The organism is Pigmentiphaga sp. H8, from assembly GCF_003854895.1.
In the GTDB taxonomy this organism is placed as follows: Bacteria; Pseudomonadota; Gammaproteobacteria; order Burkholderiales; family Burkholderiaceae_B; genus Pigmentiphaga.
This window is the reverse complement of the sequence record NZ_CP033966.1, coordinates 2649793-2873856: the sequence shown is the minus strand read 5'-3', so window position 1 is coordinate 2873856 and position 224064 is coordinate 2649793. Positions and strand designations below refer to the sequence as shown.

213 protein-coding genes, 6 tRNA genes and 1 pseudogene (2 of these 220 cut by a window edge) are annotated in these 224064 nt (G+C 67.7%); 91 read left to right on the top strand and 129 right to left on the bottom strand.

Annotated features, from left to right (window positions below; all coding sequences use genetic code 11):
* The 4 genes in view from EGT29_RS13685 to mltG are tightly spaced (at most 56 nt apart) and all read right to left on the bottom strand, a layout consistent with a single transcriptional unit that may run on beyond the window.
* Positions 1-49: the beginning of a TatD family hydrolase gene (locus tag EGT29_RS13685; protein WP_124692341.1), read on the bottom strand. Its footprint begins 722 nt before the window's first position; 49 of the gene's 771 nt are visible here — the first part of the coding sequence; its start codon is at positions 47-49; its stop codon lies beyond the left edge, outside the window.
* Between the two features lie 56 nt (positions 50-105).
* Positions 106-1197 carry a DNA polymerase III subunit delta' gene (holB, locus tag EGT29_RS13680; protein WP_124689514.1) on the bottom strand — a complete coding sequence of 364 codons (1092 nt, stop codon included), beginning with the start codon at positions 1195-1197 and terminating at the stop codon, positions 106-108.
* Complete coding sequence (gene tmk / locus EGT29_RS13675) at positions 1194-1847, bottom strand: dTMP kinase (protein ID WP_238160396.1); 654 nt, start codon at positions 1845-1847, stop codon at positions 1194-1196. The genes holB and tmk overlap by 4 nt, the downstream gene beginning before the upstream one ends.
* Positions 1844-2908, bottom strand: a complete 1065-nt coding sequence (mltG, locus tag EGT29_RS13670) for an endolytic transglycosylase MltG (RefSeq protein ID WP_124689513.1) — start codon at positions 2906-2908, stop codon at positions 1844-1846. Before mltG ends, tmk begins: the two co-directional genes overlap by 4 nt.
* Before the next feature lie 43 nt (positions 2909-2951).
* On the opposite strand from mltG, the gene EGT29_RS13665 reads away from it, so the two are divergent.
* The 3 genes from EGT29_RS13665 to EGT29_RS13655 are packed head-to-tail and all read left to right on the top strand — an operon-like array spanning position 2952 to position 5129.
* The gene (locus EGT29_RS13665; RefSeq protein WP_124692339.1) at positions 2952-3980 is read left to right on the top strand and encodes a folate-binding protein YgfZ; all 1029 of its coding nucleotides are present in this window, start codon (positions 2952-2954) and stop codon (positions 3978-3980) included.
* A gap of 20 nt (positions 3981-4000) precedes the next feature.
* A complete protein-coding gene (locus EGT29_RS13660; protein ID WP_124689512.1) occupies positions 4001-4309 on the top strand; it encodes a DUF4936 family protein in 309 nt (102 codons plus the stop codon).
* 4 nt (positions 4310-4313) lie between these two features.
* Positions 4314-5129 carry an NRDE family protein gene (locus EGT29_RS13655; protein WP_124689511.1) on the top strand — a complete coding sequence of 272 codons (816 nt, stop codon included), beginning with the start codon at positions 4314-4316 and terminating at the stop codon, positions 5127-5129.
* On the opposite strand, the gene EGT29_RS13650 is transcribed toward EGT29_RS13655, so the two are convergent.
* From EGT29_RS13650 to rpsF, 11 genes are all read right to left on the bottom strand, one after another.
* Positions 5090-6061 (bottom strand): alpha/beta hydrolase, encoded by a 972-nt coding sequence (locus tag EGT29_RS13650; RefSeq protein ID WP_124689510.1) that lies wholly within the window; start codon positions 6059-6061, stop codon positions 5090-5092. The genes EGT29_RS13655 and EGT29_RS13650 overlap by 40 nt on opposite strands.
* On the bottom strand, positions 6054-6482 hold the full coding sequence (locus tag EGT29_RS13645) for a PaaI family thioesterase (RefSeq protein WP_124689509.1): 429 nt from the start codon (positions 6480-6482) through the stop codon (positions 6054-6056). The genes EGT29_RS13650 and EGT29_RS13645 overlap by 8 nt, the downstream gene beginning before the upstream one ends.
* Positions 6483-6489: 7 nt before the next feature.
* The gene (locus tag EGT29_RS13640) at positions 6490-6804 is read right to left on the bottom strand and encodes a Dabb family protein (protein WP_124689508.1); all 315 of its coding nucleotides are present in this window, start codon (positions 6802-6804) and stop codon (positions 6490-6492) included.
* A gap of 36 nt (positions 6805-6840) precedes the next feature.
* On the bottom strand, positions 6841-7227 hold the full coding sequence (locus EGT29_RS13635; protein ID WP_238160393.1) for a DoxX family protein: 387 nt from the start codon (positions 7225-7227) through the stop codon (positions 6841-6843).
* 163 nt (positions 7228-7390) lie between these two features.
* A complete protein-coding gene (locus EGT29_RS13630; protein WP_124689506.1) occupies positions 7391-8398 on the bottom strand; it encodes an inorganic phosphate transporter in 1008 nt (335 codons plus the stop codon).
* A gap of 13 nt (positions 8399-8411) precedes the next feature.
* Complete coding sequence (locus EGT29_RS13625) at positions 8412-9038, bottom strand: DUF47 domain-containing protein (RefSeq protein ID WP_124689505.1); 627 nt, start codon at positions 9036-9038, stop codon at positions 8412-8414.
* A 316-nt stretch (positions 9039-9354) separates the two neighbouring features.
* Positions 9355-10746, bottom strand: a complete 1392-nt coding sequence (locus EGT29_RS13620) for a replicative DNA helicase (protein ID WP_124689504.1) — start codon at positions 10744-10746, stop codon at positions 9355-9357.
* 227 nt (positions 10747-10973) lie between these two features.
* Positions 10974-11429, bottom strand: a complete 456-nt coding sequence (gene rplI, locus EGT29_RS13615) for a 50S ribosomal protein L9 (protein ID WP_124689503.1) — start codon at positions 11427-11429, stop codon at positions 10974-10976.
* 18 nt (positions 11430-11447) lie between these two features.
* The gene (rpsR, locus tag EGT29_RS13610; RefSeq protein ID WP_087780204.1) at positions 11448-11720 is read right to left on the bottom strand and encodes a 30S ribosomal protein S18; all 273 of its coding nucleotides are present in this window, start codon (positions 11718-11720) and stop codon (positions 11448-11450) included.
* A gap of 28 nt (positions 11721-11748) precedes the next feature.
* Positions 11749-12081: a primosomal replication protein N gene (priB, locus tag EGT29_RS13605; protein WP_124689502.1), complete on the bottom strand. Its 333-nt coding sequence runs from the start codon at positions 12079-12081 to the stop codon at positions 11749-11751.
* A gap of 46 nt (positions 12082-12127) precedes the next feature.
* Positions 12128-12499, bottom strand: coding sequence for a 30S ribosomal protein S6 (gene rpsF / locus EGT29_RS13600; protein WP_124689501.1), 372 nt, complete (start codon positions 12497-12499; stop codon positions 12128-12130).
* A gap of 359 nt (positions 12500-12858) precedes the next feature.
* On the opposite strand from rpsF, the gene EGT29_RS13595 reads away from it, so the two are divergent.
* The 7 genes from EGT29_RS13595 to EGT29_RS13565 are packed head-to-tail and all read left to right on the top strand — an operon-like array spanning position 12859 to position 20670.
* Positions 12859-14217, top strand: a complete 1359-nt coding sequence (locus tag EGT29_RS13595) for an aromatic ring-hydroxylating dioxygenase subunit alpha (protein ID WP_124689500.1) — start codon at positions 12859-12861, stop codon at positions 14215-14217.
* Positions 14218-14252: 35 nt separating this feature from the next.
* Complete coding sequence (locus tag EGT29_RS13590; RefSeq protein ID WP_124689499.1) at positions 14253-14891, top strand: hypothetical protein; 639 nt, start codon at positions 14253-14255, stop codon at positions 14889-14891.
* Positions 14891-15760 (top strand): branched-chain amino acid ABC transporter permease, encoded by an 870-nt coding sequence (locus EGT29_RS13585; protein ID WP_124689498.1) that lies wholly within the window; start codon positions 14891-14893, stop codon positions 15758-15760. The genes EGT29_RS13590 and EGT29_RS13585 overlap by 1 nt, the downstream gene beginning before the upstream one ends.
* Positions 15757-16722 (top strand): branched-chain amino acid ABC transporter permease, encoded by a 966-nt coding sequence (locus EGT29_RS13580; RefSeq protein ID WP_124689497.1) that lies wholly within the window; start codon positions 15757-15759, stop codon positions 16720-16722. Before EGT29_RS13585 ends, EGT29_RS13580 begins: the two co-directional genes overlap by 4 nt.
* Entirely contained in the window at positions 16719-18314 is a 1596-nt protein-coding gene (locus EGT29_RS13575; protein WP_124689496.1) for an ATP-binding cassette domain-containing protein, read from the top strand. The genes EGT29_RS13580 and EGT29_RS13575 overlap by 4 nt, the downstream gene beginning before the upstream one ends.
* Positions 18311-19531, top strand: a complete 1221-nt coding sequence (locus EGT29_RS13570) for a DUF1116 domain-containing protein (RefSeq protein ID WP_124689495.1) — start codon at positions 18311-18313, stop codon at positions 19529-19531. Before EGT29_RS13575 ends, EGT29_RS13570 begins: the two co-directional genes overlap by 4 nt.
* On the top strand, positions 19528-20670 hold the full coding sequence (locus EGT29_RS13565; protein ID WP_124689494.1) for an ABC transporter substrate-binding protein: 1143 nt from the start codon (positions 19528-19530) through the stop codon (positions 20668-20670). The genes EGT29_RS13570 and EGT29_RS13565 overlap by 4 nt, the downstream gene beginning before the upstream one ends.
* A 3-nt stretch (positions 20671-20673) precedes the next feature.
* Here EGT29_RS13565 and EGT29_RS13560 read toward each other — a convergent pair whose 3' ends face one another.
* Complete coding sequence (locus tag EGT29_RS13560) at positions 20674-21642, bottom strand: LysR family transcriptional regulator (RefSeq protein ID WP_238160392.1); 969 nt, start codon at positions 21640-21642, stop codon at positions 20674-20676.
* Between the two features lie 84 nt (positions 21643-21726).
* Between EGT29_RS13560 and EGT29_RS13555 the strand changes: the two genes are divergently transcribed.
* The 3 genes from EGT29_RS13555 to EGT29_RS13545 are packed head-to-tail and all read left to right on the top strand — an operon-like array spanning position 21727 to position 24781.
* Entirely contained in the window at positions 21727-22530 is an 804-nt protein-coding gene (locus EGT29_RS13555; RefSeq protein ID WP_124689493.1) for a zinc-binding dehydrogenase, read from the top strand.
* Positions 22527-23837 carry an amidase gene (locus EGT29_RS13550; RefSeq protein WP_124689492.1) on the top strand — a complete coding sequence of 437 codons (1311 nt, stop codon included), beginning with the start codon at positions 22527-22529 and terminating at the stop codon, positions 23835-23837. The genes EGT29_RS13555 and EGT29_RS13550 overlap by 4 nt, the downstream gene beginning before the upstream one ends.
* Positions 23834-24781 (top strand): PDR/VanB family oxidoreductase, encoded by a 948-nt coding sequence (locus tag EGT29_RS13545; protein WP_124689491.1) that lies wholly within the window; start codon positions 23834-23836, stop codon positions 24779-24781. The genes EGT29_RS13550 and EGT29_RS13545 overlap by 4 nt, the downstream gene beginning before the upstream one ends.
* Before the next feature lie 16 nt (positions 24782-24797).
* Here EGT29_RS13545 and EGT29_RS13540 read toward each other — a convergent pair whose 3' ends face one another.
* A complete protein-coding gene (locus EGT29_RS13540) occupies positions 24798-25757 on the bottom strand; it encodes an asparaginase (protein ID WP_124689490.1) in 960 nt (319 codons plus the stop codon).
* Between the two features lie 188 nt (positions 25758-25945).
* Between EGT29_RS13540 and lexA the strand changes: the two genes are divergently transcribed.
* From lexA to EGT29_RS13515, 5 genes are all read left to right on the top strand, one after another.
* A complete protein-coding gene (lexA, locus tag EGT29_RS13535) occupies positions 25946-26596 on the top strand; it encodes a transcriptional repressor LexA (RefSeq protein ID WP_124689489.1) in 651 nt (216 codons plus the stop codon).
* Positions 26597-26617: 21 nt separating this feature from the next.
* Positions 26618-27487, top strand: coding sequence for a hypothetical protein (locus EGT29_RS13530; RefSeq protein ID WP_124689488.1), 870 nt, complete (start codon positions 26618-26620; stop codon positions 27485-27487).
* A gap of 238 nt (positions 27488-27725) precedes the next feature.
* Positions 27726-28133, top strand: coding sequence for a hypothetical protein (locus EGT29_RS13525; RefSeq protein WP_124689487.1), 408 nt, complete (start codon positions 27726-27728; stop codon positions 28131-28133).
* A 16-nt stretch (positions 28134-28149) separates the two neighbouring features.
* Positions 28150-28593, top strand: coding sequence for a hypothetical protein (locus EGT29_RS13520; RefSeq protein WP_124689486.1), 444 nt, complete (start codon positions 28150-28152; stop codon positions 28591-28593).
* Between the two features lie 16 nt (positions 28594-28609).
* A complete protein-coding gene (locus EGT29_RS13515; protein ID WP_124689485.1) occupies positions 28610-29032 on the top strand; it encodes a hypothetical protein in 423 nt (140 codons plus the stop codon).
* Between the two features lie 9 nt (positions 29033-29041).
* Here the strand turns inward: EGT29_RS13515 and rlmB are convergent, their stop codons facing one another.
* Positions 29042-29782: a 23S rRNA (guanosine(2251)-2'-O)-methyltransferase RlmB gene (gene rlmB, locus EGT29_RS13510; RefSeq protein ID WP_124689484.1), complete on the bottom strand. Its 741-nt coding sequence runs from the start codon at positions 29780-29782 to the stop codon at positions 29042-29044.
* Positions 29783-29878: 96 nt separating this feature from the next.
* Positions 29879-32329, bottom strand: coding sequence for a ribonuclease R (gene rnr / locus EGT29_RS13505; RefSeq protein WP_124689483.1), 2451 nt, complete (start codon positions 32327-32329; stop codon positions 29879-29881).
* A 114-nt stretch (positions 32330-32443) separates the two neighbouring features.
* Here rnr and EGT29_RS13500 point away from each other — a divergent pair.
* Positions 32444-32528, top strand: a tRNA-Leu gene (locus EGT29_RS13500).
* 73 nt (positions 32529-32601) lie between these two features.
* Positions 32602-32686 (top strand) — tRNA-Leu (locus tag EGT29_RS13495).
* 64 nt (positions 32687-32750) lie between these two features.
* Here the strand turns inward: EGT29_RS13495 and EGT29_RS13490 are convergent.
* Positions 32751-33728, bottom strand: coding sequence for a tripartite tricarboxylate transporter substrate binding protein (locus EGT29_RS13490; RefSeq protein WP_124689482.1), 978 nt, complete (start codon positions 33726-33728; stop codon positions 32751-32753).
* Positions 33729-33757: 29 nt separating this feature from the next.
* Positions 33758-34954, bottom strand: coding sequence for a CaiB/BaiF CoA-transferase family protein (locus EGT29_RS13485; RefSeq protein WP_124689481.1), 1197 nt, complete (start codon positions 34952-34954; stop codon positions 33758-33760).
* Positions 34955-35120: 166 nt separating this feature from the next.
* Between EGT29_RS13485 and prpR the strand changes: the two genes are divergently transcribed.
* Positions 35121-37088: a propionate catabolism operon regulatory protein PrpR gene (gene prpR / locus EGT29_RS13480; RefSeq protein WP_124689480.1), complete on the top strand. Its 1968-nt coding sequence runs from the start codon at positions 35121-35123 to the stop codon at positions 37086-37088.
* Here prpR and EGT29_RS13475 read toward each other — a convergent pair.
* The 4 genes from EGT29_RS13475 to EGT29_RS13460 all read right to left on the bottom strand — a co-directional run bounded on the left by EGT29_RS13475 (position 37054) and on the right by EGT29_RS13460 (position 40806).
* Positions 37054-37521, bottom strand: coding sequence for a universal stress protein (locus tag EGT29_RS13475; RefSeq protein ID WP_124689479.1), 468 nt, complete (start codon positions 37519-37521; stop codon positions 37054-37056). The two genes, prpR and EGT29_RS13475, sit on opposite strands and share 35 nt — an antisense overlap.
* A 160-nt stretch (positions 37522-37681) precedes the next feature.
* The gene (locus tag EGT29_RS13470) at positions 37682-38218 is read right to left on the bottom strand and encodes a phosphoribosyltransferase (RefSeq protein ID WP_124689478.1); all 537 of its coding nucleotides are present in this window, start codon (positions 38216-38218) and stop codon (positions 37682-37684) included.
* A gap of 63 nt (positions 38219-38281) precedes the next feature.
* A complete protein-coding gene (locus EGT29_RS13465) occupies positions 38282-39577 on the bottom strand; it encodes an adenylosuccinate synthase (RefSeq protein ID WP_124689477.1) in 1296 nt (431 codons plus the stop codon).
* 38 nt (positions 39578-39615) lie between these two features.
* Positions 39616-40806: an ATP phosphoribosyltransferase regulatory subunit gene (locus EGT29_RS13460; protein ID WP_124689476.1), complete on the bottom strand. Its 1191-nt coding sequence runs from the start codon at positions 40804-40806 to the stop codon at positions 39616-39618.
* 372 nt (positions 40807-41178) lie between these two features.
* Between EGT29_RS13460 and EGT29_RS13455 the strand changes: the two genes are divergently transcribed.
* The gene (locus EGT29_RS13455) at positions 41179-42717 is read left to right on the top strand and encodes a UbiD family decarboxylase (protein ID WP_238160391.1); all 1539 of its coding nucleotides are present in this window, start codon (positions 41179-41181) and stop codon (positions 42715-42717) included.
* Between the two features lie 61 nt (positions 42718-42778).
* On the top strand, positions 42779-43798 hold the full coding sequence (locus tag EGT29_RS13450) for a tripartite tricarboxylate transporter substrate binding protein (RefSeq protein WP_124689474.1): 1020 nt from the start codon (positions 42779-42781) through the stop codon (positions 43796-43798).
* 271 nt (positions 43799-44069) lie between these two features.
* Here EGT29_RS13450 and hflC read toward each other — a convergent pair whose 3' ends face one another.
* From hflC to ndk, 12 genes are all read right to left on the bottom strand, one after another.
* Positions 44070-44942 carry a protease modulator HflC gene (hflC, locus tag EGT29_RS13445; RefSeq protein WP_124689473.1) on the bottom strand — a complete coding sequence of 291 codons (873 nt, stop codon included), beginning with the start codon at positions 44940-44942 and terminating at the stop codon, positions 44070-44072.
* A gap of 15 nt (positions 44943-44957) precedes the next feature.
* A complete protein-coding gene (gene hflK, locus EGT29_RS13440; protein ID WP_124692337.1) occupies positions 44958-46259 on the bottom strand; it encodes an FtsH protease activity modulator HflK in 1302 nt (433 codons plus the stop codon).
* Positions 46260-46303: 44 nt separating this feature from the next.
* Positions 46304-47455: a GTPase HflX gene (gene hflX / locus EGT29_RS13435; RefSeq protein WP_124689472.1), complete on the bottom strand. Its 1152-nt coding sequence runs from the start codon at positions 47453-47455 to the stop codon at positions 46304-46306.
* 34 nt (positions 47456-47489) lie between these two features.
* A complete protein-coding gene (hfq, locus tag EGT29_RS13430) occupies positions 47490-47726 on the bottom strand; it encodes an RNA chaperone Hfq (protein WP_087780232.1) in 237 nt (78 codons plus the stop codon).
* A 173-nt stretch (positions 47727-47899) separates the two neighbouring features.
* Entirely contained in the window at positions 47900-49306 is a 1407-nt protein-coding gene (der, locus tag EGT29_RS13425; protein ID WP_124689471.1) for a ribosome biogenesis GTPase Der, read from the bottom strand.
* 16 nt (positions 49307-49322) lie between these two features.
* Positions 49323-50501 (bottom strand): outer membrane protein assembly factor BamB, encoded by a 1179-nt coding sequence (gene bamB / locus EGT29_RS13420; protein WP_124689470.1) that lies wholly within the window; start codon positions 50499-50501, stop codon positions 49323-49325.
* Positions 50501-51133 carry a tetratricopeptide repeat protein gene (locus tag EGT29_RS13415; RefSeq protein WP_124689469.1) on the bottom strand — a complete coding sequence of 211 codons (633 nt, stop codon included), beginning with the start codon at positions 51131-51133 and terminating at the stop codon, positions 50501-50503. Before EGT29_RS13415 ends, bamB begins: the two co-directional genes overlap by 1 nt.
* A gap of 124 nt (positions 51134-51257) precedes the next feature.
* Complete coding sequence (gene hisS / locus EGT29_RS13410; RefSeq protein ID WP_124689468.1) at positions 51258-52556, bottom strand: histidine--tRNA ligase; 1299 nt, start codon at positions 52554-52556, stop codon at positions 51258-51260.
* A gap of 118 nt (positions 52557-52674) precedes the next feature.
* Positions 52675-53961 (bottom strand): flavodoxin-dependent (E)-4-hydroxy-3-methylbut-2-enyl-diphosphate synthase, encoded by a 1287-nt coding sequence (gene ispG / locus EGT29_RS13405; protein ID WP_124689467.1) that lies wholly within the window; start codon positions 53959-53961, stop codon positions 52675-52677.
* Between the two features lie 7 nt (positions 53962-53968).
* Positions 53969-54886 (bottom strand): RodZ domain-containing protein, encoded by a 918-nt coding sequence (locus EGT29_RS13400; RefSeq protein WP_124689466.1) that lies wholly within the window; start codon positions 54884-54886, stop codon positions 53969-53971.
* Positions 54887-54940: 54 nt separating this feature from the next.
* Positions 54941-56155: a 23S rRNA (adenine(2503)-C(2))-methyltransferase RlmN gene (gene rlmN / locus EGT29_RS13395; protein WP_124689465.1), complete on the bottom strand. Its 1215-nt coding sequence runs from the start codon at positions 56153-56155 to the stop codon at positions 54941-54943.
* A gap of 32 nt (positions 56156-56187) precedes the next feature.
* Positions 56188-56613, bottom strand: coding sequence for a nucleoside-diphosphate kinase (gene ndk / locus EGT29_RS13390; RefSeq protein ID WP_124689464.1), 426 nt, complete (start codon positions 56611-56613; stop codon positions 56188-56190).
* 212 nt (positions 56614-56825) lie between these two features.
* On the opposite strand from ndk, the gene EGT29_RS13385 reads away from it, so the two are divergent.
* Positions 56826-57527: a Bax inhibitor-1/YccA family protein gene (locus EGT29_RS13385; RefSeq protein WP_124689463.1), complete on the top strand. Its 702-nt coding sequence runs from the start codon at positions 56826-56828 to the stop codon at positions 57525-57527.
* A 255-nt stretch (positions 57528-57782) separates the two neighbouring features.
* Here the strand turns inward: EGT29_RS13385 and rlmD are convergent, their stop codons facing one another.
* The 6 genes from rlmD to EGT29_RS13355 all read right to left on the bottom strand — a co-directional run bounded on the left by rlmD (position 57783) and on the right by EGT29_RS13355 (position 63741).
* Entirely contained in the window at positions 57783-59153 is a 1371-nt protein-coding gene (gene rlmD / locus EGT29_RS13380; protein WP_124689462.1) for a 23S rRNA (uracil(1939)-C(5))-methyltransferase RlmD, read from the bottom strand.
* A 32-nt stretch (positions 59154-59185) separates the two neighbouring features.
* Positions 59186-59968: a 3'-5' exonuclease gene (locus EGT29_RS13375; protein WP_124689461.1), complete on the bottom strand. Its 783-nt coding sequence runs from the start codon at positions 59966-59968 to the stop codon at positions 59186-59188.
* Positions 59969-59977: 9 nt separating this feature from the next.
* Positions 59978-60856 (bottom strand): peptidoglycan DD-metalloendopeptidase family protein, encoded by an 879-nt coding sequence (locus EGT29_RS13370; protein WP_124689460.1) that lies wholly within the window; start codon positions 60854-60856, stop codon positions 59978-59980.
* A 77-nt stretch (positions 60857-60933) separates the two neighbouring features.
* Positions 60934-61641, bottom strand: coding sequence for a protein-L-isoaspartate(D-aspartate) O-methyltransferase (locus EGT29_RS13365; RefSeq protein ID WP_370283035.1), 708 nt, complete (start codon positions 61639-61641; stop codon positions 60934-60936).
* A 197-nt stretch (positions 61642-61838) separates the two neighbouring features.
* On the bottom strand, positions 61839-62603 hold the full coding sequence (surE, locus tag EGT29_RS13360; protein ID WP_124689458.1) for a 5'/3'-nucleotidase SurE: 765 nt from the start codon (positions 62601-62603) through the stop codon (positions 61839-61841).
* A gap of 226 nt (positions 62604-62829) precedes the next feature.
* Positions 62830-63741 (bottom strand): LysR substrate-binding domain-containing protein, encoded by a 912-nt coding sequence (locus tag EGT29_RS13355; RefSeq protein ID WP_124689457.1) that lies wholly within the window; start codon positions 63739-63741, stop codon positions 62830-62832.
* Positions 63742-63890: 149 nt separating this feature from the next.
* Here EGT29_RS13355 and EGT29_RS13350 point away from each other — a divergent pair, with 149 nt between their 5' ends.
* Positions 63891-64529: an FMN-dependent NADH-azoreductase gene (locus EGT29_RS13350; RefSeq protein ID WP_124689456.1), complete on the top strand. Its 639-nt coding sequence runs from the start codon at positions 63891-63893 to the stop codon at positions 64527-64529.
* 32 nt (positions 64530-64561) lie between these two features.
* Here EGT29_RS13350 and EGT29_RS13345 read toward each other — a convergent pair whose 3' ends face one another.
* Together EGT29_RS13345 and EGT29_RS13340 are read right to left on the bottom strand one after the other, a co-directional pair.
* Positions 64562-65470 (bottom strand): DMT family transporter, encoded by a 909-nt coding sequence (locus tag EGT29_RS13345; protein ID WP_192901814.1) that lies wholly within the window; start codon positions 65468-65470, stop codon positions 64562-64564.
* A 45-nt stretch (positions 65471-65515) separates the two neighbouring features.
* Positions 65516-66313: a helix-turn-helix domain-containing protein gene (locus EGT29_RS13340; protein WP_124689455.1), complete on the bottom strand. Its 798-nt coding sequence runs from the start codon at positions 66311-66313 to the stop codon at positions 65516-65518.
* A 104-nt stretch (positions 66314-66417) separates the two neighbouring features.
* Here EGT29_RS13340 and EGT29_RS13335 point away from each other — a divergent pair, with 104 nt between their 5' ends.
* A complete protein-coding gene (locus EGT29_RS13335; RefSeq protein WP_124689454.1) occupies positions 66418-67611 on the top strand; it encodes an MFS transporter in 1194 nt (397 codons plus the stop codon).
* A gap of 106 nt (positions 67612-67717) precedes the next feature.
* Positions 67718-68701, top strand: a complete 984-nt coding sequence (locus tag EGT29_RS13330) for a tripartite tricarboxylate transporter substrate binding protein (protein ID WP_124689453.1) — start codon at positions 67718-67720, stop codon at positions 68699-68701.
* Positions 68702-68709: 8 nt separating this feature from the next.
* On the opposite strand, the gene EGT29_RS13325 is transcribed toward EGT29_RS13330, so the two are convergent.
* The 3 genes from EGT29_RS13325 to EGT29_RS13315 are packed head-to-tail and all read right to left on the bottom strand — an operon-like array spanning position 68710 to position 71022.
* Complete coding sequence (locus EGT29_RS13325) at positions 68710-69621, bottom strand: D-hexose-6-phosphate mutarotase (protein ID WP_124689452.1); 912 nt, start codon at positions 69619-69621, stop codon at positions 68710-68712.
* Positions 69622-69625: 4 nt separating this feature from the next.
* Complete coding sequence (locus EGT29_RS13320; protein ID WP_124689451.1) at positions 69626-70441, bottom strand: siderophore-interacting protein; 816 nt, start codon at positions 70439-70441, stop codon at positions 69626-69628.
* A 35-nt stretch (positions 70442-70476) separates the two neighbouring features.
* Entirely contained in the window at positions 70477-71022 is a 546-nt protein-coding gene (locus EGT29_RS13315) for a PadR family transcriptional regulator (protein WP_124689450.1), read from the bottom strand.
* A 239-nt stretch (positions 71023-71261) separates the two neighbouring features.
* On the opposite strand from EGT29_RS13315, the gene atpC reads away from it, so the two are divergent.
* Positions 71262-71645: an ATP synthase F1 subunit epsilon gene (atpC, locus tag EGT29_RS13310; RefSeq protein WP_161567818.1), complete on the top strand. Its 384-nt coding sequence runs from the start codon at positions 71262-71264 to the stop codon at positions 71643-71645.
* Positions 71646-71651: 6 nt separating this feature from the next.
* Here atpC and EGT29_RS13305 read toward each other — a convergent pair whose 3' ends face one another.
* From EGT29_RS13305 to EGT29_RS13295, 3 genes are all read right to left on the bottom strand, one after another.
* On the bottom strand, positions 71652-72368 hold the full coding sequence (locus EGT29_RS13305; RefSeq protein WP_124689448.1) for an MgtC/SapB family protein: 717 nt from the start codon (positions 72366-72368) through the stop codon (positions 71652-71654).
* Between the two features lie 81 nt (positions 72369-72449).
* Positions 72450-72773: a hypothetical protein gene (locus tag EGT29_RS13300; protein WP_124689447.1), complete on the bottom strand. Its 324-nt coding sequence runs from the start codon at positions 72771-72773 to the stop codon at positions 72450-72452.
* Between the two features lie 275 nt (positions 72774-73048).
* Positions 73049-73693, bottom strand: a complete 645-nt coding sequence (locus tag EGT29_RS13295) for a TetR/AcrR family transcriptional regulator (RefSeq protein ID WP_238160390.1) — start codon at positions 73691-73693, stop codon at positions 73049-73051.
* A gap of 180 nt (positions 73694-73873) precedes the next feature.
* Here EGT29_RS13295 and EGT29_RS13290 point away from each other — a divergent pair, with 180 nt between their 5' ends.
* From EGT29_RS13290 to EGT29_RS13260, 7 genes are all read left to right on the top strand, one after another.
* The gene (locus EGT29_RS13290) at positions 73874-74914 is read left to right on the top strand and encodes an aromatic ring-hydroxylating dioxygenase subunit alpha (protein ID WP_124689445.1); all 1041 of its coding nucleotides are present in this window, start codon (positions 73874-73876) and stop codon (positions 74912-74914) included.
* An 85-nt stretch (positions 74915-74999) separates the two neighbouring features.
* Positions 75000-76169 carry an ABC transporter substrate-binding protein gene (locus EGT29_RS13285; protein WP_124689444.1) on the top strand — a complete coding sequence of 390 codons (1170 nt, stop codon included), beginning with the start codon at positions 75000-75002 and terminating at the stop codon, positions 76167-76169.
* A gap of 175 nt (positions 76170-76344) precedes the next feature.
* A complete protein-coding gene (locus EGT29_RS13280) occupies positions 76345-77337 on the top strand; it encodes a YncE family protein (RefSeq protein WP_370282990.1) in 993 nt (330 codons plus the stop codon).
* A complete protein-coding gene (locus tag EGT29_RS13275) occupies positions 77321-78127 on the top strand; it encodes a polysaccharide deacetylase family protein (RefSeq protein WP_124689443.1) in 807 nt (268 codons plus the stop codon). Before EGT29_RS13280 ends, EGT29_RS13275 begins: the two co-directional genes overlap by 17 nt.
* Positions 78114-79082, top strand: coding sequence for a sterol desaturase family protein (locus EGT29_RS13270; protein ID WP_124689442.1), 969 nt, complete (start codon positions 78114-78116; stop codon positions 79080-79082). The genes EGT29_RS13275 and EGT29_RS13270 overlap by 14 nt, the downstream gene beginning before the upstream one ends.
* A gap of 45 nt (positions 79083-79127) precedes the next feature.
* Positions 79128-79643, top strand: a complete 516-nt coding sequence (gene fabA / locus EGT29_RS13265; RefSeq protein WP_087840236.1) for a 3-hydroxyacyl-[acyl-carrier-protein] dehydratase FabA — start codon at positions 79128-79130, stop codon at positions 79641-79643.
* Between the two features lie 13 nt (positions 79644-79656).
* Positions 79657-79974: an NIPSNAP family protein gene (locus EGT29_RS13260; protein WP_124689441.1), complete on the top strand. Its 318-nt coding sequence runs from the start codon at positions 79657-79659 to the stop codon at positions 79972-79974.
* Positions 79975-80250: 276 nt separating this feature from the next.
* On the opposite strand, the gene EGT29_RS13255 is transcribed toward EGT29_RS13260, so the two are convergent.
* Genes EGT29_RS13255 through EGT29_RS13245 form a run of 3 tightly spaced genes read right to left on the bottom strand, consistent with a single transcriptional unit; the run spans position 80251 to position 84976 of the window.
* Positions 80251-81786, bottom strand: a complete 1536-nt coding sequence (locus EGT29_RS13255) for a SpoVR family protein (RefSeq protein WP_124689440.1) — start codon at positions 81784-81786, stop codon at positions 80251-80253.
* Complete coding sequence (locus EGT29_RS13250) at positions 81783-83042, bottom strand: YeaH/YhbH family protein (RefSeq protein ID WP_124689439.1); 1260 nt, start codon at positions 83040-83042, stop codon at positions 81783-81785. The genes EGT29_RS13255 and EGT29_RS13250 overlap by 4 nt, the downstream gene beginning before the upstream one ends.
* A gap of 11 nt (positions 83043-83053) precedes the next feature.
* On the bottom strand, positions 83054-84976 hold the full coding sequence (locus EGT29_RS13245) for a PrkA family serine protein kinase (protein WP_192901828.1): 1923 nt from the start codon (positions 84974-84976) through the stop codon (positions 83054-83056).
* 428 nt (positions 84977-85404) lie between these two features.
* Here EGT29_RS13245 and EGT29_RS13240 point away from each other — a divergent pair.
* Positions 85405-85481: transfer RNA gene (locus EGT29_RS13240), tRNA-Pro, on the top strand.
* 186 nt (positions 85482-85667) lie between these two features.
* Here EGT29_RS13240 and EGT29_RS13235 read toward each other — a convergent pair.
* The gene (locus tag EGT29_RS13235) at positions 85668-86144 is read right to left on the bottom strand and encodes an Lrp/AsnC family transcriptional regulator (RefSeq protein ID WP_124692334.1); all 477 of its coding nucleotides are present in this window, start codon (positions 86142-86144) and stop codon (positions 85668-85670) included.
* A 126-nt stretch (positions 86145-86270) separates the two neighbouring features.
* Between EGT29_RS13235 and mdeB the strand changes: the two genes are divergently transcribed.
* Both mdeB and EGT29_RS13225 read left to right on the top strand, forming a co-directional pair.
* The gene (mdeB, locus tag EGT29_RS13230; RefSeq protein WP_124689437.1) at positions 86271-88967 is read left to right on the top strand and encodes an alpha-ketoglutarate dehydrogenase; all 2697 of its coding nucleotides are present in this window, start codon (positions 86271-86273) and stop codon (positions 88965-88967) included.
* A 104-nt stretch (positions 88968-89071) separates the two neighbouring features.
* Entirely contained in the window at positions 89072-90190 is a 1119-nt protein-coding gene (locus EGT29_RS13225) for a LuxR C-terminal-related transcriptional regulator (protein WP_161567817.1), read from the top strand.
* A 6-nt stretch (positions 90191-90196) separates the two neighbouring features.
* Here EGT29_RS13225 and EGT29_RS13220 read toward each other — a convergent pair whose 3' ends face one another.
* The 9 genes from EGT29_RS13220 to EGT29_RS13180 form a co-directional block, all read right to left on the bottom strand.
* Positions 90197-90598, bottom strand: coding sequence for a MerR family transcriptional regulator (locus EGT29_RS13220; protein ID WP_124689435.1), 402 nt, complete (start codon positions 90596-90598; stop codon positions 90197-90199).
* Between the two features lie 8 nt (positions 90599-90606).
* The gene (locus tag EGT29_RS13215) at positions 90607-91005 is read right to left on the bottom strand and encodes an integration host factor subunit alpha (protein WP_305037043.1); all 399 of its coding nucleotides are present in this window, start codon (positions 91003-91005) and stop codon (positions 90607-90609) included.
* A gap of 21 nt (positions 91006-91026) precedes the next feature.
* A complete protein-coding gene (pheT, locus tag EGT29_RS13210) occupies positions 91027-93438 on the bottom strand; it encodes a phenylalanine--tRNA ligase subunit beta (protein WP_124689434.1) in 2412 nt (803 codons plus the stop codon).
* Between the two features lie 47 nt (positions 93439-93485).
* Positions 93486-94505, bottom strand: coding sequence for a phenylalanine--tRNA ligase subunit alpha (gene pheS, locus EGT29_RS13205; RefSeq protein WP_124689433.1), 1020 nt, complete (start codon positions 94503-94505; stop codon positions 93486-93488).
* A gap of 154 nt (positions 94506-94659) precedes the next feature.
* Complete coding sequence (rplT, locus tag EGT29_RS13200; protein WP_087779861.1) at positions 94660-95019, bottom strand: 50S ribosomal protein L20; 360 nt, start codon at positions 95017-95019, stop codon at positions 94660-94662.
* Between the two features lie 29 nt (positions 95020-95048).
* A complete protein-coding gene (gene rpmI / locus EGT29_RS13195; RefSeq protein ID WP_087840245.1) occupies positions 95049-95246 on the bottom strand; it encodes a 50S ribosomal protein L35 in 198 nt (65 codons plus the stop codon).
* Positions 95247-95497: 251 nt separating this feature from the next.
* The gene (infC, locus tag EGT29_RS13190) at positions 95498-96049 is read right to left on the bottom strand and encodes a translation initiation factor IF-3 (RefSeq protein ID WP_124689432.1); all 552 of its coding nucleotides are present in this window, start codon (positions 96047-96049) and stop codon (positions 95498-95500) included.
* A gap of 99 nt (positions 96050-96148) precedes the next feature.
* Positions 96149-98098 (bottom strand): threonine--tRNA ligase, encoded by a 1950-nt coding sequence (gene thrS, locus EGT29_RS13185; RefSeq protein ID WP_124689431.1) that lies wholly within the window; start codon positions 98096-98098, stop codon positions 96149-96151.
* A 233-nt stretch (positions 98099-98331) separates the two neighbouring features.
* Complete coding sequence (locus EGT29_RS13180) at positions 98332-99648, bottom strand: citrate synthase (RefSeq protein WP_161567816.1); 1317 nt, start codon at positions 99646-99648, stop codon at positions 98332-98334.
* Between the two features lie 150 nt (positions 99649-99798).
* On the opposite strand from EGT29_RS13180, the gene EGT29_RS13175 reads away from it, so the two are divergent.
* Positions 99799-100791, top strand: coding sequence for a tripartite tricarboxylate transporter substrate binding protein (locus EGT29_RS13175; RefSeq protein WP_124689429.1), 993 nt, complete (start codon positions 99799-99801; stop codon positions 100789-100791).
* A 48-nt stretch (positions 100792-100839) separates the two neighbouring features.
* The gene (locus tag EGT29_RS13170; RefSeq protein WP_124689428.1) at positions 100840-101568 is read left to right on the top strand and encodes a class II aldolase/adducin family protein; all 729 of its coding nucleotides are present in this window, start codon (positions 100840-100842) and stop codon (positions 101566-101568) included.
* Positions 101569-101617: 49 nt separating this feature from the next.
* On the opposite strand, the gene EGT29_RS13165 is transcribed toward EGT29_RS13170, so the two are convergent.
* Positions 101618-103798 (bottom strand): xanthine dehydrogenase family protein molybdopterin-binding subunit, encoded by a 2181-nt coding sequence (locus EGT29_RS13165; RefSeq protein WP_124689427.1) that lies wholly within the window; start codon positions 103796-103798, stop codon positions 101618-101620.
* An 8-nt stretch (positions 103799-103806) separates the two neighbouring features.
* Positions 103807-104271: a (2Fe-2S)-binding protein gene (locus EGT29_RS13160; RefSeq protein ID WP_124689426.1), complete on the bottom strand. Its 465-nt coding sequence runs from the start codon at positions 104269-104271 to the stop codon at positions 103807-103809.
* Positions 104272-104529: 258 nt separating this feature from the next.
* On the opposite strand from EGT29_RS13160, the gene EGT29_RS13155 reads away from it, so the two are divergent.
* Positions 104530-105315: an SDR family NAD(P)-dependent oxidoreductase gene (locus EGT29_RS13155; protein ID WP_124689425.1), complete on the top strand. Its 786-nt coding sequence runs from the start codon at positions 104530-104532 to the stop codon at positions 105313-105315.
* Between the two features lie 22 nt (positions 105316-105337).
* Here the strand turns inward: EGT29_RS13155 and EGT29_RS13150 are convergent, their stop codons facing one another.
* On the bottom strand, positions 105338-106324 hold the full coding sequence (locus EGT29_RS13150; protein WP_124689424.1) for a tripartite tricarboxylate transporter substrate binding protein: 987 nt from the start codon (positions 106322-106324) through the stop codon (positions 105338-105340).
* A 140-nt stretch (positions 106325-106464) separates the two neighbouring features.
* Between EGT29_RS13150 and EGT29_RS13145 the strand changes: the two genes are divergently transcribed.
* Positions 106465-107409: an AraC family transcriptional regulator gene (locus EGT29_RS13145; RefSeq protein WP_124689423.1), complete on the top strand. Its 945-nt coding sequence runs from the start codon at positions 106465-106467 to the stop codon at positions 107407-107409.
* 90 nt (positions 107410-107499) lie between these two features.
* Here EGT29_RS13145 and EGT29_RS13140 read toward each other — a convergent pair.
* The 5 genes from EGT29_RS13140 to ispD all read right to left on the bottom strand — a co-directional run bounded on the left by EGT29_RS13140 (position 107500) and on the right by ispD (position 111027).
* Positions 107500-107576: transfer RNA gene (locus EGT29_RS13140), tRNA-Val, on the bottom strand.
* A gap of 68 nt (positions 107577-107644) precedes the next feature.
* Positions 107645-108625 carry a tripartite tricarboxylate transporter substrate binding protein gene (locus EGT29_RS13135; RefSeq protein WP_124689422.1) on the bottom strand — a complete coding sequence of 327 codons (981 nt, stop codon included), beginning with the start codon at positions 108623-108625 and terminating at the stop codon, positions 107645-107647.
* Positions 108626-108630: 5 nt separating this feature from the next.
* Positions 108631-109725: an adenosine deaminase gene (locus EGT29_RS13130; protein WP_124689421.1), complete on the bottom strand. Its 1095-nt coding sequence runs from the start codon at positions 109723-109725 to the stop codon at positions 108631-108633.
* Between the two features lie 25 nt (positions 109726-109750).
* Positions 109751-110302 carry a 2-C-methyl-D-erythritol 2,4-cyclodiphosphate synthase gene (gene ispF, locus EGT29_RS13125; protein WP_124689420.1) on the bottom strand — a complete coding sequence of 184 codons (552 nt, stop codon included), beginning with the start codon at positions 110300-110302 and terminating at the stop codon, positions 109751-109753.
* Entirely contained in the window at positions 110299-111027 is a 729-nt protein-coding gene (gene ispD, locus EGT29_RS13120; RefSeq protein ID WP_124689419.1) for a 2-C-methyl-D-erythritol 4-phosphate cytidylyltransferase, read from the bottom strand. The genes ispF and ispD overlap by 4 nt, the downstream gene beginning before the upstream one ends.
* A 69-nt stretch (positions 111028-111096) precedes the next feature.
* Here ispD and mfd point away from each other — a divergent pair, with 69 nt between their 5' ends.
* Genes mfd through EGT29_RS13105 form a run of 3 tightly spaced genes read left to right on the top strand, consistent with a single transcriptional unit; the run spans position 111097 to position 116184 of the window.
* Positions 111097-114582: a transcription-repair coupling factor gene (gene mfd / locus EGT29_RS13115; protein WP_124689418.1), complete on the top strand. Its 3486-nt coding sequence runs from the start codon at positions 111097-111099 to the stop codon at positions 114580-114582.
* Positions 114583-114610: 28 nt separating this feature from the next.
* Positions 114611-115471 (top strand): phosphoserine phosphatase SerB, encoded by an 861-nt coding sequence (serB, locus tag EGT29_RS13110; protein ID WP_124689417.1) that lies wholly within the window; start codon positions 114611-114613, stop codon positions 115469-115471.
* A gap of 59 nt (positions 115472-115530) precedes the next feature.
* Complete coding sequence (locus EGT29_RS13105; RefSeq protein WP_124689416.1) at positions 115531-116184, top strand: TetR/AcrR family transcriptional regulator; 654 nt, start codon at positions 115531-115533, stop codon at positions 116182-116184.
* Here EGT29_RS13105 and EGT29_RS13100 read toward each other — a convergent pair.
* Genes EGT29_RS13100 through EGT29_RS13090 form a run of 3 tightly spaced genes read right to left on the bottom strand, consistent with a single transcriptional unit; the run spans position 116159 to position 118727 of the window.
* Positions 116159-116821, bottom strand: coding sequence for a DUF4286 family protein (locus EGT29_RS13100; protein ID WP_124689415.1), 663 nt, complete (start codon positions 116819-116821; stop codon positions 116159-116161). The two genes, EGT29_RS13105 and EGT29_RS13100, sit on opposite strands and share 26 nt — an antisense overlap.
* Before the next feature lie 2 nt (positions 116822-116823).
* A complete protein-coding gene (locus EGT29_RS13095) occupies positions 116824-117789 on the bottom strand; it encodes a tripartite tricarboxylate transporter substrate binding protein (RefSeq protein WP_124689414.1) in 966 nt (321 codons plus the stop codon).
* On the bottom strand, positions 117786-118727 hold the full coding sequence (locus tag EGT29_RS13090; RefSeq protein ID WP_124689413.1) for an SMP-30/gluconolactonase/LRE family protein: 942 nt from the start codon (positions 118725-118727) through the stop codon (positions 117786-117788). The genes EGT29_RS13095 and EGT29_RS13090 overlap by 4 nt, the downstream gene beginning before the upstream one ends.
* Before the next feature lie 114 nt (positions 118728-118841).
* Between EGT29_RS13090 and EGT29_RS13085 the strand changes: the two genes are divergently transcribed.
* The 3 genes from EGT29_RS13085 to EGT29_RS13075 all read left to right on the top strand — a co-directional run bounded on the left by EGT29_RS13085 (position 118842) and on the right by EGT29_RS13075 (position 121870).
* On the top strand, positions 118842-119786 hold the full coding sequence (locus tag EGT29_RS13085) for a LysR family transcriptional regulator (protein WP_161567815.1): 945 nt from the start codon (positions 118842-118844) through the stop codon (positions 119784-119786).
* 219 nt (positions 119787-120005) lie between these two features.
* Positions 120006-120617 carry an isochorismatase family protein gene (locus tag EGT29_RS13080; RefSeq protein WP_161567814.1) on the top strand — a complete coding sequence of 204 codons (612 nt, stop codon included), beginning with the start codon at positions 120006-120008 and terminating at the stop codon, positions 120615-120617.
* 2 nt (positions 120618-120619) lie between these two features.
* Positions 120620-121870, top strand: coding sequence for an MFS transporter (locus tag EGT29_RS13075; protein WP_124689410.1), 1251 nt, complete (start codon positions 120620-120622; stop codon positions 121868-121870).
* On the opposite strand, the gene EGT29_RS13070 is transcribed toward EGT29_RS13075, so the two are convergent.
* From EGT29_RS13070 to EGT29_RS13035, 8 genes are all read right to left on the bottom strand, one after another.
* Positions 121858-122772: an AraC family transcriptional regulator gene (locus EGT29_RS13070; RefSeq protein WP_124689409.1), complete on the bottom strand. Its 915-nt coding sequence runs from the start codon at positions 122770-122772 to the stop codon at positions 121858-121860. The two genes, EGT29_RS13075 and EGT29_RS13070, sit on opposite strands and share 13 nt — an antisense overlap.
* Before the next feature lie 173 nt (positions 122773-122945).
* Complete coding sequence (locus tag EGT29_RS13065) at positions 122946-124427, bottom strand: class I adenylate-forming enzyme family protein (RefSeq protein ID WP_124689408.1); 1482 nt, start codon at positions 124425-124427, stop codon at positions 122946-122948.
* Positions 124424-125296: an amidohydrolase family protein gene (locus EGT29_RS13060; RefSeq protein ID WP_124689407.1), complete on the bottom strand. Its 873-nt coding sequence runs from the start codon at positions 125294-125296 to the stop codon at positions 124424-124426. The genes EGT29_RS13065 and EGT29_RS13060 overlap by 4 nt, the downstream gene beginning before the upstream one ends.
* 11 nt (positions 125297-125307) lie before the next feature.
* Positions 125308-126288: a tripartite tricarboxylate transporter substrate binding protein gene (locus tag EGT29_RS13055; RefSeq protein WP_161567813.1), complete on the bottom strand. Its 981-nt coding sequence runs from the start codon at positions 126286-126288 to the stop codon at positions 125308-125310.
* A gap of 61 nt (positions 126289-126349) precedes the next feature.
* Entirely contained in the window at positions 126350-128398 is a 2049-nt protein-coding gene (locus EGT29_RS13050; RefSeq protein WP_124689405.1) for a hydantoinase/oxoprolinase family protein, read from the bottom strand.
* A complete protein-coding gene (locus EGT29_RS13045) occupies positions 128395-130065 on the bottom strand; it encodes a hydantoinase B/oxoprolinase family protein (RefSeq protein WP_124689404.1) in 1671 nt (556 codons plus the stop codon). The genes EGT29_RS13050 and EGT29_RS13045 overlap by 4 nt, the downstream gene beginning before the upstream one ends.
* Positions 130066-130147: 82 nt before the next feature.
* Positions 130148-131551, bottom strand: a complete 1404-nt coding sequence (locus tag EGT29_RS13040) for an MmgE/PrpD family protein (protein WP_124689403.1) — start codon at positions 131549-131551, stop codon at positions 130148-130150.
* Entirely contained in the window at positions 131548-132690 is a 1143-nt protein-coding gene (locus EGT29_RS13035; RefSeq protein ID WP_161567812.1) for an acyl-CoA dehydrogenase family protein, read from the bottom strand. Before EGT29_RS13035 ends, EGT29_RS13040 begins: the two co-directional genes overlap by 4 nt.
* A 92-nt stretch (positions 132691-132782) precedes the next feature.
* Here EGT29_RS13035 and EGT29_RS13030 point away from each other — a divergent pair, with 92 nt between their 5' ends.
* Positions 132783-133547 (top strand): IclR family transcriptional regulator, encoded by a 765-nt coding sequence (locus EGT29_RS13030; RefSeq protein ID WP_124689401.1) that lies wholly within the window; start codon positions 132783-132785, stop codon positions 133545-133547.
* A 7-nt stretch (positions 133548-133554) separates the two neighbouring features.
* Here EGT29_RS13030 and rimO read toward each other — a convergent pair whose 3' ends face one another.
* The 4 genes from rimO to phaC all read right to left on the bottom strand — a co-directional run bounded on the left by rimO (position 133555) and on the right by phaC (position 138129).
* Positions 133555-134940 (bottom strand): 30S ribosomal protein S12 methylthiotransferase RimO, encoded by a 1386-nt coding sequence (gene rimO, locus EGT29_RS13025; protein WP_124689400.1) that lies wholly within the window; start codon positions 134938-134940, stop codon positions 133555-133557.
* 82 nt (positions 134941-135022) lie between these two features.
* Positions 135023-135589, bottom strand: coding sequence for a polyhydroxyalkanoate synthesis repressor PhaR (gene phaR, locus EGT29_RS13020; RefSeq protein WP_087841135.1), 567 nt, complete (start codon positions 135587-135589; stop codon positions 135023-135025).
* A gap of 106 nt (positions 135590-135695) precedes the next feature.
* The gene (gene phbB, locus EGT29_RS13015) at positions 135696-136433 is read right to left on the bottom strand and encodes an acetoacetyl-CoA reductase (RefSeq protein ID WP_124689399.1); all 738 of its coding nucleotides are present in this window, start codon (positions 136431-136433) and stop codon (positions 135696-135698) included.
* Positions 136434-136497: 64 nt separating this feature from the next.
* The gene (gene phaC, locus EGT29_RS13010) at positions 136498-138129 is read right to left on the bottom strand and encodes a class I poly(R)-hydroxyalkanoic acid synthase (protein WP_238160387.1); all 1632 of its coding nucleotides are present in this window, start codon (positions 138127-138129) and stop codon (positions 136498-136500) included.
* Positions 138130-138354: 225 nt separating this feature from the next.
* On the opposite strand from phaC, the gene EGT29_RS13005 reads away from it, so the two are divergent.
* On the top strand, positions 138355-138579 hold the full coding sequence (locus EGT29_RS13005) for a hypothetical protein (protein WP_124689397.1): 225 nt from the start codon (positions 138355-138357) through the stop codon (positions 138577-138579).
* Between the two features lie 39 nt (positions 138580-138618).
* Here the strand turns inward: EGT29_RS13005 and pgeF are convergent, their stop codons facing one another.
* The gene (gene pgeF, locus EGT29_RS13000) at positions 138619-139374 is read right to left on the bottom strand and encodes a peptidoglycan editing factor PgeF (protein WP_124689396.1); all 756 of its coding nucleotides are present in this window, start codon (positions 139372-139374) and stop codon (positions 138619-138621) included.
* Positions 139371-140381, bottom strand: a complete 1011-nt coding sequence (locus EGT29_RS12995) for an RluA family pseudouridine synthase (RefSeq protein WP_124689395.1) — start codon at positions 140379-140381, stop codon at positions 139371-139373. The genes pgeF and EGT29_RS12995 overlap by 4 nt, the downstream gene beginning before the upstream one ends.
* A gap of 89 nt (positions 140382-140470) precedes the next feature.
* Between EGT29_RS12995 and EGT29_RS12990 the strand changes: the two genes are divergently transcribed.
* Together EGT29_RS12990 and EGT29_RS12985 are read left to right on the top strand one after the other, a co-directional pair.
* On the top strand, positions 140471-141319 hold the full coding sequence (locus tag EGT29_RS12990; protein ID WP_124692332.1) for an outer membrane protein assembly factor BamD: 849 nt from the start codon (positions 140471-140473) through the stop codon (positions 141317-141319).
* A 13-nt stretch (positions 141320-141332) separates the two neighbouring features.
* The gene (locus EGT29_RS12985; RefSeq protein WP_124689394.1) at positions 141333-141968 is read left to right on the top strand and encodes a response regulator; all 636 of its coding nucleotides are present in this window, start codon (positions 141333-141335) and stop codon (positions 141966-141968) included.
* Positions 141969-141987: 19 nt separating this feature from the next.
* Here the strand turns inward: EGT29_RS12985 and EGT29_RS12980 are convergent, their stop codons facing one another.
* Entirely contained in the window at positions 141988-143733 is a 1746-nt protein-coding gene (locus EGT29_RS12980) for a hybrid sensor histidine kinase/response regulator (RefSeq protein ID WP_161567811.1), read from the bottom strand.
* Between the two features lie 134 nt (positions 143734-143867).
* Between EGT29_RS12980 and EGT29_RS12975 the strand changes: the two genes are divergently transcribed.
* The 4 genes from EGT29_RS12975 to EGT29_RS12960 are packed head-to-tail and all read left to right on the top strand — an operon-like array spanning position 143868 to position 150653.
* Complete coding sequence (locus EGT29_RS12975) at positions 143868-145547, top strand: hypothetical protein (protein ID WP_124689392.1); 1680 nt, start codon at positions 143868-143870, stop codon at positions 145545-145547.
* 12 nt (positions 145548-145559) lie between these two features.
* Entirely contained in the window at positions 145560-147269 is a 1710-nt protein-coding gene (locus EGT29_RS12970) for a hypothetical protein (RefSeq protein WP_124689391.1), read from the top strand.
* Positions 147270-147306: 37 nt separating this feature from the next.
* A complete protein-coding gene (locus tag EGT29_RS12965) occupies positions 147307-148974 on the top strand; it encodes a hypothetical protein (protein ID WP_124689390.1) in 1668 nt (555 codons plus the stop codon).
* An 8-nt stretch (positions 148975-148982) separates the two neighbouring features.
* On the top strand, positions 148983-150653 hold the full coding sequence (locus EGT29_RS12960; protein WP_124689389.1) for a hypothetical protein: 1671 nt from the start codon (positions 148983-148985) through the stop codon (positions 150651-150653).
* A gap of 5 nt (positions 150654-150658) precedes the next feature.
* Here the strand turns inward: EGT29_RS12960 and EGT29_RS12955 are convergent, their stop codons facing one another.
* The 3 genes from EGT29_RS12955 to EGT29_RS12945 are packed head-to-tail and all read right to left on the bottom strand — an operon-like array spanning position 150659 to position 153728.
* A complete protein-coding gene (locus EGT29_RS12955; protein WP_370282983.1) occupies positions 150659-152755 on the bottom strand; it encodes an ATP-dependent DNA helicase in 2097 nt (698 codons plus the stop codon).
* A complete protein-coding gene (locus tag EGT29_RS12950; protein WP_124689388.1) occupies positions 152752-152955 on the bottom strand; it encodes a YdcH family protein in 204 nt (67 codons plus the stop codon). Before EGT29_RS12950 ends, EGT29_RS12955 begins: the two co-directional genes overlap by 4 nt.
* On the bottom strand, positions 152955-153728 hold the full coding sequence (locus EGT29_RS12945; protein ID WP_124689387.1) for a hypothetical protein: 774 nt from the start codon (positions 153726-153728) through the stop codon (positions 152955-152957). Before EGT29_RS12945 ends, EGT29_RS12950 begins: the two co-directional genes overlap by 1 nt.
* A gap of 55 nt (positions 153729-153783) precedes the next feature.
* On the opposite strand from EGT29_RS12945, the gene EGT29_RS12940 reads away from it, so the two are divergent.
* A complete protein-coding gene (locus EGT29_RS12940; RefSeq protein ID WP_124689386.1) occupies positions 153784-156153 on the top strand; it encodes a Tex family protein in 2370 nt (789 codons plus the stop codon).
* Between the two features lie 304 nt (positions 156154-156457).
* Here EGT29_RS12940 and EGT29_RS12935 read toward each other — a convergent pair whose 3' ends face one another.
* Positions 156458-157309, bottom strand: a complete 852-nt coding sequence (locus tag EGT29_RS12935; protein ID WP_124689385.1) for an IclR family transcriptional regulator — start codon at positions 157307-157309, stop codon at positions 156458-156460.
* Between the two features lie 159 nt (positions 157310-157468).
* Here EGT29_RS12935 and EGT29_RS12930 point away from each other — a divergent pair, with 159 nt between their 5' ends.
* From EGT29_RS12930 to EGT29_RS12915, 4 genes are read left to right on the top strand one after another with little or no spacing between them, the layout of a single operon-like run.
* Positions 157469-159538, top strand: coding sequence for a hydantoinase/oxoprolinase family protein (locus EGT29_RS12930; protein WP_124689384.1), 2070 nt, complete (start codon positions 157469-157471; stop codon positions 159536-159538).
* 2 nt (positions 159539-159540) lie between these two features.
* Positions 159541-161301, top strand: coding sequence for a hydantoinase B/oxoprolinase family protein (locus tag EGT29_RS12925; protein WP_238160386.1), 1761 nt, complete (start codon positions 159541-159543; stop codon positions 161299-161301).
* Between the two features lie 24 nt (positions 161302-161325).
* Positions 161326-162324 (top strand): tripartite tricarboxylate transporter substrate binding protein, encoded by a 999-nt coding sequence (locus tag EGT29_RS12920; protein WP_124689383.1) that lies wholly within the window; start codon positions 161326-161328, stop codon positions 162322-162324.
* A complete protein-coding gene (locus EGT29_RS12915) occupies positions 162321-162680 on the top strand; it encodes a hypothetical protein (RefSeq protein ID WP_124689382.1) in 360 nt (119 codons plus the stop codon). Before EGT29_RS12920 ends, EGT29_RS12915 begins: the two co-directional genes overlap by 4 nt.
* Before the next feature lie 15 nt (positions 162681-162695).
* Here EGT29_RS12915 and zapE read toward each other — a convergent pair whose 3' ends face one another.
* The gene (gene zapE, locus EGT29_RS12910; protein WP_124689381.1) at positions 162696-163790 is read right to left on the bottom strand and encodes a cell division protein ZapE; all 1095 of its coding nucleotides are present in this window, start codon (positions 163788-163790) and stop codon (positions 162696-162698) included.
* A gap of 170 nt (positions 163791-163960) precedes the next feature.
* Here zapE and EGT29_RS12905 point away from each other — a divergent pair, with 170 nt between their 5' ends.
* The 3 genes from EGT29_RS12905 to EGT29_RS12895 all read left to right on the top strand — a co-directional run bounded on the left by EGT29_RS12905 (position 163961) and on the right by EGT29_RS12895 (position 168594).
* Entirely contained in the window at positions 163961-164827 is an 867-nt protein-coding gene (locus EGT29_RS12905) for a Ku protein (RefSeq protein WP_124689380.1), read from the top strand.
* Positions 164828-164848: 21 nt separating this feature from the next.
* Positions 164849-167269 carry a DNA ligase D gene (ligD, locus tag EGT29_RS12900; RefSeq protein WP_124689379.1) on the top strand — a complete coding sequence of 807 codons (2421 nt, stop codon included), beginning with the start codon at positions 164849-164851 and terminating at the stop codon, positions 167267-167269.
* A gap of 455 nt (positions 167270-167724) precedes the next feature.
* Positions 167725-168594, top strand: coding sequence for a hypothetical protein (locus EGT29_RS12895; protein WP_124689378.1), 870 nt, complete (start codon positions 167725-167727; stop codon positions 168592-168594).
* Positions 168595-168612: 18 nt separating this feature from the next.
* Here EGT29_RS12895 and EGT29_RS12890 read toward each other — a convergent pair whose 3' ends face one another.
* On the bottom strand, positions 168613-169395 hold the full coding sequence (locus EGT29_RS12890; protein ID WP_124689377.1) for an IclR family transcriptional regulator: 783 nt from the start codon (positions 169393-169395) through the stop codon (positions 168613-168615).
* Between the two features lie 99 nt (positions 169396-169494).
* Here EGT29_RS12890 and EGT29_RS12885 point away from each other — a divergent pair, with 99 nt between their 5' ends.
* The 6 genes from EGT29_RS12885 to purB are packed head-to-tail and all read left to right on the top strand — an operon-like array spanning position 169495 to position 174768.
* Positions 169495-170661, top strand: a complete 1167-nt coding sequence (locus EGT29_RS12885) for a CaiB/BaiF CoA-transferase family protein (protein ID WP_124689376.1) — start codon at positions 169495-169497, stop codon at positions 170659-170661.
* A 47-nt stretch (positions 170662-170708) separates the two neighbouring features.
* Positions 170709-171224, top strand: coding sequence for a cysteine dioxygenase (locus EGT29_RS12880; protein ID WP_238160449.1), 516 nt, complete (start codon positions 170709-170711; stop codon positions 171222-171224).
* Positions 171217-171957 carry an enoyl-CoA hydratase/isomerase family protein gene (locus tag EGT29_RS12875; protein ID WP_124689374.1) on the top strand — a complete coding sequence of 247 codons (741 nt, stop codon included), beginning with the start codon at positions 171217-171219 and terminating at the stop codon, positions 171955-171957. The genes EGT29_RS12880 and EGT29_RS12875 overlap by 8 nt, the downstream gene beginning before the upstream one ends.
* 48 nt (positions 171958-172005) lie before the next feature.
* Complete coding sequence (locus EGT29_RS12870; protein ID WP_124689373.1) at positions 172006-172977, top strand: tripartite tricarboxylate transporter substrate binding protein; 972 nt, start codon at positions 172006-172008, stop codon at positions 172975-172977.
* A gap of 32 nt (positions 172978-173009) precedes the next feature.
* Entirely contained in the window at positions 173010-173354 is a 345-nt protein-coding gene (locus tag EGT29_RS12865) for a carboxymuconolactone decarboxylase family protein (protein WP_124689372.1), read from the top strand.
* A gap of 55 nt (positions 173355-173409) precedes the next feature.
* Positions 173410-174768 carry an adenylosuccinate lyase gene (purB, locus tag EGT29_RS12860; protein ID WP_124689371.1) on the top strand — a complete coding sequence of 453 codons (1359 nt, stop codon included), beginning with the start codon at positions 173410-173412 and terminating at the stop codon, positions 174766-174768.
* Between the two features lie 63 nt (positions 174769-174831).
* Here purB and lpdA read toward each other — a convergent pair whose 3' ends face one another.
* The 4 genes from lpdA to aceA all read right to left on the bottom strand — a co-directional run bounded on the left by lpdA (position 174832) and on the right by aceA (position 182236).
* Positions 174832-176259 carry a dihydrolipoyl dehydrogenase gene (gene lpdA, locus EGT29_RS12855; protein WP_124689370.1) on the bottom strand — a complete coding sequence of 476 codons (1428 nt, stop codon included), beginning with the start codon at positions 176257-176259 and terminating at the stop codon, positions 174832-174834.
* 133 nt (positions 176260-176392) lie between these two features.
* Positions 176393-177619, bottom strand: coding sequence for a 2-oxoglutarate dehydrogenase complex dihydrolipoyllysine-residue succinyltransferase (odhB, locus tag EGT29_RS12850; protein ID WP_124689369.1), 1227 nt, complete (start codon positions 177617-177619; stop codon positions 176393-176395).
* A 97-nt stretch (positions 177620-177716) separates the two neighbouring features.
* On the bottom strand, positions 177717-180584 hold the full coding sequence (locus EGT29_RS12845) for a 2-oxoglutarate dehydrogenase E1 component (RefSeq protein WP_124689368.1): 2868 nt from the start codon (positions 180582-180584) through the stop codon (positions 177717-177719).
* Positions 180585-180916: 332 nt separating this feature from the next.
* Positions 180917-182236 carry an isocitrate lyase gene (gene aceA, locus EGT29_RS12840; protein WP_124689367.1) on the bottom strand — a complete coding sequence of 440 codons (1320 nt, stop codon included), beginning with the start codon at positions 182234-182236 and terminating at the stop codon, positions 180917-180919.
* A gap of 344 nt (positions 182237-182580) precedes the next feature.
* Here aceA and EGT29_RS12835 point away from each other — a divergent pair, with 344 nt between their 5' ends.
* Together EGT29_RS12835 and EGT29_RS12830 are read left to right on the top strand one after the other, a co-directional pair.
* Positions 182581-182913, top strand: coding sequence for a helix-turn-helix transcriptional regulator (locus EGT29_RS12835; RefSeq protein ID WP_124689366.1), 333 nt, complete (start codon positions 182581-182583; stop codon positions 182911-182913).
* On the top strand, positions 182910-183437 hold the full coding sequence (locus tag EGT29_RS12830; RefSeq protein ID WP_124689365.1) for a rhodanese-like domain-containing protein: 528 nt from the start codon (positions 182910-182912) through the stop codon (positions 183435-183437). Before EGT29_RS12835 ends, EGT29_RS12830 begins: the two co-directional genes overlap by 4 nt.
* Before the next feature lie 3 nt (positions 183438-183440).
* Here EGT29_RS12830 and EGT29_RS12825 read toward each other — a convergent pair whose 3' ends face one another.
* The 11 genes from EGT29_RS12825 to EGT29_RS12775 all read right to left on the bottom strand — a co-directional run bounded on the left by EGT29_RS12825 (position 183441) and on the right by EGT29_RS12775 (position 192513).
* The gene (locus tag EGT29_RS12825) at positions 183441-184415 is read right to left on the bottom strand and encodes a tripartite tricarboxylate transporter substrate binding protein (RefSeq protein ID WP_124689364.1); all 975 of its coding nucleotides are present in this window, start codon (positions 184413-184415) and stop codon (positions 183441-183443) included.
* Positions 184416-184457: 42 nt separating this feature from the next.
* Positions 184458-184880: a nuclear transport factor 2 family protein gene (locus tag EGT29_RS12820; protein ID WP_124689363.1), complete on the bottom strand. Its 423-nt coding sequence runs from the start codon at positions 184878-184880 to the stop codon at positions 184458-184460.
* On the bottom strand, positions 184877-185986 hold the full coding sequence (locus EGT29_RS12815; RefSeq protein WP_124689362.1) for a class I SAM-dependent methyltransferase: 1110 nt from the start codon (positions 185984-185986) through the stop codon (positions 184877-184879). Before EGT29_RS12815 ends, EGT29_RS12820 begins: the two co-directional genes overlap by 4 nt.
* Positions 185983-186240 carry a hypothetical protein gene (locus EGT29_RS12810; protein ID WP_124689361.1) on the bottom strand — a complete coding sequence of 86 codons (258 nt, stop codon included), beginning with the start codon at positions 186238-186240 and terminating at the stop codon, positions 185983-185985. Before EGT29_RS12810 ends, EGT29_RS12815 begins: the two co-directional genes overlap by 4 nt.
* Positions 186241-186446: 206 nt before the next feature.
* Positions 186447-187757, bottom strand: coding sequence for a citrate synthase (gltA, locus tag EGT29_RS12805; protein WP_124689360.1), 1311 nt, complete (start codon positions 187755-187757; stop codon positions 186447-186449).
* A 47-nt stretch (positions 187758-187804) separates the two neighbouring features.
* Positions 187805-188065 (bottom strand): succinate dehydrogenase assembly factor 2, encoded by a 261-nt coding sequence (locus EGT29_RS12800; protein ID WP_192901812.1) that lies wholly within the window; start codon positions 188063-188065, stop codon positions 187805-187807.
* 7 nt (positions 188066-188072) lie between these two features.
* Positions 188073-188789 (bottom strand): succinate dehydrogenase iron-sulfur subunit, encoded by a 717-nt coding sequence (locus EGT29_RS12795; protein ID WP_124689358.1) that lies wholly within the window; start codon positions 188787-188789, stop codon positions 188073-188075.
* 120 nt (positions 188790-188909) lie between these two features.
* The gene (gene sdhA, locus EGT29_RS12790) at positions 188910-190688 is read right to left on the bottom strand and encodes a succinate dehydrogenase flavoprotein subunit (protein WP_124689357.1); all 1779 of its coding nucleotides are present in this window, start codon (positions 190686-190688) and stop codon (positions 188910-188912) included.
* 3 nt (positions 190689-190691) lie between these two features.
* Positions 190692-191075 (bottom strand): succinate dehydrogenase, hydrophobic membrane anchor protein, encoded by a 384-nt coding sequence (sdhD, locus tag EGT29_RS12785; protein ID WP_124689356.1) that lies wholly within the window; start codon positions 191073-191075, stop codon positions 190692-190694.
* Positions 191075-191488 carry a succinate dehydrogenase, cytochrome b556 subunit gene (sdhC, locus tag EGT29_RS12780; RefSeq protein WP_124689355.1) on the bottom strand — a complete coding sequence of 138 codons (414 nt, stop codon included), beginning with the start codon at positions 191486-191488 and terminating at the stop codon, positions 191075-191077. Before sdhC ends, sdhD begins: the two co-directional genes overlap by 1 nt.
* Before the next feature lie 215 nt (positions 191489-191703).
* A complete protein-coding gene (locus EGT29_RS12775; protein ID WP_124689354.1) occupies positions 191704-192513 on the bottom strand; it encodes a GntR family transcriptional regulator in 810 nt (269 codons plus the stop codon).
* A gap of 309 nt (positions 192514-192822) precedes the next feature.
* Here EGT29_RS12775 and EGT29_RS12770 point away from each other — a divergent pair, with 309 nt between their 5' ends.
* Both EGT29_RS12770 and EGT29_RS12765 read left to right on the top strand, forming a co-directional pair.
* Positions 192823-193809 (top strand): malate dehydrogenase, encoded by a 987-nt coding sequence (locus EGT29_RS12770; protein ID WP_124689353.1) that lies wholly within the window; start codon positions 192823-192825, stop codon positions 193807-193809.
* A gap of 130 nt (positions 193810-193939) precedes the next feature.
* Positions 193940-194935: a CoA ester lyase gene (locus EGT29_RS12765; RefSeq protein ID WP_124689352.1), complete on the top strand. Its 996-nt coding sequence runs from the start codon at positions 193940-193942 to the stop codon at positions 194933-194935.
* A gap of 15 nt (positions 194936-194950) precedes the next feature.
* Here EGT29_RS12765 and EGT29_RS12760 read toward each other — a convergent pair whose 3' ends face one another.
* The 3 genes from EGT29_RS12760 to EGT29_RS12750 are packed head-to-tail and all read right to left on the bottom strand — an operon-like array spanning position 194951 to position 198067.
* Entirely contained in the window at positions 194951-195907 is a 957-nt protein-coding gene (locus EGT29_RS12760) for an NAD(P)-dependent oxidoreductase (RefSeq protein ID WP_124689351.1), read from the bottom strand.
* Between the two features lie 4 nt (positions 195908-195911).
* The gene (locus tag EGT29_RS12755; RefSeq protein WP_124689350.1) at positions 195912-196871 is read right to left on the bottom strand and encodes a tripartite tricarboxylate transporter substrate binding protein; all 960 of its coding nucleotides are present in this window, start codon (positions 196869-196871) and stop codon (positions 195912-195914) included.
* A gap of 35 nt (positions 196872-196906) precedes the next feature.
* Complete coding sequence (locus tag EGT29_RS12750) at positions 196907-198067, bottom strand: mandelate racemase/muconate lactonizing enzyme family protein (protein ID WP_124689349.1); 1161 nt, start codon at positions 198065-198067, stop codon at positions 196907-196909.
* Positions 198068-198187: 120 nt separating this feature from the next.
* On the opposite strand from EGT29_RS12750, the gene EGT29_RS12745 reads away from it, so the two are divergent.
* Entirely contained in the window at positions 198188-199093 is a 906-nt protein-coding gene (locus tag EGT29_RS12745; RefSeq protein WP_124689348.1) for a LysR family transcriptional regulator, read from the top strand.
* Between the two features lie 12 nt (positions 199094-199105).
* Here EGT29_RS12745 and EGT29_RS12740 read toward each other — a convergent pair whose 3' ends face one another.
* Entirely contained in the window at positions 199106-199309 is a 204-nt protein-coding gene (locus EGT29_RS12740) for a hypothetical protein (RefSeq protein ID WP_087841084.1), read from the bottom strand.
* Positions 199310-199461: 152 nt separating this feature from the next.
* On the opposite strand from EGT29_RS12740, the gene EGT29_RS12735 reads away from it, so the two are divergent.
* Positions 199462-200325 (top strand): amidohydrolase family protein, encoded by an 864-nt coding sequence (locus tag EGT29_RS12735; protein ID WP_124689347.1) that lies wholly within the window; start codon positions 199462-199464, stop codon positions 200323-200325.
* Complete coding sequence (locus tag EGT29_RS12730; protein WP_124689346.1) at positions 200325-200792, top strand: MarR family winged helix-turn-helix transcriptional regulator; 468 nt, start codon at positions 200325-200327, stop codon at positions 200790-200792. Before EGT29_RS12735 ends, EGT29_RS12730 begins: the two co-directional genes overlap by 1 nt.
* Here EGT29_RS12730 and EGT29_RS12725 read toward each other — a convergent pair.
* The 11 genes from EGT29_RS12725 to uvrB all read right to left on the bottom strand — a co-directional run bounded on the left by EGT29_RS12725 (position 200771) and on the right by uvrB (position 211045).
* The gene (locus EGT29_RS12725; RefSeq protein WP_124689345.1) at positions 200771-202324 is read right to left on the bottom strand and encodes a TonB-dependent siderophore receptor; all 1554 of its coding nucleotides are present in this window, start codon (positions 202322-202324) and stop codon (positions 200771-200773) included. The two genes, EGT29_RS12730 and EGT29_RS12725, sit on opposite strands and share 22 nt — an antisense overlap.
* A gap of 76 nt (positions 202325-202400) precedes the next feature.
* A complete protein-coding gene (iscX, locus tag EGT29_RS12720; protein ID WP_124689344.1) occupies positions 202401-202592 on the bottom strand; it encodes a Fe-S cluster assembly protein IscX in 192 nt (63 codons plus the stop codon).
* Positions 202593-202623: 31 nt separating this feature from the next.
* Positions 202624-202965, bottom strand: coding sequence for an ISC system 2Fe-2S type ferredoxin (gene fdx, locus EGT29_RS12715; protein WP_124689343.1), 342 nt, complete (start codon positions 202963-202965; stop codon positions 202624-202626).
* A gap of 45 nt (positions 202966-203010) precedes the next feature.
* Positions 203011-204873, bottom strand: coding sequence for a Fe-S protein assembly chaperone HscA (hscA, locus tag EGT29_RS12710; protein WP_124689342.1), 1863 nt, complete (start codon positions 204871-204873; stop codon positions 203011-203013).
* Between the two features lie 15 nt (positions 204874-204888).
* Entirely contained in the window at positions 204889-205422 is a 534-nt protein-coding gene (hscB, locus tag EGT29_RS12705) for a Fe-S protein assembly co-chaperone HscB (protein ID WP_124689341.1), read from the bottom strand.
* Positions 205422-205745 carry an iron-sulfur cluster assembly protein IscA gene (gene iscA / locus EGT29_RS12700; protein ID WP_124689340.1) on the bottom strand — a complete coding sequence of 108 codons (324 nt, stop codon included), beginning with the start codon at positions 205743-205745 and terminating at the stop codon, positions 205422-205424. The genes hscB and iscA overlap by 1 nt, the downstream gene beginning before the upstream one ends.
* 9 nt (positions 205746-205754) lie before the next feature.
* Positions 205755-206141, bottom strand: coding sequence for a Fe-S cluster assembly scaffold IscU (gene iscU, locus EGT29_RS12695; RefSeq protein ID WP_124689339.1), 387 nt, complete (start codon positions 206139-206141; stop codon positions 205755-205757).
* A gap of 15 nt (positions 206142-206156) precedes the next feature.
* Positions 206157-207368 carry an IscS subfamily cysteine desulfurase gene (locus tag EGT29_RS12690; RefSeq protein WP_124689338.1) on the bottom strand — a complete coding sequence of 404 codons (1212 nt, stop codon included), beginning with the start codon at positions 207366-207368 and terminating at the stop codon, positions 206157-206159.
* Positions 207369-207400: 32 nt separating this feature from the next.
* Positions 207401-207904 carry an Rrf2 family transcriptional regulator gene (locus EGT29_RS12685; RefSeq protein ID WP_087841073.1) on the bottom strand — a complete coding sequence of 168 codons (504 nt, stop codon included), beginning with the start codon at positions 207902-207904 and terminating at the stop codon, positions 207401-207403.
* 240 nt (positions 207905-208144) lie between these two features.
* Positions 208145-208636 (bottom strand): low molecular weight protein-tyrosine-phosphatase, encoded by a 492-nt coding sequence (locus EGT29_RS12680; RefSeq protein WP_087779776.1) that lies wholly within the window; start codon positions 208634-208636, stop codon positions 208145-208147.
* 249 nt (positions 208637-208885) lie between these two features.
* Positions 208886-211045 (bottom strand): excinuclease ABC subunit UvrB, encoded by a 2160-nt coding sequence (gene uvrB, locus EGT29_RS12675; protein ID WP_124689337.1) that lies wholly within the window; start codon positions 211043-211045, stop codon positions 208886-208888.
* 150 nt (positions 211046-211195) lie between these two features.
* On the opposite strand from uvrB, the gene EGT29_RS12670 reads away from it, so the two are divergent.
* The 8 genes from EGT29_RS12670 to EGT29_RS12635 all read left to right on the top strand — a co-directional run bounded on the left by EGT29_RS12670 (position 211196) and on the right by EGT29_RS12635 (position 216414).
* Entirely contained in the window at positions 211196-212398 is a 1203-nt protein-coding gene (locus tag EGT29_RS12670; RefSeq protein WP_124689336.1) for an amino acid aminotransferase, read from the top strand.
* 109 nt (positions 212399-212507) lie between these two features.
* Positions 212508-212583: transfer RNA gene (locus EGT29_RS12665), tRNA-Asn, on the top strand.
* Between the two features lie 159 nt (positions 212584-212742).
* Entirely contained in the window at positions 212743-213027 is a 285-nt protein-coding gene (locus tag EGT29_RS12660; RefSeq protein ID WP_124689335.1) for a type II toxin-antitoxin system ParD family antitoxin, read from the top strand.
* The gene (locus EGT29_RS28930; protein WP_124692329.1) at positions 213006-213320 is read left to right on the top strand and encodes a type II toxin-antitoxin system RelE/ParE family toxin; all 315 of its coding nucleotides are present in this window, start codon (positions 213006-213008) and stop codon (positions 213318-213320) included. Before EGT29_RS12660 ends, EGT29_RS28930 begins: the two co-directional genes overlap by 22 nt.
* 215 nt (positions 213321-213535) lie before the next feature.
* Positions 213536-214507, top strand: a complete 972-nt coding sequence (locus EGT29_RS12650) for a tripartite tricarboxylate transporter substrate binding protein (protein WP_161567810.1) — start codon at positions 213536-213538, stop codon at positions 214505-214507.
* A gap of 41 nt (positions 214508-214548) precedes the next feature.
* Complete coding sequence (locus tag EGT29_RS12645; RefSeq protein WP_124689333.1) at positions 214549-214908, top strand: DUF2946 domain-containing protein; 360 nt, start codon at positions 214549-214551, stop codon at positions 214906-214908.
* A 67-nt stretch (positions 214909-214975) separates the two neighbouring features.
* Positions 214976-215458 carry a copper chaperone PCu(A)C gene (locus EGT29_RS12640; protein WP_124689332.1) on the top strand — a complete coding sequence of 161 codons (483 nt, stop codon included), beginning with the start codon at positions 214976-214978 and terminating at the stop codon, positions 215456-215458.
* A 137-nt stretch (positions 215459-215595) separates the two neighbouring features.
* Entirely contained in the window at positions 215596-216414 is an 819-nt protein-coding gene (locus tag EGT29_RS12635; RefSeq protein ID WP_124689331.1) for an alpha/beta hydrolase, read from the top strand.
* Between the two features lie 6 nt (positions 216415-216420).
* On the opposite strand, the gene EGT29_RS12630 is transcribed toward EGT29_RS12635, so the two are convergent.
* Entirely contained in the window at positions 216421-217020 is a 600-nt protein-coding gene (locus tag EGT29_RS12630) for a YigZ family protein (RefSeq protein ID WP_124689330.1), read from the bottom strand.
* Between the two features lie 73 nt (positions 217021-217093).
* Between EGT29_RS12630 and EGT29_RS12625 the strand changes: the two genes are divergently transcribed.
* The 4 genes and pseudogenes from EGT29_RS12625 (at position 217094) to rnhA (ending at position 219527) form a co-directional block, all read left to right on the top strand.
* Positions 217094-217169: transfer RNA gene (locus EGT29_RS12625), tRNA-Asn, on the top strand.
* Positions 217170-217351: 182 nt separating this feature from the next.
* Positions 217352-218659: an MATE family efflux transporter gene (locus tag EGT29_RS12620; protein WP_124692328.1), complete on the top strand. Its 1308-nt coding sequence runs from the start codon at positions 217352-217354 to the stop codon at positions 218657-218659.
* A 187-nt stretch (positions 218660-218846) separates the two neighbouring features.
* Positions 218847-218966, top strand: a pseudogene (locus EGT29_RS28865) (DUF5710 domain-containing protein); the annotation flags it as partial.
* A gap of 93 nt (positions 218967-219059) precedes the next feature.
* On the top strand, positions 219060-219527 hold the full coding sequence (gene rnhA / locus EGT29_RS12615; protein ID WP_238160448.1) for a ribonuclease HI: 468 nt from the start codon (positions 219060-219062) through the stop codon (positions 219525-219527).
* A gap of 20 nt (positions 219528-219547) precedes the next feature.
* Here the strand turns inward: rnhA and EGT29_RS12610 are convergent, their stop codons facing one another.
* Complete coding sequence (locus EGT29_RS12610; protein ID WP_124689328.1) at positions 219548-220465, bottom strand: LysR family transcriptional regulator; 918 nt, start codon at positions 220463-220465, stop codon at positions 219548-219550.
* A gap of 123 nt (positions 220466-220588) precedes the next feature.
* Between EGT29_RS12610 and EGT29_RS12605 the strand changes: the two genes are divergently transcribed.
* Positions 220589-221563 carry a tripartite tricarboxylate transporter substrate binding protein gene (locus EGT29_RS12605; RefSeq protein ID WP_161567809.1) on the top strand — a complete coding sequence of 325 codons (975 nt, stop codon included), beginning with the start codon at positions 220589-220591 and terminating at the stop codon, positions 221561-221563.
* Between the two features lie 50 nt (positions 221564-221613).
* Positions 221614-222789, top strand: coding sequence for a S9 family peptidase (locus EGT29_RS12600; RefSeq protein WP_124689326.1), 1176 nt, complete (start codon positions 221614-221616; stop codon positions 222787-222789).
* A 9-nt stretch (positions 222790-222798) separates the two neighbouring features.
* On the opposite strand, the gene EGT29_RS12595 is transcribed toward EGT29_RS12600, so the two are convergent.
* Positions 222799-224064: the 3' portion of a pyridoxal phosphate-dependent aminotransferase gene (locus EGT29_RS12595; RefSeq protein WP_124689325.1), read on the bottom strand. The gene runs 39 nt beyond the window's last position; the window shows 1266 of its 1305 coding nt (coding positions 40-1305); the start codon falls outside the window, past its right edge; it ends in the stop codon at positions 222799-222801.

Sequence of the window (224064 nt, the reverse complement as noted above, 5' to 3'; positions counted from 1 at the left end):
GCGCGGCCAGTTCGGGGAAATCCAGATGGCAGTGCGAATCGACGAACATGGGCAAGGAAGACGGTATGGCTGCGGAATCCATAGTACAGCGGGTGGCCCCGGCCCCTAGGCCTGGGCCACCCGCGCGGGACGGCGGCCCAGGCAGGCCGCGCTGGCCTGGGCCAGTACGTCCTGGGCGAACAGCCGGGCATTGAGCGGATGGTCGGCGATCCTGCGCTGGCGGGTCAGCCAGCGCGACAGTTCGGCCACGCGGCCGCGCTCGGCGCGCTCCCCTATCTTCGCGCTATGGGGAGCCAGTTCGGGGAAATAGCGCGCGCCGATGCCGGCCTGAGCCAGTGCCACGTCGGTGGCCAGGCGCTGCAGCGCGTCTATCCATTCCACGGCCGGGATCTTGTCCAGCGCATCGACGATCTGCCCCAGGTCTGGCGGCTTGCCCTGCGCGAGCGCGGCCGCGAAGGTGTCCAGCCACGGCGCCCGGGGCGGCACGCCGGCTTCGGCGCGGCGCCAGGCCGCGACCGGCGCTCCTCCCGCGGCGGCCAGTTGCGCGGCCGCATCCTGGACGCCCTGCTCTTCCAGCCAGGCCAGCGCCGGCCCGGGCGCCGGCGTGCCCAGGGGCAGCCGGCGGCAGCGCGACACCAGGGTCGGCAGCAGCCGGTCGGGCGCGTCGGACACCAGCAGGAAAACGGTCTGGGGCGGCGGCTCCTCCAGGATCTTCAGGAGGCCGTTGGCCGAAATCGTGTTGAGCGCTTCGGCCGGATACAGCACCACCACCCGCAGTCCGCCACGATGCGTGCCGGTGTTGGCCCAGGATTCCAGGGCGCGTATCTGCTCGATGCGGATCTCGCGCGAGGGAGCGCGCTTGCCGGCCTTCTTGCCGTCGGCGTCGGTGGCTTCTTCCTCGGCATCGCCTTCCTCGGCCTGGCCCTCGGCCAGCGCCATCGCTTCGGGGCGGACGCGGCGAAAATCGGGATGGTTGCCCGAGGCATACCAGGTGCAGGCGGGGCAATGCCCGCAGGCCATGCCGTCCTGCGGTGACTCGCACAGCAGGCTGGCGGCCGCGGCGCGCGCGAACTCGACCTTGCCTATGCCCGCCAGCCCGTGGATCAGCCAGGCATGGGCGAAGCGCCGCCGCTGCTCCTGGCCCAGCCAGGCGCGGGCCGCTTCTTCATGCCAGGGATAGAACCGGGGCGCGCTCATGCGCCGCTCGCCTGGGCGATGCAGGCCCGCATCTGAGCGGCCAGCTCGGCCCGCACCGCCTCGATCGGGCGGGTCGAATCGATGATGCGAAAGCGCGCCGGATCCGCTTCGGCCCGGGCATGGTAGGCCGCCCGCGTGCGCTCGAAGAAGGCATCGTCCTCGCGTTCGAAGCGGTCCAGGGTGCGGCCCCGGCCCAGCCGCTCGCGCGATACCTCGAGCGGGACGTCGAACAGCCAGGTCACGTCGGGCTGCAGGTCGCCGTGCACCCATTGTTCGAGCACCGCGATGCGCTCGGCCGAGAGCCCCCGGCCGCCGCCCTGGTAGGCATAGGTGGCGTCGGTGAAGCGATCACAGACCACCCATTGGCCCCGCGCCAGCGCCGGCTCGATCACGGTGCGCACGTGCTCGCAGCGCCCCGCGAACATCAACAGGGTCTCGGTATCGAGCCGCATGGGCTCGTTCAGCAGCAGTTCGCGCAGCTTCTCGGCCAGCGGCGTGCCGCCGGGCTCGCGGGTCTGCACCACGTCCAGGCCCGCTTCGCGCAGCTGGGCCACGAGCCACTCCAGATGCGTGCTCTTGCCCGCGCCGTCCACGCCCTCGAGCGTGATGAAGCGGCCACGGCGGGCGGCGGCGTTCATGCCGGCGCTCATGGCTGCGTCGCCTCGGTCTGGAGGGACGGCGGCGGCTGCAACCCCTGCCCCCTGAGCTGGTAGCGCGCGACGTAGCGGTTGTGGCTGTCCAGGGTCTCGGAGAAGGCGCTGGTGCCGTCTCCGCGCGAGACGAAATACAGGTACTTGTGCTTCTCGGGCTGGACCGCGGCCAGCAGCGAGGCCCGGCCCGGGTTCGAGATGGGCGTGGGCGGCAGCCCCCGGCGCGTGTAGGTGTTCCACGGTGTGTCGGCACGCAGGTCGCGGCGGCGCAGGTTGCCGTCGAAGACCTCGCCCAGGCCGTAGATGACCGTCGGATCGGTCTGCAGCGGCATGCCGACCCTGAGCCGGTTCACGAACACGCCAGCGATGCGCCGGCGGTCGGCTTCCATGCCGGTTTCCTTCTCGACGATGGAGGCCAGGATCAGGACTTCGTAGGGCGAGCCCAGCGGCAGGTCCGGATCGCGCTGCGCCCAGATGTCGGCCAGTTCGCGCTGCTGCGCGCGGTAGGCGCGGCGCAGGATGTCGAGGTCGCTGGAACCCACGGCGAACAGGTAGGTGTCGGGGAAGAACAGGCCTTCGGGGTGGCTGGTCGAGGCGCCGATCCTGGCCGTGACGGTGGCGTCGTCGAGGCCGTCCAGGGTCTGGCGCACGTCCGGATGGCGGCGCAGGGCCGCGCGTATCTGGCGGAAGTTCCAACCCTCGATGAAGCGGATTTCCCGCTGCGTGACGTCGCCGCGCGCGAGCCGGTTCAGCAGCGTCCACAGCGAATCGCCACGGGCCACCTCGTAGCCGCCGGCCTTGATGCGGCGCTCGGTGCCGGTCAGGCGGGCATAGGCGATCAGGACCTCGGGCGGCACGGCGATGCCGGCGTCGCGCACCTGCCGGGCGATGCCCCGCATGGTCGTGCCTTCATCGATGACGAAGTCCACCTTGTCGGCGGGCAGGGAAAGCGGCATGCGCAGCCACGCGACGCCGGCGCCGACGATGGCCAGCGATGCCAGCAACAGCGCGGCGAGCGACACGAGCAGCGCGCGTTTCAGGGAAAAATGTCGTTTGGGCATGGGCGCCTATAATACTTCGATCGACCTCATCGACCGTTTCAAGATGTCCGTCCAAGAGATTTTATCCGCGAGCGCGCGGCCCGATGCCGCCATCGCGCACATCGCGCCGCTGGACCATTTGACCGTGCTCGAGGCCCGGGGTGCCGACACGATCGAATTCCTCCAGGGGCAACTGACCCAAGACGTCAAGAAACTCGGCGAGGCCGACGCTCGGCTGGCCGGCTATTGCACGGCCAAGGGCCGGCTGCTTGCCAGCGCCATCGTCTGGCGCGCCCAGCCCGACCCCGCCGATCCGGTCCCGCGCGTGCTGGCCCTGGTCGATGCCAGCATCGCCCAGGCGCTGCAAAAGCGCCTGTCCATGTTCGTGCTGCGCGCCAAGGTCAGGCTTGCCGCCGCGCCGCTGCGCGTGGCCGGCGTCTGGCGCGGCCTCGATGCGGCGGCCCTGCAAACGGCCGCGGGCGGGCTGCTGCCCGCCGCGCCCTGGTCGCGTGCCGACTTGACCGACGCGACCTGGATCGCGGCGCCCTCCGCCGCCGAATCGTCGCCGCGCTGGTGGTGGATAGGAACCGACGACGCATTGCAGCGCCTGGGAACGGCGCTGGCGTCACCCGCGCAGGCTGGCCTGGTCCAGGCCTGGCGCGCCGCCGACATCGCCGCGGGCCTGCCCTGGATCACGGCGCCGACGCAGGACCTGTTCGTGCCGCAGATGGTCAACCTGGAATTGATAGGCGGGGTCAGCTTCACCAAGGGCTGCTACCCTGGCCAGGAAGTGGTCGCGCGCAGCCATTACCTGGGCAAGCTCAAGCGCCGCATGTTCGCGGGCCATGTCGCCGGCGAACAGGCGGATCCCCAGGCGCTGGCCGGCACCGACGTCTTCCAGGAAGGCGACGACCAGCCTTGCGGCCGCATCGTCAATGCGGCGCAGGACGGCGACCGGGCCGCGATCCTGTACGAAAGCTCGCTGGCCGCCGCGCAAGGCGATGCCCCCCTGCACGCCGGCTCGCCCGCCGGTCCGATCATCCAGCCGCAGGCGCTGCCCTACGCCCTGTCCGACGATACCCGCTCGGCATGAGCCCAGCGCCGGGATCCGCCATGCACAATCTCTACGTCTACTACAAACTGCCGCATGCGCGGCGCGCCGAGGCGCTGGCGCCCGCCCGCCGGGTGCTCGAGGCCGGCCGGGCCTGGAGCACCCGTGTGGCGCTCCAGGCCCGCCCCGCCGCCGACAACGGCGTGGTCACCTGGATGGAGGTCTACGAGGACGTGGCCGACATGCCCGCGCTCGAGGCCGCGCTGGCCGAGGCGGTGCAGGCCGGCGGACTGGCGCCCTTGCTGCTCGCCCCCCGCCGCAGCGAGGTCTTCGTCGACCTGCCCGCCGACCCGGCGGGATGGGAAGGCTGACGCCATGTGCCTGATGGCCTTCGCCTGGGATCCGCGCGGCCCGACTTCCTTGCTCATGGTGGCCAACCGCGACGAGTTCTACGCCCGGCCCACGGCGCCCGCCGACTGGTGGCAGGATCATCCCGACATCTGGGCCGGACGCGACCTGGCCGCGGGCGGTACCTGGATGGGGATCACGCGGCAGGGACGCTTCGCCGCGATCACGAATTATCGCGAGGGGGGCCGAAACGATCCGGCCGCGCCGTCGCGCGGCGGGCTGGTGTCCGCCTTCCTGGCCGGCGCCTCGACGCCGGCGAGCTACCTGCGCGACCTGGCCCGGCGCGCCGAGCCGTTCAACGGATTCAACCTGATCGTGGGGGAACTGTTCGGGCGGACACCGTCGCTGTGGTATCTGTCCCACCGCCGCGGCCATTCCTCCACCTTGCCCGAGGCGCTGGCGGCGGGCGTGTACGGGCTGTCGAACGCGATGCTGGACACGCCCTGGCCCAAGGTCGTACGCACGACCGCCGCGCTGGCCACGCTCAAGGCCACCGAAGCCCGCACGCCGGCCTATCTCCAGATGCTGAGCGACACGACGATCGCCGAAGACGCGCAACTGCCCAGCACCGGCATCAGCCTGGAGCGCGAGCGCGCGCTGTCGGCGGCCTTCATCATCACGCCCGACTACGGCACGCGGGCTCAGACGGTGATTCAGGCCACGCGCGACGGCCACATCGAGGCGGCCGAACGCGGCTTCGACAATGCCGAGCAGGCGCGGCTGCTGATTCCCAGCTCGCTGCGTCAGGCCGCGTTCGAGGTCTCGAACACCGCGCGCAGATAGTCCACCGAGTCGCGGTGCGCCTGCCGCGCCACGCGCAAGGCCCCGCCCATGTTGTAGAAGCTGTGGATGGCGCCCTGGTAGACCTGGATCCGCACCGGCACGCGGGCCGCCTCCAGCTTGTGCCCGTACTCCAGCCCCTCATCCACCAGCGGGTCGCACTCCGCCAATTGCAGGAAGGCGGGCGCCAGTCCGGCGAACTCCGGCGCGTCCAGCACCGCGAAGCGCCAGTCCAGGCGGTCGGCGTCGTCCCGCAGGTACAGGTTGAAGAACCACTGTATGGTCCGCTCGTCCAGCAGATAGCCGGTGGCATACGCCCGGTGCGAGGCCGTGTCCTGCCAGGCGCTGGTACCCGGGTACAGCAGCACCTGCGCCGCCAGCGGCAGCCCATCGTCCCGCGCGCGCAGCGCGGCCTGGGCCGTGAGCGTGCCGCCCGCGCTGTCTCCCATCCCCGCCACCCGGGCCGGATCGATGCCCAGCATCGCATGCCGCTCGAACGCCCACCGCCATGCGGCGTAGACGTCGTCGGCGGCGGTGGGAAAGCGGTGTTCGGGCGCCAGCCGGTAGTCCAGCGACAGCACCTTGCAGCGGGCGCCGTTGGCCAGCATGCGGCAGACCGCGTCGTAGTCCCGCACGCTGCCTACGGTGAAACCGCCGCCGTGGGCGAAGATCACCAGCGGCGCCGGATCCGGGGCCTGCATGCCCGTATACAGGCGCGCGCCTATGGTGGCTCCGCCACCTACCGGTATGGGCAGGTCGCGCAGCTCGGCCACCTCGGCCGCGGCGATCTCCAGCACCTTGCTGGCTTTTTCGTGGATGGCGCGCGCCTGCTGCGGCGTGTAGTGCCAGTAAGGCGGACGATTGGCCCGATGCACCCGCGACACGAGGTCGGCCACCTGCGGATCCAGGGGCCGGGGGTGACGCAGTTCAGCCATCGACGCCCTGGTCGCCGCGTTTCTTGATGTACTTGAAGGTCCCACTGGAACGGGCCACCAGCCCGCCGCCTTCGTCCCGCACCTCGGCCTCGCAGAAGGCCATGGTGCTGGAGCGGTGATAGCACTTGCCGTAGGCGACGAGCCGGCCGGCTTCCCCCGGGCGCACGAAGCTGGTGGTCATGTCCACCGTGGCGCTGCCGCGCAATTCAGGGTGCAGCGACCGCGCCGCCGTGGCCATGGCCGCGTCCAGCATGGTCATCAGCACGCCGCCGTGGCAGACGTGCCAGCTGTTGCAGTGCTGCGGCAGGACGTCCAGCCGGACCTCGGACTGGCCGCCCTCCGCCTTGATCAGCTGGGCGCCCAGCCAGGCCAGGAAGGGAATGGGTACGTCGGTGACGGCGGTGGGATGCGTGGTCGACATCCCCGCCCTACCTTGCCGCCGGCAGATCGTAGTCCAGGCAGGCCCGTTCGGCCCGCACCGCGCCCATGAAAGGCTTGATCGCCACGTGGCGTGGATGCGCCTGGTAGGCGTCCAGCGCCTCGCGGCTGGCGAACAGCGAGTTCAGCACGACGTCGTGCGTGGCCTCGTGGCCATCGGTGGCCAACCCCACCTCGAATTCCAGGATGCCGGGCACGCAATCGCGGCAGCTTTCCAGCAACTGCCGGACCTTCTGCATGTTGGTCTGGCGGTCGGCGCCTTCGGCTTCGTCCTTGAGTGTCCACATGACGATATGGCGGATCATGGCGGGGTCGGTCCTTTTTTATGGCTGGAACGGAAATTACCTGCGGGCGCCGCGATGGCCCAGGATGGCGACGACGATCAGGCCGCCGATCACGGTGATGTGCTCGAGCACGACCATCATTTCGTGGAACGCGGTCTCGCCCTCGAACTTCCAGAACGGATGCGCGAGCGGGATGGTCAGCACCGTGAACACGGCCAGGGCGCCGGCGCCCAGCCATGCGGCCCGATTGAAGATGATCAACAGCGAACCGCCCAGCTGGACGAGGATGGTCAGCACGTTGAACAGCCAGGCCGGTTCAAGCCCGAAATGGCTCATCTCGGCCATGCCACCCTGGAAATCGAACAGCTTGACCAGGCCGCTGGTCCAGAACATGAACGTCAGGAGAATGCGGCCGAACAGCAGCAGCGCGCGCGATTCAAGCAAGGATTGTATCGGTGCAGGTGTCATGATGGCGATTCCGGGAAAGGGGGATCATGCCGACGCCCGGGCGCTCTCCTCTTCCCCGCGCGGCGGCTCCAGGCGGCCTTTGCCGGCCGCCATGGCGCGCCATCATACTGGAAACATGCCGTAACGCGGTGTCCCGGCCTCAGAACAGGGTTTTGCCCACCCACCATGCGCCCGCGGCCACCAGGGCCGAAGCCGGGATGGTCAGGATCCACGCCCAGACGATGTTGCCCGCCAGGCCCCAGCGCACGGCGTTAAACTTGCGGCTGGAGCCGACGCCGACGATGGCGCCGGTAATGGTGTGGGTGGTCGAGACGGGAATGCCCAGCATGGCCGCCAGGAACAGTGTCATCGCACCGCCGGTCTCGGCGCAGAAGCCGCCCACCGGCTTGAGCTTGGTGATGCGCTGCCCCATGGTCTTGACGATGCGCCAGCCGCCGAACATCGTGCCCAGCGCGATCGCCACGTAGCAGCTGACCACCACCCAGATCGGGACATGGTCCTTGGCCCCCGGGACATTGGCCGCGATCAGCAGCAGCCAGATGATGCCGATGGTCTTCTGCGCATCGTTGCCGCCGTGTCCCAGGCTGTACAGCCCCGCCGAAACCAGTTGCAGGCGCCGGAACCAGCCGTCCACCCGCAGCGGACGCGTGCGGCGGAACAGCCAGGACACCAGCAGCATCAGCAGGCCGCCCAGCACGAAGCCCAGCACGGGCGACACCACGATGAAGGCGACGATGTAGAGGATTTCCCGGACCATCAGCACGCTGGGGCCCGAACTGGCCAGGCCCGCGCCCACGATGCCGCCGATGAGGGCATGGGAGGACGAGGACGGGATGCCGAAGAACCAGGTGATGACGTTCCACGCGATGGCGCCCACCAGCGCGCCGAAGACGACGTAGTGGTCCACCACGCTCGGGTCGATGATGCCCTTGCCGACGGTGGCCGCCACCTTCAGGTGGAAGACGAAAAGCGCGGCGAAATTAAAAAACGCGGCGAAAGCGACCGCGTGATGAGGCTTGAGCACCCCCGTGGAAACCACGGTGGCGATAGAGTTGGCTGCGTCATGGAACCCATTCATGAAATCAAAAATGAGTGCCAGAACGACCAGGAAGGCAAGCGTGGCGAAACTGATCTGAAGCGTATCCATGAAATCCTTCCGACTAGGCGTTTTCCAGGACGATGCCTTCGATCAGGTTCGCGACGTCCTCGCACTTGTCGGTGATTTCTTCCAGCAATTCGTAGATTGCCTTCATCTTGATCAACTGGCGGGTGTCGGCCTCGTCGCGGAACAGGCGGCCCATGCCTCGGCGCATGACCCGGTCCGCGTCCGACTCCAGCCGGTCGATTTCTTCGCAGATCTTCATGATGCTGGCCGTGTCGTTCAGGTTGTGCAGCAGGCTCACCACCATGTGCAGCCGGTCGCAGCACTGCACCCCGATGTCGGCCAGCGCGCGGGCGTCCGGCGTGACCGAGCGGATGTCATAAAGGGTGATGCACTGGGCCGCGTCCTCCATCAGGTCCAGGATGTCGTCCATGGTCGTGATGAGGTTGTGGATCTGGTCCCGGTCCAGCGGCGTGATGAAGGTCTTGTGCAGCAGATCCACCGTGTCGTGGGTGACCTTGTCGGCCTTCTTCTCCAGCGTCTCGATGTTCTTGACCCGTTCCTCGGCCTGGCCCAGGTCGGCCATCAGTGCCGCCAGTTCCCGGCTGCCCTGGCGCGACAGATCGGCATGCGCCGTGAACAGATCGAAAAAGCGGCCCTCTTTGGGCATCAAGCGTCCAAACATCACGTCCTCGCAGTACGCCACGTGACAGTTACATGACGTGTTAAAAAACCGCGAGAGTGTAGCACCCCCCTACGCGCTTCGCGCGCCCCCCAGGGGGCGATGCGGGTGGACCGGCGAAGCCGGATCCACCGCATCCCGACTCTAGCGCCGTTATCTGGAGTCGTTGCACCGTTGCTGTCGCTGGCTGCCATCGGTAGCACCAGCGCAGTAAACCAAGATGTTTTCCCCAGACCCAGGAAACCGCGGATCTGGCTTTGCCAGTCCGCCGGTTTCGCCCCCTGGGGGGCGCGCGTCAGCGCGTACGGGGGGGCTCTAACTAATAGTCAGAATCGACGAACGCGTTGCCCGAGAAATTCTGGAACTTCGTGTACATGCCTTGCCAGGTCAAGCGAACGGTACCAATCGGGCCGTTACGCTGCTTACCGATGATGATCTCGGCCGTGCCCTTGTCGGGGGTGTCGGGGTTGTAAACCTCGTCGCGGTACAGGAAGATGATCACGTCCGCGTCCTGTTCGATGGCGCCGGATTCCCGCAGGTCGCTCATCACCGGGCGCTTGTTGGGGCGCTGTTCCAGGCCGCGGTTGAGCTGGGAAAGCGCGATCAGGGGGCAGTTCAGTTCCTTGGCCAGGCCCTTCATCGAGCGGCTGATTTCCGACAGCTCGGACGCCCGGTTCTCGCTGCCGCCGCCGCCATTGCCCGACATCAGCTGCAGGTAGTCGATGATGATCAGGCCCAGCTGGCCGCACTGGCGGGCCAGGCGGCGGGCGCGCGAACGCAGTTCCATGGGGCTGAGCGCGGGCGTCTCGTCGATGTAGAGCTGGGTGTCCTGCATCTTCTGGATGGCGTGCGTCAGCTTGGGCCAGTCCTCGTCCAGCAGCTTGCCCGTGCGCAGGCGCTGCTGGTCCAGGCGGCCGACCGAGCCCAGCACGCGCATGGCCAGCTGCGAGGCGCCCATTTCCATGGAAAATATCGCCACCGGCAGGCCCTCTTCCACCGCCACGTGCTCGCCGATGTTGACCGAGAAGGCGGTCTTGCCCATGGAGGGGCGGCCAGCCACCACGACCATGTCGCCCGGCTGCAGCCCCGAGGTCATCTTGTCGAGGTCGGAGAACCCCGTGGGCACGCCCGTGACGTCCGAGGTGCTGTCGCGGTGGTAGAGCTCGTCGATGCGCTCGACCACCTGGGTCAGCAGCGGCTGCAGCGACAGGAAGCCGGCGCTGCCGCGCGCGCCCTCTTCCGCGATCTTGAAGATCTTCGATTCCGCCTCGTCCAGCAGCTGCCGCGTGTCCTTGCCCTGGGGGCTGAAGGCGGCGGCCGAGATCTCGTCGGACACGGTGACCAGCCGGCGCAGCACCGCGCGGTCGCGCACGATTTCCGCATAGCGCCGGATGTTGGCGGCCGACGGCGTGTTCTGCGCCAGCGAGTTCAGGTAGGCCAGCCCGCCCGCCTCTTCCGCCTTGCCCGCGGTCTGGAGCGACTCGTGCGTCGTCACGACGTCGGCGGGACGCGCCAGCCCGATCAGCTTGGCCATCTGCTGCCAGATCAGCCTGTGGTCGTAGCGGTAGAAATCGTCTTCCTTGATGAGGTCCGCGACGCGGTCCCAGGCGGCGTTGTCCAGCAAGAGGCCGCCCAGCACCGATTGCTCCGCCTCCACCGAGTGAGGCGGGACGCGCAGGGACTCGAGTTGGGGATCGGCGGGCGAATTCATAGAAGCGGTAAACCTGGTGTTCGAGCATGGACGGCGGGAATGCCGGCCCACGACAGTTTAGCCCGGCTGGACGCAAGAGGAAGCGGTGCGTGCGAGCCAGGGTCGACCCTGAAAAAAGAACCCCCCATTCCGCGAAGAAATGGAGGGTTCCTGTGCCGGGCCCTTCGAGGAAGGGAGCCCCGGCGGTGGACGTCCGGCCGGCTCGGCGACGAGCGGCCGGAAAGGCGTCAGGCGGTTTCGCCGACCACGACCACCGTGATGTTGGCCACGACGTCGGTGTGCAGGCCGACTTCCAGCGGGAATTCGCCGATGGTCTTGAGCGGGCCGTTGGGCAGGCGAACCATGCCCTTCTCGACCGACTCGAAGCCCGCCTGCTTCAGCGCGGAGGCAACGTCGAAGTTCGTGACCGAACCGAACAGACGGCCGTCCACACCCGCCTTCTGGCTGACGGACACCGAGTAGCCTTCCAGGCGCTGGGCCACGGCTTGCGCGGCGGCCAGCTTGTCGGCCTGGATCTTCTCGAGTTCGGCGCGGCGCGCTTCGAACTCTTTCAGCGCGGCGTCGGTGGCGCGCTTGGCCATTTTCTGGGGAATCAGGAAGTTACGGGCATAGCCGTTCTTCACGCGGACGACGTCACCCAGGTTGCCGAGGTTGACGACTTTTTCGAGCAAGATGATTTGCATGATGGTCTCTCCCGGCAATCAATTGTGGTTGTCGGTGTAGGCCAAGAGCGCCAGGAAGCGGGCGCGCTTGATAGCCGTGTCGAGCTGGCGCTGGTAGTGCGCCTTGGTGCCGGTCAGGCGGGCAGGAATGATCTTGCCGTTTTCCTGGATGAAGTCACGGAGGACTTCGATGTCCTTGTAATCGATCTGGTCGACGCCGGCTGCCGTGAAGCGGCAGAACTTGCGGCGCTTGAACAGCGGATTCTGTTGACCAAACTTCTTCTTTTCCTTGCGTTTGCCGAATGCGGCCATGATGTACCTCTTGGGTATTCAATCCGTTTCACACCTGGGGCTGCCCTGCCGGCCCGCCTTCGTCGCCCTCTCGGGCGATGGCGGCCTGCTGGATGTGCAGCCTCAGTCTGCTTGAACCTTTCCGGGTCGGTGCCAGGAACCCTTCGATCCGTATCGACCGGCCCAGCGCTTCGCGCTCGAGCCTGCCGGCCAGATCGCCGACGACGACTGCGTTGACGAGCATTTCGACCCGGCGGGGCCTCCCGCCTTCGATCAACTCGGATTCATGGGCAAGCGCCAGTTCCAGCACCGGAATTCCGGCCGGGGTATACCTGAGCGGCTTGCACTCGACCACCTGGGCGGTCAGATGAACCTTGTTCAACGCCGTGTCGTCCTGGGCATCGACCTCATGCCAGTCCAGCCGGGGCTCAGGCCTCGGCGGGGGTGGCTTCGGTGGACACCTTGCGGGCCTCCTCGCGCTCGACGATCTTCATCATCGGCGACGGGGCGGTCTCGGCCTTCTTCATCTTGACGACGAGATGGCGCAGCACGGCATCGTTGTAGCGGAAAGCGTGTTCGAGTTCGTCCAGCGTGGGTTGGCCGCACTCGATGTTCATGCACACGTAGTGAGCCTTGACGAGCTTCTGGATCGGGTACGCCAGCTGGCGGCGGCCCCAGTCTTCCAGACGGTGTATCGTGCCGCCCTGGCTGGTGATCAGCGACTTGTAACGGTCGACCATGGCCGGAACCTGCTCGCTCTGGTCCGGGTGAACGATGAAAACTACTTCATAGTGACGCATCGAAGCTCCTTGTGGATGGTCCCGCGGGCGTCCGGATGGGCCCGCTGTAGGCGCAAGTCCGCTCAAGCGTCTAGAGTCGGACAAGGGATCAATCTGGCGAAAAAATAGCTTCCGCCAAAAATCAAGCCCTCTATTATCGCTGGCGCAGGGGCAAAAAGCAACCCAACGGGCCCCCAAGCGGCCATCCGGCGTGGTTTTCGGGCCCGTTTCCGGGCATGGACGCACCGCGCCGGCCCATCCGGGACCGTTTCTGGTGCTGCTTCGGAAAAACTGAACCGTCACGCCGTTTTAATTATTTTCGCGTACCAGGCGTCTTCCGTAGAGTGGCCTCCATATCCCCGCAACCACCTGCAAGCGATATGGAAAAGAAAGCCGTCCTGACCCACCCCTATTCCGCCTACGAAAGGGACCACGCCACGGCCGAGAACGCCGAACTCACGCACGTGGAAAAGGGTTCGCCCATGGGCGAATACCTGCGCCGCTTCTGGCAACCCGTGGCCTTGTCGCAGGAACTGGGCGAACTGCCCGTCGCCGTGCGCATGTTCGGCGAAGAGCTGGTGCTGTTCCGCACCCGCGGCGGCGAGCCCGGCCTATTGGAAAAGCATTGCAGCCATCGCGGCACGTCGCTGGAGTTCGGCGTATGCGAGGACGAGGGCCTGCGCTGCTGTTACCACGGCTGGCTGTTCGGCGTGGACGGCCGCATCCTGGAGACCCCGGGAGACCCGCCCGATTCGCGGCTGCGCTTCAACATCTGCCACGGCGCCTATCCGCTCAAGGAATACCGCGGCATCATCTTCGGCTATTTCGGCCCGCCGGACCGGCAGCCCGAGTTCCCGCTGTACGACACCTACGACATAGCCGGCGACCGGCTGGTGCCCTACTGCATCACCTATCCGTGCAACTGGCTGCAGGTGCACGAAAACGTGATGGACCCGGCCCACGCGGTGTTCCTGCACACGCGCATCAGCTTCACGCAGTTCTCGGACGCCTGGGGCGAGCTGCCCGAAATGGACTTCGTCCCCACGCCCGCCGGCATGGTCTACGTGACCTCGCGCCGCTGGAACGACAAGGTCTGGGTGCGCTCGAACGACATCATTCTTCCCAACCTGGCGCAGGTCGGCCACATCTGGGAAGACGGCCTGGAGCCCAAGGAATTCGCCCGCGTGGCCATTACGCGCTGGACCACGCCCATCGACAACCACACCTGCCGCATCATCGGCTGGCGGCACTTCCACCCGGACGCCGACCCGCGCGGCATCGCCGACGAAAGCCTGTGCGGCGTCGAAAGCGTGGACTTCTTCGGCCAGAACGGCGAGCGCGCCTATGAGGACCGCCAGCGCATGCCGGGCGACTACGACGCCCAGATCTCGCAGCGCTCCATCGCCGTCCACGGACTGGAGAACCTGACGCGCTGCGACCGCGGCGTCGCGATGCTGCGGCAACTGCTGCGGCGCGAGGCGCGCAAGGCCGCCGAGGGCCAGGCGCTCGCGGTCTCGCCCCTGCGGGCCAACGGCGCCATCCCGACCTACGCCCATGACACCGTGGTCACGGTGCCGCCGGTGCAGGACGGCGACGACCGCGCCTGCGTGCGCGACATCGGCAAGGCCGTGACCGACATCATCGTCAAGGGCGAGCACCACGAGGCGCTCGACCGTGCGGAGCAGATCCGCCACCGCATCCGGGAGTTCGCCGCGCGCCAGGCGGCGACCACCGAGTGATTCCGTCTTTCCCCCACTCCTACAGGATCGAAAGCATGCAATCCCCCATCCATCCCGGCAAGGTCGCATGGACCGGAGACAACCCCGGCATCTATCTGAAGGAAACCGACGACGGCCCCTGGACCGGCCTGGCCACCTACTTCCGCATCAACTACTCGCCCTTCGGGCTGGGCCGCGGCGTGCTGCTGCTCGAGCAGCCCGACGAGGCCGCCACCCTGCCCCGTGCCTGCAACGTCTGCATCACCGACAACGAACCGCTGGCCCGCTACCTGATGGCCGGCTTCTTCTCGAAGTTCGCCTCGTTCCGGGTGTCGGCGGGCACGCAGGCCGTGAGCTACCTGCCGCTGCTGGAAGCCCGCTCCGCCGGCGACACCCGGTCGCGCTACCAGGAGATCCTGCGCTCGGCGGAACTGGAAGTGGTCATGACCTGGGACGGTCTGACCGAGCCCTATGCCGTGGACATGCCGCCCGAGAAAGGGCCGACGCAGCGGCATGAGATGTACAGCCTGTTCATCGACGCGGCCAGCGCCGGCATCACCGTGAACGGACGGCCCCTGCGCGGCCGTGTCACCACCCGCAATTTCGATGGCGGCAAGAAGAGCTCGGCGTTCCTGGCCTTCTCGGAATCGTGGATGGAAATGCCGGCGGGCGATGCCGCCAGGGGGACGCCGTAATGACCGAATTCCTGCAATACCTCGTCTCGGGACTGGTGGTGGGCTGCATCTACGGCCTCATCGCCATCGGCTTCACCGCCGTCTACAACGTCACCAACATCGTCAACTTCGCCCAGGGCGAGTCGGCGATGCTGGCGGCGCTCGGCACCTCGACGCTGCTGGCCGCCGGCGTGCCGCTGCTGGCCGCCGCGGCATGCTGCGTGCTGCTGGTGGGCCTGCTGGGCATGGCCATCGAGCGCTACGCGCTGCGGCCGGTCGGCGGCGACGCGCTGCGCGGCATCATCCTCACGATAGGCGTCAGCGTGGTATTGCAGGGTTCGGCCGTCGTGGCCTGGGGCACGGACGCGCATGCGCTGCCGGCGTTCTCAGGCTCGGCCTCGGTCCACCTGGGCGGGGTGTCCGTGCCGCCCCAGGTGTTCTGGGTGCTGGGCACCAGCGTGGTCCTGATGGCCCTGCTCTATCTGTTCCTGACCCGCACCTACCTCGGGCGCACCTTCCGCGCCTGTGCGATGAATCCGCAGGCCGCCTCGCTGATGGGCATTCCCTCCGGAGCCATGCGGGCCCTGGGCTTTTTCCTGTCGGGCACCGTGGGCGCGATCGCCGGCATCATCATCGCCCCCATCGCGCTCATGCAGTACGACAGCGGCGCGGCCCTGGGCATCAAGGGCTTCGTCGCCTGCATCATCGGCGGTTTCGGCAATCCGGTGGGCGCTGCCGTGGGCGGCATCTTCCTCGGCCTGCTGGAGGCCTTCTCGGCCGGCTATCTCAGCTCCGGCTTCAAGAACGCCATCGCCTTCGTGCTCCTGCTGTTGTTCCTCGTGGCCCGCCCTGGCGGCCTGTTCGGCGAATTCGACATGGTGAAGCGATGAAAAGCCTGCCTCCGCTCGCGCTGACCGGCCTGCTGGCCCTGGTCTTCCTGTTCGGCAACAACTACGTGCTGAACCTGTTCGTGGTGTGCGCGCTGTTCGCCCTGCCCGCCGTCGGCCTGGCGCTGCTGGTCGGGCACTGCGGGCAGGTGTCGCTGGGCCACGCGGCCTTCGTCGGCATCGGCGCCTACGCCGCCGCCATCGCCTCCGAACGTCTGGGGCTCGACCCCTGGCTGGCGGTGGCGGCCGCGACCGCGTTGTCCGCCGTCTCGGCCTGGGCCGTGGGCCGATTGGTGTTTCGCCTTCGGGGACACCACCTGGCCATGGCGACCCTGGCGCTGGGCATGATCGTGCATACCGTGCTGGCCGAATGGAAGCCCGTCACCGGCGGCCCGGACGGCATCTCCGTCGGCACGACCCTGCATATCGGCGGCATCGAGCTTGCTTCCGACCAGGCTTTCTTCATCGTGGGCTGGATCGCCGCCGGCGCCGCGCTGATCCTGGCCGACAACCTGATCCGCTCGCCCTTCGGACTGGCGCTGCGCGTGGTCGGCGAGAACGAGCGCGTGGCCGGTTCGATCGGCATCGCCCCGGACCGCGTCAAGCGCGCGGTGATGGCCGCCAGCGGGGCGCTGGCCGGACTGTCCGGCGCGCTCTACACGTTCTGGATGGGCTACATCAGCCCGGATCCGTTCAACGTCGCGTATTCGATCAAGCTGCTGCTGATCGTCGCGCTGAGCGGCTTCACCGGCACCTGGCGCGTGCTGGGCGGCGTGTTCTTCGTCGTGCTGGTCAGCGAAGGCCTGAAGTCCTTCGGCAGCCTGGACGTCGTGATCTACGGCCTGCTCCTGATCGCCACCATGCTGTACCCGCGCTGCAAGGCGGGCGAGGCGGTGCGCGCCTTCCTGCGCCGCCGCGCCGCGGACAAGCGCAAGGTTTCCTCCATCATCGAGGCCAAGGCATGACCCAGACCCCTTCCCCCCTGCTGGAAGTCGAGGACGTCGCCATCCGTTTCGGCGGCCTGCAGGCCCTGGACGCCGTATCGTTCGATGTGCGTCGCGGCGAGATCCTGGCCCTGATCGGCCCCAACGGCGCCGGCAAGTCCACCCTGCTGAACGTCATCTCCGGAACCTTGCGGCCCGATCGCGGACGCGTGCGCTTCAAGGGCGAGGACGTAACCGGCCTGCCCGACCATGAGATCAACGCCCGTGGCCTGGCCCGCACCTTCCAGGCGGCCGAGATCCTGACCGGCCTGACCGTGCGCGAGAACGTCATGGCCGCCGGCGTGCGCGGCGCGCGCAGCGGCTTTGGCGCGGGCCTGGCCGGCCTGGGCTGGAAGACCGGCGGCGCGGCCGACCTGCCCCGCCTGGCCGCCCGCCACCTGGAAGCGGTGGGACTGGCCTCGATGGCCGACGCCTCGGCCTCGCAATTGACCGCCGGACAGCAGCGCCTGCTGGCGGTAGCGCGGGCCCTGGCCTCGGGTGCCGAGCTGCTGTACCTGGACGAACCCGGCGCCGGGCTCAACGGCACCGAAAAGGACATGCTGGCCAAGGCCATCCTGAACATACGCGGGCGCGGCATCACGGTGGTGTTCGTCGAACACGACCTGGCCTTCGTCGGCAAGCTGGCCGAGCGCATCGTCGTGCTGCACCACGGGCGCGTGCTGGCCCGCGGCGAAGCGGCCGAGGTCCGGGCCGACCCGCGCGTGGTGGCGGCCTACCTGGGCAATACCGAGATCCCCGCAGGGCTGCGCGGCGCCGCGCCGTCCGGACAGGCGCGCACCGCGCTCGCGCTGGAAAAGCTGTCGGTGCGCTACGGCGCGCTGGAGGCGCTGGTCGACGTCAGCCTGCACGTGCGCGAAGGCGAGATCGTGTCGCTGATCGGCGCCAACGGCGCCGGCAAGTCCACGCTGCTCAAGGCCATCGTGGGCCAGGTGCGGCCGCACGCGGGCCGGCTGATGTTCGAACAGCGCGACCTGTCGCGCGTCGCGCCCGAGCTGCGCGCGGGCCTGGGCATCGCGCTGGCGCCCGAGGGGCGGTCCTTGTTTCCCAGCCTGAGCGTGGAGGAGAACCTGATGATGGGCTTCTATCCGCGCGTGCGGCGCGCGGGCGTGCTGCAGTTGCTGGCGCCGCGCCGCGAGACGGCCGAGGCGATGCGCAGGACCATGGAGGAAGTCACCGCCCTGTTCCCGCGCCTGGCCGAGCGCCTGCGCCAGCCGGCCGGCACGCTATCCGGCGGCGAGGGGCAGATGCTGGCCATCGGCCGCGCATTGATGAGCGGCCCGCGCCTGCTGATGCTGGACGAACCTTCGTTCGGGCTCGCGCCGCAGGTTGCGCGCGAGATCCTGGAGTCGCTGCCCCGCCTGACCGAACGCGGCCTGTCCATCCTGCTGATCGAACAGAATGCCCGCGCGGCCCTGCAGGTCTCGGATCGCGGCTATGTGCTGGTCAACGGCCGCCTGGCCGCCGAGGACAGCAGCGCGAACCTGCTGCGCCGCGACGACATCGGCGACGCCTACCTGGGCTGGAACGGCGAGGAACGGAGGCTGAGCGCATGAACGCGAAGCCTGCCAACCAGGCCGACGCCGCGGCCTTCGCCGCGATGATGGCCGTGCGTCCCGTGCTGACGGGGCTGCTGCCCGCGGCCTCCGTCTTCGACTATCCGGAACGCACGCTGCTGCATGCGGGACCGCCTTTCGCCGATATGCGCGAGGTGCCCGAGCCGGTGCTCAATTCCGCCGTGAACGCCGCCCTGTTCGAGGGGTGGGCCCAGGACCGGGCCGGCGCGCTGTACGCGTTGCGCGGTGGCCAGATCGCGCTGCGGCCGGCGCAGGATTTCCACTGCGTCGTGCCCCTGGCCGGCATGCTGTCGCCCAGCCAGATGGTGCAGGTGGTCGACGACCAGGCCAGCGGCCGCCGCTGCTTCGCCCCCCTGAATGGCGGCAATGCGTGGCCCATGCGCCTGGGACTGCCGCGGCCCGAGGTCGTGCAGCACCTGCGCTGGCTCAACGGCGCGTTCGCGGACAAGGTGCGCGCCGGCTGCGAGTCCGGCCTGGACCTGCTGGCGATCGCCGATCTCGCGCTGTCGCGCGGGGACGACTGCCACGGCCGCACCGCCGCCGGCACGGCCATCCTGGCCGAGCGGCTGCGTGCGGCCTCGCTTGCCGGCGAGGCCGAGCAGGCCTGGCGCTACCTGGACGAGTCGCCCGGCTTTTTCCTGAACCTGTGGATGGCCGCCGCCAAGCTCATCCTGTCGGCGGCCGAGGGCGTTGCCGGGGCCAGCCTGGTCACCGCCATGGGCGGCAACGGCGTGCGGGTCGGCATCCAGGTCGCGGGACGGCCGGGCACGTGGATCACCCAGCCCGCCCTGCCGCCACGAGGAACGCTGGCGCCCGGCCACAGCGCCGGCGACGCCCTGCCCGCCATCGGCGACAGCGCCGTGGTCGAGGCGCTGGGCCTGGGAGGAATGGCCATCTCCTACTCACCCGAACAGCAGCGCGCGCTGGCGGCGTTCATGCCCGAGCCTTCCGACGTGCTGGCCGCCTCGCTGCTGATGGGCCCGCACCCCGCCATGAATCTGACCGCCCCGCGCATGGGGCTGTCCGCCCGCAAAGTGGCCGATACCGGCAAGACCCCGGTGGTCGCCCTGGGCATACTCGACGTCCGGGGCCTACACGGACGTCTCGGAGGAGGCATCTGGCAAGCCGCGCCGGATCCCTTCCTCCAGGCGCTGTCGCACATCCAACCCAGCAACCCCCAAGGGGAGTCCCTATGAAGCTCTGGAAATACGCAGTCGTCGCCCTTGCCGCCCTGTCCGCTCTTCCCGCCGCCGCCCAGGAACTCAAGATAGGCGCATTGCTGGAAACCTCGGGCGCCGTCGCCTCGCTGGGGCAGCCCACGCTGGAGGGCGCGCAACTGGCGGTCGAACAACTGAACGCGCGCGGCGGCATCGGCGGCCGCAAGGTGTCGCTGGTCAACCTGAACAGTGAAAGCGACAACACCAAGACCGTCTCCGGCGCGCGCCGGCTGCTGTCGCAGGAAAAAGTCTCGGCCGTGATCGGCCCCAGCAGCTCAGGGTCGAACTTCGCCGTGGCCGACGTGTTCGAACGGGCCCGCGTCCCGATGATCGCCAACGGCGCCAGCCGCGGCATCGTGCTGCCGCCCGAGAAGCGCCGCTACGTCTTCATCGCCCCGCTGACCGACCAGATCGTGCAGACGGTCATGCTGCAGGACATGCAGGGGCGCGGCATCAAGCGCGTGGCCATGCTGAACTCGGACGTGGCCTTCGGCACCAACGGCCGCGACACGCTGGCCGCGCTGGCGGGCCAGTACGGCATCGAGGTGGTCGCCAGCGAGACCTTCGGCAACGCCGATACCGACATGACACCGCAACTGGCCAAGCTGCGCGGCACCACGGCGCAGGCCATCGTGCTGTGGGCCACGGGGCCGGGCCTGGCCATCGCCACCCGCAACCATCGCGCGCTGGGCATCGACACGCCGCTGTACGTCACGCACGCGGCCAATGACTTCAATTACCTGCGGCTGGCCGGCGATGCCGCCAACGGCATCCTGCTGCCGTCCTCCAAGCTGTACGTGGCGGCCTCGCTGTCCGACGCCGATCCGCAGAAGAAGGTGTTGCAGGACTTCCTGGCCGCCTACCAGCAGAAATACGGCAAGCCGCCGTCGACCTTCGCCGCCAACGGCTTCGATTCGGCCAACCTGCTGCTGCACGCGATGCGGACGGCCGGCGGGAACGCCACGGCGATCCGCGACGAGCTGGAGAAGGACACGCGCTACGTCGGCGTCACCGCCGTCTATGCCTACGGGCCCACGGACCACTTCGGCGCGCAGCCCGACAGCGTACGCATGCTGACGGTAAAGAGCGGCGCATTCCAGTTGGCTTCGGCGCCCTGACGGTCATTGCGCCTGGATGAGCAGGTCGTCCACCAGGACGGAGATCTGCTCGACGATGGCCGCCGCGACGCGGGGATAGTGATAGCGGTAGGAATACGCCACCACGATATTGGGTTGACGTACATGCGACTCGAACGCGCGCGACACGATGCTGCCCACGCCGGGCAGCACGTAGGGCGGACAGAAGTTGAGCAGCGAGAAGCCATGCCCCGCGGCCACCATGCCCAGCAGCATGCCGATGGACGACACGGCCTGGGCGATGCGGGGCATGACGCCATTGGAGCTGAACGCGGTCAGCATGTACTCGCGGGTACGCGGCAGGTCCAGCAACACCAGCGGCTCGGTGTTCAGGTCCGCCGTGGTCAGCGACCCCTTGGCGGCCAAACGGTGATCGGACGGCAGCACCACCTGCAGCGGCGCGGGGCGCAGCGTGACCACCTGCACGCCCGAAGGGATCTCGAAGTCGTAGAGCACGGCCAGGTCCAGCGAACCCGTGCGCAGCCCTTCGAGCAGGTATTCGTGGTGGCCTTCGTTCCAGGTCAGGCGGGCGCCGGGCAGTTGTTCGCGCACGTGGCGCAGCAGCGGCGGCACCACGAAAGGCGCGAAGGTCGTCAGGCAGCCCACGCGCACCTGGCCGCGCAGGTCGCCGCGTTCGAGCACGCTGTCGCTGCCCAGGCCCCAGGCATCCTGCAGGATGCGGCGGCACTGGACCGCGAAGGCGCTGCCGTACTCGGTCAGGATCAGGCCGCGGGCATGGCGCCGCCGAAACAACTGCGTGCCCAGCGTGGCTTCGAGGTGCGCGATCGCGGCCGATACCGCGGGCGCCGAGACATGCAAGGCCTGCGCCGCCTGCTGCACGGACTGATGCTGCGCGGCGGCCAGGAAATAGGACAGCTGCCTGAGCGAGAAATCGGGCGCCCGCAGCGCGCCTTCGAGCTGGGGGTCAGGCGACCCGTGGACATTCTGGAGCACGGTTGATCCTGATGGTGGCCGCGGACTGGATGACGCGCGCCGGCGGACAGACGAGTCGATTCAAGGTACAGAGGAAAGCCATCGATGACAACCGGGATTCCCCCCTCTTCCCCCGGCGCGGGACGCCTCCTGATCGAGGTGCGGCGCGTAGCGCCGGACCTGGCTTCGGCGCTGGCACCCGGCGTCCCGGTCGTGGGTCGCGCCCTGCGCGACGCGCCGGGCGGCGGCCCGGCCGCCGGCACCCGCGTGGCCGCGATGGCACCCGGCACCAGCGTCCCGGGAATGACCGTCGCCGTCGAGGGCGCGCTGTCCGTTCCCGCCACGCTGGACGATGGTGCCGCCCTGCTGCTGCCCGCGCTGTGGCCGGTGGTCTGGTGGACGCTGGCCGACCGGCGCCTGGCCGGCCCCGGCGAGGCGGTGCTGGTACACGAGGCCGATACGCCCTGGGGCCTGCTGATGACGGCGCTGTCCCGCGAACTGGGCGCCCAGCCGCTCGCGGCAACGGCCACGCGCGACGGCATGCGGCGGGCGATGCGGGCCGGCGCGCACGATGGCGCGCTGTACACGACGGACTGGCCGGTGCTGCTGCGCGAACATGGCGGCGCCGACGTCGTGCTCGATCCCTCCCATGGACAGCACCTGCCGGCGTCGCTGGGCTGCGCCCGGCATGGCGCGCGGCTGGCGGCGCTGGGCATCGCCGCGCCAGGCCAGGACATCTCGATTCCGCTGTCGGCGCTGCGCCGGCGCGGCGCGAGCCTGCACGCCATCCGGTGGGACCCTGTCCGCCACCGGCCCCACGCCGCGCGCGCGGCACGCGAATTGCCCGCCCTGGTCGAGCGCGTGCGTGATGCGCTCGATGCTTCTCTCAACCTTCTCTCCATGCCATGAACGACGACACTCATTCCCTCCCACCGCTCGCCGTCGAACTGCGCGCCGCCCTCGACGGACACCGGCACGCCGCCCTGGACGCCGTCGAGCAATGCCTGGCGCGCATCGAGGCCGACGAACCCGCGATACGGGCCTGGCGCGCGATCGACCCCGGCCATGCGCGCACGCAGGCGCGCCGCATCGACGGCCGGGGCGCGGCCGGTCCGCTGGCGGGCATCCCGCTGGCGGTGAAGGACATTTTCCTGACGCAGGATTTCCCCACCCGCTGCGGCTCTCCCATCTACGAGGATGGACTGGCCGGCGCCGACGCCGCCTGCGTGGCGGCCGCGCGTGCCGCTGGCGCGGTGGTGATGGGCAAGACCGTCACCACCGAGTTCGCCTATTTCAACCCCGGTCCGACCGCCAATCCGTGCAACCCGCTGCATACGCCGGGCGGCTCCTCCAGCGGCTCCGCGGCCGCGGTGGCCAGCGGCATGGTGCCGCTGGCGTTCGGTTCGCAGACCGCCGGCTCGCTGATCCGGCCTGCCTCCTACTGCGGCGTGTTCGGACTGAAAGCCACGCATGGATGCCATGACCTGGCCGGCGCGAAGGGACTTTCGCCGTCGCTCGACACCTTGGGGTGGCTGGCGCGCGGCGCCGACGACCTGGAGCTGATGCGCAGCGCCCTGTCGGGCGAGGCCTATCGCGCGCTGCCCCCGCACCGCCAGCCGGGACAGCTTCGCCTGGGCGTGTGCCGCACCTGGGAATGGCCGGCCATCGATCCGGCGGGCGCCCGGGCCTTTGAAGACGCGGAGCGGCGCTGCCGGGAAGCCGGCGTCCAGGTGCGTCGCCTGGAACTGCCGCAGGCATGGCGGCCGCTCGCGCAGGCCCAGAAGACCGTCATGGCCTTCGAGACCGCGCGCAGCCTGTCCATGGAGTGGCAAGACCACCGGCACCAACTGAGCGCGGCCCTGCGCGGCTTGATCGAAGAAGGCCTGGCCTGTTCCCGGGCCGACTATGCCGCCGCCCAGGGACTGGCGCAGGCGGCCCGGCAGGAGCTGGCCAGCCTGATGGACGGCATCGACGCCCTGCTGGTCCCCAGCGCCCCCGGCGCCGCCCCGCTGGGCCTGCACGCGACCGGCGATCCGGTCTTCTGCCGGGTCTGGACGCTGCTCGGCCCGCCCTGCGTGAACGTACCGGGCCTGCGCGCCCCGGACGGCCTGCCCATCGGCATGCAGCTCGTCGGCCACGGCGGGCGGGACCGCGACCTGCTCGCGCTCGCCGCGTCCCTCCATTCGATCCTGTCACGGGAAGGATTGCAGTCATGAAGCTCTTGATACAAGAGGTGCGGACGCTTACGTCCGAGATCCGGCGGTTCGTCCTGGCCCTGCCCGATGCGGGGCCGCTGCCCCGGTACGCGCCGGGCGCGCACATCCGGGTGCAGGTCGCGCTGCCCGACGGCCGCATCGACCTGCGGGAATACTCCCTGCTGGGTGACGGCAGCGACGAGCGCCGCTACGAGATCGCCGTGCTGCGATGCGCCGACGGCCGCGGCGGCTCGGCCTGGATGCATGCGCGCCAGGCCGGCGACATTCTGGACGTGCTGCCGCCCGCGAATCACTTCGCGCTGGCCGGCGAGGCGCGGGAACACCTGCTCATCGCGGGCGGCATAGGCATCACGCCCATTCTTTCCATGGCACGCGGCCTGCGGCGGTCGGGGGCAGCCTTCGAGCTGCACTACGCGGCCCGCACCGCGGGCCACATGGCCTTGCGCGAGGAAGCGCGGGCGACGGGCGCATCCGTCCATCTGTACTACGACGACGCCGAACCGCTGCGCGACGCGCTGCCGGGGCTGCTGGCGCAGCACCGGCCCGGGCGGCACCTGTATGTCTGCGGTCCCCGGGCGCTGATCGCCGGCGTGGTCTCGGGCGCGGCCGCCTCCGGCTGGCCGGCCTCGCATGTGCACTACGAACTCTTCGCCGGCGCCCTGTCGCTGGGCGACGACCAGCCCTTCGACCTCGTGGCCCGCGCCTCCGGGACCACGGTGCGGGTCGAGGCCGGCCAGACCATGCTGGACGCGCTGCTGGCGGCGGGCATCGAGCCGCTGTACGACTGCCGGCGCGGGGAATGCGGCATGTGCGTGACGAGCGTGGCCGAAGGCGAGCCCGACCATCGCGACCACTATCTGTCGGCGCGCGAACGGGCCGCGGGCGATGTGGTGTGCGTATGCGTCTCGCGCGCGCGCACGCCCGTGCTGGTCCTGGACATCTGATCCGCTGCCCGGCGCGTCAGTAGGTATCGAACGCGGCCTGGGTGTCGTCCATGCCGGCGCCCAGCGCCAGCATCAGCAGCACGCGCGCTTTCCACGGCGACAGCGTACCGGCGCCCGGCAGGCCGCCCGAGGCCGCGACGCAGCCGCTGCCCGTGCGGGTCGCGCGAACCACGGCCACGCCGTCCCGCTCCAAGTCGTCCAGCGCCTCCTGGGCGTCGGCGCTGGCCGAGCCGTTGCCGGTGCCGGCCCAGACCAGGCCGCGCGCGCCGGTGGCTGCCACGGCCCGGATCAGCGCGGCCGAACCGCCGGCATAGCCGGCCAGCACTTCGACCGGCGGCAGCGGCGTGGCGGCCGTGAACGGCGTGGCGTGGGTGTGCGCACGCTCGGGCCGCCCCATCCACGCAACCCGGCCGTCCTGGACCCAGCCCAGGGCGCCCGCGTTGGGCGACGTGAAGGCATCGGGCCGGTTGGCATTGGTCTTGGCCGCGTCGCGCGCGCCCAGGACCTGGTGATTCAGCACCACCAGCACGCCGCGTCCGGCGGCTTGCGGATGCGCCGCCACCGTGACCGCGTCCAGCAGGTTCAGCGGACCGTCGGAAGACAGCGCGGTGGCAGGCCGCATCGCGCCCACCAGCACCACCGGCCTGTCGGTCTTGAGCACCAGGTGCAGGTAGTAGGCGGTTTCCTCGAGCGTGTCCGTGCCATGGGTGACGACCACCCCGTCCAGGCCCTCGTCCAGCAGGGATTGCACCCGCGCGGCCAGCGCCTGCCAGAAAGCGGGCGTGGCGTTCTTGCTGTCGATGGCCGCGAACTGCTCGGTCCGGATGCCGGCCGCCTCGTCCAGGCCCGGCACGCGGGCGCACAGCTCGGCCACGTCCAGCGCGCCGGCGGCATAGGCCATCGTGGACTGGGGACGGGCGCCGGCCCCGGCGATGGTGCCGCCGGTGGCGACGATGCAAAGGCGCGGCAGGGACATGGCGGGCGTGCACAGGAGGACGAGAGTCCGATGATACCCGCGGCCGGATTGGCGTTCCCGCGACAGTTGCGTTTTCCGCTTGCGCCGCGCATCGATACTGTATAAAAATACAGTTACTGGATAAAACCACAGAAGCCCGATACGCGCCGTCGCCACCCGGTGGCGGGCGCCCCGCCACGGAGCCCGAGATGTCCAAGCTGACCGCACGCCAACAAGAAATCCTGGATCTCATCCGCCAGGCCATCGTCAAGACCGGCTTTCCGCCCACCCGGGCCGAAATCGCCCAGGCATTGGGCTTTCGCTCGCCCAACGCGGCCGAGGAACACCTGAAGGCGCTGGCGCGCAAGGGCGTGCTGGAATTGTCCGCGGGCACGTCCCGCGGGATACGGCTGAAAGATCCGGTCGTGGCCGAACCGCCGCTCCAGCTCACGCATCCCGTGCTGGCGCAGCTCGTCCTGCCGCTGGTGGGCCGGGTCGCGGCCGGCAGCCCCATCCTGGCCACCGAGCATATCGACAAGGAAATCGGCGTCGACGAGGCCCTGTTCTCGCAACGGCCCGACTACCTGCTCAAGGTACGCGGCAACAGCATGCGCGACGCCGGCATCCTCGACGGCGACCTGCTGGCGGTCAAGAAAGCCGCCCAGGCCCGCGACGGGCAGATCATCGTGGCCCGCCTGGGCGACGACGTCACCGTCAAGGAACTGCGCTACACCGAAACCGGCCTGAGCCTGCTGCCGGCCAATCCCGACTTCCAACCCATCGAAGTCGATCGCGAGCGCGACGATTTCGCGCTCGAGGGCATCGCGGTCGGCCTGATCCGGGCCGGCCTGGTGCATTGAAGACCTAGACGGACGACCATCATGAAACACAGCACGCCCAGCTCCAGTCTTTCCAGCGGATTTCCCGCGCTCGACGCCACCCTGCCCCAGGCCGGATGGCCCGTCGGCGCACTGACCGAAATCCTGGTCCCGCGCGTCGGGCATGGTGAATTGAACCTGCTCGGCCCGCTGCTGAGCCGGCTCACCAAGGCCGGCCGCACCGTGGCACTGCTGGTGCCGCCCTATTTGTCCTACGCGCCCGCACTGATCCAGCACGGCGTCTCGCTGGAATGCGTCAAGCTCGTGCGCACCGACCATCCCCTGGATGGCCTGGACCAACTGGAGTCCGGCGTGCGGGCGGGCGAGTTCGCCGCACTGGTCGCCATCCTGCCCCCTGATCATGCGGCTGCGCAATCCGAAAGTACCGTCCGCCGGCTGTACATGGCCGCGCGGCTGTCCGGGTGCCCCGCCTTCCTGTTTCATACCTGCAGCACGCCCGCCACGACCTCGGCATCCCAATTGCGGCTGCTGGCGGACATGAGCCAGCCCGGCCAGATCCGGCTCCAGCGCATCGCCCCCATTGCCGAAGGCAGCGAAGGCGCGGTCACGCTGGACATCGGCCAGCAAACGGCGCGCGCGGGGTTCAAACCGGGGTTCAAGCGTGCGGCCGGACTTGCCGTGGCGGGAACGCACACGCGCTCCGCCGAGGAAACGGACACGCATGGCACCGACGCGGATACGCTGCCGGCACAACGACCCGCCACCCCGCGTACCGGACAACATGGACCGCACGCCAAGCCGGCCCCGGCGAATCGCAGCCCATGGCCTTTCAAGCAGCGTCGCGGCGCTGGCAGCAGCCGCGGCTATCCGTCCGCGCTGGCACTGCTTTTTTCTCGCGGCTGGAACGCCTGAGTCTCTCCACGGTACTCGCGGCAGAACCGACTGCCGCGGTGCCCTCGCCCCGATGCTCCATTGCCCACGAATTTCAAAATCTCGTGGGCTTTTTTACGTCTTGCAGGCACGACGGCACCCGTTCGGAAGGTGTTGTAACCCAGCCATAACCCCCCGTTTGGAGTATGTATTTTTTCGTACTCATTGCTAGGCTGGTTGCTCCATTCCACTCGCTGCGCCAACCCCGGAAGAGGCCATCATGCAAGCGAAATCCCACGTCATTCACGCCCTCGCGGTACTTGCCACGGCTGCGGCCGCATCGGTCTGGTGCGCCAGCGCGATCGCGCAAAGCGGATCGATCGGAGGCTCGGGTTCGGGCTCGGGTTCGGACGGCCCCCGCGCCGTCGAGGAACAGTCCGCCGCGATCAGCTACAGCTCTCGCGCGGCGGCCTGTGCGCGGGCCAAGTCCCGCGCCTCGGAGTTCGCCCAGCGCAAGAGCAACTTCAAGGACATCAGCCTGGGCGCCTGCGACTGCTCCTCCACCAAGACCAAGCCGTGGCAGCCGGCATTGCAGGCTCAATACGCGATGGAAACAGGCATGCCCCCTCCCACAGGTCCTGTCGACACCCACGAATGCACGGTCACCGCCCGCATTTCGTTCAAATAGCCGCCAGAGGCCAGCCATGAAGACACGCGGGCAAATCAGGGGCCGAGCAACGGCGGCAATGGCCGGTCTGATCGCATGGGCGGCATGCTGGCCGGCTTATGCCTTTAGCGATTCAGATCCACTTCAGCTGAAATGCGTGGGGGAAAGAAGCGATGGCTTCAAGACCCATATATTCATAAACATCGGCGGAAGGTTCGAGATCAGGAACCGATCCAATGAATTGGTTTATGACATACGGAAAGACAATGGCTATGGAACCCCCGGCGACTACTCTCAAGACTACGAAGTCCTGTCCGAAAGAATCGTTTTCCACAGCAGGCTGATCAGCAACAAAAGAATGTACACCGGAGGGGAAATCAATAGAAAAACCGGCCGAATAAGCATTGAAACCACGGAGATGGCTAACAACTTCAGCGGCGTATGCAGCGTGGGAAGCTATGTCCCGGACACCAAGTTTTGAGCTCCGCCCTGACAAAATGAAAAAACACCATCTCCTGAGCGTGGTCCTGACCGCATCCGCTTTTTCTCCCGGGCTGGCGGCGCAAAGCATGATCCTGCTGAAATGCGAACAAACCGCGGCCAACGATGCGGCGTTGAAATGGACGTCATCCCTGGAAGTCAACGTCCAGGAAAAGAAATTGACCTACGATGGCCAGGTCCTGCAACTAGGCAGGAAGACCGAGCGAACCGATGTCAAGAACGGAGAAAACCTGCGCTGGGAATACAGCATCACCGAATGGTCCGATAGCGGAATCGCCTGGGAATTCCGGTTCTATATCAATGGAGTATATAAACCAGAACCGACGCGCTACCGCCTGGACAGGATCAGCGGCAAGTTGAGCGGGCCCCATTCCAGCGGCCCGTGCCGGAGGATCGAGGCATCCGAGAAATTGTTCTAGAGCCGAAGCCTACTTCGCTCCCCGTTGCCTGAGCGTCTCGTACATGCAGACGGCCGACGCCACGCTGACGTTCAGGCTTTCCACGGACCCTTGCATGGGAATCCGGACCAGTTGATCGCAGGTCTCGCGGGTCAGGCGGCGCATGCCCTCGCCTTCGGCCCCCATGACCCAGGCAATGGGCTGGCGAGCGTCCACGTCGTACATGGTCTCGGTGGCTTCGTCGTCGGTACCGACCACCCAGACGCCGCGCTCTTTCAGGCTGCGCAGCGTCCGTGCCAGATTGGTCACGGTCAGGTAGGGAACGCTGTCGGCGGCGCCGCAGGCCACGCGCTGGACCGTCGTGTTCAGGCCCACGGCCCGGTCGCGGGGAGCGACCACGGCATGGACGCCGGCCCCGTCCGCGGTTCTCAGGCAAGCCCCCAGGTTGTGCGGATCGGTGACGCCATCCAGCACCAGCAGAAAGGCCGGGCCCTCGGCATCGTCCAGGACCTCGTCGACATCCATCGCCAATTCGAGCGACTCCGCCAGCGCGACCACGCCCTGGTGGCGCTGTCCCTTGGCCAGCCCGTCCAGGCGCGTCTGCGCCACGGGATGCACCTTGCATCCGGCGGCCTGGGCCTGTTCGACCAGCGTCAGCATGCGCCGGTCGCGGCGCGCTTCTTCGACGTAGATATCCTTGATCGACCCCGGTGCATGGCGCAGCCGTGCGGCCACCGCGTGGAATCCGACCAAAACCTGGCTAGCTGCCATCTTTCACCCCAACATGAATGCTTGCCGCTGCGCGGCGGCAAAAACGACGCGGCGCTGCCCCAGGCAGCGCCGCAATGCCGTTATTAGACCAGAGATTCAGTGCCGCTTGCCGCGACCGTGTTTGGCCGCCGCGCGTTTGCCGCTGCGCGCGCTGGTGGGCTTCTCCGGGGCCGTATGCTTCTTGGGCGCGGCCTTCTTGCCCTTGGGCATCTTGGACATGTCGGTCAGCAGCACGGCCTTGGGCTTGGCCAGCTTGCGTTCGGGCGCGGGGGCGCTGTCACGCTTGATGGCCTTGCGCAGCCCTTCGTAGGTCACGCCCTTGACCAGCTTGAATTCGATGCGGCGGGCCTCGAGGTCGACGCGTGCCACCTGTACCTGCACCTTGTCGGTCAGGCGATAGCGCATGCCCGTGCGTTCGCCGCGCAGCTCGTGCAGGCCGTCGTTGAACTGGAAGTACTCCGCGCCCAGCTCGGACACGTGCACCAGCCCTTCCACGTGGAGTTCGTCCAGCGTGACGAACACGCCGAAAGGCGCGACGCCGGTGACCGTGCCGCTGAAGACGTCGCCCACGTGCTCGCGCATGTACCAGCACTTGAGCCAGGCCTCGACGTCGCGCGAGGCATCGTCGGCACGGCGTTCATTGGCCGAGCAGAACAGGCCCAGTTTTTCCCACAGCGCGTGCTCCTGTTCCTTGGCCGTGCCCGGCATGACCGGCATGTCTTCCAGCGCGTTGGGCACGTAGCGCTTGCCATGCAGCAGCGCCTTGATCACGCGGTGGGTAAGCAGGTCGGGATAGCGCCGGATGGGCGAGGTGAAGTGGGCATAGGCCGGGTAGGCCAGGCCGAAGTGGCCGGCGTTGTCCGGGCTGTACATGGCCTGCTGCATGGACCGCAGCGCCATGGTCTGCAACAGCGGCGCATCCGGCCGGTTCTTGGCGCTGGCCAGCAGCGCCGAATAATCGGCCGCGGCCGGCTTGTCGCCGCCGCCCAGCGACAGGCCGAGCGTTTTCAGGAAATCGCGCAGAGCCTGGAGTTTTTCCGGGGTGGGCCCTTCGTGGATACGGAACAGGCCCGGATGCTTGCTGCGCTCCATGAAGTCCGCGGCGCAGGTATTGGCGGCCAGCATGCATTCTTCGATCAGCTTGTGGGCGTCGTTACGCACGTAGGGAACGATGCTCTGGATGCGGCCCAGTTCGTTGCAGACGATCTTGGTCTCGACCGTGTCGAAATCGATCGCGCCCCGCTTCTCGCGGGCCTGCGCCAGCAACTGGTACAGCGCATACAGGTCCTGGATCTGCGGCAGCACGTTCGCATGTTTGCGGGCGGCCGGGCCGTCGGGCTGCTGCAGCGCTGCCCACACCTCGGTATAGGTGGTGCGCGCGTGCGAGTGCATGACGGCGTTGTAGAACTGGTAGGCCTGGACCGTGCCGCCCTTGGCGCCCGTGGCGGGGATCACCATGTCGCACACCAGCACCAGCCGATCGACGTTGGGATTCAGCGAGCACAGGCCGTTGGAGAGCTTCTCCGGCAGCATGGGGATGACCTTGCGCGGGAAGTACACGCTGGTGCTGCGCTCCAGCGCGTCGGCGTCCAGCGCATCGCCAGGCGTCACGTAGTGCGCCACGTCGGCGATGGCGACGATCAGCCGCCACCCTGCCCGCTTGCGCGTTCCCGTGCCCAGCTCCACCCGCTCGCAATAGACCGCGTCGTCGAAATCGCGCGCGTCCTCGCCGTCGATGGTGATCAGCGGCACGTCGCGCAGGTCGTAGCGGCCGGCCAGGTCGCCCTTGACCACCTCGGAAGGCAGGCGCTCGGCGCGCGCCAGCGCCTTGGCCGAGAATTCGTGCGGGACGTCGAACTTGCGGACGGCGATCTCGATTTCCATTCCGGGATCGTCGATCTCGCCCAGGATCTCGACCACGCGGCCCAGCGGCTGCGTATGCCGGGTCGGTTGCTCGATGATCTCGACCGTGACGACCTGGCCGTGCTGCGCCTGGCCGGTTTCGCCGGGCGGCACGAGGATGTCGTGCTTGATCCGCTGGTCCTCGGGCACGACCAGCGCCAGGCCGCGTTCGTTCAGGAAGCGCCCCACCAGTTTGTTGGTGCGCCGCTCCAGGACCTCGACGATGGTGCCCTCGGGCTTGCCGCGGTAGTCGCTGCCGGCCGGCCGCACCAGCACGCGGTCGCCGTGGAGGACTTTCAGCATTTCCTTGGGCGGCAGGAACAGGTCGTTCTGGCCGTCGTCGCGGATCAGAAAGCCGAAGCCGTCGCGATGCCCCTGCACGCGGCCCGCGATGAAGTCGAGCTTGGTCGACAACAACAGCGCGCCCTTGCGGTTTTGCATCAACTGGCCATCGCGCTCCATGGCCGCGAGCCGGCGCTCGAACCCCACGCTGCCCGGGTCCACACCCAGTCGACGTGCCAGTTCCGCCGGAGCGATGGGGGCATTCGCCTCTCGCAGCAATCCCAGGATTTGCTCGCGAGTGGGCACGTCGGGATCGAAGTCCGCGGGCGTGGAGGGAAGGTTGTTATGGGATCGAGTTGTCAAAGTGTCAGGTTCTCTTTATAATGCGCAGCTTCTGTTGCTACTGCCCCGCATGCAACGGTACACGCAAGGAATAACTTGAGTTTACCGCAGCAAATGTTAGGTAGTTGCGACAATGCCCAGATGGCGGAATTGGTAGACGCACTAGTTTCAGGTACTAGCGCTTAGCGGCGTGGAGGTTCGAGTCCTCTTCTGGGCACCAGTTCTTTGGCAGGCGCAAGCCTTCCAGATAGTTGGAATACCCGCTCAAAGGGTTATTTTAGTTGTGCAGCAGTGCCCAGGTGGCGGAATTGGTAGACGCACTAGTTTCAGGTACTAGCGCTTAACGGCGTGGAGGTTCGAGTCCTCTCCTGGGCACCACTGATAAGCAAAACCCCGCAACTCCAGTTGGCGGGGTTTTTTGTTGCCTGCCGGCATCAGCGCCTCAATCGATGCGGATGTTGGCCGCTTTCACCACGTCGGCGTACTTGCGCAGATCGGCCTCGATCTGGCCGCGGAATTCCGCCGGCGTATTGCCCGACGCGACGATGCCCAGCCCCGCCAGGCGTTCCTTGACCTCGGGCTGGAACACCACGGCGCGGATCTCCCGCTGCAGGCGGTCGACGATCGCGGCCGGCGTGCCCGCCGGCGCCAGGATGCCTATCCACGACGTCACCTCGAAGCCCGGCACCGTCTCGGCCACCGTGGGCACGTCCGGCAGCGACGCCAGGCGCTGCGCGCTGGACACCGCCACGGCGCGCATCTGGCCGCGCTGGATGAAGGGATACGCCCCCGCCACCGCCGTGTAGAGCATGGGCAGCGTCCCGCCGACCACGTCGGCCATGGCCTGGCCGCCCCCCTTGTAGGGAATATGGACGAAATTGGCGCCGGTGCGCACCTTCAATAACTCGCCCGCCAGGTGCGGCGTGCTGCCGGTGCCCGCGCTGCCGTACGAGACGCCGGCCGGGTTGCGCTTGGAATAGGCGACCAGCGACGCGAAATCGGTTGCCGGCAGCGAAGGATGGGTCACGATGACCAGCGCGGCATCGCCGATCTTGCTGACGGGAGCCAGGTCGCGCAAGGTGTCGAACGGCACCTTGGCATAGACGTGCGGGTTGATGACCAGCGTGCCGTCGAAGCCGACCACCAGCGTGTAGCCATCGGGCGCGGCCGTGGCCGCGAGCTGGGTGCCGATGTTGCCCGAGGCGCCGGGCTTGTTCTCGACCATCACCTGCTGGCCCAGGCGGTGGCTCAGGTGCTCGGCCACGATGCGGGCGCCGGTGTCGGTCACGCCCCCGGGCGCGAAGGGCACGATCAGCCGGATCGGCTTGCTGGGGTAGTCCTGGGCGCGGACGCCGCCGGCCGCCAGGCACAGCGCGGCCAGCACGGGTGCGCAAAGCGCGGATGACCATCGTATCGCCATGTTGTCTCCTCCTTGGTTTGATCTTGTCGTCAGCCTATCGCGCCCTGCCCGCGCAGGCTGGCCAGCCGGTCCGGCGCATAGCCCAGCCAGTCGCCCAGCACGGCGTCGGTCTGGGCGCCCAGCCGCGGCGGCGCGCCGAAAGATGCCGGTGCCGCGCCCGAGAGCTTGACCGGATTGCCCGGCATGCGCAGCGACGTTCCGTCGGGCAGCGGCACCTCGGCCACCATGTTCCGCGCCACGACCTGGGGGTCGGCCAGCGCCTGCGCGAAGTCGTTGACCGGGCCGCAGGGAATGCGGGCGGCCTCCAGCCGCGCGAGCCAGTGGGCGGTGGGCTGCTTGCGCAGCTCCTCCGAGATGATCTCGTCGATGCGCGCCTTGTCGGCGAAGCGCACCGGCTGCTGGAGATACTCGGGCCGCCGCAGTTCGGGCACGTCGATGAAGTCCACGAAGCGCTCGAAGAAGGCGTCGCCGATGCAGGCGATGATGATGTGGCCATCCGCGGTCGGATAGCAGTTGTAGGGCACGTGCACGAAGTGGCCGTTGCCTATGCCTTCGGGAACCTGGCCGGACATGAAGTACATCGTGGCCATGTAGTTCAGCAGCGAGACCTGCACGTCCAGCATGGCGATGTCGACGTGCTGTCCCCTGCCCGTCTGCTCGCGCTCGACCAGGGCCGCCAGCACGCCTATCGCGCCGAAGGTGCCGCCGCCCAGGTCGCCAATGGGGATGCCGCTGCGTATCGGCCCCGTGGCCGGCGTGCCGGTGATCGACATGCCGCCCCCCATGGCCTGCACCACCTGGTCGAACGCGGGCCGCTGCGTGGCCGGCCCGGTCTGCCCGAATCCCGTCACCGAGCAGGTGACGATGCGCGGGTTGACCTTGGCCAGCGACGCATGGTCGATGCCCAGCCTTTCGGTCACTCCCACGCTGAAGTTGTCGAACACCACGTCGGCGCGCCGCACCAGGTCCAGGAAGACCTCGCGGCCCGCCGGCTGCTTCAGGTCGACGCAGACGCTTTCCTTGTTCCGGTTGAGGGTGACGTAGTAGGCGCCCATGCCGTCGCGCGAATGCTGCGGATCGTTCTCGAGCAGCCGGCGCGTGCCTTCGCCCTTCCCCGGAGGTTCGACCTTGATGGTGCGCGCGCCCAGGTCGGCCAGCAGCATGGTGCCGTAGGGCCCGGAAAGCATGTGGGTCAAGTCCAGCACGGTAATGTGTTCGAGGGCCAATCCGCTATCTCCTTGAAGACGATGCCGGGACGGTGCAATCCCCGTGCCACCTGCGAACTCCGCGGCAAGGCCTTGATTCATCGGCGTTTTCCCGGTCTGGCGACTTTGTCCGGACGTTTCATGGAACAATCATGGAACAGACAGGACGTCTTACCAAGACACGATCATGCTTCCCCTTTCCTCGCCTCCCCCGGGCCTGCCGCGCCTGTGTTTCGTCAGCTACCGGCACATTCGCGAACTGGCCATGCCGGTCGTTGCCGAATATGCGCAGCGGGCGCGGATCGAGGTCGTCGACGCCACCTTCGGCGACGCCCTGGCCCTGGCGCAGGACCGGGTCGAGCGCGGCATGGCCGACGCCTTCGTCAGCGCCGGCTCGAACGCAGCCATCCTGCGGGCCGGCCTGCAGGCGCCGGTGGCCACCATCCACCTGGGCGGCTTCGACCTGCTGCAGGCGCTGATCCAGGCACGCCGGATCGCCGACCGCGTCGGCGTGGTGATGTACGGCCAGACCATACCCGAGCTGGACGACGTCAAGGATCTGCTCAACATCGGCATCAGCCAGCACGCCTACCGTACGCCGGACGACGCCCGGCTTCGCTTCGAGACGCTGCGCCGGGAGGGATACCAGGTCATCGTCGGCTCCAGCCTGGTGGTGGAACTGGCCGAGCAGGCCGGGCTGCGGGGCCTGCTGGCCTATTCCCTGGCCAGCATCCGCAAGGGCTTCGACGATGCCCTGGAACTGGCCAGGGTCGCGCGCCTGGAGGCCGGCCGCTACGAACAGTTGCACAGCGTGCTGCACAACCTGCAGGAAGCGGTGGTCGCGGTCGACCGCGAAGACCGCATCATCGCCATCAACCCGCCCATGCGGCAATTGCTCGGCAAGCCCGACGCGCTGCTGCGGGGACGGCCGCTGGGCGAACTCGAGCCGGCGCTGTCCCTGCGTGCCACGCTGGCCAGCGGCCGCCAGGAACGGGCCATCGCGCTGCGCTTCGGGCAGCGCGACTGGGTGGTCGACCGCACCCTGATACGGGAACATGGGGACATCGTGGGGGCGGCGCTGACGCTGCACGACGCCAGCGCCATCCAGGCGGCCGACGCCAGCCTGCGCATCCTGCAGCGGCGCCAGCAGCACACGGCCCGCCACACTTTCTCCAGCCTGGCCGGCGGCAGCCAGGCCATGCGCACGGCCGTCGCCAGCGCCCACCGCTACGCCCGCACGGACCTGGGCGTGTTGATCACCGGCGAAAGCGGCGTCGGCAAGGAACTGTTCGCCCAGGCCATCCACAACGAAAGCCGGCGGGCCGGGCGCCCCTTCGTCGCCGTCAACTGCGCGTCCTTTCCGGAGTCGCTGCTGGAAAGCGAACTGTTCGGCTACGAGGAAGGCGCCTTCACCGGTTCGCGGCGCGGCGGCAAGTGCGGCCTGTTCGAGGCGGCCCATACCGGCACCCTGTTCCTGGACGAGATCGGCGACATGCCCATGCCGCTCCAGACAAGGCTGCTGCGCGTGCTGCAGGAACGGGAAGTCATGCGCCTGGGCGCGACCGCGCCGCTGCCCATCGACGTGCGCGTGGTCGCCGCCACGCATCAACCGCTGGAAGCGCTGATCGAACAGGGCCGGTTCCGGCGCGACCTGTACTACCGCCTCAACATCCTGCGGCTGGCCCTGCCCGCGCTGCGCGAACGCCGGGAAGACATTCCCGTCCTCATCCTGCCCATGGCCGACCGCTGCCTGAAGCGCCTGGGTTCATCCCTGGACGCCGCCGTCGCGCTGGCGCCGTGGATGGACGCGCTGCGCCGCTACCACTGGCCCGGCAACGTCCGCGAGCTGGAGAACCTGGCGGAGCGGATCGCGGTCACGCTGGCGCAGTATGCCGATGTGCGCGACATCCCGCTCGATGCACTGGCCCATGACTGTCCGGAATTGTTCGCCTCGGGAGCCGGCCCGACCGTGGAACGGCCGCTGGCACAGCGCGTACGCGCTGCGCTGGACCAGGCGGGAGGCCGGCGCGCCGAGGCGGCCCGCCTGCTGGGCGTCAGCCGTTCGACGCTGTGGCGGTGGCTGGCCGAGCTGGAGGCCTGCGCGGATACGGCCGCGGAGCCTAGCCCGCCGCGATCGATGGCCGGGCCTGCCTGACCAGCATCACCGGCACCGCCGAAAGTCGCACCACCTGCTCGGCATCGCTGCCTATCAGCACGCGGTCGACGCCCCGCCGGCCATGGGTTCCCATGACGATGGCGTCCACGCCGTCCTTGGCCGCCTGGGCGGCGATCAATTCCGAGGCCCGGGTGCCGCGGCTTTCCAGCAGTACGGTGTCCACTTCGATGCCCTGCGACTCGATCTCGGCCCGGGTCTCGTCCAGCAGGTCCTGGCCCGCCTTCAGGAACATGGGGCGCACCTCCCTGATGTAGACCGCAGGGCTGGGCCGGCCCCAGATATGTTCGAGTTCGTCCACGACGTGCAGGAGTTCTATCCTGGCGCCGCTCAGGCGCGCCAGCATCACGGCTTCCTCCAGGGCCAGGCGGGACGTGGCGCTGCCGTCGATGGGAACGAGTAGCTTCTGATACATGGTTGCTCCTGTCGACCGGACGTCGTAGGCGGCCTGCAGTCGTTCATGCTACGCCGGGTTTATTGCACACACCTTGAGTCAGATCAATCGCCGCGGCCTGAAACAAGAAAGCCCGGCCGGGATGGCTCCCGACCGGGCTTTCGTGGAACGCCGGCGGCGATCAGTCGCTCTTGCCCTTGCGCACCCAGGCCTCGAGCTGATACGGCCGGATGCTGTCGTAGTCCTCGAAGGGCTGGTGTATCCACGGATTCGTCGGCAGTTTCTGCACGTAGTAGTCCGGCACCACCTTGGAGTGCCCCTTGAACCACAGCACGGCCGTGCGCATTTCCGTGATCGCCGAGAACTGCTGCAGCAGGTGCTGGTGCACGCGGTCGAAGGTCACGCCGGTGTCGACCATGTCGTCCACCAGCAGCACCTTGCCTTCCAGCGTGCCGCGCGTGATCGTGATGAACTGCGCGATGTCCAGCCGCCCCTGCTCGGTGCCCGCCGCCTCGCGGTAGCTGCTGGTGGCCAGGATGCCCAGCGGCACGTCGTAGATGCGCGACAGCACGTCGCCCACGCGCATTCCGCCGCGGGCCAGGCAGACGATCTGGTCGAACTTCCAGCCCGACTGGTGGACCTGCAGGCCCAGTTGCTCGATGAGTTGGTTGTAGCGGTCCCAGCTGATCCAGAGATCTTTGTCGGTATCTTGCTGCATGGTGTCCGGATACTGCAAAAAAGCCCCGGATCAACCGGGGCGCCAGGATGAGTAAGGAGCCGATCAGGCCTTGAAGGGATGCCGCAGCACGACGGTTTCGGTGCGGTCCGGACCGGTCGACACCAGGTCGATCGGCACGCCGCAGACTTCGGCCATCCGCTCCAGGTAGCGACGGGCATTGACCGGAAGTTTATCGTATTCGGTCACGCCCACGGTGGACTCGCTCCAGCCCGGCATTTCCTCCAGGACGGGCTCGCTGCTGGCCACGGCCGCCGCCCCGTAGGGCAGGACGTCGCGGAATTCGCCGTTGACGCGATAGCCCACGCCCAGCTTGATGGTTTCCAGGCCGTCCAGCACGTCCAGCTTGGTGATGCACAGGCCGGAGATGCCGTTCAGGCGGATCGAGCGCTTGAGCGCGGCGCCGTCGAACCAGCCGCAGCGGCGCGGCCGGCCGGTGACCGAGCCGAATTCCTTGCCTACCGAGGCCAGGCGGGCGCCGATGTCGTCGTCCAGCTCGGTCGGGAACGGGCCCGACCCGACGCGGGTGGCATAGGCCTTGGTGATGCCCAGCACGTACTCGAGCTTCTGCGGTCCGACGCCCGAGCCCGCCGAGGCCGCGCCGGCCACGCAGTTGCTGCTGGTGACGTAGGGATAGGTGCCGTGGTCCACGTCCAGCAGCGCGCCCTGCGCGCCTTCGAACAGCAGCTTCTGGCCACCCGCCGAGGCTTCGTACAGCGCGTTGGCCACGTCGGCCACCATGGGCTTGAGCACCGGCGCCAGCGCCATGGCCTGGTCGCGCACCTGCGCGGCATCCACGGCCTGGGCGCCCAGGTACTGGGTCAGCACGAAGTTGTGATAGTCCAGGGCCTCTTCCAGCTTGGCGTCGAAGGAGGCCGGGTCGTACAGGTCCTGGACGCGGATGGCGCGACGCGCGACCTTGTCCTCGTAGGCGGGGCCGATGCCGCGGCCGGTCGTGCCGATCTTGCCGGCGCCCTTGCGGGCCTCGCGCGCCTGGTCGACGGCGACGTGGTACGGCAGGATCAGCGGGCAGGCCTCGGACACGCGAAGGCGGGCGCGCACCTCGACGCCGGCGGCCTCGAGTTCCTCGATCTCGCGCAGCAGCGCTTCGGGCGACAGCACCACGCCGTTGCCGATGTAGCAGGTCATGCCGGGGTGCATGATGCCCGAGGGGATCAGGCGCAGGATGGTCTTCTTGCCGGCGATCCACAGGGTATGGCCCGCATTGTGGCCGCCCTGGAAGCGCACCACCCCTTGGGCGGACTCCGCCAGCCAGTCGACGATCTTGCCTTTGCCTTCGTCACCCCACTGGGTGCCGATAACCACGACGTTGTTAGCCATGTTGCTTCTGCTTCTCTAAATTCCGCCCGCGACGGGCGTCAGATTGCGGTGGATGGGGATGGCCGGGCGGCCTCGGCGCTGGCCAGGGATTCGACCCGCCAGGCGCCATTGCGCAGCACCAGCTCGTGATCGCAGATGAATTCCTGCTGATCGTGTTCATGTCCGGGCAGTATCTGGACCACGATCTGGCCGGCGGCGCGCAGCGCGCGCACGGCCTCCGCCAGATCGGGCTCGAGACCCCACGGGGCGCGGACTGCGGAACTCGCGGTGGCGGGCGCGAGCAGCCCCGCCAGTTCGCGCAGGTCCAGGCTGAAACCGGTGGCCGGGCGTGCCCGTCCGAATACCCTGCCGACGTCGTCGTAGCGGCCGCCGCGCACCACCGCGTTGGGCCAGCCGCCGCAGTAGACGGCGAAGACCACGCCGGTGTGATAGTTGAAGCTGCGCACGTCGGCCAGGTCGATGCCGATGTCCACGCCCGGCAGCGCCTTGGCCAGCGCGGCCAGCATGTCCAGCGCCTGGCTGATCCGGGGCAGCGCCGGCAGCGCCGCGCGGGCCTTCTCCAGCACGTCCAGTTCGCCGTACAGCGTCGGCAGCACCTGCAGCGCCTGGGCGGTGGCCGGCGCCAGCGCGGGGCCGAGCGCCGCCAGCCCGGGAACGTCCTTCTCGCGCAGCAGGTTGAAGATCTCGTCGGCGCGGGCGGCGGCGGCCGGGTCGGTTTCCAGCAGCGCGCGCACTACGTCCAGGTGGCTGAGGTCGACCCGGTAATCGGCCACCCCCGCGCGCCGGACGCTTTCCAGCGCCAGTTGCAGGACTTCGATGTCGGCCTCGGGACCGGCGTGGCCATACAGCTCGGCGCCGATCTGCAGCGGCTCGCGCGTGGCCCAGAGGCCGCGCGGCAAGGTGTGCAGCACGCTTCCGCAATAGCACAGGCGGGTGGTGCCTGCCCGATTGAGCAGGTGCGCGTCGATGCGCGTCACCTGGGGCGTCATGTCGGCCCGGATGCCGAGCGAACGGCCCGACATCTGGTCCACCAGTTTGAAGGTGTGCAGGTCCATGTCGCCTCCGCTGGCCGACAGCAGCGAGTCGAGGTACTCCACCAACGGCGGCATGACGAGCTCATAGCCATAGGTGCGATACAGGTCCAGCAACAAGCGGCGCAATTCTTCTATGCGCCGGGCCTCGGCCGGCAGGATATCTGCCAGGCTTTCGGGCAACAGCCATTTGCCCATGCGGGGATCTCGCAAACGATTCAATGAAAACGATGGACGAAAAAAAAGCGGCTGCGGGTATGCACACGTGCAAGCCCATCAACCGCTTCTTCCAAGCTGGGGTTGTCCGATTCGCACCAATTTGGTGCAGTGACTAATTCGGACGTACCTCTTGGCTTACACGCTATTGTCCGCTCGAATCACGACAAAATCAAGCTTGCGTGGCGCGCGGCCGACGCATTGTTCGCGTTCTTCTATCACGTCATCCAAATGTTTTGCTTACTTCCCTGGGTAGGGTGCATTTAAATAACGCGGCAGCCTGGACCGATGGGCAGCGCCGCGACAGCGGCGGCCCACAGGTTCTTTTTCCCGGACCCGCAATCGGAGACCGCCGTGCCTTCGCCTTCCCCCGCCCTGCCCGACCTGGACGCCTTCCGTCTCAGGCGTTTCCTGGAATCCCTGGACGAGGGCGCCTTTCTGCGCCAGCCCGAAGCGGCGCTGCGCGACATTGCCGCCATCCTGGAACAAAGCCCCAAGGCGGTTCTGATCGAACGCCCGGGCGACTCGGACATCCCCCTGTGCGGCAACGCCGCCGGCAGCCGTGAACGGCTTGCCCTGGCCTTCTCCACTACGCCGGCCGACCTGCCCGCCGAAGTGACCCGCCGGCTGCGCAACCGGCCCGAATTCGTCGAAATCCCCGCGTCCCAGGCCCCCGTCCAGCAGGTCGTCCTGCAAGGCGACGAGTGCGACCTGACCCAGCTGCCCGTCCACCTGCAGCATGGCCTGGACGGTGCGCCCTATATTTCCGCCTCCATCGACTTCACCCGCGACCCGGACACCGGCTGGACCAACGTGGGCGTGCGCCGCCTCATGCTGCGCGGCCGCCGCACCGCCGGGATAGACCTGGTCGCGCCGTCGGACCTGCGCGCCCTGTACCTGAAACAGGCCGGCCGCGGCCAGCGCATGCCGATCGCCTTCGCGGTGGGCTCGAACCCCATCGACCACATCGCCGCCACCATGCGCATCCCCGGCGACGAACTGGGTCTGCTCTCGAGCCTGCGGGGCGCGCCGCTGCCCGTGGTCAAGTGCGTGACCAACGACCTGATGGTGCCGGCCGACGCGGAATTCATCATCGAAGGCTATCTGGACGAAGCCGGCCACGTCGAGCCCGAAGGCCCCTATGGCGAGTTCCTGGGCTATTACGGCGTGGTCAAGAAGAACCCGCTGTTCCACGTGACCGCCATCACGCGCCGGCGCGACGCCGTGTTCCAGACCGCCACCATCAGCGGCCCCAACATGGCGTGGACCGATACCGCGCAGTTGAACGCGCTGCGCACCGAAGTGATGATCTGGCGCGCGCTCGAGACCGCGGTGCGCGAAGTCCGCGGCGTCTTCGCCGCGCCGGCCAACGGCGGCATGTTCAACGTGCGCATCGCCTTGCAGCAGCGCGTGCCGGGCGAAGCCCGCAACGCCATCGCCGCGGTGTTCGGCTCGCTCTCGAACGTCAAGCACGTGTTCGTGGTCGACCCGGACATCGACATTTTCTCGGACGCGCAGATGGACTGGGCCCTGGGCACGCGATTCCAGGCGGATCGCGACCTGGTGATCCAGACCGGCATGCGCGCCATGCCGCTGGATCCGTCGCTCAACGGCGCCCGCACGGGCGCCAAGGCGGGCTTCGACCTGACCCTGCCCCTGCTCGCCCCGGGTGCGCAACGCCCCCTGGATTACCGGGTTCCCGCCGCGCCGCGCTACGAGGGCGCCCGCTTCGCCTCGATCGAAGCGGCGCTGGAGGACGGCCCCAAGTACTTCGAGGAACTGATGGCCGCGACCGGCAGCAACGACGGCCGGGAGATCGTGCGCTGGCTGGAGGATACGGCCGGCAAGCGCCCCTTGGCCCGGGACGAAGAAGGCCGCTACCACTTCCGCTGATTTCCCACGGCAAACGACGGGGTGGCGGCACGGCCGACCAGCCCCGCACAGGAGACATGCCATGACCCAACCGCTGAGCCGGCATCCCGCCGGCCTGGAATCCCATCGCCGTACCCTGCTCGCGGCGCTTGCCGCCACGGGGCTGATCGCCTGGCAGCCGGCATCCGCCCAGGATGCCGCGACCGACTTTCCGACCAAGCCGATCCGGATCGTTTCCCCCCACTCGGCCGGCGGGCTGGGCGATACCTTCGCCCGCTACATCGCCCAGCAATTGTCGGCGTCCGTCGGCCAGCCCGTGATCGTGGAGAACCGCCCCGGCGCCAGCCAGACCATCGCCGCCGAAGCCGTGGCCAAGGCGCCGCCGGACGGCTATACGCTGCTGATCGCCACGCAAAGCGCCATGGTGTTCAATCCGGTCCTGCGCAAGCAACTGCCCTACGACTCGCAGCGGGACTTCACCCCCATCTCGATGCTGTTCGACACGCCCACCTACCTGGTGGTGAACAAGGCCCTGCCCATGCGCACCGTGGCCGACCTGATCGCGGCCGCCAAGGCCTCGCCCGGCAAGCTCACCTACGCCTCGCTGGGCTCGGGCAGCTCGCACCACCTGCTGGCGGAAATGTTCAAGAAACAGGCCGGCGTGGACATCCTGCACGTGCCCTACAAGGGCAGTTCCAACGCCAGCACGGACCTGATCGCCGGCCAGGTCGACATGATGTTCGAAGGCGGCGCCTCGTCCCTGCCCCACGTGCGCGCCGGCAAGCTCACGGCGCTGGCCACCTCGGGTGAAAAGCGCACCGAGATCATGCCCGACCTGCCCACGATCAACGAAACGCTGCCGGGCTTCAGCGCCAACGTCTGGTTCGCCCTGTCCGGCCCTGCCGGCATGCCGGCCCCCGTCGTCGCAAAGCTCAACAGCGAAGTCGTCCGTATCCTGAAGCAACCCGCCACGCACGACAAATTCGTCGACCTGGGCGTGGAGCTCCTGCCCAGCACTCCCAAGGAAATGGCCGACCGCATCCGCACCGAAATCCCCCAATGGCGCGCCGTCGTCAAAGCCGCCGGCATCACCCCTGAGTAGGGGTCCCCCCCTACGCCCTTCGGGCGCCCCCCAGGGGGCGGCACTGGCGGACCGGCGGAGCCGGATCCGCTGTGCCCTGGGTCTGGGGGGACCGCAAATACAAGAACGGCCTTGCTTGCACGCAAGGCCGTTTTCTTTTTCAACCGAACCGGATGCCAGGCAATATCGCCAGTCTCCGCCAGCCCTTTGGTACCCCAGGATGCGGTGGATCCGGCTTTGCCGGTCCACCCGCATCGCCCCCTGGGGGGCGCCCGGAGGGCGTAGGGGGGGGTCAATTCGCCGCTGGCGATTTCATGAAGCGGAAGAACTCAGAGCTCGGGTCCACCACCAGCATGTCGGACTTGGAGCCGAACGAGCTGCGGTAGGCTTCCAGGCTCTTGTAGAAGCGATAGAAGTCGCGGTCCTGGCCGAAGGCCTGCGCATAGACGGCCGAGGCCTTGGCGTCGCCCTCGCCTTTGGCTTCCTGGGCCTTGCGATAGGCTTCGGCCAGGATGACCTCGCGCTGGCGGTCGGCGTCGGCGCGGATCTTCTCGCCTTCGGCGGCGCCGATGGAGCGCTGCTCGTTGGCCACGCGCTTGCGTTCGGCTTCCATCCGGCGGTAGACCGACTCGGAAATCTCGGGCACGAAGTCCACGCGCTTCAGGCGCACGTCGACGATCTCCACGCCCAGCAGCTTGGCCGCGGCCTCGGTGTTGGTGCGGATCTCCTGCATGATCTTGTCACGCTCCTTGGAGGTGACGTCGTTCACGGTGCGGCGGTTGATCGAGGCGTTCAGGGCATCGCGGATCAAGGCCAGCAGGCGTTCCTGCGCCGCGCGTTCGTTGCCGCCAAAGGTCACATAGTAGGTGCGCGGATTCGAAATGCGCCACTTCACGAACGCGTCGATCAGCAGGTTCTTCTTTTCCGAGGTCTGCACCCGCTCGCTGTCGGCGGAGTCGATGGTCAGGATGCGCTTGTCGAACTGCTGCACGTTCTGGAACGGCGGCGGCAGCTTGAAATACAGGCCGGGTTCGTCGATGACTTCCTTGATTTCACCCAGGGCGAAGACGACGGCATAGTTGCGTTCGTTGACCACGAACACGCATGACGACAATACGGCCACCCCCACGAGCAGACCGATTACCGCAGGAATCAAACGATCCATGCTATTCCTTCTCAATTATCTGTTGCGGTCCCGCGAGCGCAGGGCATCGCGTCCGGCTTCCGGCAGCACGCTGCCGGCCAGCGGCGGCGGCACGTTGACGGACGAGGAACCGCCCGCGGCGGACGGCGAGCGCGTCCCGGCCGCGGAGTCCTGCGACACTTGCTGCATCAGCTTGTCCAGCGGCAGGTACAGCAGGTTGCTGCCGTTGCGCGTATCGACCAGCACCTTCGAGGTGTTGGTGAAGACCTGCTGCATGGTTTCGAGATAAAGGCGGTCACGCGTGACCTGCGGCGCCTTCTTGTATTCGGCCAGCACCTGCGAGAAGCGCGCGGCATCACCCTCGGCGTTTTCGACGATGCGCTGGCGGTAGGCCTCGGCTTCCTGGACCAGGCGCGAGGCGGCGCCCGACGCACGGGGAACCACGTCGTTGGCGTAGGCCTGGCCTTCGTTGATCTGACGCTCGCGGTCCTGGCCGGCCTTGACGGCATCGTCGAACGCGGCCTGCACCTGCTCGGGTGGCTGGGCATTCTGGATCGCCACCGTGCTGATCAGCACGCCGGTGCGGTACAGATCCATGATCTGCTGCATCAGCGCGGCCACTTCCGTGGCGACTTCGGTACGCCCTTCGTACAGTACGAAGTCCATCTTCTTCTTGCCGACGATCTCGCGCATGGCGGTCTCGGCGGCCTGCTTGACGGCTTCGTCCGGGCCCCGGTTATTGAAGAGGTAGTCGCGCGCGCCCGTTTCCTTCAAGCGGTACTGGACCACGAACTGCATGTCGACGATGTTCTCGTCATCGGTCAGCATCAGGGACTCCTGCAACACCTTGCTGCGCGAGGTATTGCGAAAGCCCACCTCGATGGTGCGCAGTTGCGAGAGATTGACGGTCTCGTGGCTCTGGATGGGGTACGGCATGCGCCACTGGAAACCGGCCCGCGTGGTTTCCTTGTACTTGCCGAACTGCGTGATGACCGCGACCTGCCCTTCCTGGACGATGAAGAAGCCCGAGGCCAGCCACAGCAGCGCCACCACGACCACGACCACCAGCAGGCCGACGCCCGTGCCCCGCGAGGATGGCGAGAAACGGCCGCCGCCGTTATTGTTGCCGCCGGGAGGCCCGGAAGGCTTGCGGCCGAACAATCCGCTCAGCCGGCGGTTGAAATCGCGCCATAACTCGTCGAGATCGGGCGGTCCGCCGTTATTGTTGTCCCGTCCGTCGTTCTGCGGACGCCGGGGAGGCTCGTTGCCGGAGCCACCGCCGCTTCCGCGGCCCCAGTTCGAGTCGTTGAGATTGAATATTCGAGTTATCGCAGGCAGACGCATCTTTGTAGTAAGCAAAGCGGACGGGTCGAACCCGTCGCCTAGGATCGGGCGTCAGCCGTAGGGCCGACGGACGAAGACAGCGTACGAAAGCGTGGGTCGCTACTATTATTACCTGGGACCACGGGATCTGCCCGTCCGGCCTCGACAATGGCACCCCGCAGTGCATCCAGGCCAGTACGCTCGATCGCGCTAACGAACACTCGCGAGATCGTACCATGCTCGTCGCGCTCGACTCCCGCCTCGTGGCTGCTGCGGTCGATCTTGTTATAGACCAGGATGCGGGGGATGTCCGCCGCCCCGATCTCTTCCAGGACCTTGTCGACCTCGGCGATCTGTTCGTCGCGCTGGGGGCTGGACGCATCCACGACGTGCAGCAGCAGGTCGGCGTGGACGGTTTCCTCGAGCGTGGCCTTGAACGCGGCGATGAGCGTGTGCGGCAACTCGCGGATGAACCCCACCGTGTCGGACACGACGACCGAGCCAGCCCCTTCGATCCAGATGCGCCGGGTCGTGGTGTCCAGCGTGGCGAAGAGCTGGTCGGCCGCATAGACCTCGGCGCGGGTCAGCGCGTTGAACAACGTGGACTTCCCGGCGTTGGTATAGCCCACCAGCGAAACCGACAGCGCCCCGCCCCGCGCGCGCGAACGGCGCTGGGTCTGGCGCTGGCGTTCGAGCTTGTCCAGCCGCTCGCGCAGGTAGCGGACCTTGTCGCCGATCATGCGGCGGTCCATTTCCAGCTGCGATTCGCCCGGACCCCGCATGCCTATGCCGCCGCGCTGGCGCTCCAGGTGGGACCACATCCGGGTCAGGCGCGTGGCCAGGTGCTGCAACTGCGCCAGCTCGACCTGGAGCTTGCCCTCGTGGCTCTGGGCACGCAGCGCGAAGATGTCCAGGATGAGCGCGACCCGGTCCACCACCCGTATCTTCAGGGCGCGTTCGAGGTTGCGCTGCTGGGCAGGCGTCAGGTTGTGGTTGAACAGGATGATCTCGGCCTGGCCGGCCTCGGCCGCCAGTCCGATTTCTTCCACCTTGCCCGACCCCACGAAGAGCGCCGCATCCGGACGCGCCCGTCGGGCAATCATGGTATCGACGATCTGCGCGCCAGCCCCTTGGGCCAGCATGATGAATTCGTCGGTCTGGGCCTGGAACTCGGGCTCGCCAAAGTCCACGCTGACGATCAGCGCGCGCATCAGCGGCCCGTGGTTCTGCCCGGTAGGCGTAGGATTAGTCTGCAGCTGCTTCAACCTGGAAGTTGACCGGACGCGAGGGGACGACGGTCGAAATGGCGTGTTTGTAGACCATTTGCGTCACGGTGTTGCGCAGCAGGACCACGTATTGATCGAAGGATTCGATCTGGCCTTGCAGCTTGATGCCGTTGACGAGGTAAATGGAGACAGGTACGTGCTCTTTACGCAGCACGTTAAGGAAGGGGTCTTGTAGCAATTGCCCTTTATTGCTCATTAGTGGGCTCCTGGATGTGTTTTTCTTGGCGGATGCCAACTCTGTTACTGTACCGGGTTTTCCCCAGGGAAACTAGCGAATCTCAAAACTGAGAGAGACCGCCTTTTTTCCCCAATATCCTATGTGGGGACGCGGTTGCATTCCCACAAGAGCATGTCCCGGAAGATACTCGGTTACCCCGCCTTGTCGAGATAAGGATTCCTCGAGTTTCTGAACTCGATTCTCAATGGAGTGCCTTCGAGCCGGAAAGTTTCCCGGAACCGGGTTTCGAGGAACCTGCGATACGAATCGGGAATCTCGTCCAGCGCGCTGCCGTGGACCACGATCAGGGGTGGGTTCTGGCCGCCCTGGTGGGCATAGCGCAGCTTGGGCCGGAAAATGCCCTTGCGCGGAGGCTGCTGCTGCTCGACCGCGGCTTGCAGCGCGCGGGTCAGCTTGGGCGTGGCAAGCTTGGCGAAGGCCGCCGCATGGGCCCCCTCGATGGATTTGAGCAGCGGCCCGATGCCCGCGCCGCGCAGCGCCGAGACCGTATGCATCTTGGCGAACGACAGGAAGCGCAGCTTGCGTTCGAACTCGCGCTTGATCTCGTCGCGGCGCTCGCTGTCGGCGCGGTCCCATTTGTTGATCGCCACCACCAGCGCGCGCCCGGTCTCCAGCACGAAGCCGGCGATGTGGGCGTCCTGTTCGGAGATTTCCGCGCTGGCGTCCAGCATCAGCAGCACGACATTGCTGGCCTCGATCGCCTGCAGCGTCTTGATGACCGAGAATTTCTCGATCGCCTCGAACACCTTGCCGCGCTTGCGCAGTCCGGCGGTGTCGATCAGGGTGTAGCGGCGCCCGCCCCGTTCGAAGTCGATCTCGATGGCGTCGCGGGTGGTGCCCGGCTGGTCGAAGGCGATGACCCGTTCCTCGCCCAGCAGCGTGTTCACCAGCGTGGACTTGCCGACGTTCGGACGACCGACGATGGCGAGCTTGATGCGGTGGTCGACCGCGTCGACGGGCGAGAAGGCGCCCTGGTCCGTGCTTGCGGCGGCCTCGACGGCTTCGTCCTCGTCCACCTCGGGAGCAGTCTCGACCAGGCCTTGCAGCGCCTCTTCGATCATGTCCACCACGCCGTCGCCGTGGGCGGACGAGATCGCGTGCGGTTCGCCCAGCCCCAGTTCGTAGAACTCGGCCGCGGCGGCGGCGCGCGACATGCCTTCGACCTTGTTGACCGCCAAGAGCACCTTGCGCCCGGAACGGCGCAGCCGTTCGGCGATCTCGCGGTCATGGCCGGTCAGGCCCACGCGGCCGTCGGTCAGGAACACGATGGCGTCGGCTTCGTCCACCGCCTGCACGGTCTGCCTCGCCATCTCGGCCATGATGCCGTTCTTGGCCACCGGCTCGAAACCGCCGGTGTCCACGACGATGAAGGGATGATCCCCCACCCTGCCCTCGCCATAGTGGCGATCGCGCGTGAGCCCGGGAAAATCGGCCACGAGCGCGTCGCGCGAGCGGGTCAGCCGGTTGAACAACGTGGATTTGCCCACGTTGGGCCGTCCCACCAGGACGACCACCGGTTTGAAGACAGCGGGTTTCATCGTCGAAAAGCCTTGCTCATTGACCGACATTGATCAGGGTCAGATTGCCCTTGGAACTCTGTACCAGCACCCCGCGGTCGGTCGCCACGGGCTGGGAAAGGATGGCGCTGCCGTCGGTGGCGATACGCGCCAGCAGGGAGCCGTCCTCGCGCTGCAGGAAATGCACGTAACCTTGGTAGTCGCCCAGGGCGATGGCGCGGCCCACCGAGGCCGGTGCGGTCAGGCCGCGGTTTTGCAGGACGTCCTGCTTCCAGATGTTCGCACCGCTGTCCAGGTCAAAGCCGAAGACCACGCTGCGATCGTTCGCCGCATAGGCGAAGCGCACGTCGGCGCCCAGGCCCGTCACGCTGGAGAACTCGCGCGACCAGGTCGAGTTGCCCGACCCTACGTCGAAGCAGTTGATGCGGCCCTGGTAGGTGACGGCGCACAGATGGCGGCCCGAAATGACGGGCGCGCCGACCACGTCGGCCACGCGTTCGAGCTCGCTGGAGCCGCTGGGATTGGCGACCGTGCCTTCCCAGCGCACCGCGCCGGTGTTGGTGGCGATCGCGATCAGCTTGCCGCCCGGCAGGCCGGTGAAGATATAGCCGCCGGACAGCAGCATTTCGCCCGGCGCGCGCAAGGCCAGGGCCGGCCCCGGGCGCTGGACGCTCCAGCGGCGCTTGCCGCTCTCGGCGTCGTACGCCTGGATGCGATAGTCGCCGCTGCGCACCACCACCAGGCCCTCGCCCACCAGGGGCGGAACCGTGATCTCGCTGGAGGCCTGGGCGCGCCACTTGATGGCGCCGGTATCGTCGAAGGCGATCACTTCGCCGCGCGGCGTCGCGACCGCCGTCACGCGGCCATCGCTGCCCACGCCCGCCGACAGGTCGGCCTTGGCCGACGAGCGCCAGATCTCGGCGCCGGTGGCCAGCGCGTACTTGCCGACCGAGCCGTTGCCGGTGGCGGCGTAGACGGCATCGCCGACGACCACGGGTACGAAGCCCACGCCGCCCTTGCTGCCCACCGACACCGACCAGCCACTGCTGACCGGCAGCGTGGCGTTGAAATTCGTGAGCGGAGCCGGCGGATAGCGCGGTTTCTCGCTCGAGAACAGGGAACATCCGCCAAGCGCGAGCACGGCCGCCACCGCGGCGGCGCGACACAGGCGGCGCCAGCCCTGGCGCTCGCCGGTAAATCCGTTATGCAACGTCATCAAGCGCCTCCCAGGGCATCGAGTTTCAGTTGGATGGACGAGCGCAGGTCGGTCGACGCGTCAAGCTTGGCCAGCGCCTCTTCGTAGGCCTTGCGCGCCTCGTCCCGCTTGCCCTGCCCGGCCAGCACGTCGCCCCGGCGGTCGGCGTACAGGGCCACGAAGGGCGCGGGCGGCTGCGGCGCCAGGACACCCAGCGCCTCGTCGTAGCTCTTCTCGTCCAGCAGCAGGCCCGCCAGCCGCAGGCGGGCCACGGCGGCCAGGGCCTCGTCGCCGCTGCGATCGGCCACCCACTGCAGTTGGGCGCGGGCCGAGCGGGCATCGCCGGCCTTTTCATAGGCATGGGCGGCCAGCAGCGCGGCGCGCGGGGCGTAGCCCGTGCGGGAATATTGTTCCAGGATGGTGCCGGCGGTGTCCTTGACACGGCTCAGGTCACCGGCCTCGGCCGCCTTCTCCAGCGCTTCGAACTGGGCCAGCGCGTTCGCTGCCTGGTTGCGCTGGTACCACTGCCAGCCGTTCCAGGCCGCCGCGGCCAGCAGCACGATGGTCGCCACGGCAAGGATGAAGTTTCCGTACTTCGCCCACCATGCCTTGAGGGATTCCAGTTGTTCCTGTTCTTCGATGTCGTAGGCCATTTATGCCCCGGTTGATGTGGTGATCGCAAGAGTTGTGGCGGGCCGGCCGGCGGCCCGCGCGGACTCCGAGAGCCGCAAGATTAACGGATTCGGCGTCGATTCGTATTCAGGCCCGGGCGCACGGCTATTCAGGACCGCCCGTCCGGACCAGTTCTTCCACCAGGAAAGCCGGCAGCTCGGCCATGGCGACGCGCCGCTGGGCCGCGCCCTCGGCCCGCAGCGCCTTGACGCTGGCCGCGCCTTCGGCCAGCTCGTCCTCTCCCAGGATGACGGCGTATTCCGCCCCGCTGCCGTCAGCGCGCTTCATCTGCGACTTGAAGCTGCCGCCGCCGCAGTGCAGGACGACGTCCAGGCCCGCATCGCGCAGGTCCTCGGCCAGCTGCATCGCCGCGCGCGCCGCGGGCTCGCCCTGGTGCAACACATAGACGTCGCACTCGGGCTGCGGTTCCGCGGGCTGCGCCTGGGACCACAGGTCCAGCAGGCGCTCGACGCCGATGGCAAAGCCCACGGCCGGCGTCGGCTTGCCGCCCAGCAGCGAGACCAGCCCGTCGTAGCGGCCGCCGCCGCACACGGTACCCTGCGCGCCCAGGCGGTCCGTCACCCACTCGAACACGGTCAGGTTGTAGTAATCAAGGCCCCGCACCAAGCGGGGGTTCACCCGGTAGGCGATGCCGGCATCCTCGAGCCGCTGGCGCACGCCGTCGAAATGGGCCAGCGAGGCCTCGCCCAGGTAGTCCAGCAGGCGCGGCGCGTTGTCGGCCATCTCCTGCAGCGCGGGATTCTTGGTGTCCAGGACGCGCAGCGGATTCGTGTAGAGACGGCGCTGGCCGTCCTCGTCCAACTGGTCCTTGAACCCCTCCAGGTAGGTGATCAGGGCCTGGCGGTGCGCCAGCCGTTCCTCGGCCGAGCCCAGCGAATTGATCTCCAGCCGGATGTCCGCCAAGCCCAGGATCTTCCAGAGCCGCGCCAGCATGAGGATCAGCTCGACGTCGACGTCCGGCCCGGCAAAACCCAGGGCTTCCACGTCGATCTGGTGGAACTGGCGGTAGCGGCCGCGCTGCGGACGCTCATGGCGGAACACCGGTCCGATCGCGAACACGCGCTGGGGCCGGTCGTAGGTCAGGTTGTGCTCGATGGTGGCGCGCACCATGCCGGCGGTGAACTCAGGACGCATCGTCAGCGACTCGCCGTTCAGCGAATCGGTGAAGCTGTACATCTCTTTCTCGACGATGTCGGTGACTTCGCCGATCCCGCGCGTGAAAAGCCGCGTCTGTTCCAGCACCGGCGTGCGCAGGTTGCGGTAGCCGTAGCTGCGCAGCCATTCGCGCACCAGCGACTCCAGCCGCTCCCACTGGCCCGAATCGGCTGGCAGGATGTCGTTCATGCCGCGGATCGCGGTCACTTTCTTGAAACTATCACTCATATGGGGTCCCCCCCCTACGCGCTTCGCGCGCCCCCCAGGGGGCGGCACTGGCGGACCGGCGGAGCCGGATCCGCGGTGCCCTGGATTGGCGTCCAGGGGCTGCTAGGGGTGTATAAGGTTATCTCTTGCTGTAGCGGTTCTCGACGTAGCTTTCCACCAATGCCTGGAATTCACGGGCGATGTGCTCGCCCTTGAGCGTGACCGAGCGCTGGCCGTCGATGAAGACCGGTGCGACCGGCTGCTCGCCCGTGCCGGGCAGGCTGATGCCGATGTCCGCGAACTTGCTTTCGCCCGGGCCGTTGACCACGCAGCCCATGACCGCGACGTGCAGGCTCTCGGCACCGGGGTACTTCAGGCGCCAGACGGGCATCTGCGCGCGCAGGTAGCTCTGGATGTCGGCCGCCAGTTCCTGGAACACCGTGCTGCTGGTACGGCCGCAGCCCGGACAGGCAACGACCACCGGCGCGAACGCGCGCAGGCCCAGGCTTTGCAGGATCTCCTGGGCCACCACGACCTCGCGGGCGCGGTCGCCGTTGGGCTCGGGCGTGAGGGACACGCGGATCGTGTCGCCTATGCCTTCCTGCAGCAGGATGCCCATTGCCGCGGTCGAGGCCACGATGCCCTTGCTGCCCATGCCCGCCTCGGTCAACCCCAGGTGCAGCGGGTAGTCGCAGCGGCGGGAGATGTCGCGGTAGACCGCGATCAGGTCCTGGGCGTTGCTGACCTTGCACGACAGGATGATGCGGTCGCCCGGCAGACCCAATTCCTCGGCACGCCGGGCATTGTCGATCGCGGACACCACCAGCGCGTCGCGCATCACGGACTGGGCGTCCCAGGGCCGGGCCCGCCGGCCGTTCTCGTCCATCATGCGGGCCAGCAGGTCCTGGTCCAGGCTGCCCCAGTTCACGCCTATGCGCACCGGCTTCTCGTGGCGGCAGGCCACCTCGATCATCTGCGCGAAGTTGTCGTCGCGCTTCTTCCCCGCCCCCATGTTGCCGGGGTTGATGCGGTACTTGGACAGCGCCTGCGCGCACTCCGGATACTGGCTCAGCAGCTTGTGGCCGTTGTAGTGGAAATCACCCACCAGCGGGGCGTCCACGCCCATGCGGTCGAGCTGCTCGCGTACCGCGGGCACCTCGCGGGCGGCCTCGGCGGTATTCACGGTGATCCGCACGACCTCGGAGCCGGCCAGGGCCAGCTCCTTGACCTGGATCGCGGTGGCGATGGCGTCGGCCGTGTCCGTGTTGGTCATGGACTGCACCATGACCGGGGCCTCGCCGCCGACGGCGACCGACTTGCCGCCCCAGGCGATGCGCACCTGGCGCGTGGGCCGGCGGACCGCCGGGCCGGCGGGAAACGGCTCGGCCTCGGAAGCGTTGGCGATCGTGGACGGGCTAGGATTCATGATGCGGCTACTGGAGGGTGAGCCGGGCGACGTTGTCCCGGCGATACGGCGCGAGGTCGACGGGCGTGCCGCGCCAGGTCAAGTCTACCCCGTTGACGTTGCCGATCACGACACGGTACGGCGCTCCCGCCACATCCAGCTCGTAGGGCTCGCCAGCGGCGATGATCCGCGACACGGCCACGGTGCCGTCGGCGCGCCGCACTTCGACCCAGCTTGCCTGCCGCATCGTCATCGACAGGCCGGGCGCCGGAGCCGGGGCCGCCGCCGGCGGCTCCGGCGCCGGCGCTGGTTCGGGCGCGACGGGCGCAGCCGCCGCGGGCACGACTTCCTGCGGCACGGCGGGCGGCGGCTCGGCCGGGGCCAGCGGCGCCTCGGTCTGAACCGAGGTCGTGCCAGCCGCGGGCGTATCCAGGCTGGCCGTGGAAGCCTGCCCGAACGACAGCTTGCCTTGCTGGCTGAGCGCGTAGCCCAGCAGCACCAGCGCCAGCACCGCCATCACGCCGCCGACCAGCCAGGGGGCCAGCCGCCTGCGGCTGGCGGCCACCGGCCAGGTCCGGCCCGACGAATGCGCCAGCGGGCTGGACAGCGACGAGGCCTGTTCCAGCGATACCGGATCGGCCACCTGCAACTGGGGCGACAGCGCCTGCAGCATCGGCGCCGGATCCTGGTCCAGCAACCGCGCGTAGTTGCGCACGAAGCCGCGCAGCGGCATGCCCTGCGGCAGCTCGTTCCACTGTTCGTTCTCGAGCGCGCGGATCTGGCGCACGGCGAACTTCAGGCGGTCGGACACGTATTCCTGCGACCAGCCGCGTGCCTCGCGCAGGCGCGCCAGTTCCCGGCCGACCGACGACGAAGACGGCGAGCCGGCAGTGGGCGCCGGGCCCTCCTGCCTGCCGGCGGCACCGGTTTCGTGGGGTTCAGACATCGACGACTCCTTGTCCGGCCCTGCCGCAACGGCCGGCCCGGCACCGCGGTTGCATCATTCGCGCACCTCCACGATACGGCCAAACCGGGTCTCGCCCGCCAGGCGTTCCTTCAGGCGGGTACGATCCTTGACCTCGCCGGCCAACTGTCCGCAGGCCGCGTCGATGTCGTCGCCGCGCGTCTTGCGCACGGTGGTGACGATGCCGGCGTCCATCAGGCGCTGCGCGAACAGCCGGACCCGGGCCATGGGCGAACGCTTGAGCCCGGACTGCGGGAAGGGATTGAACGGAATGAGGTTGAACTTGCACGACACCTGCCGCGCAATGTCTATCAATTGCTTGGCATGCTCGTCGCCATCGTTGATGCCGTCGAGCATGACGTATTCGAACGTGATGAAGTCGCGCGGGGCGAACTCCAGGTAGCGCTGGCACGCCGCGATCAGTTCGCGCAGCGGATACTTGCGGTTCAGCGGCACCAGGTCGTCGCGCAGCGCGTCGTTGGGCGCGTGCAGCGACACCGCCAGCGCGACCGGACAGTCGCGCGCGAGGCGGTCCATCATGGGCACCACGCCCGAGGTCGACACCGTGACCCGGCGGCGCGACAGGCCATAGGCATTGTCGTCCAGCATCAGGCGCAGCGCCGAGACCGTGTTGTCGTAGTTGAGCAGGGGCTCGCCCATGCCCATCATGACGACGTTGCTGATGACCCGGTCGTCCTGGGTACCCAGCGGCGCGGGCATGCCGCCCGACAGCCGCGCGCCCTCGCGGTCGGCCTCGACCGTGCGGCGCGCCAGCCACAGCTGGCCGATGATCTCGTCCACCCCCAGGTTGCGGTTGAAGCCCTGGTGGCCGGTGGAGCAGAACCGGCAGGCCACGGTGCAGCCCGCCTGCGTCGAGATGCACAGCGTGCCGCGGTCGTCCTCGGGGATGAACACGGTTTCGATCGCGTTGCCGTTGCCGACGTCGAGCAGCCACTTGCGCGTGCCGTCGGCCGACTTGTGGGCGGTGACGACCTCGGGCAGCCGTATCTCGCACTGCCGCGCGAGCTTCTCGCGGAAGGACTTGGCCAGATCCGACATCTGCTCGAAATCGTCCACGCCGCGCTGGTGCAGCCAGCGCTGAAGCTGCTTGGCGCGAAACGGCTTGTCCCCCCAGTTTTCCACCAGCGAGGCGAGCTCGGCCCCGTCCAGCCCCAGCAGGTTGATGCGCGGGGATTCGGAACGTGTAGCCTCGGCCTGGGCGGCTTCGGCGAGCGGCGAGATAGTATTCATCCCGGCCTCCTGGGAAAAACGGACATCCAGGCTCAGCGGCTGTGGATGTTCAGTTCGGGGAAAAAGAAGGCGACTTCGACCTTGGCGGTCTCGACGGCGTCCGAGCCGTGCACGGCGTTGGCGTCGATGCTGTCGGCGAAATCGGCGCGGATCGTGCCCTTCTCGGCCTTCTTGGGATCGGTCGCGCCCATCAGGTCGCGGTTCTTCTGGATGGCGCTCTCGCCTTCCAGGACCTGCACGAACACGGGACCGGAGACCATGAAGTCGACCAGGTCCTTGAAGAACGGGCGCGCGGCGTGCACGGCGTAGAAGCGCTCGGCGTCGCTGCGCGAGAGCTGCATCATGCGCGCGGCGATGACCTTGAGGCCGGCAGCCTCGAAACGGGAAACGATCTGGCCGATGACGTTCTTGGAAACGGCGTCCGGCTTGATGATCGAAAGGGTGCGCTCGATAGCCATCAAAAACTCCAATAAAAACAAATACTTTGAGGGGAACTTAAACGTTAAATTGTATCACGGCTCCTTGACAGGACCGCTACCCCTGCCCACCCCGGACGCACCGTGCCGGCCCTACTGGAACCAGGCGGAACCCTGCGGCATACTTGGTGTCAGACACACCATGCCCTCGCGGGGCGAAACAGAGCAAAAAGACCACAAGGAGTCGCTCGACCATGAACGATCTACGCACTTCTCCCTTCAACCGGACCGGGGCTGCGCCCGGCGAGGTCGCGCGCAATCGCGTGTTGCGCAACACCTACTGGCTGCTGGCGCTGTCGCTGATCCCCACCGTGCTGGGCGCGGCGATCGGCGTCGGCACCGGCCTGGCCCAGGTCATGGGCGGCAGCCCCGGCCTGACCACCATGGTGTTCCTGATCGGCGCCTTCGGCCTGATGTTCGCCATTCAAAAGAACAAGGACAACGGACTGGGCGTCGCCCTGCTGCTGGTCTTCACCTTCTTCATGGGACTGATGCTGTCCCGCATGATCGGCTTCGTCATGGGCATGGCCAACGGCTCCACGCTCATCATGACGGCCTTCGGCGGCACCGCCGTGGTGTTCGGCACCATGGCCCTGCTGTCCACCACGATCAAGCGCGACCTGTCCGGCCTGGGCAAGTGGCTGTTCGTCGGCGCCATCCTGATCCTCGTGGCGGCCCTGGCCAACATCTTCCTGCAGCTGCCGGCGCTGATGCTGACCATCTCGGTCCTGGCCATCGGCATCTTCTCGGCCTTCATGCTGGTCGACCTGCAACGCGTCGTCAACGGCGGCGAGACCAACTATGTCTCGGCCACCCTGGCCATCTACCTGGACATCTACAACGTCTTCGTGAACCTGCTGATGCTCCTGGGCATCTTCGGCGGAGAGAGGGAATAACCCCCCCTACGCCCTTCGGGCGCCCCCTCAAGGGGGCGATGCGGGTGGACCGGCAAAGCCGGATCCACCGCATCCTGGGGTAATAACGGGCTGGCGGGGACTGGCGATACTACCTGGCATCTAAAGAACAACGGCCTTGCTCTCAAGCAAGGCCGTTTTCATATCCCAGGTACCCCAGACTCAGGGCACCGCGGATCCGGCTTTGCCGGTCCGCCAGTGCCGCCCCCTGGGGGGCGCCCGAAGGGCGTAGGGGGGCTATTCCAACACGGCTATGGACTCCACGTGGGCCGTATGGGGGAACATGTTGACCACACCTGCCGCTCTCAAGGTATAGCCGCCCTCGTGGACGAGGATGGCGGCGTCGCGGGCCAGGGTGGCGGGGTTACAGGAGACGTAGACGATGCGCCGGGGGCGGTCGGCCCCTAGTGTCGTCAGGGCCTTGGCCACGGCCAGGGCGCCTTCGCGCGGGGGGTCGATCAGCATGCGGTCGAAGCGGCCCAGGCTGCGCAGCCAGGTCTCGTCCACTTCGAACAGGTTCAGGGTCGAGAACGCCGTGTGCGCATCCACGCCATGCCTGCGGGCGGCTTCCAGCGCCCGGTCGGTCAGGGCCTGGCTGCCCTCCACGCCCACGACCTCGCGGCAGCGGGTCGCCAGCGCCAGGGTGAAATTGCCCAGCCCGCAGAACAGGTCGGCTACCCGGTCCTCGGGCTGCGGGTCGAGCAGCGCGAGGGCGCGCGACACCAGCACCCGGTTGATCGCGTGGTTGACCTGGGTGAAGTCGGTCGGCTTGAACGGCATGCGCAGCCCGAACTCCGGCAGCGTATAGGCCAGTCCGTCGATGTCCTCAGGCTCCAGCGGGTGCACCGTATCCGGTCCCTTGGGCTGCAGCCACCAATGAATGCCATGGCGCGCCGCGAACTCGCGCAGCACCGCCAGGTCCTCGTCCACCAGCGGAATCAGGTGGCGCAGCACCAGCACGATCTGGTTGTCGCCCACGGCGACTTCGATCTGCGGGACGCGGTCGCGCGCGGGCATGGCCGCGACCATCTCGCGCAGGGGCACCAGCAGCGAGGCCACGTGCGGATGCAGGACGTGGCATTCGCGCATGTCGGCCACGTAGCTGCTCTTGCGCTCGCGAAAGCCCACCAGCACCCCGCCCTTCTTGACCACCACCCGGACCGACAACCGGGCGCGGTAGCGGTATCCCCAGGCGGGGCCGTGGATGGGCGGCAGGACGCGCTGCGGCACCAGCTTGCCGATGTGCCAGAGCGTGTCTTCCAGCACGCGCTGCTTGATCGCCACCTGCGCGGCCGGATCCACGTGCTGCATGGCACAACCGCCGCAGACGCCGAAATGCGCGCAGCGCGGCGCCACGCGCTGCGACGACGCCTGCACCACGCTCTCGACTTCGGCCAGCTCGTAGGAGGGCTTGCGCTTGGTTATCTTCAGCATCACGCGTTCGCCGGGCAGCGCGCCGTCGACGAACACCACCTTGCCCTGGCGGCGCGCGATGCCGCGCCCTTCCAGGTCCACCGATTCGATGGCCACGGAACCGTCGTCGAATTCGACGGCAGCAGCCGTCCCTTCCAGGCTGTCCGCGGCCGCAATGTCTGCTTCTTGACTCATGTTCGGAATATCAGTTTTCCCGCGTGGCCGGCCTAGCGCGAGGCGGGCCAGTTCGCCAGGTATTCGCGCCAATGGGGCAGGTCCAGGGATTCCAGCGTGCTGCGCACCAGGTCCACTTCGGCGTCGTACTGGGCGCGGGACAGCATGCCGCGCATCAGCCGGAAGCGGCAATAGACCAGCCAGGTATTGACGACATCGGTTTCGCAATACGCGCGCACTTCCTCCTGGCGTCCGGAGCTCCAGGCGGGCCAGACCTGGCTGCCGTCCATGCCCATCTTGCCGGGAAAGCCGCACAGCTTGGCCAGTTCGTCCAGCGGCGCGTTGGCGCGTCCGTTGTATTTCGCCAGCAGGTCCATCAGGTCGCAGTGCCGGTTGTGGTAGCGGCTGATGTAGTTGCTGTAGCGGAAGTCGCGGTCGTCCTCGCCCATGTCCCAGTAGCGCGAGGCCTGGATGCCGTGGATCAGTCCGCGATAGTGCAGGACCGGCAGGTCGAAGCCCGAGCCGTTCCAGCTGATGAGCTGCGGCGTGTAGCGATCGATGGTCTTGAAGAAGCCGGAGATCAGCGTGGCCTCGGGGTCGTCGGCCTTGCCTATGCACTTGACGCGAAACCCGTCGTCATCGCGGAACACGCACCCCACCACGGCGATCTTCTGCAGGTGCAGCGGCAGGAAGTCGTGCCCCACGGCTTCGCGCCGGGCGGCGGTGGCGCGTTCGACCACCTCGGCATCGGGGACGTCCTCGCCCCACCCGTTCAGCGCGCGCAGGCCTTCCACATCGGGAATGGTTTCCAGGTCGAAGACCAGCATCGGTGTCATGGCGGGGCCTCAGCGTGGCGGCAGGTAGCCGGCGGGGTCGACCGGACGGCCCTGGCGCCGGATCTCGAAATGCACGCGCGGCGACTCGGCGTCGGTGCTGCCCAGTTCGGCGATCTTCTGCCCGCGCCGCACCGCCTGCCCTTCCTTGACCAGCATGGCGCGGTTGTGCGCGTAGGCGGACAGGAAGGTGTTGTTGTGCTTGATGATGATCAACTGCCCATAGCCGCGCAGGCCGCTGCCGCTGTAGACCACCTTGCCGTCGCCCGCGGCCAGCACCGGATCGCCCGGCGCGCCGGCGATGTCCAGGCCCTTGTTGCGGGTCTCGTGGAAGTTCTCGATGATCTTGCCGCTGGCGGGCCAGCCCCACTCCACCCGCTCGCTGGCCGGGTCGTTGCGCGCGGCGGGCGGTGTGACCGGAGTCGCCGGCGGCGCGACGGGCTCGGGCGTGGCCGGGGGTGTCGTGGGCGCGGGCGCCGGCGTACCCAGCGGCCGCGATGCCGATTGCGACGGCGCGGGTACCGGCGTGACCTGCGCCACGCCGTTGTCGGCCGGCTTGGCCGCGGTGGATCCCGGACGCGTCACGCGCAGGACCTGTCCCGGCCGGATCTGGTTGGGATCCTCCAGGCTGTTCCACTGCGCGATGTCCCGCCAGTCCTCGCCATGGTCCAGGGCGATGCGGATCAGCGTATCGCCGCGCTTGACGATGTAGGTATCGGCATCGATCAGGCGCGAGGATTCACGGCCCGCGGTGGCCGCGGGGCCGCCCGGTTGCTTGGCCGGCGTGGTCCGGTCGACGACCGGAACCGTCCTGGGGGCCGTGCCGCAGGCCGCGAGCACCAATGCGCAGCCCGTCCAGAGCAGCACCTGCCGTGCGGTCCGTCCGAGCATCCCCGCATCCGGGCGGGGTCGATTGGATTCCTCGCGGCTCGGCTTGCGCCAATTCTGCATCCCAGATCTCCTATTCATTACAACAACACACCGGACTGCAGGGGCACGAAGCGCACCGCCTCCAGTTCGGTTCGCACCCAGCTCTGGGCTCCGGTGCGCTCTATCATGACCAGTCGCTGCCTGGCGCCCCCTTCCGGGGCCACCAGGCGGCCGCCGACCGCCAACTGCGCCAGCAGCGCATCGGGTATCTTCAGCCCCGCTGCCGCGACGACGATGGCGTCGAACGGCGCGGCGCTCGGCACGCCCAGCATGCCGTCGCCGAAGACGAGGCGCACATGGGGCAGCCGCAACGGCCGCAGTTGGGTGCGGGCCAGTTCGTGCAAGGCCTTGATGCGTTCTATGGAATACACCTCGCGCGCCACGCCCGCCAGCACGGCGGCCTGGTAGCCGCACCCTGTTCCGACCTCCAGCACCTTGCCGAGTTCGCGCCCGTTGCGCGCCGCGGCGATCATGCGCGCGACGATCCAGGGCTGCGAGATGGTCTGCCCATGGCCGATGGGCAGCGCCGCGTCCTCGTAGGCGCGGCTGGCCAGCGCCTCGTCGATGAAGCGATGGCGCGGGATGGCATGCACGGCTTCGAGCACGCGTTCATCCGTGATTCCCTGCGCGCGCAAGCGCGCCACCAGCGCCGCGCGCATGCGCTCGGAATTGAGGCCGTGGTTGATTTCGCGCGCCGGGACCCTGGCCTGGATGGGGGCCGGGACCACCAGCCGTGCCGGCGCCACCCGGGTGTTGCTGTTCGTGGGCCTGGCCTCGTCGGGACGCACCGGCCGCGCGGGCGCTCCGGCGCGAACGGCTTGCGGACGTCCGGTGGTGACGCGCGTGTTGCTGTTCGCCGCCGTGACCGGAGGCAAGGGCGCGGCGGGCCGGCGGGCGGCGGTGGAGGCCTGGGACCCCTCTTGCCGCGACGCCTGCGCCGGGGTCAGCGGTTTGCGCCTATCCATTCCGTGGGAATCCATTCGCGCATGGGTTCGAGCTGTGCGTTGTGCGTCAGATCGAACCGCAGCGGCGTGACCGACACCGCGCCGTCGGCGCAGGCATGAAAGTCCGTGCCGGGCGTGGCGTCGGCCGCCTTGCCGGCGGGGCCGATCCAGTAGACCGGCTCGCCGTACGGGGTGGACGAACGCACCACCGGCTCGGAGGGATGACGCCGGCCGAGCCGGGTCACGCGAGGCGGCTTGAGTTCGGACAGCGGCAGGTTCGGAATATTCACGTTCAACAGGCTGGGCGCCGCCAGCGGGCTGGCGATGAAACGCTCGACGAAGCTGCGCGCGGCGGCGGCCGCCGCGTCCAGCTGCGTCCAGCCCTTGGACACCTGGGAAAAGGCGATCGACGGCAGGCCGAACAGATAGCCCTCGGTAGCCGCGGCGACCGTGCCGGAGTACAGCGTGTCCTCGCCCATGTTCTGCCCGTCGTTGATGCCGGACACCACCAGGTCGGGGCGCCGGTCCAGGAGTCCGGTCAGGGCGACGTGGACGCAATCGGACGGCGTGCCGTTGACATACAGGAAGCCGTTGGCGGCGGTGCGTACCGACAAGGGGCGATCGAGCGTGAGCGAATTCGACGATCCGCTGCGATTGGTCTCGGGCGCGACCACGATCAGTTCGGCCAGCGGCCGCAGCGCCTCGACCAGGGCAGCCAGTCCGGGCGCGAAATAACCGTCGTCGTTGGAAATCAGTATCAACATCTATCGCCCAGACCTCTTACGCAATGCGATCTCCTGTTGGCGTTACCGCGGGATGAAAAAAGCCCGCACGGCCTCCCTGCGGGCTAGTGTCGTCCGGAAAGCCGGGCAGCCACCCGGTTGCTTGACGGTTCCGGCTCCGGTCCCGCGCCCGTTTCCGGCCCGCCGAGTGCCCTCGGATTGTACATGAGCCCCCTGCCCGCCGTAGTGCTTTCCCCTGGGAAGCGCCCTAGCCCGGCGCGGGCGACTGCCGGTCGTACGCCGCCACCAGCGCATCCAGGAAACCTCGCACCGCCGGCACCAGGCCCCGCCGCGACGGGAACACCGCCTGCACGATTCCCTCCGGCGGAGAATACTGGGCCAACGTGACGCGCAGCAGGCCTGCCTCGACGTCGGCCGCCACCAGCGGCCACGGCAGGCACGCGATGCCCAATCCCTGAAGCGCCGTGCTGCGCAGGGTGTTCAGATCGTCGACCGACAGGCGCGGCACGTGCGCCACCGATATCTCGGCGCCATCCGGCCCGACGAAGCGCCAGACGTGCCGTTCCGCCGCCTGCATCATGCTGAGCGTGGGCAGCCGGCCCAGATCCTGGATTTCCTGCGGCTCGCCATGGCGCGCAAAGAAATCCGGCGTGGCCACCAGCACCAGGCGGCTGGTGGCCAGCGGACGCACGACCAGCTCGGAGTCCTCCAGCGGCGGCGTGCGCACCCGCAGCGCGAGGTCGAAACCCTCTTCCACCACGTCCACGCGCCGGGACGTGGCATCGATCTGCACGCGCACCTGCGGATATTGCGCCAGGTAGTCCGCCACGATGGCCCCGATGTCGCTATGCAACAACGTAACGGGGCAGCTGAAGCGAATCAGCCCCTGCGGCTGCGAAGTCGTCCGGTCCACGGCCTCGCGGGCGGCGGCGGCCTCCGCGGCCAGCGCGGCGCAGTGCTGGTAATAGGTCTGCCCGATTTCGGTCACCGAGATCTTGCGCGTGGTGCGGTGTAGCAGCCGCACGCCCAGCTCGTCCTCCAGCGCGGCGATGCGGCGGCTGATGCGCGAGACGGGAATGCCCAGGGCCTGGGCGGTGGCGGTATAGCCGCCGTGTTCGACCACCTTGGCGAACAGGTACATGTCGTTGAGGTCCTGCATGGTCCCCCCAGGACGTAGCATTATTCTAAATATGGAAAAGTTATTCCCAGTAGCGCCAGTTTAAAAAGAATTATTGACGCTATATCTTGTCGACGTGGCGGAAGTCATCCGCATTAACCCTAAGAATTCGACGCATACTAGGAATCCTCATGAAAATCCTGCACATCGACTCGAGCTCCACCGGCGCCGCCTCCGTTTCCCGCGAATTGACCGCCGCCGTCGTGAAGGCCCTGCGCCAGAACGAACCGCGATCGACGGTCAAGCACCGCGACCTGGTGGCCCAGCCGCCGGCCCACCTGGACGGCGCCCTGCTGCAGTCGCTGCGCCCCCAGCCCGGCGCCGTGTTTCCGGATGACGAGGGATTCCGCAAGGAGGTCGCCTACACCGACGAACTGCTGGCCGAATTCCTGGCCGCCGACGTCGTCGTGATCGGCGCCCCGATGTACAACTTTTCGATTCCTTCCCAGTTGAAGGCCTGGATCGACCGCGTCGCGCAAGCCGGCAAGACCTTCCGCTACACCGCCAACGGCCCCGAGGGACTGGCCGGCGACAAGAAGGTCGTGATCGTTTCTTCTCGCGGCGGCAAGTACGCCGGCACGCCGGTCGAGACTCTGCTGGATCACCAGGAGTCCTACCTGCGCGCGGTGCTCGGCTTCTTCGGCGTGACCGACGTGAGCGTGCTGCGCGCCGAAGGTATCGCGCTGGGCGGCGAGGCGCGCGAAACGGCCGTCAACCACGCGCTGGAACAGGCCGGCCTGCTGGCCGAGGAACTGGCCGCCGCGGCCTGAGGCTTCGATGCGGGCGGACCTGGCCGCTGGCGCTAGGATCCGCCTCGCGTGCCGTACAGCAGCAACACCAGTCCCAGCACGACCAGCACCATGCCGCCGCGTTCGCGGCCGCTGGCATGCTGGGCGAAGATCCGCCGCGAGGCGAATTGCGCGAACAGGACCTCCACCAGGCCCAGCGTGCGGACGTTGGCCGCCGAGGTCAGCGCGAAGCCGATGTACCAGCACTGGGACGCGAAGGCGCCCATGAAGCCCGCCGGCAGCGATGCGCGCCATTGCGCCAGCACGCCGCGCAGCACGTCGCGCCGGAACAGCGCCTGCCACAGCACCAGCGCCCCCGTCTGCATGATCAGGCCCACCACCAGCGTCACGCTGGCGCGCGTGGCGAACGATCCGCTGTCCAGCGACACGATGGCGCCGCGAAAGGCCACCGCGGACAAGGCGAAGAAGGCGCCCGAGGCGATGCCCAGCAGCGCCGGCCGCCAGTTGCTGCCTGCTCCCGCGCCGGGCTTCCAGGACATGGCCACCACGCCCGCCGTCGCCACCAGCACGGCGCAGGCGCCCATGAGCGACAGCGGATCGCCCAGCACCACCACGGCGAAGATGGCCACCAGCACCGGTTCGGTCTTCACGTAGACCGTGCTGAGCGCGAAATTGCGCAACTGCATGGTGGCCAGCATCAGCACGGTCGCCAGGATCTGCGCCGCGGCGGCCGCCGCCGAATACAGCAGGAAGCGGGCATCGACCCGCGGCAGCGGATCGCCCCCCACCGCCAGCACCAGCGCCAGGAAGATCAGTGCGAACGGCAGGCCGTACAGGAAGCGGACCTGGGCCGCGCCCAGCGTGCCCAGCGTTTCCGTCAGCCGGTGCTGCATGGTGTTGCGCGCCGTTTGCGCGGCGGCGGCGAGGAGCGTGGCGGGAATCCAGAGCAGCGAGATATCCAAGGGCGTGGCCTGCGATCGATCAGCCGGCGATGATACCGCGCCGCCCTACCCTTCGCCCCGGTTGCGCTCCGCCAGATAGCGGCCGGGCGGCTTGCCCATGGCCTTCCTGAACATGGTGATGAAGGCGCTGACCGATTCGTAGCCCAGGTCCATCGCCACGCGCTGCACCGTCATGCCGGCGGACAGGCGCTGCAGCGCGACGATGACGTGCAGCTGCTGGCGCCAGCGGCCGAAACTCATGCCCGTTTCGGCCTTGATCAGCCGGGCCAGGCTGCGCTCGCTCATCGCCACCAGCTGCGCCCATTCGGCCACGGTGCTGCGGTTGGCGGGATCGGAGGCCAGCGCGTCGGCGATGCGGCGCAGGCGGCTGTGAGCGGGCACGGGCAGGTGCAGATGCTCGGTGGGCATGCGTTCCAGCTGTTCCAGCAGCACGCCCACCAGGCGGTGGGTCGGCCCGTCCGGGGGATAGTCGGTGGATTCGGCCGCCAGGTACAGGATCAGTTCGCGCAGCAGCGGCGAGATCGACAGCGTGCAACACACCTCGGGCAACGGGGCCGTGTCCGGCTCGACGAACAGCAGACAGACCTGGCCGTGCTGCGACACCCGGTTGCTGTGCGCCATGCCCGGTGGGATCCACACCGCGCATTGTGGCGGCACCATCCACAGCCCGGTGGGCACATGGCAGGTGACCGAACCCCGCAGCGCCAGGATCAACTGGCCCTTGCGATGCCGGTGCACCGGTTGTTCGCTGCGGCGCTGCCGGGCCGTCAGGTGCACGGCCACTACCGGGGCGACCGTGGCATCCGGATCGAATTCGGCGAAGGCGGCTTCGAAGGCGGGCATGGCGAATGCTTGGCTGGTTTTGGCAATTTATTGTCATTTTATCCAAAGACAGACACCCGCGAAATGCCTACAGTCCATGGGTATCCTTTCCGATTGCTTCGCCCATGGCCCCGCTTTCCGCTTCAAGCTCCCTGCCCCGCCAGGCCTGGCTCATCGCCGGCATTCTGCTGATCGCTTCCAACCTGCGCGGCCCGGTCACCGGCGTGGCGCCCGTGCTGGACATGATCCGAACCAGCCTGGACCTGACGGCCGCCCAGGCCGGCCTGCTGACCACCCTGCCCCTGCTGGCCTTTGCCGCCGGCGCTCCCGTCGCCGCGCTGGCCGCCCGCCGCCATGGCCTGGAACGCACGCTGATGGCGGCGCTGCTGACCCTGGTGGCGGGCCTGTGCCTGCGGTCCTCGGGCTCGGTCTGGGCCCTGTTCGCCGGCACCGTGCTGATCGGCGGCGCGATCGCCTTCGGCAACGTGCTGCTGCCCAGCCTGCTCAAGCGCGATTTCCCGGGACGCATCGCCAGCCTGACTTCCGCGTATGCGTTGACGATGGGCGTGGCCTCGGGCCTCGCCTCGATGATCGCCGTACCGCTGGCGCTCTGGTCCGCCGGCCCCGGATGGCCACTGGCCCTGTTCGCCCCCATCGTGATCGCCGTCGCCAGCGTCCTCGTCTGGCTGCCGCAACTGCGCGCCCCCGCTCCGGCCACGGCGCCGGCCGGTCCGATCCACGCCCGCCCCCGGCCGGTCTGGAAATCGGCGCTGGCGTGGCAGATCACCCTTTTCCTCGGCCTGAACTCGCTGGTCTATTACATCGTTTCCAGCTGGCTGCCCTCCATGCTGCACGACGCCGGCTACCCGCCCGGTTCGACCGGCTCGGTCCATGGCATGCTGCAGATCGCCTCGGCCGTCGTCGGCCTGCCGCTGCTGGCGCTGGTGCGCCGCGCGCGCGACCAGCGCTGGCTGGCGGTCGGCTGCTCGAGCCTGTCCATCGTGGCCCTGCTGGGCCTGCTGGTCGCGCCGTCCTGGGCCGCGGCGTGGGCCATCCTGTATGGCTGCGGCGGCGGCGCCTCCATCATCCTGGGACTGGCTTTCGTCAGTCTGCGAGTGAGCAATGCGCAGCAGGCGGCCGCGCTGTCCGGCATGGCCCAGGCCGTGGGCTATCTGCTGGCCGCGGGCGGCCCCACCGCCATTGGCGCGGTGCACGACCTGACGGGCGGATGGACGGTCGCCCTGCTGATCTGCCTGGCCTTCGCCTGCGCCCAGGCCGTGTTCGGCCTGTACGCCGGGCGGCACCGCCAACTGGCCTAGGCTCGGGACGCATAACAGCTTTGATGGCCCGGCGATAGGCGGGTCCGGATCCTCCTCCTAAAGTGTGGCCGACCACCTGAAAAGAACCACAACCGAGGAGATGTCCATGGGTTTTCATCGACGCCGCGCCGGCCTGGCGCTGACACAGGCGGCGCTTCTGCTGGCCGTGGCCGGCGGCGCGGGGGCCGCCGGGTTTCCCGACCGGGCGCTGCGGCTGATCGTGCCCTTTCCGGCAGGCGGCGCCGCCGACATCATGGCGCGCGGGCTGGCCCAGCAACTGACGGAACAACTGGGCCAGCAGGTGGTGATCGAGAACCGGGGCGGCGCGGGCGGCACGACGGCCGCCGAGGCGGTCGCCCACGCGACGCCGGACGGCTATACCCTGTTCTTCGCCACCATGGGCACGCAAGCCATCAATCCCTCGCTGTACCCCAAGCTGCGCTACGACCCCATCAAGGACTTCGAGTACGTCAGCCTGACCCACACCACGCCGCGCGTGCTGGTCGTCCATCCCTCGGTGCCAGCAAAGACCGTGGAAGAACTGATCGCGCTGGCGAAGGCGCAGCCCGGCGCGCTGACCTACGGCTCGGCCGGCAACGGCAGTTCCAGCCATCTGTCGGGCGCGCTGTTCTCTGCGATGGCGGACGTGCGGCTGCTGCACGTCCCTTACAAGGGCAGCGCGCCGCTGTTGAACGACGTGCTGGCGGGACGCGTGTCCATGACCTTCGACTCGTACGCGGTATATGCCGAGCACATACGCAGCGGCAAGGTGCGCGCGCTGGGCGTCACCAGCCTCAAGCGCATGAGCGCGCTGCCGGACGTGCCGGCGATCGCCGAAGCCGGCCTGCCCGGCTACGACGTCTCGAACTGGCTCGGGCTGCTGGCCCCGCGGGGGACGCCGGCGGCCGTGGTGGATAGACTGCACGGCGCCGTCGTCCGAGGCATGGCGGACGAGTCCGCGCGGCGCCGGCTGGCGGGCATGGGGATAGAAGCCACCTCCAGCACGCCGGCCGAATTCGCCGATCTGGTCAGGACCGAAATCCCCAAGTGGGAGGCCGTGGTGAAGAAGTCCGGCGCGACGGTCGACTGACGGCCGCGCTAGGCGTCCCAGCGCATCGCGCGCATCGTCACGCGCATGTCCGCGGCGGCGCCGGGCGCCAGTTCCAGCACGTCGTCCCAGACCCGGGCGGTCTCGATGCACAGCATGTCGCGCCATGCATCGGGACGGAACTGCGACAGGCGCAGCGACTTGTCCACCCAGGGGTTCCACACCACGGCCGATCGCGAGCCCGTTGCCTCGATCGCGATGGTTCGACGCCAGCCGGGATCGCGGATCTGCACCGGCGCGGACAAGCCGGTGTAGATGCGGTCGGTTTCCCCCTGGATGGACAACGGGCCGTCCTGAACCTGCGACGTCCAGTCCCTTAGCGTATCGACATAGGCCGCGCCGTCCAGGCCCTCGATCGCCACGTCGCGCGCGTCGCTCACGGCGAAATAGGTATGCAGCGCCTGGCTCAGCACCAGCGTGTCCGTGCCCGCGTTGCGGGTGGACAGGGTTAGCGTGAGCGCATCGTCCAGGCGGATATCCAGCGTCACGGCGGCCGCGTGGCTCCAGCCGCCATGGCCGGCGGGCAGGTCCAGTTGCAATCGCAGACACGCGGCGTCGCCATCGACCCGCGCGCCGCCCTCCTGCCAGTCCAGCGCCCGCGCGAAGCCATGGGCCGGCGCATCGGCGCCAGCCGCCAGCATGGCCCGAACCGCTTCAGGGTTGCGGTCGAACTGGCCGAACCACGGCCAGCAGACGGGGATCCCGCCGCGCAGCGACGAGCCCTTGCGGAACTCGGCCTGGTCGCTCAGCCATACCACCGGCGGCTGCCCGTTGGGCGCGTAGTACAGGACCTGCGCGCCCTGGCGCGCCACCAGCGCCTCGCCATGCCTTGAGATCAGGCGCCAGCACGGCAGCTCTTTCACGGTCGTGGCCACGACGGCCACGGAGCGGTGTGCGCTCATGCCTTCAATCCTCGTGCTTGTCGTGGGTGGCCGCGGCGCCCAGCTTCCAGTAGCCGGCCGCCTTGATCCACTCCTTGGGCAGTTGCCAGTTCTCGACCAGGACCTGGCGCACGCGCTTGGCCACGCCCGATTCGGCCGCGACCCAGGCATACCAGTCGCCCTGCGGCCTGCCCAGCGCGGCCACCGCCTGCGCCAGCAGTTCCGGACGGCCGGGCGCCACGCCGTCGCGATGGATCCAGCGGACCTCCACGTCGGCCCGCGTGTCGAACGACTGTTCCTCGGCCGCGTCGGCCACCTCGGCCACGACCACGGCGCGAGCGCCCGCGGGCAGTTCTTCCAGGCGGCGGGCAATGGCCGGCAGCGCGGTTTCGTCGCCCACCAGCAGATAGCCGTCGAAGTCCCCTTCCATCACGAAGGAGCCGCGCGGGCCGCCCACGCCCAGATACTGTCCGGCTTCGGCGCGCAGCGCCCACTCGGCGGCGGGGCCATCGCCATGCAGCGCGAACTCGATGTCGAGTTCGCCCGCCTCGGCGTCGTAGCGGCGCGGCGTATAGTCGCGCGCCGCCGGACGCGGCTGGTCCTCGGGGAACACCATGCCGTTGGGGCCGGGCGTGGGCACCACCGGCCGCTCCTGGCCCGGCGCCGGGAAGAACAGCTTGACGTGGTCGTCGTGCGCGGCGCTGGAGAAGCCGGCCAGGTCGCCGCCCTCCAGCGTCACCCGCAGCAGGCGAGGCGTGACCTTGCGCACCGCGCGCACGCGCAGCAGGCGGAACTTCAGTTCGTGGCGGACGCGGCGCACCGCGCGTTCGGTTTTTTCCATGATGGATCTTTCCAGAATGAGGTTGGGAGGAGCGCCTACTTGCCCAGGATCTCGGCGGTGGCGCGTCTCAGGATGGCGGCGATGCGGATGGCCTCGCCGCCCTCACAGGGGCCTGCCTGGTGCAGCGCCTGCTTCAGGCCATAGCGCGCCAGCATGAGGTCCTCGGGCGTGCCCGGCGCAATGGTGTCCAGGCCGTCTTCGCCTTCGAACACGCGGCGCACCTGCGCCATGCGGGCACCCACCTTGGCCAGGTCGGCCAGGATGCGCTCGGCCTGCCCGCGGTGGCGCGCCAGGTGGGCGCTGCCTTCGTCGGTCAGCCGATAACGCTTTTTCGTCCCTTCCACGGAAACGACGGCATGGCCCACGTCTTCCAGGTAGGCCAGCGCGGGATACACCATGCCCGAACTGGGGTTGTAGAACCCCGACGAACGTTCGGCCAATTGCTTGATCAGTTCGTAGCCATGGCTGGGCTGCGCTTCCAGCAACGCCAGCAGCACGAGTTGCAGGTCCTCGGCGGCGAGCTTGCGCCCCATGCGCATGCCCACGCCGCGCCCGCCGGAAGAAATGTCGTTGCGTTGCATGGTGGCCTCCCGCCTTTTCAGGGCGTTAGAATATCTAAAAACATATCTTACGACATATCTTAAGATATAAAAAACAGAATGCCAAGCCGCGAAAAAAGGTTTGTCGGCTTATCCACCACTTCTGTGGACAAGCTTGGGGATAGCATGAAGGGAGCGCGGCCCGCGCCGCGCGGCAGCAGGCTTTGAAACAAATGGCCCAAAAGGCGAGCAGCGGACGCTCGCCAGGCCCAAAGGACATCATGCAGATCGACATCGTCAATGCGGAGGCCACGATCTTCTCGGGCGAAGGCAGCTACGTGCAGCTCCCGGGCAAGGACGGATCGCTGGGAATACTGCCCGGCCACATCCCCCTGCTGACGCTGCTCAAGGAAGGCATGATCACCATCCGGCGGGCCGAAGGCGACGAATACGTCTATGTGTCGGGCGGCCTGGCCGAAGTCATGCCTCGCGGCATCACGGTCCTGGCCGACACCGCCGTGCGCACCACCGGCCTGGACGACGTCCGGGCCGAACAGGCGCGCGCCGCGGCCAGCGAACGCATGCACGACCGCCTGGACGCGATTCACTATGCGGCCGCCCGCGCCGAACTCGTGACCAGCCTGGAACTCAAGCGCGGCCGCTGAGCGGCCTCAGTCGGAAATACTGGGCGCCCAGAAGACCTGGGCGATGGCGGGATTGCGGCCCAGCTTCTCGGTAACGCGGTCCAGGTCGCTGCCGTGGATGGAGGTGGCCATGAGCGTGGCCTTGATCTCGATTTCCTCGTCGCCGAAGGGCACGACCTCCAGGTCCGCCAGCGGATAGTTCGCCTCTTCCAGCTCGGCCTCCAGCGCCATCAGCGCGGCGCCGCGATGGGCCGTGCCGGTGATCACGTGGATGATGCTCGTCACCTCGGACGACAGGACATCCACGGGCTGGCGATTGAAGGTGTTGACCACCGGCCGCAGCAGCGTGTTGGCGGCCAGCACGAAGATCGTGGCCAGCACGGCCTCGGCGATGAGGTCCGCGCCCGCGCAGGCGCCGATCGCGGCCGATCCCCACAGCGTGGCGGCGGTGTTCAGGCCGCGCACGTTGCCCTCTTCCCGCATGATGACCCCGGCCCCCAGGAAGCCGACGCCCGAGACCACGTAGGACGCGACCCGCGCCGCGCCATCCGCACCCGCGATGCGCATGGCCATGTCGACGAAGATGGCGGCGCCCAGCGCCACCAGCACGTTGGTCCGCAGGCCCGCCGTGCGCTGCCGGTACTGCCGCTCCAGCCCGACCAGGGCGCCCAGGATGAACGCGCTCGTCAGGCTGACGAGCGTGTCGAGCAGATCCAGCGTCTGGATGTTGGCGATTGCCTTCATGGAACCTCGTTGTTCTTGTCGTCGATCGATTGGGACGGCGCCGGGCGCCGTCCGCAGGATAGCGCGGCGTTGCCGACGCTTTTATTGCAGCTGCTCGTAATGCACGCGCTGGATGTCGGGATGGCGCCCCAGGCCCAGCGCCACCGAGTTCAGGGCGCCGCGCAGGTGCGGCGCGCACTGCAGCGTGACGGACATCCGGTGGATGTCGCCGCCGGGCTCGGCGCTGGCCACGCGCATCTGCGAGATGCGCAGGTCCCGGGCCGACAACTCGGCGTGCAGGTGCTGGCGCAGCCGGTCCAGCCGCGGGCTGGCGCTGAACACCGTCAGGCGATAGGACTGGAGCGGCTTGCGGGGGGCGCGCGCGGCCTTGCCGCCCCATGCGCTCAGGATATGGGCGAAACGCATGTTGACCTCCTGGCAGACAGGAAGACGGACCATGCCGCCCGGCATACGCGGGGGGAACTGCCTTCAGGCAGAAAAAATGGGGGAGTCCCGGTGAAGGAACGACCGCACCCTGGCTTGGCAGGACGCGGCAGACAAATCTGCGGACCTGCTAAGCGGCGTTTGCCGGAACGGCTGAACTACTGCCGTCGTTATCCACGACTTGCCTCAAGAAAGATTGGAATCTTTCGATTTTAGCCCAGGCTGGCCCTAGGGACAACCCTAGCCCCCCCCAAAGCTCAAGCCGCGCCGGCCCTGGGAAGCTGCTGGTAGACCATGCGCACCCAGTCCTGGATGTAGCGCTCGTAGTGCGCCGCATCGTGCTGCCAGAGGTTGTTCAGGGCCATGCCGCGCACCAGGTTCAAGGACAGGTTCAGCGCCAGTTGCGCCTGCTCGCCAGAAAAACCCGCCTTCTCGAACACCTCCAGCCACAGCGTGTTGGTCGAGGACCGGTAGCGCTCCATGACGGGCAGGATCTTGCTCATCAGGTCCGGATCGGTGCGGGCCACCATGATGACCTCGATCGCGGCGATGAAGGGCCAGTCGAAGTAGACGCTCCAGCAGTCCTTGATGAAGCCCTCGATGGGCCGCTCGATCGCCTCGGGCGTATGCGCCTCGCGCTGGCCGCGGCGGATGGATTCCTCGTAGATCTCGGCCGTCGCGCCCACCACCAGTTCTGCCTTGGTCGCGTAGTGGTGCATCAAGGCGCCGTTGGACATGCCGGCGCAGCGCGCCACTTCCTTGGTGGTCAGGCCGTTGTAGCCCGAGCGCATCAGCACCTCTATCGTCGCCGCCAGCAGGCGCTCGCGCGCGTCGCGGCTGCGGTTGGCCTGCGTGCGCCGCGGGCGGGCGCGCGCCGGCCCGGTCTCGGGCGGGGGGGACATCGTCTGTGGGCGGGTAGGTGGCATCGCTCCCGGGTTTCCTCAATACGGCCAAGGCCGCATCTTAGCCTTCCCTGCCGGGCAAGCGACGGCCTCAGGGTTTTCCGTAACTTACAAACCGAACACTCTGTTTGTATAAATCGTCCCAGGCAGCCATTCAAGACAACGAAAAAGGAGATCCCCATGTCCTTCGTGAAGAACGCCTGGTACGTGGCCTGTTGGAGCGACGAGGTCAAGGCCGGTGAACTGTTCACCCGCACCCTGCTGGACGAGCGGGTCGTGTTCTACCGCCGCGCGGACGGCACGCCGGTGGCGCTGCGCGACCGCTGCCCTCATCGCTTCATCCCGCTCAGCATGGGCAAGCTCAGGGACGACGTGGTCGAATGCGGCTACCACGGCCTGCAATTCGACAGCAGCGGCGCCTGCGTCAGGAATCCGCACGGCGATGGCAGGATCCCCGCCGCGGCCCGCGTACAGGCCTACACGGCGCACGACCGCCACGGCATGCTGTGGATCTGGATGGGGGACGCCGCCGCCGATCCCGCGCTGATCCCCGACTACGGCATGCTGGACGAAGGCTCGGGCTATCGCACCAGCCGCGGCCAGTTGCACATCAACGCCAACTACGAACTGATGGGCGAGAACCTGCTCGACCTGAGCCACATCAGCTTCCTGCACGAAGGGCTGCTGGGCAGCCCCGAGCAGGTCCATGCCAAGCAGGAAGTCGTGCAGGACGGCGACCGCCTGCAGTGCAATCGCTGGATGCCCAACGTCTCGGTGCCCGGCGTGTTCGACATGCTGTTCCGCCGCGACGGCCGGCCGGTGGACATGTGGACCAACATGCGCTGGGACCCGCCCGGCTGCTTCCTGCTGGACACCGGCGTCCAGGCGCCGGGGGAATCGCGCGAACGCGGCGCCTGGTACTACGGCATCCACATCCTGACGCCCGAGACCGCCCGCACCACCCACTATCACTTCGCCGCCGCGCGCCCGCCCGGCCCCGAACTGGATCCCGAGACCAACGCCCGGCTGGCGGAAATGCGCCGCATCGCGTTCGAGGACCAGGACAAGCCCATCATCGACGCGCAGCAGGAAGCCCTGGGCGACAACGATTTCTGGGACATGAAGCCCGTGCTGCTGAACGTGGACCTCGGGCCGGTGCGCATGCGCCATACGCTCGAACGCCTGCGCAAGTCCGAAGCCGCGGCCGACCAGGCGCGCTGAGCCGTTTTCCGGCCGGCCGCGGCAACGTATCGCGGCCGCCGTCCCCGGCAGGCCCGCCCTGCCCCACTTCCAGGAGACAGACATCATGCACCACCGCTTGCGCAGCGTGGCGGCCGCGGCCGCCCTGATCACCGCCTGTGGCGCCGCCCTCGCCCAGGCGCCGATCAAGATCGGCTTCATGGGAGAACTGACCGGCCCGCAGGCCGCCGTGGGCCAGGACCAGCTCGACGGCTTCATGCTGCTGGTCGAACGCAACGGCGGCAAGCTGGGCGGCCATCCGGTCGAGATCCTGCGCGAGGACACCCAGCTCAAGCCCGACGTGGCCAACCAGGCCGCGCGGCGCCTGGTGGAACGCGAGAAGGTGTCCATCGTCACCGGCATCTCGTTCTCGAACATCATGCTGGCCGTGCACAAATACCTGACCGACCGCGAAGTCTTCGTGATCGGGTCGAACGCGGGTCCTTCGCAGATCGCCGGGCCGCGGTGCTCGCCCTATCAGTTCATCACGTCATGGCAAGGCGACCAGGCGTCCGAGGCGGTCGGCCAGTACGCCGCCGACAAGGGCTACAAGCGCGTCGTCGTCCTGGCTCCCAACTACCAGGCCGGCAAGGACACGGTGGCCGGCTTCAAGCGCTACTACAAGGTCCCGCTGGCCGACGAGGTCTACACCTCCTTGCAGCAGCTCGACTTCTCGACCGAACTGGCGCAGGCCGCCGCCCGCCAGCCCGATGCGGTGTTCGCGTTCTTCCCCGGCGGCCTGGGCGTCAGCTTCGCCAAGCAGTACGCCCAGTCGGGCCTGCAGAAGACGCCGCTGCTGTCGACCTTCACCATCGACGCCATCTCGCTGCCGGTGCTGGGCGAGTCGGCGCAAGGCATGATCAGCGGCGGCTTCTGGGCGCCCGATTTCGACAATGCCTCGAGCCGCCGTTTCGTCCAGGCCTTCGAGCAGCGCTACAAGCGCATCCCCTCGAACTACGCGGCCCAGAGCTATGACGCGGCGCTGCTGCTGGATGCCGCCATCGCCAGGGTCCAGGGACGCGTGGCCGACAAGCCGGCCTTCATGGCGGCCTTGAAGCAGGCGGACTTCCGCTCGGTGCGGGGCGAGTTCCGCTTCAACAACAATCACTTCCCGCTGCAGGACATGCACGTGCTGCAGGCGGTCAAGGACGAACAGGGACGCATGACCCTCAAGACCCTGGCCACGCCCTTTCACAAGCAGCCCGACGCCTATCACCGGCAGTGTCCGCTGTCCTGACCGCCAGCGCCGTTCGCCGGGCTGTCGCGGCAAACCAACATTCACCCAAAAACGACAGCAACGGCAAGCCCGGCCGCCTAGACTATGCGAACTCTGGCGGCCGTCCCCCGGCCGCGGGCTGCCCGCGGGCCCGCATCGGCGTCCGGCGGCGTTGTAGACCCTGCGGGATCCGACCTTGAAATCTCAGCTTTTTGCCCGCCTGGCCGGCGCTCTCGGCCTGTGCGCGGTGTTTGCCGCCTCGGCGGCGCCGCCCCCCGTCATCGTCCTGAATTCGCTGGACGCCTCGGTCAGCATCCTCGACCCTTCGACCTACGCGGAACTGCGACGCGTTCCCACCGGCAAGGAACCTCATCACCTGTACCTGACGCCGGATGAAAAATCGCTGCTGGTGGCCAATGCCGGCAGCGATTCGCTTACTTTCTTCGACCCCGCCACGGGCGACGTCCAGCGCACGCTGACCGGCATCGTCGATCCCTATCAGTTGCGTTTCTCGCCCGACATGAAGTGGTTCGTGACCGCGGCGAACCGGCTGGACCACATCGACATCTACCAGTGGAACGGCCAGGCCGGCTCGGCCGACCCCAAGCTGGTCAAGCGCATCTCCGCCGGCCGCACGCCCAGCCACCTGACGATAGACAGCAAGAGCCGCCGCCTGTACGTGTCGCTGCAGGACAGCGACCAGTTGATCGCCATCGACCTGGCGACGCAGACGCCGCTATGGACCATCCCGGTGGGCAAGACGCCCGCCGACGTCTACATCACCCACGACGACCGCTACCTGCTGGTCGCCCTGACCGGCGACAGCTACGTCGAGGTCTATGACCTGACGGCCTCGCCCGCCCAGCTCGTCAAGCGCATCCCCACGGCCGCCGGCGCCCATGCCTTCAGGGCCCAGGGCGACGGGCGGCACCTGTTCGTCAGCAACCGCGTGGCCAACACCATCAGCCGCATCGACCTGCAAACCCTGGCGGTGGTCGACGCCTATCCCGCTCCCGGCGGCCCGGACTGCATGGAAGTGCTGGCCGACGGCAAGACCCTGCTGGTCACCTCGCGCTGGGCCAAGAAGCTCACCGTCATCGACACGGCCACCCGCAAGGTCGTGCACCAGACCAAGGTGGGCCGCTCGCCCCACGGCGTCTGGACCCTGTCCCATGCCCCGCGCCAGTAGCCTGGCACGCGCGGGCGCGGCCGCCCTGCTGCTGGCCACGGCCGGCGCGCAGGCGGCGGAGTGCACCCGCCCGGTCTACCTCACCTTCGACACCGGCCACATGGGCGTTGCCCCGCTGGTGGCCGAGGTGCTGGACCGCCAGCAGGTCAAGGCAAGCTTCTTCCTGGCCAACGAAAAGACCCGCGACGGCGGCACCAGCCTGGACGACCATTGGGCGCCCTGGTGGAAGGCCATGGCCGCGCGCGGACACGTCTTCGGTTCGCACACCTACGACCATGTGTACTGGCTGGCCGACCGGCCGGATGGCGCTTTCCGCGCCAAGCCCGCCTTCGGCCCGCAGGCCGGACGGGTCCAGGCCATGAGCGCCGAGGCCTATTGCGCCGAGCTGGACCGCAGCGCCGCGCGGTTCAAGGAAATGACCGGGCAGACCATGCTGCCGCTGTTCCGCGCGCCCGGCGGCAAGACCTCGCCCGCGCTGCTCCAGGCGGCCGAGAACCGCTGCGGCTACCGGCACGTGGGCTGGGCCGATGCCGGCTTCCTGGGCGACGAACTACCCAGCGACAAATACCCCAACGCCGCGCTGCTGGCGCGCGCCTTGCGCAACATCCGTCCGGGCGATATCTTGATGGCGCACCTGGGCATCTGGTCCCGTCAGGACCCCTGGGCGCCGGCCGTGCTGGAACCGCTCATCACCGGGCTCAAGCAAAAGGGTTATTGCTTCGCCACGCTGGCCGACCATCCGCAATACCGGGCCTGGCTGGCCACGCATCACGTCCATGGAAATCCTTAGCGATCTTTTTTCCGGCATGCAGCAGTGGCTGTTCGAGACGCTCGTCCAGCCCCTGCTGTTCCACCTGGGTCTCGGCAGCATCCTCGAGGACGCCTACGACGGCACCATGTGGCTGCTGCTCGGCGTGCTGCAACTGATCATCATGCTGGCCGTGTTCGGCCCCCTGCAACGCTGGCGCCCGGTCGAGAAGATCGTGGACCGGACCTCGGTGCGGCTGGACGTCCTCTACACCGCCATCCACTCGCTGGGCCTGTTCCGGCTGGTGCTGTTCTTCACCACCCAGCCGCTGGCCGATCATCTGTTCGGGCAGTTGCATGTGCTGGGGTTCTCGCCCTTCCATCTCGACGAGATCTGGCCCGGCGTGACCGACCGTGCCTGGGTCAGCCTGATCCTGTACCTGCTGATCTTCGATTTCGTCGACTACGCCTTCCACCGCGCCGAGCATCGCTACCAGTGGCTGTGGGCGCTGCACGCGGTCCATCACAGCCAGCGCCAGATGACGATGTGGTCCGACAACCGCAACCACCTGCTCAGCGATCTGCTGCGCGACGCGGTGGTCGTGCTGGTCTCGCACCTGGTGGGCGTGCCGCCGGGACAGTTCGTGATGGTCGTGATCATCACCCGGCTGGTGGAAAGCCTCTCGCACGCCAACCTGCGGACGGGCTTCGGCCGCATCGGCCAATACCTGGTGGTAGGGCCGAAATTCCACCGGCACCACCACGCGATCGAACCGCCGTCCGTGCCTGGCCGGCCCGAAGCCAACTATAACTTCGGCGTCCTGTTCCCGATCTGGGACATCCTGCTGCGCACCGCGCGCTTCGATGGCAACTACGGACCGACCGGCATCAGCGACCAGCTTCCCGAGCGGGGTGGCCGCGACTACGGCCGGGGCTTCCTGGCCCAGCAATGGCTGGGCCTCAAGCGGCTGCTGGGCGCCGCGCCCGGGCGAAGCTGACCGCGAGGCGACGATATAATCCCGGTTTCCAACGAGGACTTCCTAATGCTTGAACAGAACGCCTTCTCCCGTGAAGACCTGCTGCGCTGCGCGCGCGGCGAATTGTTCGGGAAAGGCAATGCGCAGTTGCCGGCCCCCAACATGCTGATGATGGACCGCATCACGCACATCTCGGACCAGGGCGGCAAGTACGGCAAGGGCCAGGTGATCGCCGAGCTGGACATCCACCCCGACCTGTGGTTCTTCGCTTGCCACTTCGAGGGCGATCCGGTCATGCCGGGCTGCCTGGGCCTGGACGCCATGTGGCAGCTGGTGGGTTTCTTCCTGGGCTGGCAGGGCAACCCCGGCCGGGGCCGCGCGCTGGGATCGGGCGAGGTCAAGTTCGTCGGGCAGGTGCTGCCCACGGCCAAGAAGGTCACCTACACCATCGACATCAAGCGCACCATCAACCGCACGCTGGTACTGGGCATCGCCGATGGCACCATGAGCGTCGACGGCCGCGAGATCTACACCGCCGAAGGCCTGCGCGTGGGCCTGTTCACTTCCACCGATTCGTTCTGACCGCGGGGGCTCCATGCTGTACGACGTTCGCACCTACACGTGCCGGCCCGGCACGATCAAGAAACAGCTCGAGCTGTACCAGGAACTGGGTTTCGAGGCGCAGCGCAAGCACCTGGGCGACCCGGTGCTGTACCTGCAGACCGAGACCGGCAACGTCAACAGCTTCACCCATATCTGGGCCTACCAGGACGCCGCCGACCGCATGGCGCGCCGCGCCGCGCTGCAAAAGGATCCGGACTGGCAGGTCTACCTGAAGAAAAGCGTGGAGATGGGCAACCTGGTCTCGCAAGAAAACCACCTGATGGTACCCACCCCCTTCTTCAAACCGTAGGGGTAGAGGTAGAGCCCCCCTACGCCCTTCGGGCGCCCCCCAGGGGGCGGCACTGGCGGACCGGCAAAGCCGGATCCGCTGTGCCCTGGGTCTGGAACGACCGCGAATACAAGAACGGCCTTGCATCAGATGCGAGGCCGTTCTCGTTTGCGCTGACAAGAGGCAAGAACGCCAGTTCCTCTCCAGCCCGTTGGTACCCCAGGATGCGGTGGATCCGGCTCCGCCGGTCCACCCGCATCGCCCCCGGGGGGGCGCCCGAAGGGCGTAGGGGGGGCTCTACCCCGACCGCTCGCGGAAGGTTTTTACGCTGCCTTCCGCGTCGACCTCTTCCAGGCGGACCTTGAATCCCCATAGCCGGGCCAGGTGCTTCATCACCTGGTCGGCATCCTCGGCCTGCAAGGGCCTTCCCCGCATCGTCACGTGTCGCAGGACCAGGGACCGGTCGGAATCCCGGTTGTAGCGCACGACCTGGATGTCCGGCACCTGCATGTCGCGGTTGTGCTGGTCCGCCAGCAGCCGGCGCACGCGCCGGTAGCCGTCGTCGTCGTGGATGGCCTCGACTTCCAGCTTGGGATTGGACTCGTGGTCGGCGATCGCGAAGAAGCGGAACTCGCGGATCAGGCGCGGCGACAGGAACTGCGCGATGAAGGACTCGTCCTTGAAGTTGCGCATCGCGAAGTCCAGCGTCTTCAGCCAATCGCTGCCGGCGATGTCGGGGAACCACTTCCTGTCCTCGGGCGTGGGGTTCTCGCAGATGCGGCGGATGTCCTGCATCATCGCGAAGCCCAGCGCATACGGATTGATGCCGCCATAGCCGCGCTGGTCGAAGCCCCGCTGGGCCACCACGTTGGTGTGGCTTTGCAGGAACTCGATCATGAAGCCGTCGTTGACCAGCCCCTTCTCGTGCATGCGGTTCAGCAGCGTGTAGTGCCAGAAGGTCGCCCATCCTTCGTTCATGACCTTGGTCTGGGTCTGCGGATAGAAGTACTGGGACAGCTTGCGGACGATCCGCACCAGTTCCTTCTGCCATGGCTCCAGCGAAGGCGAATATTTCTCGATGAAATACAGGATGTTCTCTTCCGGCTCCGGCGGGAACACCGAAGGCTTGCCCTCGCGCTCGACATGGTCGCGCGTGGGCACCGTGCGCCACAGATCGTTGTATTGCTGGCGCGCGTACTCCTCGCGTTCGGCCTGGCGCTGCATTTCCTCGCGATAGGAAATCGGATGCGGGCGGCGGTAGCGGTCCACGCCATGGGCCATCAGCGCGTGGCAGGAGTCCAGCGTGGCCTCGACCGGGCCGATGCCGTACTTTTCCTCGCAGTCCATGACGTACTTGCGGGCGAACACCAGGTAGTCCAGCACGCCGTCGGCCTCGGTCCACTGCTTGAACAGGTAGTTGCCCTTGAAGAAGGAATTGTGGCCGTAGCAGGCGTGCGCGATCACCAGCGCCTGCATGGCCATGGAGTTCTCTTCCATCAGGTAGGCGATGCAAGGGTTCGAGTTGATGACGATCTCGTAGGCCAGCCCCTGCACGCCGCGCCGGTAGGCCTGCTCGTTGCGGATGAACTCCTTGCCGTAGGACCAGTGCGGATAGCCGATCGGCAGCCCGACCGAGGCATACGCGTCCAGCATCTGCTCGGACGTGATGACCTCGATCTGGCTGGGATAGGTGTCCAGCCCGAACTCCCGGGCCACCTGGCCGATGGCTTCGTCATAGCGCTGGATCAGTTCGAAGGTCCATTCCGAGGTCGTCGAGATGGGCTGGACCGCCCGGGCGGGCGGCGCTTCGCGCGGCGGATAGACGGCGCTCATGCGGTCTCCTTCCTGAACAGGTCGTGCAGCACGCCGAATATCTCGCGGCGCTCGCGTATGCGCCGCATCGCGAAGTGCGGCGCCGTCTCGCGCTCGTATTCGGCCCACAGGCTGCTCTTGCGCATCTCGTCCACGTCCGGAATCTCGATGTAGGCGTAGTAGCGCGTGAGCGGCAGCAGGTGTTCGGACAGGAAGCGCGCGCTCTTGGCCGCGTCCGCGCCGAAGGAATCGCCGTCGGTGGCCTGCGCCGCGTAGACGTTCCAGGTGGCGGGCGAATAGCGCTCGGTCACGATCTCGTGCATGAGCTCGAGGGCCGACAGCACCACCGTGCCCCCGCTCTTGGGATCGTGGAAGAAGGTCTGCTCGTCCACTTCCTCGGCGTTGTCCGTGTGGCGCACGAACACCAGGTCCACGCGCTCGTACTTGCGCGACAGGAACAGGTACAGCAGCGTGAAGAAGCGCTTGGCCAGATCCTTCTTGTTCTCGTCCATGGACCCCGAGACGTCCATCAGGCAGAACATCACGGCGCGCGCCACCGGCGAAGGCTCGACCACGCGGTGCCGGTAGCGCAGGTCCAGCGAATCGAGGAAAGGCACCCGCGCCAGCCTGGACCGGTGCGCCTCGACCTCGGCGCGCAGGGCATCGAGTTCGTCTTCCGGGGCACCCGCCTCTTCCGACTCCTCCAGCTTCTGCTGCGCCTCCTGCAGGCCCAGCCGCGAACCGCCGCTGAGCGCGATGCGCCGCGACAGCGAGGTCTTGAGCGTGCGTCCCACGCTCAGCGTGCTGGGCGATCCCGTGGTGGTATAGCCCGCGCGCCGCCACTTCTGCTGGTTGATCTCGCCCAACTGAGTACGGACCAGGTGGGGCAGCTCCATGTCCTCGAAGAAGAGGTTCAGGAACTCGTCCCGGGACAGGCTGAACGTGAACGGATCCACCGAGTCGCCCTCGCCCGGCTCGGAGGGGTCGCCGTCATCGCCCCCCCGGGGCCGGTCGATCTTGTCGCCCTTGGCGAACTCCCGGTTGCCGGGATGGACGATCTCGCGATCCCCGCCCCTGCCGTAGCGGAAGCTGGGTTCGGAGATGTCCTTGGCCGGGAGGTTGATTTCGCCGCCCTGGTCCATCTCTTCGATGGACCGTTCCTGGACCAGCTCGCGAACCGCCTTGCGTATCTGGTCCTTGTACCGCCTGATGAAGCGCTCCCGGTTGACAGCGCTCTTGTTACGGCCGTTGAGCCGCCGATCGATGAGTGAATTCATATTCACCTAGCTCACGAAGACTTCCTCACCCGCAAATACCACTCGCACAGCAAGCGGACTTGCTTTTCGGTATAGCCTTTCTCGACCATCCGTTCGACAAAGCTCTCGTGCTTGCGCTTGTCCTCGACCGAGGCCTTGGCATTGAACGAAATGACCGGGAGCAGATCCTCGGTGTTGGAGAACATCTTCTTCTCGATCACCTCGCGCAGCTTCTCGTAGCTGGTCCACGCGGGATTGCGGCCGCTGTTGTTGGCGCGCGCGCGCAGCACGAAGTTCACGATCTCGTTGCGGAAGTCCTTGGGATTCGCGATGCCCGCCGGCTTCTCGATCTTCTCGAGCTCGGCGTTCAGCGCCGAGCGGTCGAAGCTCTCGCCCGTTTCGGGGTCGCGGAATTCCTCGTCCTGGATCCAGCAGTCGGCGAACGTGACGTAGCGGTCGAAGATGTTCTGCCCGTACTCCGAATACGACTCCAGGTACGCGGTCTGGATTTCCTTGCCGATGAACTCCGCGTAGCGCGGCCCCAGATAGCCCTTGATGTGCTCCAGGTAGCGCCGGCGGATCTCGTCGGGGTAGTCCTCGCGGCCGATGCGCTGCTCCAGCACGTACATCAGGTGCACCGGATTGGCGGCGATCTCGGTCTGGTCGTAGTTGAAGACGCTGGACAGGATCTTGTAGGCGAAGCGCGTCGAGACACCCGTCATGCCCTCGTCGGTGCCGGCGTAGTCCTTGTATTCCTGCAGGACCTTGGCCTTGGGGTCGACATCCTTCAGGCTCTCGCCGTCATACACCCGCAGCTTCGAATAGATGCTGGAATTCTCGGGTTCCTTCAAGCGCGTCAGCACCGAGAACTGGGCCATCATGTCGAGAGTGCCCGGCGCGCATGGCGAGTCGGCCAGCGAGCTGTTCTGCAGCAGCTTGCGATAGATCTTGACCTCTTCCGACACCTGCAGGCAGTACGGCACCTTGACGATGTAGATACGGTCCAGGAACGCCTCGTTGTGCTTGTTGTTGCGGAAGGTCTGCCATTCGGACTCGTTGGAATGCGCAAGGATGATCCCGTTGAACGGGATGGCCGAAAACCCTTCGGTACCCTTGAAATTGCCTTCCTGGGTCGCCGTCAGCAAGGGATGCAGCATCTTGATGGGCGCCTTGAACATTTCAACGAATTCGAGCATGCCCTGGTTGGCCAGGCACAGTCCTCCCGAATAGCTGTAGGCATCGGGATCGTCTTGCGAGTAGCGGTCCAGCTTGCGGATATCGACCTTGCCGACCAGCGAGGAGATGTCCTGGTTGTTCTCGTCGCCCGGTTCGGTCTTGGCGATGGCGAGTTGCCGCAGCACCGAAGGCTGGAGCCGGACCACGCGGAACTGCGAGATGTCGCCGTCGAATTCCCGCAGCCGCTTGATGGCCCATGGCGACATGATGCCCGTCAGGTAGCGGCGTGGAATGCCGTATTCCTTCTCGAGCTGCTCGCCGAAGCGGTCGGGGTGGAACAGGCCCAGCGGCGACTCATTGACGGGTGAACCTTTCAGCGCATAGATGGGGTGGGCTTCCATCAAGGCCTTCAGGCGCTCCGCGATCGACGACTTGCCGCCGCCCACGGGTCCCAGCAGATAGAGGATTTGCTTGCGTTCTTCCAGCCCCTGCGCCGCGTGCTTGAAGAACGCCACGATCTGATCGATCACGTCCTCCATGCCGAAGAATTCCTTGAAGGCCGGATAGCGGCGGATCAGGCGATTGGAAAACAGGCGCGACAACCGGGGGTCGTTGCGCGTATCGACCAGCTCGGGTTCGCCGATCGCGGCAAGCATGCGCTCGGCCGCGCTGGCGTAGGTCATGGGATCCCGGCGGGCGAGGTCCAGGTACTCCTCGAGAGAAAGTTCGGTTTCCTGCGTCTTGGCGTATTGAGACTTGAACCCTTCGACGATGTTCAGCACGGACAACCTCCAACAGCGAGTGAATGAGAACTGCCTACACGACTCTGTTGTTGTTAGTGCCGGTCGAGCCGGCTTCCGGTTCTTTCCTGCCGGATGAACTTCCTGCCATGCCCGGGGCCGATCGAAACCAGCAACTCCCGATCCTGCCTCGACATGTTCGATCTGATTCGGAACGCTCCTTGGACGACCTCCTTGCAAACATCATACGGCGCATCTGCACGGACGATTCGCTTTCTGTTGCGCACGCACGATATTTTTTTGGCGTCTCTCCTAGGGGTATACACTCCTAAGGCTGTCAACCGATGCGCAGAGTTCCGCAAACTGCACACCACGTTTCATCCCTTTCGATCGTCGCAACCCCATGCAAAATAAAAAGGAGCGCCTCTTTCCCACACCCCCGAAAATTTGCTATACTTTTTTTCTTTCGGGGCGTAGCGCAGCCTGGTAGCGCACTTGCATGGGGTGCAAGGGGTCGCGAGTTCGAATCCCGCCGCCCCGACCATATACAAGTTCTTGACCTGTATTTGTCGGAACCGAAGAAAAAAAAGCCCGGTGGCCACAAGCCGCCGGGCTTTTTGTTTTTCCGGAACCGCCTCGCCACCGCGTCGGTGACAATTGTCACCACAACCCACAAACGTAATCCCCGGTATTTCTCGTTACCGGCGGCGTCAACCGTCATGGGGTCGCGTTAGCGCACGCCCGCCGACCTCAACGGCAGCGCGGTCTTGTAGCGCACCTGCTTGAGCGCGAAACTGGAGCGGATCTTCTCGACCTGGGCGATGGGCGACAGTTGTTCCAGGATGAAGCTCTCCAGCGCCTGGATGTCCGGCACGGCCACCCGCAGCAGGTAGTCGGCATCCCCCGTCATCAGGTAGCACTCCATGACTTCCTCGCGGGCGCAGATGGCGTCCTCGAACACCTGCAGCGCCTTGCGGTTCTGCTGCTTCAGGCTGATCGAGATGAAGACGTTCAGGTGCAGGCCCAGCTGCTGCGGGTCGAGCAAGGCGACGTACTGGCGGATCAGGCCGGCCGCCTCCAGGGCCTTGACCCGCGTCAGGCACGGCGATGGCGACAAGTGCACCCGGCGGGCCAGCTCCACGTTGGAGATGCTGGCATCGGCCTGGAGTTCGGCCAGGATGCGCCGGTCGATTTCATCGAGATCGATCATGCTTTATTTCTCTTCATTGAAAGAATTTTCTACCGCTGAATTGCCTTACTCAAAGAATTTTCGGAGAAAAATGCCGAGCACTCAAGCGTAGAATTTTCCATCACAAGACGAGGAGAAACACGCATGTACGACGAATCCCGGCATCTGGCGCGGCAGGATGGCCTGCCGGCCGACCCCGATCCCATCGAAACCGCCGAATGGCGGGACGCCCTGCTGTCGATGCTGGAGACCAACGGGCCGGAACGCGTGCGGCAGATCCTGGACATGCTGGCCGAGGCCGCCGGCGATTCGGCCGTCGGCTGGCGCCCGTCGCGCAATACCCCCTACGTCAACACCATCGCCGTCGAGGCACAGCCCCCCTTCCCCGGCGATCTGGCCATCGAGGAACGGCTGGCCGCGCTGATGCGGTGGAACGCGCTGGCCATGGTCGTCCGCGCCAACCTCGCGCATGGCGAGCTGGGCGGCCACATCGCCAGCTACGCCAGCGCCGCCGATCTGTTCGAGGTCGGCTTCAACCACTTCTTCCGCGGCGGCCCCGCCGGCCAGGCGGACCTGGTGTTCTGCCAGCCCCATTCCGCGCCCGGCGTCTACGCCCGGGCCTTCCTGGAAGGCCGGCTCGAGCAAGCCGACCTGGCGCACTACCGGCAGGAGATCACCGCACGGGCGCGGGGTGCGCGCGGCCTGTCCAGCTACCCCCACCCCTGGCTCATGCCCGATTTCTGGCAATTCCCCACCGGCTCGATGGGCATCGGCCCCATCAACGCCATCTATCAGGCGCGCTTCATGCGCTACCTGGCCCATCGCGGCCTGCTCGACACCACGGGTCGGAAAGTCTGGGGCATCTTCGGCGATGGCGAGATGGACGAGCCCGAGAGCATGTCGGCGCTGACACTCGCGGCCCGCGAGGGACTCGACAATCTCGTCTGGGTCGTGAACTGCAACCTCCAGCGGCTCGACGGTCCGGTGCGCGGCAACGGCCGCATCGTCGACGAGCTTGAATCCCTGTTCGCGGGCGCCGGCTGGAACGTGATCAAGCTGCTGTGGGGCTCGGACTGGGACGGCCTGTTCGCGCGCGACACCGGCGGCGCCCTGCGGCGCGCCTTCGCCCAGACCGTGGACGGCCAATTGCAGACCTTCGCGGCCAAGGACGGCCGCTTCAACCGCGACCACTTCTTCGGGCAAGACCCGCAACTGGCCCGGCTGGCGCAGGGCCTGACGGACGAAGAGATCGACCGGCTCCGGCGCGGCGGCCACGACCTGGTGAAGATCCATGCCGCCTATCACGCGGCCGCCCGCAGCACCGGGCGCCCCACCGTCATCCTGGCCCAGACCAAGAAAGGCTACGGCATGGGCGAAGCCGGCCAGGGCAAGATGACCACCCACCAGCAGAAGAAGCTGGATCGCGACGCGCTGATCGCTTTTCGCGACCGCTTCTCGCTGCCGCTGAGCGACGAGCAGGCCGAATCCCTGGACTTCCTGCACCCCGGCGCGGACAGCGCCGAGATCCGCTATCTGCATGCCCGGCGCGGCGAACTCGGCGGCCCCGTGCCCGCCCGCTCGCCGCAGGCCGAGCCCGTCCCGGTCCCGCCGCTGGAGCGCTACGCCGGCTTCGCGCTCCAGGCCGACGGCAAGGAAATGTCGACCACCATGGCCTTCGTGCGCCTCTTGTCCAGCCTGCTCAAGGACAGCCGGCTCGGCCCGCGCATCGTGCCCATCGTCGCCGACGAGGCGCGCACCTTCGGCATGGCGGCGCTGTTCAGGCAGATCGGCATCTATTCCAGCGTGGGACAGCGCTACGAGCCCGAGGACATCGGCTCGGTGCTGAGCTATCGCGAGGCGCTGGACGGCCAGATCCTGGAAGAAGGCATCAGCGAGGCCGGGGCGATCAGCTCCTGGACCGCGGCCGCCACCAGCTACGCCGTGCACGGCACCGCGATGCTGCCGTTCTACATCTACTACTCGATGTTCGGTTTCCAGCGCGTGGGCGACCTGATCTGGGCGGCCGCCGACCAGCGCGCCCGGGGCTTCCTGCTGGGCGCCACGGCCGGCCGCACCACGCTGGGCGGCGAAGGCCTGCAACACCAGGACGGCGCCAGCCTGGTCACCGCGGCAGGCGTCCCCAACTGCCGCGCCTACGATCCCGCGTTCGCCTCGGAAGTCGCCGTCATCGTCGACCACGGCATGCGCGCCATGCTCGAGGAACAGGCAGACGTCTTCTACTACCTGACCCTGGTCAACGAGAACGTACCTCAGCCCAGCCTGCCGCCCGAGGCCCACGAGGGCGTGATCAAGGGACTCTACCGGCACGGCGCGTACGGCCGGGGCGAACCCGCCGTGCGCCTCGTGGGGTCGGGCGCCATCCTGCGCGAAGCCATCGCCGCTGGCGAACTGCTGGCCGCCGACTGGGGCATCGCCAGCGAGGCCTGGAGCGCCACCAGCTACGCGGAACTGGCCCGCGACGCACGCGAGGTCGAACGCTGGAACCGCCTGCATCCGGAGCAGCCCGCGCGGCGCAGCCACGTCGAGCAGTGCCTGGCGGGCGGCGCGCCCGTGGTCGCCGCGAGCGACTACGTCCGCGCCTGGCCGTCGCTGATCGCGCCCCATTGCCCCGCGCGGATGACGGTACTGGGAACGGACGGTTTCGGCCGCAGCGACACCCGCAGCGCCCTGCGCCAGTTCTTCGAGGTCGACCGCTTCCACATCGTCCTGGCCGCGCTGCATGCGCTGGCCGATGCCGGCGCATGCCCGCGCGAGCTGTGCGCGCAAGCTCTCGCCCGCTATCCGATACGGACGGATCCTCGTCCGTCCTGGGAGGCCTGACGCGTGGAAGATACACTGCCCCGGGCCGGGCCCCGCCATCGTTTGCTCCGCCGCTGACCGCCGTAATATCCTTTCCGGAAATCGAGCGGTCGGCTAAAACGAGAATGGAAAAACTGGCCCTTAGCATTGCCCACGACCTGTACGGCGGCGTCCTTGGGCAGGAGGGATGGCATGCGACGCTCAAACGCATCCGGGACCTGACCGGAGCCGAATCGGCCTGCACGGTCATCCTGGACCGGCGCACGCCGGCCGCCGCGGTCGGCGAGCACAGCGGCGGCGACGAACGGGCGTTCAACGACTACAGCAACCACTACAGCCGCCACGACCCCGCGGAAAACGTGCGCCATCGGCTGCAGCTGGGCCACTGGTACATCGACTGGCAATGGTTCGGCCGCCACGCTCTCGACCGTGATCCGTTCTATCAGGAATTCATGCGGTCCTATGGACTGGGCTCCGTCCATGCGCTCCCCATCCTGAAGAACGGGGTGGCCGAATGCTGTCTTTCACTCCAATTTCCCCTGTCGCGGCCCGACACCGACGCGCCGTCCAGGTCCCCGCTTCTGCGCCTGCTCGCGCCGCACCTGCAACAGGCCGCGGCATTGCGCCATGAATTCCTGAACTTGCAGCAGCGGGCCGAACTGGCGCAGCAACTGCTCGACGATTTCAGCTTCCCGCTGCTGGTCACCGACGCGCGGGGCCGCGTACACGTTGCCAACCGGGCCGGCGCGAGCTGGCTTTCCCTGCCCGGCAATCCCTTCGGCGCCTCGGGCCTGAAGCCATCGCGAACGGGGACGCGTTCCCGGCTTGCCGAAGCCCTCGTGACGGCCTGCACCCGGCAGGCCCGGCTGGCCACCGGCGCCCATGTCGAATTCGGTACGCCCACGGTCCGCTACGCGGTGGTGGTCACGCCCCTGCCGGAACCGATGTCGTTTCCGCTGTCCAGATGCGAGCCCCTGGCCCTGGTGAAAGTCCATACCCACCAGGCCGCCCCCATCAGCGCGCATCGCCTGCTGCATGCGCTGTTCGGCATTCCGCCCGCGGAATACCGGTTGTTGCTGTTGTTGATGCAGGGACGGCAGGTCAAGGAATGCGCCCAGCAACTGGGCGTCTCGCAGGAGACGGTCAGGACGCAGCTCAGGTCGCTGTTCCGCCGCACCCAGACCGCGCGCCAAAGCCAGCTCGTCGACCTGGTGCGCAAGCTGACCTACGGCCACATGGATTGAAGCGCCCTATCGCGCCAGGCTGGTCTCGCGGGCGGACTGCAGCAGGCCGACAATGTCGGCCAGTTCGGTCCGGATGGCCTGCAGTTCGGGCTCTTCGATGGAGACCAGGGCCACCTGGGGCGTATCGTCCACGTGTCCGCGGGACTCGTCCAGCCGGTTGCGGGCACCGCTGATGGTGAAGCCCTGCTCGTACAGCAGTTCGCGGATGCGGCGGATCAGCAGCACTTCGTGGTGCTGGTAGTAGCGGCGGTTGCCCCGTCGCTTGATCGGCTTGAGCTGGGTAAATTCCTGTTCCCAGTAGCGCAGCACGTGCGGCTTGACGCCGCAAAGCTCGCTGACCTCGCCTATCGTGAAATAGCGCTTGGCGGGAATGGGCGGAAGAACGACGGGTGGCTCGATGCGCGCCATAGGACCTCTCAGGACGGATTCTGTTCGCGCAGCGCGACCTGCTCGACCATGCTCTTGAGCTTCTGGCTCGCATGGAAAGTGACGACGCGGCGGGCGGCGATGGGGATTTCTTCGCCCGTCTTGGGATTGCGTCCCGGCCGCTGCGGCTTGTTGCGTACCTGGAAGTTGCCGAAACCCGATAGCTTGACCATGTCGCCGCGTTCGAGGGCATCGCGGATTTCCTCGAAGAAGGTCTCGACCATGTCCTTGGCCTCGCGCTTGTTCAGGCCGACCCGCTCGAACAGCAGGTCGGCCAGTTCAGCCTTGGTCAGGGTACGCGCATCGAGCCCGCCTTGCGGCAGGTCGGCGTCGGAATCGGCGTCGAAGGCGTCCGGGGAAGCGTAGCTATCGGAAACGAGAGAATGCATAGACACGGATGGGAAGCGGTATCAAACCCTCAGCCGCGCACCGTGCTCGGATTCCAGCGCGGCGCGGATACGGGCCAGGCACGCCTCGACTCGGGCGTCGTCCAGGGTTACCGAAGTATCCTGTAGCCAGAACCGGAAGGCAAGGCTTTTTTCCTTTTCTAACAAGGACTTATCCCGCCAAACATCGAAAATCCGTGCATCCTGGACGACCGCCAGTTCGGGCTCCTTGGCCACCAGATGACGCACCGTGTCCAGCATCTGCTGCGCCGTCACCGCCTCGGCCACCCACAGCGCCAGATCGCGGATCACCACCGGCTGGCGCGAGATCTCGCGCAGCGACGGCAGCGGACGGACGGCGATGCGGTCGGCGTCCAGCTCGAACACCACCGGGGCGTGCGGCAGTTCCGCGCGCTGCAGCCAGCGCGGATGCAGTTCGCCTAACCAGCCGACCGTCTCGCCGTCGATGACGATGCGCGCGCTGCGGCCGGGATGCAGGGCCGGATGCGCGTCGGGCACGAAGCGCGGCGCCTGGTTGGACCCGCCGGCCAGCAGGGCCTCCACGTCCGCCTTCACGTCGTAGAAATCGACCTGCCGGGTCTGCGTCCCCCACTGCTCTTCCACCGCCGGCCCGTAGGCCAGCCCGGCCAGGCGCATGGGCTGGTTGACGCCGGCCACCGCCAGCGGACCGTCGGCCACGGCCGCATCGCGCCAGAAGACCCGGCCCAGCTCGAACACCCGCACGCGGCTGGTCTTGCGGTTCACGTTGTACTGGGCGTTGGCCACCAGGCCGCCGATCAGGCTGCTGCGCATGACCGACAACTGGCTGGCAATGGGATTGAGCAGGCGGATCGGATCCGCGTTGCCCGCGTAGTCGCGTTCCCACTCGGCTTCCACGAAGCTGAAGTTGATCACCTCCTGGTAGTCCAGGTCGGCCATCGTGTGGCGCAGCGCGTGGAAGGAGTGGCGCTCTTCCGGCATGGCGCTGACCGCGGCCCGCGCCAGCGGCGGCAGATCGGGAATGCGTTCGAAGCCGTGCACGCGCGCGACTTCCTCGATCAGGTCTTCCTCGATCTCGATGTCGAAGCGGAAGGACGGCGGCGTCACGACGAAGACGCCGGGCTCGCGCACGAAAGGCAGGCCCAGGCGGGTGAAGATGTCGGCGATCTCGTCTTCCGGCACATCCACGCCCAGGACCTGGTGGCAGCGCGCCACGCGCAGGCGCACGGGCTTGCGCTCGGGCAGATTGACGACCTGATCGTCCACCGGGCCCGCCTGGCCGCCGCATACCCGCACGATCAGGCTGGTCAGGTATTCCAGGTCGGCCGGAATGTTGGCGTAATCCACGCCGCGCTCGAAGCGGTGGCTGGCGTCGGTGCTGAAGTTGTAGCGGCGCGCGCGGCCGGCGATGCTGGCGGGCCACCAGAAGGCAGCCTCGAGATAGATGTCGCGGGTCTCGGTGGAGACCGAGGTGGTTTCGCCGCCCATGATCCCGGCCAGGCACTCGGGGCCGTTGTCGTCGGCGATCACGCCGACCTGCTCGTCCACCTCGACGGTCTGGCCGTTCAGCAGCAGGACCTGCTCGCCCGGCTGGCCCCACCGCACGTGCAGGCCGCCGCGCACCTTGGCCAGGTCGAACACGTGGCTGGGGCGGCCCAGTTCCAGCATGACGTAGTTGGAGATGTCGACCAGCGCGGAAATCGAGCGCTGGCCGGCGCGTTCCAGGCGCCGCTTGATCCATTCCGGCGTGGGAACGGATGCATCCACGCCGCGCACGACCCGTCCCACGTAGCGGCCGCACAGGTCCGGCGCGTGCACGGTCACCGGCACGCGATCGTCGATGGCGACCGCCACCGGATCCAGCCGCGGCGCGGCCAGCGGCGCGCCGGTCAGGGCCGAGACCTCGCGCGCCACGCCCAGCACCGACAGGCAGTCCGCCTTGTTGGGGGTGAGCTTGAGCGTGAAGACCGTGTCGTCCAGTTGCAGCCATTCGCGCACGGGCACGCCGACCGTGGCGTCCGCGCCCAGGTCGAGCAGGCCGGCGTGGTCCTGCGACAGGCCCAGTTCGCGCGCCGAACACAGCATGCCGGCCGACTCGACGCCGCGCATCTTGGCCACGCCTATCTTGATGTCGCCGGGCAGCCGGGCGCCCACGGTGGCCAGCGGCACCTTCATGCCGACTGCCACGTTGGGCGCGCCGCACACGATCTGCAAGGGCTCGCCCTGCCCCGCGTCGACCTTGCACACGCGCAGCTTGTCGGCATTGGGATGCGGCTCGAGCGCCAGTACCTGAGCCACCACCACGCCGCTGAAGGCGGGCGCCACCGGTTCGGCTTCCTCGACCTCGAGGCCGGCCATGGTCAGTTGATGAGCCAGTTCGTCGGTCGAAATGGCGGGATTCGTCAGCGCCCGCAACCAGGATTCGGGAAATTGCATGTCTGTCAGTCCCCCCCTACGCCCTTCGCGCGTAGGGGGGGCCTCCATCAGTTGAATTGCTTGAGAAAACGCAGGTCGCCTTCGAAGAACTGGCGCAGGTCGTTGACGCCGTAGCGCAGCATCGTCAGGCGCTCCAGCCCGGAGCCGAAGGCGAAGCCGATGTAGCGTTCCGGATCCAGGCCGAAGTTGCGCACCACCGTGGGATGCACCTGGCCCGAACCGGAGATTTCCAGCCAACGGCCTTTGTTGGGGCCGGAGGTGAACATCATGTCGATCTCGGCCGAGGGCTCCGTGAAGGGGAAGAACGACGGGCGGAAACGCAGCACCAGGTCGTCGGTCTCGAAGAAGGCGCGCAGGAAATCGGTGTAGACGCCCTTCAGGTCGGCGAACGAGATGTTCTCGTCTATCCACAGGCCCTCGACCTGGTGGAACATGGGCGAATGCGTGGCGTCGCTGTCGACGCGGTAGGTCCGCCCGGGGGCGATCACCTTGATGGGCGGCTGGTGGGCGCGCGCGTAGCGCACCTGCATCGGGCTGGTGTGCGTGCGCAGCAGCAGCGGCAGGCCCTTGTCGTCCTTCATGTCGACGTAGAACGTATCCTGCATCGACCGGGCCGGATGGTTCTCGGGGTTGTTCAGCGCCGTGAAGTTGGTCCAGTCGTTCTCGATTTCCGGGCCGTCGGCCACGTCGAAGCCGATGGAACGGAAAATCTGCTCGATCCGCTCCCAGGTACGGATGACCGGATGGATGCCGCCCCGGCTGCGGCCGCGGCCGGGCAGCGTGACGTCGATGGTTTCCTCCGCCAGGCGAGCGTTCAGCTTGGCATCGGCCAGGGCCTGGCGGCGCTCGTTCAGCAGCCCCTCGATCCGGCCCTTGGCCTCGTTGATGCGCGCGCCCTCGGTGCGCTTCTGCTCCGGCGTCAGGCTGGCCAACCCCTTGAGCAGCGCCGTCAAGGCGCCCTGCTTACCCAGGAACCGGGCCTTTTCGTTCTCCAGCGCGTTGGGGTCGGACGCGGCCGCGAAGGCCTCCCCGGCTTGGCGTATCAGATCGTCCAGATTCTGGGACATGGCGGATTCGTATCAGTAAGGAAAAAAATGGGTCGCCACAAACACGAACGGGGCTTCAAGAGAAGCCCCGTTCGGGTGTTGCACTCGTGGCTCGCGACGCGCGCCCGGACATGGCCGGCGATCCGGCCACGCCCCGCGGACGTCGCTAGCGAGCTCAGGCGGCCAGGGCGTTCTTGACTTGCTGCACGATGGCGGCAAAGCCGGCCTTGTCGCGCACAGCCAGGTCGGCCAGCACCTTGCGGTCCAGGTCGATCGCAGCCTTCTTCAGGCCGGCGATGAACACGCTGTACGACACGCCATGCTCGCGGACGGCGGCGTTGATACGCGTGATCCACAGCGCGCGGAAGGTGCGCTTCTTGGCGCGGCGGTCGCGATAGGCGTACTGGCCGGCGCGCATGACCGCTTGCTTGGCGACGCGGAAGACGTTGCCGCGGCGGCCACGGTATCCCTTGGCGGCGCTGATGACTTTCTTGTGACGGGCCCGGGCGGTTACCCCACGTTTGACTCTAGGCATTTGAAAACTCCAATATCAGCGGGTTGGGATCAGGCAAACGGCATCATTGCCCGCACGGATTTCACATCGGCCTCGTGGACCGCGGTGGAGCCGCGCAACTGACGCTTGTTCTTGGTGGTTTTCTTCGTGAGGATGTGGCGCTTGAACGCCTGGCCCCGCTTGATGGAACCGCTACCGCGGACCTTAAAGCGCTTGGCGGCGCTTTTCTTGGTCTTCATCTTAGGCATGACTGCTTCCTGTACGTTTACATGCTCACGGGTGCCGGCGATATCCTGCCGGACTTGACGACCCGCATTCACTTGTTTTACCTGCTCCGGATCCTGCGGCGCACCGCCGGCGCGGGTCGTACCCCGCCTGGCGGATTTGAAGGCGTCGCAAGGAAGCCGGATTGCCCGGTGCCAGGAATTTCGCACCGGGATTCGCCGGGATGCCCCCATAAAGGGTACGGTCATCCCGGAAAACCGAAGATTATACCGCGTTATTCGCCCGCTGCACCCTTGCCGGGCGGCAGGGCCTTTTTCTTGGGCGCCAGCACCATCACCATCTGGCGGCCTTCCAGCTTGGGCATCGCCTCGACAGCGCTGATCTCGACCAGATCGTCGCGCACACGTTCCAGCACGCGCATGCCCAGCTCCTGGTGGGCCATCTCGCGGCCGCGGAAGCGCAGCGTGACCTTGGCCTTGTCGCCCTCTTCCAGGAACCGGCGCAGATTACGCAGCTTGACCTGGTAATCGCCTTCGTCGGTACCGGGACGGAACTTGACTTCCTTGACCTGGATGATCTTCTGCTTGAGCTTGGCTTCGTGCTGTCGCTTCTGCTCTTGGTACTTGAACTTGCCGTAGTCCATCAGGCGGCAGACCGGAGGCTGCGCGTTGGGGGCAATTTCTACCAGATCAACATCATTCTGTTCGGAAAGCCTAACTGCTTCGGCCAGCTTGACGATGCCAAGCTGTTCGCCGTCGACCCCAATCAGGCGCACCTCAAGTGCGGTAATTTCACCATTGATGCGATTCGGCTTGTCGGTAGCGATGTCTAAAACTCCTGAATTTGATTGAAACGGCCGCGTGCGGCGGGTTGCCCCGCCGCCAGCACGAGCCGTGCCCGGCCCCCGGAACGGCCAACCACGCGATCAGGACGGATTGGCAGGGGCTTCCGGGTTGCGGCGCTCGGCCACGTCGGCAGCGAGCCGCGACGAGAACACATCGATCGGGAGAACCCCCAGGTCGATGCCGCCGCGGGCGCGTACGGCCACCGATGCAGCTTGCCTTTCTTTTTCCCCCACCACGAGGATATAGGGAATTTTTTGCAAGCTGTGCTCCCGGATTTTATAGGTGATCTTTTCACCGCGCAAATCCGATTCCACTCTAAACCCTTGTTTTTTCAGGGTTTGCGCGACACTTTGGGCGTATTCGGCCGTGGATTCCGAAATATTGCAGACCACGGCCTGGACCGGCGCCAGCCAGGGCGGCATGGCGCCGCCGAAATTCTCGATCAGCATGCCGATGAACCGCTCCATCGAACCCAGGATGGCCCGGTGCAGCATGACGGGGGTCACGCGCTGGTCGTGCTGGTCCACGTATTCGGCCCCCAGGCGGCCGGGCATGGAGAAGTCCACCTGGATCGTGCCGCACTGCCAGTGGCGGCCGATGGCGTCCTTCAGCGTGTATTCGATCTTCGGGCCATAGAAGGCGCCGTCGCCCGGGCTGATCTCGTACTCGCAGCCGGAACGGCGCAGGCTTTCGATCAAGGCCTGCTCGGCCTTGTCCCAGACCTCGTCCGACCCGATCCGGCTTTCCGGCCGCGTGGCGATCTTGTACAGGATGTCGGTGAAGCCGAAGTCGCGGTAGACGCGCTGCAGCTGCGCCGTGAAGGCCACGCACTCGTCCAGGATCTGGTCCTCGGTACAGAAGATATGGCCGTCGTCCTGCGTGAAGCCGCGCACGCGCATCATCCCGTGCAGCGCGCCCGAGGGTTCGTTGCGGTGGCACTGGCCGAATTCGCCGTAGCGCAGCGGCAGGTCGCGGTAGGAATGCAGGTTGGCGCGGAAGATCTGCACGTGGCCCGGGCAGTTCATGGGCTTGAGCGCGTAATAGCGGTTCTCGGACTCCGTCGTGAACATGTTGTCGCGATAGTTGTCCCAGTGCCCCGTCTTTTCCCACAGCGAGCGGTCCAGGATCTGCGGCGCCTTGACCTCCTGGTAGCCGCTGTCGCGATAGACGCCGCGCACGTATTGCTCGACCTGCTGCCAGATCGTCCAGCCCTTGGGGTGCCAGAACACCAGGCCCGGCGCCTCGTCCTGGAAGTGGAACAGGTCCAGCTCGCGGCCCAGCTTGCGGTGGTCGCGTTTCTCGGCCTCTTCCAGCATCGTCAGATAGGCGTCCTGGTCTTCCTTCTTCGCCCAGGCCGTGCCGTAGATGCGCTGGAGCATCTCGTTCTTGCTGTCGCCGCGCCAATAGGCGCCGGCCACCTTCATCAGCTTGAACACCTTGAGCTTGCCGGTGGACGGCACGTGCGGGCCGCGGCACAGGTCGACGAAGTCGCCCTCGCGGTACAGCGAGATCGTCTGGTTGTCCGGGATCGAGGCGATGATCTCGGCCTTGTATTTCTCGCCTATCGAATTGAAGAAATCCACCGCGTCGTCGCGCTTCCATTCCTCGCGCGTGACGATCTCGTCCTTCTTGGCCAGCTCCAGCATCTTGTTCTCGATGGCGGCCAGGTCCTCGGGCGTGAACGGCCGCGAGTACGAGAAATCGTAGTAGAAGCCGTTGTCGATGACCGGACCGATCGTGACCTGGGCCTCGGGGAACAGCGACTTGACCGCATAGGCCAGCAGGTGCGCCGTCGAATGGCGGATCAGGTCCAGCCCGTCGGCGTCCTTGCCCGTGATGATGGCCAGCTGGACGTCGCGGTCTATCGTGTGGCTGGTGTCGACCAGGGTGGGTTCGCTGCCTTGGTAGGTGACCCGGCCGGCCAGGGCGGCCTTGGCCAGCCCGGCGCCGATGGACGCGGCGACGTCTGCCACCGTGACGGGGGCCGGGAACTCACGCTGGGAACCATCGGGCAGCGTTACCTTGATCATTGAAGCGACCTCGAAAGAGATGAAGAAAAACCCTTGGACGAACCTGAAACGAAAAAACGCGGCACCGGGCCGCGTTTCTTGCTTTCTGCAGGATCCCGGGCCCAGGGGCCCGGCGGGAACGGACGATGCGATCCAGGAAACCAACGCGGCTAGCCGGCGATGTTCCCCGAGGTAGTTCGATCGAGCATGGAAATGACGCGCATGCCGTTGTCCGTTCGTGTTGCAGTAAGGGTCTACGTTGCCTGGGATTTTAGCACAGCGCCCCCTTGCGGCCCAGCGTGGAACTGCCCGCGCGGGCGCAGGAAGAAGCCGTTCAGGCGCTGTTCGAGCGCGTGGGCGATCCAGCCCGAGGTCCGGCCCATGGCCCACAGCGCGCTGGCGGCGCCTGGCGGCAGGTCCCAGGCCGCGCAGGCCGCGACCAGGCCGAGCTCGATCCGGGGCGGCACCCCCACCCTGGCCTGGACCTCGTCCAGGAAGCGCAGCAGCGTCCCCGCCCGGCGGCCCGGGCGCGGATGCTCGCGCGCCATGCGTATCAGCAGCGCCGCCCTCGGGTCCCCTTGCGGATAGGATTCGATGCCGAAGGCCGACGAACGAGCGCGGTCGCGCACCACCCGCGCCACCCACGCGTCGAGCTGGCTGCGCGAGCGGACCGCGGCCAAGGTGTCCTCGATGCGGTCACACCCGCCGGCCAGGCCCGTGCCGGACAAAGCCGCCAGCGCCGCCCCCACGCAGGCATGGAGTTCCGCGCCGACCGAGGCGGCGATGCGCGCGCTGAACGTGGGCGGCGACAGCTCGTGGTCCGCGCTCAGGATCAGCATGGCGTTCAGCACCCGCAGCAGATCGGGAGCGGCCTCCTTGCCCATCGCCTCGGCCAGGTGCTGGGCCAGCGGCTTGGCGCCGGCCGGCGGCCGGTAGCGGCGCGGGACGGACAGCAGGCCGCAGCAGCCGGCGAACGCCAGCACGAGCTGCCGCGCCGCCGGGACGGCCCCGCCGCCCCGCACCTCCTCGTCCACCGATCCGCCGCCCAGGGCCAGCGCCGCGGCCTGGAACACCCGGACCATGCGCGGCGTCTCGCCCGGTTCCGGACCGAAGGCGCCCAGCGCGCGGCGGGCGCGTGCCGGCAGCGGCTGGGCCGGCCAGATGCTGGCGCCCTCGGGCAGCACGCCGGTCCACAGCAGTTCGGCCACGTTCTCGAACGCCCCGGGGTACTCGACCAGCTCGGCCGCCAGGCGCCCCCGGTAGCGCGGCCCGGCCGGCGTAATTTCCGTGATGCCCGTATCGATCACGGGCTGCCCCCATCGCAGCGCGGTCGCCGCCACCGGGCCATGGCCCATCCGCGCCTGGCTGCGCGTGCGCAGCCCTTCGACCTCGTCGCGCAGGTACAGGCGCGTCTTGCGGCCCGGCTGCGCGACCGGATGCAGCAGGCCTCGGCTGACGTAGGTGTACAGCGTGGCGGCCTTGACCTGCAGCAGGCGGCACGCTTCCTTGGAATCGACGAAGCCGCCGGCCTCCCAGGCCTGCCCGGCCGCGCCGTTCTCTGATGGATCCATGGTGTTGATGGCGGGCCTCGGATACCCGTCGAATCGGCAATACATCGATTATGCAATCGAGATTGATTCGACGTAAATCGATCCATACACTCCGCTGCACATACCATTGCCGCCGGCACGCCAGCGCCGGCGCAGACAGGAGACCTCACCATGACCCCGCGCATGCCCCGCCCCCGCCGGGCCTTCCTGGCCCTTGCCCTGGCCGCGGCCCTGGCCCCGCCGGCCCACGCCCAGCCCGGCGCCTATCCGTCCCGCCCCATCACCATCGTCGTGCCGTTCCAGGCCGGCGGCGGCGCCGATACCGTCGCCCGCCTGCTGGCCACGCACATCGCCGGCCAGTTCAACGGACAAAGCGTCATCGTCGACAACCGCGCCGGGGCCTCGGGCAACATCGGCGCCAATTACGTCGCGCGCGCCGCCGCCGACGGCTACACGCTGCTGCTGACCAACAGCACCATCACGATCAATGCCGCGCTGAACTTCACCCAGGGCTACGACGTCAGGAAGGACCTGCGGCCCATCGCCCAGCTCGTGTCCTCGCCGGTCGCCGTCGGGGTCAACAGCGGCTATCCCGCCCGCACCGTGGCCGAACTCGTCAGCCACCTGCGCGCGAACCCGGGCAAGGCCAACTACTCGTCCTGCGGCAACGGCTCGCCCCAGCACTTCGCCGGCGAAGCCTTCAACCAGGGCGCCAAGGTCGACATGGTGCACGTCCCCTACAACGGCTGCGCCCCGGCCGTCAGCGACGCGCTGGGCAACCAGGTACCCATCCTGTTCAGCACCATTCCCAACATGGCGCCCCATGCCAAGACCGGCAAGCTGCGCATGCTGGGCGTCGCCTCGGCCAAGCGCCTGTCCTTCATGCCCGACGTGCCGGCCATCGCGGAAACGCCGGAGTTCAAGGACCTGGACATCAGTGTCTGGTTCGGGCTGTTCGCTCCCGCGGCCACGCCGGCCGAGGTACGCGGCCGCATCGAGCAGGCGGTGACGGCCACGCTCAAGGATCCCAAGCTGCGCCAGGACTTCCAGTCGCGCTACTACGAAGTCGACGCGCTGGGCGCCGATGGCATGGCCCGGCAGGTCGACAAGGACCTGTCCATGTACGGGCAACTGGCCAAGCGGGCCAACATCAAGCTCGAATAGCCGCGCCGCCGCCCCTCTTCCCTTTTACTTCTCTCGTCAGGTATCGCCATGTCCACCTCTACCCCGACCGCCGGCTCGCTGCAGCAAGTGATCGACGATCTCGTCGTCGCCAACCGGGTGCTGGCCAAGTACAACGTGCTGGACGGCTTCGGCCACGTCAGCGTTCGCCATCCCGAGCGGCCCGGCCACTTCCTGCTGTCGCGCTCGCTCGCGCCGGAACTGGTCACCGCCGCCGACATCATGGAATTCGACGCCGAATCCGAGCCGGTGGCCGGCGAAACGCGCACGCCCTATCTCGAACGCTACATCCATGGCGAGATCTACCGCGCCCGGCCCGACGTGAACGCGGTCGTCCACAGCCACTCGCCGTCGGTCATCCCGTTCGCCAGCTCATCGGTGCGGCTGCGGCCCATCTACCACATGGCCGGCTTCCTGTCGGGCGGCGCGCCCGTGTTCGACATCCGCTGCTGTTTCGGCGCGACCGACCTGCTGGTGCGCAACCGCGAGCACGGCAAGGAACTGGCGAAGATCCTGGGGCAGCAGAATATCTCGCTGATGCGCGGCCACGGCTTCGTCACCGTCGGCAGCGACGTGCGCATCGCGGTCTACCGCGCGATGTACACCGAGAGCAACGCGGCCCTGCAGCAGAAGGCCATCGGCCTGGGCGGCGAGATCACTTACCTGGACGAAGAGGAAGCCCTGAAGGCCGACACCATGATGGCCGGCGTGATGTTCCGCCCCTGGGAACTGTGGAAGAAGAAGGCGATGGAAGGCTGAGTCCTGGCCGGGCGGCACCATGCCGCCCGGCCGGATCCGCCCCGCCGGACTAGGTGATTTGCGGGAACGGCAGGCTGCGCAGCCGCTTGCCGCTCAATCGGGCCACCGCGTTGGCCACCGCCGGCGCCACCGGGGGCAGGCCGACCTCGCCCATGCCGCCCGGCGCATTGTCGGTCGGCATCACCTTTACCTGCACCGCAGGCGCCTGGTTGGCCCGCAGGAGCGTGTAGGTGTCCAGGTTGTGCTGCTGCACCTGCCCGCCCTTGTAGACCAGGCGTTCGCCCAGCGCCGCCGACAGTCCGAACAGCGCGGCGCCCTCGACCTGGGCCCGGATGTTGGCCGGACTGATGGCATGGCCGCAATCGACCGCGGCCCAGATGCGATGCACCACCGGCCGGCCCTCGCGCAGCGACACCTCGGCCACCATCGCGATGAAGGTGTTCCAGGCATCCGAGAAAGCCAGGCCCAGCGCGCGCCCCGCCTCCCTTCCCCGGCCCCAGCCGGCCATCGCGGCGGCCTCGCGCAGCACCGCCTGCGCGCGCGGCTGGTCGGCTGTCAGGTCCAGCCGGTATTGCAGCGCATCCTTGCCCGAGGCCGTGGCGATCTCGTCGATCATGGACTCCATGGAGAACTTCGTGTAGCCCGCCCCCACGGCGCGCCAGAAGCTGACGTCCACGCCGCGCTGTTCGCGGCCGTGCTCGATCAACTGGTCGGCAATGCCATAGACGCCGTCGGCCCCTTCCATGACGGGCGAATCCCGCCCGCCCGACTTCTCGTAGGCGGCCGCCGCCGTGCGCGCCATGATGCTCTCGGACACCAGGCGATGGCGCCAGCCGACGATGCGTCCCTGCGCGTCGACGCCGGCCACCAGGTGCTGGGCCGTCATCGGACGCGGCCGGGCCCGCAGGAAATCGTCCTCGCGGGTCCAGATGACCTGGATGGGCACGCCGGGCATGGCCTTGGCCAGCAGCGCCGCATGCAGGCTGTAGTCGGCCTCGGCGCGCCGGCCATAGCCCCCGCCCAGCAAGGTGATGTGGACCTTGATGTTTTCCGGCTTGTAGCCCGCGCCCGCGGCCACGGTGCCGATCACGCCCGACGGCGATTGCGAGGGCACCCAGATCTCGATGGCCTCGCCCTGGGCACGCGCCGTGCAGTTCATGGGTTCCATGGTCACGTGGGCGACGTGGTCGGTCGTATAGGTGGCGCGGAAGACGCGCGCCGCTCCGGCGATCTTCCCGGCCGCGTCGCCGTGCTTGTGCCAGACCGCGCCCGCCTCGTCCAGGCGTTCGGCCCGAGCGGTGAACGCCGCCAGCGCGGCCTCGCTGTCGTAGGAACGCGCCTTGGCCTGTTCGCTCCACTTCACTTCCAGCAGCTCGCGCGCCTTGCGGGCCGTGGCGAACGAATCGGCCACCACCGCCACTCCGCCGGGCAGGCGGACCACCTTCCGGACGCCCGGCACCGCCAGCGCCGCCGCGTCCGTGACCTCCAGCGGCTGCTCGCCCTGCACCGGCGTGTGCAGCACCGCGGCCCACAGCATGCCGGGCAGGCGCACGTCGATGCCGAACCGGGCGCCGCCGCCGGACTTCTCCGGCACGTCCACGCGCGGCAGTTCCTTGCCGATCAGGGTGAAGGCGGACATGGGCTTGAGCATGCTCTTGTCCACCTTGGGCAGGGACTGCGGCGCGCGCGCGCCCTCGACCAGTTGGCCGTAGGTCATGCGGCGGCCGCTGGGCCCATGGACCAGGGTGCTGCGCTCGGCGCGGATCTCGGCGGCCGGCACGCCCCATTGCTCGGCGGCGGCCTGCGCCAGCACCAGCCGGGCCTGCAGGCCGGCCAGGCGCAGCGCCTCGTAGTAGCCCTTCACCGTGCGCGAGGAGCCGGTCACCATCGCGCCGCCGAAGCCGGGATTGCCGAACCGCCTGGGATCGGCGGGCGCCTGCTCGACCCGGACCGTGCTCCAGTCCAGCTCCATTTCCTCGGCCAGGATCAGCGGAATCGCCGTCATCGTGCCTTGCCCCATTTCCGAGGCGGGCGAATAGACCACGGCGGTATTGTCCGGCGACAGCGCGACCCAGGCCACCGGGCTGAAACGGGCGGCGGCGGCGTGCGCCTCGGGCAGCAGGCCGGCCAGGCCGCCGCGCGCGGCGCTCCAGCCGCCCAGCACGATACCGACCGCGGCGGCGCCGGATCCGGCGATGAAGGCGCGGCGCGTGAGCTTGTTCGTTTCCATGGCGCCTCCTAGGCCGCGGGCTTCTGGGCGACGCTGACCACCGCGTCGGCGATCTGGTTATAGGTCCCGCAGCGGCACAGATTGCCCGCCATGCCTTCCAGGACCTGTTCGCGCGACATCGGCCCGTCCGCGCCCGCCAGCATGCCGGCGGCGGTCATCATCTGTCCCGACTGGCAATAGCCGCACTGGGGCACCTGGTGGGCGATCCACGCCTGGCGCAGCGCCTGGCCCGCGCGGGTATCCATCACCCCTTCGATCGTGGTAACCGAGGCCCCCTTCACCGCCGCCGCCGGCAGCACGCACGAACGCGTGGCCTGGCCGTTGAAATGCACGGTACAGGCGCCGCACTGCGCCATGCCGCAGCCGAACTTGGTCCCGGTAAGCTGGAAATCCTCCCGCAGCACCCACAGCAGGGGTTTGTCGTCGGCGACGTCGGCCGACACCTGCTTGCCATTGAGCATGAACTCGATCACGGACTCCTCCTTGGAATAGTCGCGGCTACCTGCCGTGGCGCGGGCCGCCTGACAGCCGCCCGGCGCCGGCTCCCCATGCTAGCGGATGGGTGGCGCAAATGCCACTTTCTTTGAACGTGTTCATAATTTTCCAACATGCCCCGTCACGGCGCGTTTGGGACGGACGGTACCTCACATTGAACAGGCTGGAGGTTGAACGCCGGCACGGCGCTCCCTAGCATGGACCCCTGCCCGCACGCATTGCCTCGGGCATTTCCCATGAAGCAGCGAAGGAACAGCGTGACCGTACCGTTCGAACATTCTTTCTCCCCGGATACCCGGGTTCTCGTCACCGGCGGCACATCGGGCATCGGCCGTGCCATCGCCGCGGCGTACGCCGCCGGCGGCGCCCGCGTCACGGCCACCGGCGCGACACGGCATGAAGTGGAGCGCGCGAACGGCGCCGCGGACCTCGCCCTGGTGGACTGCGTCGTCCTGGACGTGCGCGATGCGCAGGCAGTACAACGGTTCGCCGCCCGGTTCCAGAACCTGGACGTGCTGGTGAACTGCGCCGGGGTGATCAGGCGCGGGGCCGAACTTACGGATCCGGCGGTTTTCGCCGATGTCGTGGACATCAATCTCAACGGCACCATGCGCATGTGCAGCGCGCTGCGACCGGCATTGGCCGCACGGCGCGGCGCGATCGTGAACACCACCTCCATTCTGAGCGTCTTTGGCGGCGCCCAGGTGCCGGGCTACTCGGCGTCCAAGGGGGGCGTCGCACAGCTGACGAAATCCCTGGCCATCGCCTATGCGGCCGATGGCATTCGCGTCAATGCCATCGCACCGGGTTTCGTGCAGACCCCCATGGTCCAGGACATGACCGACAATGCCGAGCGCTCGCGTGCGATCGAGGCGCGGACTCCGCTCAAACGCTGGGGCCAGCCGCAAGACATGATCGGCCCCGTGATGTTTCTCGCGTCGCCGGCCGCCGCCTTCGTCACGGGGGTGGTACTGCCCGTGGACGGCGGCTATCTGGTCATGTCCAGCGACGCCGCGGGATGAGTGCGGGCGCGATGCCCCGCGCTCACTCCGCCTGGATGGAGAAGGCCTTCACACGCTGCGAGAAGCTGCGCCAGTCGGCATCGACGGACTCCCGCAGGCGGGCGGGCTCGCCTCCCTGCGGCTCGATCCCCAGGCCACGCAGCTTCTCCGCCACGTCCGGCAGGCGCAGCACTTCGTTCACATGGTGATTCAAGCTGGTCACCGTGCTGGCGGGCATGCCCTTGGGACCGAACAGGCCGTACCAGGGTACGATGTCCACGCCCTTGTACCCCAGCTCGGCAAAAGTCGGAACTTGCGGCAACGTGGGCCAGCGGCGCTCGCCCGACACCGCCAGCGGCTGCAATTTGCCGGTGCCGAGCTGCTGCGCGACGGCCCCCGGAGAGAGCCAGGCCACGGTGATCTGCCCGCCCATGAGATCGACCACGGCGGGCGCCACGCCGCGATAGGGAACGTGGCGGATCTGGACACCGGCATCGTGGTTGAGCACCTCGGCGGCCACATGCATGGGGGATCCGATGCCTGGGCTGGCGTAGCTGACGGCCTTGTCGTGGCGAGCCATGTCGATGAGCTGCTTGAGATCCCGGGGGCCATCGCCGGCACGGCTGAGCAACAGCAAGGGATTGATCCCGAGCTTCGCCACCGGGGTGAAATCCTTGCTCGGATCGTAGTTCACCCCCGTGCCGAGCCTGAGCACCAGGGGCGTGATCGCCATGGTCTGGGGCGCCAGCAGCAAGGTGTGGCCGTCCGGCGCGGCGCGCATCACACCGGCCGCGCCGATGGCGCCGCTGGCTCCCGGCCGGTTGTCCACGATCACGCGCTGGCCCGTGCGCGCGGTGAGTTTCTCGGCCAGGATGCGCGCCAGCACGTCGGTGTCCCCTCCGGCCGGATAGGCCACGACCATCGTGATGGTCTTGGTGGGGAACGGCTGCGCCAGCGCCGGCGCGGCGGCAACGGGCAGCAAGGCGGCCAGGGCCGCAGCGGTCGACAATCGGGACAGACGCAATTTCATGAGGCTTCCTTGATGCGCCGGACTCGGCGCCTGCCGGCATTCTTCTGCTGTAATGACTGTCCGACAACAACTCAGGCGATCGAACAAAGGCACCGAGCGTCTCAACTTGCTCGGCCCTCGATTCAAGAACAAGGCGCATCGTGGATGCTCTGAGCGAAGTCCTGGCCATCTGCCGCTGTGAGCGCGCCGTCACGGCGCGGTTCACGCTGTCCGGGCCATGGTCGCTGCAATCGACCGGCGTGAGCGGCGCGATGATCCGCATGGTCGCCGGCAGGCCGTACTGGATGCAGGTCGAGGACGATCTCCCCTTTCTGGTTCAGCCAGGCGACCTGGTGATGCTGCCGCACGGCAGCGCGCATGTAATGTGCTCCGAACCCGGGCTGCCCCCGACACCGTTCCGAGAGTTGATCGAGCGCTACCGCGGAGGGCCCGAGGAAGACACTCCCTTCGTCATGGCGTGGGGCGGAGGCGGCGAGGTGTCGACGATGTTTTCCACGCTTGCCTGGTTCTCTACCTACTGCCGCAGCACGGTGATGGCCATCCTGCCCAAGTTCATTCACTTGCGCGCAAGCGATGTCAGCGTAGGCGGCGGGCTGGCCGGCGCCATGCACCTGCTGGTCGATGAATCGTTGGCGCGAAGGAGCGGTTGGAAGCTTGCCGCCGCGCGCCTGGCCGACCTGCTGCTGGTCCACATTCTGCGCGAGCACCTGGAAAGCAGGCATCCGCACCGGGCCAATTGGCTGCGCGGACTCACGCACAAGTCCATCGCGAGCGCGATTGCGCTGATGCATCGGGAACCCGCGCAAGACTGGACCCTGGCTTCTCTGGCCGATGCCGTCCATATGTCGCGCTCGCGTTTCAGCGCGCTGTTCGCGGCCCTCGTGGGCATGACGCCCATGGACTATCTGTTTCGCCACCGCATGGCGGTGGCCGCGGGCCTGCTCGAAGAGCGCCGCATGCCCCTGATCGAAGTTGCCGAGCATGTGGGCTATACCTCGGAGAAGGCGTTTTCGCGCGCGTTTGCGCGCTGGGCCGGGTACTCGCCGGCCAGGCACGTCCAGCGGGGCAACGGCCCCACCGCCTGACCTCCGTCCGGCAACAACGCCGCAATGCGCGCAGAGGCAAAAACCATGCAAAAAGGCCCGGTACGAATATTCGTACCGGGCCTTTGAATCTGGTAGGCGCGATTGGATTCGAACCAACGACCCCCACCATGTCAAGGTGGTGCTCTAACCAACTGAGCTACGCGCCTGCTGTTTGTGCAGCGAAGAATTAAATTCTACATGTAATTTCGAAGATGTGTCAAACGGCGCCGGGGCCTCATTCCTTGATGTTCGCGTCCTTCACGATGCGCTGGTAGCGCGCCTGCTCTTTCTTGACGAAATCGCCGAATTGCGTGGCGCTGCCCGTACCGGGCACCACGGACTGCTCGGCGAACTTGGCCTTGACCTCGGGCTGCTGCAGGACCTGGTTCAGTTCCTGGTTCAGCCTGGCGACGACGTTGGCCGGCGTGCGCGCGGGCGCGAACAGGCCGATCCAGGCCGTCATCGCCATGCCTTTCAGGGCCGGCAGCTCGCCGATGGCGGGCACGTCGGGCAGCGTGGGCAGGCGCTGGGCGGTGGTCACGGCCAGGCCCTTGACCTTCCTGGCGGCCACCAGCGGCACCGCCGAACCCGAGGCCAGGATGGCCAGGTCGACCTGGTTGCCCAACAGGTCGGTGGTGGCCTGCGCGCCGCCGCGGTACGGCACGTGGCGCAGGCGCACCTGGGCCTGCTGCTGGATGATTTCCATGGCCAGATGCAGCACGGTGCCTATGCCCGAGGTGGCGTAGGTCAGCGAGTCGGGCTGGGCCTTGGCCATCTCCAGCACCTTGGCGAAGGAGTCCGCCGGCAGGCCCGGCCGGCCCATGATGACCATGGGCTGGGTCGCGATGAGTCCGATGGCGACGAGGTCGCGCGCGGTGTCGTACTTGACCGACTGCGGATTGACGTACTGCGCGATGGCCGCCGGGCTGTCCACGCCCAGCAGCAGCGTGTAGCCGTCGGGCTCGGCCTGGGCCGCCCGGTAGGTGCCTATGGTCCCTCCTCCGCCGCCGACGTTGTCGACGATGACCGATTGCCCCAGGCGCTCGCCCAGCTTCTGCGCCACCAGGCGCGCGATGCCGTCGGTGCTGCCGCCGGCCGTGAACGGCACGATCAGGCGGATGGGCTTGGCCGGCCAGGAGGATTGGGCCTGCGCGGTGGCGGCGCATCCCAGCGCCAGGGCCGAAACGAGGAAAGCGCGTCGTAGAGTGGCGGTCATGGTCGTCAGGAAGCAGAGTGGGAAGGAGTGGCGGAGATGCCGAAGTGCTGCACGTGCAGCTCATCGAAGCGCAGATTCCAGTCGGCGCTCCAGGCGCGGCGCTGGCTCGCGTCGACCCATGCGCCGGCCAGGCCGTTCAGCATGAAGCCGCGCAAGTCGGCAACGGGAAACTCGAAATCCTCGACCATCATGGTCCAGGCCTTGGTCTGGGTGATGTTGTGCAGCGTGGGATCGTCGCTGTTGGGATGGATGCGCAAGCCCATCGCGCGCATCTTGCGGATGGGATGGTCCAGCGCCCAGCGGTCCGGCGGCAGTGTCCGCAGGTAGTACGAATTGGCGGGCACGACCGCGAACACGATGCCCGACTCGACGCAGCGCTGCGCCAGCTCCGGCTGGTCGACCACCGTGTAGCCATGGTCGATGCGATCGACCTTGAGCACGTCCAGCGCGGTCCGCACATTGGTCCATGGCAGGCCGTATTCGCCGGCGTGAGCGGTGGTCTTGAGCCCCGCCCCGCGGGCGTCGGCATAGGCCTGCTCGAACCATTCCGGCGGGCCCAGCGCCTCGCGGTAGTCGATGCCTATGCCCGGCACCTCGTCGCGCCGGGCGGCGGCCATCCATTCGACCATTTCCACCGCGGCGGCGGGCGGCGCCTCGCGGTCGATGGCGGGCACCAGGCGCCCCACGATGCCCAGGTCCCGCTCGGCGTCGTGGATGGCGCGCACCATGGCGTCCTGGATCGCGGCGTAGGACAGTCCAGAGCCGCGCACTGAACCCGTGGGATTCCAGAAGAACTCCGCGTACAGCACGTTGTGCGCGCGGGCATCCTCCAGGTATTCGCGGGTCACGCGGTAGAAATCGTCCAGCGTGCGCAGGCCGTAGTCCTCCAGCGCGCGCAGCCCCGGAATCGCCCCCTGGCGCTTCTCGCCATGGGCATACAGACCGTCGATCTGCTGGCTGGACAACCCGCCCTTGCCGCCCGCCAGTTCATGGAAGGTGGAACGGCGCAGCGCGCCCAGCAGGTGGCAGTGCAGCTCGGCCTTGGGCAGCGCATGGCAGAAGGCGCGCACGGCCTCGGTGGAAACTCGGGGTTCGGTCATGTCCGGCAACTCCATCCAGGCAGGGTCAATCCCCCGCGTAAAGGTCCTTGTACAGGAAAGGGTCGGGCTTGCGCGCCAGCATCGCGACCACGGTCGCGGCGATGCCTTCCTTGCGCCCCAGGAAACCCAGGGCCTCGTTGGTCTTGGCCTTGATGTTGACGCACGCGCCGGGCACGCCCAGGTCCTGGGCGATGTTGGCAACCATGGCCGCCGCGTGGGGGCCGATCTTGGGCGCCTGGGCATGGACCGTCGCATCGACGTTGATGACCTGCCAGCCCGCCTCGCGCACGCGCTGCATCGCGGTGCGCAGCAGCAGCCGGCTGTCGGCGCCGGCATAGGCGGGGTCGGTATCGGGAAAATGGCGGCCGATGTCGCCCAGCCCGGCCGCGCCCAGGATGGCGTCGGTGACCGCGTGCAGCAGCACGTCGGCGTCGGAATGGCCCAAGAGGCCATGCGTATGCTCGATCCGGACCCCGCCTATGATCAGCGGCCGCCCTTCGACCAGGGCGTGCACGTCGTAGCCCTGCCCGATACGGTAGGGATAGGTGCGGGGGTCGATGTCCTTGTCTTTGTTCATGTTGCGTCCAGCAGTTTTTCCATCAAGGCGAAATCCTGGGGCCAGGTCACCTTGAAATTCGACAGTGTGCCCGCCACCAGGCGGGGCGCCAGCCCCAGCGCCTCGACCGCGCTAGCCTCGTCGGTCACGGCCAGCCCGCGCACCGCCGCATGGGCCAGCGCGCGGCGCAGGAGGCCGGCCCGGAACATCTGCGGCGTCTGGGCCTGCCACAACCCGTCGCGCGGCACGGTGCCGGCCACGCGGGGCACGGCGCCGCCGCCCTGGGTCTTGATGGTGTCGGCCACGGGCATGGCCACCAATCCGCCCACCTCGTCGTCCAGGCAGGCGTCGATCAGCGCCCGCAGCACCGCCGGCGGCAGGCCCGGGCGCGCGGCGTCGTGCACCAGGACCCAGTCGTCGGCCTCGGCCCCGCAGCGCGCCAGCGCGTTGGTGACGGTGTCGGCGCGGGTGGCGCCGCCACAGGGCAGGCAGGTCACCCGGGGCAGCCCCGCCAGCGCGGCGCCGGCCAAGGTGTCGTCCGGGCCGACGGCCACCACCACCTGGCCGATGCGGTCGTCGCGCAACAGTGCCTGGACCGCATGGCGCAGCATGGGCTGGCCGCCCAGGAGCCGGTATTGCTTGGGCCGCACCGCCGCGGCGGCCACCGGATCCGGCTCGGGATCGGCGGCGCGCGCGCCCACGCCGCCGGCGGGCACGATGGCGATCAATCGGGAAATCGGTCTCATGGCTTCTATAATACGGAATTGCCGCCACGCCCGCGCCGGCCCCTGGGCGACGCTCTTTCCGCGAAACCGATGTCCCTCCCAGCCAGTACCGCCTCCACGTCTTCCCCTTCCGCCAGCACGCCCGCCGCCTGCCTGCCTTCGGCGTTGACGCAAGCCGTGCTGGCCGCGCTCCGGCCCGGCGAACGCTATGCCCAGCCCCGCCCCCCGGGCGCCGGCGACGCCTGGCTGCTGGCCGACCTGGCGCGCCGCGCCGGCAAGCCGCTGGCGGTGCTCACGGCCGATCCGCTGGACGCCCAGCGCCTGGCCGAGGAAATCCGCCTGTTCTCGCCCGGCCTGCGGGTGCACCAGTTCCCCGATTGGGAAACCCTGCCCTACGACGCCTTCTCGCCCCACGAAGACCTGATCTCCGAGCGCCTGAAGGCCCTGCATGCCCTGCTGCGCCAGGACGTGGACGTCCTGACGATACCGGTCACGACCGCGTTGTACCGGCTGGCCCCGCCCGCGTTCCTGGCGGCCTACACGTTCTCGTTCAAGCAGGGCGACCGGCTGGACGAGGCCGCGCTGCGCGCGCAACTGACGCTGGCCAACTACACGCACGTCACGCAGGTGACCGCGCCGGGCGAATTCTGCATCCGCGGCAGCCTGATCGACCTTTTCCCCATGGGCTCGGCCCTGCCCTACCGGCTGGACCTGTTCGACGACACCATCGAGTCCATCCGCAGCTTCGACATCGACACCCAGCGCAGCCTGTATCCCGTCAAGGAGATCCAGATGCTGCCGGGCCGCGAGTTCCCGATGGACGAGACCGCGCGCAACGAGTTCCGCGCGCGCTTTCGCGAGGAATTCGAGGGCGACCCGTCGCGCGCCACGCCCTACAAGGACATCGGCAACGGCATCGCCTTCCCGGGCGTCGAATACTACCTGCCGCTGTTCTTCGACGAGACCGCCACGCTGTTCGACTACCTGGGCGAACAGACCGTCGCGGTCACGCTGGGCGACGCCGAGGACACCATCCGGCGCTTCCTGCAGGACACCTCAAGCCGCTACGAATTCCTCAAGAGCGACCGCGAGCGCCCCATCCTGCCCCCGTCCCGGATCTTCCTGGACACCGATGGCCTGTTCGGCCACCTGAAGCGCTTCGCCCGCCTGGCGCTGTCCGGCGACCGCCCGCATCCGGCCTTTACCTCTCCGCCCGAGGTCGCCGTGCAGCGCAAGGCCGACGACCCGGTGGCGCGCCTGCGTGCCCTGGCGGCCCGGCAGGACCAGCGGGTGCTGCTGTGCGCCGAATCGGCCGGCCGCCGCGAGACCATCGCCCAGATGCTGGCCGAATTCGGGCTGGACCCCGAACCGGTCGAGTCCGTACAGGACTTCCTGGGCCGGACCTCGTCCTTCGCGATCGGCATCGCGCCGCTGTCCTCGGGCTTCGGCCTGGCCGACCCCAAGCTGCTGTTCCTGACCGAGAGCGACCTGTTCTCCGGCCACGCCGTCCGCCGCGGCAAGCGCGGCCAGGAGCGGGCCAGCAACGTCGAATCCATGGTGCGCGACCTGTCCGAGCTGCGCGTGGGCGATCCGGTCGTCCACGTCCAGCACGGCATCGGCCGCTACCAGGGCCTGGTCAGCATGGACATCGGCGAAGGCGAGATGGAGTTCCTGCACCTGGAGTACGCCGGCGGCAGCACGCTGTACGTGCCGGTGTCGCAGCTGCACGTGATCGCGCGCTACAGCGGCGCCGACCCCGAGACCGCGCCGCTGCACCAGCTCGGCTCCGGCCAGTGGGAGAAGGCCCGCCGCAAGGCCGCCGCCCAGGCCCGCGACGCCGCCGCCGAGCTGCTGAACCTGTACGCCCGCCGCGCGCTGCGCCAGGGCCACATGTTCAAGCTGCCCATGTCCGACTACGAAGCCTTCGCCGAAACCTTCGGCTTCGAGGAAACGCCGGACCAGGCGGCCGCCATCCAGGCCGTGATCCAGGACATGACCTCGGGCAAACCCATGGACCGGCTGGTATGCGGCGACGTGGGCTTCGGCAAGACCGAGGTGGCGCTGCGCGCCGCCTTCATCGCCGTGGCCAACAGCAAGCAGGTCGCGCTGCTGTGCCCCACCACCCTGCTGGCCGAGCAGCACGCGCAGAACTTCGCCGACCGCTTCGCCGACTGGCCGGTCCGCGTGGTCGAGCTGTCCCGCTTCAAGTCGGCCAAGGACATCAGCGCGTCCATCGAGCAGATTAACGATGGCCGGGTCGACATCGTCATCGGCACGCACAAGCTGCTGTCGGACAAGGTCAGGTTCAAGAACCTCGGCCTGGTCATCATCGACGAGGAACACCGCTTCGGCGTGCGCCAGAAGGAGGCGCTCAAGGCGCTGCGCGCCGAGGTCGACGTGCTGACGCTGACCGCCACGCCCATTCCCCGCACGCTGGGCATGTCGCTGGAAGGCATACGCGATTTCTCGGTCATCGCCACCGCGCCGCAGAAGCGGCTGGCGATCAAGACCTTCGTGCGGCGCGAGGACGGCAGCACCATACGCGAGGCCCTGCTGCGCGAACTCAAGCGCGGCGGCCAGGTGTACTTCCTGCACAACGAGGTCGAGACCATCCACAACCGCCGCGCCAAGCTCGAGGAACTGGTGCCCGAGGCGCGCATCGCGGTGGCGCACGGGCAGATGCCCGAGCGCGAGCTGGAGCAGGTCATGAAGGCCTTCTACCAGCAGAAGTACAACGTGCTGCTTTGCACCACCATCATCGAGACCGGCATCGACGTGCCCACGGCCAACACCATCGTGCTGCACCGCGCCGACCGCTTCGGCCTGGCCCAGCTGCACCAGTTGCGCGGCCGCGTCGGGCGCTCCCACCACCAGGCCTATGCCTATCTGCTGACGCCCGGCGAGGACGCCATCACCAGCAACGCCAAGAAGCGCCTGGAAGCCATCCAGGCCATGGAGGAACTGGGCTCGGGCTTTTACCTGGCCATGCACGACCTGGAGATACGCGGCGTGGGCGAGGTGCTGGGCGAATCGCAGTCGGGCAACATCCAGGAAGTCGGCTTCCAGATGTACACCGACATGCTGAACGAAGCGGTCCGGGCCCTGAAGAACGGCCGCGAACCCGACCTGAACGCGCCGCTGTCGGCCACCACCGAGATCAACCTGCACGTGCCCGCCCTGCTGCCGCAGGACTATTGCGGCGACGTCCATGCGCGCCTGGCGATCTACAAGCGCCTGGCCAACTGCGAAGATGCCGCCGACATCGACACGATCCAGGAAGAGCTGATCGACCGTTTCGGCAAGCTGCCCGAGGCGGCGCGCGCCCTGATCGAGATCCACCGGCTGCGCCTGGCGGCCAAGTCGGTGGGCGTGATCAAGATCGATGCCAGCGAATCGGCCGCCGTGCTGCAGTTCGAGCCCAATCCCCCCATCGATCCGATGCGCGTCATCAGCCTGGTCCAGAAGAACCGCCACATGCGCCTGTCGGGCCAGGACAAGCTGCGCATCGACATCAAGGGCGCCGACCTGAAGGCGCGCGTGGATGCCGTGCGCACGGTGCTGCGGTCGCTGGTCTGAACCCGTTTCCCCTTTCCATTCCCTACCCATGACCCATCTCGTTATCCAGGCCCCCGACCTCGCCCAGGCAGCCATCGAACACGTCTCGGCCCTGGCCCATGCCCGGCGCATCGTCGAACTCGCGCCCGGCGCCGTCCGCCTGACCGAGGCCGACGATGCCCCCGCGGCGCGCGCCCGGGTCGCCGCCTATTGCCAGGAGGCCCGCGTGGACTGGGCCTACGTCGAACCGGGTGCCCGGCTGGCCGACTGGAAGGTGTTGGCCATGGACATGGACTCGACCCTGATCAACATCGAATGCATCGACGAGATCGCCGACATGGCCGGCCTCAAGCCGCAGGTGGCGGCCATCACCGAAGCCGCGATGCGGGGCGAGATCGCCGACTTCAGCGAAAGCCTGACGCGCCGCGTGGCGCTGCTCCAGGGGCTGCCGCTGGACGCGCTGGAACAGGTCTACGTGGAAAGGCTGCGGCTGAACCCGGGCGCCGAGCGCCTGCTGCTGGCGGCGCAGCGGGTGGGCATCAAGACCCTGCTGGTCTCGGGCGGTTTCACCTGGTTCACCAGCCGCCTGCAGCAGCGGCTCCAGTTGAACGAGGCGCACGCCAACACGCTGGAAGTGGAGAACGGCCGGCTCACGGGCAAGGTGCAGGGCGCCATCCTGGACGCCGACGCCAAGGCCCGCCACCTGCGCGAGTTCGCCCAGCGCCACGGCGCGCCGCTGGCGCGCGCGATCGCCGTGGGCGACGGCGCCAACGACCTGAAGATGCTGGGACTGGCCGGCCTGAGCGTGGCCTACCACGCCAAGCCCGTGGTGCGCGAGCAGACCAGCCGCGCGCTGAACGTCTGCGGCCTGGACGGCATCCTGAACTGGTTCGAGGATACCCTGGGCTGATCCGCGGCCGCTTCTGTTGTAGTGTTACGGTCCAGCCCCATTTTCAGGATTTGCCCGCCATGTCACCACGCCCAGCCAAGGCCTCGGCGGATGCGCCCCGCACCCGCGATGCCGAGCGCACGCGCCAGACCATCCTGGAAGCCGCGACCGCCGAGTTCGCGTCGCTGGGCCTGGGCGGGGCCCGCATGGACCGCATTGCCGAACGCGCCAAGGTCGACAAGCGGCTGATCTACTACTACTTCAACAACAAGGACGACCTGTTCCTGGCCGTGATGGAACGCGCCTATGCCGCCATCCGCCAGGCCGAACGGGAACTGCACCTGGAAGCGCTGAATCCGCCCGACGCCGTGCGCAGGCTGGTCGAGTTCACCTGGCACTACTACCTGGAAAACCCGGAGTTCCTGTGCCTGCTCAATAACGAGAACCTGCACCAGGCCACCCACCTGAAGCGCTCGTCCCAGGTGCGGGACATGCACTCGCCCTTCGTGCAATGGCTGGCCGACATCCTGGAACGCGGCCAGGCGCAAGGCCTGTTCCGCGCCGGCGTCGATCCGGTGCAGCTCTACATCTCCATCGCCAGCGTGGCCTATTTCTATCTGTCCAACCAGTACACGCTGTCGGAAATCTTCGGCCGCGACCTGATGGCGCCCCCCGCGCTGGACGAACGGCTGGCCCACATGGTCGACGTCATCCTGGGTTACCTGCGCCCCTGAACGTCTCGCCCTTCACCAGCGGCGTTCCCGTGGCCGCGTAGACGTGCCGGACGACGTCCCCGGCGCCGTCGTCGAAACGGCGCCGCGCGGGCCGCTCGAAAAAGGCCGCCAGCGCCGATTCCGCCGCGTACGTTGGCGTGGCGAAATCGAAGATCTCCAGGTAATGGCCGGGATCGCGGACCTGGCGGAACAACCGGTATTGGGTGCAACCCGGCATGTCCGCGCTGGCCCTTCCCTGCTCCAGTCCATCTGCTTCGGCCAGGTCGCGCGGCGCGCGGAAGGCCCGCAGCAGCACGGCGCCGGGATCCGGATGTTTCCCGTGCGCCACCGACGCCAGGCGGACCAGATTCTGCCGGATGCGGTCCTTGCCGAAGAAAGTCCATATCCGGCCCGACCAGGGCGTCGGATGCGTGACCACGTGCTGGAAGCCCGGACTATCCTCCACGCTTTCGTCGCGCGTCTCGTACAGCGCCAGGAACTTGGGGAAAACCTGGTCGCAGTAATAACGGCGGCCGCTGACGAATCCGTCCAGGCCAACCACCTGCGGGATGTGCTCCAGCTCGTACCATGCATGGAACTCTTCCTCGCGATGCGGCGGCACGTGCAGCCAGACAGCGATCAAACCGGTTGCTTGCATGCTTACTCCATCCTGATGTTGGCGTTCGTGATCACGCGCTGCCATCTCTCCAGCTCGGCATCGACCAGCCTGGAGAAGGCCTCGGGTCCGTCGTTCGAGGGGTCCGCGCCCGCCGAGGCCAACTGGGCCCTGACCTCGGGCTGGGCCAAGGCCTTGCGCAGCTCCGCGTTCAACCGCTCGATGACCGGACGCGGCGTGCCCGCGGGGGCGATCAGGCCGTACCAGGCCACGACCTCGGCGCCGGGCAGCCCGGCCTGGGCCACCGTGGGCACGCCCGGCAGCGCGGACGACGGCTCCGGTCCGGCCACCGCCAGCGCGCGCAACTGGCCCGACTTGATGAAGGACAGCACCGGCGGCACGCCGCTGAACAGGATCTGCACGCGCTGGGCCAGCAGGTCGGTCAGCGCGTCCTGGTTGCCCTTGTAGGGCACGTGCACGATCTCGACGCGCGCCAGCGACTTGAACAGCTCCCCGGCCAGATGGTTGGTGCTGCCCACGCCCGACGAGGCGAAGTTCAGCTTGCCCGGATGCGCGCGGGCGTAGGCGATCAACTCCTGCAGGCTGCGCGCCGGCACCGAGGGATGCACCAGCAGCACGTTGGGGCTGCTGGCGATCACGCCCACCATGGCCAGGTCCTTGCGGGTGTCGAAGGGCATCTTCGATCCGTACAGAGCGGGGTTCACCGTCATCGGTCCGGTCGTACCTATCCCTATCGTATAGCCGTCCCTGGGCGCCTTCGCGACCATGTCCACGCCTATGTTGCCGCCCGCGCCGCCCTTGTTCTCGACCACCACCGGCTGGCCCAGCTGCTGCGACAAGGGTTGCGCCAGCGCGCGCGCCAGGATGTCCACGGTGCTGCCCGCCGCGAAAGGCGCGATCAGGCGTATCGGGCGCGACGGGTAGTCCTGGGCGTGCGCGGTGCCCAGCGCCCCGGTCATGATGGATAGCGCAAGCGCGATGCGTTTCATGGTGTCTCCTCGTTGTCGTTCTTCATGTGTGCGTACAGCGGCAGGCCGGGTTCGGGCAGCCTGGCGGCCAGGATCACGCCCTGCTCCGCCTCGGTCACGTACAGCGTGCGCCGGCCGGGCCCGCCATACGCGGCGTTCGTGGTGCGGCGGCCCGCGCACGAACGGATGCGCAGCAGCGGCTCGCCCATCGCGCTGAACAGCCATACCGAACCGAGTCCCGCATGGACGACGGCCAGATTGCCGCGCATGTCCGTCGCCAGGCCATCGGGGCCGGTCGGGCTGCCCGACAGCTGGATGAAGCGCCCCACCTTGCCGACGCGCCCCGCCTCGTCCAGCGGCACGCTGTAGATGGCGTTGTCGCGGGTCACGGCCAGGTACAGCAGCCGCTCGCCCGGCGCGAAGGCCAGGCCGTTCGGGCCCGCCAGGCTGTCGACCAGCGTTTCCACCTGGCTGGCGCCGCGCCGCAGCCGGCACAGCCGGCCCGTGGGCCGGTTCAGCGCGCTGTCGCCCTGGTCGGTGAAATACAGATCGCCATTGGCCGCGAACAGAAGGTCGTTGACGCCCTGGAGCCGGCGCGCCTCGTCCGGCGCCAGCAGCGTCCGTGGACGGCTGTCCCGGGGCGACATGGCCATGATGCCGTGGCGCCGGTCGGCGATGAACAGGCGGCCGTCGCGGTGCAGCGTCAGGCCGTTGGGCTCGCCGTCGTAGCGGCAGGCCAGCGAGAACCGTCCCGCCGGATCGATGCGGAAGATCCGCCCATGGGCGAGGTCGGTGCAGTACAGCGCCCCGTCCCGATCGAAAGCCGGGCCTTCCAGGAAGGAATGCAGCGGGCCGGCTCCCCGCGCGCGCACCCAGGGCGACGTGGACTGCGTCAGGTGCAGGGATGGCGGCAGCGCGGCGTAGACCTCGGTGGGCAGATCGGGCGGAGCGGCGTACATGGGACCAGGACGGGTGGGACAGCCACCTATAATGGCAGTCGTTCCCCAGCCCGGGTAACGGTTTTTTCAGATGCCCCCATCTGGATCCGCGATGCCCCCCGGGCCACGCCCGCCATGGATCTGCGACGCCTGCGCTACTTCGTCACCATACTGGAAACCGGCAGCTTCTCGCAGGCGGCCGAACGCCTGCACGTCGTGCAGAGCGCGCTTAGCGCGCAGATACAGAAACTGGAGGATTCGCTGGGTACCCGCCTGTTCGTGCGCGATGCCCATGGCGTGCAGCCCACGCCGTCCGGCCGCAAGCTGCTCGGCCACGCCCGCCGCATCCTGGACATGGTGGCGGCCGCCGAACACGATCTGCGGCAGGACGCCGAATCGCCGCGCGGCATCGTGCGCATCGGCATTCCCAGCAGCATCAGCCGCATGATGACCGTTCCCCTGCTGCAGACGGTCGAGCAAGCGCATCCCGACGTCACGCTGCACGTGGTCGAAGCCATGACCGACGAACTCGAAACGCTGTTGAAGCAGAACCGGCTCGAGATGGCCATCCTGTTCACCGTGGGCGAGACCGGCAGCCCCCATCTGATCGATCCCCTGCGCGACGAGCCCCTGTACCTGGTATCCCCGGCGGATGGCTCCACGCCCCCCGCTCGGGCCGTTCCCTTTCCCGAGCTGGCCCGCATGGACCTCGTGCTGCCCACGCTGCGCCACCGTGTGCGCCAGATGCTGTCGCGCGAGGCCGAGCAGCGCGGCCTGGCACTCAGGATCAAGCACGAGCTGGACTCCATGGCCCAGACCGTGCAGTTGATCGCCGCGGGCAACGGCAGCTCGGTCATGATCGTCTCGTCCTTCATCGAGGAATGGCTGGCCGGCCGCGTCCAGGCCACCCCGGTGTCCGACCTGCGCACCGCCGCGCGGGTGGTGCTGGCGACCTCCCATGGCGCCTCGCACAGCGCGGTGGCCGGCATCCGGGATCTGGTCGTCGCGACCTCGGCGCGGCTGGCGCGCGACGGCACCTGGCCCGACCGGCCGGAAAGTTGCCCGCGGCCGCCGGGCTGACCCGGTTTATCCCCAGCCGATGTGGAAAACCCTGGGGACAGCGCGGGCACAACCCCGTTCCACCCAGATTCCATGCGGGTTTCCGGGCTGTGACGCAAAAATGGGCAAGTTCCTCTTCCGCTGCGCAACTTTTGCGCGATCACCGCAATTTCCTGCGCTTGGCCCGCGGCCGCCGGCGCTATGTTCGGCCTTCCACCCATCGCCACGGAGGCCAACCGCATGCCCTCTTCCCTTTCCCTGGATCCCGCCAAGGCCGTCCTGCTGGTCGTCGACATGCAGAACGACTTCGTCTTGCAGGACGCGCCCATGGAGGTTCCCGCCGCGCGCCAGCGCATCCCCGCCATGGCCGCGCTGGTCGCCCAGGCCCGCGCAGCCGGCGTTCCGGTCATCTACACCCAGCATGTGCTGTACGACGAGTTCGATGTATCGCCGCTGGAAACGACACAGCTGCCGCACCTGAAGACGGCCGGCATGCGCGCGGGCACGCCCGGGGTCGAGATCATCGCCGAACTGGCGCCCCGTCCCGGCGAAGTCGTCATCCCCAAGCATCGCTACGACGCGTTCTACAACACCCGGCTCGAAACCGTCATACGCAACATCCGCGGCCGCAACGCGGTCGACAGCGTGATCATCACCGGCACGGTCACCAGCGTGTGCTGCGAGTCGACCGCGCGCAGCGCCTTCATGCGCGACCTGCGGGTCTTCTTCGTTGACGACGCCACCGGCGGCTTCGACGACGCCTCGCACCTCGCCACGCTCACCACCATCGACCGCGTGTTCGGCAAGGTCGTCTCCACGCGCCAGGTCCTGGACGCGCTGGGCGGAGCATGACCATGGCCCGGACATACGCGCACGACACCGCCTATGAATGGAAGGCCGTCACCATCCTGGCGCTGGGCTTCGGCCTGATGGGCCTGGACCGCTGGCTGCTCGCCCCCATGTTCCCCTTCATGATGAAGGACCTGGACCTGTCCTACCAGGACCTCGGCCTGCTGATCGGGGTGCTGAGCCTGGCCTGGGGCGTGTTCTCCATCACCATGGGCCGCGTCTCGGACCGCGTCGGCCGACGCAAGGTCCTGATCCCGGCCGCCATCGCGTTTTCCTGCCTGTCCGGATTGTCGGGGCTGGCCACCGGCTTGATCAGCCTGATGCTCATCCGCACGGTCATGGGCGTTGCCGAGGGCTCGTTCTGCCCTGCCAGCGTGGCCGCGGCCGGCGAAGCGTCCCATCCCCGGCGCCGCGGCCTGAACCAGGGGCTGCAGCAAAGCGCCTTCCCGCTGTTCGGGTTGGGCCTGGCGCCCATCATCGCGACCCAGCTGATGGACGTGCTGCCCTCGTGGCATTACGTGTTCTTCCTGTCGGCGGTGCCGGGCCTGATCCTGGCGTGGTTCATGTACAAGGTCATCCGTGAACCCGGCAAGGGCGTCCAGGCCGGACTGCCCGCCGCGCCGGCGGCCGGGGCCACGCTGTCCTGGAAAGAGCTGCTGCGCCGGCGCAACCTGCTGCTCGCGGTCGGCTCCATCCTGTGCGCGATGACCGGCATCTTCGTGGTGGGCGCCATGGTGCCCAACTACCTGACCGACTATCTGAAGCTGACGCCGCAGCAGATGGGACTGGTGGTCTCGGCCATCGGCATCGGCGGGTTCTTCGGAGAATTCGCCGTGCCGGGCATCTCGGACTTCATCGGCCGCCGCGCGGCCGCCTTCCTGGCCTTCATAGGCGCCGCGCTGGCCCTGTACGCCTTCATCCGGACCGAGGCCTCGCCCTGGGCGCTGTTCGGCGTGCTGCTGGTGGTGTCGTTCTTCTGCTTCGGACTGCTGGCCCTGATGACGGGCCCCATCGCTACCGAAGCGGCGCCTCCCGGCATGGTGGCCTCGGCCATCGGCACGGTCAGCGGCCTGGGCGAGATATTCGGCGGCGGGGTCGCGCCGGTGGTGGCCGGCTACATCGCCCAGCACCACGGCATCCAGTACACGCTGTACCTGGCGCTGGGGGGCATCGCGCTCGGTACCGTGGTGTCGCTGTTCCTGAAGGAAACGGCGCCGCGCAAGGTCGAGGCCGGCGCGCAGGCTCAGGCGTCGTAGTGGCCGGCCGTGGCGCGGTAGGCCGAGGCCGAACTGCCCAGGGCCTTCTTCAAGGCCCTGCCCATTGCGCCCGCCGACGCGAAGCCGCAGACGCTGGCGACATATGAGACGGGCTGGTCCGTCGTCGCCAGCAGGTGGCGCGCCCGCTCCACCCTCATCGCGGTCAGATGGCGATACGGCGACACGCCTTGCGCGGCCTTGAAACAGCGCAGGAAATGGTAGCGGCTCAAACCGCACAAGGCAGCAAGCTCGGCCAGAGAAACATCCTCGGCCAAATGTTCGTCCATGTACCGGGTGACCTTGCGCAGCGCCTGGGGACCCAGGCGCGAGGCCGTCGCGCCTGCGGGCTCCGCCCGCCATTTCTTGCCCAGTTCATTCAGCACCAGGGCGCCGAAGCTGTCGGACAGCAGGCGCGACCCGTGCCCGGCCCCCAGGTCCTGGGAAAACGCCCCCAGGGCCGTGTAGATCAGCGGACTGACGAAACCGCGCTGGGCCAGCGACCACATGCCGTCCACCGGCCGCCGGCACCCCAGTTCGTCGAACATCTCCAGCGCCGCCTGCTGGTCGAACGTCAGCAGCGACACCCGCGCCGGGCCGTCCTTTACCCAGCGAAAGGCGGTACCGGGCGGAATCAGGTGCAGCGGATTGGCGAAATTGACGAAGTGGTCGCGGTATCCCCAGCCCAGATCGAACCTGGCCGATCTCAGCCGGTACTCGTGCGAGACGAGCAGAAGCATGTGAGGCAGCGCCGGACACGACAGCTCATGGGCATCGAAGCTGCAATGCACCACGCTGCCGGCCAGCCGTCCTCCGTAGTCGAACGACTGGTGCAGGCTGTAGGCGCCGGTATCCATCAATACCCGGCGCAAGCGGGCGGCGGTCGGGGAACGGTCGGGGTTCACGGGATCTCCCGGAAGGCGGGAAGGACCCGCATATACTACCCGGCCCCCGGACCGGAGGGCGGACTTATCCCCACTCACTGTGAACAACCCTGGGGAAAGGCTGCGGACAAATCATCCGGCGCCAGCAAGCATGCGGGTTTGCGGGCGATGATGCGAAAATGGGCAATGCCGCGCTAACGGGGGACCAACCCCTCGGCCAGGCGTTGCTTGATGATCTTGCCGGCCGAGTTGCGCTCGAACTCGTCGACGAAATGGAAATGGCGCGGCACCTTGTAGGGAGCCAGCCGTTCCCGGCACCAGGCCGCCAGGGCCGCCGCGTCGCGCGTACCGCGCGTCGTCACGAAGGCCGCCACTTCCTCGTCGAACTCCTTCGAAGGCACGCCCACCACCGCCGCCTCCTGCACGTCGGGATGCGTCATCAGAATGGACTCGATCTCCAGCGGATAGATGTTCACGCCGCCGCGGATGATCATGTCCTTGGCCCGGCCGCACAGGAACAGATAGCCTTCTTCGTTCAGGTAGCCCAGGTCGCCCGGGTAGAAGAAACCGTCGCGGAAGGCCTCGATGCTGGCTTCCTCGTCGCGGTGGAAACCCTGCGCCACGGTGGCGCCGTCATAGCGGATGCGTCCGACCGCCCCCGGCGGCAGCGGCCGGTCCTGGTCGTCGACGATTTCCAGGCGCACGCCGAACACCGGGCGGCCGACCGAGGCGGGATGCGCCTCCAGTTCCTGGTTGGACAGCACGGTCACGCCGCCGCCCTCGGTGGAGCTGTAGTACTCGATGAAGTTGGGACAGACCTCGTTGCGGATCCGGCGCCTTTCCTCGGCCGTCAACGGCGAGCCCGACGAGATCAGCGTGCGCAGGCCGCGCAGCGGCGCCACGTCGCGCGGATCGGCCTGCAACACGCGGCGCAGCAGCGTGGGCACCAGGAAGGTGATCGTGGCGCCGGTCCGCGCCACCTCGGCGGCCAGTTCCTCGACCTTGTAGGGCGGCGGGCACAGCACCGCCGTGGCCCCCACGTACAGCGACGAGACCGAGAACGCACGCCCGCCGCCGAAGTACAGCGGCGTGGCGTTGATGTAAGTCTCGCGGCTGCCGAACCCCAGGTCGGCGTAGTGCGTGAAGAAGCGGCTCATGAACTGCGCGTGCGACAGCAGCGGCCCCTTGGGGCGCCCCGTGGTCCCCGACGACAGCGACAGGCAGAAGCCCCGGTCCTCGTCCGCATAGCGGTCGCGCGCCACCACCCGTTCCGAGCGGGCCAGCCAGGCCTCGTCGACCGCCATGCACAACCCGGGCGCGAAATCGTCCCCGGGCTCGACCAATACGCAGCGCGCGCCGAAATGCCGCGCCACCCTGAGTTTCTCGCCGGCCTGCCAGCGGCAGTCCACCGGCAGGATCACCGCCCCCGCCCGCGCCACGGCATACAGCATCACCAGGTGCTCGGGCGTGTCCTTCAGCGCCACGCCCACCACGTCGCCGGGCTGCACGCCGGTCTCCAGCAATAGCGAGGCCCACTGACGCACGAGCAGGTCGAGCCGCCGGTAGTCGATGACCCGCTCGCGATGGATGATGGCGGGCTTGGTGGGCCGCTGGCTGGCGTGCAGGGCCAGCTGGTCCGCGACGTTCGCGCCGCGCATCGGCATGACAGCACTCATCGGTCCAGCCCGTAGACGCGCAGCACGTTGGCGCGCAGCAGCTTTTCGCGCGGGCCGGGGCGCAGGCCCAGGGCCTCGATTTCGTCGCGCGCCCGCTTGAAGTCCAGGATGGGGAAATCGGTGCCGAATATCACCTTGTCCTGGCCGTAGCTGTCGATGTACTTCACGAAGGCCTCGGGCCAGTACCGGGGGCTGTGGGCATCCGTGCCGATATAGACGTTGGGATGCTTCCAGGCCATGGCGATCATCTCCTCGGTCCAGGGTATGCCCACGTGTATCCCGATGATCTTCAGCTCGGGAAAATCGCAGGCCACCGCGTCCAGGCAGATGGGCCGGCCCACGCTGCGCAGCCGGTGCGAGGGATCGTAGATCATGGACTGCCCCACCTGGAGCTGTACCGGCACGTCCAGCTCCGCGCACTTGGCGTAGAAGGGATACCACTTCGCATGGTCGGGTGCGAGTTCGAACCAATGGGGGTAGAAATGCGCGCCGATGAAGCCGTACTCCCGCACGCCCTTCTCCAGTTCGCGCACGCCCCGCATGCCTTCCGTGGGATCCAGTCCGGCCAGCCCGTGGAAGCGGTCCGGATGGCGATTGACCGCCTCGGCCACCGCCTCGTAGGGCACGTGATAACTGGCGCGGTGCTGCCAGGGCCCGACCTTGGCGGCGATCAGAAAGGCCTGCTCGATGCCGGCGGCATCCATGCGACGCAGCATGTCTTCGTGCGACAAGCCCTGCATGACGGCGGTATCGACGTTCATCTTGCCGCTGTAGAAGGCATCGCGCTTGGGCCGCTGCGCCAGCAGCTCCGGCGTCCAGATGTTGACCACGGCGTCGATGGCCGGGATGTCGTAGCTGTGTGAGGTCATCGCGTCCTCGGTTACGGCGTCAGGTTGGCATTGGCGACGGCCTGCTTCCAGGCCGCCAGGTCCTGCTCGATCTTCCTGGCGAACTCGGCCGGGCCGGTCGGATGGGGATCCAGGCCGCTGGCCAGCAGCCGGTTCCTGATGTCCGGCATCGCCATCGTTTCCTTCAGCGCGTCGGCCAGCGTCTGCACCACGTCCCTGGGCGTGCCCGCTGGCGCCATCAGCCCGTACCAGACATTGAAGTCGAAGCCCGGCACCGTCTCGGACACCGCCGGCACCTCGGGCAGCACCGACGAGCGCGACTGGGTGCTGACCGCGATCGCCTTGAGCTTGCCCGCGCGGATAAGTTCCAGCGCCCCGCCCAGGCTCACGAAGGCGGACTGGATCTGGCCGGACATGATGTCGACCTGGATCTGCGAGGATCCCCGGTACGGCGCATGGACCATCTGGATGCCGGCCATCTTGGCCAGCGTGGCGCCCGCCACGTGCGTGCTGCTGCCTATGCCCACCGATCCGTAGGTGATCTTGCCGGGGTTCTTCTTCGCGTAGTCGATGAACTCGCGCATGTTGCCGGCCGGGAACGACGGCGCCACCACCAGCACCGTGGACCCCGACACGATCTGCCCGATGGGCTGGAAGTCCTTGATCGAATCGTAGCTGGGCTTGTCGGGCAGCCAGGGGCTGATGGCGATCGGTCCGACGTTGGCGAACAACAGCGTATAGCCATCGTTGCGGGAGCGCGCCACGTAGCTGGTGCCTATGCTGCCGTTGGCACCGCTGCGGTTCTCCAGCACGAAGGGCTGGCCGAACTTCTGCGAGAACTTCTCCAGCAGCGGTCGGATGATGGCGTCGGACGGGCCGCCCGGCGCCCAGGTATTGATCATCATGACCGGGCGCGACGGATAGTCCTGCGCACGGACCGCGGCCGGGGCGCCGGCCGCCAGCGCGGCGCACAGGATGGCCAGATGCTCACGAAGCTTGATGCGGGATCTCATTTCGCCTACCTCATCGTCTACAGGACTTGCATCGCATGCCGGGCGGGCCATCCCGCCCGGGTCAAACCGGTTTCAGGATCAGGTTGCCGTGCTCGTCGGTCGTGGCCGAGAAACCCGGCTCCAGCCACACGGTGGTATCGGGCTGCTCGAAGATGGCCGGCCCCTCTACCCGCGTACCCACGGGCAGGTCCAGGCGCGCATGGCGCGGCACGTCCGTCCAGGCGCCATCGACGTGGACGCGCTGCGTGCCGGCCGGCCCGGACGATACATCGCCCGGCGGCGCCAGCAGGCGCAGGTCGAACTTCGGCCGCACGCCCACCCGTGCGTAGCGCAGGTTCATGATGCGTACGGGGATGCCGGGCAGCAGCCTTCCGAACTCGGTACGGTACGCCGCTTCGAACGCGGCCGCCACGGCCTGCGCGTCCAGGCGGTCGGCCTCGACCGGCACCATCACCGTATGGGTCTGGCCCTGGTAGAGCATGTCCAGGAAGAGTTCCTCGCGCACCGAGGCGATGGCCACGCCGGCCGAGGCCAGGTGCGTGTCGCAGCGTTCGCGGAACTCGGACACCAGCGCGCGCAGGGTTTCGAAATCCACGTCGCCCAGACCGCGATTGATGGTCCGCACCGCGTCGTGGCGCAAGTCGGCCATCACGCATCCCAGCGCCGAGGTCACGCCGGGATAGCGCGGCACGATGCCCGTTTCCACGCCGGTTTCGCGCATCATCGCGCACACGTGCAACCCGCCTCCGCCACCGAAGGGCATGTAGGCGAAGCGGCGCGGGTCGTGTCCCTTCTCGATGGACACCAGGCGCAAGGCGCCGGCCATCTTGGCGTTGGCCACGGTCAGGATGGCCTCGGCCGCTTCCAGCGCGTCCAGGCCCAGCGGCTCGGCCACATGGGTCTGGATGGCGGCGCGCGCCAGTTCCACGTCCAGCTTGCCCAACAGCCCGCCGCCCAGCGGCCGCGCGGCGTCGATGCGGCCCAGCAGCAGGTTGGCGTCGGTGACCGTAGGGTAGGGATTGCCATGCCCGTAGCAGGCCGGCCCCGGACGGCTGCCCGCCGATTCCGGCCCCACCTGCAGCATGCCGCCGGCATCCACCTTGGCGATCGACCCGCCGCCGGCGCCTATGGTCTCGATCTGTATCATCGGCGAGCGCACGACCATGCCGAAGGCGATGCTGGTCTGCTCGGCCAGCGCCACCCGCCCGTCCACCACCAGCGAGACGTCGAACGAGGTTCCGCCCATGTCCCCCGTCATCACGTCCGGATGGCCCGCCGCCCGCGCGATCGCGGCGCAGGCGATGACGCCCGCCGCGGGTCCGGACAGCGTCGTGCGCACCGGCAGCTCGCAAGCCGTCTGCCGCGACATCACGCCGCCGTTGCTCTGCACGATCATCAATTGCCCGTCGAAGCCGCGCTCGCGCAGGTCGCCTTCCAGCCGCCGCAGGTAGCCGCCCACGACGGGCTGCAATGCCGCGTTCAGGCTGGCCGTGGAGACGCGCTCGAATTCACGGATCTCGGGCAGGACCTCGGCCGACGAGGTCACGCAGTCGTTGGGCCACAATTCGCGCACGCGCGCCACCGCTGCCGCTTCGTTGGCCGGGTTGGCATAGGTGTTGATGAAGAAGACGCAGACCGCCTCGCACCCCTGCGCCAGCAGTTCGCCCACGCAGGCCGCGACCTGGCCCAGGTCCACTTCCGTATGGACCGAGCCGTCGGCCAGCACGCGCTCGTCCACTTCCTTGCGCAGGTCGCGCGGCACCGGCGGCAGGTATTCTCCGCGCAGCCCCCAGGTATGCGGCCGGTCGCGCCGCCGCATCTCCAGCACGTCGGCGAAGCCGCGCGTGGTGATCAGTCCCGTGCGCGCGGCCCTGCGCTCCAGCAGCGCATTGGTGCCGACGGTGGTGCCATGGATGATGGTGGCGATACCCGCCGCGCCGTCGGCGGCATCGTCCAGCCGCGCGATGCCATTCATGAAGCCCACCGCTTCCTCGCCTCGCGTGGACGGGACCTTGACCACGGCCACCGACTGGTCCGCCTCGTCCAGCACGAACAAGTCGGTGAATGTCCCTCCCACGTCGACGCCGACGACCCGCTGCTGCCCGCTCACTGCCCACCCTCCGTCACATATCCCATGGCCCGGTCGCGCTCCACGACGGCGCCGTCGCGCCGCGCGGGATCGCCATAACCGCCTCCGCCCGGCGTCTCCAGCCTGACCCGGTCGCCGCGGGACAGCGGTATGCCCATCATCTTCGACACCATGGGCGGGGTCCGCCACTGGCCGTCCACACGGTAGCTGAACCGGTTCAGCGCGCCGTTGCCGCCTCCCGCGATGCCCTTGGGAGCCGACTTGCCGCGTTCGCCGAAGACGAAGGCCTGCGCTGACTGCTCCAGCAGTTCGATCTCGTAGATCGCGCCCAGGCCGCCCCGGTGCATGCCGGGCCCGCCTGAATCCGGCCGCAGCGACCACTGCGTGAAGCGCACGGGATACGCGGCCTCGATGATTTCCAACGGCGGTATCGTGGCCGTGGAAATGGGCGCGTTGCCGTGGCTCAGGCCATCGCCGCCGGCATGGCCGCCGTGGCCGCCGCCGAAGAAGCTGAACATCACCCAGCGCTGGCCCTGGCGCCCTTCGTCGCTGCGCAGCCCGGCGATGGAAAGCGCGTTGATCGTGCCGTAGGCCTGGGCCACGGCGCGCGTCGGATCGGCCTGCGCCGCCGCGCTGAAGACCACGTCTATCATGCGCAGGATGGTCTCGGTGTAGCCGCCGACCGGCCGGGGCCGCTGCGCCGTGATCAGCAGCCCCTCGGGCATCACGAACTCGACCGCGTCCAGCACGCCGGCATTGGCCGGCACATCGGGAAACAGATGCTTGAGCGCGACATAGCAGGCCGCCACCGCGGTGGCGCGCGAGATATTGACCGCGCCCGCGCAGGGACCCGAGGTGCGCGAGAAGTCCAGCACCAGCCGCTCGCCCTCCACCGTCATGTCCAGCGCGACGCGCAGCATCTCGTCGCGGATGCCGTCATTGTCGAGGTAGTCCTCGAACGAATAGCGGCCATCGGGCAGCGACGCGATGTGCGCCCGCATCAGCTTGCGCGCCCGCTCGCGCAGGGCGCCCATGGCGCCAGTCACCCGCGGTTCGCCATAGGCCGAGAACAATTCGGCCAGGCGGCGCTCGCCCAGCTCCAGCGCCGCGAGCTGCCCGTTCAGGTCGCCCCACAGGCTGTCGGGCATCCGCGTGTTGGCGCGCAGGATGGCCAGCACGTCGGGATTCACCTCTCCTTGCTGCACGATGCGCACCGGCGGGATCTGGACCGCTTCCTGCCAGCACTCGGTGGCGGCCGGGTTGTAGTTACCGGGGACGTTGCCGCCCACGTCGTGCCAGTGCGCCGCCGAGGCCAGGAAACAAACCAGCCGCCCCTCCAGGAAGAAGGGCTTGACCAGCTTGAAGTCGTTGGCATGCGTGCCGCCTTCGTAGGGGTCGTTGAACAGCCAGACCTCGCCCTCGCGCATGCCGCCCAGGGGCTGCGCCGCCTGGACCGCGGCGCGCACGGCGAAGGCCATCGCCCCGACGAACACCGGCAGGCCCGACTTGCCCTGCACGAGCGTATCGCCGGTCGCGCCGTCGTAGATCCCATGGCAGGCATCGTGGGCCTCGGCAATGATGGGATTGAACGCGCTGCGGTAGAGCGTGGCGTCCATTTCATCGGCGATCTGCTCCAGCCGCCCCTTCAGGACCGCCAGCGTGACCGGATCGAGCTTGACTTCCGACATGCGCCCCTCTTGCATTCAAGATACTCCGGAGGACTTTATTTATGATCTATTGTTCTGTCAATAGGACAATTAGAAAGCCGCATCAGCCAACCTCGGCCGCCGCCTGGCCGGTCAAGTCCTCCACCGCCCTCGCCTCGCGCCACAGCGCGTCCGCCTGTCCGTCGTCCAGCGCGGCACGCGCCAGCTCGCGGAACTTGTGCTCCACCCCAGCCTTGTCCAGCGGCGGTACGTGCGTGCCGCCCGGCGAATAGGGGCCGTGTTCGGACGGCGTGCCGTACTCCATCATGCAGGTGCCGGTGCGCCGGCCGCCCCCGCGCAGCGCGATCTCGACCCGCGCCGGCAGGTAGCGCGGATATAGCGCCGCATACGCCTCGTCCACATGCAGGTGGATGCGGGGATACAGCCGCGTCACCTCCGGCTCGACAGCGGGCCTCCGTACGTTCGACAGGTCGTACCGGCCGTGGCACAAGGCGCTGGCCACGGTCCAGACCACGCTCATCAGGCGGTCGTACAGCTCGTGCGACGGTCCGGGCGCCTGTCCGAAGCGCAGCGCGACCGGATAGGTGTGCACGTCGACGCGTTCGATGTCCCGCGCGGCCAACGCCCCGCCGCTCCAGATGGCCTGGATGGCATCGATGGCCGGCTGGGCATGGCGGCAGGCGGGAATGGGCTTGAAGTACACGCCGTCCAGCGTCTCGCCGCGCCAGGTTTCCGGATCCTGCGCGAGCCCCCGGCTGCGCAGCACGTCCAGGACGCCCGGGTCGGCGCCGCCCTCGAAGACACGTGCGCCCGCCCCCAGGCCGGCGCGCGCCAGCTTCACCGATTCGATGGCGCAGCGCGCCGCCAGGCCGCCATGCAGCGGCACCGCCGAACCGTGTTCGGTCAGGCCGCGCAGCGCCGCCGCGGGAAACGAAAAGGCCGCGTTGCCGATCGCGCGCGCCAGGGTGTCCTCGTCCAGTTCCAGCAGGCGTCCCAATGCGGCGGTCGCCCCGATCGCGCCGGTGCACGAGGTCGGCGCCAGCCCCGCCAGCGTCAGGGCCGGATGCGCGCTGGCCGCCAGCCGGTTCGCGACCTCGTAGCCGACCGCGATGGCCATATGGACCGATGCCATGCTCCGGTCCTCGCGCATGCACCACACCGCGGGAATGATGGTGTTGCAAGGATGATTGCCGCCACTGCCGTAGCCGTCGTGCCATTGCAGCAGCGAGCCCAGGGTGCTCATCGCGATGGCGGCCGACTCCGGACTCAGGCCGGCCGGCGCGCCGGGAATCCGAACTTCGCCCGGCTGCGCCAGCACGAAGGCCGATTCGGCCTCGGGCAGGCTGGATCCGGCCAGCACGCAGCCCAGGAAGTCCGCCAGGATCAGCGCGACCTTCCCGCGCCGGGCCGGCGACAGGTCCGCGCGCCGCAGGCCCAGCGCGAACGCCGCCAGCCGCCGCGCCAGCGGCCGGCTTTCCCCGTCGACGTTCGGCGGGCGGGCCGTCATTTCAACAACGCCCGGGCGATCAGCATGCGCTGGATCTCGGATGCGCCTTCGCCGATGCGGTAATGCCGCACGTCGCGATAGAAACGCTCGACCGGCACGCCGCGGATCAGGCCCGAGCCGCCCAGTATCTGCACCGTCCGGTCGGCCACCCGCCCCACCATCTCGGAGCAGAACAGCTTGACCATGCTGGTGGCCGTGCCCGCGTCCTGGCCTGCATCGATACGCCGCATGGTGTCGTAGGCCAGCGACCGCGCCAGCGCCAGTTCGGTGGCCGAATCCGCCAGCATCCATTGAATGGCCTGCCTGTCGGCCAGTGGCTGGCCGAAGGTGACGCGGGTCTTGGCGTAGGCCACGGCTTCTTCCAAGAGCCGGTCGGCCGTGCCTATGCACGCGGCCGACACTCCCATGCGGCCGCTGGCCAGCGACCCCATGGCGATGCCGAATCCGCCGCCGACCTCGCCCAGCACCGCCTCGTCGGGTACGAAACAGCCGTCGAAGCGGATCTCGGCCAGTTCGATGGGATCGGAGCCGATGGTCTTGTCCACTCGCGCGATGTGCATACCCGGCGTGCCCTGGTCCACCAGGAAGGCCGTGATGCCGCCCCGCGCGCGCCGCGCCGCATCGGTCACGGCCAGCACCATGACCACCTGCGCACGATGCGCGGCGCTGATGAACTGCTTCAGCCCGTTGATCACCCACCCCCCCGCCGTTTTCTCCGCCGTGGTGCGCAAGGCGGCCGCGTCCGACCCCGCCTCGGGCTCGGTCAGCGCGAAGCTGCCCAGCCATTCGCCGCTGGCCAGCCGGGCGACGTATTTGCCGCGCTGCGCCGGCGTCCCATGGCGCGCGATGCCGATAGGCGTCAGCCCGCTGGTGCAATCGAGCATGACCGTGAAGACGCGGTGCGAGCGCGCCACTTCCTCCATCACCAGGCAATAGGTGGCCAGGTCGAATCCCCCTCCGCCGTATTCGGCGGGCAGGCGCATGCCCAGGTAGCCCTGTTGGCGCATCTCGGCCAGCGCGGAAGGCGCCAGTTGGCCGTCCTGGTCCATCTGGCGGGCCAGGGGCTCCAGCCGTTCACCGACGAAACGGCGGATGGCGGGACGCATTTCGGCCAGCTCCGGCGTGCAATCTTGCTGCATGGGGCTTGAATAATTCATTATATGAATTGATAATTCGTTTTATGAATTTATTCTGGGCTTCACCTTGAAGGGTGTCAAGGCCCGCCCGCGCCATGAAAGAAACCGATCCGCTGTTCGTTACCGCGCTGGCCCGGGGCCTGGAAATCCTGCGCTGCTTCACGCCCGCGCGCGCCGAACTGGGCACCACGGAAATCGCCCGGCTGACCGGTCTGCCGCAGCCCACCGTCTGGCGGCTGTGCAAGACGCTGGCGGCGCTGGGCTATCTGGTGCCCACCGCCAACGACAAGCTGCGCGTGGGCGCGGCCGCCCTGCTGCTGGGCTATGCCGTGGTCGCGCAGACCGGGATCAATGACTATGCCGTGCCGCTCATGAAGGCCGCCGCCGATACCCTGGGCACCACGGTGCTGCTGGCCGAGCGGCACGAAGCCAGCATGGTGGTCATCCAGCGTTGCGAGCCCGCCCAGGTGCGGCGCGTGATGCTGCACATCGGCTCGACCGTGGGCCTGACCGATTCATCGTTGGGATTGGCATACCTGGCGGCCCAGCCGCGGGCCGAGCGCGAACGCATCATTGCCGGGTTGCAGGCGGATGGGCGATGGGATGCCGGCCAGGCCCCCGGCCGGCTGCGGGCGGCGCTGGACGACTACGAACGGCATGGCGCGGTGCTCATGCGCTATCCGCAAGAGCATTTCACCGCCATCGGCGTCCCGGTCCAACCCGCCGACCGTCACCGCACGCTGGTGCTGACCTGCGGCGCCTCGGACGCCTTGTTCACCGACGCCCACGTCGCCGCCACCGTCGCGCCCACGCTGAAACGCCTGGCGGCGGAAATCGCCCCGCTGCTGATAAAGCGATAAACCGGGGCTACCCTACGCTTCCCCAGAGGTCGTGATCGTCGGAGCGGGCGATGCGGACGGAAATGATGTCGCCCACCTTGTAGCGCTTCCAGGGCTTGTCCACGGGCGCCACATAGACCTTGCCATCGATGTCGGGCGCATCGCCCATGGAGCGGGCAATGCCGCCTTCGGGGCCCACCTCGTCCACCACGCACTTGATGACCTTGCCGACGCGGCGCGCCAGGCGCTTGCGGGACACCGCTTCCTGGACCTGCATGAAGCGGGCCTGGCGCTCCTGCCGGACGTCGTCGGGCACGGGATCGGGCAGTTCGTTGGCGGCTGCGCCTTCGACCGGCGAATAGGCGAAACAGCCCACGCGGTCGAGCTCGGCCTCGCGCAGGAAGTCCAGCATTTCCTCGAACTCGGCCTCGGTCTCGCCGGGGAAGCCGGCGATGAAGGTGCTGCGTATCGTCAGGTCCGGACAGATCGCGCGCCAGGCGCGGATGCGGTCCAGGTTGCGTTCGGACGAGGCCGGACGCTTCATCAGCTTCAGGATGCGCTGGCTGGCATGCTGGAACGGCACGTCCAGGTACGGCAGCACGCGGCCGCCGTTCTCGTGGACCTCGTTCATCAGCGGCAGGACTTCGTCCACGTGCGGATAGGGATACACGTAGTGCAGGCGGATCCAGGCGCCCAGCTTGGACAGTTCGCGCACCAGCTCGGTCATCCGGGTACGCACCGCGCGGCCGTCGACGAAGCCGGTGCGGTACTTCACGTCCACGCCATAGGCGCTGGTGTCCTGCGAAATGACCAGGATTTCCTTGACGCCGGCCTTGACCAGGTTCTCGGCCTCGCGCATGACCTCGTGGATGGGCCGCGACACCAGGTCGCCGCGCATGGACGGGATGATGCAGAAGCTGCAGCGATGGTTGCAGCCCTCGGATATCTTCAGGTAGGCGTAGTGCTTGGGCGTCAGGCGCACGCCCTGCGGCGGCACGAGGTCGCTGAAGGGATCGTGGGGCTTGGGCAGGTGCTGGTGCACCGCCTGCATGACCTCGTGGGTCGCGTGCGGCCCCGTCACGGCCAGGACCTTGGGATGCATCTTCTGCACCACGCCCTCGCCGTCGGACTCCTTCTTGGCGCCCAGGCAGCCGGTCACGATGACCTTGCCGTTGGCCTGCAAGGCCTCGCCTATGGTGTCCAGGCTTTCCTTGACCGCATCGTCGATGAAGCCACAGGTATTGACGATGACCAGGTCCGCGTCCTCGTAGGTCTTGGAGGTCTCGTAGCCTTCGGCGCGCAGCTGGGTCAGGATCTGCTCGGAGTCCGAGGCCGCCTTCGGACAGCCCAGGCTGGCGAAGGCCACGCGGGGAATGGCGGTGTTGATCGGGGAATCGGATGAATGGATGGACATCGGGCGCACCGCGAGCGCGACTCGCGGCCGGAATTAGCGGAATGGGGGCATTTTACCGGGTTACGGCAGCCGCCCCCCCGCGCTACTTGCGCTCGTCGTCCTTGGACGCGGAGGTGAAGGGAAAAGTGGTGAACATGGACCGGGTCTGGTTCTGCATCTGGTCCTGCATCTGCACGAACAGGTTCTTGCTCTGCTCGATGTAGTTGCTCATCATGCTCTGGATCATCGGCGTCTGGACGTTCATGAACTGCGCCCAGGCCTCGGGGCCGAACTGGCCGCCGTACAGGCCCTTGGACTGCTCGCCCAGCTTGTTCTGGATCTCCATGAAGGCCTGGATGTTCTTTTCCAGGTACGAACCCATGATGCCCTGCATCGCATGGCCGTAGAAACGGATGATCTGGGCCAGCATGGTGGACGTGAACATGGGCGCGCCGGCGGTTTCCTCTTCCAGGATGATCTGCAGCAGGATGCTGCGGGTCAGGTCCTCGCCGGACTTGGCATCGACGACCTCGAAGGTCTCGTTGTCCAGCACGAGCTGCTTGACGTCGGCCAAGGTGATGTAGGTGCTGGTCTGCGTATCGTATAACCGGCGATTGGGATATTTTTTTATCAACCGCAACGCGTTGCCGGCTCCCGCTTGCTGCGCCATGCTTGCCCCCAACTTAGATTTGTATGAAACCGGTGCGGTCCGCCGACCGCACCAGCCATCAAGTTTAGTCCAACCCGGCGTGGAACGCCTCGGGCCGGATCGGGGCTTACCCCATGTGCAGGCCGCCGTTCAGCGAGAAATCCGCGCCGGTGGAGAATCCCGCGTCGTCGGAGGCCAGCCAGGTCACGATGGAGCCGATCTCGTCCGGCGTGCCCAGCCGCTTCACCGGGATGGTGTCGACGATGCTCTGGAGGACGTCGGGACGGATGGCGCGCACCATGTCGGTACCGATGTAGCCGGGCGAGACCGTGTTGACCGTCACGCCCTTGGACGCCACTTCCTGCGCCAGCGCCATCGTGAAGCCGTGGATGCCGGCCTTGGCCGTGGAATAGTTGGTCTGCCCGAACTGCCCTTTCTGGCCGTTGACCGAACTGATGTTGATGATGCGCCCCCACTTGCGCTCGGTCATGTCGCCGATGACCTGCTTGGTGACGTTGAACAGGCTGTTGAGGTTGGTGTCGATGACGGCCCGCCAGTCCTCCAGCGTCATCTTGCGAAAGACGCCGTCGCGGGTGATGCCCGCGTTGTTGACCAGCACGTCGACCGGACCGAATTCCTCTCGCACCTTGGCGAACGCGGTCACGGTGGAATCCCAGTCCGCCACGTTGCCCACGGAGGCGTGGAACGTATAACCGAGCGCCGATTGTTCGTTCAGCCACTGCTGAGAATCGCGATTGGGCCCGCAGCCGGCGATGACGGTGAACCCCGCCTTGGCCAGCCGCTGGCAGATGACGGTGCCTATGCCGCCCATGCCGCCCGTCACGTACGCTATCTTTCCGCTCATGATGCCTCCTTATGAAACGGCGGAACCCCCCGCCGTTTGACCCGCAGAATACGTATGTCTCCTGTCATACCGCCCTGGTCCGCACGTACTTGCCCGGTGCGGGTTCGATGACGGGATGATCGGCGCCGCCCAGCGCGCCCGGCGCCTTGCCCTGGCGCCCTCCGTGCTCCTTGATCCAGGTTGCCCAGTCGTTCCACCAGCTGCCCGGCACTTCGCGCGCCCCGCCCATCCACGCGGCGGCGTCGGCCGGCAGCTTGCCGTCCTCGCGCACCCAGTAGCTGCGCCGGTTGCGCGAGGCCGGATTGATGACGCCCGCGATATGGCCCGAGGCCCCCAGCACGAAGCGCATCCGCCCGCGCAGCAGCGCGGTCGACGCGTAGGCCGAGGTCCAGGGCACGATGTGGTCCTCGCGCGAGCCGTACACGTAGGCCGGCATGTCGAGCGCGCTCAGGTCCAGTCCCACCCCGCAGGCGCGCACCTTGCCGGGCACCCGCAGGTTGTTCTCGAGATAGGTGTTGCGCAGGTACCAGGCGTAGAACGGTCCCGGCAGGTTGGTGCTGTCGGCGTTCCAGTACAGAAGGTCGAAGGCCGACGGCGCCTGTCCCTTCAGGTAGTTGTTGACGACGTAGTTCCAGACCAGGTCGTTGGGGCGCAGGAAGGCGAAGGTGGTGGCCAGTTCGCGCGCCGCCAGCACGCCGCCCGCGGCGAACTGCTGTTCGCGCATCAGCACCTGGGCTTCGTCGATGAACACGTCGAGCACGCCGGTGTCGGCGAAATCCAGCAGCGTCGTCAGCAGCGTGAGCGAGGCCACCGGGTCCTGGCCGCGCGCCTTCGCCACGGCCAGCGCCGACGACAGCAGCGTGCCGCCCACGCAGAATCCCAGCGCATTGATCTGCGGCTGCCGCGAGATGGACGAGACCGCGCCGATCGCCTCGAGCACGCCTTCCTGCAGGTAGGCGTCCCAGTCGGCATGCTGCACGCCGTCGGCATCGGCCGACAGCGGATTGCGCCACGACACCATGAACACCTGCATGCCCTGTTCGAGCGCGAAGCGCACGAAGGAGTTGTGCGGCTGCAGGTCCAGGATGTAGAACTTGTTGATGCAGGGCGGCACGATCAGCAGCGGGCGCGCATAGGTGCGCGGCGCGAGCGGCTTGTACTGGATAAGCTGGAACAGCCGGTTCTCGAACACCACCGAACCTTCGGTGGTGGCCAGGTTGAGCCCGACCTCGAACGAGGATTCGTCGGTATGGGAAATGCGCCCCTTCTGCAGGTCGGCCATCAGGTTGGCGATGCCCTGCTGCAGGCTTTCGCCGCCGGATTCGAGCAGGCGGCGCTGCGCGTCGGGATTGAGCGCCAGGAAGTTCGAGGGCGACATGGCCTCGACCCATTGCATGGTGGCGAAGCGCAGCCGGTTCAGGACGTGCTCGGGCGCCTCGATGCTGTCGGCCATCTTGAGCATGGTGCGCGCGGACAGCAGGTAGGCATGCGCCATGAAGGCATGTCCGGGGCTGGCGCCCCAGGCTTCACCGGCGAAGCGCTGATCGGACAACGGTTCGAGCTCGCCGGCGCTGGCGGCCCGCCACAGATCGGCCCATTCCTGCGCGAACTCCTGCTGGATCTCCAGCAGCTTCTCGGGGGCCATGGCGTGCCCGCCCGACAGCATGCGACTCGAAGGCGCCGACGACCCAGGCATGTCGACCCTCTGATCCAACATCTGCTGCCATGCTTCCAGCCACGCCAAGGGGTTCGTAGAATCCTGCCTGGACTGACTCACTAGAACACCTTGTTGATTCGATTACGCTAGATGCCATAGTGCATAGCGCGCCTGCGGCTGTCAAATCGCGCAAGACCCGCGCCAATGCCTGCGCGGCGCGCCGATCGGACCGACGTTTCACTCATATTTCATCTTCGCCGACCCATGCATTTTTCCTTCCTCGTCGCCATCGGCTGGCTTTACGTGACACTGCTGATGTCCCTGGCGCAGCCCACGATTCTGGCGGGTATCGCGACCCTGCTGTTCTACGGCCTGCTGCCGGTCGCGATCCTGCTGTACATCTTCACCGCGCCCATGCGCAAGCGGCTGCGCCGCGCGCGCGAAGCGGCGCGCGACACCCCGGAAAACCCTGATCAAGAGAAACCCTGATGGAGATGGCGGCCATGCGCCGCCCTGAGCGCCTGGCGGTCAGGGGACGAGCCAGGCCAGCGTCGCGAAGCGTCCGGTGACGCCTTCCTTCCGGTAGGAGTAGAAGCGGTCGTTGCCGGCCACCGTGCACAGATTGCTGCGCGCGACCGTGGCCACGCCCGCGGCACGCAGCCGCTGCTCGGCCAGCGCCGGCAGGTCGGCCAGCCACTTGGGCGCCCCCGCCGCGTCGCGCCCGCCCGTCGGGACGAAGGCATGCGCCGGCGGTTCGGCCATGCGCGCGAAGGCGGCCCGGACCTCGTCCCCCACCTCGAATGCCGCCGGGCCGATGGCCGGCCCTATCCACGCCCGCAGGTCCGTGCCCGGCGCCACGGCCATCGCCGCCACGGCGTTCTCGAGCACACCGGCCGCCAGCCCGCGCCAGCCGGCATGGGCCACGGCCAGAACGCCGGCGCCGGGCGCCGCGATCACGACCGGCAGGCAGTCGGCCGTCATGATGGCCAGCACCCTGCCTGGCGCGCGCGTGACGGCGGCGTCGGCCGGCGCGGGATCCGTTTCGCGGTCGGCGTCGGCCACCCGCGTGCCATGCACCTGCTCCAGCCACAGCGGATCGGACGGCAGTACCGCGCGCAGGCGCGCGCGGTTCGCGGCCACGGCCTCGGGTGCGTCGCCCACGTGGGCGCCCAGGTTGAACGAAGCGTACGGCCCGGTACTGACGCCACCGCCGCGGGTGGTGGCGACGATGCGCAGCCCGGGCCAGGCCGGACCTTCCTGCACGAACGGCTCGGCGGCATTCATTCCTCGTCCTCCTCGTCCAGGTAGTCGTCCGCGTCCTGTCCGTCATCGTCCCAGGCGATCACGCGCACGACGGCCTGCATGTCGTCCGGCACCGGCGCGCGGAATACGCGGGACAGGCCCAGGACCGGATCGTCGAACTGCAGCCGGGCCGCGTGCAGCATCTGCCGCGCGGCGGGCTCCACCGCCTTGCCGCCGTACAGCGTGTCGGCCAGCAGCGGATGGCCGATGCTGGCCATGTGCACCCGTATCTGGTGGGTGCGGCCGGTTTCCAGGCGGCACTCGACCTCGGTCACCGGCATGCCGCCGGGCGAGCGGCCCAGGCGCAGGGGCTCGAAATGGGTGATGGCCGGCTTGGCGGCGATGGGCCGCTCCACGCTCATGCGCACCGGCACGCGCGGATCCCGGCCGATGGGCCGGTCGACGGTGCCGCCGCGCCGCACGTGGCCCGACACCAGCGCCAGATAGCGCCGCCCGACGGTGCGGGCCTGCAACTGCCGCACCAGCGAGGTCTGCGCCGTGATGGTGCGCGCCACCACCATGAGCCCCGAGGTATCCTTGTCCAGCCGGTGTACGATGCCGGCACGCGGCACCTGGGCCAGTTCGGGGTAGCGGTGCAGGAGGCCGTTCAGCAGCGTTCCGTGCCAGTTGCCCGCCCCCGGGTGCACGACCAGGCCGACCGGCTTGTCGACCACGATCCAGTCGGCGCTATCGGCCACGACCGGAAAATCGATGGCTTCCGGCGTGAAGGCCAGCGACTCGGGCGCCGCTTCCTCCCAGACCGTAAGCTGGTCACCCGGCCCGACGACCTGCCGCACCGACGCTTCCTTGCCGTTGACCAGCACGCCGCCGCGCTCGATCCAGCCTTGCAGGCGGCTGCGGGAATGCTCGGGCAGCAGTTGCGCCAGGACCTTGTCCAGGCGGCCGGCGCGGGTGCCGGGAGGCAGGTCCAGCAGGCGCGGTTCGGCTTCCTGGGTTTCGATATCTTGGGACTGCAGCGAAGATGACATGTTTCTGGAGGGCGTGGCCGCGAAGCCCGAATATAATCATGGATAGTCTATTGGTGAGGGACACCACCATGCAGTTGAATTCCCTGGCAATGCAAGCAGCCTGCGGGCATCCGGCCCCGGCCCGGCGGCAGAGCCTCGTTACGCGGCTGGGCCTGGCCCTGGCCTGCCTGCTGGCCTTTTTCGTCCTGGCGGGTTGCGCCAATACCGGCAAGGAACCCGACCCCACGGTGGGCTGGACTGCCGAAAGATTGTACAAGGAGGCCAAGGACGAGATGGACACCGGCAACTGGACCCAGGCGGCCAAGTTGCTGGAAAAGCTCGAATCGCGCTATCCGTTCGGCGTCTTTGCCCAGCAGGCGCAGATCGACATCGCCTACGTCTACTGGAAGGACGGCTCGAACGCCCAGGCCCTGGCCGCGATCGACCGCTTCGAGCGCCTGCACCCCAACCACCCCAGCCTGGACTACATGCTCTACCTGAAGGGGCTGATCAACTTCTACCAGGACAGCGCCTTCCTGGCCAACCTGACGCGGCAGGACCCCAGCGAGCGCGACCCCAAGGGCGCGCGCGAGTCGTTCGACGCGTTCAAGACCCTGGTCGCCCGCTTCCCCGACAGCAAGTACGCGCCCGACGCCCGCCTGCGGCTGAACTACCTCGTCAACTCCATCGCGATGAACGAGGTCCACGTCGCCCGGCTGTACCTGGATCGCGGCGCCTACGTGGCCGCGGTCAACCGCGCGCAGACCGCCGTGCGCGACTTCCAGGGCGCCCCCGCGGTCGAGGAAGCCCTCTACATCATGGTGCTGGCCTACGACAAGATGGGCATGACCGACCTGCGCGACGATGCCTCGCGCGTGCTGAGCATGAACTATCCCGACAGCACCTTCGTCAAGAGCGGCTTCCAGAAGGAAAGCGGCCCGTGGTGGAAGATCTGGTAAGGGCACCACGCCCGTGACCAGTGCCCTGCTGATCGACGATCACGCCATGTTCCGGGAGGGGCTGGCGCTTGCCCTGCGGCAAGCGGCCGGCCCCTCGCTGCATCTGCGCACCGCCGCCGACGGCGCCGAGGCCCTGGCCCTGCTCAGGGACGCCACGGCCGACATCGCGCTGATGGATTACTACCTGCCCGATCTCGGCGGCGCGGCGCTGGTGCGCCAGTTGCGGCGCGCGGGCGCCGGCCTGCGGGTCATGGTGCTGTCCGCCTCCGAGGACCAGGAGGACGCCGAGGCGGCGCTGGCCGCCGGTGCCCACGGCTTCCTGCACAAGTCGGCCGACGTCGGGCAGTTGCTGGACGCCATGCGGCGGGTGCTGGCCGGACAGGTCGTGCGGCCCCCGGAAAGCCCCCTGCCCGCCTCGCTGGCCGTGCTGTCCGAGCAGCCGCCGGGCCGCCTGACGCCGCGCCAGACCGAGGTGCTGTGCCTGCTGTGCGAGGGCCTGCGCAACGGCGAGATCGCCGAGCGGCTGGCCACCACCGAGAAAACCGTCAAGGCCCACATCTCGGCCATCTTCGCCGCGCTGGGCGTGGTCAACCGCACCCAGGCGGTGCTGGCCGCGCGCCGCGCCGGCCTGTTCGGCAAACCCAGGTAAAGCCTCGGGCCTGCCGACGCTAACCCAGTAGCCGTACCATGACTTCCCGCAGCTCGGCGGGCTCGACCGGCTTGTGCATCAGCGGCCAGGTCCGCGCCGACGCCTCCGCCAGGCGCTGGGGATCGGTGTCGCCGCTGACCAGCATCGCGGGGATGTTCTCGTCGTTGTATTCCTCGTGCAGGGCGTCGATCACCTCGATTCCCGTCTCATGGTTGCGCAGCCGGTAGTCGCTGATGATCAGGTCCGGCCGCTGGTCGTGACGGGCCGCGGCCAGCAGGATCTCGCGGCCGCTGCCGCCGGCCACGACCCGGCAGCCCCAGGCCTCCAGCAGCAGCTGCAATCCCTGGCGGTTCTCGGTGTCGTCGTCGATCACGAACACCAGCCGGTCCCGCAGCGCGCCGGCGGTGCGGCCGGCCGGCGCCGCGGCCGGCTGGCCGCCGAGCTGTTCCGCCATCCGGGGCACGGTAATGGCAAACACGCTGCCCCGCCCCGGGCGCGAGCGCAGCCCGACGGCATGCCCGAGCAGCTTGGCCGTGCGCCGCACGATGGCCAGCCCCAGGCCCAGACCCTTGCCCCGGTCCCGCTCGGGATTGTTCAACTGATGGAACTCCCAGAACACTTTGTCCTGTTCGGATGCGGGGATGCCCGCCCCGGTGTCCCAGACCTCGATGCGCCAGGCCCCCCGCCGCGGCCGGCACGCCAGCAGCACCCCGCCGCGCGAGGTGTTGCGGATGGCGTTCTCGACCAGGTTGCGCAGGATGCGGTCCAGCAGCGCCGGATCGGTGTAGACCACCGCCCGCGTGGGCCGCACGCGCAGGACCAGCGACTTGGCATCGGCCTGCGGCGTGAACTCCAGCAGCAACTGGTCGAACAGCGCGGTCAACGCGAAGGTCCGCCGGTTGACACGCACCACGCCGGCGTCCAGGCGCGAGATGTTCAGCAGCGCCTCGAACAGCGTTCCCAGCGCCGAGGCGGCCTTGCCCACGCTGTCCACCAGGCGCCGGCTCTCGTCGGGCAGCGGTTGTTCCTTCAGCACGCCGATGAACAGGCTGAGCGCATGGACCGGCTGACGCAGATCGTGGCTGGCCGCGGCCAGGAAGCGCGACTTGGCCAGGTCGCTGCGTTCGGCCGCTTCCTTCTCGCGTTGCAGGCTCTCGACCAGGGAAAGATTCTCGAAGCGCAGTCGCAGCGAATCGATCTGCGTGCGCGACATGCGCTGCGCGAACACCAGCGTCACGGCCAGGTACAGCGCCGCCGCCAGCGCCAGCACGGTATGCATGGTGCCCGGAATCGCCAGGATGGCGACGAAAGGCAGCGAGAAATACGGCAGTTCGAAGGCATACAGCAGCGGCAGGTCGATGCAATAGGCATAGATCGCTCCCGTGCCCAGGGTCAGCAGCGCGACGATCAGGAACATCTGGTGCGGCAGATCCACGTGCAGCATCCAGTAGGCGAAGGGAATTCCCCACAGCAGTCCGGCCACCCCGGTCGTGGCGATGGCGGCCCGGCGCCAGCGCGCCAGGCCCGCCGCGCTGCCGGCCGCCCGCTTGTACCGCGACACGCCCCAGGCACGAACCAGCGTCCAGGCTGCCTGCGCCAGGAACCAGGCCAGCAACTGGCCCACGGGCACCGCATCGCGCAGCGCCGCCCACACCAGGCCCACCGTCAATAGCGCGCCGCACAGCGAAAACGGCAGGTTGCGGCGAAGTATCGCCGCCTGTTCGGCCTGGAGCTGTTCGGCAAGGGGAAGGCGGGAGGCGGACATCGGGCTCGGAATTCCGGAAACTGGCACAACGCTATCACGGACGGAAGACCCAGGCATTGGACCTTAGGCCAATGCGCGCTGCGGGACACTCCGATACGCTTGAGGCCAAGTTCCCCACCCGACAGGTATCGCCCATGCTCCCACGACTCCGCGCCCGGCTGCCGCGCGTGCTGTCGCTGCTTTCCATCCTGGCCCTGGCCGCCTGCGGCGGAGGGGAAGACGGCGCCGCCCCCGTGCCGCCGCCTCCCGAGACCGGCCCGCGGCTGACCGTCGATTGCAGCGGGCCACGCTGCGGCGCGATCGACGCCCATCGCTATGCCGGCTCCGGCGTAGGCGTCTGGCAGTACACCAACGACACCGACGAACGCGTGGAAGTACCTGTCAGCATCGACGGCATACCGGGCAAGGACGTGCACCTTTCCTACGTGAACCAGGCGGATGCGCGGCAGAAGCTGCCACCGCTGGAATTGTTCCTGCGCTCGCCCTACGTCGACGCGGCCGCATCGACCGCGCTGCTGCGCGCGGCGGGCCCCGCCTCGAATCCGGCGGAAAGCCGGCTCCCTCGTGCGCCTCATGCGCCCTACGACATGCGTGCCTTGCCCCGCCCGCGCGTGAAAACCGCCTCCGGACCGGCCCTGACCCGCATGGCCGCCGCGGCGTCCCATCGGGTGGGCGACACGAAGGAATGGTGGGTGAATGACTTTTCGTACCGGGACGACGCCAAGGCGCTGCGTCCGACCACGCTGCGACGCACTTTCCGCGTCGATGGCGCCGATCCCAGGACCCTGAACATCTGGGTCGAGGACGCGGTCACGGACGCCGGCGTGCTGACCGACGAAGCCCTGGACCAACTACAGCAAGGGATCCGATCCACCTACGACCGGGTGACCAGGATCGCCGGGCCGATCTGGAACGAGAATCCCTACGAAGACATCATCGGCGCCGGCGAAGACCTGAACGTGGTGATCGTCGAGCGGATGGAGGTCCTGGGCTACGTCAGCTATACCGACTCCTACGTGCGTCACTACTATCCGGACCTTCCCCGCATCCAGCAGTCCAACGAAGCCCTGGCGGTGTACATGCACGCCCGGACCATCTACGCCCCCGATGACGTCTACACCGACTTCATCCAGAATTTCTCGCACGAACTCACACACATCGTATTCTGGTTCTATCGAGGCATTCTCGGCGGCAACGAGTACACCCTCGACTCCTGGCTGAACGAAACGGTCGCCGAAGCGATGAAGGACCTGGTCTACCATCCCGACGACCCGGCGCCCTCCGACACCGCGTCGCGTTTCCGAGACTGGATGATCTGGGGCCAGCGCGGTGGCTTCAACTGCGATCTGCGCGACATGTATCCGATCCCGTCGCCGGACCGGGCCTGCTATGGCTACAACACGGTCAATACGCTGGCGGCCTATCTGATGCGCCAGCACGGCGCCGATCTGTTCGTCTCGCTATTGAACGATTTCAGCTCGACCAACTCTTTCGAGGTCCTCGACCACTCTATCCGGCAGGTGGGGGGCGACGGCTTCCAGGCCATGCTGCGCCGTTTCGGCAGCAGCGCGGCCCTGTTTCCCGCGGCGGCTTCGCCCTCGGGCTTCGGCTATCCCGAGAGGCATGAAGGAGAGATTTCGCTCATTCCGCTGGACGGCGCGCGGTATGCCGACACCACCGCATTGCCCAACAGCGTGCCGCTTTACCTGGAACCCTACGGCTTCTTCCCGTTCGTGCGGCCCCGCATCCTGGGCAGCTACCGCGAGACCCTGCTCGTTCCGCCGCGCTCCAGCCTGAGCATCGTCATCCGATAGCAAGGATCCGCCATGACAACCACCTCTGCACGAACACGCGCCCCGATCAGTTCTTTGGCCATCCATGGCGTGTGGCTGCTCCTGGCCGCCTGTGGCGGGGATGGCGACCAAGCCCTGCCGGCCCCGCCCGTCGTGCCTCCCGCGGCCAGCCTGGCGGTGGACTGCGCGGGCCCTCATTGCGGCGCGATCGCCTCCGACCGCTACGACGGCCAAGGCATCGGCCTGTGGCAATACACGAACGACACGGACGAACGGGTGGCGCTGCCCATACGGATAGCCGGCATCCCGGGCAAGGATGTCCAGTTGATCTACGCCAGCCATTCCGACGTGCCGCAAAAACTGCCGGCGCTCGAACTCTTCGTCCGCTCGCCCTATCCGTTGGAGGCGCCCATGGCAGCCCTGAGCGGCCCCCCTCCAGGTCCCGGCAACCCCCTTCCGTCCCGCTCCCTCGACCACGAGCGCATTCCGGCGGCTGCCTGGCGAAAACTGCGTGCGCAGCCACGCGTCTCGCCGCAACTGCGGACCGTTCCCGATGCCTATGTCCCGCCCCGGACCGGAGACCGACGGGAATGGTGGATAGGCAACCGCTTCAGCGAACAGAATCCTCCCCTCTTGCGCCCTGCCACCTTGCGCAAGCAGGTCATGGCCTCGGGTACGGATCCTCGCCGCGTGAACCTGTGGGTCGCCGATCCGGTGGAAGGTCCGGATCGCATCACCGATGCCATGCTGGACCAGTTGGCCGACCGCGTCCTGGCCGGGGACGATGCACCCTACGCCCGGCTGTCCGCGCTGGCCGGACCGCTTTGGGGTCCCAGCCCGTACGAAAACGCCATCCCGCCCGACCAGGATCTCCACATCGTCATTGCCGGCGGATTCGACAGCGGCGGCTACTTCGGCCAGATCAACCTGCTCAAGCGCGACGTACCCACCGGCATTCCGGAGTTAGACAGCCTGCTGCGCTTCAGCAACGAAGCCCTCGTTGTCGTCCTCCACGCCGCCGCGCTGTACGACCCGCTCGGCATTTCCGGCTACGGACCTTCGATGCTGATGCACGAACTGACCCACATGGCCACCGCCTATGGGCGCGACTTCAGCCGCACGACTTCCTACACCAACGACACATGGCTGGAAGAAATGGTCGCCACCATGATGCAGGACGTGCAATACCGGGAAGATCTCGATCCGGCGCACCCGATACGGGACGACCGGCTCGCGAGCTGGCTCCGGCTGGTCAGATGGGGCTCCCTGAACTGCGATCTGCGTTCCGTCTCGGCCCAGGACTACACCCAGGCCTGTTACGGCTATGACCGGGTGGGAAGCTTTGGCGGCTTCCTGCTGCGCCAGTTCGGCGTGCAGTTCTTCCACGGGCTGCTGCACAACACGAGTTCGCAGGATTCGTTCGAGGTCCTGGACGATGCCATCCGGCAGGCGGGCGGAGCCGGGTTCGCCCAGGCCTGGCAGCGGTTCTCGACGACCGCCGCCCTGCTGCCCGCCTCGGCCGTGCCGGCGGGCTTTGGCATGCCGGCGCGCAACGAGAGCGGCTATGCGCTGGTCCCCATGGACGGCGCCCGCTACGCCGCCGTCAGCGAACTCCCCACGGCCACGCCCATGCAGCTCGCCCCCTACGGCATCTTTCCCTTCGTGCGCCCGGGTATCCAGGGCACCTACCGGGAAACCGTGACCGTACCGCCCCACACCAGCCTGTCGGTGGTCATCCGATAGGCCCGGACATCACCGGCAATCGTCTCAAGGAAAAGCCATGCTCTCCTTTTCGCTACGCATGCGTACCCTTCCCCTCCGGCTGGCCTTGCTCGGTCCGGCGCTCGTGCTGTCGGCCTGCGGCGGCGACGGCGCCGTGACGCCCGACACCCCCGAGCCGCCGCCCCCGGCCGTCGCCCGGCTGGCCGTCGATTGCAGCGGCCCCCATTGCGGCGCGGTCGACGCCCATCGCTACCTGGGCTCCGGCGTCGGCATCTGGCAATACACGAACACGACGGGCGAACGGCGCGAGGTGGAAATCGACATCTCGGGCCTGGCCGGCAAGGACGTGCAGTTGATCATGACGAACCACGACGACGCGCCGCTGAAGATGCCCGGCATCGAATTGTTCGAGCGCTCGCCTTATCCGGCGGATGTGCCCGCGGCCGCGCGGCGCGCCCCCGCCTTTTCCCTGGCCATGCCGGTCGCCTCGAAACAGGCTGCGGAGAATCTGGCCACGGAAAAACAGGCCACCGCCAGCCGGGCCGTCGCCCCTGCCTCCGTCGTGGGCGCCACGCGCCTGTGGTGGGTCGATACGTGGACCGAGGGCCGGGTCGAACGTCCCTTCACACTGCATCGCCAGGACCAGGCCCAGGGACCGGATGGCTCGCGCCGGGTCAACATCTGGCTGGAGGACGATCAATACGGCGACGGGTTGGTCGACGACGCGATGCTGGACACCCTCCTGCAACGCGTCACGGCCGGCCCGCGGTCCGTCTACACACGAGCCACGGAACTCGCTGGCGAACCGTGGGGACAACATGAAACAGCCGGAGCGATACCACCGGCGCAGGACCTGAACATCGTGCTGGGCAAGGAGCTGGCCTACGTGTCCTACCCGGGCAGCCGGGACTTGCGCATCCGCCAGCAGACGGGCAATCCCGACTTCGACGAATACGTCCGCACCAGCAACGAGGCACTTGCCGTGTACCTGACCACGGAGCGCTTCTATCAGCCGGACGACTACTACGATTCCGGCGAACCGCCCGCAGCCATGGCGCTGTTGCTGACACAGTTGGCCAACATCTATCACCGCTCGGCGCTACCCGCCAACGACCAGTCCTTCGAACCCTGGCTCGACATGATGACGGCCCTGATGATGCAGGACATCCTGTATCTGCCCGGCAGCGATGCGTATCAACCCGTCGGCGACATCTACCGCTGGTACTGGCTGTCGATGGGCGCCACGGGCGGCTTCAACTGCGGCCTGAAGACCGCGCGGGACGCAGCCGACAACAGTTGCTATGTCCTTGGCGCACAGGCGACCTTCGGTGCCTACCTGCTGCGGCAATACGGCATCGGCTTCTATCGGCAACTGCTGCGCAACACCAGCTCTGCCGATTCCTGGGCCATCCTGGACGACGCCATCAAGCAGGCGGGCGGAGAAGGCGCGGATGCCGCCCTACGCCGCTTCGCCACCAACATCGCCCTGCTGCCGGCGGCCGCTTCGCCCAAAGGCTACGGGCTGCCGGAACGGACCGACGGCGCCTACACGCTGGCCGCCATCGACGGCGCTACCTACGCGAGCGAACTGGCCCTGCCGACCGATACGATCATGACCCTGATGCCGCGCGCCTTCTTCCCCTTTGCCCGGCCGGCCGTACGGGACACCTACCGGGAAAACATCGTCGTGCCACCGCATGCCAGCCTGTCGGTCGTCGTGCGTTAGGAGCCGCCATGAGCCTCGCCATGCGCGTGCTTGCCTTGCTGTCGGCCGCCGGCCTGATCCTTCTGTCGGGATGCGGCGGCGATAGCGAGCCCGCCGCGCCGCCGGAGCCCCCTTCGGCCGGCCCGCAACTCGAGGTCGATTGCGGCGGCCCCCGCTGTGGCGCCATCGATGCCCACCGCTACGCGAGCTCGGGCATCGGCATCTGGCAGTACACCAACACCGGCGACGAGCGGGTCGCGCTGCCCATCAGGCTGGCAGGCCTGGCCGGCAAGGACGTGCAACTGATCTACACCAACCATGGGAACACGCCGCAGCGCCTGCCCGCGCTGGAGCTGTACCTGCGATCGCCCTATCCTCTGGCAGCCGCCGCCGCCAGGCTGGCGGCCCCGGCCGGCGCGGACGCGGCCAGGACCGAAGGCCCGCGCCGCCATCGGCGGCCCGATCTGCCGCCGATGGCGGCCGATCCGATGCAAGGGTTGAAAAGCCGCAAGCCCTCGCCCTCGGCCAGGATCATCGCGCCGCGCGCGGCCGCCCCCGCGCCCCGGCTCGGAGACGTGCGCACCTGGCGGGTGTCCGGATACGGGATGGGCACGGAGGAGGACGCGTTCCGCCGCTCGACCCTGGTCCGCCAGGCCGTGGCCCGCGACGGGCGCGGCATCCACGTCTGGGTCGATGCGCAAACCCAGGCGGCGGGCAGCGTGACGGACGGGATGCTGGACGGTTTCATCCGCGACCTGGTCCAGGGAGAAACCGCGGTCTACGATCGAACCGTTGCACTGTCCGGACCGCCGTGGGGGCCGTATCCCGACGTCGGGTTGCCGGCCCTTGCCCCTGATCAGGACCTGCACGTGGCCTTCATCCGCGACATGATGGCGGCCGGGACGGTGCACTGGAACGACGTCGGGCTGAACGACCCGGCCGGCCCGCCGGAGGACAATCTCAGCAACGAGGCGCTGGTCGTCTTCATCTCCGACGACAATTTCTACAATCCGGTGCTGGACGAACTGGCTACCTTCGCCCATGAACTGACTCACCTTGCCACCCGCTACCGTCAGGTCATCGCCCAGGAGCCGGGCCAGGAATACTTCCACCAATCCTGGTTCGTCGAACTGATGGCGCTGATGGCCGAGGACGCGCTCTACCTGCCCGGACTGAACCGCCACCACGAGAACCGGGATTTCTTCGTCCGCTACTGGCTGCGCGACCAGGGCTTCAACTGCGACATCCTGTCCATCCCCATCCTGGCCGTGGACCGCTGCGACAGCTACAACATCAACTCGACCCTAGGCGCCTACCTGCTGCGCCACTACGGCATGGCCCTTTATCGACGGCTGCTGGACGAGACCGGCGCGCCGGATTCCTGGGGCATCCTGGACAAGGCCATCCGCGACGTGGGCGGCCCCGGCGTCCAGACGACGCTGCGCCGCATAGGCACGGCCATCGCGCTGCTGCCGGCGGCCTCGCCGCCGAACTTCGGGCTGGGCGCCAGAAGCGACGCCGGCTACGAACTCGTGCCGATGGACGGTTCGCTGTACGCGGACTACGGGCTGCCCGCGGGCGTGCCGATGTACCTGCAGCCGCGCGGCTTCTTTCCGTTCGTTCGACCCGCGATCCGCGACGTGTACGAGGAAACCATTACCGTCCCGCCCCGGACCAGCGTGTCGGTGGTCGTCCGCTAGCGGCCTCAGGCCGCGGGCGAGACCACCTCGGCCCGCTCGGCGTAGAAGGCTTCGACGTCCGCCACGTTGCGCGTCCGCGTGAACGGCGGCAGGCCGCGCCACAGCAGCTTGCCGTAGGGCTTCTCGACCAGCCGGCGGTCGCCCACCATCAGCACGCCCCAGTCGGTTTCGGTGCGGATCAGCCGCCCCGCTCCCTGCTTGAGCGCAATGGCAGCCTCGGGCAACTGGTATTCGAAGAAAGGATTGCCGCCCCGCTCGCGGCTGGCGCGGATGCGCGCGTCCAGCACCGGGTCGTCCGGCGGCGCGAACGGCAGCTTGTCGATGGCCACCAGGGTCAGCGCGTCGCCCGGCACGTCTATGCCTTCCCAGAAACTGGCGCTGCCCACCAGCACCGCGTGCGCGCTGGTGCGGAAGCGTTCCAGCAGTTCCCGGCGGGAACGGTCGCCCTGTCTGAACAGGGGCCATTCCCACCCTCGCGCGCGGAAGGCTTCCTGCAGCAGCTCGGCCACCCGGTCCACCGCGCGCAGGGTCGTGCATAGGACCAGCGCCGAGCCCCGGCTGGCCGCCAGCACGGGCAGCAGCGCCTCGACGAAGCCTTCGGTGAAGCGCGGATCCTGGGGCGCCGGGATGCCGTGCGGCACGAACAAGCGGCCGTTGGATCCGTAGTCGAACGGCGACTCCCAGCGGCCGGTCGTGGCCTCGTACAGGCCGAGCTGGCGCGTGAAATGCGAGAAATCCTCGCGCACCGACAAGGTGGCCGAGGTCAGTATCCAGGCCTGCCCCGCCGGCCGATACTGCGAAAACGCCTGCGCGACGGACAAGGGCGCCGTATGCAGGCGGATGTGGCTGGCGCCTGTTTCCACCCAGCGCACCCAGCCGTCGTCCGCCCGTTGCGCGGGCGGCTCGGTGGAAGGTTCGGAGGACGACGCCGGCGCCGGTTCCGGCCAGGCGGATTCGGCCGGCTTGGCGGCCTGTTCCGCATGCGCCGGCGGCACGCCATGGGCCTCGGTCCAGCGCGCCAGCCGCGCGATCAGGTCCGGGCCGCGCTTGGCCACCATGTCCAGGTCGGGATGGCGTTCGCCCACGGCCATCAGGATGCGGCCCAGGGTGTGGACCGTATCGATCACCTGCTGCACCGCCTTGCCGAAATCCCGGGGATTGGGCAGCGTGTCGAAGGTGCTGCGCTGGCCCGGCATTTTCTCGACCGCCGCGCACGACAGCCGAAGCTCGCGCGTGGCCTGTTCGACGGCCTGCCCCAGTACCGGCCAGTCCGCGCTTTCGCGCGCATGGGACAGGCCGGCGACCGTGGCGTCGCGCGCGAAGTCCAGCAACTGGTGCGACGACACCGACTCGCCCAGGAAGCGCGTGGCGGCGGCCGGCAACTGGTGGGCCTCGTCGAACACCACCGTATCGGCGGCCGGCAGCAGGTCGGTGATGCCTTCGTCCTTGAGCGCGAGGTCGGCCAGGAACAATGCATGGTTCACCACCACCACGTCGGCCTCGACCGCGCGCTTGCGGGCCTGCATCACGAAGCACTCGCGGAAGGCCGGACAGTCCGAGCCCAGGCAGTTGTCGCGGGTGGACGTGACCTTGTGCCAGATGTCCGCGTTCTCGGGCACCTCGGCCAGCTCGGCCTTGTCGCCGCTGCGGGTGTGCTTGGCGAACGACTCGATCTTGCGCAGTTGCGCGACCTCCGCGCGCGAGGCCAGCCGGCCGTCGCCCACGGTGCGTTCCAGGTGATAGTGGCACAGGTAGTTGGAGCGCCCCTTGAGCAGCGCGATGACGACGGGCAGCCCCAGCGCATCCCGCACGGCCGGCAGGTCGCGGGCGAACAACTGGTCCTGCAGCGTCTTGGTCCCGGTCGAGACCAGCACCTTGCCGCCATGCATCAGCACCGGCACGAGATAGGCGAAGGTCTTGCCGGTCCCGGTGCCGGCCTCGGCCACGAGGGTGCCGCGATCGCCGATGGCCTGCGCGATGGCCTGCGCCAGTTCGATCTGCTGGATCCGGGGCCGGTAGCCCTTGAGCTTGCCGGCCAGCGGACCATCGGCAGCGAACACGGCGGCCACGTCGGCGCCGATGTCCATGATCGAAGCCGTCATGCAGGAATGTCCGGAATCAGTTGCATCTGCAAGGCCACGATGTGGTCCTTGAGCTGGAGCTTGCGCTTCTTCATGCGCTTGAGGCGCAGTTCGTCCACCCCGGTATCGACCGCCAACCGCTCGATGGCGGCGTCGAGGTCGCGGTGCTCGAGCTGCAACTCGACGATGCGCGCGGTCAGCACCTGGGTCCTGTCATCCATCACGGCTTCCCGGCGGGCGCCGGGGCGCCCTCTTCCTGCTGCCGCGCCTTCAGGCGCTCGGCCTCTTCCTCGCGGTCGGCCCGGCGCCGGGCGCGCTTGGCCTCGGCTTCCTGGCGATCGCGGGCCTGCTTCTCGGCATATTCGCGCGCCTCGGCCTGCTTGCGCTCGAACTCGGCGCGGTTGCGGGCACGGACGGCGGGGTCGTCCACGTCGCGGGGCGGACGCGGCGCCGGCGCGGCGGCGGGGGCCGACGGGCGCGGCGGCGGGGCCGGTTCCGCCTTGGGCGGCGGACGGCTGGCCGCTTCCTCCGCCTTGCGTGCGGCGCGGTCGGTTGCCTTGGCGTCGCGCTCGGCATTGTCGCGATCGCGCTTCTCGTGCCGCTCGCGGGCCTCTTCGCGCCGGATGTACAGTTCGGCCGCGCGGCGTTCCGCATCGGTACGCGTCACGCCGGCATTGCGCTCGAGCCTGGCCTTTTCGGCGCAGCGGTTGGCGAAGAACTTGTGCATGCACTCGGCCGCTTCGACGTCGTACTGCCGCTTGATGCGGTCGGACTCGGCCTTGGCGGCGTCGGCGGCGGCCTGGGCCGCTTCTTTCGATGCGTAGTTCTGGGCCGGGACGGACTGTTCGTCCCCCCCGGCCGCCAACGCCGGCACGGCGGCAAGCGTCACGGCGGCGGGCAGCAGCCAGCGCGCCAGCCGGGCGGCCCAGCGGCCCGTGGCCGGCGGGCCATCGACACATTGCGTAACGCCCGGGCGGAAAGCAATTAAGGACATATTCTCAGACTGTGGCAAAATCCGCGGCTTCATTTTCCAAGGTAGGACGGACTCGATGGCTATGGTCACCGACCGGGGCGAGGCACTCGACACCCAGGCCCAATCCCGCATTATCGCCCAGCTTGCCGAAGAACTCGGCGCGCGCCCGGCGCAGGTCTCCGCCGCGGTGGAACTCCTGGATGACGGCGCGACCGTGCCGTTCATCGCCCGCTACCGGAAGGAAGTGACCGGCGGCCTGGACGATACCGTCCTGCGCAACCTGGAAGTGCGGCTGGAATACCTGCGCGACATGGAAACCCGCCGCGCGGCCATCCTGGCCTCGATCGACCAGCAGGGCAAGCTGACGCCGGAACTCAAGGACGCGCTGACCACCGCCGACACCAAGCAGCGCCTGGAAGATCTTTACGCCCCGTACAAGCCCAAGCGCCGGACCCGCGCCCAGATCGCCCGGGAAGCGGGCCTGGAGCCCCTGGCCGATGCCATTCTCGCCGATCCGGCCATCGATCCGCAAACCGCCGCCGCCACCTACGTCAACGCCGAGGCCGGCGTGGCCGACGCCAAGGCCGCCCTGGACGGCGCCCGCGACATCCTGACCGAGCGCTTCTCCGAGAACGCCGAGGTGCTGGAGAACCTGCGCGGCTACCTGTGGAGCACCGGCCTGGTCTACTCCAAGGTGGCCGAGGGCAAGGAAGCCGAAGGCGCCAATTTCCGCGACTGGTTCGATTTCAACGAACCGCTGCGCACCCTGCCCTCGCACCGCGTGCTGGCCATGCTGCGCGGCCGCCAGCAAGGCGTGCTCGAACTGCGCCTGGGCCTGGAACCCGAACTGGAAGAACAGCTCCCGCATCCCTGCGTGGCGCGCGTCGCCAAGCTGGTCGGCCTGGACGGCGTGTTCGGCCTGGACGTCAGCCCGCGCCAGAAATGGCTGGGCGAAGTCTGCCGCTGGACCTGGCGTGTCAAGCTGCTGCCCTCGTTCGAGACCGAGAACCTGGCCCGCCTGCGCGAAGAAGCCGAAGCCGAGGCCATCCGCGTCTTCGCCCTGAACCTGAAGGATCTGCTGCTGGCCGCGCCCGCCGGCCCGAAATCCGTGCTGGGCCTGGACCCCGGCATCCGCACGGGCGTCAAGGTGGCCGCCATCGACCGCACCGGCAAGCTGCTGGACACCGCCACCGTCTACCCGCACGAGCCCCGCCGCGACTGGGACGGCTCGATCGAGACCCTGGCCCGCATCGCCCGCCGCCACCAGATCGAACTCATCGCCATCGGCAACGGCACCGCCTCGCGCGAGACCGAGAAGCTGGCCGCCGACCTGATGAAGCGCTACCCCGACCTGAACCTGACCCGCATCGTCGTGTCCGAGGCCGGTGCGTCCGTCTATTCGGCCTCGGAACTGGCCGCCACCGAATTCCCCGATCTCGACGTCAGCCTGCGCGGCGCCGTCTCCATCGCCCGCCGCCTGCAGGATCCGCTGGCCGAGCTGGTCAAGATCGATCCCAAGTCCATCGGCGTCGGCCAGTACCAGCACGACGTCAACCAGCGCGAACTGGCCCGCATGCTGGACAGCGTGGTCGAGGACTGCGTGAACGCCGTGGGCGTGGACGTGAACACCGCCTCGGCGCCGCTGCTGACCCGCGTCTCCGGCCTGAACGCCGCGCTGGCCAAGAACATCGTGTCCTGGCGCGACCAGAACGGCGCCTTCCCCTCGCGCGCGAAGCTCATGGACGTGCCGCGCTTCGGCGACAAGGCCTTCGAACAGGCCGCCGGCTTCCTGCGCGTGGCCGACGGCGACAACCCGCTCGACTGCTCGTCCGTCCACCCGGAAGCCTATCCGGTGGTCGAACGCATCCTGGCCAAGCTCCAGACCGAGATCCGCGAAGTCATCGGCAACCGCGCCGCGCTCAAGGGCGTCTCGCCCGCGCAGTTCACCGATGAACGCTTCGGCCTGCCCACCGTCCAGGACATCTTCAGCGAACTCGAAAAACCCGGCCGCGATCCCCGCCCCGAGTTCAAGACCGCCACCTTCCAGGACGGCGTGGAGACGCTGAACGACCTGCGCCAGGGCATGATCCTGGAAGGCGTGGTCACCAACGTCGCCAACTTCGGCGCCTTCGTCGACATCGGCGTCCACCAGGACGGCCTGGTCCACATCTCGGCGCTGTCCGAGAAATTCGTCAAGGATCCGCGCGACGTGGTTCGGGTCGGCCAGACGGTGAAGGTCAAGGTGCAGGAAGTCGACCTGCAGCGCCAGCGCATCGCGCTGACCATGCGCCTGAACGATGATTCGGTCCCCGCGCGCCGTGGCGACGGCGGTAGCGCCGGCGCCGGCCGCCCGGGAGGCGGCGGTCGCGGGCGCGATCGTGGCATGAGCTCGCCTCCGCCGGGAGAAAGCGCGATGGCCGCGGCCTTCGCGAAGCTGAAGCGGTAGGCGGCAACGCCAGACGGCTCACCAAGGGGAAGCGAACACGCTTCCCCTTTTTTTGCCGCCGGACCGCCCCAAGGCAAAAAAGCACCCCTCGGGGGGCAGCGCCGCCGCGTAGCGGCAAGCGTGGGGGCATTTTTTGCCGCCGGACCGCCCCAAGGCAAAAAAGCACCCCCTCGGGGGGCAGCGCCGCCGCGTAGCGGCAAGCGTGGGGGCATTTTTTGCCGCCGGGCCGCCCCAAGGCAAAAAGCACCCCCTCGGGGGGCAGCGCCGCCGCGTAGCGGCAAGCGTGGGGGCATTTTTTGTCAGATCACGAGTAAGTGCGGCCGTCCCCCACCGGCCAGATCGCCGCAAGCCGCGCCACCGTTTCCTTGACCCGCGGGGCGATGTCCTCCAGCGCCTGGCGGTTCATCCGGGCGCACGGCGCCGCCAGCGTCACCACGCCCACGCATTCCTTGTGGTCGCCGAACCGGCGCACCATCACGGGTACGCCGATCGCGCCCACGCCCAGGGAATGTTCTTCGTAGGAAATCGAATAGCCCCGCTGGGCAGACAGCTTCAGGTCGTCCAGGATCGCTTCGACCGTGGCGAGCGAATGCTCGGTAGCGGGCTCCAGGCCGCGTTGCAGCACGAGCCCCAACGCGCGCTCGCTGCTCATGGTGGACAACCAGGCCTTGCCGGCCGCATGCAGGTGCAGCCGCACTTCGAAGCCATAGCTGGGATTGAGCTGCAACAGCCGGCTTTGCGCCAGGATGGAAGAGACCCAGGTGATGCTGTCGCCTTCGGCCACGGCCAGCCGGATCAGCTCACCGGTGGCATCCGCCAGTTCGCGCAGGATGGAATTGCTCTGGTCCAGCAACAGCGATCGGGACATCTTCCGCAGGCCCAGGTTGCTGAGCTTGAACGTCAGGCAATACCGCCCGGACGCGGGATCGCGGAAGACATAGCGGCAGGCGACGAGCGTGTTGAGCAGCTTGAAGGCGATGGCCTTGTTCACCGCCAGCAGGCCGACGATGTCCGTGAACGACAACCCGTCCCTGGCGTCCGCCAGGGCCTCCACGACCTCGAACGCGCGCTGTACGGCGGCGATCTGCTCGACCTTGGCCGATTCGCCCGCGTCCGCCGCGTCGTTAAGGGCCGGTGCCTGCTGGGGTTCATCCATGGTTCGCAACCGTTCGAATTTTCATGTAAACCATAGTTACTCTCCATTAAGTTTTTGATTTTAATGGAATTAATTTCTTATATCCATCTCTTTGACGATTACAGGTAACCTAGGTTACTTTATAAAAAAGACAACGATTCATCACGAGGGCTGGATTTCATGAGAACAGGCAGCAGGCTGGCCGCGGACATCGGGGGCACCTTCACCGACGTGGCTTATTTCGACGCCGGAACCGGCAATCTGTCGCTGGGCAAATCCCTGAGCACCCCCGACCATCTGGTCGAAGGCATCGCCAGCGGCGTCGGCCAGGCGGACACACGCTTCGAGGATGCCGAGATATTCCTGCATGGCTCGACGGTGGCGATCAACGCCCTGCTCGAGCGCAAGGGCGCGCGCACGGCGCTGCTGATCACGGAAGGCTTCCGCGACATCTACGAGATCGGCCGCATCAACCGCCCTGATGCCTACAACCTCTTCTTCTCCAAGCATGTCCCGCTGGTCGAACGCGCGCTGCGCTTCGAGGTCGCCGAGCGCATGACCGCCGACGGCACCGTCCATGCCGCGCTTGACGAGGCCCAGGTGCATCGCATCTGCGACGACCTGGTTGCCCAGGGCGTCGAAGCCGTTGCCATCCTGCTGCTGCATTGCTATGCCAATCCGGCCCACGAGGCCCGGGTCAAGGCCATCGTGCAGTCCCGCCTGCCCCAGGCCTTCGTGACCGCGTCGCACGAACTGTCGCAGGAGTACCGCGAGTTCGAACGCTGCTCGACCGCTGTCGCCAATGCCTATGTCGGCCCCACGGTCAGCCGCTACATCGGCGAAATCGAGGGCCATCTGCAAGCCCAGGGCTTCGCCGGCTCGTTCCTGCTGGTCCAGTCGACCGGCGGCCTGTATGTCCCCGACCAGGCCCGGCAGCAATGCGTGCGCATGCTGGAATCTGGGCCGGCTGCCGGCGTCGTCGGCACCCACGCGCTGTGCGCCCGCCTGGGCATCGCCAATGCCGTGGCCTTCGACATGGGCGGCACCACGGCCAAGGCCGGCGTCATCCTGGACGGCCGCATCCTGACCGGCAACCTGGCCCTGGTAGGCGGCTACAACGAAGGCTTGCCCGTGCAGATCCCGCTGGTGGATGTCTTCGAGGTCGGCACGGGCGGCGGCAGCATCGCCGAACTCGACCATGGCGGCGCCCTGCGCGTCGGCCCCCGCAGCGCCGGCGCGGCGCCGGGGCCGGCCTGCTATGGCCGCGGCGGCCAGGCCCCCACCGTCACCGATGCCAACCTGGTCCTGGGCCGCCTGGGCGCCGACCGCTTCCTGGGCGGACAGATGCCGCTGGACATCGATGCCGCCCGCCGGGCGATCGACGCCCGCGTCGCCTCGCCCCTGGGCCTGGACGTGCAACAGGCGGCCGAAGGCATCCTGCGCATCGCGGCGACGAAGATGTCCTACGCGGTCAAGGGCGTATCGACGGAGCGCGGCCTGGACGCCGCCTCGTTCACGCTGGTCGCCTACGGTGGCGCCGGTCCCTTGCACGCCGCCGCCGTGGCGCGCGAAATAGGCATGCGTCACGTGATCATCCCCCGGGCGCCGGGCCATTTCTGCGCCTTCGGCATGCTGCACTCCGATCTGCGCTACGACTACGTCCGCACCAGTTTCGCGAAGCTGGCCGACGTCGGCCTGGACGACGTCATGGAGCAGCTCGACCAACTCGCCAGCCAAGGCCGCGCCGCCCTGGAAAGCAGCACCGTCCGGCCCCGGTCGACCACCGTCGCCTATTCCGCCGACATGCGCTATGTGGGACAGGAGCATTCCGTGACGGTCGATCTGGACGAATCCGCGCTGCGATCCGGCGACAAGCCCGCCATCAAGGCCCAGTTCGATCTCGTCCACCAGCAGCGGTACGGCACCTGCGCGCCCGGCGAACCCGTCGAGATCGTGACGCTGCGCGCCGCCACCACCGGCGTCATGCCCAAGCCCCCCATGGAGGAGCTCTCCGCTTCCCCCGGCAGATCGATCGAAGCCGCGCGCGCGGGATATCGCCGCGTCTATTTCTCGGCCGAGGCCCGCGACGTCGAGACTCCGGTGTTCCATCGCGACGCCCTGCCCGCGGGGGCCGGCATCGACGGCCCCGCCCTGATCGAGGAACACGCCTCCACCACAGTCGTGTTTCCCGGCGACCGCCTTGCCGTGGACGCCTACGGCAACCTGCACATCGAACTTGGAGCCTGCTGACCATGCCCGCCCCTTCCGCGCTGCCCGACATGGACATTCCGCGCCCGGACGCCGTCCTGACCGAGATCGTCCGCAACGGCGTTCTGGCCGTGACCGAGGAAATGAAGACCAACCTCATGCGCACGGCCTACAACATGATCATCTATGAAGCGCTGGACTTCACCGTGGGCCTGTTCACCGCCGACGGACAAACCGTCTCCATCGGCATCGGCCTTCCCAGCTTCATCCGCGGCATGGCCAACACGATCAAGGCCAACCTGGACCGGTACGGCAGCGACGGCATCGAACCCGGCGACATCCTGGTGACCAACGACGCCTACATCACCGGCAGCCACCTCAACCACTTCACCTTCAGCCAACCCATCTTCTTCGACGGCCGGCTCACGGCCTGGGCCTGCTGCATGGCGCACTGGCCCGACGTCGGTGGCGCGCTGGGCGGCGTCACTTCGGACATCTACGCCGAAGGGATCCAGATCCCGGTGCTCAAATACCAGCGAGCGGGCGTCGTCAACGAGGACCTGGTCGAGATCATCCGCACCAACGTCCGCCTGCCCGAACGGGCGATGGGCGACCTGCGCGCGCAGATCGTGGCGGTCACCACCGGCGCGCGGCGATTCTCCGAACTGCTGGAGCGATACGGCCGCGGGCCCGTCCTGGGCGCCATCCTGAACATCATGGACCAGTCCGAGGCCGCGGCCCGGCAGCGGACGCTGTCGATTCCCGACGGCGTCTACGAAGCGGAGTCCTTCATGGACGACGACGGCCTGGACATCGGCAGGCCCGTGCCCATCAAGGTGCGCGTGATCAAGCAAGGCGACGAGCTTACCGTCGATCTGTCCGACATCAGCCCCCAGGTGCGCGGCTTCTTCAACTCGGGCCCCAGCACCGGCTACTCCTGCGCGCAGGTCGCCTACAAGTGCCTGACCTCGCCCACGGACTACCCCATCAACGAGGGCAGCTTCCGGCCGCTGAAAGTGATCGTGCCGCAGGGAACGGTGGTCAGCGCCATCAAGCCCGCGGCCATGCGCAAGTGGATGACCTTCCCCATGACTGTGGTCGACACGATCTTCAAGGCGCTGGCCAGCGCGATTCCCGACCGCACCATCGCCGCGCACCACGCCGATCTCGTGATCGCGATGTTCCATGGCATCGCCCCGGCGGATGGCCAGTTCTTCATCGGCTTCATCGGCCCGACCGGCGGCGGCTGGGGCGCCAAGCAGTCGGCCGACGGCATGAGCGGCGTGGTCTGTTCCAACGACGGCGACACCCACAACAGCCCCTGCGAACAGCTCGAGTCCAAGTACCCCATCCTGATCGAACGCCACGCCCTGCGTCCCGACTCCGGCGGCGCCGGCAAGTACCGGGGCGGGCTGGGCACCGAGGTCGTCGTCCGGGCGCGCTCGACCCTGTCCGTCGACGTCCAGGCCGATCGCATGCAATGCGCGCCCTGGGGGCTGCACGGCGGCCACGCCGGCTTGCCCAACGAGGTCATCGTGACCCGCCACGGCTCGGGCCAGCCCCAGACCGTGGCCGGCAAGATACGCAACGAACGCCTCAAGGCCGGCGACACGCTGCACCTGCGCGCGGGCGGCGGCGGCGGCTTCGGCCCGCCCGCCGAAAGAGATCCCGAGTCCGTGCTCGACGACGTACGGCAAGGCTACGTCAGCGCCGGCAACGCGCGTGACATCTACCAGGTCGTGATCGACGACGACAGAATCGACGTCACGGCAACACGGCGGCTCAGGCAAGACGCCCGCGGCTGACCGTTCCACCCCAGAGGAGACACCATGACGTCCGAAAGACTCGATTCGTTGCAAGCGGCCCGCATGGCCGCGATAGGCGCCGCGGCCTGCGCCGTCCTGGCTGCCGGCCCGGCGCAGGCCCTGGCCGCCGACGCCTTTCCCTCACGGCCGGTCATCCTGGTCGTTCCCTACGCCCCGGGCGGCGGCGCCGACATCCTTGCCCGCACCGTCGCCAAGTACCTGGGCCGTGAATGGAACCAGCCCGTCGTCGTCGAATCGCGCGCCGGCGGAGGCACCACGATAGGCGCCAGCTACGTCGCGCGGGCCAAACCCGACGGCTACACGCTCCTGATCAGCGTGACCCAGCACGCCATCGCGCCATCGCTGTTCAAGCAACTGCCCTACGACTATCTCAAGGACCTGGCCCCCGTGGCGCTGCTGTCCGACAGCCCCTTCATCCTGACCGTGCCCGAACGCTCGCCGTACGGCAGCCTGTCCGACCTGCTGACGGCGCTCCAGCGCAAGGGCAGTTCCATGAACTTCGGCTCGTCGGGCCCAGCCAGCGTGCCCCATCTGGCCGGCGAGATGCTGAACCAGGCCACGGGGGCCAAGGCCACGCACATCCCCTTCCCCGGTACGGCGCCGGCGTTCACCGCGCTGCTGGGAGAACAGATCGATTACCTGTTCGGCGACACCTCGGTGCTGCCCAGCGTGCAGGCCGGCAAGGTCAAGGCACTGGCCGTCACGACCCGCGATCGCAGCCCGGCCCTGCCCGACGTGCCCGCCATGTCCGAGACCATTCCGGGTTTCGCGCTGTCGTCATGGGTGGGACTGGAAGCGCCGGCGGGCACGCCTCCCGCCATCGTCACGGCGATCAACGCCACGGTGCAGAAGATCCTGAAGGACCCGGACCTGCTCAAGTCCTTCGCCGAAACCGCGAAGGTGCCGCTGCCCTCGACTCCGGCCGGATACGGCGACTTCAGGAAAGCCGAGGTCGAGAAATTCCGCGCCCTGACGCAGAAAATCGGCATCAAGCTCGAGTGAGCACGCCGCGCGCCACCTCCTCGCGGCTCAAGGCCGTTGCCCTGGCCGGCCGCTGGCAAAGCCTGGTGCAGCGCCACCTGCCGCTGCGCGGCGGGCCGTGCTCGTGCGTGATGGGCATCGGCAACGTCACCGTTGCCGACTTCGAGATCGACCTGCTCGATTTCCTGCACGGGAAATATGCGCGCGACGGGTCGCTCGATCCGCATTTCGCGCATGCGGGCTATGAAGCGGCAACGGCGGGCAGCCTGCTCCTGCTGTTGCAGTCGCTGGCCCGCGACCCGGCGCTTCCCGAGAGCGCCGCCAACCTGCTCGACGGGCTCGAGTCCTCGCTGGGATCACTGGAAGCCGGACATTGAACCGGCTCCGGGCGGCTACAAGAGCACCGTCTCCCGCCGCTCGGCATCCAGGTATTCCCGGGACTGCATCTCCAGCAAGCGCGACACCGTCCGGTGGAACTCGTTGGCCAGCGCACCCTCGGTGTAAAGCTCCTCGGGCTCGCAGGCCGCCGACATGATCAGCTTGATCTTGTGGTCGTAGAACACGTCCACCAGCCAGGTAAAGCGCCGGGCTTCGGACGCCTGCCGCGGTCCCATGCTGGGCACGTCCGACAGGATCACCGCGTGGAAACGGCTGGCCAGTTCCAGGTAGTCGTTCTGCGACCGCGGCCCGCCGCACAGCGTCGCGAAGTCGAACCACACCACCGTCCCGCTCAGCTTGCGGGCCTTGATCTGCCGGTTCTCGACCGACAGCACCGGCGGCTCGATGGGCGGGGTGTCGGCCAGCGCGGCGAAGGCCTTCTCCAGCGCCTCGTCCGCCTCCGGACCCAGCGGATTGTGGTAGATCTCGACCTGCTCCAGCGCCCGCCGGCGATAGTCCACGCCGGAATCGACGTTCATCACGTCCATTTTTTCCTGGATCAGCGCGATGGCCGGCAGGATGCGGTCGCGATGCAGGCCGTCGGGGTACAGCGTCGAGGGTTCGTAGTTGGACGTCATCACGAACGACGTCCCGTTGGCGAACAGCGCCAGCAGCAGCCGGTACAGGATCATGGCGTCGGCCACGTCCGAGACGTGGAACTCGTCGAAGCAGATCAGCCGGTAGCGGCGCGAGATGCGGCGCGCCACCTCGTCCAGCGGATCGGCCATGCCCTTGACCTCGTCCAGCTCGCGATGCACGCCGCGCATGAACTCGTGGAAATGCAGCCGCGTCTTGCGCTGGACCGGCACCGTGGCATAGAAGGCGTCCATCAGGAAGCTCTTGCCGCGCCCGACGCCGCCCCACATGTAGACGCCGCGCGGCACGCCCGGCCGGTTCAACAGGCGCTTCAGGGCATTGGAACGCAGCGACTTGAACTCCACCCAATCATCGTAATAGCGCTGCAGGCGCTCGATGGCGGCACGCTGGGCCGAATCCGGGGCGAACCCGCGCTCGGCCAGGGCTCGTTCATAGTATTCGCGGACGTTCATTACGGTCGGGCAAAAGACGAAAGTATACGTCCAGCGGGCGGACGCCCTGCCCCGCGCCCCTGGGCCGCCCGATAACACTCTGCTACCAGTTCGCCCAGGATTTTCACCGCCTCCGGCCCCGGGCTCGGATATGCTGGACGTGACGATTCCGCACCACAAGGGGAACGGCCATGGCCACCACGGCACGCACACTCTGGAAAGGCGCCATCAGTTTCGGCCTGGTCCACATTCCGGTGGCGCTGTACACCGCCACCCAGGAAAACGACCTGGACTTCGACTGGCTGGACAAGCGCAGCATGGACCCGGTGGGCTACAAGCGCGTCAACAAGCGCACCGGCCGCGAGATCGCGCGCGAGAACATCGTCAAGGGCATCGCTTATGAAGACGGCCGCTACGTCGTGCTGTCCGACGACGAGATCCGCGCCGCCTATCCCGAGTCCACGCAAACCATAGAGATCGAGACCTTCGTGGCGGCCGACGCCATTCCGTTCATCTATCTCGAACGCCCCTATTACCTGGCACCCCTGGGCAAGGGTGCCAAGGTCTACGCGCTGCTGCGCGAGGCGCTGTTCAAGACCGGGCGGATAGGCGTGGCGCGCGTGGTCATCCAGACCAAGCAGCACCTGGCCGCGCTGATTCCCGCCGGGCCCGGCCTGGTCCTGAACCTGCTGCGCTGGGGCGACGAGATCCGGTCGTGGGAAAACCTCGACCTGCCCGAGGAAGGCAGCCACGCCGAAGGCATCTCGGCGCGCGAGATCAAGATGGCCGTCCAGTTGATCGAGGACATGGCGGGCGATTGGGATCCGCAGCAGTTCCACGACGAGTTCAAGGAGAAGATCCTGCAACTGGTGCAGACCAAGATCGAAGCCGATGAAACCCAGGCCGTCACCTCCATCGAGTCCATGGAGGAAGCCCGCCCCACCGCCGACATCGTGGATCTGACGGAACTGCTCAAGCGCAGCCTGGACAAGCACAAGGGCGGCACGGGCGCCGGCGGCGGGCACGGCCGCGGCGGCAAGTCCCGGCGCAGCGCCTGACCTCGGCCACCGGAGCCCGACATGGCCAGGAACGATGCCCTGCGGACCTACCGCGCCAAGCGCGATTTCGCCCACACGCCCGAACCCGCCCAAGGGGGCAAGCCCGGCGCGCACGCCCTGTCCTTCGTCGTCCAGCGCCATGCGGCGCGGCGCCTGCACTACGACTTCCGGCTGGAACTCGACGGCACGCTCAAGAGCTGGGCCGTGCCCAAGGGGCCAAGCCTGGATCCTGGCGTCAAGCGCATGGCGGTCCAGGTCGAGGACCACCCGCTGTCCTACGGCAGCTTCGAAGGCCGCATCCCCGAGGGCCACTATGGCGCCGGCGACGTCGCCATCTGGGATGCCGGGACCTGGATTCCGCTCGAGGATCCGCGCAAGGGCTATCGGGCCGGCAAGCTCAAGTTCGAGCTGCGCGGCGCCAAGCTGCACGGCCAGTGGGCGCTGGTGCGGATGCGCAAGGCCGAGAAGCAGCCGGCCTGGCTGTTGATCAAGGAAAAGGACGACTACGCGGTCACCGGTCCCGAGGCCGATGCCGAGGAAGCGTCCGCCCCGGCGCCGGCCTACGCCAGGCTGCCCGCCACGCTGGAACCGCAATTGGCGACGCTGGTGAACGCGCCGCCGCCCGATCCCGAACACTGGCAATACGAACTGAAGTTCGACGGCTACCGGATCCTGGCCCGCATCGAAGGCGGCCAGGTGCGCCTGTACACCCGCACCGGCAAGGACTGGACGCGCAAGCTGGAGGAACTGCGCGCCGCCATCGAGGCCATGAACCTGGCCGACGCCTGGCTGGACGGCGAGATCATCGTGCCCGACGACCACGGCATCCCCGACTTCCAGGCCTTGCAGAACGCTTTCGAGACGGGCTCCGCGCGCCATGCCGTCTACTACCTGTTCGATCTGCCTTTCTACGCCGGCCGCGACCTGCGCCGCCTGCCGCTGGCCGAACGGCGCACGACGCTGCGCAGCCTGCTGGAAGACGCCGACCCGGCGCGCGTGCGTTTCAGCGACGCGTTCGAGGCCGCGCCGCGCGACCTGGTCGCCTCGGCCTGCCAACTGGGCTTCGAAGGCGTGATCGGCAAGCGCAAGGACGGCGGCTACCGCTCGGGCCGCTCCACCGACTGGATCAAGCTCAAGTGCCAGAACCGCCAGGAATTCGTCATCGGCGGCTATACCGATCCCCAGGGCTCGCGCGCGGGACTGGGCTCGCTGCTGCTGGGCGTGCACGACGAGGACGGGCGGCTGCGCTACGCGGGCAACGTCGGCTCGGGATTCGATCAGCGCACCCTGCTGTCCCTGAAGAAGCACCTGGACGAACTGGCCGCGACCGCCTCGCCGTTCGAGCGCAACACGAAGGGGCTGGGCAAGGCGCACTGGGTGCGTCCCGAACTGCTGGCCGAGGTTTCCTTCGCCGAATGGACCGGCGGCGGCCACATCCGCCAGGGCGTCTTCCGCGGGCTGCGCACGGACAAGCCCGCCGGCGCCGTCACCCGCGAACAGGCGGCCGCGCCGCCCAAGGAGTCCGACACCATGCAAAGCAACGGCCTGCCCGCCTCTTTCCGCGTGACGCATCCGGGACGCGTGATCGACAAGCAGAGCGGCATCACCAAGCTGCAACTGGTCCAGTGCTACGCGGCCATGGCCCCCTTGCTGCTGCCGCACCTGAAGAACCGGCCCGTGGCTCTGGTGCGGGCGCCCGACGGGGTGGGCGGGGAACTCTTCTTCCAGAAGCATGCCGACCGCGCCGCGCTGCCCGGCGTGGTCCGGCTGCCGCGCGAGATCGATCCCGGCCATCCGCCGCTGATGAAGATCGACGACCCGCAGGGCCTGTTGTCCGCGGCGCAGATGAACACCATCGAACTGCACACCTGGAACGGCACGGACGATGCCATCGGCACGCCCGACCGCATGACCTTCGACCTGGACCCGGGCGAAGGCGTGGACTGGCCGCGCATCCGCGAAGGCACTCAGCTCGTGCATGCCTTCCTGCAAGAGCTGGGGCTGCCCGCCTTCCTGAAGACCAGCGGCGGCAAGGGCATGCACATCATCGTGCCGCTGCGGCCGCAATACGATTGGGACACCGTCAAAGCCTTCTCGCGCGCCATCGTCCAGCACCTGGCGCAGACCCTGCCCAGCCATTTCGTGGCCAAGAGCGGGCCGAAGAACCGGGTCGGCAGGATCTTCATCGACTACCTGCGCAACGGCTTCGGCGCCACCACGGTATCGGCCTGGTCGGTGCGCGCCCGGCCGGGGCTGGCCGTGTCGGTGCCGGTGGCCTGGGAGGAACTGGACGACTTGTCGGGTTCGGCCCATTGGACGCTGCACACCCTGGGCGACCGGCTGGCCACGGGCAACACGCCCTGGGCCGACTACGAACGGTCGCGGATCTCGCTGGCGGACGCCATGCGGCGCCTGGATTTCGATCCGGGCGAAGACGCCTGAAACGCCGCCGACTTGACGCATTCCCCATAACTGGTAGCATCCCGCGCGTCGGCCATCCTTCCCCGCTCCGCCGGGCCCGGGATGGCCGGAACCCTTGCCACGACGATACCGTGTTGTCCGCCCAGATCGCCCGCCTGATTCCGCCGGGCCCCCTGCCGACGGGGCTGCGCCTATGGTGCTTTGCGCCAGGTACGGCCATGCACGGCGATTTCGCGCCTTCAGGATTCTCCAGGCCGCTGCGCGCCACCTTCCTCGACGCGCAGGAAGCCGCCGCCCGTTGCGCCTACGCCCGGTCCAAACCGGGCTAACTCCAGGCCTCGCGGCGCCGTGCGCCGCTCCCGCCCCTTCGGACGCCGACCGGCGCGCGCCCCCATGGCCGCGCCGCGGCACCGCCTCGACACGTCGCCGCCCTTCGCGCGCGCGTGCCGGCTCGTTCGTTCAGCCTGGATGGCACCATGGAACTCACCAAGCAATTCGTCAAAGCCAAGAACCCCTGCACCGGCGGCTACCGCTGGTTCATCCGCGACCATAACGGACACGGAGACTATCAAACCATCCTGGATGCCCTGGTGGCCGACGGCCGGGTCGACGATGCGTGCTGGCTGCTGGACCAGTTCGGGCCGGTGGACACGGTCCTGCGACTGGATACCGTGGATGCCCACGCCATCGTGTTCGCGGGCACGCTCGAGGTCCGCAGCGGCATCAATGTCGACACCCTGGTGCGCGCCGGCCGCCATCTCTGCACCGGCGGCGGCATACGGGCCGGCACCGCCATCGTGGCCGGCAGCGACATCGAGGCGGCGGGCAACCTGGCCAGCGGCGGCCACATCCGGGCCGGCGGCGACGTCTCGGCCGGCTGGGGCATCGAAGCGGCCACCCAGCTCGACGCGGGCGGACACTGCCGCGCCAAGTGGGACATCCAGGCCGGCGGCGACATCGTGGCCGGGCTCATGCTCCAGGCCGACGGCGGCATCCAGGCCGGCCACGCGCTGCGCAGCGGCCGCGGCATCAAGGCGGGCACCGACATCAGCGCCGGGCACGACCTGGTGGCCGTCCAGGGCATCCTGGCCGGGGGCAACGTCACGGCCGGCAATCACATCGAGTCGGCATGGGGCATCAAGGCCCTGGGCGACATCCTGGCCCAGGGCGCGATCCGCGCCGGCGAAGGCGTCGAGGCCGGGGGCGACATCGGTTGCGGCGCGGGCTACGGCATCTATGCCGGACTCCAGGTCAGGCGCGACGCCTGGGCCGACAGCGCCCGCATCCAGGCCCGGCAGCGGCCGGACGGCCTGATCAGCGGCCACTGGGCCGGCAGTGCCGGCTGAACGCCGAACGCGGGGACGCTAGGGCCGCCAGGCGCTGGCCACGTGGGACAGGCCGTGATGCGGCCCGCCCGACAGTCCCTCCGACAGCTCGCGGGCGGCCAGCAGCACGCGCTCGGAGAACTCGCGCAGCCGTCGCGGCTTGAACCTGGCGTCGGGCCCGGAGACGCCGATGGCCGCGATGACGTGGCCCATGCCGTCGCGTATCGGCGCCGCCACGCCGCTGACCGCCTCGCGCCACTCGCAGCGATTGACGGCATAGCCGCGCTTGCGGATCTGCGCCATCTCGGCCGTGAAGGCGGCCGGATCGACGATGGTATGGGGCGTGTAGGCGGTCAGCTCCTGGGACATCGCCGCCAGCCACTGCTGGGTGCGAAACGCGATCATCGCCTTGCCCGTCGCCACGCAGTGGGCGGCCGCGCGCCCGCCTATCTGCGAATAGGCCCGGACCGGATTCAGGCTTTCGACCTTGTGGACGTAGACGACCTCCTTCTGGTCCAGGACCGACAGGTGCACGGACTCGCCGGTGGCGTCCATGAGGGCGTCCATGACGCCTTCGGCATGGCGGCGCAGGTCGAACCCCGACAAGGCCGCCGAACCCAGTTCCCACAGCTTGATCGAGATGCTGTACGAACCCCCTTCGTGGCGGATCACGTAGCGCTGCCCGGCCAGCGCCTGCAACAGCCGGTGCGCGTTGCTCTTGGGCAGGCCCAGCGCGCGCGCGATGTCGGTGACCCCCATCGCGCCCTGGCTGCGCGCCAGCAATTCGATGACGGCCAGCCCCTTGAGCAAGGTGTTGTTCATGGCGGTATCTCGTTAGATTGTTCCATATTCTAGAACAGTTGTACCTCTTCTGAGAACGCCCATAAGCTCTCTCCAACTCGACAAGGAGACATAGCCCTCATGAGCGACATCGAACCCCGCGAACTGCCGTTGGCCGGCATCACCGTCATCGAGTTCTGCTCGATCGCGGCCGGCCCGTTCTGCGGCATGCTGCTGGCCGACCTGGGCGCCGAGGTCGTCAAGGTGGAGGCGCCCGGGGGCGACGCGATGCGCGCCTGGCCGCCGCTGAACGAGGGATACAGCGAGAACTTCGCCTCGTTGAACCGCAACAAGCGCTCGGTGGTGCTGGACCTGAAGGATCCCGCCGACCTCGCCACCGCCCGGTCGCTGGTGGACCGGGCCGACGTCCTGATCGAAAACAACCGGCCCGGCGTCATGGACCGCCTGGGGCTGGGCTACGCCGCGCTGTCGGCACGCAACCCGGCCCTGGTCTATTGCTCGATCTCCGCCTACGGACAAAGCGGTCCGCGCGCCCAGGAAGGCGGCTTCGACCTGACCATGCAGGCGGCCGCCGGCGTGATGAGCGTGACCGGCGATTCGGACGCGCCGGTCAAGTGCGGCGTCCCGATCTCCGACTTCTCGTCGGGCCTGTACGCGGCCTTCACCGTGGCCTCGTCGTTGCTGAAGGCGGTCCGGACCGGCCGTGGCGCGCACCTGGACATTCCCATGTTCGGCTGCACGCTCGCCATTGGCGCGCTGCAGACCAGCGAATATTTCGGCACCGGCGTGAATCCGCGCAAACTGGGCTCGGCCCACCCCCGCAACGCCCCCTACCAGGCCTATCGCGCCGCGGACGGCCATTTCGCGATCGCGGCCGGCAACGACAATCTGTGGCGCGCGGTGGTGCGCGCCGTCGAGCTGCCCGAACTGGCGCACGACCCGCGCTTCGGCACCATCCTGGACCGGGCGCGCAACCAGGTGGCGCTGAAGGACCTGCTGGAGACCCGCTTCGCGCTGCACGGCGTGGATCATTGGATCGACGTCTTCCGGCAGGCCGGCGTCCCCCATGCCCGCATCAACGACTATGCCTCGGCGCTGGCCGATCCCCAGGTCGAACACATGGATTGGGTGCGCGGACTGCGTCTGCCCGGCGGGCGCGAAACGCGCACCTTCGCGTCGCCGGTCCGGCTGGACGGACTATCGCCGCCGATACGGCGCACCCCGCCCGCGCTGGGCGAGCATGGCGATGAAATCCGCGGCACCTTGAACCAGGAGACCCGGGCATGACGGCCACGACCCCCCTTCCCGGCCGGCTGGCCGCCTTCGTCCAGGGCATGGACGCCGCGCTCGATGCCGCACCGGACGAGCCTCGCGCCGTCGAGACCTGCGCGGCGCTGCTGCGCGAGCTCGTGGCCCACGACGACTGGCTGCCCGAGGACTGCTCGCGTCCCCACCCGGTCCACTACCAGCAGTACCTGCTGCACCGGGATCCCGCCGACCGCTACTCGGTGGTCAGCTTCGTCTGGGGTCCGGGACAGCGCACCCCCGTCCACGACCATTGCACCTGGGGCGTGATCGGCATGCTGCGCGGCGCCGAATACTCGCGCGCCTATGCCAGGGAGGATGGGCGCCTGATCCCTTCTTCCACCGAAGAACGCATCGAACCCGGACAAACGACCTGCGTGTCCCCGTCCATCGGCGACATCCATCTCGTGCGCAATGCCTACGACGACCGGGTCTCGATCAGCATCCACGTCTACGGCACGGACATCGGCAAGCAGTCGCGCCATGTCTACGACGCCGAAACGGGCGCCGCCAAGTCCTTCGTTTCCGGATACGCCAATGCCTGAGGCCGTGCTCCAGATCGAGACCGATGCCGGCCGGGGCGTGCGCCGCATCCTGCTCGACCGCCCGGCCTGCGGCAACGCCCTGTCGGCCGACCTCGTCGCCGCGCTGGCCCAGGCCGTCGACGCCTGCGTCCGCGACGACGTGCGCAGTCTCGTGATCGAGGGCGCGGGCCGCCACTTCTGCACCGGCATGGACCTCTCCGCGCTGGACGAGGAAACCGACGACTCCCTGCTGGCGCGCTTCGTCCGCATCGAATTGCTGTTGCAGGCCGTGCACCAGGCGCCCTTCGAGACGGTCGCCATCGCCCACGGCCGCGTCGCCGGCGCCGGCGCCGATCTCTTCGCCGCCTGCCGCCGGCGCCTGATGCGCGGCAACGCCTCGTTCGCCTTCCCGGGCGCCGCCGGCTTCGGCCTCGTGCTCGGCACGCGCCGCCTGGCCACGCTGGTGGGCGGCGACACGGCCCAGGCCTGGATACGGTCCGGCCGCTGGATCGACGCCGACGAGGCCCTGGCCTGCGGCCTTGCCCAGGCGCGCATCGACGCGGCGGACAACCTGGATGCGCCTTCCGTGCACACCCCCGATGCCCGCACCCAGGCCTTGCTCGACCTGGCGATGCAGGATCCACGGGCCGCCGATCTCGACCTGGCCCTGCTGACCCGCTCGGCGGCCCGGCCGGGGCTCAAGCAACGCATCCAGCAGTACGCCGCGCGCGTGCGCGCGGCCAGGCAGCAGTAACCCCCTTCCACAACAAGCGTCCTCAGAGGCGCCCGACAGGAGACTTCCATGTTTCATCGTCTTGCCGCAGGCGCGGCACTGGTATTGCTGAGCCCGTTGTCCCAGGCGGCCGCCGACACCGCGGCCTTTCCGAGCCGCGCGGTCAAGATCGTGGTCGGCTACACGCCCGGCGGCGGCACCGACATGACGGCCCGCCTGCTCGCACAGCAGCTGGGGGAAAAACTCGGCCAATCGGTGATCGTCGAGAACCGGCCGGGCGCGGGCCAGAACATCGGCGCCACCTACGTGTCCCGGGCCGATCCCGACGGCTACACGCTGTTCCTGAGTTCCTCGGCGCTGGCGATCAACGTCAGCCTGTTTCCCAAGCTCGACTACGACCCCATCAAGAGCTTCGCGCCCATCGCCGTATTCGGCCAGAGCCCCAACCTGCTCGTGGTGTCCAGCAAGCTGCCGGTGAAAGACGTCAAGCAGCTCATCGCCTACGGCAAGCAGCATCCCGGGGCGCTGAACTTCTCCTCGTCGGGACACGGCAGTACCCAGCACCTGTCCGCCGAGCTGTTCAAGCTGCGCACCGGCATCTCGGCCACGCACGTCCCCTACAAGGGATCCGGGCCGTCCATCAATGGCGTGCAGACGGGCGAAGTCCAGTTCACCTTCATCAACATCCCGTCCATGTCGGCGCTGATGGGCAGCGACAAGGTCAAGGTCGTCGGGCTGACCAGCTCGAAGCGATCGGCGGCCGTGCCCGACGTGCCCACGCTGGCCGAATCCGGCGTGCAAGGCATGGACGTGGCCGCCTGGTACGGCCTGCTCGCGCCGGCCGGCACCCCGCCGGCCATCGTCAAGCGCCTGAACCAGGCGGTGAACGATGCGCTGGCCGACGAGAAATTCCGCACCCAGCTGATGCAGGCCGGCGTGGAGCCCATGAACAGCACGCCGGAATTCTTCGCCTCTTTCCTTGCCGACGACATCGCCCTCTGGAAGAAGGTGATCAGCGCCGCCGGCACCAAAGTCGATTGATGTCCCCTCATCCCCTTAGACAGGAGCAACACATGTTCGAGAACTGGAAGGAACTGCTGGGCACGCTGCGCCAGTCGTCCGGCAAGCTGGGCAACACCAACCCCAAGGTACTGGACGCCTATCGGGGCCTGAATGCCGCCCTGGGCACCAACGGCGCGCTGGATGCCAAGACGCGCGAACTGATCGCCCTGGCCGTGGCCGTCACCACGCGCTGCGACGGCTGCATTTCCTCGCATGCCGCGGCGGCGGTCAAGGCCGGCGCCACCGAGGCCGAAGTAAGCGACGCGCTGGGAACGGCCATCGCGCTGAACGCCGGCGCGGCCTACGTCTATTCGCTGCATGCGATGGAAGCCTTCCAGCAGAACGCCTCGGCGTGAAAGCGGCTCCCGCCACGCATCGTCCATTCACGCCCCCAGACAGGAGACCAGCCCCATGAGCGCCTACGTCATCGACAGCGCGCTGTTCCGAGACCAGTTCAGCACCGCCGCCACCCGAAGCATTTTCAGCGACGAACAGACCGTCCAGAAATGGCTGGACGTGGAAGCGGCACTCGCCCGCGTGCAGGCCCGCATGGGCATCATTCCCCAGCACGCCGCCGACGAAATCCAGGCCAAGGCCAGGGTCGAGCTTATCGACCTGGCGCAGCTGAAGCAGGAAATGGACCGCACCAGCCACCCCATCGTTCCGCTGCTGCGGGCCATGAAAAAAGTGTGCGACGGCGACACCGGGGAATTCATCCACTGGGGCGCGACGACGCAGGACATCGTCGACACCGGCACCATCCTGCAGGTCAAGGAAGCGCTGGAGCAGATCGAGAACAACTACCGCCGGGCACAAGCCCACGTCGTCGCGCTGGCCGAACGGCATCGCGACCAGACCATGGCCGGGCGCAGCCACGGCCAGCAGGCCCTGCCCATCACCTTCGGCTTCAAGGCCGCGGTGTGGGCCGCCGAGATCGGCCGCAACCTGGAACGCCTGCGGCAGATGAAGGAACGGGTGCTGGTCGGCCAGTTCTCCGGCGCGGTCGGGACGCTGGCCGCCCTGGGCGACCAAGGCATCGCGGTCCAGGAAGCGCTGTTCCAGGAACTGGGCCTGGCCTGCCCCGAGATCTGCTGGCACGTGGCGCGCGACGGCATCGCCGAACTGGCCTGCGTGCTGGCGATCTGCACCAGCACCGCCGGCAAGATCGCCCACGAAATCTACAGCCTGCAGAAAACCGAGACCGCCGAGCTTGAAGAGCCCTTCACCCTGGGCAAGGTCGGCAGCAGCACCATGCCCCACAAACGCAATCCGCCCGCCTGCGAGGGCATCGTGGCGATCTCGCGCGTCGTCCGCAGCACCGTGGCGCTGGGACTGGAAGGGATGATGGCCGAGCACGAACGCGACAAGATCGTGCTGCAGACCGAACGCGAATTCGTCACCCGCCTGTGCTGCATGGCCGACGCGGCCTTCGCCAAGCTGGCCTACGTTACCGCCGGCCTGACCGTCCGCGGCAACAACATGGAACGCAACCTGTCCGTGCAGAAGGGCCTGTTGCTGTCCGAGGCCGTCATGATGAAACTGGGCGACCACCTGGGCAGGCAGGAAGCCCACGAACTGGTCTACGAGATCTGCATGGACGTGTTCGAGCAAGGTGGCACCTTCAAGGACGGCCTGCTGGCCAACCCGACCATCGCCCGCCACCTGAAACCCGAGGACATCGACCGCATGCTGGATCCCCAGGCCTACACCGGCGCCGCCGGCACCTTCGTGGACCGCGTCGTGGCCGCCCACCGCGGCGCCACGGCCTGACCACCACGCAAAAGAAAACGGCCTTGCGGCCGTTTTCTTTTTGCTCAGGCAGTGTTCAAGAGGTCAAAAGTTCAGGGAACGCTTGTCCACCGCGAGGGCGGCTTCCTTGACCGCCTCGGACAGCGACGGGTGCGCATGGCAGATGCGGGCGATGTCTTCCGACGCCGCGCGGAACTCCATGGCCACCACGCATTCCGAGATCAGTTCGGAGGCCTGCGGGCCGATGATGTGCACGCCCAGGATCTCGTCCGTCTTGGCGTCGGCGATGACCTTGACCATGCCGGTCGTGTCGCCCAGCGCGCGGGCGCGGCCGTTGGCCAGGAACGGGAAGGTGCCGGTCTTGTAGGCGCGGCCTTCGGTCTTGAGCGCCTGCTCGGTCTGGCCCACCCAGGAGATCTCGGGCGAGGTGTAGATGACCGACGGGATCGTGTTGAAGTTGACGTGGCCATGCTGGCCGGCGATACGCTCGGCCACGGCAACGCCCTCTTCCTCGGCCTTGTGCGCCAGCATGGGGCCGCGCACGACGTCGCCGATGGCCCAGACGTTGGGCAGGCCGGTGCGGCAGTCTTCGTCGACCGCCACGAAGCCGCGCTCGTCCAGCTTCAGGCCCACGCCTTCGGCGTTCAGGCCCTGGGTGTTGGGCACCCGGCCGATGGACACGATCAGCTTGTCGACGACCAGCGACTGCTCGGCGCCGGCGGCGTCGGTGTACTTGACCGTGACGGTCTTCGCCGCGGCCTTGACCTCGGCGATCTTCACGCCCAGATTGATCTTCAGGCCCTGCTTGGTCAGGACCTTCAGGGCTTCCTTGGCGATCTGCTCGTCGGCGGCCGGCAGGAAATTGGGCATGGCTTCCAGGATGGTCACGTCCGAACCCAGGCGGCGCCACACGCTGCCCAGCTCCAGGCCGATCACGCCGGCGCCGATCACGCCCAGGCGCTTGGGCACGCCGCCGATGGCCAGCGCGCCGTCGTTGGACAGCACCTGCTTTTCATCGAACGGCAGGTCGGGCAGCGCGCGCGGGCTGGAACCGGTCGCCACGATCACGTGCTTGGCGACGAGCTCTTCCTCGGCCGGGCCGGAAACCTTGATCGACCAGCCGCCGTCGACCTGGCCCGAGAACGCGCCCGTGCCATGGAAGAAGGTGACCTTGTTCTTCTTGAACAGGAACAGGATGCCGTCGTTGTTCTGCTTGACGACGGTGTCCTTGCGGCTGATCAGCTTGCCCAGGTCCAGGCCCAGGCCCTTGACCTCGATGCCATGGTCGGCAAAGTGGTGGCCGGCGTGCTCGTAGTATTCGGACGATTGCAGCAGCGCCTTCGAGGGGATGCAGCCCACGTTGGTGCAGGTGCCGCCGGGGGCGGGACCGCCCTTGGCGTTGCTCCAGGCGTCGATGCAGGCCACCGACATACCCAGTTGTGCGGCGCGGATCGCGGCGATGTACCCGCCAGGACCGGCACCGATGACGACGACGTCGAATTGCTTACTCATTTCATTCTTCCAGTTAGAAGGACCCAACTCCCCCAAGTGCCAACGCGGGTATTGACCCAGGGCACCGCCGATCCGGCTCCGCCGGTCGGCCAGTGCCGCCCCCTGGGGGGCGCGCGTAAGCGCGTAGGGGGGGTTAAATATCTAGCAGCAGGCGCTGCGGGTCTTCCAGGGCTTCCTTCATCGCGACCAGGCCCAGCACGGCTTCGCGGCCGTCGATGATGCGGTGGTCGTAGGACATCGCCAGGTAGTTCATCGGACGGACGACGATCTGGCCGTTTTCCACCACGGCGCGGTCCTTGGTGGCGTGCACGCCCAGGATGGCCGACTGCGGCGGGTTGATGATGGGGGTCGACAGCATCGAGCCGAAGGTGCCGCCGTTCGAGATCGAGAACGTGCCGCCGGTCAGGTCGTCCAGGCTGAGTTTGCCTTCCTTGGCCTTCTGGCCGAATTCGGCGATCTTCTTCTCGATATCGGCCAGGCTGAGCTGGTCGGCGTTGCGCAGGATGGGCACCACCAGGCCGCGCGGGCTGCCGACGGCGATGCCGATGTCGAAGTAGCCGTGGTAGACGATGTCCTTGCCGTCGACCGAGGCGTTGATGACGGGATAGCGCTTGAGCGCGGCCACGGCGGCCTTCACGAAGAAGGACATGAAGCCCAGCTTGACGCCGTGTTCCTTCTCGAACTTGTCCTTGTACTTGGCGCGCAGGTCCATCACGGCCTGCATGTTGACCTCGTTGAACGTGGTCAGGATGGCGTTTTCCGATTGCGACTGCAGCAGGCGCTCGGCCACGCGGGCGCGCAGGCGGCTCATCGGCACGCGCTGCTCGGGACGGCCGTTGACCAGGGTCGCGGCGTCGTTCACGACGGGCGCGGCAGCGGGCTTGGCGGCCGGCGCGGCGGCGGCGCCCAGGGCGTCGCCCTTGGTGATGCGGCCACCGCGGCCCGTGCCTTGCACCGACTCGGGCGAGATGCCCTGCTCGGCCAGCAGCTTGGCGGCGGCGGGCGACGGGATCGAGGTCGCGGGCGCGGCGGCCGGGGCTGCGGCGGGTGCGGCGGCAGGAGCCGGGGCGGCGGCGGCAGGCGCCGGAGCAGCGGCGGCGGGAGCGGCGGCGGCCTTGCCTTCCGTGTCGATCTTGGCGATCACTTCTTCCGAGACGACGGTGCTGCCGTCGGCCTTGACGATCTCGGCCAGCACGCCGTCGGCGGGCGCCGGCACTTCCAGCACGACCTTGTCGGTCTCGATCTCGATCACGATTTCGTCGCGCGAGATGGCTTCGCCCGGCTTCTTCTTCCAGGTCAGCAGGGTGCCTTCCGACACCGATTCAGAAAATTGGGGGACTTTTACGTCGACTATGGCCATGTCAGTTATTCCGCAAGTATGGGGAGTTTCTTCTGGGTCCGGCGCCAGACGGCCGGGAGCCGGGACCGCCTGCAAGCGGCGGTCCCGGACGTAAGGATCACTTGGTCAGCACGACGCCCTTGAGACGGCCGAAGGACTGGTCGAGCAGCGCCTTCAACTGCTCCATGTGCTTGGAGTAGTAGCCGACGGCCGGCGACGCCGAGGCCGGACGGCCGGCATAGGCGAGCTTCTGGCCTTCGTTCATGTTCTCGTACAGGTGATGCTGCACGTAGAACCACGGGCCCTGGTTCTGCGGCTCGTCCTGCACCCAGACCACCTCGGTGGCGTTCGGGTACTTCTTGAGCTCGGCGGTCAGGCTCTTGTGCGGGAACGGATACAGCTGTTCGGCGCGGGCGATGGCCACGTCGTTGGCGCCTCGCTCCTTGCGGGCGTTGACCAGGTCGTAGTAGACCTTGCCCGAGCAGACCAGCAGGCGCTTGACCTTGGAAGCGTCGATGGTCTCGTCGACTTCGCCGATCAGCGTCTGGAACGAACCCTTGCTCAGGTCGGACAGCGGCGAGGTGGCATCCTTGTTGCGCAGCAGCGACTTGGGCGTGAAGATGACCAGCGGCTTGCGGAACTGGCGGATCATCTGGCGGCGCAGCAGGTGGAAGATCTGCGCGGCGGTGGTCGGCTGCACCACTTGCATGTTGGTATCGGCGCACAGTTGCAGGAAGCGCTCGATGCGGCCCGACGAGTGCTCCGGGCCCTGCCCTTCGTAGCCGTGCGGCAGCATCAGCACCAGGCCCGACTGGCGGCCCCACTTGGCTTCGCCCGAGCTGATGAACTGGTCGATCACGACCTGGGCGCCGTTGGCGAAGTCGCCGAACTGGCCTTCCCAGATCACCATCGAATTGGGTTCGGCGGTCGAGTAGCCGTATTCGAAGCCCATGACGGCTTCCTCGGACAGCAGCGAATCGATGACGCGGAACGGCGCCTGCGCCTCGGACACGTTCTGCAGCGGCACGTACACGCCCGAATCCCAGCGCTCGCGCTTCTGGTCGTGCAGCACGGCATGGCGGTGGGTGAAGGTGCCGCGGCCCGAATCCTGCCCGGTCAGCCGCACGGGGTAGCCCGCGGCCACCAGGCTGGCGAAGGCCAGGTGCTCGCCCATGCCCCAGTCCAGGTTCATTTCACCGCGCGCCATGGCACGGCGGTCGGCCAGGACCTTCTCGACGATGGGGTGGACCTTGAAGCCTTCCGGCACCGTGGTGATGCGCTCGCCCAGGCGCTTCAACTCGGCCTGCGGCATCGAGGTGTCGGCGGCGTCCGTCCACTTGCGGCCCAGGAAGGGCGACCAGTCGACGGCGTACTTGTTCTTGTAGTCGGTCAGGACGGGGTCGACCGTATGGCGGCCTTCGTCCATCGCCGAGCGGAAGCGCTTGACGAATTCGTCGCCCTCGTCGGCGCCGATCACGCCCTGCACCGCCAGCTTGTCGGCGTACAGCTTGCGCGTGCCGGGGTGCTGGCCGATGCGCTTGTACATCAGCGGCTGGGTCAGCGCGGGGGTGTCCTGCTCGTTGTGGCCCAGCTTGCGGAAGCAGACGATGTCGACCACGATGTCCTTCTGGAACTCGACGCGGAAGTCCAGGGCCAGGCGGGTGGCGAACACGACGGCTTCGGGATCGTCGCCGTTCACGTGCAGCACCGGCGCCTCGATCATCTTGACCACGTCGGTGCAATACAGCGTGGAGCGGGTGTCGCGCGGATCGGAGGTGGTGAAGCCGATCTGGTTGTTGATGACCAGGTGGACCGTGCCGCCCGTGCCGTAGCCGCGGGTTTGCGCCAGGTTCAGGGTTTCCATCACGACGCCCTGGCCGATGAAGGCGGCGTCGCCGTGGACCAGCACCGGCAGCACCTGCTTGCCGCCTTCCATGCCGCGGCGTTCCTGGCGCGCACGGGCGCTACCTTCGACCACGGGGTTGACGATTTCCAGGTGCGAGGGGTTGAACGCCAGCGACACGTGGACGGGGCCGCCACGGGTCGAGACGTCGCTCGAGAAGCCCTTGTGGTACTTCACGTCGCCGGCAGCCAGGCCGCCGTCGTCGTACTTGCCTTCGAATTCGGCGAACAGGTCCTTGGGCATCTTGCCCAGGGTGTTGACCAGCACGTTCAGGCGGCCGCGGTGGGCCATGCCCAGCACCACTTCCTGGATGCCGACTTCCCCGGCATGCTGGATCAGCTCGTCGATGGCCGCGATGAAGCTTTCGCCGCCTTCCAGCGAGAAGCGCTTCTGGCCGACATACTTGGTGTGCAGGTAGCGCTCCAGGCCCTCGGCCGCGGTCAGGCGGTCCAGCACGTGCTTCTTCTGGTCGGCCGACAGGCTGGGCGTGGCTTGCGTGCTTTCCAGGCGTTGCTGGATCCAGCGCTTGATGACCGGGTCGGACACGTGCATGAACTCGACGCCGATGCTGCGGCAATACGTGTCGCGCAGCGCCTTCACGATCTCGCGCAGCGTCATGTGCTCGGCGGTCGTGAAGTAGGTGTTGGTAGCGGAGTAGACCTTGTCCATGTCGGATTCGGTCAGGCCGTAGAAGCTGGGCTCCAGTTCGGGGATGGCCGGGCGTTCCTGGCGCTGCAGCGGGTCGAGATCGGCCCAGCGCGCACCGAGGTAGCGGTAGGCGGCGATGATGGACTGGACGTGGACTTGCTTGCCCGCGACCGACAGGTCGCTTTCGGCGGTACGCGGCAGGAAGGCATTGGCACGCGCGCGCTGGGCGAAGGATTCGATGACCGGCGCATGGGCCTGGTCGCGGGTGGATTCCTGGCCGTCAACCGCCGGCGTGTGCTGCAACTGGTCGAAGTAATTGCGCCAGTTGTCGGGAACGGAACCCGGATTGTCGAGGTAGGCCTCGTAGAGTTCTTCCACGTACGGCGCATTACCCCCGAACAGATACGAGGTGCTGGATTCTTGGATGCTGGACATGATTTGCGCTTCACCTTGCCGGGTGTTTCACCCGTTCGATGCAGGACGGACCTTCCGCGACACGGCTTGGCCGATTAGCGGATAGCTAGTGCAGAAGGCGGTTGATGGAACCTTTCGGTTGGAAGGAATTAAATCAATAAACCTGTAAAGCATAGCACTTGGGGAATTCCCTTGCTCGGAAAAGCCGAGCCAGTGTGGCGGTTTGGACGACAACCACTGTACTGGATGACCCCGCGCATGTCCTTAAGTTCCGGTGCTGCAACGCAGCGCCCTCCTGCTCCCGATGCGGTGCATGCACCACATCGGGAGACGCCATCACGCCCTCTTCACGCTCACGCCACTTTCTGCTCGGCATGCTCCTCGAACTGCTCGGCCTCGGTCGAGCCGTGCAGCGCCGTGGTGGACGAACGGCCGCCCTCCACCGCCTGGGTCACCGCATCGAAATAGCCGGTGCCGACCTCGCGCTGGTGCTTGACCGCCGTGAAGCCGCGCTCGGCCGCGGCGAACTCCTTCTGCTGGAGGGCCACGAAGGCCGTCATCTGCTCGCGGGCGTAGCCGTAGGCCAGGTCGAACATGCCGTAGTTCAGCGCATGGAAGCCGGCCAGCGTGATGAACTGGAACTTGTAGCCCATGGCGCCCAGCTCGCGCTGGAACCTGGCGATCGTGGCGTCGTCCAGGTTCTTCTTCCAGTTGAACGACGGCGAGCAGTTGTAGGCCAGCAGCTTGCCCGGGTACTGCTTATGGACGGCCTCGGCGAAGCGGCGCGCATAGTCCAGGTTGGGGGTCGAGGTCTCGCACCAGATCAGGTCGGCATAGGCCGCATAGGCCAGCCCGCGGGAAATGGCCTGGTCGATGCCCGCCCGCGTGCGGAAGAAGCCTTCGACGGTCCGATCGCCGGTGATGAACGGGCGGTCATTCTCGTCGACGTCGCTGGTGATCAGGTCGGCCGCGTCGGCATCCGTGCGGGCCAGCAACAGCGTCGGCACGCCCAGCGTATCGGCGGCCAGCCGCGCGGCGACCAGCTTGGAGACGGCCTCGCGCGTGGGCACCAGGACCTTGCCGCCCATGTGGCCGCACTTCTTGACCGAGGCCAGTTGATCCTCGAAATGCACGCCGGCGGCGCCCGCGTCGATCATGGCCTTCATCAGCTCGAAGGCGTTCAGGACGCCGCCGAAGCCCGCCTCGGCATCGGCCACGATGGGGGCGAAATAATCGATGTAGTCCGACGCGCCCGGCCGGCCTCCCTCCATCCACTGGACCTGGTCGCAGCGCTGCAAGGCATTGTTGATGCGGCGCACGACCGACGGGACGGAATTGGCCGGATACAGGGACTGGTCGGGGTACATCTCGCCCGCCAGGTTGGCATCCCCCGCGACCTGCCAGCCCGACAGGTAGATGGCGCGCAGCCCCGCCTTCACCTGCTGCATGGCCTGGTTGCCCGTCATCGCGCCCAGCGAATTGACGAAGGGTTCCTCGTTCAGCATTTTCCAGAGCTTCTCGGCACCCCGGCGCGCCAGGGTGTGCTCGGGTTGCACCGAGCCGCGCAGCGCGACGACCCGTTCGGCGTCGTAGCCCCGGCGTATGCCCTTCCAGCGCGGGTTCTCGCGCCACTCCTGCTCCAGCTTCTCGATTTCGGCGTTGCGTTGGGACATGGATGTCTCCTTCAAGGGTAGTGAACGACGGTTGGAAATCCTGGCGGCCGCGGTGCCGGGTAAGAAACAATCTATAGATATGCTGCAACGCAATCAACGCTTTTAGTCTTCTACAAGAATTATTTTTTATTTAATAAAATCAATAAGTTGAAATTAAAATTCCATGATGAGAAACAAAAAACCGGCTTGTGAAAGCCGGTTTTATTGCGGAGCAACCATTGGGCGAATGCGATTTTGCGATGTGCGGAATCGATCCAAGATACGAGAATTGCCCCCATCGATGGACAAGCATCGGGTATTTAATTAGAATTTTCTAAATTAGTATTTTCTAATATTACGCATCCATGCCTTCATCTCCGGAAGACCAGCGCTTCATGCAGGAAGGAGCCGCCCGGGCCGCGGCGCTGCTGCGCTCGGTGGGCAACGAATCGCGGCTGCTGGTGCTGTGCCTGCTGATCGAACACGGCGAACTCACGGTGGGCCAACTGCTGGCGCAGGTGCCGCTCAGCCAGTCCGCGCTGTCCCAGCACCTGGCCCGGATGCGCGACGAAGGACTGATCTCGTTCCGCAGGACATCCCAGACCCTGCACTACCGCATCGCCAATCCCGACGTGGAACGGCTGATCGCCACGCTCAAGGGAATCTTCTGCCCCTCGCCCAAGGACAGCACGACATGACGCCACGCCTGCTCGAACCCCACGCCGTCTCCACCCTGCTCGACCAGGGTGCCCTGCTGGTCGACATCCGCGATGCCGACGAGCACGCGCGGGAACGCATTCCGGGGGCGCGCCACATTCCGTTCGCCCGGCTGGCGGATGTCGGGCCGCTGGCCGGTTCGGGCACGCTCGTCGTCTTTCACTGCCGGTCCGGCAACCGCACCCGCATGCATGCGCAGGCGCTGGCCGCTCGCGCCCCTGGCGATGCTCGTATCCTGGAAGGCGGACTCGATGCCTGGAAACGCGCCGGCCTGCCCGTCGTGCAGGACCGCTCCCAGCCGCTGGAACTCCAGCGGCAGGTCCAGATCGTTGCCGGCACGCTGGTCACGTTGGGCGTGGTCCTGGGCCTGGCGGTCAGCCCCTGGTTTCACTTGCTGTCGGGGCTGGTGGGCGGCGGCCTGGTTTTCGCCGGCGTGTCCGGCTTCTGCGGCCTGGCCCGCGTTCTGGCCAGGCTGCCGTGGAACCGGCGCGGCCTGGCCGCCTGAGGCCTATTTGGCGCCCAGCGACAGCTTGGGTACGACCCGGGCGTAGATGTCGCGCTCTTCATCCACCACGCGCTGGTACTCGGCCGGCGGCAGATAGGCCGGCGCGACCAGGTCGCGCGTCACGAAATTGCGGAAGGAGTCGGACTGGACGGCCGCGGCGAAAGCCGTGCTCAGTTTCTTCATGACGTCGTCGGGCGTGCCCTTGGGCACGAACAGGCCGAAATCCGCGCGCAGGGACAAGTCCACGCCGGCTTCCTTCAAGGTCGGGATCGCCGCCAGCTCGTCCGTGCGCGTCGCGCCGAACTGCGCCAGCGCCCGCAGGCGGCCGCCCTGGATCTGCGTATTGATCGTTCCCGGCGCGCCCAGGACCAGGTCGACGAAGCCCCCCGATGCCGCCGTTACCGCCGGCGCCAGCCCTCGGTACGGCACGTGGCTGAGCTTGATGCCCGCGGCCTCGGCGAACGCCTCGCCCGCCAGGTGCACGGCGGTGCCGTTGCCCGGGCTGCCGAAGGTCACCTTGCCGGGATTGGCCTTCGCGTAGGCCAGCAGCTCCGGCAACGTCTTGAACGGCGCATCGACGCGGGCCGCCAGCAGATGCGGCGTCACGCTGGCGCGGGCCAGCCCGCGCAGGTCCTCGTAGCGATACGGTGCGTTGCCGACCAGCGGCGCGACCGTGACCACGGCCGGCGCGGCATAAAGAATCGTGTAGCCGTCCGGCCTGGACTTGGCCACGAAGCCCGCGCCGATGGCACCGCCGGCGCCATCCCGGCTCTCGACGACGATCGGCTGCCCCAGCTCGCGCGAGGCCACCTCGGCCAACTGGCGCGCCTGGCCGTCGGTGGCGCCCGGCGCGTAAGGTACGACGATGGTGATCGGCTTCGACGGAAAAGGCTGGGCGCCGGCCGCGCGCAGGCCCGCGACGGCAAGAACGGGAACCAGGCACAGGGCAAGCAACTTCGGAGAACGGGTGAGCGGCATAGCGGGGACTCGTGCGGTAGTTGGGGGGAAATGTGGGCGCGGCTACGCGGCGCCGGCGGCGGCCGCCGCGCGCCTGAGCCGGTGCTCGGCCGCGTCGTTCCAGACCTGCTGGCTGAGGATGCGGCCCGCGCGCAGCTCGAAGCGGTCGATGAAGCGGATGCCGTCGAAGGCTGTGCCGTCGGGCCAGCGGCCATGCAGCGTGCCCAGGCAGTAAACGATGACGCTCCCGTCGTCCGCCGGCATCGCGTCGTAGCGCTCGATATGCTTGCCCACCCACTGATAGCGGCGGGAGGAATTCGCCACGATCCCGGCCACCGACGTGGCCGGATTGCCCCCGGGACCGACGATGCGCGCCCCTTCGTGCAGCCGGGCCTGGGCCCGATCCACCTCGCGCGCTTCCAGCGCGGCCAGGTAATCGCCCACCACGTCGATGGCGGCCTGCATGTCCTGCTGGCGGGGCGTCATTGCGGCCTTCCTTGCGCGCCGGTTGCAGCCGGCTTGCGGGCCACGATCATCTTCCACGGCAGGCGCCAGGCGTGCGGCGGATTCGACAGCGCGCCCGCTTCTTCCGCGAAATCGGCGACTTCGACGCGCTCGAACCCCGCTTCGCGATAGGCCTGCGCGAGATCGATCCGGCTGTGCTCGAGCAGATAGGGTTCGTTGTTGCGCCGCGCATGGCCCGCGTAAAGCATCGCCAGCAGCGGATCGTCCGGCGGCAGGAAATCCAGGTGCGCGACCATCCCGCCCGCCGCCGTCAGGCGGCCCGTCTCGCGGATCAAGGCGCGAACGGCGCCTTCGGGCATCTCGTGCAGCAGCATCGTGGACGTGACCAGGTCGAAGCCTGCGTCCGGCAGCCCGCTGGCCAGCGCATCGGCCTGGGCGAAACTGAGCCGTGACCGCAGCACGGGCGGCGCATCGTGCGCCGCGAGCGATACGCAACTGGCCGACAGGTCGATGCCATGCACGTGGGCGCCGGGCGCCGCCCGGCCGAACGCCACGCTGCTGCGGCCGAATCCACAGCCGAGATCCAGCACCCGCTTGGGGTGGCAGGCGGCGAGCACCGCCTGCGCGAAACGTTCATGCAGCGCCGGCTTGCCGACGACGCCGCCTCCCACCGCGTCCTGGTAGACGAAGGCCGCCAGGGCATCGCCGCCCAGGCCGCCCGGATGCTGGTGGATGTCCCATTCGGCATAGTAGGCGGGCGGCCGCAGGTCCGGATCCAGGCTCAGCAGCCCCGGCGGCAGGGGTTCGTCCAACACCCGGCCCAGCGCATCGCGGCAGGCCTCGACGCCGGCGACCAGGCCGTACGGTCCGGAGTAGCGCATCCGCTGCAGGTGCCGCTCCATCCAGGCGAAGACCTGGTGCGTGGGATGTTCCTCGACCCGGGCGCGGAACCCGGCGGAGGTAGCCCGAGCGGCGTTCCAGGCGGGGATGTCGCGTTCCACCTGATCGAGCAGCGAGGCGAACATTTCGCGGGCCCAATAGCCTCGCGCCGCCGCGACGAAGCGCTGGTAGGCGGCCCGGTCCCGTTCGTCGTCCCTGTCGGCCGGGCCCTGCCTGGTTTCCTTCATAGCGGCCCCCTGGCCGACTGCCGTCCCAGCAGCGGCTCCAGCACATGGGCGGCGAAGGCCGCCGCATCGTCCCGCCGCGCGGCGGCATCGGGCAGGCCCGGGCCCCTCGCCTCCTCCAGGTCGCGCACGCGCTCGCGCAGCATGTGCACCTCGGCGGCCAGCGCCAGCGTCACCCCCATGAGGCGATCGAGCACCGGATCGTTGAAAAAGATCTGCTCTGGCCGCTCCGCGGCCGAGGGGGTAGCCAACGCCATGTCCTGAATCACCATCAACATGCCAATGTGTTGACACATTAATGGATAGACCCTGGCTTTACAACGTATCCATATCTAGGTTTTCCCTAGATTTCCTTTCCTTAACTGTTGACAGTAAAACATCGGAGAATAAAAAACCCGCCTGCAAGCAGGCGGGTTTTCAGGGATGACGCTTACTCACCGGCGGCAAGCCGCCGGCCGAGGAATCAACGCTTGCCCAGGTCCGGCACGTCGCGCGCGGGCGAGCCGGTGAACAGCTGGCGGGGACGGCCGATCTTGTAGTCGGGATCGGAGATCATTTCGTCCCACTGCGCGATCCAGCCCACGGTGCGGGCCAGCGCGAAGATGGCCGTGAACAGCTGGGTCGGGATGCCGATGGCGCGCTGGACGATACCCGAGTAGAAGTCGACGTTCGGGTACAGCTTGCGCTGGACGAAGTAGTCGTCTTCCAGGGCGATCTTTTCCAGGGCCATGGCCAGCTTGAACAGCGGATCGTCCTGCAGGCCCATGGCTTCCAGCACTTCGCGGCAGGTTTCCTGCATCAGCTTGGCGCGGGGGTCGTAGTTCTTGTAGACGCGGTGGCCGAAGCCCATCAGGCGCACGCCCGAATCCTTGTCCTTGACCTTGGCGACGAACTCGCCCAGCTTGTCGACGCCGCCGGCGGCCAGCAGGTCTTCCAGCATCTGCAGCGCCGCTTCGTTGGCGCCGCCGTGGGCCGGGCCCCACAGGCAAGCCACGCCCGCCGCGATGGCCGCGAACGGGTTGGTGCCCGACGAACCGCACAGGCGCACGGTCGAGGTCGAGGCGTTCTGCTCGTGGTCGGCGTGCAGGATGAAGATGCGGTCGAGCGCGCGCTCGATGACCGGGTTCACCTGGTATTCCTCGCACGGCGTGGCGAACATCATGCGCAGGAAGTTGCCGGTGTAGGACAGGTCGTTCTTCGGATAGACGTAGGGCTGGCCGACCGAGTACTTGTAGGCCATGGCGACCAGCGTGGGCATCTTGGCGATCAGGCGGATGGCCGAGATCTCGCGGTGCTTGGGCTGGGTGATGTCGATCGAGTCATGGTAGAACGCCGACAGCGCGCCCACCAGGCCGGTCAGCACGGCCATCGGGTGGGCGTCGCGGCGGAAGCCGCGCAGGAAGAACTGCAGCTGCTCGTTGACCATGGTGTGATGGGTCACGAGATGGTCGAAGTCAGCCTTCTGCTTGGCGTTGGGCAGTTCGCCGTTCAGGATCAGGTAGCTGGTTTCCAGGAAGTCGCACTTGACCGCCAGTTGCTCGATCGGATAGCCGCGGTACAGCAGTTCGCCCTTGTCGCCGTCGATGTAGGTGATGCTGGACGAGCAAGCGGCCGTCGACATGAAACCAGGATCGAGAGTGAACATCCCGGTTTGCGCGTACAGCTTGCGGATATCCACGACCGACGGGCCGATCGTGCCTTCATAAACCGGAAACTCGGCACCCTGGCTCCCATCGGAGAACGTCAGGGTCGCTTTCTTGTCGGACAGTTTCATCGGATGTTCCTCTTCCATCAAAATCAATTCACATGGACTCCGGCCGCTCACACCGAGCGCAGCCGCTTCAGCAAGTCCCGCATGGCTGGCGTAGCAAGGTCTCCCTCGGGTTCCTTGCGAGCCAACAGATAGTCCATCAGCTCGTTGTCGGACAGCTCGAGCAACCGGGTCAACTCCGCCACGTCGGCGTCGGTAAGCCGGGATTCGTACGCGTCCAGGAAACGCGTCAGTATCAGGTCGTTCTCGAGCAGTCCGCGCCGGGCGCGCCAACGCAGGCGCGTCCGGTCATGCAGGGAAAACTCCGGCACCACGGCGTCAGATCGCCCGCCGGGCCATCATTTCCTTGATCTTGCCTATTGCCCGGGTGGGGTTCAGCCCCTTGGGACAGACATCGACGCAGTTCATGATGGTGTGGCAACGGAACAAACGGTATGGATCCTCGAGGTTATCCAAACGTTCCCCGGTCGCTTCGTCGCGGCTGTCCGCGAGGAAGCGGTATGCCTGCAGCAGCCCGGCCGGGCCCACGAACTTGTCGGGGTTCCACCAGAACGACGGGCACGACGTCGAGCAGCAAGCACACAGAATACACTCATACAGGCCGTCCAGCTCTTCGCGGGCCTCGGGCGACTGCAGGCGCTCCTTCTCGGGCGGCGGCGTGTCGTTGATCAGGAACGGCTTGACCGAGTGGTACTGGTTGAAGAAGTGGGTCATGTCCACGATCAGGTCGCGGATGACCGGCAGGCCGGGCAGCGGCTTGAGCACGATGGGCTGCTTCAGGTCGAGCAGGTTGGTCGTGCACGACAGGCCGTTCTTGCCGTTGATGTTCATGGCGTCGGACCCGCACACGCCCTCGCGGCACGAGCGGCGGAAGGACAGGCTGTCGTCGACGTCGTTCTTGATGCGCACCAGCGCGTCAAGCAGCATCTTGTCGTTGGGACCCAGCTCGACCTCGAGCTTCTGCATGTAGGGACGCTGGTCCTTGTCGGGGTCGTAGCGGTAGATCTCGAACTTCACAACACGTTTAGCACTCATCAGAGCACTCCAAAAAAGTTGGGGTCCCCCCCTACGCGCTTCGCGCGCCCCCCAGGGGGCGGCGCTGGCGGACCGGCGGAGCCGGATCCGCGGCGCCCTGGGAAGGGGTGGTCATATCGGTTAGAACGTCCTCGCCTTGGGCGGGAAGCTGTCGACGGTCAGCGGCTTCATCGTCACGGGCTTGTAATCGAGGCGGTTGCCTTCCGCGTACCACAGCGAGTGGCGCAGCCAGTTCTGGTCGTCGCGCTCGGGGAAGTCGCTGTGCGCATGGGCGCCGCGGCTCTCGTTGCGGGCGGCGGCCGACACGATGGTCGCCTTGGCCACTTCGATCAGGTTCTCCAGCTCCAGCGCTTCCACGCGGGCCATGTTGAAGACCTTGGAATGGTCCTGGAAGGCGACGCTCTTGGCGCGCTCGGCCAGTTCCAGGATCTGCCCCACGCCTTCGTCCAGCAGCGTCTGGGTGCGGAACACGCCGCAGTGGCGCTGCATGGAATTGCGGATGTCGTTGGCGACGTTCTGCACGCGCTCGCCCTGCTTGCGGCTTTCCAGCACGTCGACACGGCCCAGCGTGAAGTCCGCGGCGTCGGCCGGCAGGTCCTTGTGGCTGCGGCGCTTGAGATCGGCGCCGACGATGTGGTTGCCGGCCGCGCGGCCGAACACCACCAGGTCGAGCAGCGAGTTCGTGCCCAGGCGGTTGGCGCCGTGTACCGACACGCAGGCGCATTCGCCGATGGCGTACAGGCCGTTGACCACCGTGTTCGGGTTGCCGTCCTTGGGCACGACCACCTGGCCGTGATAGTTGGTCGGAATGCCGCCCATCTGGTAGTGGATGGTCGGCACGACCGGGATCGGTTCCTTGATGGGATCGACGTTCGCGAACTTGATCGCGATCTCGCGGATCGACGGCAGGCGCTTGTTGATCGTATCGGCGCCCAGGTGATCGAGCTTGAGCAGCACGTAGTCGCCGTGGGGGCCCGCACCGCGGCCTTCCTTGATTTCCTGGTCCATCGAGCGCGACACGAAGTCGCGCGGCGCCAGATCCTTCAGCGTCGGGGCATAGCGCTCCATGAAGCGCTCGCCGTCCTTGTTCAGCAGGATACCGCCCTCGCCGCGCACGCCCTCGGTGATCAGCACGCCGGCACCGGCCACGCCGGTGGGGTGGAATTGCCAGAATTCCATGTCTTCCAGCGGCAGGCCCGCGCGCGCCGCCATGCCCAGGCCGTCGCCGGTGTTGATGAAGGCGTTGGTCGAGGCGGCCCAGATGCGGCCCGCGCCGCCCGTGGCCAGCACGGTGGTCTTGGCTTCGAAGATGTAGATCTCGCCGGTTTCCATTTCCAGCGCGGTCACGCCCACCACGTCGCCCTCGGAGTCACGGACGAGGTCCAGCGTCATCCACTCGACGAAGAACTGGGTACGGGCGGCGACGTTGCGCTGGTAGAGCGTATGCAGCAGCGCATGGCCGGTCCGGTCGGCCGCGGCACAGGCGCGCTGCACCGGCTTTTCGCCGAAGTTGGCGGTATGGCCGCCGAACGGACGCTGGTAGATCGTGCCGTTGGGGTTGCGGTCGAACGGCATGCCGAAGTGCTCGAGCTCGTAGACCGCGTTGGTGGCCTCGCGGCACATGAATTCGATGGCGTCCTGGTCGCCCAGCCAATCCGACCCCTTGACGGTGTCGTACATGTGCCAGAACCAGTTGTCCTCGCTCATGTTGCCCAGCGAGGCGCCGATGCCGCCCTGCGCCGCGACGGTGTGCGAGCGGGTCGGGAACACCTTGGAGAAAACGGCGACGCTCAGGCCGGCCTGGGCCAGCTGCAGCGAGCAACGCATGCCGGATCCACCGGCGCCGACGACCACCACATCGAACTGGCGGCGCGGAAGAGAAGATTTAACGGCGGCCACGACTTAGATTCTCCACAGAATTTGAGCGGCATAGACGACGGAGCCGACCAGCCACAGAACGGTCAGGACTTCCAGCGCCAGGCGGATGCCCGTCGGCTTGACGTAGTCCATCCAGATGTCACGCACGCCGATCCAGGCGTGATAGGCAAGCGATATGAAGGCCAGCATGGCCAGCAGCTTGCCCAGGGGGAAGCTGAGCACTTCGAAATTGAACAGGCGCACCCAGTTTTCGTAGGTGAATTCCGGAGTGACCAGCGCGCCGATGCCCAGCACCAGCGTGTAGATGACGAGGATGACGGCGGTGACGCGCTGGAGGACCCAGTCCTTCACGCCGTAGTGCGCGCCGACGACCAGGCGCTTGGGACCGATATTTTGCGGGGCCGACATCAGAATACTCCGAACAGTTTCAAACCGAAGACGACGGTCAGCGCCAGGCTGACGACCAGCACGATGCCCGCGCTACGCTGGGCGGCGTGCTTTTCCAGTCCCTTGTGCAGATCCAGCGCCAGGAACCGGATGCCCGCACAGAAGTGATGCAGGTATGCCCAGATCAGGCCCAGCAGGACGATCTTGACCAAGGGATGCGAAGCGAAATCGTGGAACTGCGCGAAGCCGATCTCAGAAATCAGGCTGCGCTCGAACAGCGGCAGCAGCACCAGCGGCAGCGCCAGGAACAGCGCGAAGCCGGAAATGCGGTGCAGGATCGACACCTTGCCGGCCAGCGGCAGGCGGTAGCGCGCGATCTGCGTGATATTGATATTTCTGAACTGTGGGCGGGGTTTTGCGGCAGAGTCGGACATCACGACCTCGGGTAAAGTAAGCGAACCATGAAAAAAACCATTGTTGCGTGACAGGGCGTCAGGAGTCGTCCAGGAAAGCCGGGCCGGCGGGCCAGGCTTTCGTCGGGGTTCCAGGAGCCGGCGTCGTGGAGCCGCCCGAAAGCCGCCGAGTAAGGCAAACCCTGCTATTTTCGCCCATTCAGCGCCACCGTATCAAATCGTGTCCCAAAACGGCATCAATTGAGGCTGTTCCGGTAGTGGTAGCGCGAAGTCAGATACAGCCCGCGGCGCATCTCGACCGGGCGATCGCCGTAGGTGAACGAGATACGCTCGACCTGCAGCAGAGGCGTTCCCGCCTCGATATCCAGTAGCTCGGCCTCCGGCACTCCGGCCGGCACCGCGCGGATCTTCTCGTCGGCGCGGATCATGCGCACGCCGAACTCGCTTTCGAACAGGCCGTACATCGGCCCCTTGTATTCCGCCAGGCGCTCGGCCGTCAGCCCCCGGAACAGGGAGCCCGGCAGCCAGATCTCGTCGATGACCGTGGGGACCTGGCCGAACGACAGCACGCGGCGCACCAGCACCACGCTGTCGCCCGCGCGCAGCTCCAGCGCCTTGGCCACTTCGGCCGGCGCGCGCAGGCGGCGGCATTCCAGGAAGCGGCTGCGCGAGCGGGCGTGCTGCCCGTCGTCGGGCGCCAGGCGCAGGAAGCGGAACCGGACGCGGTCCTCGTGATGGGTGGCGACGAAGGTGCCCTTGCCCTGGCGGCGCAGCAGGATGTTGTCGGCGGCCAGCTCGTCGATGGCCTTGCGCACCGTGCCCTGGCTGACCTTGAAGCGGGCGGCCAGGTCCAGTTCGCTAGGAATGGCCTCGCCCGGCTTCCATTCGCCGCGATCCAGGCTTTGCAGGATCAGGCCCTTGATTTGCCTGTATAAAGGACTGAATGCCGCGCCCGGGGCACCCGGCTCCGGAGCCACGGCCGGGCCGGCCGTCGCGGGCGCGTCGGTCGAAGCGGACAGGCAGGGCGGGTGGGGCTTGAACGGCATGGCCGGGATTGTGTCACAGCGTAACCCGCGATGTCCAACGCAACCCGTAAAAAAATCTTATGTCTTATATAAAACATAAGATATGTTTATTGACGGTCAACGGCGATTTTTCTACACTCCCACGATCATGCCGACCCACGCTTGCCGCGCCGCCCGCAGCACCCTGGCGCCCAGCCGCCCTTCCCTGGCCGTGGCCGTCGACTTCCCATCCCCGATCCCCCTTCGTGCATCGCGCCGTGACCTTCCCCTGCGGAGTTACACTGCGCGTCGCGTCATTCTCACTCACCCCCATCCTCTTCGGAGACTCATATGACCAAGCCCGCAATGCGTGTTGCCGTCACCGGCGCCGCCGGCCAGATCGGCTACGCCCTGTTGTTCCGCATCGCTTCCGGCGAAATGCTCGGCAAGGACCAGCCGGTCATCCTGCAGCTGCTGGAAATCCCCGATGAAAAGGCGCAGAAGGCACTCAAGGGCGTCATCATGGAGCTCGAGGACTGCGCCTTCCCGCTGCTGAAGGAAGTCACCGCCCACAGCGATCCCATGACCGCCTTCAAGGACGCCGACGTGGCCCTGCTGGTCGGCGCCCGCCCCCGCGGCCCCGGCATGGAGCGCAAGGACCTGCTGACGGTCAACGCCCAGATCTTCACGGCCCAGGGCAAGGCCCTGAACGCCGTCGCCAGCCGCAACGTCAAGGTGCTGGTCGTGGGCAACCCCGCCAACACCAACGCCTACATCGCGATGAAGTCGGCCCCGGACCTGCCCGCCCGCAACTTCACCGCCATGCTGCGCCTGGACCACAACCGCGCCCTGTCGCAACTGGCCGCCAAGGCCGGCGTCGCCGTCGGCGACATCGAAAAGCTGATCGTCTGGGGCAACCACTCGCCCACGATGTACCCCGACTTCCGCTTCGCCACCCTGGCCGGCAAGCCCGCCCTGTCGGTGGTCAATGACGACGAGTGGAACCGCAACACCTTCATCCCGACCGTGGGCAAGCGCGGCGCCGCCATCATCGACGCTCGCGGCCTGTCCTCCGCCGCCTCCGCCGCCAACGCCGCCATCGACCACGTCCGCGACTGGATCCTGGGCAGCAACGGCAAGTGGGTCACGATGGGCGTTCCCTCGGACGGCTCGTACGGCATCCCCGAAGGCATCATCTACGGCGTTCCCGTCATCACGAAGAACGGCGAATACGCGGTCGTCAAGGACCTCGAGATCGACGCCTTCTCGCGCGAGCGCATGGACCTGACGCTGAAAGAGCTGACCGAAGAGCGCGACGGCGTCAAGCATCTGCTCTGATCCCCTCTGCGCGCTGGCGTCCCCCAAGGGGGCGCTGCGGCAGCGGAAGCACGCGAGTACGATATCGTCTCGCGTGCTTTTTTTTGCCCCAGACACGGCCGTCTCAAGAACCCAGACAGAACAGCGCCCCATGAAACACCCCTCCGAAGTCCTGCACCAGTCCGCCAAGCCCCCCGCGGTGCTTCCCGTCTGCGACCACTACGCCGGCTCCGAAAAGCTGATGCAGAAAAGCCTGGAACGCCAGGCCCAGGCCGGCCCCGTCTTCGACGTCACCCTGGACTGCGAGGACGGCGCCGCCGTCGGCCGCGAAGCCGAGCACGCCGAAATGGCCGCCCGCCTGGCCGCCAGCGACGCCAACCGCCACGGCCGCGTCGGCGTCCGTGTCCACGACGTCAACCACCCCTCCTTCATCAGCGACCTCGACATCCTCATCGGCATCGCCGGCGCCAGGCTGGCCTACATCACCGTCCCCAAGGTCAACTCCGCCAACGACGCCCTCAACGCCGCCGAATCCATCGAACGCATAGGCATGGAAATGGGACTGGACCGCAAGATCCCCGTCCACGTCCTGATCGAGACCCACGGCGCGCTGCGCGAAGTCTTCCGCATCGCCGCCCATCCCGCCATCGAATGCCTGTCCTTCGGGCTGATGGACTTCGTGTCCTCGCACCACGGCGCCATCCCCGCGCACGCGCTGACCGCCGAAGGCCAGTTCGACCATCCGCTGATCGCCCGCGCCAAGCTCGAGATCGCCGCGGCCTGCCACGCCTATGGCAAGGTGCCCTCGCATAACGTCGTCACCGAACTGAACGCGCCCGAGGTCATCTCGCGCGCCGCCCTGCGCGCCGGACGCGAATTCGGCTACACGCGCATGTGGAGCATCCATCCCTCGCAGATCGACCCCATCGTCGAGGCCCTGTTGCCCACCGCGGCCGACGTCGCCGATGCCGAGCGCATCCTGCTGGCCGCCGCGCGCGCCGACTGGGGGCCCATCCGCGACGGCGACCCGCAGGCCGGCCGGCTGCACGACCGCGCCAGCTACCGCTACTACTGGGACGTGCTGCGGCGCGCCCATGCCGCCGGCGTGGACGTGTCGGCCGAGGCGCGGCGCCAGTTCTTTTCCTGAACCGGGCCGCCGGCCTCAGCTTCCGCCCACCTCCAGGTAGCGGGCGAACAGCCCCAGGAAACGCTCCACGACCTCCTCGCGATTGCCGTCCGAGGTCCCCGCCATGTGGGGCGTCACGAGGAAATCGTCGCAGTCCCACAATGGATGATCCGGCGGCAGCGGCTCGGTGTCGAAGACGTCCAGGTGGGCATGGCGCACCAGCCCGCGCTCATGGGCCGCCAGCAGCGCCTGCGTGTCGATCAGGGGCCCACGCGCCACGTTGACCACGCCCAGCGGCCGCTCGGCCCGCAGCACGTCCAGCGTGCGCATGTTGAACAGCCCCCGCGTGGCCGGCGACAGCGGGCAGGCGAAGAACACCCAGTCCACCTGCCCGACCCATTCGTGGAAGCGTTCGTAGCCGCCGGTGGCGCCCACGCCCGCCACCGGTTCCGCGCTCTGGCGCAGCACCCGCAGCGGCATGCCGAGCGTGGCCAGGTATTGCCCGATGCGGCTGCCGATCTCGCCCCACCCCACCACCATCGCCTCGGTGCTGCGCAGCGCGCGGACCTCGTCGTGCGCCATCGGCTGCCAGCGCTTCTCCAGTTGCTGGCGGCGCGCCGTGTGCAGCCGGCGGGCGAAATACAGGAAGCCCGCCAGCGCCGTCTGGGCCACCGCGCCAGCGTTGGCGCCGGCGGAGTTGGTGACCTGGACGCCGCGCGCGCGCAGGTCGTGGTAGATGCGCCGGTCGGCGCCCGAGGCATAGGTGTGGACCCAGCGCAGCCTGGGGGCTGCCAGCATCGCGTCATAGAACGCCGCGGTCGCCGGCGCCAGCCAGTCGTCGGTCGAAGGCCAGACGACGTCGCGCGTCAGGAAGACCACGTCCGCCTGGTCGGCCTGCCCGATGCCGATCAGGTTGACCTGGCCGGGCCAGCGCGCCAGGATGCCGGCGTCGCTCAGTTCCCGCGCGCCGCGTTCCGAACAAAGAATATTCATTGCCTTATTTCTTCTGCAGCGACATCAGGAACTGCCGCCGGTCAGCGACCTCGCTGGCGACGAAACGCTGCAGGTCCGGCTGCGACAGCGGCATGCCGTCCTGCATGTTCTCGCGCATGAAGGTCTTCCACGCGGGCCGCTTCTCGACGTCCTCCATGCCCCGCACCAGCCGTGCCGTAACCACGGGCGGCGTGCCCTTGGTCACCATCACGCCGCGCCACAGCGTCTCCACCACATCGTACCCCTGCTCGCGAAAGGTCGGCACGTCGGGAAAGAACTCGCTGCGCGACTCGCTGCTGATGCCCAGCAGGCGCACGTCGCCGCTGCGGATCTGGGCCATGGCCGTGCTGGGCGTGATCACCGCGGCGTGCAGGTGCCCGCCCATCAGCGCCAGCAGCGCCTGGTTGCCGCCCTGGTACGGAATCCAGGTCGACTTGAAGCCCGCCTTCTGCTCCAGGCGGTACAGCACGTATTGGTGGAAACCGGCGGTGGCATAGCCGCCAATGTTGACCTTGTCGGGCTGGCGCTTCAAGGCCTCGACCAGATCCTTCAGGCTGCGGTACGGGCTGTCCTTGCGCACGGCCACGCTGGACGGCTCGGTCTGCAAGGCCCGCAGGAAGATGAAGTCGGACGGCTGGAAGCGGCTGTCCTTCTCGGCCATCAGGAACGACGTGGATCCGGTGGCCGAGACGACCGTGTAGCCGTCGGCCGGCGCGTTCAGGGCCATGTTCATCCCCACCGCCCCGGTGCCGCCGGGACGGTTCTCCACCACCACCGTCTGTCCCAGCACGTCGCCCAGCTCCTTGCCCAGCGCGCGCATCATCGTGTCGAGCGGCGAGCCGGCGGCGGAAGTCGTGATGAAGTGCAGCGGTCGCTCGGGCCACTCCGCCGCCCGCGCCGGCAAGCCCGCCAGCATCGCTCCCGCCAGGGCGCACGCGCCCCACCATCGGACCGGAAAGTTCATGATCGTCTCCTTGATTGTCGTCGTGGACCGCGCCGTCAGAACGTGGCTTGTCGATCGTCCTCGCTGTGCCGCAGGCTGCGCGTCGGATACCGCTGGGAAGGCATGGACCGCAGCGCCGCCTCGTCGATGTCCAGCCCCAGCCCGGGCAGTTCGGGCACCTGGATGTGGCCATCCACGGGCACGAGCGCCTGGCGCGAGATGCGTTGCGAGAATTCCTCGAAAGGCACGAAGTACTCGGTGATCGTGAAATTGGGCATGCAGGCCGCCGCGTGCACGGTGGCCGACAGCGACAGCAGCGTCGAGTTGTAGTTGTGCGGGGACACCGCGATCATCTCGGTCTCGGCCTGCGCCGCGATGAACAGCAGCTCCAGGATGCCGCCGCAGTTGGATACGTCCGGATTGATGATGTCGGCGGCCCGGCTGCGGAACACGCCGCGGAAATCCGCACGGCCGTACAGCGCCTCGCCCGTCACCACCGGGATGGTCGTGGCCTGGCGCACCTCCTGGATGGCCTCCATGTTCTCCTTCTGGCAGGGTTCTTCTATCCAGTACGGATTCAGCGGCTCCAGCTGCCTGGCCAGCTCGATGGCATGCACCGGCGCCAGCCGGCGGTGCAGGTCGAGCAGCAGCTCGACGCCCGGGCCGACCGCATCCCGTACCGCGCGCACCACCGCCACGGCATGCTGGATGTGGTCGCGCGGAATGTAGGTGCGCCAGGGCCGCGGCAGCGGGTCGAATTTCAGTGCGTCAAAACCGGCGGCCACCACCTGCTCGGCCGCCCGGGCATAGTCATCGGGCGTCTTGAGCTTGTAGCCCCAGCCGTTCGCATAGACACGCACACGCTCGCGGCATTTTCCGCCCAGCAGCCGGTGCACGGGCTGGCCGAGCAGCTTGCCCACGGCATCCCACATCGCCATCTCGATACCCGACAGCGCACTCCAGAACTCCAGCGAAGAGCGGCGCTGCGCGTAGTCGTCGAACGCCACCTGGCAGAAATACCGGATGTTGAAGACGTCGCGCCCCACCAGGTAGCGCAGCAGTTCGCGGGCCTGCGCCGCTACCGCCTCGTCGCGGTCGTACTGGCTGTAGCTTTCGCCCCAGCCCACGGTGCCGTCCTCCAGCTCCAGCCGGATGAAGATCAGGTTCTTGCGCCAGCCGGGATGAACGGCCAGGCACTCGGCGTTTCGCACTTTCACGACTTGCCCCTTGCATGGGTTGGAATGTCGCCAGCGTACGCAAGCCTGACTTGTTTGAAAATGATATGGATATGAGATATACCGATATCAGATTCGCATCCCCTTCAACGCCATCCCATCATGAGCAAATCCCTGGAACTGCGCCACCTGCGCGCCGTGCTGGCCACCGCCGAGACCGGATCCCTGCACCAGGCGGCCATCGCCCTGGAGACCTCGCAGCCGGCCCTGTCGCGGCTGCTGCGCGAGGCCGAGGAACGCATGGGCGTGCGGCTGTTCGAGCGCTCGTCCCAGGGCAGCCGCGCCACCGCGGCGGGCGCCCTGGCCGAGCAGGTGGCGCGCCGCGTCGCCGCCGACGTTCGTCGCCTGCAGGACATAGCGCACGACGGCCGCTGGCACCTGCGCGTGGGCTGCATTCCGCGCGCGCTGGACCTGGTCGTGCCCAGCCTGCTGCATCGCCCCGCCGGCGCGCTGGCCGACGAGGTCGAGATCGATCTGCGGGAAGACGACAGCCTGACCTTGCTCGCGGCCCTGGCGCGGGGAGAACTGGATCTGGCCATCCTGTCGCTGTTCGGGGAAATGCCGGCGAGCCTGCTCTCGCGCCAGCTCTACCTGGACCGCAATGTGTTCGTGTGCGGCGTGCCCGGCCCGGGCATCCCGGACGGCCCGCTGGCGCCCGCGGCGCTGGCGCGGCATCCGTTCGCCGCGCCGGCGCCGGATACGCCCTCGCGGCTGGAGTTCGACCGCTATTGGCAACGCCATGACGTGCCCCCGCCCGCTTGCCGGGTGGCGGCACGGACCTACGACGCCATCGCCAGCGTGCTGCCCGGCACGCCCATGCTGGCCGTCATGCCCCGGCAGGTCGCGCAGCGCCATGCCGGCAACGGCAGCCTGAGGATATTGAAGGTCGTGCACGCCCTGCCCGAGCGTCCCATCCACGTGGTCTGGCCCAGGCAGGCGCTGCAACCCGTCACGGACCAGTTGATCGCCCTGATCCGGCCGGCGCGGCCACGGCGCGGACGGCCATGACCCCTGCGGGCTCTACTGGTCGTTCAGGCTGGCCTTGGCGGCTTCCTCGGGCGTCAGCCCGTCGTAGAACTGGTCGGTGAACCACTCGGCTTCCTGCTCGATATAGTCCTGGGCCTCTTCGCGGCTGGCGCCCGCGGCCACCAGGAAGCCCTCGACTTCGGTACACCACTGGATCAGGGCTTGCAGGTCGGGATCGTTGTCTTTGTCGGTAGCCATAGGCCGGTTCCATCGAAAATCACGCCACATGGCATTCCGGGAAGGATAGCCCAAGTCCCCGCCGAGGTCTCGCCCCAGGGTTTCCCCTCCTGACGCCGGCGGCCCGTCTCCGTATAGTTATGAAAAATATCTATTATGTTTCATAACCAATCATGAACATCGACGACCTCATCGCCATCGACATCCACGTCCACGCCGAAGTGTCCTGCCGCTGCGCGCCCGATGCCTTCGGCAAGGAGTTCGACGAGGCCGCCGAGAAATACTTCAAGTTCACGCACCGGCCGACCATACCCGAGACCATCGCGCGCTATCGCGAAAAGCGCATCGGCCTGGTCATGTTCACCGTGGACGCCGAGGCCAACATGGGCCGGCGGCGCATCCCCAACGAAGAAATCGCCGAAGCGGCGCTGGAGAACCGCGACATGATGCTGGCCTTCGCCAGCATCGACCCGCACAAGGGCAAGATGGGCGTGCGCGAGGCGCGCCGCCTGATCGAGGACTACCAGGTCGCGGGCTTCAAGTTCCACCCCACGGTCCAGGGCTTCTATCCGAACGACGAGCTGGCCTACCCCCTGTACGAGGTGATCGCCGAAGCCGGCCTGCCCGCCATCTTCCACAGCGGGCACTCGGGCATAGGCACCGGCATGCCGGGCGGCGGCGGGCTCAGGCTGAAGTACTCCAACCCCATCCACCTGGACGACGTGGCGGCGGATTTTCCCGACATGAAGATCATCATCGCCCATCCCTCGTGGCCCTGGCAGGACGAGGCGCTGTCGGTCTGCCTGCACAAGCCCAACGTCTACATCGACCTGTCGGGCTGGTCGCCCAAGTACTTCCCCAAGGAACTGGTGCACTACGCCAATACCCAGCTCAAGCACAAGATGCTGTTCGGCTCCGATTTCCCGCTGATCACCCCCGAACGCTGGATGCAGGATTTCGAGGCCGCGGGCTTTCGCCCCGAGGTCCATCCGCTGATCCTGAAGGACAACGCGGCCAGGCTGCTGGGCTTCGCGTGATGGCGCAGGACGCCCTGGACCAGACCTTCCTGCTCGGCCTGGTCGGTCACAGCGCGCGGCTGGCCTCGTCCGGCATCCGTCCGCTGTTTGCCCGCCGCATGGCGGACCACGATCTGCGCCAGGCCGAATTCGCCGTGCTGTCGCTGCTGGACGCCAACCCGGGCATCAGCCAGAAGCGCCTGGCCGACGCCATCAACGTCTCGCCGCCCAACATGGCGGCGGTGCTGGCGCGGCTGCTCGAACGCGGCCTGATTCGCCGCGAGCGCCAGCCCTCGGACCAGCGCATGCAGATCCTGCTGCTGACGCCGGCCGGCACCCGGCTCTACCGCAAGGCCGCCGCGACCGCGCTGGACCTGGACCAGGAGGCCACGGCCATGCTGTCATCCGCCGAGCGGCGGGAACTGCTGCGGCTATTGAAGAAAGTGAACGGGGCGCAGGACGCGCCTCAGGGCCAGGGAACCTGGTAGTTCAGGATGGCCGATACCGAGCGGCGCCCGCCGGCGGTGCAAGAGTCGGTGTAGCAGTACGACGCGTAGCTGGTATCGAGCACGTTGTTGGCGCTGGCGCGCAGCTTCAGGCCCTTCAGGTCGGGGTTCAGGTGGGCGAAGTCGTAGTTGATGCCCGCGTCCACCAGCGTGTAGGCAACGGCCAGCCCCGGCTGGGCCACGTTGCTGTAGACCGCGCCCGCGCGCCCCACCCTGCCGTCCAGGCTCAGGCCGGCGAAGCTGCCCCGCGTGACGGCGTACCGCGCCCCCACGGAGACGCGCTGCTCGGACACGTCCGCATAGCGATTGCTGAGCATGGCCGCATAGGCGTCCTCGCTCGCGCCGATCACGCTCGAGCTGGTGACCGCGTAGCTGGCGACGAGGTTCAGGCCCTGCAGCGGCTGCATCCTGCTCTCGACCGTGGCGCCGCGTATGCGCAGTTCGGCCCAGGCGCTGCACCCGGCCACGGCGCAGCCTTCCTGCGCCTCGGAGGTCTGGGCATTGTTCTGGATCTGGTTGAACGCCGTGATCGTCATCAACTGGCCCAGAGCCGGCGGTTGGTAGCGCACGCCGGTCTCGTACTGCTGGCTGGTGGCCGACGCCGCGGTGCCGGCCTGGGGCGCGTAGCTTTGCGAATAGTTCACGTACGGCGCCAGGCCGATGTCGAACTGGTAGCGCAGACCCAGGCGGCCGCTGTAGACGTCGTCCTCGCGCAGGCCGGTGCCGTCGTTTCCGGCCGCGTTCAGGTCGATGGTACGGTGGGTGTTCTGGTCGCGCCGCCCGACCATGGACAAGACCCAGCGCCGGTACTGCACCTGATCCTGCACGAAGAATCCCAGCTTGCTCTCTTCCGCGAACGAGCGCGCGGCAATGCGCGGCTGTCCGATCGCGGTGCCATAGGCCGCGTCGAAGATGTCCAGCGACGGCGACGGTGCGATCCGGCTTTCGTAAATGTCGCGCGACTTGACGTAGTCGAAGCCGAACTTGAAGCTGTGCTGGAACCCCAGCGTCGTGAAGCGGGCCTGCGCCTGCGAGCCGACGTTGAAAGTGCCCAGCCCCGCCCCCAGCGCGTCCTGGGGTGCCGGCGAACCATTGATCCAGTCCGCGGAAGGCTGGTTCTCCGGGCGGCCATAGCGGACGTTCTGCTTGACCACCCAGGTCTCGTCCAGCTTCTGCTCGAACTCGTAGCTGGACTGCTGCCGGTTCGCCTGATCGTAGGCCTGGGTGCCGGTACGCGTGTCCACCGACATGTCGGCGCCGGGATTCCAGGCCGGCGCGGTCGGCACCCGGACGGTGCCCTGGTCGGTCACGGCATAGACGATGGGCACCGGCGTATAGGGCAGTTCGGGCTCGGGCGCGGCCGGCTCCGGCGGCACGGCCGGGCCCGCGGGTACCACCGAGGCGGTAGCGGGTTCTTGCAGGGAAACGGCGGGCGCGCACCCGCCCAGCGCCAGCAGCGCTGCCGCCGGCCCCAGGATGGGCACGGCCCGCGTCAGGAAATGCAGAAACGTCACTCGCATGCTCGTCCGTATCGCCGTGGTCCGGCCCCGCTCCGGCTCCCGCGGCGCCGGCCGGCATCGCAGGCCGGGCCTAAGCCTCGGCTATCCACGCCATCTGTATGGCTTCGAGGATTTTCTCCCCGGAACGTTTCGGATCGTCGTCGAAGCCCGGAAGTTCCAGCACCCAATTGTGCAGGTCGGTGAAACGCACCTGCTCCGGGTCCACGCCGGGATGGGCATCGGCCAGCGCCGCGGCGATTTCGTAGATGTCGGTCCACTTCATCGGAGTTCTCCTCGCCCGCGCCGGTGTCCGGTCAGTGATTCTCGGCGGCGTGGTTGATGGTGTACTTGGGAATCTCGATCGTCAGGTCGGTATCCTCGATCACCGCCTGGCAGGACAGGCGCGACGTGGAAGTCAGGCCCCAGGCCTTGTCCAGCAGATCTTCCTCGCTGTCGGTGGCCGATTCGAGCGAGGAAAAACCCTCGCGCACGACGACATGGCAGGTGGTGCAGGCACACGACAGCTCGCAGGCATGCTCGATCTCGATGTGATTGTCGAGCAGCACGCGGCAGATGGACGTGCCCGAGGGCGCATCCTCGATGACCGCGCCTTCCGGGCAGAGTTCGGCGTGCGGAAGCACGGTGAGTTTGGGCATGATGGCAACCTGATAGTGATGCGAACGGAAGCGCCGGACGCTTCCTTACACGATTTCGTCGACGCGGCGCCCCGACAGCGCCTGGCGTATGCTGCGGTCCATCCGGCGCGCGGCGAAGTCCTCGGTGGCCTGCGCCAGCGCCTCGACCTGGGTCCGCACCGTCTCGCTGTCGTCGCTGGCCGCCGCATTCGCGGTACGGTCCAACTGGGCCCGGATCCCGGCCAGCTCGTCCTGATCCAGCAGGTCGGCATCGGCCAGCAGTGCCGCCTCGACCGACTCGACCAGGCGCCGGGCCTCGACCTGCTGCTCGCGCAGGGCACGCAGCTTCATGTCCACGTCGGCGCAGTTCATGCCGTCCGCCAGCATGGCCGCCACTTCGTCGTCCGACAGCCCGTACGAGGGCTTGACCGAGATCGAGGCCTCCACGCCCGAGCTTTGCTCGCGCGCCGTCACGCTCAGCAGCCCGTCGGCGTCGACCTGGAAGGTCACGCGGATGCGGGCGGCGCCGGCCACCATGGGCGGGATGCCCCGCAGCTCGAAACGGGCGAGCGAGCGGCAATCGGACACCAGCTCGCGCTCGCCCTGGACCACGTGGATGGCCATGGCCGTCTGGCCGTCCTTGAAAGTCGTGAATTCCTGGGCGCGCGCCACCGGGATGGTGCTGTTGCGCGCGATCACGCGCTCGACCAGCCCGCCCATGGTCTCCAGGCCCAGCGACAGCGGGATCACGTCCAGCAGCAGCCATTCGTCGTCGGCCGTGCGGTTGCCCGCCAGCAGGTTGGCCTGCATGGCAGCGCCCAGCGCCACGACCTGGTCCGGATCGAGGTTGATCAGGGGTTCGGTGCCGAACAGCTCGGCCACCATGCGCCGGACGATGGGCATGCGCGTCGCGCCGCCCACCATGACAACGCCCTTGACCTCGTCCGCCGCCAGGCTGGCGTCGCGCAGCGCGCGGCGGGCGCTCGACAGCGTGCGGGCCACCAGCGGGCGCGCCAGGGTCTCGAAATGTTCACGCGTCAGCGCGAGCGACAGCGTACGGCCGTTCGACAGCGTGGCGGCCAGTTCGGCCTGCTGCGCGTCGGTCAGGGCCTCGCGCGCCTGGCGCGCCGCCACCAGCATGGCACGCTGGTCTTGCGGACGCAGGTCCGAGAGCTTGCGGTCGTTCACGGCCCACGCCACGATGGCCGCGTCGAAATCGTCGCCGCCCAGCGCGGTGTCGCCGCCCGTGGCGATGACTTCGAATACGCCCTTGGACAGGCGCAGGATGGAGATGTCGAACGTGCCGCCGCCCAGGTCGTAGACCGCATAGATGCCTTCGGCCGCGTTGTCCAGGCCGTAGGCGATCGCCGCCGCCGTCGGTTCATTCAGTAGCCGCAGCACGTTCAGCCCGGCCAGCCGGGCCGCGTCCTTGGTCGCCTGCCGCTGGGCGTCGTCGAAATACGCCGGCACGGTAATGACCGCGCCCACCAGGTCGTCGCCCAGGGCGTCCTCGGCCAGTTGGCGCAGCTTGGCCAGGATCTGCGCCGAGACCTCGACCGGGCTCTTGTCGCCCTGCACGGTGCGGATGCGCACCATGCCCGGGGCATCGACGAACTCGTACGGAACGTGCAGCCGCTGGGCGTCGGCAAGCCCGCGGCCCATGAAACGCTTGACCGACACCAGGGTGTTGTGGGGATCCTGCGCCTGGACCGCCAGTGCCTTGCGCCCGATCTGGACGTCGCCGCCCGGCAGGTAGCGCACCGCCGAGGGCAGCAGCGCATGGCCCTCGTCGTCGCGCAGGACCTCGGCCGCGCCGCTGCGCACCGACGCCACCAGCGAGTTGGTCGTGCCCAGATCGATGCCCACCGCCAGACGGCGCTGGTGGGGGGCTTCGGACATGCCGGGTTCGGCTATCTGCAAAAGCGCCATGCGTTCCTGTTGTTCTCAGTCTTGTTCCGCCAGAGCATCGACGGCCAGGTCGATCTCTTCGGAGAATTTTTCAATGAACATCCACTCCCGCACGCGGGCGGCGGCAGTGGCATAGTCGTGCTTCTCGTCCAGCAATTGGCCCACCTCGGCCGTCATGCGCCTGCGCGCGGCGGCCAGTTCGCCCGCCAGCGCCTCCAGCGCGGCCGCATCGCGGCCCGACCGGGCATCGTCCAGCGCCTCCCGCCACTCCATCTGCTGCATCAGGAAGGCCGGGGTCATCGCCGTGTTGGTCTCGACCTGAAGATCGACACCCGCCCGCTCGCACAGGTAGCGCGCCCGGGACAGCGGCGCGCGCAGCACCCGGTAGGCCTCGTTCGCGCGCGAGGCCCACTGCATGGCCACGCGCTTTTCCTGGGCCGAGCCCGCCGCATGGCGGTCCGGATGGACCCGCGCCTGGACCTCGCGCCAGGCCCGGTCCAGCGCATCGCGGTCGACGGCAAAGCCGGGCGCGAGGCCCAGCAGCTCGAAGTGATCGGGATCGTGCTGCATCAGACGGTGAAAGACTCACCGCAGCCGCAGGATGCCTTTTCGTTCGGATTGTTGAACTTGAAGCCCTCGTTGAGCCCCTCGCGCGCGTAGTCGAGCTCGGTGCCCGCCAGGTACGGCAGGCTCTTGGGATCGATGTACACCTTCACGCCCTGGCTCTCGAACACCTGGTCCTCGGCCTGGGCCTCGTCCACGTACTCGAGCTTGTAGGCCAGGCCCGAGCACCCGGTGGTGCGCACGCCCAGCCTCAGGCCTATGCCCTTCCCCCGTTTCTGGAGGTAGCGGCTGACGTGGCGCGCGGCGCGTTCGGTCAACGTTACCGACATGGCTTCCTCTTAGCTGTTTCCGTGCTTGGCACGATAGTCGTTCACGGCCGCCTTGATGGCATCCTCGGCCAGGATCGAGCAGTGGATCTTGACCGGGGGCAGCGCCAGTTCCTGGGCGATATGCGTGTTGCGGATATCGAGCGCCTGGTCCAGGGTCTTGCCCTTGACCCACTCGGTCACCAGCGAACTGGAGGCGATGGCCGAACCGCAACCGTAGGTCTTGAAGCGCGCGTCCTCGATGACGCCCTGCTCGTTGACCTTGATCTGCAGCTTCATCACGTCGCCACAGGCCGGTGCGCCCACCATGCCCGTTCCCACGGAGTCGTCACCCTTCTCGAAAGAGCCGACGTTGCGGGGGTTCTCGTAGTGATCGATGACTTTTTCGCTATAGGCCATGTTTTTTCTCCTGGTTCAGTGTGCAGCCCACTGCACCGTGTTGATGTCGATGCCGTCCTTGACCATTTCCCACAGCGGGGACATTTCGCGCAGCTTGTCGACCTTGCCGCGGATCAGCTGGACGGTGAAGTCGATTTCCTCTTCCGTCGTGAAACGGCCGAGGGTGAAGCGGATGGAGCTGTGCGCCAGCTCGTCGCTGCGGCCCAGGGCGCGCAGCACGTACGAAGGCTCCAGGCTGGCCGAGGTGCAGGCCGAGCCGCTGGACACCGCCAGCTCCTTGACCGCCATGATCAGGGACTCGCCCTCGACATAGTTGAAGCTGACGTTCAGGTTGTGCGGGATGCGCTGCTCCATGTCGCCGTTCAGGTAGACCTCGTCCATCGTCGACAGGCCCGCCCACAGGCGGTCGCGCAGCATGCGCACGCGCTCGTTCTCGGTCGCCATCTCTTCCTTGGCCAGGCGGAAAGCTTCGCCCATGCCGACGATCTGGTGCGTGGCCAGCGTGCCCGAGCGCATGCCGCGCTCGTGGCCGCCGCCGTGCATCTGCGCCTCGATGCGCACCCGCGGCTTGCGCCGCACGTACAGGGCGCCGATGCCCTTGGGGCCGCACATCTTGTGCGCGCAGAAGGACATCAGGTCGACCTTCAGCGTGGCCAGGTCGATGACGACCTTGCCGGTGGCCTGGGCCGCGTCGACGTGGAAGATCACCCGCTTCTCGCGGCAGATCTCGCCCAGCTTCTCGATGTCCTGGATGACACCGATCTCGTTGTTGACGTACATCACCGAGGCCAGGATGGTGTCGGGGCGGATCGCCGCCCTGAAGGCCTCCAGGTCGAGCAGGCCGTTTTCCTGCACGTCCAGGTAGGTGACCTCGAAGCCTTCCCGCTCCAGCTCGCGGCAGGTGTCCAGCACCGCCTTGTGCTCGGTCTTGACCGTGATGATGTGCTTGCCGCGCTCGGCATAGAAATGCGCGGCGCCCTTGATCGCCAGGTTGTCGGATTCGGTGGCGCCCGAGGTCCACACGATTTCGCGCGGATCGGCGTTCACCAGGTCGGCCACCTGCTGGCGGGCGATTTCGACGGCCCGCTCGGCATCCCAGCCGTAGGCGTGGCTGCGCGAAGCCGGGTTGCCGAACTGCTCGTACAACCAGGGCACCATGGCGTCGACCACGCGCGGATCCACCGGCGTGGTCGCCGAGTAATCGAGATAAACCGGCGTTTTGATCATGACATCCAACCCTCGTGTTGCTGCGCCGGCGCTCAGGCCGTCGCGGTGGATTCGGGAGCGCCCGAGCGGCGGTCCATCAGCACCGACTTGGCGGCGTTGGCTTCCTGCAACTCGCGCATGCGTTGCTGGTCGACCAGGTCCTGCAGGGACACGGAATCGAGGTACTCGACCATCTTGCGATTGAGCGTGGACCACAGTTCGTGCGTCATGCACTTGCCGGCCTTGCCGTCGTTGCCGCGCGAGCAGTCCTGCTTGCCGCCGCAATCGGTGGCGTCCAGCGGTTCGTCGACCGCGAAGATGATGTCGGCCACGGTGACGTGCCGGGCCAGCTTGGCCAGCGAATAGCCGCCGCCCGGACCACGCATGCTGTCGACCAGTTCGTGCCGGCGCAGCTTGCCGAACAGCTGCTCCAGATAGGACAGCGAAATGTTCTGGCGCTGGCTGATGGCGGACAGGGTGACCGGCCCGCTGTGCTGGCGCAGCGCCAGATCGATCATGGCAGTGACGGCGAAGCGTCCTTTCGTGGTGAGTCGCATTCGAAACCCCTGAGGTGAACCGGCGGGAGCAAATCCTTAACGATTTGCTCAAGTATAGCCAATTCCCGAATGTTTTTCTAGGGATTAGTTCGGGAAATTACGGAGGGGAGGAATGCTGCGGCGCAGAAATTTTCGGGCGGGAACCTCCACCCGGACCGGGCGACGGGGCCGCCGCCGGCAAAACAAGGCCCGGACGCGATCCGGGCCTGTAAGGGGAACAGAATGAAACGACAGCCGGAATCAGGCCGCCTGGTACTGGGTGGCGCGCTTGCGCACGACTTCCAGCAGGCCCTGGCAGGCGTCCTCGATATAGTCGAGCACCTTGGCGAACCCTTCCGGCCCCCCGTAGTACGGATCGGGAACGGTGGCTTCCTCGTATTCGTTGGCGAAGCGCATCAGCAGCATCAGCTTGTGCTGGTACTGCTTGGGAGCCTGCTGTTGCAGCAAGGACAGGTTGTCCCAGTCCATCGCGAGGATCATGTCGAATTCGCGGAAATCGTCGACGCGGATCTGGCGCGCGCGGATTTCGCTGATGTCATAGCCACGCTTGCGGGCGGCAGCCTGCATACGGGCATCGGGCGGCTCGCCTATATGGAAGGCGTGCGTCCCGGCCGATTCTATACGGACAACGTCGGAAAGACCGGCGTCCTTCACCAAGCGGCGAAACACGCCCTCTGCGCTCGGCGAGCGACAGATGTTGCCCATGCACACAAACAGTACCTTGGTCATCATGTCCAGAAGTGTGCGGGAAAACCCCGGATAGTTCAAGCTTTTTTTATAAGCACATGAAAATATGGTGCTTTAAAAACCTCTTTAGAATCAGTACGTTACCTTTAAAGCTTTAGAGAATGATCACTATCGGGATGCGTTGCGCACAAGAGCGGTTCCACGGGTGCATCCCCTTCCGCCAGCCTTCAGGCACCATTTCGGTGCGCAACTATCTCGCGATGCACAAGTTTGCCGCCGCGGCGGCGGCTCCGTTCATCCTCGCGTCGGCCCGGTCGCGTTCAGCGCATCCTCGTCGGCCTGCTGCCCGCCCGCCCCGAACACTTTCTGCTTGAGCGCCAGCAACTGGTCGCGGGCCTGCGCCGCCTTTTCGAACTCCAGGTTGCGGGCGTACTCCAGCATGGCCTTCTCCAGTTTCTTGATCTCCCTGGCGATCTGCTTCTCGCCCATGGCCTCGAAACGGGCTGCCTCGAGCGAGTCGCCGCCGTCCATCCCGTCCGAAGGCGCATAGACGCCATCGATCAGGTCGCGTACTTCCTTCTTGACCCCTTGCGGGACGATGCCCCGTTCCTCGTTGAAGAGCAACTGTTTCTCGCGGCGGCGGGTGGTTTCGTCCAGCGCGCGCCGCATCGAGTCGGTCATTCGGTCGGCATACAGGATGGCCTTGCCGTTCAGATTGCGCGCCGCCCGCCCTATGGTCTGGATCAGGCTGCGCTCGGACCGCAGGAAGCCTTCCTTGTCCGCGTCCAGGATGGCCACCAGCGACACCTCGGGAATGTCCAGCCCCTCGCGCAGCAGGTTGATGCCGACCAGCACGTCGAACGTGCCCAGGCGCAGGTCGCGCAGGATTTCCACGCGCTCGACCGTATCGATGTCCGAGTGCAGGTAGCGCACCTTCACCCCATGGTCGGTCAGGAAGTCCGTCAGGTCCTCGGCCATGCGCTTGGTCAGCGTGGTGATCAGCACGCGGTCGTTGCGCGCCACCCGCTCGTGGATCTCGCCCAGCACGTCGTCCACCTGGTTCAGCGCGGGCCGGATCTCGACCACCGGATCGACCAGGCCGGTCGGCCGCACCACCTGCTCGACCACGGCATCGGCATGCGTCTTTTCATAGTCCGCCGGGGTGGCCGAGACGAAGATGGTCTGGCGCATCTTGGACTCGAATTCCTCGAACTTCAGCGGCCGGTTGTCCATCGCGGACGGCAGGCGAAACCCATAGTTCACCAGGGTTTCCTTGCGCGAGCGGTCGCCCTTGTACATGGCGCCGATCTGCCCCACCGTGACGTGGCTTTCGTCGATGATCATCAGGGCGTCGTGCGGCAGGTAGTCCACCAGCGTCGGCGGCGGATCGCCCGGCTTGGCGCCGGACAGGTGGCGCGAGTAGTTCTCGATGCCCTTGCAAAACCCCAGTTCCTGCAGCATTTCGAGGTCGAAGCGGGTGCGCTGCTCCAGGCGCTGGGCCTCGACCAGCTGGCCGTTGTCGACGAAGTGGCGGGAGCGCTCGCGCAGCTCCTGCTTGATGGTGTCGATCGCGCGCAGCACGGTGGCGCGCGGCGTCACGTAGTGCGAACCCGGGTAGACCGCGAACCGCAGCACCTTCTGCCGCACCTTGCCGGTCAGCGGATCGAACAGTTCCAGCGTCTCGACCTCGTCGTCGAACAGCGTGATGCGCAGGGCCAGTTCGGCATGCTCGGCCGGGAAGACATCGATCAGTTCCCCCCGGACCCGGAACGTGCCGCGCATGAACTCCGTGTCGTTGCGCGTGTATTGCATGGCCACCAGGCGGGCGATGATGTCGCGCTGCCCGACGCGGTCGCCGGTGCGCAGCATCATCACCATGTCGTGGTAGTCGTCGGGGTTGCCGATACCGTAGATACACGAGACGCTGGCCACGATGATGGTGTCGCGGCGTTCCAGCAGGCTCTTGGTGGCCGACAGGCGCATCTGCTCGATGTGCTCGTTGATGGACGAGTCCTTCTCGATGAAGAGATCGCGCGTCGGCACGTAGGCTTCGGGCTGGTAATAGTCGTAGTACGAGACGAAGTACTCGATCGCGTTGCGCGGGAAGAACTCCCGCATCTCGGCATAAAGCTGGGCGGCCAGGGTCTTGTTGGGCGCCAGCACGATGGCCGGCCGGCCCATGCGGGCGATCACGTTGGCCATGGTGTAGGTCTTGCCCGAGCCGGTCACGCCCAGCAGGGTCTGGTACATCAGGCCGTCTTCGATGCCTTCGCACAACTGCCCGATGGCGGTCGGCTGGTCGCCGGCGGGCGGATAAGGCTGGTAGAGCTGGAACGGACTGCCGTCGTAGGTGACGAAACGGGGCTCGAACCCTTGCGCGTCGGCCGCGGCCGCCACCAGGCCGGCGGCGTCGTGCAACCCTTCGTGCAACCCTTCGGAAGGCGTAGTCTGCATGCTAGACTCTTGTTTCATCAGGAAAACTTCGGCAGCGAAAGGGTCCCAGAGTTCCGGGACCCCGATGCGATTCGCATTACAGAAAGCAACCTGCCATTATCCTCCGCACCATTTCTTCCTTCAACCCCGCGCGCTTAACGGACGCTTTTCATGACTTCGCTCTTCGCCGCCGTAGAACTGGCCCCTCGCGACCCCATCCTGGGCCTTACCGAACAATTCAACGCCGATACCCGCAGCAACAAGGTCAATCTCGGCGTGGGCGTGTACTACAACGACGAAGGCCGGATTCCCCTCCTGAAAGCGGTGCGCAAGGCCGAGCAGGCGCGTATCGACGCCGCCGCGGCGCGCGGCTACCTGCCCATCGAAGGCCTGCCGGGCTATAACCGCGCGGTGCAGGAACTGCTGCTGGGCGCCGATTCCCCGCTGATCGCCGCGGGCCGGGTCCTGACGGCCCAGAGCCTGGGCGGCACCGGCGCGCTGAAGATCGGCGCCGACTTCCTGAAGCGGCTGGTTCCCCAGGCCAAGGTCGCCATCAGCGACCCGAGCTGGGAAAACCACCGCGCGCTGTTCGAATACGCCGGCTTCGAGGTCGTGAACTACCCCTATTACGACGCGGCCACGCATGGCGTGAACTTCGCCGGCATGATCGCGGCGCTGGAAAGCTACCCCGCCGGCACGGTGGTCGTACTGCATGCCTGCTGCCACAACCCCACCGGCGTGGACCTGACCGCCGACCAGTGGACCAAGGTGGTCGAGGTCGTCAAGGCGCGCCAGCTCATCCCCTTCCTGGACATCGCCTACCAGGGCTTCGGCGACGGCATCGACGCCGATGCCACGGCCGTGCGCCAGTTCGCCGACGCCGAACTGACCTTCCTGATCAGCTCGTCCTTCTCGAAGTCCTTCTCGCTGTACGGCGAGCGCGTGGGCGCCCTGTCCCTGGTCGCCGCCGACAAGGAAGAAAGCGGCCGCGTGCTGAGCCAGCTCAAGCGCGTGATCCGCACCAACTATTCCAACCCGCCCACCCACGGCGGCACGGTGGTGGCCCAGGTGCTGACCTCGCCCGAGCTGCGCGCCGAATGGGAAGCCGAGCTGGGCGAAATGCGCGAGCGCATCCGCGCCATGCGCGCCGCCCTGGTCGCCAAGCTCAAGGAACGCGGCGTGGCCCGCGACTTCGGCTTCGTCATGCAGCAGCGCGGCATGTTCTCGTACTCGGGCCTGACCGCGGCGCAGGTGGACCGCCTGCGTGACGAGCACGGCATCTACGCCGTCTCGACCGGCCGCATCTGCGTGGCCGCGCTCAACAGCCGCAACATCGATGCCGTGGCCGACGGCATCGCCGCCGTGCTGAAGTAGAGCCCCCCTACGCCCTTCGGGGGGACGGCACTGGCGGACCGGCGGAGCCGGATCCCCGGTGCCCTGGTTGCGCTCTAGCGTTGGGGCATGCTATAGTTTCGGGCTCGATTCCCCGATAGCTCAGTCGGTAGAGCGACGGACTGTTAATCCGCAGGTCACTGGTTCGAACCCAGTTCGGGGAGCCACAGATTCAAGCAAAAAGCCCTTACGGTTTCGCCGTAAGGGCTTTTTGCTTTTCCCTTGCCATTTGGCCTTCTCGTGTCCGACCAGCCTCTCGCGGCGGAGGACTTGAGCGCTTCAGTATGAAAAAGTATGATTTATGAAGATGTTATCGGGAGCGACTCATGCCCACTACGCTGGAACGCCTGACAGTCACCATGCCATCGGAAATGGCCGCCTCCATCAAGCAGGCCGTGGACGACGGTGAATACGCCTCGACCAGCGAGGTCGTACGCGAGGCCTTGCGCGAATGGAAGACACGCCGCCAACTGATGCTCAACGAACTATCCGCTCTCAAGACGGATATCGACCAGGGCTTGGCCGACGTAGCCGCAGGCCGAGTCAAGACCTTTGACGCAGACCGCATCATCGCCCGGGGGAAGCAGCTATTAGCCGCACGCTCCAAGTAACCGACAGCGCCGAACAGGATCTGGCGGAAATCTGGTCGTACATTGCCGAGGGAGCTTCGGAGGCGACCGCTACCCGGTTCCTGAACAAGCTGTACGGAACGTGCGAGCGATTGCTGGCATACCCTCTGGGACATCCGGAACGGCGACAACTCGGGCGGGACCTGCGTGTGGTCTTCCACGGGGCCTACGCCATCTACTATCAGGCAAGCGAAACCGCAGTCGTGATCGTGCGCGTTTTGCACGGCATGCGCGACCTTGGAGCCATCGCCGACCAAGGTGGGTTCGATATCTAAAGCCACGGCTGCCACCACGCCGGGAACCGCCCTGGCGCGGGCGGTTCCCGCCTGAAACTTCATTCAACATTCAATCTTGATCAACGCCAGACCGTCCGGTAATTTGCCGCAGCACGGCCGGTCCGGCGCCTGCGTTCCGCAGCATGCCGGGCTCCGGCCGTTCCCATGACGAGGCAGCGAGCATCCATCGCGCCCGCACCACCGGAGAAGACACCATGCAGAGACGCGCCTTGCTGTCGGCCGCGCTGGCCGGCCTGGCCTGCGCGGCGGCGGTCGCGCCCGCCCGGGCCGACACGTTCCCTTCCCGCCCCATCCGCTTCGTCGTGCCCTTCGGCCCCGGCGGCGGCACCGACATCGTCGCGCGGCTCATCGCCCCTTACCTGTCGGCCGAACTCGGCCAGCAGGTCGTGGTCGAGAACCGCCCCGGCGCGGGCGGCGTGATCGGCTCGAACATGGTGGCCAAGGGCCCGGCCGACGGCTACACCATCCTGTTCGCCGACAGCGCGCGCACGATCGCGCCGTCCATGCAGAAGGACCTGCCGTTCGACATCGCGCGCGACCTGGATCCCCTCGGCCTGATCGGCGGCACGCCCCTGCTGCTGCTCGCCCATCCCCAGGCCCCGGTCAAGACCCTGGACGAACTCGTCAAATACGCCAAGGCCAATCCGGGCAAGCTGACCTATGGCAGCTCGGGCAACGGCACGCCGCAGCACTTCGCCGTGGAGCTGTTGAAGTCCGCCGCGGGCATCGATCTGGTGCACGTGCCCTACAAGGGTGCGGCCGCGGTGGTGGCCGACGCCGTCGGCGGACAGATCAACCTGGCCTCGGCCACCTATGCGCCGTCGGTCGAATACATACGCAGCAACCGGCTGCTGCCGCTGACCGTCATGGAGCCCCGGCGCCTGCCCGCGCTGCCCGAAGTGCCGGCCGCGGCCGAGCGCTACCCCGAGGTGGTCATGAGCATCTGGTTCGGCATCATGCTGCCCATGGGGGTCGAACCGGCCGTCCGCGCGCGGCTGGCCGAGGCGGTCGGCAAGGTCGTCGCCAACACCGAATACGCCGGCAAGCTGCGCGCCGCCGGCTTCGAACCGATGCGCGAGACCCCGCCCCAGATGAAGGCCCGCATCGAACGCGAGGTCAAGCTGTTCGGCGACGTGGCGCGCAAGGCCGGCATCAAGCCCGAATAGCCCGGGCAGGCCATGGGCGGGACTGGGGTATCATCCCGCCCATGGCCGTTCACGCTTCCCCACGCTTCGTCTGGCTGGCACTGCTGTGCGTGCTCTGGCACGCAGCCCTGCCCGTGGCGCACGCGTCGGCGGGTCCGTCGCCGTGGCTGGGCGTGCTGTGCACCGCGCAGGGCAGCGTCCCGGCCCCCCAGGACCCGCGCGACGGCGATCCGCACGCGCTGGCCGCGATGCAATGCCCGCTGTGCGCGGCCGGCGCCCATGTCGCCCTGCCCCCGCCCGCCATCCAGGCGCAGATCGCGCCCGCGCGCGATCTCGGCCTCGCCTATCGGCCCATCCGGGCCATGTCGTCCCCGCCCGTTCCGCCCCACCTGCATTTCTCGTCCCGCGCGCCGCCGGCCTGAGCCCATGCCCACCTCGACGCGCCACGCCGGCAGGCCTTGCCGGCCCTATCTTCAAGACGAGACCATCATGCGGATCCGCACGCTTACCCTGTCACTGCTGTTTTCCCTGCTGGCCACCGGCCAGGCCCTCGCCCACGGCTACACGGCCGGCGCCATCCAGATCGGCCATCCCTGGAGCCGGGCCACCGTCACGGGCCAGCCCGCCGGCGGCGGCTTCATGAAACTGACCAACACCGGCGCCGACGACAAGCTGATCGCCGTCCGCGCCGACGTCTCGGCCACCGCCGAGCTGCACACCATGCAGATGGACGGCGACATCATGCGCATGCGCCAGCTCGACGGCATCGCCCTGCCCGCGGGCCAGACCGTCGAGCTCAAGCCCGGCGGCTACCACATCATGTTCATGCGCCTGAAGGCGCCGCTCAAGGAAGGCACGAGCTTCCCCGCCACCCTGGTGTTCGAGAAAGCGGGCGAGGTCAAGGTGGACTTCAAGGTCGAGGGCGCCGGAGCCGGCGCCACGGGCCATGGAGCCGGCGGCCACCACCATTGATGCGGCGATCCGTGCCGGGAAGGCCGGCACGGGTCTTGCAATCGGACGAGAAAGGATGAATTCTTCTATTTCGGACACTATTGGTTGCAAGCCGTGCCCATGATCGCCCTGCCCCCCGCCCGGACCGGAACTGCCGCATGACTGCGCTGTACAACGGAATGACCCGGGAAGCGCTGGACGCTTCCTACAACAACTCCGCCGCCGTGCTCAACAGCGCGGTGCTGATGGCGGAATTCGATGAACGCAGCGCCAAGCTGCGGGCCGCCCATCCCCAATACCTGGACCTGCGCTACGGTCCGGCGCCCCGCAACCGCATCGACTATTTCCCCGCGGCCCGGCCCGGCCCGCTCATGGTCTTCATCCATGGCGGCTACTGGCAGACCCGCGCCAAGGAAAACTTCAGTTTCCTGACGGCCGGCCCGCTGGCCCACGGACTGCACGTCGCGCTGGTGGGCTATACCCTGGCACCGGAACAATCCCTGGACGGCATCGTCGGCGAAATCCGCGCCGCGCTGGGATGGCTGGCGCGGCAGGCCCCACAATGGGGCACTGATCCCGAACGGATGATCGTCAGCGGCTGGTCCGCCGGCGCCCACCTGGCCGCCATGGTGCTGGACGAACCCGGCGTGTGCGGCGGGCTGGCCATCAGCGGCATCTACGATCTCGAACCCATCCGCCTGAGCTACCTGAACGACAAGCTGCGGCTGTGCCCGCCCGACGTGCAGCGGCTCAGCCCCCTGCATCGTCCTCCCAGCCAGCGCGAACTCATCCTGGCCTGCGGCGCCGCCGAACTGCCCGAACTGCAGCGCCAGTCGGAAACCTTCGCCGCCGCGCGGGCCGGCCTGCCCGGCGAACTGCTGCGGCTGTCCGACCGCAACCACTTCACCATCCTGAACGACCTGGCCTCGCCCGAAGGCATCCTGACCCAGCGCGCGTGCCGCCTGGCGGGACTCTAGCCCCGCCTAGGGCTCGTCCCGCACGGCCAGGACGGCGCGGCCCCGGCTCAGGTCCGACAGCATCGCGCGCAGCGCCTCCAGCCGGGGGCGCGGCACGCTCAATGCCAGCGTCGCCCCCTGTTCGTCGAAGCGTTCCTCCAGCACCTCGGCTCCCTGCTCCTTTATCCGCGCCTTGAACAACGGCAGCTCGGCGAAGGTGCAGGCGACCTCGGCCTCGGCCAGGTCCAGCAGCGGCACCCGCCGCCCCAGCCGCAGGCAATTGGCCGCGCAGCCGCCATAGGCCCGCACGAGGCCGCCCGCGCCCAGCAGCGTGCCGCCGAACCAGCGCACCACCAGCACCGCCACGCGGTCGCACGACTGTCCGTCTATGGCCTGCAGGATGGGACGGCCGGCCGTCCCGCCGGGCTCGCCGTCGTCGTTGAAACGGTAGGTGGCGCCGATGCGGTAGGCCCAGCAGTTGTGGGTGGCCGTGGGGTCGGCATACCGGGCGAAGAAAGCCAGCGCCTCGTCGGCGCTGGCCACGGGTGCCGCATGGGCGACGAACCGGCTCTTGCGGACCTCCTCGCGGTAGCTGCAAGGCGCCTCGAGGGTGAAGAGGGAACTCATGCGGCGAGTTTACCGCGCGCCCTGCGTCTTTCTTTGACGAACGTCATTTTTCTGCTATATTTGCGGGCTCCTTTCCCCGATAGCTCAGTCGGTAGAGCGACGGACTGTTAATCCGCAGGTCACTGGTTCGAACCCAGTTCGGGGAGCCAAGATTGAAAATGAAAACGGACGCCCCCGGGCGTCCGTTTTCATTTGTGCGGTCCGGTCGCTCGACAAGGATAATGCGGGGATCAAAAAGGCCTCATAAGAGGGACCCATAAGAGGGACCCATAAGCAGAGACAAAAGGTGCCAGCCAACGCTTCCCCCCTCACCCACCGGCGCGTGCTTGCGATGGCCCTGCCCATCGTGCTCGCCAACCTGACCCAGCCCCTGATGTCGGCGGTGGACACCGCCGTGGCGGGCCACCTGCCCGGACCCGAATACCTGGCCGGCGTGGCGCTGGGGGGCCTGCTCTTCAGCTTCCTGTTCTGGGGTTTCGGCTTCCTGCGCATGGGCACGACGGGACTCGTCGCCCAGGCCTGGGGCAAGGGTGACGAACAGGCGCTGGCGGCCAGCGTGGTGCGGGCGGTGTCGCTCGCGCTGGCCATCGGACTTGCGCTGCTGGTGTTGCAGCGGCCCCTGATCACGCTGGTGCTGAGCCTGCTGGGCGGCAGCGCCGAGGCCACGCGCCAGGCCATGGCCTACTGCTCGGGCCGGATCTGGGCAGCCCCGCTGGCCCTGATCAACTATGTCGTGCTGGGCTGGCTGCTGGGATGCCAGCGCGTCCGGCTGGCGCTGGCCCTGCAGATTCTCATCAACGTGGTCAACCTGGGCGCCGTGCTGCTGTTCGTGCATGGCTTCGGCCTGGGCGTGGCGGGCATAGGCGCCGCGACCGCCGTGGCCGATGGCGCGGGCACGCTGGCGGGCGGCATCCTGCTGTGGCGCTCGCATCGCGCCGCGTGGCCGCAACTGCGCCTGGCGGTGTTGCGCGACGCCGCCGCGATGCGGCGCCTGGTCGGCATCAACTTCCACATCTTCGTGCGCACGGCCTGTCTGCTGGCCAGCATGGGATGGTTCGCCCACCTGGGCGCCACCCAGGGCGACATGGTCCTGGCCGCCAATGCGCTGCTGCTGAACTTCCTGACCTTCATGGCCTTCGGCCTGGACGGCTTCGCCCATGCGGCCGAGGCACTGGTCGGATCCGCCGTGGGCGCCGGCGACCGTCCCGGCCTGCGGCGCGCCGTGCGGCTGTGCATGGGCTGGGCCTTCGGCGGCGCGCTGGCCTATGCCCTGGTCTACCTGGCCGTAGGCCCATGGATCGTGAGCCTGCTGACCGACCAGGCGGCGCTGCGCGAGACCGCGGGGCGCTTCCTGCCCTGGCTGGCGCTGGCCCCCATCGCATCGGTCGCGGCCTATCTGTACGACGGCATCTTCATCGGCGCCACCCAGACCCGCGTACTGATGCGCGCCATGCTGGTCTGCGGCCTGGCCTTCCTGGCACTGTCGCTCGGCCTGCTGCCGCTGCTGGGCAATCATGGACTGTGGCTGTCCTTCCTCGCCTTCAACGCGCTGCGCGGCGTGACGCTGCATTTGGCCGCGCCGCGCACGGTCTATCGCGAGGTCCAGGCCGAGCCGGCCGCACGTCTGGATAACGTGTAACAGTTATCCCCGCATCCTGTGGACAAGGCTGGGGACAGCCGCGAAACAGGGCGAACCGACCCGCATCACAGCAGGCTTCGAGGTTCCCCGCCCACGAAATAGGCAAGGTCCTTTCCGGGTGCGCCGCCTTGACAACGGCTCGCCGCGCCGATTAAGGTCTCGCCCCTTGCATCGAATTGGTGACTCCATGGTTGTCTGGCTGAAAGTGCCCTTTGCCGAGAAAGACGAAGCCAAGGCGCTCGGGGCCAGATGGTCGCCGGCGCAGAAGAAGTGGTACGTCAAGGACGGCGCCGATGCCGCGCCCTTCCAGCGCTGGCTGGATGCCGACGCGCCCTCGTCGCCGCAGCCGGATGCCGTGCAACAGCCCACGGGCGACGAGACCCCGCCCGCCGGCGGCGCCATCGTCTATTGCGACGGCGCCTGCCGCGGCAACCCCGGCGGGCCCGGTGGCTGGGGCGCGTGGATCCGCACCACCGAGGCCACGGTGGAAGTCTTCGGCGGCTCGCCCGACACCACCAACAACCGCATGGAACTGACCGCCGCCATCGAGGCGTTGCGCTGGCTACCGCAAGCCTGCGAGGTCGTGGTCTACACCGACTCGCAGTACGTCGTGAACGGCATGACGCAATGGCGCCACGGCTGGGTGCGCAAGAACTGGAAGGACGTCAAGAACGTCGAGCTGTGGAAGACGCTGATCGCCGAGGCGGACCGGCATCGCGCCACTTTCCGGTGGGTACGCGGACACAGCGGGCACCGCGGCAACGAACGCGCCGACGCGCTGGCCAACGAAGGACTGGACCACGCCAAGCGCACCGGCCGCAGCGAAGTGGTGGTGCGCATCGTGGCCGAACACGGCGCCGCCGGATAAGCACCGGATGTCTGCCCGCTTCAGGCGGGCAGCCGGATCGCCTGGTCCGAAGCCCCCAGGGCCCTTAGCGTATCGACCAGGATCTCCTGGAACTTGGTGATGCCCAGACTGATGGGCCGGTCGATGCGCCGCACGAGATAGCGCGAGAGAAACAGCCCCTTCACCGGACCGCCGTCGAAATCCCCGCGCTTGATGTCGGCGCCTATGCCCGAGTACGGCGAGATGTGGGCCCCTACCCCGCGGCGCACGAGATCCTTGATCACCTGGAAGGCGTCGGTTTCCACCGTCACGTTCAGCGCCACTCCCAGGCGCGCGGCCTCGGTCTCGATGTGCTGGCGCGCCAGTTGCGTGCGCCCGGGCTGGACCAGCGGCAATCCGGCCAACTCCTTCAGCGTGTAGGTCCTGAGCGCATGCCGGCCTTTGCGGCGGCGTGGCATCATCACCCAGAATTCCTCGTCGCACAGATGCGTGCTGACCAGCAGCGGATTCGAGCCCCCGGCCAGCACCGCCAGGTCGAGCCTGTCGGCCAGCAGCCGGTCGCGCAATTCGTTGCTCAGGCCCTCGCACAGGTCGAACGTGGCCTGCGGGTACATCTTCTGGAACGCGGCCGCGACGGTGCCGATCACGAACCCGCCCAGCGAAGGCGGAAAACCGATCCGCAAGGTGCCGGCGACCGTCGTGCTGGATGCGATGACGTTGGCGCGGACTTCCCGCACCAGGCGAAAGATCGCCTCGGCGCCTGACAGCAGCCGCATGCCGGCCTCGGTCGGCTCCACGCCGCGGCTGTGGCGGAACAAGAGCTGCACGCCCAGTTCGTCCTCCAGCAGCAGCACCTGCCGGGTCAGCGCGGGCTGCGCGATGTGCAGCGCCACCGAGGCCTTGGTGAAGCTTTTCAATTGCGCGACGCGCACGAAATACCGGAGTTGAACCAGATCCATCGCCTGCCTCTCCCTCGTTTTGCGCTATCGAATTATTTTATAGCTCGCCCCGAAAAACGGCATTTCTCGTGGGCCGCGACTCCGTCCAGAATGGCCTGGTACCTAGAACAGGACGGAGACACCATGAAACGCTACCTCACCGCGCCGCCTCTTTTGCTTGCCGCCGCGTCGTTGCTGATCGCGGCCACGGCAAGCGCGCAGACCTATCCCGCCCGGCCGATCCGGATGATCGTGCCCTTCCCCGTGGGCGGCTCCACGGACACCTATGCCCGCCTGGCCGGCAAGCTGCTGGGCGAGGCGCTGGGCCAGCCCGTGATCGTGGACAACCGCGCCGGCGCCACCGGCCTGATCGGCAGCAGGCTGGTCAAGGATGCGCCGGCCGACGGCTACACGCTGCTCTACACCACCAACAGCGCCCACGTCATCGGTCCGTTGCTGCACAAGCAGCACGCCTTCGATCCGGTCGCCGATTTCACCCCCATCACCGAGGCGCTGCGCTTTCCCGCCTATGTGGTGGCCTCGACCAAGCTGCCGGCCAGGACCTTCAAGGAATTCATCGCCCTGGCCAAGGCCAGGCAAGGCGCGTTGAGCTACGCCAGCGCGGGCACCGGCGGCGGCAGCCACCTGGCCTGCGAACAGATGCTGGATGCGGCGGGCATCAAAGCCTTGCACGTGCCCTATTCGGGCGCGGGGCCGGCCCAGACGTCGGTCATGTCCGGAGAAGTGGACTTCCTGTGCGACTCCGTCGGCAACTCGCAGCCCATGGTCCGCGCGGGCAAGATGCGGGGGCTGGCGCTGGCCGCCGCGCAGCGCTCGCCCGCCATCCCCGACATCCCCACCCTGCGCGAGGAAGGCGTGCCGGTGGAGGCCTACGTCTGGCAAGGCGTCTTCGCGCCCAAGGGCTTGCCCGCCGATATCCGCGACAGACTGGCGACAGAGATCGCCCGGGTCATGCGCATGCCCGATATGCAGGCCCGCCTGCGCAAGGACGGCTACGACCCCGTGCTCCAGCCGCCCGAGCAATTCTCCAAGGACCTGGTCGCCGAACAGGCGATGTGGGCCAGGCTGATCGCCCAGAAGAACATCAAGGCCGACTAGCCGCCGGCCTCCCCCGCACCCCCTCACGCAATCACGAATGGACATCGACCATGTTTGAATACTTCGGCGACAACTACACCTGGAATATGGCCGTCAACCTGGCGCTCGGCATGGGCGCCGAGATCGGCGAGATCGACGACGCCTCCGGCCCCGTCAAGGAAGCGTCGCGCCGCGGCGACCCGCACGCGGCCGAGATCCTGTTCGCCGCCTGGACCGGACTGGCCGACCGCGTGAAGGCGCTGGCGCAGCAGGACCTCCAGCACGACCGCGCCTACAGCGCGGGCCGCAAGTTCAAGCGCGCCGCCATCTACTACGTGCAGGCCGAACGCATGCAGGCGCCGCGCTTCCCCGGCCGCGACGCGGCCTTCCGCGACATGCTGGAGAGCTTCCGCCGCTATGCCGAACTGACCGGCCAGCCCGTCGAATGGGTGGACGTGCCCTACCAGGGCACCACCCTGCCGGCCCTGTACGTCCCCGCGCGCGAGACGCCGCCGGGCGGCGCACCCTGCATGGTGCATTTCGACGGCCTGGACGTGACCAAGGAGATCCTGTACCTGATGGGCATCGGCGACGCCTTGCGCGAACGCGGCGTGTCGGTGCTGCTGGTGGACAACCCCGGCGTGGGCGAGGCCCTGCGCCTGCAGGGCCTGACCAATTTCCCCGAGGCCGAGGAACCCGCCTCGGCCTGCGTCGATTACCTGGAAACGCGCGACGACGTCGACGCCTCGCGCATAGGCATCATGGCCTTGTCGCTGGGCGGCTATCACGCGCCGCGCGCCGCCGCCTTCGAGCCGCGCCTGCGCTGCTGCGTGGCCTGGGGCGCCAACTACGACTGGGGCGCGACCCAGCGCTACCGCCACCAGAGCCAGGACCCGCGGCTACCCGTTCCGCATTACTGGGAACACGCGATGTGGGTGTTCGGACAGACCAGCGTGGAAGGCCTGCTGGCCACGGCGGACCGCATGACGCTGGAGGGCGTGCTGGACCGCATACGCTGCCCCATCCTGGTCACGCACGGCGAGAACGACCGGCAGATCAAGCTGGCCCAGGCCGAACGCCTGGTTGCCGAATGCATCAACAGTCCCAAGGCCGAACTGTTCGTCCACACGCTGCGCGACGGCGGCGCCGAGCATTGCAGCGTCGACAACCTGGCGCTGGGCGTGGACACCATCGCGGACTGGATAAGCGCAACCATGCGGGAGCTGAAGCAGCGCCCGCATGCATGACGCCAGTGCCTAGCCGGCCTTCGCCCCGAACTTGGCCGGCACGACGACCGCGCGGTCGTCCGGGCCGGCCTCGGAAGACCCCGCCGCCTTCCTGGGGTGCTTGAGCCGGTAGTCTTCGAGGAACTTGGCGATGCGGCCGATGGCCTCGCGCAGGTCCGCCTCGTGCGGCAGGAACACGATGCGGAAGTGGTCCGGGTGCGGCCAGTTGAACCCCGTGCCCTGCACCAGCATCACGCGCGTGGCTTCCAGCATCTGCAGGAAGAACTGGCGGTCGTCCTCGATCGGATAGACCTCGGGATCCAGCCTGGGGAACATGTAGAGCGCGGCCTGCGGCTTGACGCAGGTCACGCCCGGAATGGCGGTGATCAGCTCGTAGGCCAGGTCGCGCTGCTGGCGCAGCCGGCCGCCTTCGGCGACCAGGTCGTTGATGCTCTGGTAGCCGCCCAGCGCGGTCTGGATCGCCCACTGGCCCGGCACGTTGGCGCACAGCCGCATGTTGGCCAGCATGTTCAGGCCGTCGATGTAGTCGCGGGCGGCGCGCTTGTCGCCCGACACCACCAGCCAGCCCGCGCGGTAGCCGCAGGCGCGGTAGCTCTTGGACAGCGAGTTGAAGGTCAGCGTCAGCACGTCGGTGGACAGGCTGGCCAGCGCGGTGTGGCGGGCGTCGTCGTACAGCACCTTGTCGTAGACCTCGTCGGCCAGGATGACCAGCCCGTGCTCGCGCGCGATGGCGATGATCTCCCGCAGCACATGGTCGGGATAGACCACGCCGGTCGGGTTGTTCGGGTTGATGACCACGATCCCCTTGGTGCGCGGGGTGATCTTGGCGCGGATGTCGTCCAGGTCGGGAATCCAGCCCTTGGCCTCGTCGCACAGATAGTGCACGGGCGTGCCGCCCGACAGGCTCGCGACCGCCGTCCATAGCGGGTAGTCGGGCGTGGGCAGCAGCAGCTCGTCGCCATCGTCCAGCAGCGCGTTGGTGGCCATCGCGATCAGGTCGGACGCGCCATTGCCCAGGTAGATGTCTTCCAGCGTCACGCCCTGCACGCCCTGCGCCTGGGTGTAGTGCATGACCGCCTTGCGCGCGGCGAAGATGCCCTTGCTGTCCGAATAGCCCGCCGAGTTGGGCAGGTTGCGGATCATGTCCAGCTGGATTTCCTCGGGCGCGTCGAAACCGAACACGGCCAGGTTGCCGATGTTGAGCTTGATGAGCTTCTGGCCTTCGTCCTCCATCTGCTTGGCTCTATCCATGATGGGACCGCGGATGTCGTACAG

Coding starts and splice junctions, on each gene's coding strand:
- holB (WP_124689514.1), bottom strand. CDS start 1,197: ATGAGCGCGCCCCGGTTCTATCCCTGGCATGAAGAAGCGGCCCGCGCC.
- tmk (WP_238160396.1), bottom strand. CDS start 1,847: ATGAGCGCCGGCATGAACGCCGCCGCCCGCCGTGGCCGCTTCATCACG.
- mltG (WP_124689513.1), bottom strand. CDS start 2,908: ATGCCCAAACGACATTTTTCCCTGAAACGCGCGCTGCTCGTGTCGCTC.
- EGT29_RS13665 (WP_124692339.1), top strand. CDS start 2,952: ATGTCCGTCCAAGAGATTTTATCCGCGAGCGCGCGGCCCGATGCCGCC.
- EGT29_RS13660 (WP_124689512.1), top strand. CDS start 4,001: ATGCACAATCTCTACGTCTACTACAAACTGCCGCATGCGCGGCGCGCC.
- EGT29_RS13655 (WP_124689511.1), top strand. CDS start 4,314: ATGTGCCTGATGGCCTTCGCCTGGGATCCGCGCGGCCCGACTTCCTTG.
- EGT29_RS13650 (WP_124689510.1), bottom strand. CDS start 6,061: ATGGCTGAACTGCGTCACCCCCGGCCCCTGGATCCGCAGGTGGCCGAC.
- EGT29_RS13645 (WP_124689509.1), bottom strand. CDS start 6,482: ATGTCGACCACGCATCCCACCGCCGTCACCGACGTACCCATTCCCTTC.
- EGT29_RS13640 (WP_124689508.1), bottom strand. CDS start 6,804: ATGATCCGCCATATCGTCATGTGGACACTCAAGGACGAAGCCGAAGGC.
- EGT29_RS13630 (WP_124689506.1), bottom strand. CDS start 8,398: ATGGATACGCTTCAGATCAGTTTCGCCACGCTTGCCTTCCTGGTCGTT.
- EGT29_RS13625 (WP_124689505.1), bottom strand. CDS start 9,038: ATGTTTGGACGCTTGATGCCCAAAGAGGGCCGCTTTTTCGATCTGTTC.
- EGT29_RS13620 (WP_124689504.1), bottom strand. CDS start 10,746: ATGAATTCGCCCGCCGATCCCCAACTCGAGTCCCTGCGCGTCCCGCCT.
- rplI (WP_124689503.1), bottom strand. CDS start 11,429: ATGCAAATCATCTTGCTCGAAAAAGTCGTCAACCTCGGCAACCTGGGT.
- rpsR (WP_087780204.1), bottom strand. CDS start 11,720: ATGGCCGCATTCGGCAAACGCAAGGAAAAGAAGAAGTTTGGTCAACAG.
- rpsF (WP_124689501.1), bottom strand. CDS start 12,499: ATGCGTCACTATGAAGTAGTTTTCATCGTTCACCCGGACCAGAGCGAG.
- EGT29_RS13595 (WP_124689500.1), top strand. CDS start 12,859: ATGGAAAAGAAAGCCGTCCTGACCCACCCCTATTCCGCCTACGAAAGG.
- EGT29_RS13590 (WP_124689499.1), top strand. CDS start 14,253: ATGCAATCCCCCATCCATCCCGGCAAGGTCGCATGGACCGGAGACAAC.
- EGT29_RS13585 (WP_124689498.1), top strand. CDS start 14,891: ATGACCGAATTCCTGCAATACCTCGTCTCGGGACTGGTGGTGGGCTGC.
- EGT29_RS13580 (WP_124689497.1), top strand. CDS start 15,757: ATGAAAAGCCTGCCTCCGCTCGCGCTGACCGGCCTGCTGGCCCTGGTC.
- EGT29_RS13575 (WP_124689496.1), top strand. CDS start 16,719: ATGACCCAGACCCCTTCCCCCCTGCTGGAAGTCGAGGACGTCGCCATC.
- EGT29_RS13570 (WP_124689495.1), top strand. CDS start 18,311: ATGAACGCGAAGCCTGCCAACCAGGCCGACGCCGCGGCCTTCGCCGCG.
- EGT29_RS13565 (WP_124689494.1), top strand. CDS start 19,528: ATGAAGCTCTGGAAATACGCAGTCGTCGCCCTTGCCGCCCTGTCCGCT.
- EGT29_RS13555 (WP_124689493.1), top strand. CDS start 21,727: ATGACAACCGGGATTCCCCCCTCTTCCCCCGGCGCGGGACGCCTCCTG.
- EGT29_RS13550 (WP_124689492.1), top strand. CDS start 22,527: ATGAACGACGACACTCATTCCCTCCCACCGCTCGCCGTCGAACTGCGC.
- EGT29_RS13545 (WP_124689491.1), top strand. CDS start 23,834: ATGAAGCTCTTGATACAAGAGGTGCGGACGCTTACGTCCGAGATCCGG.
- EGT29_RS13540 (WP_124689490.1), bottom strand. CDS start 25,757: ATGTCCCTGCCGCGCCTTTGCATCGTCGCCACCGGCGGCACCATCGCC.
- lexA (WP_124689489.1), top strand. CDS start 25,946: ATGTCCAAGCTGACCGCACGCCAACAAGAAATCCTGGATCTCATCCGC.
- EGT29_RS13530 (WP_124689488.1), top strand. CDS start 26,618: ATGAAACACAGCACGCCCAGCTCCAGTCTTTCCAGCGGATTTCCCGCG.
- EGT29_RS13525 (WP_124689487.1), top strand. CDS start 27,726: ATGCAAGCGAAATCCCACGTCATTCACGCCCTCGCGGTACTTGCCACG.
- EGT29_RS13520 (WP_124689486.1), top strand. CDS start 28,150: ATGAAGACACGCGGGCAAATCAGGGGCCGAGCAACGGCGGCAATGGCC.
- EGT29_RS13515 (WP_124689485.1), top strand. CDS start 28,610: ATGAAAAAACACCATCTCCTGAGCGTGGTCCTGACCGCATCCGCTTTT.
- rlmB (WP_124689484.1), bottom strand. CDS start 29,782: ATGGCAGCTAGCCAGGTTTTGGTCGGATTCCACGCGGTGGCCGCACGG.
- EGT29_RS13490 (WP_124689482.1), bottom strand. CDS start 33,728: ATGGCGATACGATGGTCATCCGCGCTTTGCGCACCCGTGCTGGCCGCG.
- prpR (WP_124689480.1), top strand. CDS start 35,121: ATGCTTCCCCTTTCCTCGCCTCCCCCGGGCCTGCCGCGCCTGTGTTTC.
- EGT29_RS13475 (WP_124689479.1), bottom strand. CDS start 37,521: ATGTATCAGAAGCTACTCGTTCCCATCGACGGCAGCGCCACGTCCCGC.
- EGT29_RS13470 (WP_124689478.1), bottom strand. CDS start 38,218: ATGCAGCAAGATACCGACAAAGATCTCTGGATCAGCTGGGACCGCTAC.
- EGT29_RS13465 (WP_124689477.1), bottom strand. CDS start 39,577: ATGGCTAACAACGTCGTGGTTATCGGCACCCAGTGGGGTGACGAAGGC.
- EGT29_RS13460 (WP_124689476.1), bottom strand. CDS start 40,806: ATGGGCAAATGGCTGTTGCCCGAAAGCCTGGCAGATATCCTGCCGGCC.
- EGT29_RS13450 (WP_124689474.1), top strand. CDS start 42,779: ATGACCCAACCGCTGAGCCGGCATCCCGCCGGCCTGGAATCCCATCGC.
- hflC (WP_124689473.1), bottom strand. CDS start 44,942: ATGGATCGTTTGATTCCTGCGGTAATCGGTCTGCTCGTGGGGGTGGCC.
- hflX (WP_124689472.1), bottom strand. CDS start 47,455: ATGCGCGCGCTGATCGTCAGCGTGGACTTTGGCGAGCCCGAGTTCCAG.
- hfq (WP_087780232.1), bottom strand. CDS start 47,726: ATGAGCAATAAAGGGCAATTGCTACAAGACCCCTTCCTTAACGTGCTG.
- der (WP_124689471.1), bottom strand. CDS start 49,306: ATGAAACCCGCTGTCTTCAAACCGGTGGTCGTCCTGGTGGGACGGCCC.
- bamB (WP_124689470.1), bottom strand. CDS start 50,501: ATGACGTTGCATAACGGATTTACCGGCGAGCGCCAGGGCTGGCGCCGC.
- EGT29_RS13415 (WP_124689469.1), bottom strand. CDS start 51,133: ATGGCCTACGACATCGAAGAACAGGAACAACTGGAATCCCTCAAGGCA.
- hisS (WP_124689468.1), bottom strand. CDS start 52,556: ATGAGTGATAGTTTCAAGAAAGTGACCGCGATCCGCGGCATGAACGAC.
- ispG (WP_124689467.1), bottom strand. CDS start 53,961: ATGAATCCTAGCCCGTCCACGATCGCCAACGCTTCCGAGGCCGAGCCG.
- EGT29_RS13400 (WP_124689466.1), bottom strand. CDS start 54,886: ATGTCTGAACCCCACGAAACCGGTGCCGCCGGCAGGCAGGAGGGCCCG.
- rlmN (WP_124689465.1), bottom strand. CDS start 56,155: ATGAATACTATCTCGCCGCTCGCCGAAGCCGCCCAGGCCGAGGCTACA.
- ndk (WP_124689464.1), bottom strand. CDS start 56,613: ATGGCTATCGAGCGCACCCTTTCGATCATCAAGCCGGACGCCGTTTCC.
- EGT29_RS13385 (WP_124689463.1), top strand. CDS start 56,826: ATGAACGATCTACGCACTTCTCCCTTCAACCGGACCGGGGCTGCGCCC.
- rlmD (WP_124689462.1), bottom strand. CDS start 59,153: ATGAGTCAAGAAGCAGACATTGCGGCCGCGGACAGCCTGGAAGGGACG.
- EGT29_RS13375 (WP_124689461.1), bottom strand. CDS start 59,968: ATGACACCGATGCTGGTCTTCGACCTGGAAACCATTCCCGATGTGGAA.
- EGT29_RS13370 (WP_124689460.1), bottom strand. CDS start 60,856: ATGCTCGGACGGACCGCACGGCAGGTGCTGCTCTGGACGGGCTGCGCA.
- surE (WP_124689458.1), bottom strand. CDS start 62,603: ATGTTGATACTGATTTCCAACGACGACGGTTATTTCGCGCCCGGACTG.
- EGT29_RS13355 (WP_124689457.1), bottom strand. CDS start 63,741: ATGCAGGACCTCAACGACATGTACCTGTTCGCCAAGGTGGTCGAACAC.
- EGT29_RS13350 (WP_124689456.1), top strand. CDS start 63,891: ATGAAAATCCTGCACATCGACTCGAGCTCCACCGGCGCCGCCTCCGTT.
- EGT29_RS13340 (WP_124689455.1), bottom strand. CDS start 66,313: ATGCCCGCCTTCGAAGCCGCCTTCGCCGAATTCGATCCGGATGCCACG.
- EGT29_RS13335 (WP_124689454.1), top strand. CDS start 66,418: ATGGCCCCGCTTTCCGCTTCAAGCTCCCTGCCCCGCCAGGCCTGGCTC.
- EGT29_RS13330 (WP_124689453.1), top strand. CDS start 67,718: ATGGGTTTTCATCGACGCCGCGCCGGCCTGGCGCTGACACAGGCGGCG.
- EGT29_RS13325 (WP_124689452.1), bottom strand. CDS start 69,621: ATGAGCGCACACCGCTCCGTGGCCGTCGTGGCCACGACCGTGAAAGAG.
- EGT29_RS13320 (WP_124689451.1), bottom strand. CDS start 70,441: ATGGAAAAAACCGAACGCGCGGTGCGCCGCGTCCGCCACGAACTGAAG.
- EGT29_RS13315 (WP_124689450.1), bottom strand. CDS start 71,022: ATGCAACGCAACGACATTTCTTCCGGCGGGCGCGGCGTGGGCATGCGC.
- atpC (WP_161567818.1), top strand. CDS start 71,262: ATGCAGATCGACATCGTCAATGCGGAGGCCACGATCTTCTCGGGCGAA.
- EGT29_RS13305 (WP_124689448.1), bottom strand. CDS start 72,368: ATGAAGGCAATCGCCAACATCCAGACGCTGGATCTGCTCGACACGCTC.
- EGT29_RS13300 (WP_124689447.1), bottom strand. CDS start 72,773: ATGCGTTTCGCCCATATCCTGAGCGCATGGGGCGGCAAGGCCGCGCGC.
- EGT29_RS13295 (WP_238160390.1), bottom strand. CDS start 73,693: ATGTCCCCCCCGCCCGAGACCGGGCCGGCGCGCGCCCGCCCGCGGCGC.
- EGT29_RS13290 (WP_124689445.1), top strand. CDS start 73,874: ATGTCCTTCGTGAAGAACGCCTGGTACGTGGCCTGTTGGAGCGACGAG.
- EGT29_RS13285 (WP_124689444.1), top strand. CDS start 75,000: ATGCACCACCGCTTGCGCAGCGTGGCGGCCGCGGCCGCCCTGATCACC.
- EGT29_RS13275 (WP_124689443.1), top strand. CDS start 77,321: ATGCCCCGCGCCAGTAGCCTGGCACGCGCGGGCGCGGCCGCCCTGCTG.
- EGT29_RS13270 (WP_124689442.1), top strand. CDS start 78,114: ATGGAAATCCTTAGCGATCTTTTTTCCGGCATGCAGCAGTGGCTGTTC.
- fabA (WP_087840236.1), top strand. CDS start 79,128: ATGCTTGAACAGAACGCCTTCTCCCGTGAAGACCTGCTGCGCTGCGCG.
- EGT29_RS13260 (WP_124689441.1), top strand. CDS start 79,657: ATGCTGTACGACGTTCGCACCTACACGTGCCGGCCCGGCACGATCAAG.
- EGT29_RS13255 (WP_124689440.1), bottom strand. CDS start 81,786: ATGAGCGCCGTCTATCCGCCGCGCGAAGCGCCGCCCGCCCGGGCGGTC.
- EGT29_RS13250 (WP_124689439.1), bottom strand. CDS start 83,042: ATGAATTCACTCATCGATCGGCGGCTCAACGGCCGTAACAAGAGCGCT.
- mdeB (WP_124689437.1), top strand. CDS start 86,271: ATGTACGACGAATCCCGGCATCTGGCGCGGCAGGATGGCCTGCCGGCC.
- EGT29_RS13225 (WP_161567817.1), top strand. CDS start 89,072: ATGGAAAAACTGGCCCTTAGCATTGCCCACGACCTGTACGGCGGCGTC.
- EGT29_RS13220 (WP_124689435.1), bottom strand. CDS start 90,598: ATGGCGCGCATCGAGCCACCCGTCGTTCTTCCGCCCATTCCCGCCAAG.
- EGT29_RS13215 (WP_305037043.1), bottom strand. CDS start 91,005: ATGCATTCTCTCGTTTCCGATAGCTACGCTTCCCCGGACGCCTTCGAC.
- pheT (WP_124689434.1), bottom strand. CDS start 93,438: ATGCAATTTCCCGAATCCTGGTTGCGGGCGCTGACGAATCCCGCCATT.
- pheS (WP_124689433.1), bottom strand. CDS start 94,505: ATGTCCCAGAATCTGGACGATCTGATACGCCAAGCCGGGGAGGCCTTC.
- rplT (WP_087779861.1), bottom strand. CDS start 95,019: ATGCCTAGAGTCAAACGTGGGGTAACCGCCCGGGCCCGTCACAAGAAA.
- rpmI (WP_087840245.1), bottom strand. CDS start 95,246: ATGCCTAAGATGAAGACCAAGAAAAGCGCCGCCAAGCGCTTTAAGGTC.
- thrS (WP_124689431.1), bottom strand. CDS start 98,098: ATGATCAAGGTAACGCTGCCCGATGGTTCCCAGCGTGAGTTCCCGGCC.
- EGT29_RS13180 (WP_161567816.1), bottom strand. CDS start 99,648: ATGGATCCATCAGAGAACGGCGCGGCCGGGCAGGCCTGGGAGGCCGGC.
- EGT29_RS13175 (WP_124689429.1), top strand. CDS start 99,799: ATGACCCCGCGCATGCCCCGCCCCCGCCGGGCCTTCCTGGCCCTTGCC.
- EGT29_RS13170 (WP_124689428.1), top strand. CDS start 100,840: ATGTCCACCTCTACCCCGACCGCCGGCTCGCTGCAGCAAGTGATCGAC.
- EGT29_RS13165 (WP_124689427.1), bottom strand. CDS start 103,798: ATGGAAACGAACAAGCTCACGCGCCGCGCCTTCATCGCCGGATCCGGC.
- EGT29_RS13155 (WP_124689425.1), top strand. CDS start 104,530: ATGAAGCAGCGAAGGAACAGCGTGACCGTACCGTTCGAACATTCTTTC.
- EGT29_RS13150 (WP_124689424.1), bottom strand. CDS start 106,324: ATGAAATTGCGTCTGTCCCGATTGTCGACCGCTGCGGCCCTGGCCGCC.
- EGT29_RS13135 (WP_124689422.1), bottom strand. CDS start 108,625: ATGACCGCCACTCTACGACGCGCTTTCCTCGTTTCGGCCCTGGCGCTG.
- EGT29_RS13130 (WP_124689421.1), bottom strand. CDS start 109,725: ATGACCGAACCCCGAGTTTCCACCGAGGCCGTGCGCGCCTTCTGCCAT.
- ispF (WP_124689420.1), bottom strand. CDS start 110,302: ATGAACAAAGACAAGGACATCGACCCCCGCACCTATCCCTACCGTATC.
- ispD (WP_124689419.1), bottom strand. CDS start 111,027: ATGAGACCGATTTCCCGATTGATCGCCATCGTGCCCGCCGGCGGCGTG.
- mfd (WP_124689418.1), top strand. CDS start 111,097: ATGTCCCTCCCAGCCAGTACCGCCTCCACGTCTTCCCCTTCCGCCAGC.
- serB (WP_124689417.1), top strand. CDS start 114,611: ATGACCCATCTCGTTATCCAGGCCCCCGACCTCGCCCAGGCAGCCATC.
- EGT29_RS13105 (WP_124689416.1), top strand. CDS start 115,531: ATGTCACCACGCCCAGCCAAGGCCTCGGCGGATGCGCCCCGCACCCGC.
- EGT29_RS13100 (WP_124689415.1), bottom strand. CDS start 116,821: ATGCAAGCAACCGGTTTGATCGCTGTCTGGCTGCACGTGCCGCCGCAT.
- EGT29_RS13095 (WP_124689414.1), bottom strand. CDS start 117,789: ATGAAACGCATCGCGCTTGCGCTATCCATCATGACCGGGGCGCTGGGC.
- EGT29_RS13090 (WP_124689413.1), bottom strand. CDS start 118,727: ATGTACGCCGCTCCGCCCGATCTGCCCACCGAGGTCTACGCCGCGCTG.
- EGT29_RS13085 (WP_161567815.1), top strand. CDS start 118,842: ATGGATCTGCGACGCCTGCGCTACTTCGTCACCATACTGGAAACCGGC.
- EGT29_RS13080 (WP_161567814.1), top strand. CDS start 120,006: ATGCCCTCTTCCCTTTCCCTGGATCCCGCCAAGGCCGTCCTGCTGGTC.
- EGT29_RS13075 (WP_124689410.1), top strand. CDS start 120,620: ATGGCCCGGACATACGCGCACGACACCGCCTATGAATGGAAGGCCGTC.
- EGT29_RS13065 (WP_124689408.1), bottom strand. CDS start 124,427: ATGAGTGCTGTCATGCCGATGCGCGGCGCGAACGTCGCGGACCAGCTG.
- EGT29_RS13060 (WP_124689407.1), bottom strand. CDS start 125,296: ATGACCTCACACAGCTACGACATCCCGGCCATCGACGCCGTGGTCAAC.
- EGT29_RS13055 (WP_161567813.1), bottom strand. CDS start 126,288: ATGAGATCCCGCATCAAGCTTCGTGAGCATCTGGCCATCCTGTGCGCC.
- EGT29_RS13045 (WP_124689404.1), bottom strand. CDS start 130,065: ATGTCGGAAGTCAAGCTCGATCCGGTCACGCTGGCGGTCCTGAAGGGG.
- EGT29_RS13040 (WP_124689403.1), bottom strand. CDS start 131,551: ATGACGGCCCGCCCGCCGAACGTCGACGGGGAAAGCCGGCCGCTGGCG.
- EGT29_RS13035 (WP_161567812.1), bottom strand. CDS start 132,690: ATGCAGCAAGATTGCACGCCGGAGCTGGCCGAAATGCGTCCCGCCATC.
- EGT29_RS13030 (WP_124689401.1), top strand. CDS start 132,783: ATGAAAGAAACCGATCCGCTGTTCGTTACCGCGCTGGCCCGGGGCCTG.
- rimO (WP_124689400.1), bottom strand. CDS start 134,940: ATGTCCATCCATTCATCCGATTCCCCGATCAACACCGCCATTCCCCGC.
- phaR (WP_087841135.1), bottom strand. CDS start 135,589: ATGGCGCAGCAAGCGGGAGCCGGCAACGCGTTGCGGTTGATAAAAAAA.
- phbB (WP_124689399.1), bottom strand. CDS start 136,433: ATGAGCGGAAAGATAGCGTACGTGACGGGCGGCATGGGCGGCATAGGC.
- phaC (WP_238160387.1), bottom strand. CDS start 138,129: ATGCCTGGGTCGTCGGCGCCTTCGAGTCGCATGCTGTCGGGCGGGCAC.
- EGT29_RS13005 (WP_124689397.1), top strand. CDS start 138,355: ATGCATTTTTCCTTCCTCGTCGCCATCGGCTGGCTTTACGTGACACTG.
- pgeF (WP_124689396.1), bottom strand. CDS start 139,374: ATGAATGCCGCCGAGCCGTTCGTGCAGGAAGGTCCGGCCTGGCCCGGG.
- EGT29_RS12995 (WP_124689395.1), bottom strand. CDS start 140,381: ATGTCATCTTCGCTGCAGTCCCAAGATATCGAAACCCAGGAAGCCGAA.
- EGT29_RS12990 (WP_124692332.1), top strand. CDS start 140,471: ATGCAAGCAGCCTGCGGGCATCCGGCCCCGGCCCGGCGGCAGAGCCTC.
- EGT29_RS12980 (WP_161567811.1), bottom strand. CDS start 143,733: ATGTCCGCCTCCCGCCTTCCCCTTGCCGAACAGCTCCAGGCCGAACAG.
- EGT29_RS12975 (WP_124689392.1), top strand. CDS start 143,868: ATGCTCCCACGACTCCGCGCCCGGCTGCCGCGCGTGCTGTCGCTGCTT.
- EGT29_RS12970 (WP_124689391.1), top strand. CDS start 145,560: ATGACAACCACCTCTGCACGAACACGCGCCCCGATCAGTTCTTTGGCC.
- EGT29_RS12965 (WP_124689390.1), top strand. CDS start 147,307: ATGCTCTCCTTTTCGCTACGCATGCGTACCCTTCCCCTCCGGCTGGCC.
- EGT29_RS12960 (WP_124689389.1), top strand. CDS start 148,983: ATGAGCCTCGCCATGCGCGTGCTTGCCTTGCTGTCGGCCGCCGGCCTG.
- EGT29_RS12955 (WP_370282983.1), bottom strand. CDS start 152,755: ATGACGGCTTCGATCATGGACATCGGCGCCGACGTGGCCGCCGTGTTC.
- EGT29_RS12950 (WP_124689388.1), bottom strand. CDS start 152,955: ATGGATGACAGGACCCAGGTGCTGACCGCGCGCATCGTCGAGTTGCAG.
- EGT29_RS12945 (WP_124689387.1), bottom strand. CDS start 153,728: ATGTCCTTAATTGCTTTCCGCCCGGGCGTTACGCAATGTGTCGATGGC.
- EGT29_RS12940 (WP_124689386.1), top strand. CDS start 153,784: ATGGCTATGGTCACCGACCGGGGCGAGGCACTCGACACCCAGGCCCAA.
- EGT29_RS12935 (WP_124689385.1), bottom strand. CDS start 157,309: ATGGATGAACCCCAGCAGGCACCGGCCCTTAACGACGCGGCGGACGCG.
- EGT29_RS12930 (WP_124689384.1), top strand. CDS start 157,469: ATGAGAACAGGCAGCAGGCTGGCCGCGGACATCGGGGGCACCTTCACC.
- EGT29_RS12925 (WP_238160386.1), top strand. CDS start 159,541: ATGCCCGCCCCTTCCGCGCTGCCCGACATGGACATTCCGCGCCCGGAC.
- EGT29_RS12920 (WP_124689383.1), top strand. CDS start 161,326: ATGACGTCCGAAAGACTCGATTCGTTGCAAGCGGCCCGCATGGCCGCG.
- zapE (WP_124689381.1), bottom strand. CDS start 163,790: ATGAACGTCCGCGAATACTATGAACGAGCCCTGGCCGAGCGCGGGTTC.
- EGT29_RS12905 (WP_124689380.1), top strand. CDS start 163,961: ATGGCCACCACGGCACGCACACTCTGGAAAGGCGCCATCAGTTTCGGC.
- ligD (WP_124689379.1), top strand. CDS start 164,849: ATGGCCAGGAACGATGCCCTGCGGACCTACCGCGCCAAGCGCGATTTC.
- EGT29_RS12895 (WP_124689378.1), top strand. CDS start 167,725: ATGGAACTCACCAAGCAATTCGTCAAAGCCAAGAACCCCTGCACCGGC.
- EGT29_RS12890 (WP_124689377.1), bottom strand. CDS start 169,395: ATGAACAACACCTTGCTCAAGGGGCTGGCCGTCATCGAATTGCTGGCG.
- EGT29_RS12885 (WP_124689376.1), top strand. CDS start 169,495: ATGAGCGACATCGAACCCCGCGAACTGCCGTTGGCCGGCATCACCGTC.
- EGT29_RS12880 (WP_238160449.1), top strand. CDS start 170,709: ATGGACGCCGCGCTCGATGCCGCACCGGACGAGCCTCGCGCCGTCGAG.
- EGT29_RS12875 (WP_124689374.1), top strand. CDS start 171,217: ATGCCTGAGGCCGTGCTCCAGATCGAGACCGATGCCGGCCGGGGCGTG.
- EGT29_RS12870 (WP_124689373.1), top strand. CDS start 172,006: ATGTTTCATCGTCTTGCCGCAGGCGCGGCACTGGTATTGCTGAGCCCG.
- EGT29_RS12865 (WP_124689372.1), top strand. CDS start 173,010: ATGTTCGAGAACTGGAAGGAACTGCTGGGCACGCTGCGCCAGTCGTCC.
- purB (WP_124689371.1), top strand. CDS start 173,410: ATGAGCGCCTACGTCATCGACAGCGCGCTGTTCCGAGACCAGTTCAGC.
- lpdA (WP_124689370.1), bottom strand. CDS start 176,259: ATGAGTAAGCAATTCGACGTCGTCGTCATCGGTGCCGGTCCTGGCGGG.
- odhB (WP_124689369.1), bottom strand. CDS start 177,619: ATGGCCATAGTCGACGTAAAAGTCCCCCAATTTTCTGAATCGGTGTCG.
- EGT29_RS12845 (WP_124689368.1), bottom strand. CDS start 180,584: ATGTCCAGCATCCAAGAATCCAGCACCTCGTATCTGTTCGGGGGTAAT.
- aceA (WP_124689367.1), bottom strand. CDS start 182,236: ATGTCCCAACGCAACGCCGAAATCGAGAAGCTGGAGCAGGAGTGGCGC.
- EGT29_RS12835 (WP_124689366.1), top strand. CDS start 182,581: ATGCCTTCATCTCCGGAAGACCAGCGCTTCATGCAGGAAGGAGCCGCC.
- EGT29_RS12830 (WP_124689365.1), top strand. CDS start 182,910: ATGACGCCACGCCTGCTCGAACCCCACGCCGTCTCCACCCTGCTCGAC.
- EGT29_RS12825 (WP_124689364.1), bottom strand. CDS start 184,415: ATGCCGCTCACCCGTTCTCCGAAGTTGCTTGCCCTGTGCCTGGTTCCC.
- EGT29_RS12820 (WP_124689363.1), bottom strand. CDS start 184,880: ATGACGCCCCGCCAGCAGGACATGCAGGCCGCCATCGACGTGGTGGGC.
- EGT29_RS12815 (WP_124689362.1), bottom strand. CDS start 185,986: ATGAAGGAAACCAGGCAGGGCCCGGCCGACAGGGACGACGAACGGGAC.
- EGT29_RS12810 (WP_124689361.1), bottom strand. CDS start 186,240: ATGGCGTTGGCTACCCCCTCGGCCGCGGAGCGGCCAGAGCAGATCTTT.
- gltA (WP_124689360.1), bottom strand. CDS start 187,757: ATGAAACTGTCCGACAAGAAAGCGACCCTGACGTTCTCCGATGGGAGC.
- EGT29_RS12795 (WP_124689358.1), bottom strand. CDS start 188,789: ATGAGTGCTAAACGTGTTGTGAAGTTCGAGATCTACCGCTACGACCCC.
- sdhD (WP_124689356.1), bottom strand. CDS start 191,075: ATGTCGGCCCCGCAAAATATCGGTCCCAAGCGCCTGGTCGTCGGCGCG.
- sdhC (WP_124689355.1), bottom strand. CDS start 191,488: ATGTCCGACTCTGCCGCAAAACCCCGCCCACAGTTCAGAAATATCAAT.
- EGT29_RS12775 (WP_124689354.1), bottom strand. CDS start 192,513: ATGCCGTTCAAGCCCCACCCGCCCTGCCTGTCCGCTTCGACCGACGCG.
- EGT29_RS12770 (WP_124689353.1), top strand. CDS start 192,823: ATGACCAAGCCCGCAATGCGTGTTGCCGTCACCGGCGCCGCCGGCCAG.
- EGT29_RS12765 (WP_124689352.1), top strand. CDS start 193,940: ATGAAACACCCCTCCGAAGTCCTGCACCAGTCCGCCAAGCCCCCCGCG.
- EGT29_RS12760 (WP_124689351.1), bottom strand. CDS start 195,907: ATGAATATTCTTTGTTCGGAACGCGGCGCGCGGGAACTGAGCGACGCC.
- EGT29_RS12755 (WP_124689350.1), bottom strand. CDS start 196,871: ATGAACTTTCCGGTCCGATGGTGGGGCGCGTGCGCCCTGGCGGGAGCG.
- EGT29_RS12745 (WP_124689348.1), top strand. CDS start 198,188: ATGAGCAAATCCCTGGAACTGCGCCACCTGCGCGCCGTGCTGGCCACC.
- EGT29_RS12740 (WP_087841084.1), bottom strand. CDS start 199,309: ATGGCTACCGACAAAGACAACGATCCCGACCTGCAAGCCCTGATCCAG.
- EGT29_RS12735 (WP_124689347.1), top strand. CDS start 199,462: ATGAACATCGACGACCTCATCGCCATCGACATCCACGTCCACGCCGAA.
- EGT29_RS12730 (WP_124689346.1), top strand. CDS start 200,325: ATGGCGCAGGACGCCCTGGACCAGACCTTCCTGCTCGGCCTGGTCGGT.
- iscX (WP_124689344.1), bottom strand. CDS start 202,592: ATGAAGTGGACCGACATCTACGAAATCGCCGCGGCGCTGGCCGATGCC.
- fdx (WP_124689343.1), bottom strand. CDS start 202,965: ATGCCCAAACTCACCGTGCTTCCGCACGCCGAACTCTGCCCGGAAGGC.
- hscA (WP_124689342.1), bottom strand. CDS start 204,873: ATGGCGCTTTTGCAGATAGCCGAACCCGGCATGTCCGAAGCCCCCCAC.
- hscB (WP_124689341.1), bottom strand. CDS start 205,422: ATGCAGCACGATCCCGATCACTTCGAGCTGCTGGGCCTCGCGCCCGGC.
- iscA (WP_124689340.1), bottom strand. CDS start 205,745: ATGTCGGTAACGTTGACCGAACGCGCCGCGCGCCACGTCAGCCGCTAC.
- iscU (WP_124689339.1), bottom strand. CDS start 206,141: ATGGCCTATAGCGAAAAAGTCATCGATCACTACGAGAACCCCCGCAAC.
- EGT29_RS12690 (WP_124689338.1), bottom strand. CDS start 207,368: ATGATCAAAACGCCGGTTTATCTCGATTACTCGGCGACCACGCCGGTG.
- EGT29_RS12685 (WP_087841073.1), bottom strand. CDS start 207,904: ATGCGACTCACCACGAAAGGACGCTTCGCCGTCACTGCCATGATCGAT.
- EGT29_RS12680 (WP_087779776.1), bottom strand. CDS start 208,636: ATGATGACCAAGGTACTGTTTGTGTGCATGGGCAACATCTGTCGCTCG.
- uvrB (WP_124689337.1), bottom strand. CDS start 211,045: ATGCAGACTACGCCTTCCGAAGGGTTGCACGAAGGGTTGCACGACGCC.
- EGT29_RS12670 (WP_124689336.1), top strand. CDS start 211,196: ATGACTTCGCTCTTCGCCGCCGTAGAACTGGCCCCTCGCGACCCCATC.
- EGT29_RS12660 (WP_124689335.1), top strand. CDS start 212,743: ATGCCCACTACGCTGGAACGCCTGACAGTCACCATGCCATCGGAAATG.
- EGT29_RS12650 (WP_161567810.1), top strand. CDS start 213,536: ATGCAGAGACGCGCCTTGCTGTCGGCCGCGCTGGCCGGCCTGGCCTGC.
- EGT29_RS12645 (WP_124689333.1), top strand. CDS start 214,549: ATGGCCGTTCACGCTTCCCCACGCTTCGTCTGGCTGGCACTGCTGTGC.
- EGT29_RS12640 (WP_124689332.1), top strand. CDS start 214,976: ATGCGGATCCGCACGCTTACCCTGTCACTGCTGTTTTCCCTGCTGGCC.
- EGT29_RS12635 (WP_124689331.1), top strand. CDS start 215,596: ATGACTGCGCTGTACAACGGAATGACCCGGGAAGCGCTGGACGCTTCC.
- EGT29_RS12630 (WP_124689330.1), bottom strand. CDS start 217,020: ATGAGTTCCCTCTTCACCCTCGAGGCGCCTTGCAGCTACCGCGAGGAG.
- EGT29_RS12620 (WP_124692328.1), top strand. CDS start 217,352: ATGGCCCTGCCCATCGTGCTCGCCAACCTGACCCAGCCCCTGATGTCG.
- EGT29_RS12610 (WP_124689328.1), bottom strand. CDS start 220,465: ATGGATCTGGTTCAACTCCGGTATTTCGTGCGCGTCGCGCAATTGAAA.
- EGT29_RS12605 (WP_161567809.1), top strand. CDS start 220,589: ATGAAACGCTACCTCACCGCGCCGCCTCTTTTGCTTGCCGCCGCGTCG.
- EGT29_RS12600 (WP_124689326.1), top strand. CDS start 221,614: ATGTTTGAATACTTCGGCGACAACTACACCTGGAATATGGCCGTCAAC.